This window comes from Azospirillum sp. UENF 211521 (assembly GCF_058780535.1).
This window is the reverse complement of the sequence record NZ_JBSNCF010000003.1, coordinates 1-230,686: the sequence shown is the minus strand read 5'-3', so window position 1 is coordinate 230,686 and position 230,686 is coordinate 1. Positions and strand designations below refer to the sequence as shown.

The window sequence follows — 230,686 nt, the reverse complement described above, 5'->3', positions numbered from 1 at the left end:
GGTGACGCGCTGGGCGACCTTCAACGAGTTCTCGGTCTTCACCCTGTTCGGCTACGCGCTCGGCTGGGGCGCGCCCAGCGTGTCCGACCGCGGTGAGCATCTGAAGGTCATCCACCACACCAACCTCGCCCACGGGGCCGGGGTGGACGTGCTGCGCGCCCTGGTCCCCGGCGCGTCCATAGGGGCGGTGCACAGTTTCCAGCCCTGCCGCCCCGCCGACCCGGCGCCCGAACACGTCGAGGCGGCGGCCCTGTTCGACGAGCTGTGGAACCTGTGCTTCCCCGACGCGCAGATTCTGGGGCGCTACCCGCCGCGCATCGCCCGCGCCATCGAGCCCTACGTCCGGGCCGGCGACATGGCGCGGATCTGCCGGCCGGTGGATTGGTTCGGCATGAACCATTACGCCCCCCTCTTCGCCCAGGCTGAACCCGGCGCCGTGTGGGGCTGCGGCTTCGGCGCCCCGCCGGAGGGCATGCCGCGCACCGACATCGGCTGGCCGCTCCAGCCCGGCGCCTTTCACGAAGCGTTGCTGCAGGCCACCGCCCGCTACCGCCTGCCGGTCTATGTGACGGAGAACGGCTACGGCACCAAGGCGCCGGAGGCCCCGGACGCGCAGGGGATCGTGATGGACCGGGAGCGGCTGGACTATCTGCAGGCCTGCATCGGCGAGATGGCCCGGGCGCTGAAGGACGGGGCCGACGTGCGCGGCTACTTCGTGTGGTCGCTGCTCGACAACTTCGAATGGGGCGGCGGCTACGGCACGCGGTTCGGCATCGTCCATGTGGACTTCGCGACGCAGAAACGCACGTTGAAGGAGTCCGGCAAGTGGTATTCGGCGCTGATCGGTGGCGCGTTGGGCGGTCAAACCGCCGCCACGCCGGAGACGGGCAGGTTCGCCGGCCGCTCCTGAATCTCCTCGCCCGTATAGACCGGACAATTCCGGCACACGCCGGGCAAAGCCGCCTCGTCGCCGGCCATCATGGCAAGCCTCACCGCCCGGTAGCGCTCACCGTTCCAGATGTCCGCCAGGGAGCCCTGCCTCAGGTTGCCCATGACCTCGATGCCGGAGATGTCGTAACAGCAGAGCGTCACATCGCCGTTGGGACGGATCACCGATTCCGTGAAAGGCGCACCGCAGAATCCGCGGCGCCGTCCCGGATTGACGTCGACCGTCAGCGCCTCTTCCTCTTCCGTCTGTGTCCAGCCCGGCCATTTGTAGGCGTAGTTCGTGGCGATCGGCAGGCCGGGAAAATCCTCGATCAGAAAGGCCGGAGTCGCAGCGGTCGGCGGGTCCCCCGGGCGGCGCAGAATGTTGTTGGAGATGATCAACTGCACGCCGGCGGGTTCCAGGTAACGGCGCATCAGGGTCAGGTTCCGGCGCACCGTCGGATAGTGGGAGCCCCGGCGGATGGCGTCATTCTCCTCCGGCGAGCGACCGTCAATCGACACATAGATCTTTTCCACCCCGCAATCCGCCAGGGCGCGGCATCGCTCTTCGGTCGCCAGCATGGCGTTGGTGACGAAATGGATCTGATTGATCGACGTCTCGTCCCTCAGGCGCCGGATCATCGCTTCCAGGTGGGGATTCATCAGCGGCTCCCCTCCCAGATACATGACGCAACTGACCAGCGCCTCTGTTCCCTTGAGATCCCGCAGTATGTGCTCGAACAGGTCCGCCTTCAGCAAACGGCGTTCGGTGCTGTGGTAGGCCACGCCGGTGGTGCAGTGACGGCAACGCAGGTTGCATGCGCTGGAGGACTCAATGCGGACCCTCATCGGCAGCATGGCCGTTCCGGCGCTTCCCTGCCCGCTCCAGCCATTGAGGGCGACGGCGGCGGCTCGCCGGTAGTCATCGACATCGATGCAGCGGAGCACCAGCCGGTGCAGAGCCATTTTGGCTCCCAGCCTCACGGTCGCGTCCGCGGAGTTGACCAGGGTGTGCAGGAGGGTGGTGGCCTCCTCGATGCGGCCGAGCTCGGACAAGGCGAGGCCATGTTCGTAGACGAGGAACTCCTGGCGGGGGTCCAGCCGGAGGGCGCGGCCATGGGTCCGTTCGGCAGCGACGGTGTCCCCCTGCCCCGCCTCGGCACGGCCGAGCGCCGTCAGCATGGCAGGGCGATGGGGTTCGAGAGCGACCGCGGCCCGCGCCTGGAGCGCGGCCCCCGAGGCATCTCCGATGCGGTTGAGCACCCCCGCCAGATTGAGACGGCTGTTTGCCCCAAGCGGCTGCTGAACGACCGCCATCCGATAGGCCACCGCGGCCTCCAGCGACCGCTCCGCCTGGACCAGGGCGTTGCCGTGGTTGAAGTGGCACTCGGGAAAGACCGGCCGCAGCACCGTCGCGCGGCGATAGGAGTCGAGCGCCTTCTCAAGATCGCCCGCTTGCCGCAACGCACCGCCGAGAACGTGCAGCGCCTCCGCCGAGCCGGGATTGGCTGCGACCGCGCAACACAGGCGCGCGCAAGCCGCCTTGGCGGCCCCCGACTGCAAAGCGACCAGCCCCCACAGCCGCAGCGTGTCCGCATGGTCCGGCACCGCGTGCAGCACGGCGCGGTAAGCCGTATCCGCTTCCGGCAGGCGTCCCTGCTGATGCAGCGCCACCGCCTGCCGGAAACTCACGGAAAAATCCTGCATGACTCCAGCCCCTTGCACCTGCGCCCCGTCGAGTCGTCGCGGCTCAAGGAAGCACCCCCATGACGAGAAATGCAATCCTATGGATCACGCTTTGGGTAGATGGTTGAGGACGATGGATTCCCTGGGATAGAAACATCCACCACCCCGACGAACCAGGGACGTTCTCCATGAGTGCGCCAGTTCCTTCCGAAACGCTCCTGGCGAACGCGATGGCTCTGCACCGGACCGGCAACCTTGCCGGCGCCGAACCGCTGTACCGCACCCTCCTGGAACGGCAGCCCGACCATCCCGACGCGCTGCATCTCCTCGGGGTGCTGCGGAGCCAGGCCGGCGATCCGGCGGAGGGAGCTTCCCTGATCGCCGAGGCCATCGCCCGTCGCGGCACTGTCGCCGCCTACCACGCCAACCTCGCGCTTGCATTGAAGGCGCTCGGGTGCTTCGACAAGGCGGAGGCGGCGCTGCGGAGCGCCATCGCCCTAGCCCCGGGAGTGGGCCCGCTCGTCGCGCTGGGGGGCGTGCGGCGGGCCGGCGGCCGCTATGCCGAAGCACTGGCCGTCTACCGCGCCGCCCAGACCATCGATCCGGGTGACGGTGCCGCGCAGGAGGGAATCGCCCATGCCGTCTCTGAACTCGCCAGGATGGATTCCGGCAAGCCGGCCTCGGCCCTGACGGCCTACCGCCGGGCCTTCCGGCTCCGCCCCGCCGCGCCCTATGCGGCTTACAATTTCGCCCTGACGCTTCAGAAGGCCGGGGAAACCGGGGCCGCCATTCCAATTTTCCAGGCGGCGGCGGCCCTCGACCCGGCCGAACCGGCGGTGCTCTCCGGACTCGGGCTGGCCCTGCTCCCGGTGACGCACGGCGACCGGGCCGCCGCGATGCGCGCGCAGGCAATCCTCGCGCGGGTGGCCCGGCTGCGCCCGCGCGACGCGCAAGACCGCTTCCATCTGGCCGAGGCCGCCCAGGCGGCGGGGGATGCCGACAGCGCCGCAACGGCCTACAAGGACACGGCGGCCCTGCGCCCCACGGACTACACGGCGTGGGAGAACGCCGCCCTCCTCGACGCGCGTGGCGACCGTCTTGCCGCCCTCGCCGCCCATGCCGGCGGGCTGATGGCCGCGGCGCGGGCGAAGCATATGTTCTGGAAGGCGCCCGTCTACATCGCCATGCATGTGGCGAACGACCGGATCGCGGCGGGACGACCGGACGCCGCGAAGCTGGCGCTCGACCATTTCCGTCAGGCCGCGGCGGACGAGAACCGGGACCTGCTGCCCTGGATCGATTTCCTGCGCGGCTCGCTGCTCCTGCGCATGCCGGGGGACGAGGCGGCAGGGAACAAGGCGGCAGGCCGGGCCGTGCTGAAGACGCTGGTTCCCGCCCTGCCCTTTCTGCGCCACGTCACGTTCGGCGACGATTTCGACGCCCTCTGCCGGTCGGTTTCGCCAAAGGAACGCGCGGACCACCGGGCGGGCTTCCAGTCGGAACCAGCCGCCGCAGGTGCGGGACCGTTGCTGTTCGCAGCCTGTGACGACCGCTACCTGCGGCTGTTCGCAGCCTCTCTTCTGCTGACGGTGGACGCCTTCTGCGGCGAGGGGCAGCGGGTCCACCTCCACATCGCCGACCCCGGCCCGGACATCGCGGAGGTCGTCTCCAGCCTGCGGGCGCCACTGCGGCGCTGCCGCCTCACCATCAGCACCGAGCGGACGCCGCCGGATCTCGATCCGGCAAGCCGGTGCACCCTCTACACCTGCCTGCGCCTGATGAGGGCGCCGGACGTGCTGGACCTCCACGGGCATCCGCCGCTGGTCATGATCGACATCGACGCTCTGCTGCCGATCGACCCGCGACGCCTCGTCGACGCCATGGCGCCGGAAGAAGAGGCGATGCTCATCCATCGCCCGGACAGCCTGGACTATCTCTACAACACCATCAGCAACGGCCTGATCGTGCTGCGCCCGAGCGATGCCATGCTGGAGGTTCTGGAGCGCACGGCCACCGTCCTCCTGCATTGGCAGCGGCAGCGCAGCATGGCCTATTTCCTCGACCAGATGGCGCTGATCCAGGGGTTCGCGGATGTGGAGCGCCGGCGCGGCGCGGTCGGCATCCTGCCGATCGAGGAACTGGGCCGCCGCCTTGGCGTGTCCAACGTCTTCCTGCCGTTTTTCGACGAGAAGCACCGCGCCGGCTTCACCGACCGGATGTCCGCGCTGACGGACCGCATCCATGAGGAAATGCGGACCGAGGGCCGCTCCGAGGAGGAACGTCGCGCCGCCTTGACCGACTTGGTGCGCCGGCTTCAGGCCGCGACGCACACGCCGCGGTAGAAGGCTCGCTACTCCGCGACCGCTGCGATCCTCCGATCCCCACAAGGCACCTCGCGCACCCGAACGGTGTCGTCCGTCCGGTCGAGCAGCAGCTTGCGGCGGTGGTGCGCCTCCAGTCCGGGGTGGCTGCCGATGGTGATCAGGGTGGCGTCGGGGAACTCGGCGTCGATCAGGCGCAGCATCGCCTCCTCGGTCCGCGGGTCCAGGCTGTCGGTGGAGTCCTCCAGGAAGATCCAGTCGGGACGGTGGACCAGAAGACGGGCGAAGCCCAGCAACTGCTGCTCCGGCACCGCCAGGACCTCGTCCCAGCTGTCGGGCTCGTCCAGCCGCGGCCGCAGATGGCCGAGCCCGACCCGCTCCAGCGCCGCCGTCGCCGCGGCATCGCCCACCGTCTCCACACCCAGGGGATAGCTGAGGGCGGCGCGCAGCGTGTCGTGCGGCAGATAGGGGCGCTCGGCCATGAAGAACACGCGGGAGAGGGCGGGCAGCACGACGCTTCCCCCGCCCCAGGGCCAGACCCGCGCCACCGCCCGGAACAGCCGCACCGCCGCCGCCGGATCGCCGACGATCAGCACACGTTCGCCGGGGCGGATCTCCAGGTCGAAGGGCTCCACCACCCGGCGCCCGTCCGGCTCGGCGATGGACAGACCGCGGAAGCTCAGGCTGTGCCCGCCCTCGCTGCGCTCCACGGTGATGCGTTCCGTCCCCTCCCCGCCGATCTCGCGGTCCAGGCGCTGGAGCGCCTCGTGGAGGCCCAGCACGCGCTCCACCGAGGCCTTCCATTCCGCGGCGCGGGCGAGGTTGTCGATCGGCCAGGACAGCGCGCCGACCGTCTGCTGGAAGGCCTGCGCCGTCTGCATCAGCACGCCGAGCGAGATGGCTCCGGCGATGTAGCTGGGCGACGCGACGAGGATCGGGAAGACGGCCGACAGCACCGAGTAGGCGGCGCTGAAGACCATCATGTTGGACAGGGCGTGTGTCTGGCCGTTCCAGCCCCGCTGCACCCCGCCGAACAGCAGACGCAGCCGGTCGCGCTCCCCCAACTCGCCGTGCAGGAGCGCCACGTCCTGCGCGTTCTCCCGCACGCGGGCGAGGCCGAAGCGGAAGGACGCCTCGTGCCCCTGCCGCCGGTTCACCGCCTTGACCAGCGGCTTTCCCATCAGCAGGGCGATGCTCGTCCCGACCGCCGCGTAGACCAGGGCGATGTAGAGCAGATAGCCCGGCACGTGGAACGTGCTCCCAGCCAGCGTCACCTCCGGCGCCCCGGACAGCCGCCACAGGATGTTGGTGAAGCTGATCAGCAGCAGCGCACAATAGGACAGCGACAGGACGAGGTCGATGGCCGCCTCGGTCGCGATGCGGATGTCCTCGGCGATGCGCCCGTCCGGGTTGTCGTGGTCGCCGGGCAGATAGGTCACCTGATGCTGCCGGCCGCGCGTCAGCCAGTCGCCCAGAAGCTTGTGGGTCAGCCAGGTGCGCCAGCCCAGTTGCAGGCGGCGCTTCACCCGCAGATGCAGGATGGTGTTGGCGATGTTGAACAGGATGATCCCGCCCGCCGCCGCGATCATCAGCAGGAAGCGGTCCATCGAGCGCTGCTCCAGCGCGTCGAACAGGTGTTGGCTCCACAGGTTCAGCAGGATGGGAACGACCACCTGCCCGACCGTCAGCAGCCCCAGCGCACCGGCGAGAAGCCACACGGTCCAGTTCCGGCCGTCCGACTGAGGGCCGGCCGACTGAGGGCCGGCCGACTGGGAACCTCCGGACCAGAAGCCGCCGGCAAGATGGAGGAAACGGCGGGTGAAACCGGATCGGTCCGGCGTCCTGGACGCGATCGACATGGCCCTTCACCCCCTGGGCTTGAAGCAAGACCTCCTTTACCCTAACGAACAGTTTATTACCAACAGCTTGCCCCGCACCGCACCAAAGCTCTGGTGCACCGCCACAAAGTCATAGTTGGTCACGGCGTGGCGGCGACCCCGTCCGCCGCCGCCGGCAGGAGGGGCGGGATGGTCCAGGCGGTGCGGGAATCGATCTCCAGCTCGAAATCGGAAAAGAGGGTGCGCCCGTACAGGCCATGGCCACCGTCCGGGATGTCGGTGAAAAGATGAAGCGCCATCGGCCCCGACCAGGGCGCCGCCAGAACCGCTGCGAGGTCGAGCGGTCGGCGCGGCGCCTCCAGCACCATCCAGCCGCTGGAAGCGAGGATGCCCTCCTCCCGCTCCGCCTCGTCCACCGTCAGCGACGGCGGCGCCACCACCAGCTTGCAGGCGATGGGAGTGCGGCAGCGCGGATCGTCGACCACCGCACGCGCCCGAACCGCCACGGCGCCCGGCACCTCGTCCAGCGGAATGTGGGCCGCGGTGACGACGCCGTGCAGCGGGTGGAGCAGGATGCGCCCGCCACGCAGCAGGCCGAACCAGGGAAAGGTCGCCTCGAACTCGCGCCCCTTGCGCACCTGCGCCAAAACCGGCTGGGTCAGCGGCCAGACCAGATGGTCCGGCGCGGAATGCGGCGCCAGATGCGCCGCAGCACCGTACTCCAACCCCGGCAGCCCGCCCCACAGCCGCAGCGCCAGCATGGCCGGCTGCCCGACGGCGCGGGCCGGCGGCGCGACGGCGTATTCGTCCAGCAGACCGGCCTGGGCCAGCGACAGGCGCGGCGCCTCCGTCACCACCCCGATGGCGCCGATCCGCAGGTCGAGAAGACGATCCATCCGGGTGCAGGCGGCGGGCAGGCGCAACGGCAGCCACCCGGCCCGCAGATCGCCGAAGGACAGCACCCATTCCGCGATGGTCTCGCCGGTCTCGACGCCGGTCAGGGCGACGGCGAGCACCCCGCTTCCCTTCGGCGCCTGATCGATGTGCAGGTCGAGTCCCGCCAGCCCCCGCGCGCCCGCCGGCAGGCGCTGCACGATCTCGGCCGCGCCCGCGGGATTCCGGCCATGGCGCAGCGGCACCGGCAGCGCTCCGACCGGGCGCGGCGTGGCGAAGACCAGCCGCGGCGGGCTGAGGCGCAGGGCGTCGAGAAGTTCCACCGCCTCGGGCGGCAGGCGTACGGAGCGGCCCCATTCCTCGCGCAGGGTGGACAGGGTGCGCTGAAGCCCGGCGTTGCGGCGGTGCAGCCCGTCGATCTCCCCGAAGGCCTGGGCCAACAGACGGTGCAGCAGCGTGGACGCGTCGCCCGTCACCAGCGGCGGCGCGCTGTCCGGCCCGCCGGCCTCCTCCCACCAGCCGAGCAGCCGCTCGGCGTCCCGCCGCGCCGCCTCGTCGCCGCACCACACCGCCCGGACGGCGGACGGCGGGATGGCCAGCGTGCGCAACGCCGCGCCCTCTTCCACCCCGGCGTCCCCGGACAGCAGCAGATGGCCGCCGTCGTGACGGACCAGCCGCAGCACACGAAGAGGAATGCCATCAAGCTCCATCCCACAGCCGACGGCGATGAGCGCCGGCGTGCCGTCGTAGAGGGGGGCGAACTGGGCCGCGGGGGTGGAGAGCTTCATGATGACACCCTTTTCAGGCGGCCGCGGTTGGTTCGGGAAGGCAGGAGGACAGGGGCGCGCAGGCGGCCCATTCGGGATCGGCATCCGGCTCCGCCGCATCCTCCCAGCGCCGCAGCTTGTCGGGCGGGAAACCTAAAGCCTGGCACAGGCGGAAGGTCCGGGCATCGAGGGTCACAATGGTCTGGTAGGCATGCTCGAACGCGGCGCAGCCGTTGACCGCGTCGGCCAGGGACGGCGCGTCCGGGACGGCGGACGCGCCCAGCAGCGCCCAGCCTGTGACGCCGAGCGCGCGCAGACGACCCATCAGCGGGTGCGCCGCGCCATGCCGTACGGTCACCACCAGATCAAAGACCGCCAGCGTGCCGACCGCCCTGTCCTCCTCCACCGCGTCCAAGGGGCGCAGCGGGGTGCCCAGATAGGCGTCGCGATGGGTCAGCGGGCGTTCGGGCATTACCAGGGGCAGCGGGTGGGGGATCACCGACGCGAAGGCCGCCGCCGCGGTCAGGGACAGGGTCCCGCCGCCCAGCGCCACCAGATGCGCGTCATAGCCCCTGCCGGCCAGCCAGCGGGCCAGGCGCGCGGCGGTCTCCAGCGCCCCTGCGTCGGCGGGATCGGCCACCAGCGCGGCCAAACGCCGGTTCCCCGCGGGGGGAAGCAGCGGCAGCACCGAGGGCAGCCGATGCACGGTCTCGTAGACATCCTCCGGCGTGGCGACTCCGGCACGGTAGCGGTCGATCGGCGCCGCCGCCCAGCCGCCGTTGGCCGGCCGCGACCACGCCGCGGCCATCGCCTCGCGCAGTGCGGACAGGGCGGAGTCCGCGCCGGGCGGTGGCTGCACCGCGCCGGGCAACGCCAGGGTGAGGCTCAGCCGGGCCTCGGCGCAGGGCCTCCGGGGGTCTCGCTCCAGCAGGGGAACGCCCGCCGGCTGGCGCCGCACGAGGTCGAGCAGGGCCGCGGTCGGCAGCATCGCCATCGCCGCCCCGCCATCCGGCAAGGGGAACGGCGCGTCCGCCTGCAGCCCCACCGGGGTGCCGGACCAGGACAGCGCGCCGCCGCTTTCCACCGCCCGCGCCGTCACCGCGGCACGCACCAGGGTCGCCTGGGCCGCCGCGCGCTCCAGCAGCCACAGCGTGCCGCGCAGCAGCCGGTGGCGCTTCAGCAATTCGTAAAGGCCCGAGTCCATCACCGCCAGCAGGCCGGGGCACTCCCCATAGCCGGGCCGTTCCGGCGCGCGCAGGGCACGGCGCACAAAGTCGGCAAGCGGCAGGTCTTCCTCCCCCACCTCAGGGTCGGTGACGCAGCGGACGATGGCGCGGTCGGGCAGATGAACGGCGTACCGCCGGCCGACGGCGGCCTCCGCCCGCAGCACGGCCCGGACCGCGAACAGCGCGGGGTGGCGCTTCTGGATGTGGGTCAGGATGGGGCGGTAGTCGCGCTCCGATTCGGTCAGCATGCTCTCGCCGCGGCGGCGGTAGCTGAAACCGGTGCCCGGCACATGGACCCCGTGGAAGCCGCGCTCCAGCCCTTGCAGCCAGAACTCCCAATCCTCGCTGCCCTGGCGCATCGCCTCGTCGAAGCGGGCGCCGCTGTCGAGCAGGCGGCGCGACGCCATGCTGCCCGCCTCGCTGACATTGCGGAACAGATGCTCCAGCGGCGAATAGGCGCCGGACATGTCGCAGAACTCGAAGAAGCCGAACTTGTCGACGTCCGGATAGGCCCAGCCGACCTCCGGTCCGGCCGCCCGCAGCGCGTCCAGCATCCGTTGCAGCAGATGGGGCCGGATGCGATTGTCGGAATCGAGGAAGTAGACGGCCTCCAGCGCCGGAAAGGCGTCCAGGGCGAAGGCGATCCCGCTGTTGCGCGCCGCGCTCAGCCCGGCGTTGCGCTTGCGCAGATGGAAGAGTCGCCCCGGATGCGCCGCGGCGAACTCCCGGCACACCCGTTCCGTTTCCGGAAAGGGGCAGCCGTCGTTGACCACCACCACGGCGTAAGCGAAGTCCGTGTCCTGGGCGAGCGCGGTGGACAACGCCTCGACCAGCAGGCCCGAATGCTTGTGGGTCGGCACGACGATGGCCGCGCGGACGTCGTCGGCGTCACCGGACCCTGAAGCTGAAGCGGTGTGAGTTCCAACGGAATGCATGGGCGAACGCAGCAGTGACACGACACCGTCGATAGCACCGCTTCCGCTTAAGTCCGATGTGACAATTCGGGGACAGGAATGTTTGGGTCCACACACATCCTATGCTTGAACTCGGATGATATGAAAAAGCCAACGCTGAGTACATCGCAGGCTACTTGTTCACGTTCCCCAAAGTCATCTGGGACGTCCCTTCCTCGGACAGATACTTTTGCGCAAAATCCTTGGATTGGCTCGAAAGCACCTTGTCAAAAGTCGCGGAGTTGAATCCCAGATCCTTTAATTTCTGCCCAGCCGCCTGCTCTTTCGACGTTGCAAAGAAACGCTCATCGCCCCCTTTGAGGGTGTAGGCTTTCATGGGCATGCCGATACCAGCCAGTTGATCCCACGAATTCTGCATGTCCTTCAGGTCTTCGCTCAACTTGCTCAGCGCGGCCAAGCGGTCTTGAGGACTCACCCCTGGTGCATGCATGGCGGCGCGCCGGCTCTCCAACTCCGATTCCATACGATCCGAGATGGCCTTCATGCTTTTCTGCCGCGCCTCGCCTTCAGGGGTGCGCCCAGCCTCGGCGTCCTCCCTGGCGGACTGCCAGAACGCCTTCTTGCGCTCCGACTTCAGGGCGGACGACAGCGCGTCGTTGAGTTCGTCCGCCGACAGCGCCCCGCTGGAAACGAGCTTGCCCAGGGAGGTCCGATCCTCCGCAGAGAGATTCGTGAACAGGTCGAGCGCGTCGCCCTTGAGCGCCGACGCCAGATCGCTCAGATCGACCTTGTCGGTCTTGGAGGAGGCGGCCGGTCCGCTCCCGTCCGTGGCGCCGGCCTTCGCAGCGGCGGGTTTCGCCTGCACGGAGGCCGCGGCGGTGGCCTGGAACAAGGATGCCGAAACGTCGGAAATTCCCATGGCTTCCTCCGGTGATCCTGAACGCAAGGCGTGCGATACCGGATCATCTGCAGCCAACATTGTGAATAATAAATTAATATAAAATTCTTAATTTTCTAATGATTAGCTCTCGAACCATCAATGATCCGAAATCTCCGCTCCCCGAAAGAAGAACAGGCCGACGGAGCATCGCTCCGCACAGCCTGCTTTCCTATTCTTCACGCGAGATCAAGCCGCCCGCTCTTTGCCACCTCGCTCAGGAAATGGTAACTGTCCTTGGGCGTGCGGACCAGCGTGTCATAGTCGACGCGGACGATGCCGAACCGCTTCGACAGGCCGAAGGCCCATTCGAAATTGTCCAGCAGGCTCCAGCACAGATAGCCCTTCACGTTGCAGCCATCAGCCAGGGCGCGGCCGACCGACGCCACATGGTCGCGCAGGAAGGCCACACGCTCCGCGTCATGCACCCGCCCGTCCGGTGTCACCACGTCGTCATAGGCCGCACCATTCTCCGCGACGAAGACGGCGGGGTTGCCGTAGTCGCGCTTGAACTCCATCAGCAGGTCGTAGAGCCCATCGGGCTGGACCGGCCAAGCCATGGCGGTCCAACGGTCGCAATGGGCGTCGCCCCACCAAACGTCGAACGGATGCCCCGTCTCGTGCTTCATGGTCATGCGCGAGTAGTAGTTGATGCCCAGCAGGTCGATGGGAAAGCGGATCGCCTCCGCGTCGCCCGGCAGAACGAAGTCCTTCATCCGCTCGGCCATCAGTTCCGGGATCTTGCCGCGCATCACGCCGTCCAGGGCCACGCGGTTCCACACCGCGTCCCAGCGGGCCGCCGCCGCGACGTCCTCTGGCCGGTCGCTCTCGGCCCGGCAGGGCTGGATGTTGATGACGGTGCCGAGCGTCAGGCCCGCATGCTCGGCAGCGATGGCGCGGAGCGCCGCGCCCTGCGCCAGATTCTGGTGATGCAGGGCGCGCAGGATGCCGGCCTCGCCCAGCTTGTGGCCGGGCGCGTGCTCCCCGGTGCCGTAGCCGTGGGTGGCGACCACGTTCGGCTCGTTCAGCATCATCCAGTCCTTCACCCGGTCGGCCAGTCGGGCGGCGACGATGCGGGCGTAGTCGGCGAAGGGGCCGACGATCTCCCGGCCCTGCCAGCCCCCGTGGTCTTCCAGAGTTTGCGGCAGGTCCCAATGGTAGAGGCAGGCCATCGGCCGGATGCCGGCGGCCAGCAGCCCGTCCACCAGCCGGTCGTAGAAGTCGAGTCCCGCCGCGTTCACCGCCCCCGTCCCGCTCGGCAGGATGCGCGGCCAGGCGACGGAGAAGCGGTAGGCGTTGAACCCCGCGTCCTTCATCAGCGCGATGTCTTCCGCCCAACGATGGTAGTGGTCGCAGGCGATGGCGGCGCTGCTGCCGTCCTGGATGCGCCCGGCGTCGGTGAAGCTATCCCACACGCAGGGACCGCGCCCGTCCTCATGAATCGCCCCCTCGATCTGATAGGCCGCGGTTGACGCCCCCCACAGGAAGTCCTTGGGAAAGGTGAAGAGTGCCATGACGGGGACTCCCTTGAAGTGATTATGCTGCTGGTGCACTGTCGCGAGCGCGAAAATCATGTTGCACAAGCGAAGAGATCACCACACTTATTCTGACCATCCGGTATAGTCTCTCTGTCTTAACAAGTGTATGCTTCACCAAAGGCGGCTGCCCTGACAAATCAGCACAGCAGCATTCCCGCCGGCGGGAGGCATCCCATGGCCGTTACCACTCGCAAAACCACCAAGATCGTCTTCCTGGGCGCCGGCAGCGCGGCCTTCGGGCTCAGCATGTACCGCGACCTCTTCACCACGACGGAGCTTGCGGGCAGCACCCTGACTCTGGTGGACACGAATCCGGCGGCGCTCGACCGCATGACGGCGCTCGCCCGGTTGCTGAACGCCAAGGGCGCCGCCGGCCTGATCATCGAACAGACCACCGACCGCCGCGCCGCCCTGGACGGTGCCGAGTTCGTCGTCAACTCCGTCGCCATCGACCGCAACCGCCTGTGGAAGCTCGATTTCGAGGTGCCGAAGAAGCACGGCATCCGCCACACGCTGGGCGAGAACGGCGGCCCCGGCGGCCTGTTCTTCACGTTGCGCACCCTGCCCCTGATCTTCGACTTCGCCCGCGACATCGAGGAACTGTGCCCGGGCGCCCAGTTCATCAACCTGTCGAATCCGGAAAGCCGTGTCGTCCTCGGCCTCGGCAAGTACACGAAGGTCAAGACGCTGGGGCTGTGCCACGGCATCTTCCTGGCGCGCTGGTTCATCTGCCAGATCCTCGGCATGGCCGAGAAGGAGGTGGAGGTCTGGGGGGCCGGGCTGAACCACTTCCAATGGCTGATGCACATCCGCGACAGGGCGAGCGGACGCGACCTCTACCCGCTGCTGCGCGAGCGGGAGAAGACCCACGACCCGTCCTTCACACCGCTGACCCGCCGCCTGTTCACCAGCTTCGGCCTGTGGCCGACCTGCAGCGACGATCATATGGGCGAATACCTCCCCTACGGCTGGGAAGGCGGGGAGCATGGATTCGACTTCGCGGAGGACGAGCGCGGGCGCGGCATCCTCAACGCGCTGATGGACGGGACGATCGCCGGGACGACGCCGGTGCCCGATGACTGGACGCAGCCATCCTGGGGCGAGCGGGCGGTGCAGGTCATCGCCGGGGTGCTGCACAACCAAAAACGCTTCATTGAATCGGGGATCGTCTACAACCAGGGTGCCATCCCCAACCTGCCGCCCGATCTGGCGGTGGAGGTGCCGCTGCTGGCCGACGCGGCGGGCGTCCACCCGGTCTCGCTCGGCCCCCTGCCCGACCCGATCGCCAAATTGCTGCACGTCCAGGCGAGCGTGCAGCAACTGTCCGTCGAGGCGGCGGTCCACGCCTCGAAAGACTTGGCGCTCCAGGCTCTGCTGATCGACCCGGTGGTGAATTCCACCGACGCCGCCGTGAAGATCCTGGATGAACTGTGGGAGGCGAACCGGCCCTACATCCGCGCCTGTGTGTAGGAACGCGCAGGGCCGGTGCGGGTCAATGGGCCGGTTCGGTGTCCGACGCGGCCGGCTTGCGGCGACCGCGCGGGGCGACCGGCTTCACCGTTTCCGCCTTCACGGGTTCCGCCTTCACGGCCTTGGCACGGGGCGCCTTCGCCGCCTTCGGGGCCTCCGGAACCGGCACCGCGACCGGGGTTTCGGCGGAGGATTCGTTTGCCGCGACCGGTTCGGCCTTGGCCTTGCGGGCGCGCGGCGTCTTCGGCGCGACGGCCTCCTCGACGACATCGACCACGGCGTTCAAGCCGACGCCCAGCAGTTCGGTCGCCGCCGTCTTGGTCCGGCGGACCGCCTTCTTCACGGCGCCCTTGGCGGCGTCCTTGACGGCCGCGACCATGGCGACCGGCTCCGCCGTGGTCACCGTGCGATCCTCGGCTTCGATCTCGGCGCAGGCTTGCGCCCAATGCTGTTCCCCCCGTCCCTCCGGTCGCCCGTCGCGCTCCCAGATTTCATAGGCGCGGTGGCGGATGCGGTCCTCACGATCGCCTTGCATTCTTCCGTCTCCAAATGGGCTTGGTCCAAGTGGGCATGGCCGCAGAAACATCGACGCTCAAGGAAAACGGCGTCCTGCGCCCGTGGGTTCCCGTTTTAGTGCCCGGTTTATGTGACGATAAACGTACACAAAGAAAGCGTGCCTTAGTTCATAGGAAATTCATAGGCCCATTGCTTGTCCCGCCTCGACAGACAGCGGACGGTGATAGACCATGCGTCGGTGGCGCGCACCCGCACCGGCGCTGGGTTGGCTTGCGGTCCGCATAGAACCCTTCGCCGGGTTGTAGCGGAGCGGCCGGCCCCAGTAACTTCGGGTGAAACGTCTTGGCAGGGGGCCGTTTGCGGCCCAGAGCCGTCACGGAAGGCAAAGAGTTCAGCGCATGTCCCTTGATCCCTTGCTTCAAGCCAACCGTATCCTGACCGAAGCCATCAGCAATTACCTCCAATCCTCCAACGAGCTTGCCGCGGCGGCGGAGCGGGCAACGGCGGCCAGCGCCGGGCGCGACGCGACCACCCGGCGGCTGGCCTTCCAGGAGTTGTCGGAGCGCGGAAACCAGGCGCGCTTCGCCAAGAAGCACCTGACCGACACGGTGCGCCGCCTGCGGGCCACCCTGCCGCCGGCCCAGATCGAGGCGGTGGCGGCGAAGCTGGACGGGCGCGAGAGCGCGGAGAGCGCGCTGACGCTGGTGCGCACGATCCTCACCGAGAGGGCCTGGTCGGCGGCCTGACCGCTCCTCCGTTCTCCCGGAGACGGTCCGCCTTGAGCGATCCCGCGTTGCGACCGGTTGAGCGGCGCTCCCGCTGGCGGAGCGCCGCTCAACCGGTGTTTGCCGTTGGCCGCTATGCCCGCGTAATCCGGACGACTCATTTGACATCGTTGGATGCAGGCCCCAGTGTCTGACTGCTAAAGATTATCACAAGCGTGGGGCCGGCGCCGCCGTCCCGCAGAATGGATCGCAAGGGTGCAGGACGTCTCCAAGGCGATGATCGCCCGCTTGGTCGGTTTCGACACGGTTTCGCGCCGCTCCAACATGGCGCTGATCGACTGGGTTCGGGATTATCTCGCCGGGCATGGCGTGGAGAGCCGGCTCGTGCCCAGCCCGGACGGCGCCAAGGCGAACCTGTTCGCCACCATCGGCCCGATGACCGAGGGCGGCGTGGTGCTGTCGGCCCACACCGACGTCGTCCCGGTGGACGGGCAGCCCTGGGACACCGATCCCTTCACCCTGGTCGAGCGCGACGGCCGCCTCTACGGGCGCGGCACCGCCGACATGAAGAGTTTCCCCGCCGTGGCGCTCGCCCTGCTGCCGGAGTTCCTGGCGGCCGGGCTGAAGCGGCCGCTGCATCTGGCGCTGTCCTACGACGAGGAGGTCGGCTGCATCGGCGCGCCGGCCATGATCGCCCGCATCGCCGATGAGTTGCCGCGCCCCAGCGCCGTCATCGTCGGCGAACCGACCTCGATGGGGGTCGTGCTGGCCCACAAGGGCTGCTACGTGCTGCGCACCACGGTCACCGGGCACGAGGTCCATTCGTCCCAGATCGACCGCGGGGTCAGCGCCGTGATGACCGCGGCGCGGCTCGTCAATCTCGTGGGTGACATGGCGGCGGAGAACGCCGCCGCCGCGGACCGCGCCTGCGGCTTCGACCCGCCCTTCACCACGTTGCAGGTCGGCACCATCGAGGGCGGCACGGCGGCCAACATAACCGCACGCCACTGTTCCTTCGTCTGGGACATCCGTCCGCTGCCCGGCGACGACTGGACGCGCTACCGCGACCGCTTCGAAGCGGAATGCGAGCGGCTGCGCGCCGCCATGCGGCGGATCAGCCCGGATTGCGACATCCGCACCGAGCAGCTCGCCGGGGTCCCCGGGCTGGCGCCGGAGCCGGACGGGCCGGCCGCCCAACTCTGTCACGCCCTGACCGGGCGCAACGACACCGGCATGGTCTCCTTCGCGGCGGAGGCCGGGCAGTTCCAGGAGGCCGGCCTGTCCACCGTGCTCTGCGGACCGGGCTCCATCGATCAGGCGCATCAGCCCAACGAATACATCGACACCGCCCAGGTGACGGCCTGCGAAGGCTTCCTCCGGGATCTCGTCCGCCGGCTGGCCGCCTGACCCGCAACGGGGTGCGGCGGAGCGTCACGCCGGATCACAATACAGACGGCCTTTTTATTCAGACCGCGATCAATGGAAGGAACCAATTGTTGGATCGACGGCGCCTTGTTGCTGAATCGCCTAGAGCACTCCCAATTTGGCCTATGCCGTCGACGGGGGAGACTTTGACGGCGTTCCTGTCGCACTGTGCCCGGGGGCGCCGGTGCCGCGGCGCGTCCATGGAAACGGGAGCGCCGGTGCATGGTTGATCTGAGCGACCTTGAGCGCGACGCGCTGACCGAGCTGGTGAACATGGGCGTCGGCCGTGCCGCGACCAACCTCAGCCGCATGGTCGCCGATCAGGTCCTGCTGTCCGTTCCCTCCATCGAGATCGTCAGCCGCAACGACGCCGCCGGCCTTCTGGCCGCGCGCGAGAAGATGAGCCTCGTCGCGGTCGAGCAGCGTTTCGACGGGTCCTTTTCCGGCCGCGCCCTGTTGATCTTCCCCGAGACCAACAGTCTGGAACTGGCCCGCGCCGTCCTCGGCAGCGAGCTGAGCCTGGAGGAGATCGTCGATCTCGAGCAGGACGCGCTGGCGGAGATCGGCAACATCATCCTCAACGGCTGCCTGGTCGTGATGGCCAACACGTTGAAGGACAATCTGGACATCTCGCTGCCCAGCGTGTTGCGCGGTGACAGCGACCGCATCTTCCAAAGCAACGGGCCGAACCCCGACGAGCTGGTGATGTTCCTCTACATCGACTTCCTGATCCGCAGCCGGAGCATCCGCGGCTACATCGCGTTGCTCATGGGCCTGTCGTCTCTGGAGTCGCTGAAGGGACTGATCCATGGATTCATCGACCGCATCGCCTCCGGAACGCCCGATGGAACCGACCGAGTTTAAGCGCATGCCCTGGCTGGATGGCCTTCTCGACGCGATGGACGCCGGCATCGTGGTGCTGGATCGCCATGGCCGCGTCCAGTACTGGAACCGCTGGATGGAAAGGGCGTCCGGCACCGCCGAGCCCGACATCCACGGGCGGGAGCTGGTGGAGGCCCTGCCGTCGCTGCGCGACACCCGGCTGCACAACGCAGTGCGCGACGTGCTGGAAACCGGAGCGCCCAGCGTCCTGTCCCACACACTGAATCCAGTGCTGTTCCCGCTGCGCTGTCCCGACGGGCGGCGGATGGTTCACAACGTGCTGATCCGCCCCTTCACCGTCGCCAACGCCTCCTACTGCCTGATCCAGGTGACCGACGTCACCGCCGTGGTCAACCGCGAGCGGGTGCTGCGCGAACAGCGCGACGCGCGCTACCGCGCCATCGTGGACACCGCCCCCGACGCCATCGTCACCACCGACACGCGCGGCGTCGTGCAATGGGCCAACGGGGCCGCGGCCCTGCAGTTCGGCTTTCCCCCCAACGAACTGATCGGCCAGCATGTCAGCCTGTTCCTCGCCGAAGGCTCCCCCGACTGGTCCGGCCTGCTGGAGCGCGACCCGGCCGGGCGCCCGGCCCCGGTGGAATTGATCGGGCGCAAGCGCGACGGCACCCGCATCGACCTGGAGGTCTCGCTGGCCCGCTGGGAATCGGAGGGGCGGAGCTTCATCACCGGCGTCCTGCGCGACATCACCGAACGCCGCCGCACCCGCGAGGAGCTGAAGGCCAACGCGCTCGCCATGCGCCAGCTCGCCGAGCAGACCAAGGCCACGCTCGACGCGCTGCCGGCGCACATCGCCGTCCTCGACCACGGCGGACACATCATCTCGGTCAACAAGGCCTGGTCGGAAAGCGGGCCGCAGGCCGGCTTCCTCGGCGACGGATCGGCCATCGGCGACGATTATCTGGAGGCCTGCGCCGCCACCCGCAGCGGGGCGGAGCACGCCGACGCGCTGATCGAGGGGCTGCGCGGCCTGCTGCGCGGCGGGTCACCGGTGTCCATCGAATATCCCGGCCTGTCCGACGCCGGGCCGCGCTGGTACCGCTGCCTCGCCGCACCGATGGCCGCCGGGCCCTTCGGCGGCGCCGTGCTGATGCACATCGACGTCACCGAGATCAAGTCCATGGAGGCGGCGCTGCGCAAGCTGGTGGGGCAGAAGTCCACGCTGCTGCGCGAAGTGAACCACCGGGTGAAGAACAGCCTGCAGCTCGTCTCCAGCCTGCTGACGCTGCAGACTATGAGTCTGCCGGGCGCCGCCGAGCGGGTTCATTTCCAGGACGCCCGCAGCCGCATCGACGCCATCGCGCGGGTGCACAGCCGGCTCTACCAGACCGAACAGTTCCAGACCATCGAGTTCGGCAGCTACCTGAACGAGCTGTGCGCCGACCTGTCCCGCGCGTCGGGCGGCGACACTCTGGGCTCCATCGAGGTGCGGGCCGAGCGCGTCGACCTGCCCATCGATCAGGCGGCACCGCTGGGGCTGATCGCCAACGAACTGATCACCAACGCCATCAAACATCGCGGGTCCTCGCCCGCCAACGTGCTGGTGTCGCTCGACCGAACCGATGACTTGCTGGCGCTGACCGTGACCGACCAGGGACCCGGCCTGCCCGCCGGGTTCGACATGCGGCGGTCGCGGAGCCTCGGCATGCGGCTGGTCACCAGCCTGACCGGTCAGGTCGGGGCGACGGTCACGCTGATGCCGGTGGAACGGGGCGCCTCCTTCCGCATCGCGCTGACCATGCCGGAAACGCGCGGCCCCATCCTGGAAGACAGCGCTGCGGAGTGGAACGGATGAAGATCCTTCTCGTCGAGGACGAGGTCCTCATCGCCATGGAGCAGAGCTTCTATCTGGAATCCGCCGGGCACGAGGTGCACGGGCCGGCCTCCACCAGCGAAAAGGCGCTGGTCCTGGCGCAGGAGGTCAAGCCGGACTTGGCCTTGGTGGACATCCATCTCGCCCAGGGCTCCAGCGGAATCGACGCGGCCCGCCGGATGACCGCGCTGGGCATCCCCTGCCTGTTCGTCACCTCCTACCGCGAGGAGGTGGAGCCGACGCGCGAATACGGGGTGGGCTGCCTGCCCAAGCCCTTTTCGCAAACCTCGCTGGTCTCGGCGGTCGAGGTGGTCAGCGCCATCCTGGCCGGGCGGACGCCCACCAAGGTTCCCGACACGATGGAGCTGTTCTCCTAAAGCGAACTTCCGTTCGCTTTAGACTCAGATCGCCTCATTCGCCGGCGGGCTCCGGTCGCATGTGCGACCGGGACCGCCGCCGCGGTCCAAAGCGGATTGCAATCCGCTTTAAGCGCCGTCCGCCACCGGCGCGGGAGGCGAAAGCGGTTCACGCGCTACCGCTTGCCCAGCACCGGCATCACCCAGCCCTTCAGGAAGGCGTCCTCCGGCGGCACCGCGACCGGCTTCCCGTCCGCCAGCAGCACCTGCAGCAAGGCGGTGTGCAGAGCGGTGCAGCCGCCGAGGTCCAGCCGGGGGGCCTCCACGGCACACAGCCATTCGGCCAGCGGGATCGCCTCCTCCACCGTGCAGGCGCCTTCGAAACGGGCGGTACGGTCCTCGAAACGGATGGGCATCACAGCAGCTCCCGCAGGTTGAGGGCGAGCAGAAGCCGCCCGTCGCCGAGCACCGCCGTGCCGGCGTAGCCGCGCAGCCGGGCGAGCAACCCGGTCATCGGCTTCAGAACCACCTCGGCGCGTTCGCGGAAGGCGTCCACGACCAGCGCCACCGGCTGCCCGCCGAGGTCCACCAGAAGCACCGCCTCACCGCGGCGCTCCCGCTCGTCCTCCGGCAGGTTGAGCAGGCGGCGCAGCCGCAGCAACGGAACCACCGCGTCCTGCACGACGACGCTCTCCGCGTGCTTCATCCGGCGGATCGCGCCGTGGGGAACGCGCTGCATGCCGGTGACCAGCGTGACCGGAAAGCCGTAGAGCGCGCCAGCCGTCTCCACCGTCACCAGCCGGGTGACCATCATCGTCAGCGGCAGGACGAGGCGGAAACGCGTCCCGACGCCGGGGGTCGAGGCGACCTCCACCCGTCCGCCCGCCTGCTCCACCGCGCCGCGCACGGCGTCCATCCCCACCCCGCGGCCCGACAGGTCCGACACCGTGGCCGAGGTGCTGAGCCCCGGCAGGAAGATCAGGCGCAAAGCCTCGGATTCGGTCAGGGCCGCCGCCTGCTCCGCCGTCAGGGCGCCCGCCGCCACCGCCTTGCGGCGCACCGCCTCCGCGTCGATGCCCGCCCCATCGTCGGAGACCTCCACCACCACACCGCCGCTGTCCTGGAAGGCCTGGACGCGAATCGCCGCCACCTCCGGCTTGCCGGCGGCGCGGCGGCGCTCCGGCGGTTCGACGCCATGGTCCAGGGCGTTGCGGACGAGGTGCAGCAGCGGTTCGCCCAGGATGTCGAGGATGTCCTTGTCCGCCTCCGTCTCGCCGCCGGAAAGATGCAGCTCGACCGGCTTGCCGAGCCGCCGCGCGGTGTCGCGGACCAGCCGGGGCAGCGGATCGAAGACGCGCGACAGCGGCAGCAGGCGCAAGCGCAGCACCGCGTCCTGCAGGTCGCCGACGATGGAGTCGATGCGGCCGTGAGCCTCCTTGATGCCCTGGGCCAGCGCGTCGGCGCTGCGTCCCTCCTGCGCCTCGCGGGCGAGATAGGGCAGGCTTCCCTTGGCGACGACCAGTTCGGCGACCAGCGCCATCAGCCGGTCCATGCGCTCCGCGTCCACCCGCAACCCCCGCCGCGCCGGGCCTGCCGGAATCGCGGGCGTCGCCGCCGCCGGGCCATCCGCCAGGGATTCAAGGCAGCGGATGAGCGCGGGCGTCGGGCCTTCTGCAGCGCGGTCCAGCGCCGCTCCCTCGGTGTTCCGCCCCTCGGCGGCCAGGATGTTGCGCGCAGCCCGCAGCACCGCCGCCCGGCGGGACGCGGTCTCCTCGTCGCTGCCGGGCAGGCCGAGGATGCGCGCCTGTTCCCGCAGCAGGGCCGTCGCGAGGCTGGCTGGCGCGAGGCTGGCTGGCGCGGCGGGGGGCGCGGTCTCGGCAGTCGGGGAAGGAATGGCGACGGTGGCGAGCGCCACCTGATCGGGAACGCCACGGAACAGACGCGTCAGCTCGTCCTTCGGCGCGCCGCTGAGCGCGCGGAAACGCAGGGCGCAGCGGTAGGGATCGAGGTCGGTCAGCGGCGGCCAAGCCCCGGCGGACTCGATGCGCAGCAGCAGCAGATCGGGGATGCGGCGGCACAGGTCGAGCGGATCGTCCCCGGCGAAGAAGCAGTCCTCCGCCGGGTCGTAGGCGATGGCGGTGACGGTGCGCCCGGCGGCCTTGGCCCGGTCGGCCTCCGGCAGCTCGTCCACCCAGGCGAAGCCGGCGGGCGTGCCGCCGTCCGCGGCCTCCGCCGGCCCGCCGAGGGCGGCGCGCAGCCCAACCTCCTGCGCCCGCGCGCGCGCGTCGGCATCGTCGGGAAGCGATTGGCTGAGTTCCAGGCCGTCGACCCACGCGGCGCTGGTGTCGAGCAACTCAAGAAGCCGGTCGGCCAGATCGCCGGTCATGGCGGCGCGCCCGTCGCGCACGGCCATCAGCGCGTCCTCGCCGGCATGGACCATGCGGGTGAAGGGCGCCATGTCGAACAGGCCGGTCGCGCCCTTCAGCGTGTGCAGCGCGCGGAACAGGTCGTTGACCGCGGCCTTGTCGGCCGGGTCGCGCTCCAGCCGCAGCAGCGCGGCGCCCGCCGCCTCCAGCAACTCGCGCGATTCGAGGACGAACTGCTCGAACAGCGCGCTCATGACCGTGCCTCCCGGCCGGTCAGCAGGCGGGCGGCGGCGGTGAGGTCGGCGGGGCGCACCGGCTTCACGAAGTACCAGTTGGCCCCGGCGAGCAGCGCCTTCTCGCGGTCGCTGTCCTTGGATTCGGTGCTGATCATGATCGCCGGCACGTCGCGCAGGGTGTGCTCCTGCCGCAGGCGGCGCAGCATGGTGTAGCCGTCCATCTTCTGCATGTTGATGTCCACGATCAGCAGGTCCGGCGTGGAGGCCAGCGCGTGCTCCAGCCCGTCGATCCCGTTCACCGCCTCGTCGACCCGAAAGCCGTCGGACTCCAGAACCTGCCGGGTGTAGGCCCGCACGGTCACGGCGTCGTCGACCACGAGGACGCGGGGTTGTGGGGCGCGGGGCTGGGGATTGGGTCGGTCGGTCACCGCACGGCCTCCTTAACTCTGGGGCTTCTGATAGAGGATGGCGTCGGGGAACCGGCGCGGCACGAACAGGGAGGACATCCGGCTCATGCTTTCCGAATGGCCGAGGCAGATGAACCCGTTGGGCGACAGCGCGTCGTAGAACATCGACGCCGCCTCGCGCCGCCCCAGATCGTCGAAATAGATCAGCAGATTGCGGCAGAAGATGACGTCCATGCCACGGAAATTCGCCATTTGCCGCGGATCGGCGATGTTCACCAGCGAGAAGTCGATGGAGTCCCGCAACTCCTCCATGATCTGCCAGCTCTGGTCGTCGAGACGGGTGAAGTATTTGGCGACGAGGTCGCGCGGCAACGCCTGGAGCGATCGCTCCTCGTAGATTCCCTCCTGCGCGCGGGCCAGCACCTGGCTGTCGATGTCGGAGGCGTAAAGCTCGATCTCGAAATCATCCACCCGGCTCCACCGCTCCAGCAGCGTGATGGCGATGGAATAGGGTTCCTCGCCGGTGGCACAGCCGGCCGACCAGATGCGCACCCGGCTGCCCGGCGGGCGCCCGAGCACCACCTCGTCCAGCGCGGCGTTCACCAGGCAATCGAGCTGGTACAGTTCGCGGAAGAAATAGGTCTCGTTCACCGTCATCCGGTTGACGAGAAGCTGCAGTTCCTCGCCCGACGCCTGGAAGCGCAGCAGGTTCAGATACTGGCGGAAATGCTCGGCGCCGACCGCCGCCATCCGCTCCGACACGCGGCGGTCGACGAAGTAGCGCTTGGCCTCGGTGAAGGACAGGCCGGTGCGTTCCCGCAAGAACCGGCAGAAGACGTCGTAATCCGCGGCGCTCAAGCCGGCGGTGTCCCCCTTGTCCGAAGGCCCCTTGTCCGAACGCCCATTGTCCGAAGGCAGGCTCATTCAGGCTCCGGAAAACAGGCGGCGGGCCGCGTCGACGGAAAAGGCGACGAAGGGATCGTCCGGAAAGCGCCCGGCCAGCCGCTCGACGACCGGCAGGGCCGCGGGATCGCCGCTCTCCATCAACGCCTCCACCGCGGACAGGCAGACATTCACATGCGGATCACGGTCGATCACCCCGGCCAGCCGGTCCAGCCGGTCCGGATGGGGCAGCTTGCCCACGAGCTGGGCCGCGAAGATGCGCAGGTCCGAATCCGCGGCGGTCAGCAGCGGGGCGACCTCCGGCATCACCACGGCGGCGGGCATCTGCTGGAGGCTCTCGATCACGCCGTTGCGCAGCCCGACGTCCTCGCTCGCCAGATGGGGAACCAGCGCCGCCGCGGCCGCCACGGAGCCAATGCGGACCAGCGCGGTGAGGAGGGTTTCACGGACGCTCGCATCGGCCTCGCGCGCCAGCCGCGCGGACAGGGCGGGCACGGCGTCGGGACGCTCGCCGAGGACATGGGCGGCCTGACGCCGCCGGGCCGGATCGGCATCCTCCAGCCACGCCAGCGGATCGCCACCTTCGGTGGCGCCCGCCGGCTTCGCTCCGTCGAACTTCCGGGCCTTCACCAGAGCCATGCCACCGCCTCCACACCTGTCGCGTTCATCCCATCACCCGCCAGCCATCACCCGCCAGCCATCACCCAGCGCGTCACCTGCTGGGCCACCCGGTCGGACGGCAGCACCATGTCGGCGCCGCCGCGGCGGATCAGCTCCTGCGGCATCCCGAACACGACGGCGCTGGCTTCCGCCTCCGCGATGGTCCGGCCGCCCTGGCGGCGCAGCTCCGCCATCGAAACCGCGCCATCGGACCCCATGCCCGTCAGGAGAACACCGATCAGCCGCGACGGTGCCACGGCGCGCAGGGCGCTTTCGACCAGACGATCGACGTTGGGATGCCAGCTCCGCCGCTCGTCCATCGGAACGGGTTGGGCGCAGAGCCGTCCGCCGCGCCGGACGATCTGGAGGTCGGCGCCGCCGCGCGCGATGCAGGCCATCCCCGGCTGGAGCGGCGTGGTCGTCGCCGCCTCCACCACCGTCACCGCGGAAATGGTGTCGAGACGACGGGCCAGCGGTCCGGTGAAGCTGGCGGGCATGTGCTGGACCACCACCACCGGCCAAGGGAAATCCGCCGGCAGAAGCGGCAGGATGTCCTCCAGCGTGCGCGGCCCGCCGGTGGACACGCCGACCAGCACCAACCCCTCGCCCGGCTTTTCGTCGCCGCCGTCGCTGTCCTCGTCGCCGTCGGCCGCGGTCCGCGGCTTGGACAGGGGAGCGTCCGCCAGGAAATCCTCGCCGACGATGCGCTCGCGCGCCCGGCGCAGCCGTTCCCGCAGCCCCAGCACCCGACGCGGGCGCGACCCGGCGGCGGCGCGCACGGTGGCGACCAGCTCCTCGGCGATGCCGGCGATGGCCCCGACTTCCGTCGGCTTGCGCACCGCCTCGACCGCCCCCAGGCGCAGCGCCTCCAGGGTCACCTCCGCCCCATCCGCGGTCAGCGCCGACACCATCACCACCGGCTTGGGATGCTCGATCATGATGCGCTTCAGGCAAGCAAGGCCGTCCATGCCGGGCATCGTGACGTCCAGGGTCACCACATCCGGATCGAAGGCGGGCAGCCGTTCCAGCGCCTCCGCCCCGTCGGCGGCGGTCTCCACCGCGAAGCCGGCGGACGAGAGGATGTCGCCGATGCGCCGCCGCATCAGCGCCGAATCATCGACGACCAGGACCTTCACCATGACAGAACCACCTTCCGATCAGACGGTGGCCAGGAGGTCGGCGAGCTGGTCCATGTCCAGCAATTCCGCCGGGTCCATCAGCAGGATCATCCGCCGTTCCCCGGCGCTCTCCAGCGCGCCGATGCGGCGGATCAGCCGGTGCTGCGCCTGCGACACGACCGGGGCCGGACCGATGGCGCTGTCCGGAAGCCGGACGATCCCGGCCATGCCGTCCACGAGCAGTCCGGCGCGGGCCGTCCCGGCGGCGATCACGACCACGCGGCCCCGCTGCTCGGCGCTCCCATGCCCGTCGGGCAGGCGCAACAGGCGGCGCAGCGCGACCAGCGGCAGAACGGCGCCGCGCAGGGTCGTCACGCCGCTGACGAAGTCCGGCGCGTTGGGCAGTGGGGTCACCGCGTCGGGCTGGCGCAGCACCTCCTGCACCGCCGCGACCGGAAGGCCGTAGTCCGCCCCGGCCAGCCGGAACACCACGAAGGCCTCCGCCCGCTCCGCCTCCGCGTCCATCGCCACAGCCACCTCCCCTTCGCGCCGCTGGGCAAGACCGCCCAAGCCGGCGCCATCGCCCGCTCCATGGCGGAACAGCCGTTCCGCCGACAGGACCGGGACCAGCCGCGCGCCGCCGTCCAGCCGCGCGATGCCATCCATGTCCTCGAACTCCGCCTCCCGCGCCATCAGCGGCGGCACCGCATCGATGCGTCCGCGGGGAACCCGCAGGATCTCCCGCACATCCTCCACCGCCACGCCGACCAGCCCTTCCGCCGTGCGCAGAACGGCCACCTTGCCGCGGCCCGCCCCCTTCTGGGCGTCGAGCCCGAACAGCTCCCGCAGCCCGACCAGGGGAAGCAGCGCGTCGCGCAGTGTCATCATGCCCAAAAGATGGGGACGGGCACGGGGGACGCGGGTCACCGTCTCCGGAACCGGAACGACCTCCCGCACCGCCGCCACTGGCAGCGCGAACTCCTGCTCCGCAACGGTGAGGACGACGAGTTGTTCCTCGTCCTGGCGCACCGTCCCGGCGCTCTTCGGCTGGGGCGCCGCGCTGAAATCGGCGATTCCCGCCGGCCCCCGGCCGAGGTCGGCGAACTGGCGCTCGATCAGCGGGCCGGGGTCGAGGATCAGCGCGCCGCTCCCCGCGGCCCCGTTTCCGGCCCGGATCGCGCCGGCCAGAAGATCGGCGTCGATGGAGGGATCGGGTGCCGCCCCGGAATCGGCGATGCGGTCCTCGTCCACGGCGGACAGGCCCGACACGCGATCCACCAGCAGGCCGACCGGCTGGCCGTTGTGACGGACGATCAGCAGCCGCGCCGCCTTCGTCTGCCCATCATCGGTTCCACCCTCCCCGGCCCCGGCCCCGGTTTGGCCCAGGACACGGCGCAGCCCGATGACCGGCAGGACGGCGCCGCGCCGTCGGGCGAGCCCCTCCAGGGCGGGTGGGCCCAGGGGAATCGACACCAGCGCCGGCGGGCGCAGGATCTCCAGCACGCCGTCGAGCGGCAGGGCCATCTCCACGCCGCCGACCGTGAAAAGCACGAAGGAACGCACGCCGTCGCGGCGGATGATCGCGGCCATCGGTCGTCTCCCCGCCGGCCGGTCAGCCGGCCCCTTGCAGTTCTTCGGCCATGGCGGCGATCTCCTCGATGGCGGCGGCCAGTTCCTCGGCACCCTTGGCCTGCTCGCGCGCGGCCTTGGCCGCCTCGTTGGCCGAGCGGTTGGCCTGGTTGGCCGCCGTGGCGACCTGCTCGACGCCCTTCTGCGCCTCCGCCACGGCGCGCTGGACCTCGCCGGCGTTCTCGACGATCTCGCGGCTGCCGGAGGTCACGGTGCGCAGGTCGGCGATGGCGGCGGCGAGGCTGCCGGCGAACTCCTGGTGACGCAGGGACTGGCGCGCCGTTTCGCTCCCGATGTCCTCGATGTCGCGGCGGACGCGCCCGATCTGGTCCTGGATGGCGTGGACGATGTCTTTCACCCGCTCGACATTCTCCGAGCTGTCGCGGGCGAGGTTGCGGATGTCGTTGCTGACGACGGTGAAGCCGCGCCCGAACTCCCCGGCCCGCGCCGCCTCGATCGAGCCGCTGACCGCCAGCATGCCGGTCTGGATGGCGATGATGGAGATGGCGTCGACCACCTTGTCGATGCGCCGCCCGATCTGTTCCATGGAGCCGATCCGCTCCACCGTGCGCAGGCTGGCGGCCACCGCCTCGCCCACCCCGGCGGTCAGCGCGCCCACCATGTCCTGCGTCTCGGACAGCAGCGCCTCCAGGCCGACGCAGCGCTGAAGAGCCTCCTCGGCGCGGCTGTGGCCGAGCCGGGCGCTGGCCTCGATCTCGGCGATGGCGCTGCTCGACTGGTGGGTCGCCGCCCCCTGGGCCTGGGCGCCGCGCGAAATCTGGGTGATCGCCGCCATGATCTGGGCGGCGGCGCGGTTGATCTCCTCGATGGCGGCGGAGAGCTGCTCGGCGGCCGAGGCGAGGTCGCCGGCGGCGCGGTGGACGTCGGTGTTGCCGGTCAGTTCGTCGGCCAGATCGGACAGCTGGCCGGCGGCCTGCTCGCTCTGGGCCAGGGCCTTGGCCTGCTCGCCGACCGTCTTCAGCGCCTCCTCGCTGGCCGCAGCCTGCTCCTCCGCGGCGGAGGCGACGCTCTCGGCGCCCCGCTGCGCCTCCCGCCCGGCGGAATCGGCCTCCAGCGCGGCCTTGATGGTCTCCTGGGCGCCGCGGGCAATGTCGCCCATGCCGTCGCGCACCCGGTCGAGCTGGCCGGCGATCCGGCGCCCCCGGTCCACCTCGGCCTTGGACGCGTCGGCGCCGGCGACGATGCTCTCGGCGATGGCGCCGACCGCCTTCTGGATCTCCGCGACCATGCGGTTGATCTCGTTGGCGGACCGTTCGGAGCGCTCGGCCAGGGCCTGCACCTCGTCGGCCACCACGGCGAAGCCGCGCCCGGCGTCTCCCGCGCGGGCGGCCTCGATGGCGGCGTTCAGGGCCAGGAGGTTGGTCTGGTCGGCCATGACCGCCACCCCCTCGACGATGGTGCCGATCTCCGCCGCCTGCCGCTCCAGATCGCGGACCAGGGCGACGGCGGCCTCCTGGCGAGCGGCGGCGCGGACCAGCCCATCGACGGAGGTCAGGATCTGGCCGCTGACGTCCTTCATCAGCGCCTGCAGCGCCTCGATGCGCGACAGCGAGGATTCGGCGTTGCTGCGCGCCCGCCCGATCAGGCTGGCGCTGCGGTCGATCATCCGCTGCGACTGCTGGGTGGCGCTGGCCGCCTCCTCCGCACCGGCGGCGACCTGTTCCATCGCCTTGCGCAGCTCCTCAGCGGCGGCGGCGGCCTGGGTCACGCCGCTGGCCAGCTCATTCGCGGCGGCGGCAATGCCCTCCGCCGCCTTGCGCCGCCGGTTGCCGGCGCGGGCGCGCCGCCGCACCTCCGCCGCGCGGCGGGTCGACAGGGCGTTGTCGGGCTGGTTGGGCAGAGCGGCGTCGTTGGGAAGCACCGTCGCGTCCTCGCCGCCATCCGCGTTGCGGGAGGCGCTCGCCGTGTCGATCCGCTTCTTCTTGACCAAGGCCATGATCCAAACCCCTTGCCCCGTGAGCCCGTGTTTCTCTGTCGGGGTCTCTTGTTGATTGGCGTGTGTCGATTGCCGCCGGGTGACGGCCCTCAGGCCAGCACCCGGCCGATGTAGCGCCCGATCGCCGCCTTCAGCTCCACCGCCGATCCGGCGTCGAGCGCCAGGACGACCGTCCCCTCGACATCGTGGGGCGGCGTGCGGAAGGTGACGTGGAACAGGATGGCCTGCGCCTCCGCCGTCAGGGCGACGCCGCAGCGCTCCAGGAGGCCGTCCCCCACCCCGCGCAGAACCTGAGGCAGGGTGGTGCCGACCGCGACGCCCAGCAGATTGCCCATGGAGGACAGGCAGCTGTTCAGAACGATGTTGCCGACCTCGGACAGCGCCTCCTCCACCAGCTCCGCCGCGTCCTCCTTGGGGACGCCGGGCGGCAGGGCGGCGGCGGCGAGCGGCAGGCCGCTGCGCTCGGGCATCAGCAGGATCGCCGAGCCGAGGAAAGTCCCGGACAGACACTCCGTCACCGCGATCAGCGCCCCCGGCAGCGCCGACCGAAGCAGGCCGGAGACCCGGTCGCCGGGAACGAGGCTGACCATCGGCACGGAGAGTTCCACCGGCCCACCGATCATCCGGCTGAGCGCCGTGGAGGCCCGGCCGACGCCGATGTTTCCCAGCTCCGTCAGCGCGTCGCGTTCCAGATCGTCCAGCTCAAGCACCATGGGAATCGGGTCCATCGGCGCGCGCCGGCCGGACCGTGCCGGTCAACCGGCGCCCCCGCCGGACCCATCGTTGGAGGACGGGCGGCGCGGCAGGCTGGCGGCGGTCAGGAAGCGGGCCATCTGCTCCTCCTCCAGCGGCTTGGGCATGAAGGCGGCGCCCAGCGCGCGGATGCCGGACACCACCGAATCCTGGGCGTTGGCCGTGATGATGGCGACGCGGATGTCCGGCTTCGCCTGCAGCAGGCGGGCGGCGGCCTCCAGGCCGTTGTCGCCCGGCATGTTGAAGTCGATTATGGCGATATGGATATCACCTTCGTCCAGTTTTCCATAAAGCTCAGCGCTGTTCGCCGCTTCGATGACCGTCCAATCCGGCTTGTTCCGAAGTATTATGCCGCGGACATGCATGCGGGACAGCTTGCTGTCGTCCACGACGATTACGGTCTTGCTCAACGCCTGTGCTCCGGGAGGAGAGAAAATTTGAATTGTGAAGCGATTATAACCACGGCCACGCCATGCGCCAGCATGGATTGCGGTCCGCAATCAGCGTTTTTCGACGAGCCTCCCCTTGGCCCGCCGCGGTGGCTTTGCTAACAGAGGATCGGCCGACAAGGCGATGCGCACAGGGCCATGCACTCCGGGGGGCCGTCCGTGGACGATTTCATCAGCGCGCTCGTGGTGTTTCTCGTCGTGGTCGATCCGATCGGGCTGGTTCCGATCTATCTCGGCCTCACCCGCGGCTTCGACAGCCGGCGCAAGCGCACCATCGCGCTGCGCGGGCCGCTGATCAGCTTCGCCATCATCGTCTTCTTCGCCTATCTGGGCGAACTGGTGCTGAGCGCCCTGTCCATCGGCATGCCGGCCTTCCGCATCGCCGGCGGCGCGCTGCTGTTCTGGATCGCCTTCGAGATGCTGTTCCAGCGCCGGGCCGAGCGCAAGGAACGCACCGCCGACGACGCCCGGACGGAGGAGGAGGCCCACGACCTCGCCGTCTTCCCACTGGCGATCCCGTTGATCGCCGGGCCGGGCGCCATCACCTCGACCCTGCTGCTGATGGACCGCTACGGCGCGACGCTGGCCGGCCAGGGCATGGTGCTGGGCGCCGCCGCGGTCGCCGTTGGCAGCGTCATGGCGCTGCTGGTCGTCGCCGATCTGGTGAACAAACTGCTCGGCCGCACGGTGATCCACACGGTCAGCCGCGTGCTGGGCATCGTCCTGGCGGCGCTGGCCGCCCAGACGATCATCGAAGGCATCACCGCCGTCTATCCGCCGCACTGATATCCACAGAGGGACAACCGACCATGGACCGGCACACGCTCAGCAACGGGCGCCTCGGCGCCGCGATCAAGGCCGACGGGGCGGAACTGTGCTCGCTGTCCCTCGACGGGCGGGAACTGCTCTGGCAAGCCGGTCCGGAATGGCCGCGCCACGCCCCCGTGCTGTTCCCCATCGTCGGGCGGCTGAAGGACGACACGCTGCGCCACCAGGGGCAGACCTACCGCATGACGCAGCACGGCTTCGCCCGCGACCGCCGCTTCGCCTGGGAGGAACACACCGCGACCCTCTGCCGCCTGTCGCTGTCCGACGACGCGCAGACCCGCGCGCTCTATCCCTTCGCCTTCCATTTGGAGCTGATGTTCGAGCTGGACGCGGACGGGCTGACCATCCGCCACCGCATCACCAATCCGGGCGATGAGGCGCTGCCCGCCTCGCTCGGCGTGCATCCGGCCTTCCTCTGGCCGTTGCGGGACGGCGTGCCGAAGGAGGCGCACGATCTTCTGTTCGAAGCCGACGAGCCCGAACCGATCCGCCGCGTCGAGGGCGGCCTGCTGGCGCCGCGGCCCGAGCCGACGCCCGTCGAGGGCCGCCGCCTGCCGCTGACCGAGGCGTTGTTCACGCGCGACGCGGTGATCCTCGACCGGCCAGCCAGCCGCTCCGTCCGCTACGGCGCTCCCGGCACCCCGGCCATCACCGTCTCCTGGGACGGCTTCCGCGAGTTGGGCATCTGGTCGAAGCCGGCCGGCGCGCCCTTTCTGTGCATCGAGCCCTGGCACGGCCACGCCTCCCCGGCGGAGTTCGACGGGGAGTTCGTGGACAAGCCGGGGCTGCTGCACATCGCCCCCGGAGCGACGCGGGAGCTGAGCTACCGCATCGCCGTGGGGTGAAGGGCCGGCGTTCCGTCAGCCGCGTTTGTTCAGCGGAACGAAGGCGCGGCCCGGATTGCCGGTGTAGAGCTGGCGGGGGCGACCGATCTTCTGCTGCGGGTCCTCGATCATCTCCTGCCACTGGGAAATCCAGCCGACGGTGCGGGCCAGCGCGAACAGCACGGTGAACATGCTGGTCGGGAAGCCCATCGCCTTCAGGATGATGCCCGAGTAGAAATCGACGTTCGGATACAGCTTCTTCTCGACGAAGTAGGGGTCCTCCAGCGCGATCTTCTCCAGCTCCATGGCGATGGCGAGGTGCGGCTCGTCCTTGATGCCCAGCACGTCCAGAACCTCATAGCAGGTCTGGCGCATGATCTTGGCGCGCGGGTCGTAGTTCTTGTAGACCCGGTGGCCGAAGCCCATCAGTCGGAAGGGATCGTTCTTGTCCTTGGCCCGCTTGATGAATTCGGGGATGCGCTCGACCGAGCCGATCTCCTCCAGCATCAGCAGCACGGCCTCGTTGGCGCCGCCGTGGGCCGGCCCCCACAGCGCCGCGATGCCCGAGGCGATGCAGGCGAAGGGGTTGGCGTGCGACGAGCCGGCCAACCGCACCGTGGAGGTCGAGGCGTTCTGCTCGTGGTCGGCGTGCAGGATGAAGATCTTGTCCATGGCGCGGGCCAGGACCGGATCGACCTTCCAGGTCTCGCACGGCGTCCCGAAGGTCATGTAGAGGAAGTTTTCCGCGTAGCTGAGGTCGTTGCGCGGGTACATGAAGGGCTGGCCGACCGAGTATTTGTAGGCCATGGCGGCCATGGTCGGCATCTTGGCGATCAGCCGGTGCGCGGCGATCATCCGCTGACGCGGGTCGAGGATGTCCGTCGAGTCGTGGTAGAAGGCCGACAGCGCGCCGGTCACGCCGCACATCACCGCCATGGGGTGGGCGTCGCGGCGGAACCCGCTGTAGAAGCGGCTCAACTGCTCGTGCACCATGGTGTGGTAGGTGATGGTGCGCTCGAACTCCTCCTTCTGCTGCGGATCCGGCAGTTCGCCGCGCAGCAGCAGGTGGCAGACCTCCAGATAATCGCAGTTCTCGGCCAGATCCTGGATGGCGTAGCCGCGGTGCAGGAGGATGCCCTCGTCGCCGTCGATGTAGGTGATCGCCGACTCGCAGCTCGCCGTCGAGGTGAAGCCGGGATCGAAGGTGAAGTAGCCGGTTTCGGCGTAGAGCTTGCGCACGTCGATGGCGCGCGGGCCGGTTTCGCCTTCCAGCAGCGGCAGCCTGACGGTTTTCCCGGTCGTGTCGTCGGTGACCGTGATGGTCCCGACCTGCTTGACCTCGCCGCGCCAGACCGGCCGGCCCTTGCTGCTCTCCATCGGCCCCTCCTTATGCACGCGTCATCGGGCGTGACGCTGTTTCGTTGCACGTAGGAGACTGTATGAATGGGGGGTGTCGTCAATAGCACTCCCGATAGATGCCACCCCTCCGGGCATAGGCCATCAGAAGATTCCCGCCTCCAGCCCGGCCGCCATCAGCAGCCCAAGCTCTTCGCAGGAGGCGGCGAAATCGTCGCGGTACGGGCCGCGGCAGACCAGCGGGTCCTGCACCGGGCGCCAGCGCAGCCCCGTCGCGATGGAGGCGACGGCGCGGCAAGTCCCCGTCCCGTCATGGCCCGCCCGGACGAACAGCGCGTAGGGCATCCCCTGGGTGCGCTCCAGGCAGGGATAGTAGCTGCGGTCGAAGAAATCCTTGAGCGCCCCGCTCATATAGCCCAGATTCTCGGTCGTCCCGAGGATCACGCCCTGCGACTCCAGCACATCCTCCGGCCCGGCCTCCAGCGGCGGCTTCGCCACCACCTCCACCCCCTGCACCTCGGGCGACCGCGCCCCGCGCAGCACGGCGTCCAGCAGCGCCCGCGTGTTGGGCGACGGGCAATGGGCGACGACGAGGAGGCGTTTGGGCGGCATGATTCGTCCTTTCCACGGCGACTGTACCAACAACACAGGAGGACGTCCCATGAGCGAAGACGCGCGCTGCTTCGTCGTCGTCACGGGTGGCCCCGGCTCCGGGAAAAGCACGCTGATCGACGCGCTGGCCCGCGAAGGCCACGCCCACAGCGTGGAGGCGGGCCGCGCCATCATCCAGGACCAGACGGCCATCGGCGGTCCGGCGCTGCCTTGGATCGACCCGTCGGCCTTCGCGGAGCTGATGCTGTGCTGGGAACTGCGCTCCCTCCGTCTCGCGCGGGAGCAGGCGGGAACGGTCTTCTTCGATCGCGGCATCCCGGACGTCATCGGCTACCTGCGCCTGATGAAGCGTCCGGTTCCCGCGCATCTGGAAACGGCGGCCCGCCGCTTCCGCTATCACCGGACCGTCTTCGTGGCACCGCCTTGGCCGGAGATTTTCGGGACGGACGCCGAGCGCCGGCAGACCCTCGCCGAAGCCGTGGCGACCCACGACGCCATGGTCGAGACTTACGGCGGGCTGGGTTACGAGCTGGTCACACTGCCCAAGGCGCCGGTGGCGGAGCGGCTGCGCTTCGTCCTGGAGCAGCTTGTCGGACCGGGGCCGATCACGCCCGCCCCGCTCACGCCATGAGCTGACCGCCGTTCACCTCGATCACCTGCCCGGTGATGTAGCCGCTGAGCGCCTCCGACGCCAGGAACAGATAGGCGCCGACGCAGTCCTCCGCCGTGCCCAGCCGGCCCAACGGGATGCGCGCCGCCGTCGCCGCCAGCTTCTCCGGCGAGGAGTAGCGCTGGTGGAAATCGGTGTCGATGGTGCCGGGCGAGACGGCGTTGACGCGGATGCGGTCCGGCGCCAGTTCCGCCGCCAGGGAGCGGGTGAAGGTCGAGACGAAGGCCTTCGACGCGCTGTAGATCGAGGAGCCGGGGCTGCCTCCCGTGCGGGCGGAGATGGAGACGGTGTTGACGATGGCCCCGCACCCCGCGGCCCGCAACGCCGGCAGGGCACGCCGGCAGGCCACGACGACGGAGCGCAGGTTGAGGTCGATCACCTCGTCCAGGAAATCGTCGCCGATCCGCTCCAGCGGCACCCGCCCGACCATGGTGCCGGCGTTGTTGACGAGGATGTCCAGCCCGCCCAGCGCCTGCACCGCCGCGTCCACAGCCGCCTCCACGGCGCGCGGGTCGCGGAAGTCGCCGCTGACCGCGTAGACCTCCGTCCCGCCCGCCGTGAGGGCGAGCGCCAGCCGGGCCGCGGCGTCGTTGCCACCGGAGCCGTGGAGCGCCACCCGCGCGCCCAGGCTGGCGAAGGCGGTGCCCACCGCCGCCCCGATGCCCCGGCTGCTGCCGGTCACCAGCACGCGCTTGCCGCGCAGATCCTCGCCCAACAAAGTCATGGCTCCTGCCCCTCAGCGTTCCCGGCGCACGCGGCGCACGGCGTCCAGCCAGCCGTCGTACAGGCGGGCGCGCTTGGCCGCGTCCATCCGCGGCTCGAACCGGCGGTCGCAACGCCAGGCGCCGGCCAGCGCCGCCTGATCGCGGTAGACTCCGGCCTTCAACCCGGCCAGCCCGGCGGCGCCCAGCGCGGTCGTCTCGATCACCGCCGGGCGTTCCACCGGCAGGTCCAGCACGTCGGCCAGGAACTGGCACAGCCAGTCGTTCGCCGCCATGCCGCCGTCCACCCGCAGCGCGTCGGAGGTCGCCGTGTGCGCGGCCGACCAATCGGAAACCATGGCGTCCCGTAGATCGCGGGTCTGGAAGGCCACCGCCTCCAATGCGGCGCGGGCGATGTGGGCCGGGCCGGCGTCCAGCGTCAGGCCGAAGATGGCGGCGCGGGCCTCCGGGTCCCAATGGGGGGCGCCCAGCCCCACGAAGGCCGGCACCAGATAGACGCCGTGGCTGTCCGGAACGCGGGTCGCCATGTCGTCGGTCTGGGAGGCGTGGGTGATGATCCCCAGCCCGTCGCGCAGCCATTTGATGGCCGCCCCGGCGATGAAGATGGAGCCTTCCAACGCGTAGGTCGTCCGCCCGTCGAGCCGGTAGGCGACGGTGGTCAGCATGTTGGCGCGCGATTCCACCGGCTCGTCGCCGGTGTTCAGCAGGGCGAAGCAGCCGGTGCCGTAGGTGGACTTGACCATGCCCGGCTCGAAACAGGCCTGCCCGAAGGTCGCCGCCTGCTGGTCGCCGGCGATGCCGGTGATCGGGATGGCGCGGCCCAGCAGGTCCGGCTCCGTCGCGCCGAACTCGGCGCTGCTGTCCAGCACCTCCGGCATCATGGCGCGGGGAATGCGGAACAGGGCGAGCAGTTCGTCGTCCCAGTCCTGGCGGTGGATGTCGAAGACCATGCTGCGCGAGGCGTTGGTCGCGTCGGTGGCGTGCACCCGCCCGCCGGTCAGCCGGTGCAGCAGGAAGCTGTCGATGGTGCCGAAGCACAGCTCACCCCGCTCCGCCCGCTCCCGCGCGCCGGGGACATGGTCGAGAATCCAGGCGATCTTGGTGGCGGAGAAGTAGGAGTCGATCAGCAGCCCGGTCTTGCGCCGCACCAGCGGCCCGCAGCCCTCCTCGACCAGCTTGCGGCAGAGGTCGGATGTGCGGCGGTCCTGCCAGACGATGGCGCGGTGCACCGGCTCGCCGGTACGGCGGTCCCAGACGACGGTGGTTTCGCGCTGGTTGGTGATGCCGATGGCGGCGATGTCCGCGGCGCTCAGCCCGGCCTCGTCCACGGCGCCCCGCATAACCGCCACGGTGTCGCGCCAGATGTCCTCCGGATCGTGCTCCACCCAGCCGTCGGCGGGATAATGCTGCGCGAACTCGCGCCGGGCGATCCCGGCGGGAACGCCCCGCCGGTCGAAGACGATGGCGCGGGTGGAGGTGGTCCCCTGGTCGATGGCGAGGACGTGGCCGGCTTCAGGCATGGTCTTTCCTATGGTCTCGTTCGTTCCCTCTCCCCTCTGGGGAGAGGGTTTAGGGTGAGGGGGTTGCGCTTGGCGGTGCGTCCGGCAAAAGCGCATCCCCCTCACCCTGCCCTCTCCCCAGAGGGGAGAGGATTATCTCAAGGTGTTTACGACATCACTGCGCCATGGCGGCCTTCTTCGGCGGCGAGGCCGGCCAGGACTTGATGAGCTGGTCGTAGTCCACCGTCTCGCCCTTGGGCTTCTCGTTGGACAGCTTGCGCTGCGGCGCGGTGGTGCCGTCCTTCTCGGCCTTGGCGAACCAGAACTCCGCCGACTCCTTCTTGTTCAGCTTCGGCCCGCATTCGCCCTGCACGCCCGACCGCTCCAGACGCTCCATTACCGAGTCCTGGGCCGCGGCCAGCGCGTCCATCGCCGCCTGCGGCGTCTTGGCGCCGGAAGAGGCGTCGCCGATGTTCTGCCACCAGAGCTGCGCCAGCTTCGGGTAATCCGGCACGTTCACGCCGGTCGGCGTCCACTGCACGCGCGCCGGGGAGCGGTAGAACTCGACCAGCCCGCCCAGCTTCGGCGCGCGCTCGGTGAAGCTCTTGTCCCAGATGTCGCTTTCCCGGATGAAGGTCAGACCGACATGGCTCTTCTTCAGGCTGACCGACTTGGACATGGTGAACTGGGCGTAGAGCCACGCCGCCTTGCGGCGGTCCACCGGGGTGGATTTCAGCAGGGTCCACGACCCGGCGTCCTGGTAGCCCAGCTTCATGCCGTCCTTCCAATAGGCGCCCTTGGGCGATGGGGCCATGCGCCATTTCGGCGTGCCGTCGGCGTTCACCACCGGCAGGCCGTCCTTCACCATGTCGGCGGTGAAGGCGGTGTACCAGAACATCTGCTGCGCGACGTTGCCCTGGGCCGGCACAGGGCCGGATTCGGAGAAGGTCATGCCGGCGGCCTGCGGCGGCGCGTATTTCTTCAGCCACTCCACGTATTTGGTGACGGAGTAGACGGCAGCCGGGCCGTTGGTGTCGCCGCCCCGCTCGACGGAGGAGCCGACCGGGCTACAGCCCTCCATGCGGATGCCCCACTCGTCCACCGGCTTGCCGTTGGGCAGGCCCTTGTCGCCGTTGCCGGCCATCGACAGCCACGCGTCGGTGAAGCGCCAGCCCAGAGACGGGTCCTTCTTGCCGTAGTCCATGTGGCCGTAGACCTTGACGCCGTCGATCTCCTTCACGTCGTTGGTGAAGAACTCGGCGATATCCTCGTAGGCCGACCAGTTGACCGGAACGCCGAGATCATAACCGTACTTGGCCTTGAACTTGGCCTTGATGTCCGGGTTGGTGAACCAGTCGTAGCGGAACCAGTAGAGGTTGGCGAACTGCTGGTCGGGAAGCTGGTAGAGCTTGCCGTCCGGCGCCGTGGTGAAGGACGTGCCGATGAAGTCTTTCACGTCCAGCGTCGGCAGGGTCACGTCCTTGCCCTCCCCGTCCATCCAGTCGGTGAGGGGAACCACCTGCTTGTAGCGGAAATGGGTGCCGATCAGGTCGCTGTCGTTGATCCAGGCGTCGTAGATGTTCTTGCCGGACTGCATCTGCGTCTGGATCTTCTCGACCACGTCGCCTTCCTGGATCAGGTCGTGGCGCAGCTTGATGCCGGTGATCTCGCTGAAGGCCTTGGCGAGCGTCCGGGCCTCGTACTCATGGGTGGTGATGGTTTCGGAGACGACGTTGATCTCCATCCCGGCAAAGGGCTTGGCGGCGTCGATGAACCACTGCATTTCCTTCAGCTGCTCCTCCTTCGACAGGGTCGAAGGCTGGAACTCGCTGTCGATCCAGCGCTTGGCCGCCTCGATGTCGGCGAAGGCCGGGGCCGATGACAGAAGAAGCGCCGCCGCGGATGCGGAGGCGAGATACAGGGTACGCATCGTTTATTCCTCCCGTTTCCATTGTTATAGGCCCGTTCCGGCCGGCAACGGCCGGCCGTCACACCCAGCGGAAGACCGCCGCGGCGTAAAGAAGCGAAAGCGCGGTCGCGTAGTGCACCTCCCCGCCCACCAGCCCCAGCCAGGCGAGGTGGATGAAGGCGCTGCCGAGCAGCGTGATGAACAGCCGGTCGCCGCGCGTCGTGGTGATGCCCAACACGCCGGGGCGCGCCACCTCCGGCCGGTTGAGCGCCAGGACGGTCAGCAGGGTCAGCAGCCCGGCGATGACGGCGAAGAAGGCGCCGGTCTGCCAGGTCCAGGCCATCCAGGCGAGGTGTTCGGTGACGGTGTCCATGGCGGCGTCCTCCCTCCCGTCAGACGCGGCCCAGGGCGAAGCCCTTGGCGATGTAGTTGCGCACGAACCAGATCACCAGCGCGCCGGGCAGGATGGTCAGCACCCCCGCCGCCGCCAGCAGCCCCCAATCCATGCCGGAGGCCGAGACGGTGCGCGTCATCGTCGCCGCGATGGGCTTGGCGTCCACCGAGGTCAGCGTGCGCGCCAGCAGCAGTTCGACCCAGCTGAACATGAAGCAGAAGAAGGCGGTGACGCCGATCCCGCTGGCCACCAGCGGCATGAAGATCTTCACGAAGAAACGCGGAAAGCTGTAGCCGTCGAGATAGGCGGTCTCGTCGATCTCCCGCGGTACCCCCGACATGAAGCCCTCCAGAATCCACACCGCCAGCGGCACGTTGAACAGGCAGTGGGCCAGCGCCACGGCCAGCGGCGTGTCGAACAGACCGATGGCGGAATAGAGGTTGAAGAAGGGCAGCGCGAAGACCGCCGCCGGGGCCATGCGGTTGGACAGCAGCCAGAAGAACAGATGCTTGTCGCCGACGAAGCGGTAGCGCGAGAAGGCGTAGGCCGCCGGCAGGGCCAGCGCGATCGACAGCACCGTGTTCAGCGCCACATATTGCAGCGAGTTCAGATAGCCCGAATACCAGGACGAATCGGTGAAGATCCGCCGGTAATTCTCGAAGGTCAGGGTGTGCGGCCACAGCGTCAGTCCGCTGACGATCTCGGTGTTCGTTTTCAGGCTCATGTTCACGAGCCAGTAGATCGGCAGCATCAGGAACAGGATGTAGAGCGTGAGGACGATCCGTGCGCGCAGCATGGCCCGTTTCCTTTGCTAGTTCCGTTGCGCGTCCATGCGCGTCATGACCGTGTAGAAGACCCAGCAGACCGCCAGAATGATCAGGTTGTAGACGATGGACAGCGCCGCCGCCTTGCCCAGGTCGAACTGCCCCAGCGCCAGCTTCACGAGGTCGATCGATACGAAGGTCGTCGAGTTGCCGGGACCGCCGCCGGTCACCACGAAGGGCTCCGTGTAGATCATGAAGCTGTCCATGAAGCGCAGCAGAACGGCGATCAGCAGCACCCGATGCATCTTCGGCAATTGGATGTTGCGGAACACCGCCCAGCGCGAGGCGCCGTCGATCCTTGCGGCCTGATAGAAGGCGTCGGGGATGGAGCGCAGGCCGGCGTAGCAGAGCAGCGCCACCAGCGAGGTCCAGTGCCAGACATCCATCGTCACGATGGTCACCCAGGCCGACAGCGGGTCCGCCGTGTAGTTGTAGGGAATGCCCAGCCGGTTCACCGCCCAGCCCAGCAGGCCGATGTCCTCGCGGGCGAAGATCTGCCAGATGGTGCCGACGACGTTCCACGGGATCAGCAGCGGCAACGCCAGCACCACCAGAGTCGCCGCCACCCGCCAGCCGTGGCGCGGCATGCTCAGCGCCACGGCGATGCCCAGCGGCACCTCGATCAGAAGGATCAGCAGCGAGAACAGCAGGTTGCGCCACAGCGCGTCGAAGAACCGCCCGCCGAGGTCGGTGGAGGGGTCGAGAAGCTCCTGGTACCAGCCGATGCCGTTCCAGAAGAACTGGTTGTTCCCGAAGGTGTCCTGCACCGAGTAGTTGACCACCGTCATCAGCGGCAAAATGGCCGAGAAGGCGACGATCAGCAGAACCGGCAGCACCAGCAGCCAGGCCCCCTGGTTGACGGGCTTGTCCATCACGCCGCCTCCCCTTCCACGAGCGTTCCGTCCGCGTAGACATGCACCATGGCGGGGTCGAGCAGCAGCGACGCCTCGTCCCCCGCCAGCGTCAGATCCTCCGGCACCGTCGCCGCCATCGGCAGGCCCGACAGCTCCACCCGCGCGATGCGCGTGCGCCCCAGATCGTCCAGCCGGCGCACCCGCACCGGCACGCCGCCGGCCCCGGCGGGCGCCAGCGTGGCGAACTCCGGCCGCACGCCGATCTCGATCTTCGCCCCACCATTCAGGGCGGGATAGCCGCGGCGCAGCGCGATGACGTGCCCGCCGACCCGCGCGGCGCGGCCCGAAACCTCGGCCGGCAGGACGTTCATGCCCGGCGATCCGATGAAATGGCCGACGAAGACGTGGGCGGGCCGCTCGAACAGCTCCTGCGGGCGGCCCACCTGGACGACGCGCCCGTCGTGCATCACCACCACCTTGTCGGCGAAGGTCAGCGCCTCCGTCTGGTCATGGGTCACGTAGATCATCGTCAGGTCGAGCGCGCGGTGCAGCGCCTTCAGCTTCGACCGCAGCTCCCATTTCAGATGGGGGTCGATGACGGTCAGCGGCTCGTCGAACAGGATGGCCGCCACGTCCGGGCGGACCAGCCCACGCCCCAGCGAAATCTTCTGCTTGGCGTCGGCGGTCAGGTTCCGCCCGCGCCGGTTCAGGTCCGCCGTCAGGTCGAGCAGCCCGGCGATCTCGCGCACCCGCGCGTCGAGCGGCGCCCCGCGCAGGCCGCGGTTGCGCAGCGGGAAGGCGAGGTTCTCGTAGACCGTCATGGTGTCGTAGACGACGGGGAACTGGAAGACCTGGGCGATGTTGCGCGCCTCGGTCGGCAGCGCCGTCACGTCCTTGCCATCGAACAGGACCCGCCCCTCGCTGGGGGTCAGCAGGCCGGAGATGATGTTCAGCAGCGTGGTCTTGCCGCAGCCCGACGGCCCGAGCAGGGCATAGGCGCCACCCTGCTCCCACACATGGGTCATCGGCTTCAGCGCGTAGTCGTCGTCGCTCTTCGGGTTGGGGGTGTAGCTGTGGCCGAGGGATTGAAGGTCGATGCGCGCCATGCCGTCCGCCCTCCCGTCACGCCGCCATGACCAGCGGCGGCGCCGCGGCCAGCCGCCCGTCATGACCGAACACGAACAGCCGCCGCGGGTCGATGAAGCACTCGATCCGCTCGCCCGGCTCGACCTCCAGCACGCCGCGGGTGACGGCGACCCAACGGTCGGTTCCGCCATCGGTGCGCGGCAGGTCGATGTGGACGAAGCTCTCCGACCCGGTGATCTCGCTGACCGCCACCGCACCGCTCAGGGACATCGCATCAGCGTGGGGCCGCGTCAGGTGCAGGTGGTCGGCGCGGAAGCCGATGGTGTAATCGTCGTCCGGCAGTTCCGCCAGGACGCCGCGCGCCGGCCCATGCTCGCCCGTCGCCAGCACGATCTGCAGGCCGCGCTTGTGCACCCGCATGGTGTTGAGCGGCGGGTCGGAGAAGACGCGCGCGCTGGTCAGGTTGGCCGGGCGACGGTAGACGTCCGGGGTGCGCCCGAACTGCGCCAGCCGCCCTTCCCACAGCGTCGCCGTGTTGCCGCGGAGCAGCAACGCCTCCGCCGGCTCCGTCGTCGCGTAGACGAAGACCGCGCCGGTCGCGGCGAAGATTTTCGGCAACTCCTCCCGCAACTCCTCGCGCAGCTTGTAGTCCAGGTTGGCCAGCGGCTCGTCGAGCAGGACGAGCTGCGCCTCCTTGACCAGGGCACGGGCGATGGCGGTGCGCTGCTGCTGGCCGCCGGACAGTTGCTGCGGCGTGCGCTGCAAATAGGGCTCCAGCTTCAGCAGGCGCGCGGCCTCCCGCACCTTGCGGTCGATCTCGTCCTTGGGCCGGCGGGCGACCCGCAGGGGGGAAGCGATGTTCTCGTAGACGGTCAGGGAGGGGTAGTTGATGAACTGCTGGTAGACCATGGCGACGGAGCGTTCGCGGACGTGCCGCCCGGTCACGTCCACCCCGTCCACCAGCACGCGCCCGGCGCTGGGCACGTCCAGCCCGGCCATCAGCCGCATCAGCGACGTCTTGCCCGACAGGGTCGGCCCCAGCAGAACGTTCAGCGACCCACGCTCCAGGCTCAGCGACACGTTCTCGAGGTGAACGTGGCCGCCGACATGCCTGCTGACCTTGTCCAGAACCAAGCCCACCGGCCTTCCTCCCCAATATTCATTTTTTCTTTATTGAGATGGTTCTTGTCGCCGTTTTTCCACGCCCGCTATTCGGCAGCGTCGGATGCCCTCTCCCTCCGGCTGCGCTCCTCCGTCATGAAGGCGTTGAGCGCCTGGGCCTGGGCGGCGTCCAGCCGCAGCCCCAGCTTGGTCCGGCGCCACAGCACGTCCTCGGCGGTCTCCGCCCATTCCTCCGTCATCAGGTAGCGGACCTCGGCCTCGGTCAGGGTTCCGCCGAAGTCACGGCCCAGATCCTCCGGCCGTGCGGCGCTGTCGAGAATCCGGCGGGCGCGTGTGCCGTAGGTGCGCACCAGCCGCTCCAGATGCGGCTGCGTCAGGAAGGGCGCCCGCCCGCGCAGTTCGGCGACCAGCGCGGCGACGCCGTCCACCGGGAAATCGCCGCCCGGCAGAGTCCCGGCGCTGCTCCAGTCCGACGCTCCCGGAGCCAGCTTCGGCAGGAAGGGAGCCAGCTTGGCGATGGCCGCGTCGGCCAGACGGCGGTAAGTGGTGATCTTGCCGCCGAAGATGTTGAGCAGCGCCGCCTTCCCATCGCCCGGCGCGTCGAGCGCCAGCACATAGTCGCGGGTCGCCGCCTGCGCCGTCGAGGCGCCGTCGTCGTAGAGCGGGCGGACGCCGGAGTATGTCCACACCACGTCGGCGGGCGTCACCGGCTTGGCGAAATAGTCCCCAGCGGCGGCGCAGAGATAGGCGATCTCCGCCTCCGACGCGCGGACGTCCGCCGGATCGCCCTGATAGTCGTTGTCGGTGGTGCCGATCAGGGTGAAGTCGCGCTCGTAGGGGATGGCGAAGACGATGCGCTTGTCGGCGTTCTGGAAGATGTAGCAGCGGTCGTGGTCGAACAGCTTCGGCACCACGATGTGCGAGCCCTGGACCAAACGGATGCGCGCGTCCACCGTGGAGCGCGCGCCCTGCCGCATCACCTCCGACACCCAGGGGCCGGCGGCGTTGACCAGCGCGCGGGCGCGGATGCTGCTGCGCTGGCCGCTGCGCGCGTCCTCCACCGTCACGGTCCACAGCCCGTCCTCGCGGACGGCGCCCAGGAAGCGGGTGCGGGTGCGGATCGTCGCCCCCATCCGCGCGGCGTCCTGCGCGTTCAGCACCACCAGACGCGCGTCGTCGACCCAGCAATCCGAATATTCGAAAGCGCGACCGAAACCGGGCTTCAGCGGTTTCCCTGCCGGATCGCTGCGCAGATCGAGCCCGCGCGTGCCCGGCAGCTTCTCCCGCCCGCCGAGATGGTCGTAGAGGAACAAGCCGAGCCGCAGGAACCAGGAGGGCCGCAGGCCGGGCAGATGGGGCAGGACGAAACGCAGCGGCCAGATGATGTGCGGCGCCATGCGCCACAGCACCTCGCGCTCGCGCAAGGCCTCGCGGACCAGCCGGAACTCGTAATATTCCAGGTAGCGCAGGCCGCCGTGGATCAGCTTGGTCGAGGCCGAGGACGTGCCCGACGCCAGATCCTTCTGTTCGCACAGATAGACGGAGCAGCCCCGCCCCGCGGCATCGCGCGCGATGCCGGAGCCGTTGATGCCGCCGCCGACGATGGCAAGGTCGTAGACCCCGGCCATCCATCCCTCCTCTCCGTTGTGCGCCCGCCCCTTGCGGTCTGCGCCTTTGTTTTCGTTTCAAACGGTAGCCGAGGGTTCAGCGGGCCGCAATACGAAAAAAGTGAAAGCGATACGAAAGGACATGGCTCCATCCCCCCTCCCTCGTTGGGGGAGCCGGTGAACTCCGGGAGCGCCGGCGGGTTATCCAGGCAACCGGAACCGGAGGACCGCGTGTTCGAGTGGATCGCAGACATGGTCGAAAGCGGCGGCTACGCCGGCATCGCGCTTCTGATGCTGCTGGAGAACGTCTTTCCGCCCATCCCATCGGAACTCATCATGCCCCTGGCCGGCTTCGTCGCCGCCCGCGGCGACCTCAGCCTGCCGCTGGTGGTGCTGGCGGGCACGGTGGGGTCGGTGGCCGGAGCGCTGTTCTGGTACTACGCCGGGCGGTGGCTGGGCAGCGAGCGGCTGAAGCGGCTGGCTGCCCGCCATGGCCGCTGGCTGACCGTGGCTCCCGCGCAGGTCGACGAGGCGACGGGCTGGTTCCGCCGCCACAGCGCGGCATCGGTGCTGATCGGGCGGCTGATCCCGGCGGTGCGCACGCTGATTTCCGTCCCCGCCGGGATCGCCGGGATGGGGCTGGTGCGCTTCCTGGTCTATTCGACCCTCGGAACGGCCCTGTGGTCGCTGGTCCTGGCCGGCGCCGGCTATCTGCTGGAGGGCCAATACGACAAGGTGTCGGGCTGGATGGACCCGGTGGCCAAGCTGGTCATCGCCGCCTTCGCCGGCTGGTACGCGTACCGCGTCGCCACCTTCCGTCCGCAGGAGCAGAACTGACGGGGAGTGCCCCCGTCAGTGTCCGCTAAGCCGGCCTCCCTCACTCCTTGGCATCGTCCTTCGAACCGCGGGTGGGCAGGTCCTTGCGTTTGGCGGACGCCATCTCCCGCAGTTCCTTTTCGCTCATCGATTTCGCCATGTCCTTCGACGCGCCGCGCAGACTGGACTCCGGCTGCTCGCCGCGCTTAGCCGCCAGCGCCGCGCCGGCGGCCATCTGCTGCTTCTTGGATTCCGCCTTGCTCATCCGATCCCTCCACCTGTGATGTGAAAGCGCTTTCCATCAACAGGATGGGGAGGGGTTTCGTCGTGCCGGCGAGCGCTGCAACCTTTGATGAGCCGTCGCGCTCCGTTTGCTCCGCCACGATCGGAGCAACCCTCGCCAAAGCAGGATAACCACACGTTGGTGTGTCGATAGCATTCCGCATTCGTAATGTGGCTTTCTCTTCTGTCAAAATTTCTTTGAGTTGCATCATGCGTTGACAATCCCCTTTTAGGACGTATTCTCGGCGACCTAATCCCTTTTTGGGACGCATATGACGTTTCTGTAAAAACTCGTCGCAAATTGTCCCGTCGGATCATTGCAACGCCGAAGGAATTGTGGGGACTTCGATGCCCGACACCACGCCGCACCTCCCCACCGAACACCTTCATCTGTCCAACAGCTTCGGGCCGGTCAGACTTTGGCCCGATCTTCGTCTGCATGAGGGATTCGAACGGCTTGCGGACCGGCACCCCACCGCCCCGGCGGTTGTGACGGAGAACGGAACCCTGGATTACGCCGGGTTGGACGCGGCGGCCAACGCGCTGGCCCACGCGCTGCTGGCCTTCGGGTTGCTTCGGGAAGAGCCGGTCGGCGTGCTGACGGAGCGGTCGGGCGCGCTGCCGCAGGCGTTCCTCGGCATCCTCAAGGCGGACGGCGTCTATGTGCCGATGGTCGCCGACCTGCCGGCGGAGCGGCTGGCGAACATGGCGCGGCAAGCGGGGATGCGGCTGCTGATCGCGCTGGACGGGGTGGTCCCGCCAGACGCGCTGACCGATGCCCTGGCCGCCAACTGCCGGCCGGAGCGGCCGCAGGCCGTCCTGCGCCCCGAAGCCCTGGACGGCGACAGCCTCGCCAAGGCGACGGAACGCCCGGATCGGTCCGGCCCGGTGAACGGGCTGGCAAGCGGACTGGCGGTCATCCTCTTCACCTCCGGGTCCACCGGCCAGCCAAAGGGCGTGCTGATCCAGCACGACGCCTGCGTGAATCTGGCGCTCGGCCACACGGAGGCGCAGGGCGTCGGGCCGGGCGACCGGGTGCTGCTGTCCACCTCCCCCGGCTTCATCCTGGGATTCCGCGAGCTGTGCCTGCCGCTGCTCTCGGGGGCCGCCTACGTCCCGGCCTCACGCGCGCTGATCGACGATCCGGCCCGGCTGCTTGACCATATGGCCCGGTTGGGCGTGACCATCGCGCTGTTCACGCCGTCCTACCTGCGGCTGCTGCGTGGCGCCGTGCCGGCGGGGCTGCGCATGATCCTGACCGCCGGGGAACGGCCCAACCCCGACGACGCGCGGCATTACGCCCGCCATCTCGACTATTGGAACATGCACGGCGCCACCGAGGTCTGCGGCACCATCTGCATGCACAAGGTGAATCCGGACGGCGACGGCCCGCTGCCCAGCGGGCGGCCTTTCACCAACAACGCCGTCCATCTGCTCGACCGCCATGGCAATGAGGTGCCCGGCGGCGCGGTCGGTGAGATCCATGTCGTCGGACGGGGCGTCTCGCGCGGCTACCTGAACCAGCCCGAGCTGACGGCGGAGAATTTCGTCGAGACACGCTTCGGGCGCGCTTACCGCACGCATGACCTGGGACGCTGGAACCGAGACGGCGACCTGGAGACGCTGGGCCGCGCCGACGACATGGTGAAGGTGTCAGGGCAGTCGGTGTCGCTGGGCGAGATCGAGCGGACGCTGTTGCGCCACCCGCTGGTCAGCCGCGCCGCCGCCCTTCAGCACCAGGGCCGCCTGACCGCCATCGTCGAGAGCGCCGATCCGGAGGCGGCCCAGTCGGAAGACTGGCGCTCGTTCCTCGGCCGCAGCCTGCCCGCCTACATGGTGCCCGCTCGGGTGAAGGCCGTGGCTCGCATGCCGATCAGCTCCGCCGGCAAGACCGACCGCCGCGCCCTGCTGACGCTCGCCGAAGAGGCGTTGACCGCGGCGCGCGGCACGGGCGGAACACCGCCGCAAGGCGATCTGGAACGGGCCATCGCCACGGTGTGGGAGGAGGTGCTGGACACCCGCCCGGTGATGCGGGACGACCCGTTCTTCGCCATCGGCGGCACCAGCCTGCTCGCCATCGCGGTCGGGCAGCGCCTCCACGCGCTCGGCCATCCGGTGACGGTGCCGGTGATCCTGGCCTCCCGAACGGTGGAGACGCTGGCCCGCCGCATCGCGGAACAGAAGGGCGAGGACACCGAGCCGCCGGACCTGGGCGAAGGTCCCGCCACCGCCGGACAGGAGGATTTCTGGGTCGCCGCCAAGCTCGGCCTCGCCGCCGCCGGGTCGCACGTCGTGCGCGCCCTGTCGGTGCGCGGCCCCGTTCCGGAGGTGGAGCGCTGGCGCGCCGCCTGGGCCGCTCTGCTGGAGCGTCACCCGGCCCTGCGCACCGCCTTCCACGCCGACGCCGACGGACGGGTGCGCTGGCGCACGGTTCCCACCGCCGCCCTGCCGCCCGCAGCCGGCTTCTCCATCGACCGCTGTCACCTCCCGGAGGAGGCGCGGGAACTGATCGCCGGCTATGCCGAGACGCCCTTCGCCCTGAGCGAGGCACCGCTGGCCCGCGCCGGCCTGATGCTCATCGAGTCCGGCAACGAGACGCTGTTCTGGTTCGTGCTGCACCACGCCGTGGTGGACGGCCAGTCCGCCCGCACCGTGCAGGAGGACGTTCCGTCCCTGCTGCTGGGCCGCCCCCTGCCCCCGGCGGCACACGGAATCGCGCTGGCGGCGCGGGACGAGGCGCGCCATCTCCGTTCCGACCGGGCGGCGCAGGACCGCGCCTTGTGGCAAGCCAAACTGGACGCCCTGCCGCCGGAGGCGTTCGAAGAGCTTCCGCTCGACCAGCCGCGCCCCACCACGCCCGGCGGTCGTTCCGCCCCGCCCCTGGCCGAGCGGCTGGACGCCGCGACCACCGCGGCCCTTGCAGCCATCGCGAAGGCGCAGGGCGTCGGCCTGCACGGCCTGCTGCTGGCGATCCTGGCGGCGGAGGCGCGGCGGCGCGGCGGGCGGTCCGACCTGATCCTGGGCACCGGCGTCTCCCTGCGCCCGGCGGGAGCGGAGGACACCGTCGGGCATTTCGTCAATCTGGTGCCGGTCCTTCTTCCGGGCACCACGGCGGCATTGGCCGCACAGGTCCGCACCGCCCAGGACGCGCTGACCGAGTCGGTCGGACACGCCGGCCTGCCCGCCAACCTGATCCAGCGTGAATTCCGCCAGCGCCACCCCGACGCTCTGCCGCCCGCCCGGCCCAACCTCTTCGCGGTGGCGCTGACCGCCAACCCGCCACGGACCAGCGCCGATCCGTTCAGCGGCCTGTCGCTGACCCCACGACGCCTGCCCGGCGCGCTCGCCCACCCCGCCGCCGGCCTCGACCTCGCCTTCAGCCACGAGCCGGTGACAGCGGAGGATGGCGACGGGCTGGAACTGGCGCTGCTGTGGAACCCGGACGTTTACACGGAGACCACCGCGCGCTCCTGGCTGGCCGGCTTCGCCGCCTGGGCGCGCTGGCTGGCCGCCGACCCGACGCGCCTGGACTCCCCGCTGCCCGCGCTGCTCCCGGAGGAGTCGGTCCTGCTCAAGCGTTGGGAATTTGGCGAGGAGCGTCCCCGCCCGGCCCGCCGCGCCCATGAGCTGTTCGCGGAAATCGCCGCCCACCAGCCGGATCGCCCCGCCGTGGTCACCCGCAGCGGCGTGCGGACCTATGGCGACCTGAACCGGGACGCCGACCGCATCGCCGCCGCCCTGCTGGGCTGCGGTGTGGCGCGGCAGGACGCCGTGGCGGTGCTGACCGGCTGCGCGCCGGGCCTGCCCGCGGCGGTGCTCGGCGTCTGGAAGGCCGGGGCGGCCTATCTGCCGTTGGCCCACGACCTGCCGCCGGAGCGCATGGCCTACATGGTCCGCGATGCCGGCGTCCGGCTGCTGATCGCGCTGGACGGCCAGCCCGTCCCGCCCGCCCTGACCGAGGCCGTGCCGACGCTGATCCGCCCCGAGACTCTCGAAAGGTCCGCCGCACCGACCGCCGTGGCCGGGGCGCCGGACGACCTTGCCTACATCATCTACACCTCCGGCACGACCGGGCATCCGAAGGGCGTGGCGGTCCGTCACGACGGTTTCGTCAACGCCGCGCTGGCGACCGGGGAGACGGTCAGCCTGCGGGCCGACGACCGCATGGCGCTGGCGGCAACGCCGGGATTCGACGCCTCGCTGTGGGAACTCGGGTTGGCGCTGCTGCACGGGATGGCGCTGGTGCCGGTGCCGCCGGAGTTGCGCGACGATCCCTGGGCGCTGAAGGACGCTTATGCGGCGTTGGGCGTGACCGTGGCCTTCCACGCCCCGTCCTACCTGCGGGTCAGCCAGGAGAAGCCGTTCCGCGGCCTGCGAGTCCTGCTGACCGGCGGTGAGGCGCCGAACGCCGACGACGCCCGCCACCACGCCGCCGATCTGGCCTTCTGGAACGCCTACGGCCCCACCGAGGCGAGCATCCTCGTGTCGATGGGCCCCATCTTGCCGGACAGCGGACGCGGCGGGCCGGTGCCCGCCGGGCGCCCGCTGCCCAACACCCGCGTCACGCTGCGCCGTCCGGATGGCACGCCGGTTCCCCCGGGCCTGCCGGGAGAACTGTGGCTGGGCGGGGTTGGACTGGCCCGCGGCTACCTCAACAACCCCGACCTGACCGCCCGCGCCTTCGTCGAGACGGCGGAGGGCCGCTTCTACCGCACCGGCGATCTCGGGCGCTGGACGGCGGACGGCCAACTGGTCCTGTGCGGACGCATCGACCATCAGGTGAAGCTGCACGGCCAGCGCGTCGAGCTTGCCGAGATCGAGCAGGACCTGCTGGCCCATCCCGCCGCCGCGCAGGCCGTCGTGCTGGTGGACGCCGCGGCGGAGGGCACCAAGGCGTTGCGCGCCTTCGTCCGCGCCAAGGACGGCGCTGCCCTGCCGGACGAGGAGGCGTGGCGCGCCTTCCTTGCCGACCGTCTGCCCGCCTTCATGGTGCCGGCCAGCGTGACGGCGGTGGACAGCATTCCCCTGACGCCCGCGGGCAAGATCGACCGAGACGCCCTGCTCCGCCTCGCATACGCCCATGGCGATGCCACCACGGCGAAGCGGCAAGCGCCGCGGGACGGGCTCGAACACCGCGTTGCCGCCCTGTGGGGCGGCCTGTTGGGCGAGGAGGTCGCGCGCACCGACAATTTCTTCGCGCTCGGCGGCAACAGCCTGCTGGCGGTGACCATCGCGCACCGGCTGTCCCAGGAGCTGGGTGTGGCCGTCCCGGCGCGCGCCCTGTTCGCCGCCCCGACCCTGGCCGGCTTCGCCCGCAAAGTGGCGGAGCTGAGCGAGGCAGATGCGCCGCAGGCCGACGCGGACGAGTCCGACCTCGCCACCGAAGGGGAGCGCGAATTCTGGGTGGCCGAGGCGGCGGGGCTGGACACGCGGCCCTTCATCATCCCGGTGATCCGCGCCGTGGAGGGGGATATGCCGGACGCGGCCCGCTGGTCGAACGCCTGGACGGCGCTCGCCGAGCGGCACGAGGCGTTGCGCACGAGCTTCGCGGAGGACGCCGAAGGGCGGTTGCGCCGCCACATCACCCCCACCATCGACGTCACCCCGGAGCTGTCCAAGCAACCCGACCGCGCCGCGGCGCTGGCCCACATCCGCGCCCGCCAGGGCCAGTCCTTCATCATGGCGACCGCGCCGCTGTGGCGCGCCGGGCTGGTGACGCTGACGGACGGCGGCGCGCCGCTGTTCTGGATGGCGATCCATCATTCCATCGGCGACGGACGCTCGGTCGGCATCCTGCTGGAGGAACTGACCGCGTTGCTGGCGGGTGAGACCCTGCCTCTTCGGCCCACCCGCTACACCGCCACGGCCGCCCGTGAGCGGCGCTATCTGGACGGCCGGGACCGCGCGACGGACGAGGCCCATTGGCGGGACCTGCTGTCCGCTCTGCCCGCCGAGGTGTTCGACGACTGGCCGCTCGACACGCCACGCGCCGCCACGGCAGCACCGGGCAGCCACCGCTTCGAGTTGCGGTTGGACCCGGCCACCGCCTCGGGGCTGAAGACGGTCGCCCGCCGGCACGAGGCCAGCCTGCACGCCGTTCTGCTGACCCTGCTGGCGCGCGAGGTGCGGCGACGCACCGGGCGCGGCGCCGTCACCATCGGCACGACCGGCGACATCCGGGAAACCGCCGAGGACGCGCGGGTCGTCGGTTACGGCGTGAACATGCTGCCCTTGGCCTTGCATCCCGCTGCCGGTACTCCCTTCGGGACGGAGCTGCGCGCCACCCAGGCGGCTCTGGCCAGGGCGCTGCAACACGCCCGCCTGCCCTTCGCGCGGATCTGCCACGGCTTCTGGACGGATCGCCCGCAGCAACGCGACCCGGCCCGCTACCCGCTGTTCGACATCGCGGTGACGGAAAATCCGCAGAGCGCGCCCGCCGCCGGCCCGCTGCGCCTCGTCCGCCCCGATGGCGACGGGCCGGCCTACGAGCGCACCGGCCATTCGCCCGGACAGGACATGGTGCTGATCCATGAAGGGCTGGCCGACGGCGGGCTGCTGCTGCAATGGCACGTCAATGCGGCACTCTACGCCAAGGACACGGCGGAGCGCTGGTTCGACGCGCTGGCCGGCTGGGCGCGCTGGCTGGGCGGCGACGCCGCCCGCGCCGACGTGTCGCCACCCGCCCTGCTGCCGGAGGAGGAGGCGACGCTCGCGGCGTGGGAACACGGCCCGGCGGTGGAGCGCCCGGCGCTGCCCTTCCACGCACTGTTCGAGCGGCTGATCGACCGTCCCGGCACCGGCCAGGGCGGACGCCCGGCGGTCATCGCCCCCGACCGCGTCCTGACCTACCGCGCCGTCGAGGCGGAAGCCAACGCCATTGCCCACGCCCTGCGGGGACGCGGGGCGGAGCGCGGCAGCGTGGTCGGCGTGCTGACCGGCCGCTCGCCGAACCTTCCCGCTGCGCTTCTCGGCGTGTGGAAGGCGGGCGCGGTGTATCTGCCGCTCGCCGCCGATCTGCCGGCGGAACGGCTGGCCTTCATCGCCGGAGACGCCGGGGCGGCCCTGCTGCTGGCGCTGGACGGCGCTGCGGTGCCCGACGCGCTGTCCCCCCTGCCCCTTCTGCGTCCGGAGGACCTCTCCGCCGATTTCCGCACGGCGCAGGCCCACCGCCCGCAAGCCCCGCGTCCACAGGCTACGACCGGACCGGAGGACACCGCCTACATCCTCTACACCTCCGGCTCCACCGGCCGCCCCAAGGGCACGCCGGTCAGTCACGGCGCCTACGTAAACATGGTGCTGGGAGCCGTCGAAACCTTCGGCCTGACCGCCGAGGATCGGACGCTGATGTTCGCCTCGCCCTCCTTCGACGTGTCGCTGTCGGACATCGGCGTGCCACTGGCCGCCGGGGCGGCGCTCTGCGCCGTTCCATACGAGGTGCTGAGCGCCCCGGCGCGCCTGATCGCTTTCCTGACGGAGCAGCGGGTAACCGTCGCCGACCTCACCCCGACCTATCTGCGCCTGTTCGACGGGGCAGACCTGCCGTCGCTGCGCATCCTGGTGACCGGTGGCGAGGCGCCCCTTGCGTCCGACGTCCGGACCTACGCCGGGCGGCTGCGCTACTACAACGCCTACGGCCCGACCGAGAACACCGTCACCAGCGCCATGGGGCTGTTGGGCACGGAGGACCGGGGCTTCCTGCCCGTTGGGCGCCCGCTTCCCAACACGTCGGTGCACATCCGCGACGCGGCGGGCCACCCGGTGCCTCCGGGCGCGGTGGGAGAGATCTGGCTGGGCGGCGCCAACCTCGCCCGCGGCTATCTGAACCGTCCTGAGCAGGAGGTGGCGGTCTTCGTCGGGACGGGTGCCGGACGGCTGTACCGCTCCGGCGACCTCGGGCGCTGGCGCGCCGACGGCGAGCTGGAGGTGCTGGGCCGCATCGACGATCAGGTGAAGCTGAACGGCATCCGCATCGAACTCGGCGAGATCGAACAGGCGCTGGGCGCCCACCCGGACGTCGCGCAGGCTGTGGCCCTCGTGCAAGGCAAGGCCGGCTCCGCGCAGAGCCTGTGGGCCTTCGTCCGCCCCATTCCCGGCAAGCCGGTGCCAGCCGAGGACTCCTGGCGCGGCTGGCTGGCCGACCGGTTGCCCGCGGTGATGATCCCGGCCGGGGTGATCGCGGTGGAAACGGTGCCGGTGACGGCGTCGGGCAAGGTGGACCGCGCAGCGCTGCAAGGGCTGATCGCCGGCCACGCCCCGCAAGGAGCGCGGATGGCGCCGCAGGGCCGGCTTGAGGAGACCGTCGCCCGCATCTGGGCGGAGCGGTTGGGCCGCGGCCCGGTCTGGCGCGACGACAATTTCTTCGCGCTCGGCGGCCACAGTCTGCTCGCCATCGCCGTCGCCCACGCGCTGGAAGCGGAGCTGGGACACCCCGTCTCCGCCCGCGACCTGTTCACCGAGCCGACCCTGCGCGGTTTCGCCGCCCGCCTCGCCGCCACAGCTCCCGTGGATGCCCCAACCGACGCCGAATCCGACCGCGCGACCGAAGGCCAGCGGGAGTTCTGGGTGGCCGAGCAGGCCGGGCTGGACACCCGCGGCTTCACCATCCCCCTGACGCTGTCGGTGGAGGGCGACGTCCCGACCGACGAACGCTGGCAAGCCGCCTGGACCGCCCTGGCGGAGCGGCACGAGGCGTTGCGCACCGGTTTCCAAGAGGACGAAGGCGGCACGCTCCGCCGTGTCGTCCAAACCACGACCACCGACCTGGAAACTGTCACGGCCTCCGACCGCGCCGCCGCGCTCGACCTCATCCGGAAACGCCAGGCGGCGCCCTTCGCCATGGCCGCTCCGCCGCTGTGGCGGGCCGGGCTGGTGCGGGTGGCGGACGGCAGCGGCACCCTGTTCTGGCTGGCTCTGCACCATTCCATCGGCGATGGGCTGTCGCTCGGCCTGCTGGCGGACGATCTCGCGGCGATTCTGCGCGGGGTGTCCCTGCCCGGCCGCGCCCCCGGCTTCGGCCGTTCCGCCGCGCGGGAGGAAGCCTATCTGGCCGGTGAGGCCGCCCGGGCGGACGCGGAGCATTGGCAACGCCTGCTCGCCGGGATCGACCCCGCCGCCTTCGAGGAATGGACGCTCGACAACACCCGTCCGCCGGTGCGCAGCACCGAAACGGCCAAGGGAAGCCATTGCCACCGCGTCCGCCTCACCCCGGACGTGGCGGAGGCGTTGCGCGCCCTCGCCCGGCGCAACGGCGCCAGCTTGCACGCCCTGATGATGACGCTGATGGCGCATGAGGTGCGGCGCCGCACCGGCCGGGCAGCGTTCCTGATGGGCACCGCCGCCTCCACCCGCGAAACGGCGGAGGAGGCGGGCGTCGTCGGCTACTATGTCAACATGCTGCCGGTGCCTTTCCGGGTGGACCGGAGCGAGCCGCTGGAATCGGCGGTCAAGGCCACGCAAGGCCGTCTGGCGGAAGCGTTGCGCCATGGCCGCCAGCCCTTCGCCCGCATCCACCCGGAGTTCCGCCGCAGCCAGCCGCAGGCGCATCATCCGGCCCGCTACCCGCTGTTCGATCTGGCGGTGACGGAAAATCCGGCGATGCCCGCCCCGCCCTGCGACGGGCTCCGCTTCGCGGCCATCGACACGTTCGACGGCGACGGCATCCAGTACGAGTTGCGCCAGAGCGCCCCCGCCCAGGACCTCGTCCTGGTGCATGAGGGGCAGGCGGATGGCGGGCTGATCCTCCAGCTCTACGCCAACGCTGCCCTTTACGAACGGGAGACCGCGCAGGCCTGGACCGCGGCGCTGGCCGGCTGGGCGCGGCGGCTGGCCGATCCGCAGCGGACGCCGGGCGACCCGCTGCCCGCGCTGCTGCCGGACGAGGAAACGCTGCTCGCCGCGTGGGAGCGCGGCCCGGCGATGCCGCACCCGGTTCGCTGCTTCCACCACCAATTCGCCGCGCTGGCGCGCTCGCAGCCGGACCGCCCAGCCCTCATCACCGACGACGGCGCGGTCAGCTACGCTGCGATGAACGCCCGCGCCAACGCGCTGGCCCACGCACTGCTGACGCTTGGCTTGCGGACCGGCGACGCGGTCGGCGTCCTGACGGAGCGCTCGCCCGCCCTGCCCGAAGCGGTGCTGGCGATCTGGAAGGCCGGGGCCGCCTATCTGCCGCTGACCCGCGACCTGCCGGCGGACCGGCTGGCCTTCATCGCCCGCGACGCCGCCATCCGCGTCGTCGTGGCGCTGGACGGCCATCCTCTGCCCGACACGCTGGGGCAGGCCGGTTACGCCGTCCTCCGCCCGGAAGCCCTGACCGAAGAATTCCGCGCCGCAAACGCCCAGGAGCCGGAGGCCGGCACGCGCAGCACGCCGGGCGATCCCGCCTACATCATCCACACCTCAGGATCGACCGGGGTGCCGAAGGGGGTCGTGCTGCATCATGGCGGACTGCTGAACCTCGGCCTGTCGATGGCGCGGATGATGGGCGTCCAGCCGGACGAACGGACGCTCCTCAGTTCCTCCCCCTCCTTCGACGCCTGGATCTCCGATTCCGTGATGACCTGGGCGACCGGTGGCGCGCTGGTTCCCATCCGCCGCGCCGAAATGGACGACACCGCCGGGCTGCGCGCCAAGATGGAACGGCTGGGCGTCACCTCCGCCACCCTGCCGCCCTCCTACCTGCGGCTGTTCGAGCAGGCCGACCTGCCGACTCTGCGCATCCTGATGACGGTGGGCGAGCCGCCCAACGCCGCCGACGCCCTGCACTACGCGGCGCGGCTGCGCTACATCAACGGCTACGGCCCGACCGAGAACACCGCCGCGGCCAGCATCGGCATCCTGTCCCCGGACTCGCCGTGGATGAGCGCCGGGCGCCCGCTGCCCAACACCGCCATCCACATCCTGGACGAGGACGGCGAACCGGTTCCCCCCGGCGCCATCGGCCATGTCTGGCTGAGCGGCCTGGGGCTGGCCATCGGCTACCTGAACCGGCCCGACCTGACCGCCGCCGCCTTCGTCGAGACGGCGAAGGGCCGCCGCTACCGCACCGGCGACCTCGGCCGCTGGCTGCCCAACGGGGAGCTGCTGGTCCTCGGCCGGTCGGACAGCCAGGTGAAGCTGCGCGGCCAGCGCGTGGAACTGGGCGAGATCGAGCACCGGCTGGAGGCCCACCCCGGCGTCCAGCAGGCGGTGGCCCTGGTGGACACGCCGCCGGGCGGCGCCCAGACGCTGTGGGCCTTCGTCAGCCTTGCGCCCGACGCGGCGGAGCCGACGCAGGCCGCCTGGGCCGCCCATGCGGCGGCGGCCCTGCCCGCCTACATGGTGCCGGCGGCGGTGATCCGGGTGCCGGCGATCCCGGTGACGGTGGCCGGCAAGGTCGACCGCAAGGCGCTGCTGCAGGCGCTGGCCAACCACGCGCCCTCCGACGGCACGGCCTCCGGCGCCTACACCCCGCCGCGCAACGCGGTGGAGCAGCGGGTGGCGGAGCTGTGGGCGGAGCAGCTTCAGCGGCCCGTTCCGGGGCGAGAGGCCGGCTTCTTCGAGCTGGGCGGCGACAGCCTGCGGGCGATCGCCGTGGTCAACCGCCTGCGCCGCGAGTTCGCCTGCAGGATCAACGACCTCTACGAAGCCCCGGTGCTGGCGGAATTCGCGCTGCGCCTGCGGCCCCAGCCGGACCATCTGCACCGGGTGATCGCCGCCGTCCGATCCCACTGGCAGGACTATCAGGCGACCCTGCCCGCCTTCGACGCCGCCCGCGACCGGGCGCTGGCCGAGCAGCAGCGGGCCTACGAGGCGCGCAACACCGCCTATGCCGCCTTCGACGGGACGGAGCGGCGCGGCTACGGCGCGGTGCTGCTGACCGGCGCCACCGGCTATCTCGGCGCCTATCTGCTGCGGGAGCTTCTGACCGATCCGACGCGGCAGGTGACCGCCCTGGTCCGCGGGGCCGATGACCGGACCGCCCACGCCCGGCTCGGCCGCGTGCTGGCCGGCTATTTCGGGGCGGCGGGCGGGGCGGCGCTGATCGGCGATCCGCGCCTGACCGTGCGGGCCGGTGACCTGCGCCGCGACGGGCTGGGCCTCACACCCACGGTGCGCGGCGCGCTGGCGGAGGGGGTGCGGGCGGTCTTCCACTGCGCGGCCAACGTCAATCATTTCGGCCATTACGCGGAGTTCCATGCCGACAATGTGGAGGCGACGCGCCGGCTCCTCGACCTCGCCGCCGCGCGGCGCGGCGACCCGGCGGACTTCCACCTGATCTCCACCCTGTCGGTCACCGGCAAGGCGCCGGAGGACGGCTTCAAACTGGTCACCGAATACGACGCGGTGCCGGACGTCCTCGACGAGAACTATTACGTCCGCAGCAAGCAGGAGGCGGAACGGCTGGTCACGGCGGCGCGCGGCGATCTGCGCAACGCCAGCATCCACCGCGTCGGCAACGTCGTCTTCGCGGCGGAGGGCGGGCCGCTGCAGTTGAACCTGCGGGACAACGCCTTCTTCCGGCAACTGGCCGCCTTCGTGCGGCTGGGGGTGGTGCCCGACGATTCCCACGTCTGGCTCTGCCACGTCGATCGCGTGGCCCGTGCGGTGGCTCTGCTGGCCGGCGCCGCCGGCCTCGCCAACGAGACGCATCATGTGGAGAACCACCGCCGGGACACGCTGGCCGATTTCGTCACCTCGGCGGCGGGGATGGCGGGGGCGGTGCGGGCGGTCGGCTTCGACGCCCTGCTCGACCGGCTGGAGCGCGCCATCGGCGAACCCGACATGGACGGCGCCTTGGCCCAGACGCTGGAGGGCTTCGGCCTTTACAGCGGGCGCTCCCCCCAGGCGCGCGGGCGGCGGCAGGAGCTGACCTCCGAACGCACGCAAGCGCTGCTCGGCCGCATGGGCTTCGGCTGGCCGCCGGTTCCCCGCGCCGGGCAGGCCGACATGCTGTGCGCCGCCGCGGATCTTTTCTCCCGATGACCGCCTCCGGAGCCACCATGCTGACCCATGTCCAGGATCTCGGCTTCCGCACCGGGGAGTTCAGCGTGGAGCCGCTGCCCGACACCGAGGCAGCGCGTGCGCTGGCCGTCCTGTCCGCCCGCCACGGGACGGAAACCGACGCCGCCGCCCTCGTCCCGGACGGGCGGGAAACCGAGCTGCGCGGCGAACTGGCGGAGGCCGCGCCCGGCCTGTCCGCCCTGGCCACGGCGATCCGCGACCGGCTGGAGACCAGCCACAGCGGCGTGCTGATCCGCCGCGCCCATCTCGGCGGTCACGATCTCGACACCCGGCGCCGCCTGCTCTACGCGCTGGCCGTCGGCATCGGCGCGCCGACCGCGACCGACCGGATCGACCGCAAGGTGGTGTGGGACATCAAGCTCCGCCCCGAGCTGGTGCGCAGCGGCGCCGCCTCCACCTTCTCGGAGCACGCGGACGAGGCCGATTTCCACACCGACACCCAGTATTTCCCGGACCCCGAACGCTACATGCTGCTCTATTTCGCTCGGGCGGCGGCCTGCGGCGGCGGGCGGTCCAGCCTGCGCGACGCCCGCTGCGTCCGCGCGGCTCTGGCCGGCAGCGAGGAGGGGCGCTGGGCGCTTGACCTTCTGTCGCGGACGGCGCTGCCCTTCCGCATTCCCGCCACCTTCACCCGCACCGGGTCGCGCGACGCGGTGGAGGTGACCTTCGCCACCGTCTTCGGCGACCGCCCGCTCATCCGTTTCCGCACCGACACGCTGCGCCGCGGCCTCGCCGCCCGACCGGAGCACGACACCCCGGAGGTCCGCCGCGCGCTCGCCATCCTCCAGGCGGAACTGGACAACCCGGCGCAGCGGCTGGAGACCTTCATGGAGTCCGACAGCCTGCTGGCGATGAACAACCACGAGGCGCTCCACGGGCGCGGCGCCTTCGCCGACCCGGACCGCCACGCGCTGCGCATCCGCATCGACGACGGCACCCCGCAGGATCACGCGCGATGAACCTCCTCCGCTTGCTGGGACGGCTGGGACCGGCGCCGCTGCGCCGGCTGGTTCTCTACGCGCTGGGGTCGGCCCTCTTCTCCACGCTGGTGCTGGCTCTGGTCAACCGGGGAGCGGAGGAGATCGCCGCGGAGAAGGCCGACTTCGTCAACGTGCCGCTGGCCGCCGCCTTCGTCGCCAGCGTCCTCCTCTACATGCTCCTGGAAGGCCGCATGGTCGCCCACCTGTCGGCGGACGCGGAGGAGGTGGTGGACAGCCTGCGCATGCGGCTGCTCGACCAGATCCGCCGCGCCGACCTGTGGAAGCTGGAACGCTTCGGCCAGACCCCGCTGTTCGAAAGCGTGACGCAGAGCAGCCAGCTCATTTCGCAGAATTCGCAGTTCCTGGCGCTGACCGTGCGCTCGGTCCTGCTGACCGGGACGATCCTGCTCTACATTGCCACCATCTCGCCGGTCGCCTTCCTGCTGATCGGCGGGCTGCTCGGCGCCGGGACATGGTTCTACATCCGGCTGGGCCGCGCGCTGGAGGAGCGGCAGCGCGCCATGATGGCGGAGGAGGCCATCCTGTTCGAAGGCGTGTCGGACCTGTTCGACGGCTTCAAGGAACAGCGGCTGAACAGCGCCCGCAGCCGCGACCTGAACGACGCCTTCGCCACGGTCTCCGGCCGCACCATCACCGCCCGAGGCGCGGTGCACCTGCACACCTGGCAGCAGTTCGTGTTCGGCGAATGCGCCTTCAACCTGATGCTGGGCGTGGTCGTCTTCGTCGTGCCGTCCTATTCCAGCGCCATCTCGGCGGAGCTGGTGAAGATCACCGCCGCCATCTTCTTCATGTCGGCCCCGGTCTTCGGGCTGATGCAGTCGCTGGCGGTGATGAGCGCCGCGGAGGCCGCCGCCGGGCGCATGATGGCCCTGGAAGGCCAGCTTTCGGAGTTGGCGGAGGCCGGGAGCGACGGCCCCGCCCTGCCGGTGCCCGTCAACTTCGCCAAGGTGACGATGGAGGGGGTGGAGTTCGCCTTCCCCGCCCCGCCGGGCGAAGCGCCCTTCGCGGTCGGTCCCTTCGACCTGACCATCCGGCGCGGCGAGGTGATCTTCATCACCGGCGGCAACGGGTCGGGCAAATCGACCTTCATCAAGCTGCTGACCGGCCTCTACCACCCGCTGCGCGGGCGGATCACGGTGGACGGGGTGCCGGTCGGGCCGCAGCGCATCGCCGCCTACCGCGAGCTGATGGCGACCGTCTTCGCCGATTTCCACCTGTTCGCCCGGCTCTACGGCCAGGACGCCATCAACCCTGTGGAGGCCGCCGACCTGATGCGCTGGATGGAGATGGAGCGGGTCACCGCCCTGGAGGGCGACCGCTTCGGACGGCGCGACCTGTCCGCCGGCCAGCGCAAGCGGCTGGGCCTCGTCGCGGCGATCCTGGAGAAGGCCCCGATCCTGATCCTCGACGAATGGGCCGCCGACCAGGACCCGCATTTCCGCTTCAAGTTCTACCGGGAAGTCGTGCCGGAGTTGAAGCGGCGCGGCCTGACCATCGTGGCGGTGACCCACGACGACCATTACTTCGACGTCGCCGACCGCCGCCTGCACATGGAGGAAGGCCGCCTGACCGAACTCGCCCATAAGACGGAGGGCGTATCATGAGGCTGGCCGCCATCGTCCTGCGCGAGCTTCCGGACAATCTGCGCACGCTCGCCCTGATGAACGTCCTGTCGGCGATCGCGACCGCGGCGCTGCTCTGGCTGGTCGACGCCGCCGCCAAGGACGCCGCCAAGGGCATCGTCAGCCCGCGGCTTCTGGTGATGTACGCGGTCACGGTGACGCTGTTCGGGGTGACCCACAATTACGCGCTGGTCACCGCGTCCCAGGACGCCGAGCGGCTGATCCACAAGATCCGCCTGCGCCTGTTCGATCTGGTGCGCCGCGCCGACCTCGTGACCGTGGACCGCATCGGACGGGCGTCCCTGCACGGCGTGCTGACCCAGGACACCCAGACGCTGGCCCAGACCCTGCCCCTTCTGGCGATCGGCGGGCAGCAGGCGGTGATGCTGGTCTTCCTGGCGGTCTATCTGGCCTGGCTGTCGCCGCTGGCCTGCGTGATGGCCTTCGCCTTCGCCGGCATCGCCGTGGCGGTGAAGGTCGCGCGGGTGCAGCGCCTGCGCCGCAACATGATGGAGGCGGCGGCGGCGGAGTCGCGCGTCTTCGACGGGCTGACCGACCTGCTGCGCGGCTTCAAGGAGGTGCGGATGAACCGCCACCGCGGCGACGGGCTGATCCGCGACCTCGCCGACGCCTCGTCCCGGGCGCGGGCGGTGAACGTCGACATGAAGGAGCGGTGGGGCCGCAACTTCGCGCTGGTCGAGGGGATGTTCTACACGCTGATCGGCATGATGGTCTTCGTCGTGCCGCTGTTCACCACCGGCTATCACACGGTGGTGGTGGCGGCGACCACGGCGGCGCTGTTCATCGTCGGGCCGGTCAGCACCGTGTCCTTCGTCACCCCGCTGGTCGCCCAGACCGAAATGGCCCTGTCCAACATCGAGGCTATGGAGGAACGGCTGCGCGCCGCCGCCGGCAGCGCCCCGGACGAGGGGACGGAGCGGCTGCCCGGCCCGCCCACGCGCATCGCGCTGACCGACGCCACCTTCGCCTATCACGATGACTCGGGCGCGCCCGTCTTTGCCGTGGGGCCGCTGTCGGCGGAGTTCCGGGCGGGCGAGATCACCTTCGTCACCGGCGGCAACGGCTCCGGCAAATCCACGATGCTGCGCCTGCTGACCGGGCTGATGCCGCTGGACGGCGGCCAACTCCTCGCCGATGGGGAACCGGTGCCGGCGGAACGGATGCAGAGTTACCGCGACATGATCTCGGCCATCTTCTCCGACTACCACCTGTCGCGCCGCCTCTACGGCGTCGCCGACCCTGACCCGGCGCGCGTCCGCGCCCTGCTGGAGCGGCTGGAGATGCAGGACAAGGTGACGGTCGCGGACGGCGGCTTCAGCACCGTCGCCCTGTCCACCGGCCAGCGCAAACGCCTCGCCCTGGTGGTCGCGCAGTTGGAGGACAAGCCGGTCATCGTGCTGGACGAATGGGCCGCCGACCAGGACCCGCATTTCCGCCGCGTCTTCTACGAAGAGCTGCTGCCCGAGTTGAAGGCCGTGGGCAAGATCGTCATCTGCGTGACCCACGACGAGCGCTGGTTCGGCCTCGCCGACCGCGTCTATCACATGAACGAGGGCCGCATCGAGGAAGGCCACGGCCACCCTCACCTGTTCGCGCTGGAGCCGGCGTGATGGCCCCGCCCCTGTCCTCGCCACTGTCCTCCACCCTGCCCTCCTGGCTGCAAGGCTTCCGGACGGCTTCGGCGCCGCGCCGCACCCTGGCCTGCTTCCCCTACGCCGGGGCCGGGGCCGCCGTCTTCCGGGACTGGGCGTCGCACGTCGGGCCGGACACCGAGTTGCTGGCCGTGCGCCTTCCGGGACGGGAGAGCCGCATCGGCGAGCCGCCGCTGCACCGGGTGGAGGAGGCCGTACCCGCCCTCCTGGCGGCGCTGGAGCCGCTGGGCGAACGGCCGCTGATCCTGTTCGGCCACTCGCTGGGCGCGGCGCTGGCCTACGCCACGGCCCGTGCGCTGGCGGCGCATGGTCGCCCGCCCGCCCTGCTGGCGGTGTCGGGGCGCCGGGCGCCCCACCTTCCGTCGCGGCGGCCACCCGTCGATGGCCTGGACGATGCGGACTTCCGCGCCCGCCTCGCCGCGCTGGGCGGCACCCCGCCCGAGGTGCTGGCCTGCGACGACCTGATGGAGCTGATGCTGCCCATGCTGCGCGCCGACTTCGCCATGTCCGATGGGTTCCTCGAACCTGATCCGCCGCCGCTTCCGGTGCCGATCCTGGCCTTCGCCGGGGCGGAGGACACCGAGGCCACAGTGGCGGAGGTCGCCGGGTGGGAACGGCTGGCCGGGGCGGGATTCAGCCTGTGCACGCTTCCCGGCGGCCATTTCTTCCTGCACGAGCAGCGCGCGGTGATTGCCGAACATCTGACAGAAGAAAATTTTCGAAACACCAATTGAGCGTTGATATTCTTTTTGATGGCAAATCCTTTGACGAAGACAACCGTATTCGTTAGCCCATATGACGGTGCCGCCGGCCACCACCGGCGGCGTTTTCGGAGCGGGCCGTCCCTTCGGGGCCGACAGTCGCCGCGGGCCATCCGGTGCGCGGCGTTCATTGCTGATTTTCTCTCGACAACGTCCCTTTTTGGAGCACCACAGCATGGTCAGTGAGAAGGATACACCGGGCGGCAAGGCGAAGCCGGACACGGCGGTCGCCCCGGTCTCCACCCCGGCTCCGGAGGCCGTGACGGCCGCCCCCGAAACCGCCCCCCACAGCGTCAACACGTCCGAAACCGCCCCGGCCGCTCCGGCCGCTCCGGCCTCCACCGAGGCGCAGGCGGCGGAGATCATCCGCAAGCATGTGCTGCTGTCCGCCGCCGCGGGCGTCATCCCGCTGAACTTCGTCGACACGGCGGCGCTCGCCGTCGTCCAGCTCCGCCTGCTCAAGGAGCTGTCGGAACTGCACGGCGTCGATTTCCGCGGCGACATCGGCCGCTCCGCGGTCGGCGCGCTGTTCGCCACGGTCGCTCCGACCGCCCTGGCCGGCGGCCTGCTCGGCTCGATGGCGTTCAACATGGCTCTGCGCTCGGTGCCGGTGATCGGCACGGTGACGCGGCTGGCCACCCAGCCGGCCTTCAACAGCGCCTTCACCTACGCGCTGGGCAAGGTCTTCCAGCAGCACTTCGCCTCGGGCGGCACCTTCCTGACCTTCCAGCCGGAAAAGGTGAAGACCTATTTCCGCGAGAAGTTCGAGGAGGCCCGCCGCCGCAAGGGCGCGGCGCCGGAGGCGGCCCAGGCCGTGGCCTGACCGCGGCACCCGGGCCCCACCGAAGACCGGGAGGACGGGCGGGGACGTCTCCGCGCTGCCCCGCCCCCCCTCCGGGCGCCTTCACCCTTCCGCCCTGCTCCTCCTTCCAAGGCCGGACGCGCATGCCTCTTGTCCTCGTCATGCTCTATCTCGTCGCCTGTCTGGTGTGCGCCGTCATGGGCCGCAACACGACGATCGGCTTCATCGGCCATTTCCTGCTGGCCTTCTTCCTGACCCCGCCGGTGAACTTCGTGATCCAGGCGGTGGGGCGTCCCAGCACGCGGGAACGTGAGAAGATGCTGACGACGAGACCGCGATGACCACTCTGGATCCGTCCGCCGGGGACGGCCTCGCCCGCGCGCCGTTGCCGCAGCGCGCCGGCCTCTGGCTGAAACGGCACAGCGTGTCGATCTACGCGCTGACGCTGACCCTGATCCTCGGTTTCCTCGCCATCGCCCCCGCCGTCTTCGTCGAGGTTCCCTCCGGCCATGTCGGCGTGCTGTGGCTGCGCTTCTTCGGCGGCACGGTCACCGACCGGGTCTACAGCGAGGGCACCCACCTGATCTTCCCGTGGGACCGGGTGACGATGTACGACGTGCGCCTGCGCACCGACACCCGCACCTACGAGGCGGTGGCGGCCAACGGCATGTCGATGACGGTGACCGTGGCCCTGCGCTACCGCGTCAACCCGCCCGCCGCCGGTCTGCTCCACAAGCTGGCCGGTGACGATTACGCGGAAAAGCTGGTGCATCCGGAGATCGCCAGCCTCGTCTACGAATTCGTGTCGAAGCACAATCCGGAGAATTTCTATTCGATCAACCGGGCGGACATCCAAGGCTTCCTGTTGACCGAGGCACGCCGCCAATTCCCGGCGCCGCCGACCGATCTGCAAGCGCTGAAGCTGCCTCCGGGCGCGATCGCCGACGATTACAGCTCCGTAATGATCCGGGTGGAGGACGTGCTGGTGGCCGGAGTCAGTTTCCCGCCGCTGGTCCGCCAAGCCATCGACCGCAAGATCGAGCAGCAACAGATCATGGAGGAATACGACTTCCGCATCGCCCGCGAGGCCAAGGAGCGCGACCGCAAGCGGATCGAGGCGGAAGGCGTGCGCGACTTCCAGGACATCGTCGCCCGCAACATCACGCCGGAGTATCTGCGCCTGCGCGGCATCGAGGCGACTCGGGCCTTCGCCACCTCCTCGAACGCCAAGACCATCATCATCGGCGGGCGCGACGGCCTGCCGGTCATCTTGAACACCGGCGACGACGCCAAGTCGGGAGCGGGAGCGTCGGGAACGGGAGCGTCGGGAACGGCGGCCGGGACCGCAGCCCCTCACGAAACCGCCGCGAAGGAGCCGGATGGCCTCGCCGGCCGCCTGTCCACCCTGGACGAGCCGCCGCCGGAGAACAGCGCGCCGGAGACCCCGCCGAACGCCGCCGGGCGCTGAGGCCCGGCGGGACCGTCCGTCCAAAGGAACCGGCTACTCGGCGGCTTCGGCGAGGGTCCGGGCGAAATCGCGCTCCAGCTCGTCGAGCAGGCGGACCACCTCCGCCGACGCCCGCTTCATCTCGCCGGCGTGGCGCTCGGCCTCCAGGCGGTTGCCGGCCTGGAGGGCGAGCAGCGTCTCACGGCCCGATTCATGGACGGTGCGGTGCGGCGTCGCCATGCCCTTGTAGGTCGACAGGCGCATCGTCCGGGGATCGTTCACGCTGTCGTACCAGCGACCAAGGCGGCAGGAGTGGTGGGTCGACAGATCGGCCGGCAGAAGCGTGCGCTGGCCGCCCACCGCCTCCATGATTTTGTCCACGAAGGCGAGATGGTCCTGCTTGGCGGAGACGAACCAGTTCGCCCACCCCATCGCGGCTCATGCGGTCCACCTCCTCGCGGCCGATCTTGCGCTCGTCGAAGCGGATGTGCAGCCGGTTGGCGTGCCGCGCCACCACCGAGCCGCGCAGCGACAGCTTGTAGCCGGGAAGCGCCACGGTGACCTGCCCGCCGCTGGGCGCCGCGCCCTTCGTCTCGGCGTAGCAACCGCATTCCGAGATGTCGCGGACCAGGGCCGGCGTCTGGTCCACGCTGCCGTCGAGCAGCACCGGACGGCGGCGCGTGTGGCGCCGGTTCGCCAGATCGGAGGAGGTGCGGATGGCCCGCGCCAGCAGGGACGGCAGGGTGTCCAGCGCCTCCTGCATGCGGTTGGCGCTTTCGCCGACCGTGTAGGCCACGGTGGTGGCGCGCTCGGTCTCGCCGCCGACCTCGGTCATCCGGCTGGCGATGCCGCGGAAGATGCCGGCGACCTCGCCGATGTTGCGGGCGATCTCGCGCGAGGCGGAGGACTGCTCCTCCACCGCCGCAGCGATCGAGGAATTGATCTCCTGCATGGTGGTGATGGTGGTGGCCACCCCGTCCATGCCGGTGATCGCCTGCTCGGCCACCGCCTGGATGGCGCCGACCTTGGCGGCGATCTCGTCCGCCGCCTTGGCCGACTGCCCGGCGAGGTTTTTCACCTCGGTCGCCACCACGGCGAAGCCCTTGCCGGCTTCCCCGGCCCGCGCCGCCTCGATGGTCGCGTTCAGCGCCAGCAGGTTGGTCTGTCCGGCGATGGCGCGGATGATGTTCAGGATGCCGCCGATCTCCTGCGCCGCGGTGCTGAGCTGCGCCATGATCTGGCGGGCCTCGCCGCTCTTCTCCACCGCCTCGCCGGCGATCCGGGACGCGCCGCTGACCTGCACCGAGATTTCGCCGACCGCGGCCTGGAGTTGCTCCGCCCCCGCGGCGACCGTCTGGGCGGCGTCCAGGGCCTCCGCCGTGTCGGCCGACGTGCCGGTGATGCTGTCCTTCACGGACGCGCAGACGCTGTCCAGGTCACCGACCGTGCGGCGCAGGTCGGCGGTGTAGCTGGCGACGCTGTCCACCACGTCGTTGGCCTCGTGGTCGATGGAATCGACCATCGCGTCCACCGCCTGGAGCCGCTCGTCGATCAGCCGGTCCCAGTAGACGGACAGGGCGGCGTCCAGGTCCATCAGCACCGCCGAGACCACGGCGCGCTGCATGGTCACGATGGAGCCGAGACGGCCGCCGGTCAGCAGCGTTCCGCCCATGCTCTGCGCCAGGGCGGCCATGATCTCGCCCAGGATGAAGGCGTAACCGCCGACGTACCAGCTCGGGCTCAGCCCGATGCGGTGGTGGGCGATGCCGACGGCGCGCACCGATTCCTTGTAGCTGTCGTCGAAGCGGCCCTCGAACAGGCGGGTCCAGTGCGCGATCTGGGCGCGTTTGGCCCCCTCGACCTGCGCCGGGTTGGCGAACAGGCGGGCCAGTTCGGGCTGCGACAACGTGCGGGCGTAGAAGCGGTCCAGAATCCCCGGCAGAGCACGGGCGATGATCGGCGACGCCTGCTGCAGACTGCTGACCGCCTCCTGTCCCAGATCGAAATAGGCGGTCTTGGCGACATCCAGGGCGTGAAGGGAATCCGGCATGGTGAATGTTTGTATTCTGTAATGAAGGAACACCCATCGATAACATTTCCGCCACACCGAAGGTATCGTTAAAAGGATTACGCATGCGGCATGCTGTCCCACTTCATGATTAACAGATGGTTTATTTAGTACACTGCCGAAATGGATCGCAGTGAATAAGCCTGACGTTACAACAGCTTTCCTCCAAATGGGCACTCGGCGCCGCAACAACACCTTCACATTGCATCGCCGTGGCACGTCCAGCGGTTGACAAAACCATTTGTTACAAATGCGCGACAAAGGTTACCAATGCCGCCGCCCCGCTGCCGCCGGGGCGATCCGACGGTATTTCAAGGAGTTTTCGGCCGATGAACCCCCTCCGGACGCTCAGCCTCGCCACCAAGCTGACCATTCTGTGCACGCTCGGCCTGATCGCCCTGTCGGGCGCGCTGACCTACGCGACGATCGTCAAGGTCACCGCCAGCATCGGGAAGGACGCGGCGGAGCGGAGGGAGCAGGCAATCACCAACTTCCGGATGCTGCTCGACCAGAAAGGGTCGGAGTACCGGCTCAAGGACGGGGCGCTCTACATCGACGACGTCAAGCTGGACGGCGCGAACGACATCGTCGACACCGTCCGCAGCGTGACCGGCGGCGTGGCCACCATCTTCCGCGGCGACACCCGCGTGGCGACCAACATCCACAACCCGGACGGCAGCCGGGCCGTCGGGACGAAGCTGGCCCGCGGTCCGGTCTACAGCGCCGTCATCGACGGCAAGGAACCGTTCCGCGGCGAGGCCGACATCCTGGGCGAGGCCTATTTCACCGCCTACGACCCGATCATCGACCAGAGCGGCGAGGTCATCGGTGTCCTGTTCGTCGGCCTGAAGAAGAGCGTCGCCCTGGGCGTTCTGGAAGAGGTGGTGCCCAACATCATCCAGGTGGCGGCGGTCATCACCATCGGCATGGCCCTGGTGATGCTGCTGGTGGTCCGGCGCCAGTTCCGCACGCTGGACCAGATCCGCGGCACCATGTTCCAGCTGGCGGACGAACATTACGAGGTGGCGGTGCCCGGCCTGGACCGCCAGGACGAGATCGGCGCCATGGCCAAGACCGTCGAAATCTTCCGTCTGAAGGGGATCGACAACCAGCGCCTGCGCGAGGCGCAGGAGCGCGAACGCCGCGAGGCCGAAGCCGCCAAGATCGCCGCACTGGAATCCATGGCCCGCACCGTGGAGCAGGAGACCCGCACCGCCGTGGACCGCGTCGCCGAACGCTCCGTCTCGATGGACAGCAACGCGCAGGCGATGGCCAGCTCGGCCGAGACCGTCTCCGCCAATTCGCAGAGCGTGGCGGCGGCGGCGGAGCAGGCGCTGGGCAACGCCCAGGCCGTGGCGGCGGCGACCGATCAGCTCACCGCCTCCATCGCCGAGATCACCGGTCAGGTCACCTTCGCCAGCCAGATTTCCCGCCGCGCCGTGGAAAGCGGCCGCAAGACCGAGGACGTGGTGCTCTCCCTGTCCGAGGCCATCGGCCACATCGGGGAGGTCGCCACCTTCATCCAGGACATCGCCAGCCAGACCAACCTGCTGGCGCTCAACGCAACCATCGAGGCGGCGCGGGCCGGGGAAGCCGGCAAGGGCTTCGCCGTGGTCGCCCAGGAGGTGAAGAACCTCGCCACCCAGACCTCCAAGTCGGCGGAGGAGATTTCCCGCCAGATCACCGACTTGCAGAGCATGACCGCCGGGGCCGTCGACGCGGTGCAGGACATCGGGCGGACCATCACCGAGATCGACGGGGTCGCCAGCAGCATCGCCAGCGCCATGGACGAGCAGGGCGCGGCGACCAGCGAAATCTCCCGCAACGTTGGCCAGACCGCCGCCGCGGCGCAGGAGGTGTCGTCCCGCATCGCCCATGTGTCGGAAGAGGCGGCGGTGACCGGCAGCCGCGCCGACGAGGTCCGCCGCGTGGCGTCCGACGTGGCGGGGAGCATCGACCATCTCCGCGAGATGCTGGTCCGCGCCGTGCGCACCGCGACGCCGGAGGTGGACCGCCGCCGCGCCCCGCGTTTCGAGGTCGACCTGCCCTGCACCATCGCCGGGGCGGGAGGATCGCTGACGGGCCGGCTCGCCAACCTGTCCGAGGGCGGCGCCACCATTCGCGGCTTGGACCGGTCGCAGGTCGGCGGCCGCGGCGTGCTGACCATCCCCGGCTGCGCCGTTTCCCTTCCCTTTGTGGTGCTGGGCGGCAAGGAGCAGGATTTGCATATCCGGTTCGAACTGACGCCGGACATCGCCGACCGCTTCGCCGCGGACGTCCAACGCCTCACCACCGGCCTGCACCCGCTTCCGGCGGTCGCCTGAGTCGGATCATCGGGCCAAGCCTGCCGCCGTTCCGGCAGGCTTGGCCAAGGAGGCCCGGGCGCTAGGGCAGTTGCGCGAGCGGGCTGCCGAGCGCGCGCAGTTCGCGCGCGTGCATCTGCAGGCCGGGCAGCCATTTGGCGGCGAAGGCCCGGACGTCCGGATCGGTCCCGCCCTGGGATTGGGCGTTGAACAGGGCGATCGACACGTCGTGCTCGGCGATCTGCTGTTGCAGATACTGCCGGTCGAACGCGGCGCCCTGAAGCGAGGCCAGCGCGTCGGCGACCGCCTGACGACCGGGATCCGGGGCGGTGGGAGGCGTGACGCCCTTGGCTTGGGCCAGCCGGGCGAGTTCCTGGTTGGCCTGGGTGTGGTCGGCGGCGATGCGCCGGCCGAGGTCGCGCACGGTGGCGCTGGACGCCTGCCGCTGGGCCAGCGTGCCCATCGCCACCTCGCCGAAGCCGCCATAGGCCGCCTGGGTCAGGAAGGACTGATCCGCCACCGTCAGCGTCGATGAGGCGCCCGACCCGGCGCTTCCCACCTGGGACGATGAGGCCCCGGAACTTCCTAACGGCGGCACGAGGCCCGGCTCGCTCGAACAGGCGGCGAGCGTGAGGATGGACAGGGCAGCAAGGGCCGCGGTTCGCAACATCGGCATTCCGACCTCCCGATCTACAATCTTGCGTTGGGACACACCGGTCCCCCAACAGCCTCCTGTTCTCCTTGTGCCTGGCGATGAGCGTTTTTACGGGTCCCCTGCCCACAAGCGCAGGTTGACCAATGCCATCCTCATAGGATGGACCGCAAGGAGGCGGACGGCCCTGTCCGGACGGGCGTGCCCTTGCGGCTGGGCGCCGGGACCGGGAGGGGGCGTTGCCCCTCCCGGTCACGCGGCACGTATCCTCGCGGACGCGTCAGCTGTTCTTCTTCAGGAAGGCAATCAGGTCCTTGCGGGCCTGCTCGTTCTTCACGCCGGCAAAGGCCATCTTGTTGCCGGGCACGGCGGCCTTCGGATCGGTCAGGTACTTGTCGAGATTGGCCTCGTCCCAGGTCAGGCCGGCGCCCTTCATCGCATCGGAATACTTGAAGCTCTCGATGGAGCCCGACGGGCGGCCGACGACACCGTGCAGGTTCGGGCCGACGCGGTTCGGGCCGCCGGCCTCGATGGTGTGGCAGGCCTTGCACTGGTTGAACACCTTCTCGCCCGCATCGGCATCCTGCGCCGAGGCGATGCCAGGAAGGGCGGCGAGCAGGCCAAAGGCCAGCACGGCAACACTACGCTTCATTGCACTATCCTTGATTGTCTGTGCCCAAAAGACAGGCACGGCCACCCAAGCTCCACAGGACACCCTGCGCTGATCGCTTCGCCACAATCAATATTCATCGGTTCGGTGCGCGGCGGCCGCCGGTCCGTTACTTGGCCTCGATCATGACAAGCGGCTTGGAAAACCGACCGCCCCTCGGCCGGCGTTTTAATCCCGCGATGCTGGCACGCACAATGCCGGGTATGGGCCGAGAGGAGGCCCTGCGACAAAATGCCCGACTCTTTGCGAAAATTTTTCGGGATTAAAATTTGCGGTCACTTCAACCGGCAATGCACCAGCGTCGTTCCGGTGGTGTTGGCCTTCTCGATGTCGGTGTCGCGCAGATCGGCACCCGACAGGTTGCAGTTGGTCAGGTCCGCCCCGGCCAACCGCGCGCCCCGCAGATCCGCGCCGCGGATGTCGCTGTCGGCCAGCTGGGCGTTGCGCAGATTGGTCGGCCACATCCGTCCGGTGGGCTGGCCGTTGGCCGCCAGCAGCTCGATGGCGCGCATCACCGCGTTGCGCATCATGGCGCGGGTCAGATCGCAGCCCTCGAAGCTGGCTCCGGACAGTTCCGAATTCTCGAAGCAGGCTTCGCGCATGCGGCAGCCGGGGAACTGGGCGATCTGCAACTTGCAGTCGCGGAAGCTCGCCCGCGTGAAGTCGCAATTGCGGAAGATCGCCCCGCTCAGGTCGCAGCCGTCGAAATCGGTCCCGACGAAGGCCCCGTCCGACACGTCGAACCGCTTGCCCTGCTTGCCGTTGCTGTTGATCCAGCGGACATGGCCCTCCAGCCCCTCCCGGATCTCCGGCGGAAAGTCGGACTGGTCGCGGTGATAGATGGCCCCCGTCATTCGCGCCTCCGCCCAATCGGCGGTGGCCATGGCGACGTTGCGCAATTCGGCGTCGCGCAGATCGCACCCCTGGAAGGTCGCACCGGCGACGGCGGCGTTGTTCAGGATGGCGCCCTTCAGCTTCGCCATGCTGAAATCGGCGCCGCGCAGGTCGGCGCCGCTGAGGTTGGCGCCGAACAGGGCGGCGTTGCTGAAGTCCGCCCCCTCCAGGTTGGCGCGGGTCAGGTTGGCGTTGGTCAGATCGGCGTCGGTGAAGTTCGCGTTGACCAGCACGGCTTCGCGAAGCTCCGCCTCCTGCCGGGCCTTGCGCCGGTCCTTCCACAGAACGAGCTGGCCGGGGCGGAGGTCCGCCCGCTCGAACAGGGTGTTGCGCAAGCACGCCTTGGTGAAGTTCGCCCCGCGCATGTCCGCCCCGACCAGCGAGGCCTCCCGCAGGTCGGCGGACACGAAGCTGGCGCCGAACAGATCCGCCCCATCGAAATTGCAGCGCTGAAGAACGCTGCGCCGGAAATTCGCTCCGGTCAGGATGGCGTCCGACAGGACCAGACCCGACAGGTCGAAGCCGGTCAGGTCCGCCGCTTTCAATTGGAGACGCAGACCGTTCGGGCGCGCGCTCAGATAGAGCCTGTGGGCTCTGATGGCCTGCGCGAGATCCTCCAGGCTCAGGTCCGCCCCATCGCCCGGCCCGCTTGTCGGGGCAATGCTCATCCCGGTCCTCAGCACCCCTTGGTCGAGTCCACGCGCGCCCCGTGGACAGTGGCAAGATTACGCATAAAATTACTTGCAAAATTGTTAAGAAGCCTGCACACCGCCACATGGCAGCCGCGCGTTCGTACGGATTTTCCAGTCAACGCCAAGCAATGACGACCTGAACGCGGCCAATCGGCGCTATTCCATAACGTGGCTAAGGAATAGGACTGCCCTCTTTTGGGGTGCGCTCACTCTATTGGGCATAACCTGTAGGGGGTATTTGACCTTTTCTCCCTTAATTGCCTCACCCCTCCGTGCTACTCGTCCCGGTCAGCTTCGCCGGCATCCGACGCCTCTGCTCGGGTTCCGGCGGCGGGCAGGACGGCACGCCTCGTCGACGCCGTTCCCGCTCCGCAGCCGGCAGAACGACAAGAGGGAAAAGGGATGACCAACCCGATCAACAGGTCACCACGGGCCGTGGCGGACGGGACCGCCGCCGCCGAAGCCACCCCCGTCCGGGTCCTGGTCGTCGAGGATGAGACGATCGTCGCCATGTATCTGACCGATATGTTGGAGGAGTTGTCCTACGAGGTCTGCGGCGTCGCCGCCAACGCCGCCGACGCGCTGAAGATCGCGGAGCGGGAGCGCCCCGCCCTGGCCCTGGTGGACATCGGCCTCGCCGGCCCGCAGGACGGCATCGAGACCGCGCAGGCTCTGCGCGAGCGCTTCGCCGTGGGCAGCATCTTCATGTCCGGGGCCAGCGACCCCGTCCTGCTGGAGCGCGCCCGTGCCGCCGGCTCACACGGCTTCATCCAGAAGCCTTATGACGAGCGCCAGCTGAAGACCCTGCTGAACAACGCCGCCCCCCGGCATTAGCCCCCCACTGCCTTCCGCTTGCCGTCCCATGGCTGCGCCGCTCCGGCGCGCGGCCATTCCGGCGTTCCGCCGGGCGCGCGCCAACCCTGCGCGAGAGGACATCCGAGACACAGGCCTGGACTTCTTAGGGACCATCGCGTCATGACGATGACGGACGCTCACGACCGGCTTTCTCCCCAGCTTCTCCTGCGCGCGCTGCGCCAGTTCCGCAAGGGCGACTTCTCCGTGCGCCTGCCGCTGGACCTGGATGGGCTGGACGGCGAGATCGCCGCCGCCTTCAACGACGTGGTGGAGATGAACGAAGCCCTGGTGGAGGACGTCGGCCGGGTCAGCGTCGCCATCGGGAAGGAGGGGCGCATCGGCCAGCGCGTCCGCCTGCCCACCGCCTCGGGCGGCTGGGGCGCCTGCGTGGACAGCGTCAACGCCATGGTCGCCGACCTGACGCAGCCGACCCAGGAGATGGCCCGCGTCATCGGCGCGGTCGCCAAGGGCGACCTGTCGCAGTCGATGCCGCTGGAGGTCGACGGGCGCCCGCTGCAGGGCGAGTTCCGGCAGACCGCCCGCACGGTCAACCGGATGGTCGAGCAGCTCGTCACCGTGACGGCGGAGCTGACGCGGGTCGCCCGCGAGGTCGGCATCGAGGGCAAGCTGGGCGAGCAGGCCCAGGTGAAGGACGTCGCCGGCACCTGGAAGGACCTCACCGACAACGTCAACCTGATGGCCGCCAACCTGACGGCCCAGGTCCGCAACATCGCCGACGTCACCACGGCGGTGGCGAAGGGCGACCTGTCGCGCAAGATCACCGTCGACGTGAAGGGTGAGATCCGCGAGCTGAAGGACACCATCAACACGATGGTCGACCAGCTCAACAGCTTCGCCTCCGAAGTCACCCGCGTGGCGCGCGAGGTCGGCAGCGAGGGCAAGCTGGGCGGGCAGGCCCAGGTGAAGGGCGTCGCCGGCACCTGGAAGGACCTCACCGACAACGTCAACCTGCTGACCGGCAACCTGACCAATCAGGTCCGCAACATCGCCGACGTCACCACGGCGGTGGCCAACGGCGACCTGTCGCGCAAGATCACCGTCGACGTGAAGGGCGAGATCCGCGAGCTGAAGGACACCATCAACACGATGGTCGACCAGCTCAACAGCTTCGCCTCCGAAGTCACCCGCGTCGCCCGCGAGGTCGGCACCGAGGGCAAGCTGGGCGGTCAGGCCCAGGTGAAGGGTGTCGCCGGCACCTGGAAGGACCTCACCGACAACGTCAACGCGATGGCGACCAACCTGACCAGTCAGGTCCGCAACATCGCGGAGGTGACCACGGCGGTGGCGAAGGGCGACCTGTCGCGCAAGATCACCGTGGACGTGAGGGGCGAGATCCTGGAGCTGAAGGACACCATCAACACGATGGTCGACCAGCTCAACAGCTTCGCCTCCGAAGTCACCCGCGTGGCGCGCGAGGTCGGCAGCGAGGGCAAGCTGGGCGGGCAGGCCCAGGTGAAGGGCGTCGCCGGCACCTGGAAGGACCTCACCGACAACGTCAACCTGCTGACCGGCAACCTGACCAATCAGGTCCGCAACATCGCCGACGTCACCACGGCGGTGGCCAACGGCGACCTGTCGCGCAAAATCACCGTCGACGTGAAAGGCGAAATTCTGGAGCTGAAGGACACCATCAACACGATGGTCGACCAGCTCAACAGCTTCGCTTCGGAAGTCACCCGCGTGGCGCGCGAGGTCGGCACCGAGGGCAAGCTGGGCGGGCAGGCCCAGGTGAAGGGTGTCGCCGGCACTTGGAAGGACCTTACCGACAACGTCAACATGATGGCCGCCAACCTGACCGGTCAGGTGCGCGGCATCGCCGAGGTCGTGACGGCGGTCGCCGAGGGCAACCTGAAGCGCAAGCTGACCGTGGCTGCGCGCGGCGAGATCGCGGCGCTGGCCGACACCATCAACGGCGTGATCGAGACGTTGGCCATCTTCGCCGATCAGGTGACCAACGTGGCGCGCGAGGTCGGCATCGAAGGCAAGCTCGGCGGACAGGCGAAGGTGCCCGGTGCCACCGGCGTCTGGGGCGACCTGACCGACAACGTGAACCAGCTGGCCGCCAACCTGACCACCCAGGTCCGCGCCATCGCCGAGGTGGCGACCGCGGTGACCAAGGGCGACCTCACCCGCTCCATCGCCGTCGAGGCGTCGGGTGAGGTGGCGGCGCTGAAGGACAACATCAACGAGATGATCCGCAACCTGCGCGACACGACGCAGAAGAACGCGGAACAGGACTGGCTGAAGACCAACATCGCCAAATTCACCCGCATGCTGCAGGGCGAGCGCGATCTGGTCACCGTCACCAACATGATCCTGTCGGAGATCGCGCCGCTGGTGAACGCCCAGCACGGCGTCTTCTACGTCACCAGCCGCGAGGGCGACGAGCCGGTCCTCGATCTGGTCGCCAGCTACGCTCTGAAGGAGCGCGACGGGCTGGGCACCCGCTTCACGCTGAAGCAGGGTCTGGTCGGCCAGTGCGCGCACGAGAAGAAGCCGATCCTGCTGACCAATGTGCCGAAGGACTATGTTCGCATCAGCTCCGGTCTGGGCGAGGCGGCGCCGCTGAACATCATCGTCCTGCCCGTGCTGTTCGAGAACGACGTGAACGCCGTGCTGGAACTGGCCTCCTTCGGCCATTTCAGCGAGACGCACCGCACCTTCCTGGAGCAGCTGACGGAAAGCATCGGGATCGTCCTCAACACCATCGCCACCAACATGCGGACCGAGGGGCTGCTGAAGCAGTCGCAGCGCCTGACCGCCGAGTTGCAGAGCCAGCAGGAGGAGCTGAAGACCACCAACGAGCGGCTGGAGCACCAGGCCGCCTCGCTCCGCCAGTCGGAGGAGCTGCTGATGGCCCAGCAGGAGAAGCTGCGCCAGACCAACGAGGCGCTGGAGGAGAAGGCCGAGCAGCTCTCCCTCACCTCCAAGTACAAGTCGCAGTTCCTGGCGAACATGAGCCACGAGCTGCGCACCCCGCTGAACAGCCTGCTGATCCTGTCCAAGCTGCTGTCCGACAACGGCGACCACAACCTGACCCCCCGGCAGGTGGAGTTCGCCCGCACCATCCACGCCGCCGGCTCCGATCTGCTGAATCTCATCAACGACATCCTCGACCTGTCGAAGATCGAGTCCGGCACGGTCACGCTGGAGATCGGTGCCGTCGTGCTGGACGACCTGCGCGGCCATGTCGAGCGCACCTTCGCCCAGCTCGCCGAGGAGAAGGGGCTGCGCTTCGACATCGACATGACCCAGCCGCGGCCCGTGGCCATCCAGACCGACCAGAAGCGGCTGGAGCAGGTGCTGAACAACCTGCTGTCCAACGCTTTCAAGTTCACCGAGACCGGCGGCGTCACCTTCCGCGTCGGGCTGGCCAGCGAGGGCTGGAGCGCGGCCCACCCCGTGCTGAACGCGGCGGAGGGTGTGCTGGCCTTCACCGTCGTCGACACCGGCATCGGCATCCCCGAGAACAAGCAGCGCATCATCTTCGAGGCGTTCCAGCAGGCCGACGGCACGACCAGCCGCAAATACGGCGGCACCGGCCTCGGCCTGTCGATCAGCCGCGAGATCGCCCGCCTGCTCGGCGGCGAAATCCGCGTGCAGAGCGAATCTGGGGCGGGCAGCGCCTTCACGCTCTACGTGCCGATGGAATTCGACGTCGCCCGCTACGGCGACCCGGCACCGAAGCTGGCCCCCTTCCCCACCCCGACGCGGCCCATCGTCGTGCCGGGGCCGGAGGAGCGGCTGGCGCTGCCGCTGCACCCCCCCGTCGCCGACGACCGCGAGCGCATCCGCCCCGGCGACCCGGTGGTGCTCATCGTCGAGGACGACGTGAAGTTCGCCTCGATCCTGGTCGATCTGGCGCGGGAGAAGGGCTTCAAGGCGATCCTCTCCCACGCCGGAAGCCCGGCCATGCCGATGGCCCGCAAGTACCGCCCGGACGCGGTGATGCTGGACATCGGCCTGCCGGACATCGACGGCTGGGCGCTGCTCGACCTGCTGAAGCGCGACCCGCACACCCGCCACATCCCGGTGCACGTCATCTCCGCCAAGGAGGAGCGGCGCCGGGGTCTCGCCATGGGCGCCTTCGACTACACCGAGAAGCCGGCCGACCGCGAGGCGATCTTCGCGGCGCTCGCCAAGGTCAAGGGCTTCGTGGAGCGCCACCAGCGCCGGCTGCTGATCGTCGAGAAGGTCCCCAACCCGGAGACCGGCGGCATCGCCGGCCTGATCGACCACGATAAGGGCGGTGACGACATCGACATCAGCACCGTCGCCTCCGCCGAAGCCGCCCGCGCCCTGCTGGCGCAGGAGCGGTTCGACTGCATGGTGCTCGACCTGACGATCCCCCAGCCCAGCGACTTCGAGCTGATCGACAGCCTGCGCACCCGCGATTCCACCGCCTGGATGCCGGTCGTCGCCTATGTCAGCGACGCGATCGCGCCGGAGGACGAGGCACGGCTGCGCCGGCTGGCCGAAACGGTGGTGCTGCGCAGCGTGCATTCCGCGGACTCGCTGCTCGACGAGACGGCGCTGTTCCTGCACCGGGCGGTGGACCGGTTGCCCGACGACAAGCGCAACGCGCTCGACCAGATCCGTCAGCGCGACCCGGTGCTGGCGGGGCGCAAGGCGCTGATCGTGGACGACGATTTCCGCAACATCTTCTCGCTCGCCAGCGTCCTGGAGGCCCACGACATGACGGTGCTGCACGCCGAGAGCGGGCCGGAGGGGCTGGACCTGCTGAAGGCGCACCCCGACCTCGACGTGGCGCTGGTGGACATCATGATGCCGCTGATGGACGGCTATCAGACCATCCGGGAAATCCGCGCGACGGCGGCCGGGCGCGGCTTGCCGGTGATCGCCGTCACCGCCAAGGCGATGAAGGGCGACCGCGAGAAATGCATCGAGGCGGGGGCGACCGACTATCTCGCCAAGCCGGTGGACATCGACCACCTGCTGTCGCTGTTGCGGGTCTGGGCCGGACGCCGGCAGGACGCCGGCTCCACCGATGGCCCCGCCGACGGCCCCTCCATGGGCCACGACGCCGGACAGGAGTGAGGAGACGTCCATGCCCCACACCCTGATGCCCCACAGCCAAACTCCCGCGGGCTTCGCCGAGATCGACGACGCCGGCCTGCCGCCGCCGGAGGTCCGCGTGCTCGTCGTCGACGACGACCCGCGGAACCTGCTGGCGATGCGGGAGACGCTGGCCGACCTCGACGCCACGGTGATCCTCGCCCGCTCCGGCGAGGAAGCGCTGAAGCGTATTCTCGACCAGGACTTCGCGGCGATCCTGATGGACGTCCACATGCCGAGCATGGACGGCTACGAGACGGCGGAGCTGATCCGCAACCGCCGCAAATCGCGGCACATCCCCATCCTGTTCCTGACCGCCATCAACAAGGACGAGATGCACATCTTCCGCGGCTATTCCGCGGGAGCGGTCGACTACATGTTCAAGCCGGTGGACCCGGTGATCCTGCGCAGCAAGGTCACCGTCTTCGTCGAGCTGTACCGCAAGACCGAGGAGGTCAAGCGCCAGGCCGCCCTGCGCGAGCGGCTGATGGCCGAGAACTACCGCGTGCGGGCGGAGAAGCTGGAGGCCGAGCAGGCGCTGCGCCGGTCGGAGGAGCGGCAGGCGATGATCGCCCGCTCCCTGCCGATCGTGCTCTACACCGCCGGGCCGGAGCGCGGCACGCCCTTCCGCTACGTCACCGAGAATGTCGAGGCGCTGTTCGGCTTCCCCGCCGAGCGCTTCCTGACGGACGGCGGCTTCTGGGAATCGCGCCTGCACCCGGACGACCGCGAGCGCGCCGCCGTCCAGTTCGACGCGATGCGGCAGGGCGGCGTGTCCACGGTCGAGTACCGCTGGCGCGCCGCCGACGGGCAATACCGGACGCTCCTTGAAAAGGCCATGCTGCTGCCGGGCGAGGACGGTCGGCCGCCGGAGCTCTGCGGCACGGTGCTGGACGTCACCGACACGCGGGAGCTTCAGCTCCAGCTCGCCCATGTCCAGAAGATGGAGACCATTGGCCAGTTGACCGGGGGCATCGCCCACGACTTCAACAACATGCTGACCGTGGTCATCGGCAGCCTGGAGCGGCTGGGCCGCATGGCCTTCGACGACCCCAAGGCGGCGCGGCGGGTGGAGATGGCCTTGCAGGCGTCGCTGCGCTGCTCCGACCTGACGCGGCGGCTGCTCGCCTTCGCTCGGCGCCAGCAGCTCCATCCCGAGAGCGTGGACATGGAGGCGCTGGTCCGCAACATGGGCGAGCTGATGGAGCGCACGCTCGGCTCGGCGATCACCGTCGAGATCGACAGCGCGCCATCCCTCTGCCCGGCGCTGGTGGACCGCACCCAGGCGGAATCGGCCCTGCTGAACCTCGTCATCAACGCCCGCGACGCCATGCCGGCGGGCGGCACACTGACCATCGCCACCGCGATGGTGGAGGCCAGGGAGGGGGACGCGGAGTTGCGCCCCGGACGCTACGTGCGGATGACCGTGAGCGACACCGGTTGCGGCATGCCGCCCGAGGTCCTGGCCCGCGCCTTCGAGCCCTTCTTCACCACCAAGGAGATCGGCAAGGGCACCGGGTTGGGGCTGAGCATGATCCACGGCTTCGTGAAGCAGTCGGGCGGGCTGATCCGGGTGGAGAGCGAGCCGGGCCGCGGCACCTCCTTCCACCTCCATCTGCCCTGCGCGCCGGCCGCCGTCCGCTTGGCGAAGACGCCGGAGGACCGCGAGGACACCGGACCACTGCCCGGCCAGGGCGAGGTGATCCTGGTGGTCGACGACGACCGCGACGTGCGTCAGGTCGCCGTGCTGACCCTCCAGGATCTCGGCTACACCGTGGTCGAGGCGGAGAACGGGCCGGAGGCGCTGGCGGTGCTGGCCGGGGAGCCGCGGGTGGACCTGCTCTTCACCGACGTGGTGATGCCGGGCGGCATGAACGGGCTGGAACTGGCCCAGGAGGCGCAGCGCCGCCATCCGGGCCTGAAGGCGCTCTACGCCTCCGGTTACGCCCACGGCGTGGACGGCGGCCTGGGCGGTGACGGGCCGGGCGCGGAGTTCCTGATCAAGCCCTACCGCGACCGCGACCTCGCCCGCGCCGTGCGAAAGGCGCTGTGCGGCGGCGTGGCGGAGGCGCGCCCGGAGTTGAAGAGCGCCTGACGATTGCCATTTTCATCGAAGGTCATCGTTTTCATCAAAGGTCATTGTCGCCCTTTTGCCCCAACCGTGAGCGGGGCCGCGGTGATCAGATGACCGTCGCCTTGCAATAAAGGAGTAGTCGACGTGCCTGCTGTCCGCCTGTCCGGGATCCGCTTCGCCTCCGTCCTGTGCCTTGGCCTGTCGGTCGCCCTGCCCCTGACCGCCGCGCCCGCCGCGGCGCAGGTGTTCACCCAGGGCGGTTACGGCGCGCCGACCCAGACCAACCCGCAGGGCGGCCCGCTCGGCAACGGCGGCAACAACACCACCTTCGGCATCGACAACGACCTGCTGGGCAAGCTCGGCGGCGCCGCCGTCGGCGCGCTCGCCGGCTCGCAGATCGGCAAGGGCAGCGGCAACCTGCTGGCCATCGGCGCCGGCGGCCTGCTCGGCTACTTCGCCGGCGGCTACCTGATGGAGCAGCTGAGCCCGGGCAGCCGCAACGCGGCGCAGACCGCCGAGACCCGCGCGCTCGACGCGCCGGTCGGCCAGACCATCCGCTGGAACAGCCCGGACAGCACCAACACCAGCGGCACCATCACCCCGATCCGCGCCGGGCGCGATTCCGCCGGGCGCGAGTGCAAGGAGTTCCAGCACAAGGTGACCATCGACGGCCGCCAGGAGTCCGCCACCGGCACCGCCTGCCGCGGCGACGACGGCCAGTGGCGCCTCGCCGCGACTCCCTGATCGTCCCCCGGTCCCCGGCAGTTCCGGCGACCGCGTCGCCTCAAGGCAGGGAGTTGCCGGTCAGGGTCTCCGAGACGCTCCACAGCCGTTCGGCCAGCGCGTCGTCCGCCGCCCAGGGATGGACGCCGCGCCGCCCCGTCGCCGCGCTGTGGACCGGGGCGACATCGCAATCCTCGCAATAGAGTCCGCCGAGGCCGTCGAGCCGCGGGCTGGTCGCGCACCACACGCTGGTGGCCGCCCCCTGGGCGACGGTCTTCATCCCGCGGGACGGGTCGATGCGTGGGCGCCCCTCCGCGTCCAGCGCGTCGAAGCCAGCGATCTCCGCGGCGGTCAGATGGCGGGCCAGCTCGGTGAGGATCTGCCCCGGATGCAGCGAGAAGGCGCGCACCCCATGCTCCCGGCCGCGGCGGTCCAGGGCGATGGCGAACAGCGCGTTGGCCGTCTTGGACTGGCCGTAGGCGATCCACTTGTCATAGGGGCGCCGCGCGAAGTCGAGGTCGTCGAAGTCGACTCCGGCGATCTGGTGACCGCGCGACGAGACCGACACGACGCGCGCGCCGCCCGCCGCCCCCGCTGAGAGAAGCGCCGGCCACAGGGCCAGGGTGAGCCGGAAATGACCGAGATGATTCGTCGCGAACTGCCCCTCGCGCCCGTCGGCGTCGCGGTGAAGCGGCGTCGCCATGACGCCGGCGCTGTTGACGAGGATCGACAGCGGCCGACCGGACGCCCGGAAGCGCCCGGCGAAGGCGGCGACCGAGGCGGCGTCCGCAAGGTCCAGCGATTCCAGCTCGACGCGGTCGAGACCGGTCAGCGCGGCCGCCGCGCGAACGCTGTCCCGCGCCGGCACGATCACCGTCGCGCCGGCCTCGGCCAGCGCGCGCGTCGTCTCAAGCCCGATGCCGGAATAGCCGCCGGTGACGATCGCCACCCTCCTGCCGAGATCGATGCCGCGGATAGCCTCGGCGGCGGTGGTGGCGGGGCCGAAGCCGGACCCGATGGGCGTCTGGTCGGGGTGTATCATTGGGAGCCTCCTCGCTGGGCGTGGCGTCGGACCCCGTTGTCACCTATATGCCCAGGATGATCCATCCATCCCCGTCCGGAATCCTGTCGTGATCGTCCAGAACGCCCCCGCCGACGTGCTGTCGGACGTGCTTCGCCTGATGCAGGCCCGGACCCTGTGCTCGGCACGCTTCGCCGCCCGGGGGAATTGGTCGATCCGCTTCCGGCCGCCGCACACCATCAAGTTCAATGTGGTCACGGCCGGCGCCTGCTGGATTCGCGCGGACGGGCCGGACGGAATGGACGCGCCGCAGCGCCTCGGCGCCGGCGACTGCTTCGTGGTGGTGCGCGGCGGCTTCGTCCTGGCAAGCGCGCCGGACCTGCCCCCGGTTCCGGCCGACGAGGTGTTCCGGGGATCGGATGGCGTGGCCCAGGTGGATTCGGGGTCCGGCGCGCCCGGCGGCGACGAGGTGCGCTTCCTCGGCGGCAGCGTGTGGTTCGACCGGCTGGACGGCGGCCTGCTGTTCGACCTGCTGCCGCAGCTGCTGATGATCCGCGGCGGCGCTCCGGGGGCCGCGCCGGTGGGCTGGCTGCTGGAGCAGCTCGACCAGGAATGGCGCGGCGGCACGGCGGGGTCACAGCTCGCGTGCAACGACCTGCTGCGCCTGATGTTCATCCACACCCTGCGGACGCATCTGAGCGAACAGCCGCCGCGGGGGGCCAATTGGCTGGCGGCCAGCCTCGACCCCTCGATCGGCCGGGTTCTCGGCGCCATCCACGCCGAGCCGTGCCGCAACTGGACGCTGGCCGAACTGGCGGGCATCGCCGGGCGGTCGCGCTCCAGCTTCGCCGCCGCCTTTCGCGAGCGCGTCGGCATGCCCCCGATCGATTACCTGCTGCGCTGGCGCATGCGCCTCGCCGCCACGCGGCTGCGGCAGGGGCAGGAGCCCGTCTCGGCCATCGCCGCCTCGTTGGGCTACCTGTCGGACAGTGCCTTCAGCGCCACCTTCCGCCGCATCATGGGCGTCTCACCGGTGCGCTACCGGACGGATACGGAGAAGGAGGCCGTTTTGGACCATGGCTCCGCGATCACGCGTTGAGCGGACTGCCCGGGCGTCGCGCGGAAGCGCGACGGGACCGGTGGCGGCGGGAGACCGGAACGCGTATGGTGCGGAGACTTGTTCGCCTCTTGTTTTTTCAGGACCCTTCCGCCTTGGACCAGACCACCGCTTCCACGCCCCAATCCGCCACCATCGCCGAGCGGGTCGCCAAGACCGGCATCGACGAGGCGATGATCGAAGCCCTCGTCCGCACCTTCTACGGCAAGATCCGCGACGACGCCCTGCTCGGCCCGGTCTTCGGCGCGGCGATCACCGACTGGGAGCCGCATCTGCTGAAGATGATCGACTTCTGGTCCTCGGTCGCCCTGCTGACCCACCGCTACGACGGGCGCCCCCTGCCCGCCCACGTCCGCTTCGACATCGGGCCGGCGCATTTCGAGCGCTGGCTGGAACTGTTCCGCGAGACGACGGCCGAGGTCTGCACGCCCGAGGCCGCCGCCTTTTTCGAGGACCGCGCGGTCAACATCGGGCGCAGCATCCAGATGGGGGTGGATTTCTTCCGCAAGCAGGCCGCGGCCGACGCTGGCGTTGCCCGCTGATCAGGCGCCGCGCACCGGCTTGCCCTTCACCCCCCAGCTCTCCGTGAAGTCGCGCACGCCGGGGATGGTCATCATGTGGGCGTCCTTGACGTAGACGAACTGCTTGGGGCCAAGCTCGTACTCCATCATGGTGATGCCCTTGGCCCGGCAGCGCTTCTGTTCCTCCGCCCGGATGGGGCGGTCGGACACCACCATGTCGGGATGCTCCAGCCCGACCCCGGCGCAGAAGCTGCGGAAGCCGCTGTTGGTGCCCTCGGCGACCAAGCGCGGCTGGGTATCGGGCGTGCTGTCGAAGCGGCTGGCCGCGGTGCCGACCGCCCCGCGCATGGACGGGCTGCCGACGATCCAGATGCCGCGCTCCTGCGGCGGCGGCTTCGGCACGGTCGGGGGCGGCAGGGTGGCGGTCTGCTGCGGCGACGGGAATCCGGGGAACTGGCAGCCGGCCAGCGCCGCCGCGACGGCGACCATGGCAAGGCCTTTCGACAGGGATGGCACGCTGGTGTCTCCTCCAGAACTCTTTCACGGCACGGCGCCATCGGCGCCGCTGGTGGTAGCAACGCTCAAGCCGGCCCGATGGCTCCAAGATGGCGGGCCAGCGCCTCTTCGAGAAGGCGCGGCGTCACCGGCTTGTGCATCAGGCCGAGACCATGGCGCGCGGCGTCGCGCTGCGGTTCCGGCCCGATCTCCCCGGTGACGATCAGGCCCGGAACGTCCTCGCCGAACAGGTCGCGGATGCGCAGGATGGCCTCGGTGCCGACGCGGCCCTGGCGCAGCCGGTAGTCGGCCAGCACGATGTCCGGACGCCTCCCGCCGCTGCGCAGCTGCTCCAGCGCCTCGCCGGTGCTCCCGGCGGACAGCACCTCGAACCCCCATTCGCCGAGCATCGCCGCCAGCCCCAGCAGAACGATGGCGTCGTCCTCCACGACCACGGCCAGCCGGCCGTCCCCGGTCGCCGTCGCGGCCTCGTCCCGCGCCATTCGGGCGGGCGGCGGGGGATGCGGCGCGTTGTGGCGGACCAGCGGCACGCTGACCGAGAAGATCGATCCGTGCTGCGGACGCGACACCAGATCGACCGGGTGATCGAGCAAACGCGACAGCCGCCGCACGATGGCGAGCCCGAGGCCGAGGCCCTGGTCGCGGTCGCGCTCCGGGTTGCCGATCTGGTGGAACTCCTCGAAAATGCGCTCCCGCTGGTCGGGTGGGATGCCCAGGCCGGTGTCGTGCACCTCGACGCACAGGCGGGTTCCCTGGGGCCGGCAATCGACCATGATGCGGCCGCGGTCGGTGTAGCGGATGGCGTTGTCGACCAGATTGCGCAGCATCCGCCCCAGCAGGACGCGGTCGCTGCGCACCGTGCCGGTGAAAGGCACGACCCGCCAGTCCAGCCCCTTGGCCTCGGCCAGCGGGGCGTAGGCGGCGGACAGCGGGCCGAGCAGGTCGGCGACCGGGAACTCCTCGATCTGCGGCGCCACCACCCCGGCGTCGAGGCGCGACACGTCGAGCAGGCTGTCCAGAAGATCCTTCAGCGTGTCCAATCCCTGCTGGAGCCGGTCGAGCGCCCGCTGCCCGGCCTCGCCGGCGACGTGCGGGTCGAGCGCCCCGGCGAACAGCAGGATCGACTGCATGGGCTGGCGCAAATCGTGGCTGGCCGCGGCCAGGAATCGGCCCTTGGAGCGGTCGGCCTCCTCCGCCGCCTGCTGGGCGCGCCGGATGTCATGGATGTCCACCGCCGTGCCGATCCAGGAAACGATGCTCCCCTTTTCCCGCACCGGCACCACGCGGCACTGGTGCCAGCGCCACGCCCCGTCGGCGCGCCGCATCCGGATGTTGCTCTGATAGGGCGTGCCGGCGGCAATCGACCGCGTCCGCAGTTCCAGATACGCGGCGCGGTCGTCCGGATGGAAGCCCTGCCACGCCGACATGGTCTCCGGGTCCTGCCCGGTGTAGGCACGCAATTCCTCGTTGTAGTATTCGGGCGTGCCGTCGGAGCGGTTGATCCACATGAGCAGCGGCGTGTTGTCCACCAGCGTGCGGAACCGCGCCTCGCTCGACCGCAGCGCCTCCTCCGCGCGCTTGCGGGCGGTGATGTCGCGGGCCACCCCGACGACGCCGGTGGTGCTTCCGCCGTCGTCGCGCAAGGGCATCACGCTGATCATCAGGACGCGCCGCCCGTCCTCCGTCGGGAAGGGCAACTCCTCCTCGACCGTCTCCTCCCGCCCGGTGGCGATCACCCGCCCGCACAGGTCGTCGAGGCGCTTCGCCTCCTCCGGCGGAAACAGGTCGCCGCCGGTCAGCCCCGCCACCGCGTCCCGCGTCCGGCCGAACAGGCGCGCGGTCGCGGCGTTGACCAGGGTGAAGCGGCGCTCGCGGTCCTTGGTGAAGATCGGGTCGGTGACGCTCTCCAGAAGGCTTTCCAGCAGGGTGTTCTTGTCCCGCAGCAGCCGTTCGGCCGCCTGGGCGGCACGGCGGGCGGCCTGGGATTCCATCTCGTGCATGGCGAGGCGGGCAAACTCCTCCAGATCCCGCTCGTCCTCCGCGCTGAACTCGGGGTGGGGCTCATGGTCGAGGAGGGAGAAGGTGCCGATCCGCAAGCCATCCGGCGTGATCAGCGGCGCCCCGGCGTAGAAGCGCAGATGCGGCGGCCCGGCGACCGCCTCATGATCGGCGAAGCGGTCGTCCTCCAGCGCGTCGCGGACGACCAGCACCGCGTCGCCGAGGAGGGCGAAGGGGCAGAAGGGCAGCCGCAGCTCGGCGGGCACCGTCTCCATCCCATAGCCGGCCTTGGACCATTGCCGGGTCCCGTCCAACAGGTTGACCGTCACGACGGGCATGCGGAAGTGACGGGCACCCAGCCGGGCCAAGCGGTTGAAGACCGCTTCCGGTGGCGTGTCCAGCGCGCCGTCGCTCTCCAGCCGGTCCAGCCGGGCGCGCTCAGTCGAAGGCCATGGCGGCTCTGTGCTGGTCAACGTGGCCCCTTCAGGCAGGACTCGACGCAAGACGCGGACAAGACACCGGGGAACGGGTCCGGCCCCGCCTTTCCCATGATGTGGGCAAGCTCAAGGCGCAAGGAAAGACACGGAGCCGGTTTCCCTTCCGCCTGCCAATGGTCTGCGGCACAATTGCTTTGAATGCAAACCCTTTGAGTCCGGGCAATGGACCGCCCGCGACCCCACATGGCGAAAAGCCGTTCCCCGTCCCCACCCGGAGCACAGAATGCCGGAGCACAGCATGAAGGACAGCAGGCCGAACCACGAATCCGCCGCCTACCGCATCGCCTTCGAGGACCGCGATTTCCTGTTGAGCGAGCCGATGCGCGGGGTGCGCTTCATGCTCGAATACGCCAAGCCGGAGTCGGAGCTGAAGGCCTGGGGCATCCGGTCCACCATCGTGGTCTACGGCAGCGCGCGGGTCCCCTCGCCGGAACGGGCGGAGCAGCTTCTCCGCGACGCCCGCACGCCCGAGGAACGGCAGCAGGCCGAGCGGCGGGCCAAGCAGGCGGCCTGGTACGAGGAGGCGCGAACCTTCGGCCGCATCGTGTCGGAACGCGGCGGCGCCCTGGCGCCGACCGAGGATGGGCAGCGCGACAACGTGATCGCCACCGGCGGCGGTCCCGGCCTGATGGAGGCCGCCAACCGCGGCGCGCAGGAGGCCGGGGCGCCGAGCATCGGCTTCAACATCAGCCTGCCGCAGGAACCGCACCCCAACCCCTACAGCACGCCGGAGCTGACCTTCCGCTTCCACTATTTCGCCATCCGGAAAATGCATCTGGCGATGCGCGCCAACGGGCTGGCGATCTTCCCCGGCGGCTTCGGCACCTTCGACGAGGCGTTCGAGATCCTGAACCTGCGCAACACCAACAAGGCGTCGCGCCTGCCCATCGTCTTCGTCGGCCGCGACTACTGGAACGAGGTGGTGAATTTCCGCGCCCTGGCCGACCACGGCATGATCAGCGCCGGCGACCTGGAGCTGTTCGACATCGCCGACACGGCGGAGGAGGCGTGGGACTGCATGACCCGGCTCGGCCTCAAGCGCGGCAACCCGCCGCTCGGCCCCGCCGGCACAGGCATGTCGGCGTCCGAGGAGAACTGAGGCTCAACCGGGCGGAGGACTGTCGGCGGCCGGAGCCGTCGGCGCGGGAGCGCTCAGCGCCACCCGCCCGACGCCCGGGATCTTGAACGCGAGATCGAAGGGATCGACCCCGAAGGTCATGCCCAGCAGGTTCACCTCGAACCCCTCCTCCCTGGCCAGGAGGAGGCCGGCAAGGCCGAACAGGCTGACCTGCCAGCCGGTGCCGCTGGGCGCCCGCGCGATCAGGCCGGTGCCCAGATAGTCCTTGCCCAGCGCCGTCGAGGGAAGGTCGAGCCGCAGCTCCGGCACCGCCCGCCCCACCCAGGCGGCGAAGGTGTTGCTGTTGGGGCCAGGCCAGATGCGGTATTCCCCGGCGTAGGGGTAGCTTTGAGCCGCTTCGGCGATCTTGGGGATGGCGGCCTCGGCGGCGGGACCGCGCAGTTCAGCCAGCACGGCGGGGGCGGAGCCGAACCAGCGCCCGTCCGGATCGCGGTTGCTGACCGCCACCGCCGGCAGGCCGCGGTAGACCCGCCAGCCGATCACCTCGTAGACGGTGTAGGCCGACGCCCCCGCCGGCTTCACCGCGAACCACGGGTGCGTGCCGAAGGCGCCGCGCCAGGACAGGGCGCGGGCGGCGTAGACCTGCACCACCGCTTCCGGCGTCGTGGCCGCATCGGGGGCGAGGCCGACCGACCTGCGGTCCGCCCGGCTCCAGTCCACGCCGAGCGTCGCCGTTCCCGACGCGATCACGAAGGCCGGACCGGCCAGCAGCAGGACCAGCGTCATCAAAATCACCAGGATGGTGGCCGTCATTCTTTTCCGCACCGCTCCCTCTCGCCTGATGGGCCGTTTCCCAGATAGGCTGTCATCGCCCGGCCCGCCACCGATGTTGTGCGTCGGGGACCATTCGGATGGTTCATCACCGGACGAATTGCAGAAGGAGCGCACCGATGCCCGCCGCCGACCCGACCGACCTTGTGGACCGCATCACCCGGCAGGCGCCGACCCGCGCCGCGACAATGGAGGTCGCCCGCGCGCTCGGCTGGACCACCGGACCGAGCCGCAAGGGATGGAAGGTGGTGCAGCCCACCGGCTATGTCGGCGGCATGGTCGTCCCGCCCAGCGCCGACACCGCCGCCGCCGAGGCGTGGTTCGACCCCGAGGGGACGGAACGCGGCCTCGCCGGTCCCAACGCGGAATTCCCACCCTACCTGACCAGCCTGGACACCGCCCTGGCCGCCATCCCTGCGGCGGAGCGGGCGACCACCCTGCGGGCCGCGCTCGACCGTCACCGGGCGTGGCAGGAGGAGACCGGCCGGGACGACGCGGCGCTCAGCCGCTTGCCCGCCTTCGTCATCGCGGCATGGCTGTGGGTTAAGCCGGCGGCGTGACGGGCGTCACTCCGCGGCTCCGCTCTCCTTGCCGGTGCCATTCATGGCCTGGGCGGCGGCGAAGCCGATGATCCGGTTTGCGGCGTCCGGATCGTCCACCCGCACCACCACGCCGCGCCCGACCAGATGGATGCCGTGGTCCTGGAAGGCGCGGATCAGGCGATGGTACGCCTCGCGCCGGATGACGAACTGCTCGTTGGGCTTGGTGATGAACTTGACGCCGATGATCGCCGCGTCGTCCTCCACCCGCCGCACGCCCTGGGACTTCAACGGTTCGATGAAGCTCGGCCCCATCTCCGGATCGGCGGACAGCTCCTTGCCGACGTCCTTCACCAGCTTTTTGACCAGCCCCATGTCGGTCTCCGGTGGGACACGGAACTCCAGGCGCATCAGCGCCCAGTCGCGGCTGTAGTTGGTCAGCGCCTTGATCTGGCCGAAGGGCAGCGTGTGCACCGCACCGCGGTGGTGGCGCAGCTTCAGCGAGCGCAGGGAAATGCCTTCCACCGTGCCGCGCAGGTTGCCGACCTCCACATAGTCGCCCATGTGGAACGCGTCCTCCAGCAGGAAGAAGACGCCGGCCAGGATATCGGCAATGGTCGATTGCGCGCCCAGTCCGATGGCGATGCCGACCACCCCCGCCCCGGCGAGCAGCGGCCCGATCTCGATGCCCAGCGAGGAGAGGACGATCATGACGACGATGGCGACCAGCACGACCTGAAGGAACTTGCGCAGCAGCGGCAGCAGCGTCGCCAGCCGCTGCCCGCGCGACGACACCCCGTCGTGCCGGGCCTCCTCCAGCGTCCGGTCGATCGCCCGCACCACCATCGTCCAGGCGACGTAGCCCAGCAGAAGCACGACCGTCACGTTGAACAGCAGCCGCAGGGCGATGCCGGTCGCTCCGGTCGCCTGCTCCACCCGGAATCCCCAGATGGCCGCGGTGGCGAAGACGCCGACGACGAACAGGGCCAACCACAGCGCCCGCATCACCCGCGCCACCGCGGCCTTCCCCGCCTCCGTCTCCTCCCCCCGGTAGAAGCGCGCGAGGGGGCGTTGGGCCATCAGCGCGATGGCCGGCACGGCCAACGCCACAAGCAGGCTGGCGAGCATCCGCGGCCCTGTCGCCGGCTCCAGCCGCACCGCCGCCGCCGCGACGACCAGCCACAAGGCGACGAGATAGACCGACGCCACAACTGCCCACAATCCCAGCGTGGGGTGGTCCTTCACCTCGACGCCCAATGGGCGGGCGATGGCCCGCGCCACCGGAGCACGCCCGCGCCACACACGGTACAGCAGATACAGGAAGGGCACGGTGCTCAGCGGCAGGCCGATCGCGACGATGGCGTTGCCACCGACCCCCAACGCCAGCAGAAGATCGATCAGCCCGAGCACCGTCGCGGCCAACGTCACGGTGACCACGCCCGTGCGGTGCAGGGCGCGCGCGTCGGCGTCCTCCAGCGGGATCAGGCGCAGCTTGGGGCGCCTCGGCGCGCAGAGGAAGCGGATCAGCCGGTCGGTCAGCAGAACGGTCAGCGCCGCCTGGAGCACCGCCAGAAGGACGGCCGGGGCCGCGGGATGCGGCGGGCGGACGATCGCGTAGACGACCAGCACGCCGAGCGCGAAGGCGCCCACCGGCACCAACCCCAGCACGAAGCGCAACGCGCCGGTCAGCAGCGGTGCCCCGCCGTCCGCCTCCAGCTTGCGGAGCGGCCCCGCCAGGACCCGGCTCGTCAGCAGCAGCGCGGCCGTCCCCGCCGCGAAGAGGATCAGCAGGCCGCGCAGCAGGCGCAGCGGGTTCACCGCCGCCTCCCGCCCGTTGGGGCGGGCGAAGGCGTCCGACAGGATCGTGGGAAGCTGTGGATAGGTGGCGGCGACCGCCTCCAGCCGCTCGGCATACACCTCCAGCGCCGTCGCCGGCCCGCCGGCCGCAGGCGCGTGGGCATCGGGCGTCTGCGCCGCGGCCCATCCGGACGGCGAGGCGGCAAACAGCAGGGCGGCAAGCAAGGCAAGGGCCGGCCACCGGGCCAACCTGCGGCGCGTCCCCGCATCTTCGTTCATAGGGGCCATCCTGCCGGAGAGCGACGGAGCGGTGCCCATCGGGCGGAAAAGTCCGCGCCGATGACGTGGACCGACAATGGGAAACGCTCGTCTGTCCCTCGATGAGGAAGCCAGTACGTTACCGTTGCCTATCGGACGGTCCTGCGGCGGAACGCGCACCGTGATCCTGGACTTTGGAAGATCGCGGTGCATGGCCGGAGCATGAAAACGGCCAGAGGCCGCCGCCCGCCGATGGGTGGAGCGTATGTTACCGTAACAGCCCGGTTCGTGACCTGCCTTCACATGCGGTCATCCTAAATCGTTCCTAGAATGCCCGGATTCGAAAACGGTCATAAGGAACCGCCGCATGCGCCTTTTACCCATCCTCTCCTTCGCCTTCGGGCTTCCCGCCGTCGCTCTGGCGCTGACGCTGGCCGCAGCCGCCCCGGCGCAGGCGCAGTTCGGCCTGTTTCTCGGCGGGCGCGGCGGGGTGGATCTGACGGACGAGGATTGGGACCTGTTCCGCAAGGCGCTGGGCGATGCCCTGACCCCCATGGAGGCGGGACGGCGCACCGAGTGGAACAACCCGAAGACCGGGGTGCGCGGCGACGTCACCGTGCAGAGGGTCCACGAGCGCGACGGCGCACCCTGCGGGGACGTTCAGGCCAACTTCATCCGGCGCACCGTCCAGCCCTACACGCTGACCTTCTGCAAGATGCCCAATGGGCGGTGGGCGATCGCGCCCTGACCGTCGCTCGGCCCTTCAGAACCCGGTTTCGCGGATCAGCACGGCCAGCGCGGTGCGCCAGAAGCGGTCGGCCAGGCTGCGCGCCTCGCCGTCCACGCGGGCCACGCCGCGCATCTGGTGGGCGGGTGCCGCCTGCGTCCGGTCCAGCGGCGCCAGGGTCACCCGGTAGACCGCCTCCAGCGGCTTCAGGTTGGAGCGCGCGGCTTCGGTGTTCGTCCGCCCCATCGAGGGGCCGGTCTGGCTGTCCACGGCGATCGGACCGCCGTGGAGCGAGGCCAGGGCGGGAACGTCCAGCCCCTTCACGCTCACCCGGTCCACCGCCGTCACCCGCGCCGGCATGCGGGGGCGCAGCGGATCGTCGGCATGGAAGACCGCCTCCGCCCCGACCGCGACGCGGGTGAGGTCGTTCTCGGCGACATAGCCGACCAGCTCGCCGCCGCCGTCGGCGACGATCTGGCCAAGCGCCAGCGACGGCCCCACCCAGCGCCCGGGGCGCAGCGCGTCGGCGACGTCCACCACCTTCCCGGCGATGGGCGCGCGGATCTCCAGCCGGGCGAGACCGTCCAGCAGTCCCTGCCGGTCGGCCAGCCCGGCGGCCAGATCCTCCTCCATCACGCGCACACGGTCCAGCCCGTCGCGGGCGGCCAGCATGCGGTCGATGCGGTCCTGGGCCAGCGCGATGCGCAGTTCCGACTGCTGCAGCTTGCTGGTCAGCTCCGGGGCTTCCAGACGGAAGAGCAGATCGCCCGCGGCCACGCGCTGGCCGGGCTGGACCAGCACTTCGGCAACGCGGGACGGCACCGGGGCGAACAGGGTCGAGAACCCCTCGGCCCGCCACACCGACGGCACGGCGATGGTTCCGGTGACCGGCATGAAGGCCAGCCAGAGCAGTGCGGTCAGGCCGCCCAGGGTCATCAGGAGGTTGCGGTTGAGCCTGAAGCTGCCCCGCCGCTCCCACCAGGCCGCCGCCTCGTTGAAGAACGGGCGCAGGATGAACCAGCCGACTTCCACCGCGAACAGCACGATGCCCAACACCTTGATGAAGACGTGATAGACCAGCACCGCGATGCCGATGAACAGCACCAGCCGGTAGACCCAGGTGGCGAAGGCGTAGACCAGCATCACCCGGTGCATCCACGGATCGAACCGCTCCGGCACCTCGTCGCCCAGGCCGAACAGCCATTCCCGCAGCCGCCAGCGGGCCAGCGCGAAGGCGCGGTCCTGCAGGTTCGGAACGTCCAGCGCATCGGCCAGCAGATAATAGCCGTCGAACCGCATGAAGGGGCTGAGGTTGATGGTCAGGGTCGTCACCCAGCTCACCGTCGCCACGAAGAAGGCGGCGCTGCGCAGCGGCCCGTCGGGCAGGAAGCTCCAGGCCAGCGTGGCGAAGGCGGCCAGCGCCAGTTCGGTCAGCATCCCGGCCGCTGCGATGTGCAGCCGGGCGCGGCGGGAGACAAGCCGCCACGCATCGCTGGTGTCGGTGTAGAGCACCGGCCACAACACCAGGAAGGCCGCCCCCATGGTCGGCACCCGGCAGCCGAACCGCTTCGCGGTGTAGGCGTGCCCCAGCTCGTGCAGTGTCTTGGTCACCAGCAGGGTCAGGCCGTAGAAGGCCATGCCCTCCGGCGTGAAGAAATGCAGGAAGGTGTGGGCGAAGCTGTCCCACTGGCGCATTGCCAGGATGATGCCGAGAATTCCCGCGCCGATCACCGTCCACAGCCAGCCGCGGCTGTAGAAGGGCGCCACGTAGCGCACCGTCGCGTTGAGGAAGGCGTCGGGACGGACCAGCGGGATGCGGAAGAACAGGTAATTGTGCAGCAGCCACATCCACCAGGACGTGCGCCGCGCCGCCGTCTGCTTCGCCAGGAAATCGACGTCGGCGCCCTGGGTCAGGTTGCTGGAGACCAGGAACTTGTAGAGGCCGACGACATCCTCCGCCTCCGGCTCCAGGACCGTTTCGGCGGCCACCGCGGCGGCGATGGCGCGAGGCGATCCGTGATGCCAGCGGGCGATGACCTCGAAGGCGCCGTGGCCGATGCGGAAGTAGCGGTTGCGCACCGGATCGTGGATCGTCCAGCAGGGCGACCCGTCCGCCGCCGGCGGCGCCGGCAACAGTTGCAGGTCCTCGCGCAGCGGCGCCAGCCGCACGCTGTCCAGCGGGTCCGCCGGCGTGACCACCGCCGGCCCCGTCGTCATGCCGATGGCGGCGGCGCCCATGGCTCAGAGCCCCACGGTCTGGCGCAACGCCGCCAGCGGGCGGCGGAACAGGTAGAAGGCCAGCGGCACCCGCTCGCCCTGGATCTTGGCGGTGCCGCGCAACCCGATGCGCGGGGTCGGCTGGTCCGGCGCCAGATCGGCACGGACGCGGTAGGCCAGGACACCGCCCTGGGTCAGCCCCGGTTCGTAGCTGGCGTGCGAGACGGTTGCGCGGAGCGGGCGCAGGGGATCGACGTTCAGATAGAGGCTGACCACCGCCCCCTCCTGGAGCACGATCGCGTCGTTCACCGGCACATGCACATCCACCTCCGCGGCCTGCGGATCGGCGAGGGTCAGGATGCGCTCGCCAACCGCCACCGGCTTGCCCAGCCAGTCGTTGGCGTCGGTGAAGACGGCGATGCCCGTGCGCTCGGCCTTCACGGTGACGCGGTCCATCAGATCGCGGGCGAAGTCCATCTCCGCCCGCCGCAGCTCCACCTGGGTCTTCAACTGGGCGATGCGCGCCTTGCTCAGCGGATCGGTGAAGGCCCCCTGCGAAGCCGTCAGCAGTTCCGCCTCCGCCGAGGCCAGCGCCTTGCGCGCCACCTCCAGGCGGCTCTTCAGTACCGTCGCTTCGAAGGTGAACAGCGGCTGGCCGGTGGTCACCGGTTCGTTCGGCTGGACGTGGAAGCGCTCGATCACGCCCTCCAGCGGCGCGCTGACGATCAGCGGATCGCGCGGCGCCACCTCCGCCGGGGCCAAGGTCGATTGCGGCACCGGGATGGCCAGGACCGCCGCCAGGACCGCCACCACCGCCAGCGCCCACACCCCCTTGCGCGCCCGCATGGTGGAGCGGCGCCCGGCCCGGGTCAACGCCCACCAGGCGTGCCCATAGCCACCGGAAAGCTGCGCGAGCAGCACCTTCTCCCCGTCCGTCCACGCGTCGTCACGCGCCAGCCACAAAACCGCCGCGACCGTGCCGTCCGGCGCCGGCAGCGGCACCCACAACGCCTGAGCCGGCCCCCACTGCCCCCACTCGCGGGCCAGTGCGGGGGGCACCTCCGTGGGCGCGATGCCGTGCAGGCTGTGCGCCTCCGCTCCGGCGGCGATGGCCGTCGCGGCCGCCTCCAGCCAGCGGGTGAAGGGAGCGTCGCGTTCCGGAACCGCGATGTTGGACACCGCCTCCAGCCGCGCCTTGCCGGACGGCGCGAGGGTCAGGAAGACCGCCTGCTGGTAGGCGATCATCCGCCGCGTCTGGTTCACCAGCAGGAAGCGCAGCGCTTCCGGGTTCTGGGCCTGCCGGGCCTCCTGCTGCAGGTTCAGGAGGAGCAGGAGGCTGTTCAGCGGGTTGGCTACTTCCATCCGGACGGATGTGACGTCATCGGGCACCTTTGGCCTCCTCCGGCGCATTGAAGCGGGCGGTTCCGCTCATGCCGGCGACCAGGTTCGCGGCGTTGCCCTGCTTGTCGGCCTGCAGCTTGCCCGTCACCTTCAGCGACTGGCTGACCGGATCGACGCGGGCGCCGATCAGGGTCACCTCGCCGTCCAGAGCCTCGCCCGTCTCGTCGATGCGCAGTTCGAACCGCTGGCCGGCCTTCAGCCAGACCAGCCAGGAGGACGGAACGATCAGTTCCACCCGCAGATCGCGATCGGACAGCACTTCGAGCAGGGCCGTGCCGGCGGGGACCGACTCATGCTCGCGGATCCGCTGCTCCACCACCTTGCCGTCGAAGGGGGCCTTCACGTCGCAGCGGCGGACCTCGATCTCCGCCTTGCGCAGATCGGCGCGGGCGGCTTCGGCCTTGACCTCGGCCATCTCCACCTCGGCTCCGCCGATGGACTTCAGCTGCTCCAGCCGGCGGCTCTGCCGCACCGTGACGTCGGCGGCGCGCAGGTTGGCGCGGGCCGCATCGACCGCCGCCTGGTAATGGCTGCAGTCGAAGGCGACCAGCGTCTGGCCCGCCTTGAAGGATTGCCCCGCCTCCACGGTCATCCGCCCGATGCGCCCGGCGATCTCGCTGGACAGCACGGCGTGCTGACGCGCCTCGATCAGCGCGCGCACGCCGCCTTCGGGAGCCGGCGCCGGATCAGCGGCGGCAAGCGGCAGAGGAACCAGCGCGATAGACAGCGCGGCGAGGATACGTGAGGGGCGAAATCGGCACATCATGGCAGAGATTTTCTGCACCCTTTGCTTCGGAAGCGCAACGATCCAGGGATGGCAAGCGGTTCTGTACGCTTATTTGTTTCAGCACCGGCGCACCGGCACAGCCGAAAGGGGACGGCGCCGGTGCGCCGCCCCATCGGCGTCAGCGCGCGGAGGGGCGCCCCAGCGGAGCCAGAGCGCTCGTCGGCACCGAATAGACCTTCACCGGCTCCGAGCGGGTGGACGGGCTGTAGGACACCGTCATCGGCGTGGTCATCGAGGCGGCCGGCGGCTGCGGCAGGTCCGCCACCGTCACGCGCTCCGGCGCCGCCGCTTTGCGCTCCGCCGGTTCGTCGCCGCGGGCGGCGACCGGGGCGGTCTTCGGCTCGGCCACCGTCGCGACCGGAGCCTTCTCCGACGGGGCCTTTTCGGAGGTCGTCGCGGGAACCAGGAGGTCCTGGAGGCGCGCCGTGCCTCCGGCCTTCTGCTGCCAGGCGCCCAGCCCGTCGGACACGGCCTGACGCAGGGTCGCGAGATCCTGGGACGGCACGGCCTCCGGCATCGGATCGACGCCCGCCGACACCATGACGCGGGCGTAGGCGTTCTGCAGGTCGGCGTAGACGAGATCGCGCCGCAGGTCGGAAACCAGCTCCGACACCTCGGCCTGGATCACGCTCATGTCGCCCTGCTGGCCGACCGTGCTGCTGTTGACGTACTGCTGCCGGATGCGGCGGTCGATCGAGGCCTGTTCGGCGTTGAGCGAGAACTCCTGCGCCAATTCGCGGAACTGCACCATCGCCACGCGCACCTGGCTCAGCACCGCCACGCTCAGCGCCTGACGGCGGAAGGCGACCAGCTCCTCCTGCGCCTTGGAGAAGGCGTGGGTGTCCGGCGCGGCGGCCAGGGACAGAATGTTCCACGACACCCGCGCTCCGTAATCGGCCCAGCGCTGGTTCAGAAGGAAGCTGTTGCTGTCGTAGTGCAGGCCGGCGTTCAGGTCGATGCCCGGCAGCAGCTTCAGCAGGGCGCGGCGCGTCTCGTCGGCGGTGATGCGGGCGTTGTAGGACTCCTCCAGCAGCTCCGGACGGTTGAGGAGCGCGTAGCTTTCCAGGGACTCGACCGAGGCGGTGATCGCCGGGACATCCTTGCCGCCAACGTCCGGCGGCATCTGGATGGTGAAGTTCTCACCCGGCGGCAGGCCCATCAGAGCGCCGAGCTGGGACTTGGCGGCAACCAGCTCGCGCCGCAGCGTCTGCAGCTGGCGCAGCGTGTCGACCAGCGCCCGCTGATAGGACAGGGTCTGCAGCGGTGCCTGGACGCGCTGGGCTTCCAGGGCGTTCGCGTTCTTGCGCGCCGCCTCGATCCGCTTCTCCAGCGGCTCGATCCGCTTCAGCAGCCGCTCCGCCGCGACCGTGCGCCAGTAGGAGGTGCGGACGTCCTGCAGGATGCCCTGGACGACGCGGCGCCGCCGCTCGTCGGCGATCAGGACGAGGTTGGAGTTCTGGCGGGCGCGCAGATAGCTGACGCCGAAATCGAGAATGTTCCAGGTGAAGCCCAGGTCGGCGGTCCGGCGGTGCCGGTCGGTGGCCGTGGTGCTCTCGCCGGTGCGGCGGCCGGTGGCGAGGTTGAGGCTTTCCGACCCGGATTCGTTGTCGCGTCCGGTGTAGCCCGCCCCCGCCACGAGGCGCGGCAGCATGTCGAACCGCGACAGGTCGAGCTGCTGGTTGGCGACCGCCATCTCCATCAGCTTCACACGTTCGTCGAGGTTGTACTTGATGGCCCGCGCCATCGCCTCGTGCATCGACACCGGGCCGGCGATCGGCTCCTGCGGCGACATGATGACCGACATGTCCTCGCGGAGGCGGGACACGTTCTCGTCATCGGTCAGCGGCTTCGGGCTGATGGAGCATCCGCTGGCGACCAGCGCGACGGCCGCCAGGGCGAAGGACGCGCGGGCCTTGTGGCCCCGCGGCCGGGGGAAGGAAGCGAACCGGGTCATTCTCGTCGGCAATCCATTTGGAAAGAAAAGCTCAAGCGGGGAAGGCGGCGATGGAAGGCGCGGACGGCGCTAGGCCGCCCGGCTTCCCGGAGGAACATGCGTGGTGAGCGCGGCGAGCAACGCCGCGCTCTGGGCGTCGGCGGCGCCATGGATCTGGGCGACCTGACGGGAGAAGGCCGGGCGAGCCAACGAGGTCCCGTCGAGGTCGGCGCGCGGACCGGGAGCCGGCGCCTGCCCGTCCGGCGCCGGCGGAGCGGAGCCGGGGTCACCGCCCGACGGCGCGTCGCCGGCCGGCGGCTGCCCCTGCGGCTGGCCTTGCCCCTGCGACCGACCTTGCGGGGCAGCCGAATTGGCGGGCCGGTTGCCCGGCGCGTTCTCGATGGTGGAGCTGGGGCCCGTCTGGCCGCCGGGCCGGTTGCCCGGGGCGCTGCCCAGCCCACCGGCCGCGGTGCCGGGACCGCCCGGGGCCGCGGGGCCGCCAGGAGCACCGCCGGAGGCCGCTCCGGCCGCGCTGCCCGGGCCGACGCCGCCGTTCAGACCGCCGTTGCCCGTTCCGGCGCCCGTCGCCGCGCCGCCGGCCGCCGGTCCACCCGTCGCCGGCCCGCCGGTGCCAAGGCCAGCGCCCGAAACGCCACCCGCCGGACCGCCGAACGCGCCGCCGGAGCCGGCACCCGGACCGGCGCCGAGCCCGCCCGCAGCGGCGCCGCCCAGGCCCGAATTGCCCAAACCCGAGCCGCCCAGGCTTGACCCACCCAGAGTCGAACCGCCACCAACGCCGCCGCCCAGAGCGCCCCCGAGGCCGCCGCCGCCGCTGACGACACCGCTCAACCCCGAATTGCTCGCTCCGCCGGTGCCGCCGCCCAGAACCCCGCTGGACGAACTCGCCGTGCCGCCGCCGGAGGGCGCCCCGCCCATCGCCGAGATGGTGATCGAACGCCCGGCATCGCTGCTGGTCGAGTTGCCGATGGCGCCGATGGTGATCGAACGCCCGGCGTCCGTGCTGCTGTTCCCGTTGCCGGCGGCGCCCCCGCTGCTGATCGACGAGCTGGTGATGACGCGGCCCGCGTCGCTGCTCGTCTGCAGGCCGGGCAGGGTCGGCGCGGTGCCCAGAGTCGGACCGGTCGTCTGCGTTAGCCCCGTCCCGGTCGCCGCTCCCACCGCGGAGTTGGACGAGGACGCCGCCGTCGTCGTGTTCCCGGTGGAGGCGGCGACCACCACGACCGGCGGTGGCGGAGGCGGCGCGACCGAATAGGTGGTCGTGCCGGCGTTGCCGGTGTTGCCCACGGCGTCACTCGCCTTGGCCGAGATCACATAGCTGCCGACGCTCAGGTCAGCGGCCAGCGCCAGCTGCCACGAACCAGTCGCGCCGGCGCGCGCGGTGCCGACCGCCTGCCCGTTGATCGTCACGCTGATCAGGCTGTTCGCCTCGGCGGTGCCCTGCACGACCGGCGTGCTGCCGGCGGTGGTGTTCAGGGTGACCGTCGGGGCGGCCGGCGGCGTGGTGTCGATGGTCAGGGTGGTGGCCGCCGACAGGCTGCTGACGTTGCCCGCCCGATCGGTGGCCTGCACCTGGAGGCTGTGCGTGCCGTCGGCCAACGCCGCCGTGAACTGGAAGGTCCAGGCGCCGTTGGCGTCGGCGACCGCCGTTCCGGCAACCTTGCCGTCGACCAGCAGGCTGACCGTGCTGCCGGCCTCCGTCGTTCCGGCGAGGGTCGGCGTCGCCATCCCGGAGATGCGCTCGCCCGCCGTGGCACCGGCGACGGTGGCGCTGGTCACCGACGGCGCGGGCGTCACCGGCACCGCGGTGTCGATCACCACGACCAGCGCGTCGGACGGATCGCTGACGATGCCGAACCGGTTGGTCGCCGTGGTCGTAACGCTGTGGGTTCCATCGGTCAGCGCCGTCTGGAGGCGATGGACCCAGAAGCCGTTCTCGTCGGCCACCGTGGTTCCAACCGCCTTGCCGTCCACCAGCACGGTGACCGTGGCGTTCGGCTCGGCGGTGCCGGACAGAGTCGGCCTCGTCACGTTGGTCAGCCGGTCCGTCGCCGACGCGCCGGAGTCGGACAGGCCGCTCAGCGCCGTCCCGACGGGCTTCGCCGGGATCGGGGTGTCGATGCGCACTTGGCTGGTGTCGCCCACCCCCTTCAGGGTCGTCACCAGCGGCCCCTGGGCCGCGTCCGTCACGATGGAGCCGTTCAGCGCCAGCCCCAGCACCGCGATGCCCTGCGGCGCGCGGTCGCCGACCGGAACGACGTAGTCGAACCGCAGCAGCGTAGCGGTGCTGCCCGCCGCGTTGTAGGCGGCATTGCGGATATCGCTGCCCACCGCCAGCTCGAGAACCGGAGCGCCGCCGTTGATGATCGACGCTTCGCTGAGCTGCACGAAGAAGCTCACCGTATCGCCCGGCAGATAGGTCCGCGCCGGCGGAGGCGTGACGCTGACCACCGACGGCGGCGTGCGGTCCACCGACACGTTGCGCGTCGCCTGGATCGGGTTGCCCGCCGAGTCGCTGAGGCTTGCGGTGATGGTGTAGCTGGCGCCGTCGGTCAGCGCCAGCAGGTCGGCGGACGGGACGGTCAGGCTCCAGCGGTTGCTGGTCACCGTCGTGCTGTAGGTCTTGCCGTTCAGCGTTACCGTGACCGTCTGACCGTCCTCGACACCGTTGGTGACGCCCGACACCGTCTGCCCCACGGCGCTGTCCGCCGCGTTCAGCACATTGTCGCCCGCCACGGTGGCGATGGCGAGAAGCGGCGTGGTGCGGTCGACCAGGATGCTGCGCGTCGCCTGGACTGCGGCGTTGCCCGCCACGTCCGTCAGATCGGCGGTGATGGCGTATGTGCCGCCGTCCGTCAGGCCCTGCAGGTCGGCGGAGGGGATGGCGAGGCTCCAGGCGTTGTTGGTCACCGTCGCGCTGTAGGTCTTGCCGTTCAGCGTCACCGTGACCGTCTGGCCGTCCTCGACCCCGGTCGTGGTGCCGGCCACCGTCTGGGGCACCGCGCTTTCCGCGGCGTTCAGCACATTGTCGCCCGTCACTGCGGTGATCGCGACGGTCGGCGCCGTGCGGTCGAAAGTGACGGTCCGCGTGGCGGAATCGGTGCTCTCCATCCCGGCGATCGCTTGGCGCACGGTGAAGTCAACCGCACCGTTGAACCCGGACACGTCGACGCCGGTGAAGCTGTAGACGCCCGACGCGTCGGCGGTGGCGGTCGCCAGCAGCGAACCGTTGGCGTAGAGCCGCACGGTCGTGTTGGCGTTGGCGCCACTGCCGTCGAAGGTAACGCTGCTCGCCTTGGTGATGTTGTCGGAATTGCTGATGCCCGTGTCCGAGCCGGGGGCGAGGCTCAAGGTGTTCGCCAGGGCCGCCGGGGTGATCGCGAGGCTGGCGGTGTCCGTGGCCGTGGAGAAGGCCGAGGTCCCGCCGCCGCCCGCCGTCGCCACCTTGGTCCCGGCGGTGCCGCTGCTCCGGTCCCAGGCGCGGAAGGTGATCGCCGCGCTGAGGATGCCCGCGTTGGCACCCGTCGGCTGATAGTAGAGCCGGTCGGTCGTGCGCAACAGAAGCGCGTTCCCGCTGTCGTTCACCGTGCCGACGGCGGTCCAGCTGGAGCCGCCGTCGGTGCTGTAGAACCAAGTGCCGCCTTCCGACACGTCCACGCCAACCAGCGCGATGCCGGTGACGGCGCCGCTGTCCACATCGGTCACGTTGGCGCCGAGCGCCACCAGGGACGACACGGCCACGCCGACGGCGCCGTTGGGCGCACCCGCGGCCTGGGCAACGCTGGGCAGGGTCAGGACGGTGTCGGTCAGCACGGGAGCGTCGTTTACCGCGCTCACGGCGAGCCCCGCCGTGGCGCTGTTGGTGCTGAACTGACGGCCCGCCCCCTGCCCGCCGTTCGCGGTGGTGTCGTTGCCGACCGTGGTCCCAGCCGTACCGCTGGTCTGATCCCACGCCTTGAAGGTGATGCCGTTGGCGACCGATCCGTTGTAATCGGTGTTCGGCACGAAGCGCACACGGTCGGTGCTGGCGAGCAGCAGGGCCGACGTGCCCGAGACGCCGGTGATGGCGGTCCAGCTCCCGGCCCCGGTCTTGTACTGCCACGTGCCGTTGGCGGTGTCGGTCGCGGTGATCGCGATGCCCAGGGCATTGCCGTCGACATCCGTGGCGGTGCCGGCGGAGGCCAGGATGGAGGCCACGGTGTCGCCGTTGTTGCCGGTGGCATCCTCGTCGATGGTGGTCAGGCTGCGCGCGTCGGTGCTCAGCACCGGCGCGCTGTTCAGGATCGCCGTGTACGTCGACGGGGCCGTCTGGACGCCGCCCTTGCCATCGTTGGCCGTCACCACCACGCGCAGATACTTGTGCGCGTCCGACGTCGTCAGGGTGTAGTTCGAGCTGGTCGCCCCGCTGATCGAGGCGGCGTTGGTGCCGTTGGTGTCGTCGGCACGGTACCATTGGTAGGTGAAGCTGCGACCATCACCGTCCGCGTCGCTCCAGGTGCCGTTGGTGGTCGACAGCGCGTTGCCCACCGTCGCGGTGCCGCTCACGCTGGGCACCGCGCTGTTCACCGGCGCGCTGTTGGTGATCTCGGTGTAGGCCGAGGTCGCCGTCTGGGTGCCGCCCTTGCCATCGTTGGCCGTCACCACGACGCGCAGGTACTTGTGAGCGTCCGACGTGGTCAGCGTGTAGTTCGAGCTGGTCGCCCCGCTGATCGAGGCCGCGTTGGTGCCGTTGGTGTCGTCAGCCCGATACCATTGGTAGGTGAAGCTCCGCCCGTCACCGTCCGCGTCGCTCCAGGTGCCGTTGGTGGTCGACAGCGCGTTGCCCACCGTCGCGGTGCCGCTCACGCTGGGCACCGCGCTGTTCACCGGCGCGCTGTTGGTGATCTCGGTGTAGGCCGAGGTCGCCGTCTGGGTGCCGCCCTTGCCATCGTTGGCCGTCACCACGACGCGCAGGTACTTGTGAGCGTCCGACGTGGTCAGCGTGTAGTTCGAGCTGGTCGCCCCGCTGATCGAGGCCGCGTTGGTGCCGTTGGTGTCGTCAGCCCGATACCATTGGTAGGTGAAGCTCCGGCCGTCACCGTCCGCGTCGCTCCAGGTGCCGTTCGTCGTGCTGAGAGCGTTGCCGACCGTCGCCGTGCCGCTCACGCTGGGCACCGCGCTGTTCACCGGCGCGCTGTTGGTGATCTCGGTGTAGGCCGAGGTCGCCGTCTGGGTGCCGCCCTTGCCGTCGTTCGCCGTCACCACGACGCGCAGGTACTTGTGAGCGTCCGACGTGGTCAGCGTGTAGTTCGAGCTGGTCGCCCCGCTGATCGAGGCCGCGTTGGTGCCGTTGGTGTCGTCAGCCCGATACCATTGGTAGGTGAAGCTCGGGCCGTCACCGTCCGCGTCGCTCCAGGTGCCGTTGGTGGTCGACAGCGCGTTGCCCACCGTCGCGGTGCCGCTCACGCTGGGCACCGCGCTGTTCACCGGCGCGCTGTTGGTGATCTCGGTGTAGGCCGAGGTCGCCGTCTGGGTGCCGCCCTTGCCATCGTTGGCCGTCACCACGACGCGCAGGTACTTGTGAGCGTCCGACGTGGTCAGCGTGTAGTTCGAGCTGGTCGCCCCGCTGATCGAGGCCGCGTTGGTGCCGTTGGTGTCGTCAGCCCGATACCATTGGTAGGTGAAGCTCCGGCCGTCACCGTCCGCGTCGCTCCAGGTGCCGTTCGTCGTGCTGAGAGCGTTGCCGACCGTCGCCGTGCCGCTCACGCTGGGCACCGCGCTGTTCACCGGCGCGCTGTTGGTGATCTCGGTGTAGGCCGAGGTCGCCGTCTGGGTGCCGCCCTTGCCGTCGTTCGCCGTCACCACGACGCGCAGATATTTGTGCGCGTCCGACGTGGTCAGCGTGTAGTTCGAGCTGGTCGCCCCGCTGATCGAGGCCGCGTTGGTGCCGTTGGTGTCGTCAGCCCGATACCATTGGTAGGTGAAGCTCCGGCCGTCACCGTCCGCGTCGCTCCAGGTGCCGTTCGTCGTGCTGAGAGCGTTGCCGACCGTCGCCGTGCCGCTCACGCTGGGCACCGCGCTGTTCACCGGCGCGCTGTTGGTGATCTCGGTGTAGGCCGAGGTCGCCGTCTGGGTGCCGCCCTTGCCGTCGTTCGCCGTCACCACGACGCGCAGATATTTGTGCGCGTCCGACGTGGTCAGCGTGTAGTTCGAGCTGGTCGCCCCGCTGATCGAGGCCGCGTTGGTGCCGTTGGTGTCGTCAGCCCGATACCATTGGTAGGTGAAGCTGCGACCATCGCCGTCCGCGTCGCTCCAGGTGCCGTTCGTCGTGCTGAGAGCGTTGCCGACCGTCGCCGTGCCGCTCACGCTGGGCACCGCGCTGTTCACCGGCGCGCTGTTGGTGATCTCGGTGTAGGCCGAGGTCGCCGTCTGGGTGCCGCCCTTGCCGTCGTTCGCCGTCACCACGACGCGCAGATATTTGTGCGCGTCCGACGTGGTCAGCGTGTAGTTCGAGCTGGTCGCCCCGCTGATCGAGGCCGCGTTGGTGCCGTTGGTGTCGTCAGCCCGATACCATTGGTAGGTGAAGCTCCGGCCGTCACCGTCCGCGTCGCTCCAGGTGCCGTTCGTCGTGCTGAGAGCGTTGCCGACCGTCGCCGTGCCGCTCACGCTGGGCACCGCGCTGTTCACCGGCGCGCTGTTGGTGATCTCGGTGTAGGCCGAGGTCGCCGTCTGGGTGCCGCCCTTGCCGTCGTTGGCCGTCACCACCACGCGCAGGTATTTGTGCGCATCGGACGTGGTCAGGGTGTAGTTCGAGCTGGTCGCCCCGCTGATCGAGGCCGCGTTGGTGCCGTTGGTGTCGTCGGCACGGTACCATTGGTAGGTGAAGCTGCGACCATCACCGTCCGCGTCGCTCCAGGTGCCGTTGGTGGTCGACAGCGCGTTGCCCACCGTCGCGGTGCCGCTCACGCTGGGCACCGCGCTGTTCACCGGCGCGCTGTTGGTGATCTCGGTGTAGGCCGAGGTCGCCGTCTGGGTGCCGCCCTTGCCATCGTTGGCCGTCACCACGACGCGCAGGTACTTGTGAGCGTCCGACGTGGTCAGCGTGTAGTTCGAGCTGGTCGCCCCGCTGATCGAGGCCGCGTTGGTGCCGTTGGTGTCGTCAGCCCGATACCATTGGTAGGTGAAGCTCCGGCCGTCACCGTCCGCGTCGCTCCAGGTGCCGTTCGTCGTGCTGAGAGCGTTGCCGACCGTCGCCGTGCCGCTCACGCTGGGCACCGCGCTGTTCACCGGCGCGCTGTTGGTGATCTCGGTGTAGGCCGAGGTCGCCGTCTGGGTGCCGCCCTTGCCGTCGTTCGCCGTCACCACGACGCGCAGGTACTTGTGAGCGTCCGACGTGGTCAGCGTGTAGTTCGAGCTGGTCGCCCCGCTGATCGAGGCCGCGTTGGTGCCGTTGGTGTCGTCAGCCCGATACCATTGGTAGGTGAAGCTCCGCCCGTCACCGTCCGCGTCGCTCCAGGTGCCGTTCGTCGTGCTGAGAGCGTTGCCGACCGTCGCCGTGCCGCTCACGCTGGGAACCACGCTGTTCACTGGCGCGCTGTTGGTGATCGCGGTGTAGGCGGAATAGGCGGTCGTCGTGTTGGAGTTGCCGTCGTTGGCGATCACCGCCACGCGCAGGTACTTGTGCGCGTCGGACGTCGTCAGCGTGTAGCTGGCGCCCGTCGCTCCGCTGATCGAGGCGGCATTGGTGCCGTTGGTGTCGTCCGCCCGGTACCACTGGTAGGTGTAGGTCAGCGAGTTGCCGTCGGGGTCGGTCCAGGTGCCGTTCCCCCGGGTCAACGCGTTGCCCACCGTCGCCGTCCCAGACACGGTCGGAACAACCGTGTTCACCGGCGCGCCGTTGCCCGCCGCCGTCACCTGCGACGAGTACACCGACGTCGCCGTCTGGGTGCCGCCCTTGCCGTCGTTGGCCGTCACCACCACACGCAGGTACTTGTTCAGGTCACCCGCCGCCAGCGTGTAGCTTGAGCTGGTCGCCCCGCTGATCGAGGCCGCGTTGGTGCCGTTGGTATCATCCGCCCGGTACCACTGGTAGGTATAGGTCTGGTTGTCGCCGTCCGCGTCGCTCCAGGTGCCGTTCGTGGTCGACAGCGCGTTGCCGACCGTCGCGGTGCCGCTCACGCTGGGCACCGCGCTGTTCACCGGCGCGCTGTTGGTGATCTCGGTGTAGGCCGAGGTCGCCGTCTGCGTGCCGCCCTTGCCGTCGTTGGCCGTCACCACCACGCGCAGGTACTTGTGCGCGTCCGACGTGGTCAGCGTGTAGTTCGAGCTGGTCGCCCCGCTGATCGAGGCCGCGTTGGTCCCGTTGGTGTCGTCAGCCCGGTACCACTGGTAGCTGAAGCTCCGCCCGTCGCCGTCGGCGTCGCTCCAGGTGCCGTTGGTCGTCGACAGAGCGTTGCCGACCGTCGCCGTGCCGCTCACGCTGGGCACCGCGCTGTTCACCGGCGCACTGTTGGTGATCTCGGTGTAGGCCGAGGTCGCCGTCTGCGTGCCGCCCTTGCCGTCGTTGGCCGTCACCACGACGCGCAGGTACTTGTGAGCGTCCGACGTGGTCAGCGTGTAGTTCGAGCTGGTCGCCCCGCTGATCGAGGCCGCGTTGGTGCCGTTGGTGTCGTCGGCACGGTACCATTGGTAGGTGAAGCTGCGACCATCACCGTCCGCGTCGCTCCAGGTGCCGTTGGTGGTCGACAGCGCGTTGCCGACCGTCGCCGTGCCGCTCACGCTGGGCACCGCGCTGTTCACCGGCGCGCTGTTCAGGATCGCCGTATAGGTGGAATAGGCGGTCGTCGTGTTGGAGTTGCCGTCGTTGGCAACCACCGCCACGCGCAGGTACTTGTGCGCGTCCGACGTCGTCAGCGTGTAGCTGGCGCCCGTCGCTCCGCTGATCGAGGCTGCGTTGGTCCCGTTGGTGTCGTCCGCCCGGTACCACTGGTAGGTGTAGGTCAGCGAATCACCGTCGGGGTCGGTCCAGGTGCCGTTCCCCCGGGTCAACGCGTTGCCCACCGTCGCCGTCCCAGACACGGTCGGAGCAACCGTGTTCACCGGCGCGCCGTTGCCCGCCGCCGTCACCTGCGACGAGTACACCGACGTCGCCGTCTGGGTGCCGCCCTTGCCGTCGTTCGCCGTCACCACCACACGCAGGTACTTGTTCAGGTCACCCGCCGCCAGCGTGTAGCTTGAGCTGGTCGCCCCGCTGATCGAGGCCGCGTTGGTGCCGTTGGTGTCGTCCGCCCGGTACCACTGGTAGGTGTAGGTCTGGTTGTCGCCGTCCGCGTCGCTCCAGGTGCCGTTGGTGGTCAACAGCGCGTTGCCGACCGTCGCCGTGCCGCTCACGCTCGGCACCGCGCTGTTCACCGGCGTGCTGTTGGTGATCTCGGTGTAGGCGGAATAGGCGGTCGTCGTGTTGGAGTTGCCGTCGTTGGCGACCACCGCCACGCGCAGATACTTGTGCGCGTCGGACGTTGTCAGCGTGTAGCTGGCGCCCGTCGCTCCGCTGATCGAGGCTGCGTTGGTCCCGTTGGTGTCGTCGGCCCGGTACCACTGGTAGGTGTAACTCAGCGAATCACCGTCGGGGTCGGTCCAGGTGCCGGTCCCACCGCTCAGGGCGTTGCCCACCGTCGCCGTGCCGCTCACATTCGGCACCACGCTGTTCACCGGTGCACCGTTGGAGGGTGAGCCCCCCCAAGGGTGATGGAACTGGTCCGCGCGGTGCTGGTCGTTTCGCCGTCGTTGACGGTGACCGTCGCGGTACGGGTGCCCGCCGTGGCGCTGCCGGCGGTGTTCTTGTACTGGATGAGTTGGATCACCGCCTGATAGCCCGCCACGCTGGACGCACCCCGCAGGGTGATCGTCGACGTATCGTTGCCGGTGACGCTGATGCCGTAGGTCTTGGCCGTCGCCACGGAGGCCGCCAGCATGCTCAGCACTTCCGCGCCGCCGTCCGACGTGCCGGACAGGGCGATGGTGGCGCCGAGCAGGCGGGTGTCGCTGTCCGTCTGGGCCAGAACGGCGTTTGGAGCGATCAGCACGCCGGAAGCGGGGGTGGAGGTGCTGACGGACTCCCCTGTGCCGGCGCCCGCCCCGTTCAGGTCGACGGTCGGATCGCCCGCGTTCCAATGCACCTCGTAAGCGCCGAGGTCGAGGGCACCATCACGGATGCGGTCGATTCCGCGGATGTCGTAGCTGCCGCCGTAGCGGTTCGCGTTGCTGCTATCGCCGGCGTTGATGAAGGTCGTCGCGGTCGAGGCCGGACGATAATCGCGCAGGCTCTTTGTGGCGTTGGTGGAGTCGACAAAGATCGCGTTGCCGGTGATGGCGCCCTGATAATTGTTGCCTGCGTTCAGAGTGATCTTGTCACTGTTGTAAATGATGGCGTTCGGATCGGCAAAACTCGTCCCGCCAAGGCTACCGGAATTCCCCGCAATGATCGTGTTATAAACGTTCACGGTTGCCGATGCACCGGAATAGGTGCCGATGCCTGACGTCTTGACACTGGTAGCGCCGGAATCATTGTTAACATAGCTGTTGTTGACAATGGTGACGTTGCGTATGTTTACCGTATAGGCAGCGGTGTTGTGGGTTTGCGCAATAATGGAGCCCGGATAGAGAGCCGAATTCGAGCCCATGTTCATGACGTAGCTGTTGTCTGCAAACAGACTGTTCTCGATCGTCAGCGTGTCGTTCACCTGCGTGCGGACGACCGCGAAGCCCGCCGTACCGACCACCACACCTGTGTTGTCGCGAAAAACCGAGTTTTTGATCGTCACGGATGTGGACGCGGTGGTCGTGACGATGACGTTGTTCAGGTTGTCCTTGAAGGTCGCGCCATCCACTTCGAGCGACCCGTTCTGCACCGTCAGCGGGCCCTGCAGGGCGGAGCCCGAATAAAAGCGCTCCATAATCACGTTCTTGACCGTCAACGTCTTGCCGGCCGCATTGAAGAGGATGCCCCGGTAGTCCGTCGTTGCGGGCACGGTGCCGGTGTTGGCGCCGGAGATCGTGATGTCGGCGATACCGTCGCCGTCCACGTCGCCGTTGATCGTGAAGTTCTGAGCCGCCGCTGTCAGGAGACTTGTCGTGACGCCCAGGGAAATCTTGCTGGACACCAGCGTCGAGCTGAACTCGATCACGTCCCCGGCGGCCGCGTTCGTGATCGCATGGTTCAACGATCCCGCCGTCGTTCCGGTTGCCGAGGTGACGACAACGGTTCCCAGCCGGCCGCTGAAGGTCTCCATGGATGCGCGGGCGAAGGGAGTCGCCGCCTCGATGGCCCCGCTTTGCACCTCCAGCGACCAGTTCTGGCCGGCGGCGTTGCCGGTCTCGTCGCTGGACACCGCCACGTCGGCCCCGGTGAGCCGATGGATCGTCTGGACGAACTCCTGCCCCGCCTGACCGGCGCCCACATTGCAGGCGTAGAAAAGAAGATCGCCGCCGGGCTTCAGCGCGGCGCCGATCGCCTGGAGATCCTGGGCGCGATTCGCCAAGCCGTCCGCCCAATAGGCGCGGCCGGCGATGTAGAGATGGCCCTCGTTGCCGTGGCTGACGACCTGGACGGAATCAAGGCCGGACATCCCCGACAGCGCCTTCGCCATCTGGCCGAGCGCCTCCTGCTGGGGGTCGAGCAGGACGACCTTGGCATCGGGCGCGATGTCCTTGAGCAGCGTCTGGTAGTCGGACACGCTGGTGTCGACGAACACCACCGACCGGGCCGGTCCCTGGAGCCCGGCGAGCCGCGCCGTCACCGCCGCGGGCTCGGTGAGCGACGGGGCGGAGGCCGCCGGAGGCGACGCCGCGGCGGGAACGGTCGAACTCCTTGACGGCCCAATCGGCCAGCTTGTCGGCATCGGTGGCTTTGCCGGCGCCCTTGTCGCCCGGCGCGGGCTGGTCGGGTTGATGATGGACCTCCGCGGCGGTGGCGGCACCCGCAGCGTCGAACATGAAGCGCGGCTCGAGAGCCATCGCGAACATCGATGAGGACGGCTTATGCGTCTTGCCGGGCCGCCCAGTCTCACCGTTGCCGTTCGAACCACGCTTGCGCGCCATCATCCGTCTCCCGCCATACGCGACACCGCCCGACCGTAAGCCGAAGGCAGTCACCAAAAAGTGAATAGCTTGCAGAAGAGTACCACCTTTTCGCAGTGGTTGACAGCGCGTGTGTCTATAAAGACAGCAAAAGAGGCGACCGATTTGCATCGATTCGCGTCATTGGGGAGAGGAGAGCGTCATAAATCGACGCATTTGTTTCTGTACAGCGAACTCTATTTCATTGCTGAAACGAAAGCATATGTTGGTATGCTTTTCACGCCGCGCTTTCTCCCCTGGCGAGCGCACGGCTTGGCGGCGTCAACCATTTGCGTGCAAAACACCGCACACCGATGTCACAGGTCCGGAACGCCGTGACCATGCCGGTGCTCGCCACTGAGGACGCGGACTGTCTGACCGCGTCACCAAGGAACCAGCGTCAGGACGCTCCGCCCTGCTGCATCTGGGCCGGCAGAATCTGCGGCGGCAGATGCCGGATTCCCGGATGACCGGGCGGAAGCCAGATCAGTTCCAGGGACGGCGACGTCTTCGCCAGAAGATCGAAGCCGAGCCGATGGTAAAACCAGTGGACGCGGGTCTCCACCTCGGCCACCGACAAGGTGATCGGCATGCGCATTTGTGCCGCGGTCCCTTGGAAGCTGCGCAGCAGATCGGTGCCGATGCCCTTGCCGCGGGCCAGACGGTGGATCTCCACCTCCGACACGCGCCAGTCGTAGCGGCCGAGATCCATGACGATCCGCCCCACCGGCTGGCCCGTCTTCTCGACGACGAAATCCAGATGCTCCGGATAGCGGGATTCCTGCCCCATGCGCCGGGCGCTGTACTGCTGTTCGTAAAGCGTCCGGATGAAGTCACGGTCATGGTGCGCCTTGGCCAGCCAGGGGCGCGCGTCCATGAACAGGCCCATCAGGAAATCCTCGTCCGATGGGCGGGGAACCGCACCGTCAATCCGCCAAGCAGCGGCAGCGACCCATTCAGAGCAGCCATCGGCCACACCCCTTCCGGTAGCACAAGCGTGCGCCCTGAATAGCTGAAGATGCGGTCCCGACGCAGAGAATCGCCACCATGGACCATCGGCGCGACGATGGCTGAACGAGTTCGTCCGCCCCCGCCGCGCGCGCCTGCCCGGCGCGCGCGGCCCAGCGACCATGTTCCGCAACGGCTCGACACCGTCGGCGCTCCACCGCCAATTCGATGGCTGGCAAATGCATACGGCAATATGCAACCGAAGGGTTTTATTACAATGATTGTAACCGGAAAAATGTCATTTTGTATCGCCTATTGCTCGCGCCTTAGCCTATTAGGAGAATATGTCGGTATGTTTTCCATCACATTCGGCGGCGTGGCGCGTCGTTGGTGAGACGCTGGCCGAAGGCCGCCGCAACCGGTTTCATAAAACAGGAGGTGTCGTCATGGAAGTCTACCTCGGCCTGGTTTTCCCGTTCACCGGCGCCTATGCCCCCCAGTACACGGCCCAGTGCCTGGGCCAGCAGATGCAGGTCGGCCAGAACCAAGCCCTGTTCGCGGTCACCGGCGCGATGTACGGCGGCAACGGCACGACCAACTTCAACCTGCCGGACCTGCGCGGCCGCGTGATGGTCGGTTCGGGCACCAGCCCCTACCTCAACAACCAGACGCTCAACCCGGGGAACTTCGGCGGCGTCGCGAACAACACGCTCACCCAGCAGAATCTGCCGGCGCACATCCACGCCGCGACCTTCTCGCCGGTCGGCAGCAGCACCAGCGCGACCGTCACCGCCGCCGCGGCCATCCCGGTGAGCACCGTCGTCGGCGCCAGCAGCACCCCGGCGGGCGGCAACAACTATCTCGGCGCCCTCCGGCTCAACGACACCGCCGGCGCCGGCATCGAGCTGGAGGGTCCCTACAGCTCCGGCACCGCGCCGAACGGTTCGGCCCTGGTCGGTTCGGCCACCGGCACCGTCACGATGGGCGGACTGACGGGCACGGTCAGCATTTCAGCGGGTGGCGGCGTCACCAACCCGTCTCCGGTGAACAACATGCAACCCTATCTGGCCCTGACCATGCTGATCGTCACCAGCGGCATCTTCCCGATGCGCGACTGATCGGGGGGCACTCCCCGATCGTCGACCACCGGATGGACGGATGCGGCGCTTCGGCTTTGTATGCCCGGATCGACCGCCGCACTTCAAGACCCTGAGCCCGGACTTTTGAGATGACCATCGACATCGCCTCCATCTCCCACGAGATGTTCGCCCCGCATCTCGGCCAGACGTTCCGTTTCGTGGCCCCGGAGGACGGGTCCGTGATCACGGAGGTCGAACTGACGAAGCTGACGCCGCGGCCGGAATGCACGCCGCGCTGGGCGAAACGCACGTCCTTTTCGGCTCTGTTCGAAACCTACGGCACCAGCCAGCTGTGGAACGGCTATTTCCAGATCGACCATCCGACGATGGGATTGCTGGGCCCCTTCTACATCGTGCGGATCATTCCGCGCGACCCCGGGCGGGGCTGCTTCGAGCTGGTCCTGAACTGAGTCCGGCCGCCGGTTCCTTCGCACACCATCGCGCACCGTCCGTCCCAGCGCATCGATTCCACCGGAGATTTCGCCATGGATTTCTACATAGGATCCGTCTTTCCATTCGCCGGCAGCTTCGCCCCCGTGAACACGCAGCAATGCCTGGGGCAACCGGTCAACTCGGCGCAGTTCCAAGCCCTGTGGGCGATCACGGCGGGGGCCTTCGGCAGCGGGCCGAACAACTCGACGTTCAACCTGCCGGACCTGCGCGGCCGCGTGATGGTGGGGCCGGGGACCAGCCCCTACACCAGCAGCACGATCAACACCGGCAACGCGGGCGGCTCGCAGTTCACGACGATCATCGGCAACAATCTGCCGGTGCACACCCACGGGGCCGCCTTCCAGGGCGGCAGCGCGGGCGGCACCGTTCCGTTCAGCGCGACGCTCACCGTACCGTTGAACCCCGCCGTCGGCACCGGCAACATCCCGTCCGCCATTCCCGCGGTGCTGGGCGGCCAGTTCGTCGACCCGAGCACCGACGTGAGCGTCGACGGCCCCTACATCCCGGCCTCCAGCCTGCCGACGCCGCCGACCGGAAGCTCGCTGACCGGCGCGCTCTCCTCGCAGGGCACGGTCAGCGGCGGCCCCACGGGCGCCACCGTGGCGGTGAGCCCGGGCGGCGGCGTCGTCTCAACCCCGGTCGCCCTTAACAACCTGCAGCCCTACCAGTCGCTGTTCTTCTTCATCTTCATGCTGGGCTATTTCCCGTCGCGTGATTGACGCGGAGCGCCCCGGTCCCTTCCGGTGGGCCGGGGCCCCTTCCCCGCAGGGCATCGGCCGCCCCCGTGCCGATGCGGTCCAGCAACTCGTCCAGAAGATCGGCGAAGCGCTCCCGCGCGGCACGCTCCATCAGGCTGTGATCGGCCCCGGCGAGGCGCTCCATCCACAGCCCGCCCATCCGGCGCAGCCGCCCGCCGTCCGTCCCGGCCTGCGCCTCCAGCTCGCCCAGCGTCACATCGCCCGCGCTGTGCACCATCAGCGTGCGGACTCCGCGGTCGGCCAACGCCTGGAAGGCGTGGAGCACATCGTCGCGGGCGTAGCCGCGCCCCGTCAGCCCGGCGCGCAACCGCCCCGCCCCGATGCGCAGGCGGCGGGCCGCGCGCTCCGACAGGCCGCGCGCCACGCGCGACGCCTTGCGATCCTGGCGCAGGATGGCCCGCCACACCGCCGGCTCGGTCAGCCGGGGCAGATAGGCGGCGGCCGGCTTCACCGCGCTCCCGATGGCCTCCTCCTGCGTCACTCCGTCCCCCAGCGCGAAGCGGCCCGGATTGACCAGCGCCAGCCCGACGACCCGCGGGTCGGCCAGCGCGACGCGCAGCGCCACCGCCGCCCCGGCGCAGAGCCCCACGGCCACGGCGGCGCCATGCCCCGCCGCCGCCAGCGCGCCCAACCCGGCCTGCGCATCCTCCACCATGTCGCGGCAATAGATCAGCCCGTCGCGGCGCCCCGGTTTCGACGCGCTGTCCCCCAGCCCGCCCAGGTCCATCCGCAGCGACGCGATCCCCCGCGCCGCCAGCCGGCGGGCCAGCCGCACCGACATGCGCCCGGTACCGCTGTGCGGCGTGGCGCCGCTGTTCAGCAGAAGCACGGCGGGACGGCCGGCGGGGGTCGCGGTGTCGGGTTCGCAGAGGATGCCGAACAGACCCGCGCCGGCACCGAAGCGGAGCGGGCGCTCCACCGCGCCGGCAAGGCGCAACCGGGGTTCGGGCGGGTGCGCGGTCAAAGCCGTTCCGGCGGGCGGCAAATCCGACGACAGCCAAGCCGCCGCCCGCGCGAAGGCCGAACAGTCTGAAGCGGCGTGCTGGGCGCTGGTCATCAGCCGCGCGTGCTCCGGGAAGGGCGCCTCCTCCACGGCGGACCCAAGCGCGCGGAACCGCTCCGCCACGGCGGCGGCGCGGCCCTCCGGTCGGTCAAGGATCAGCACGCGCGGCGCCGGGGCCTCGGTCAGCCGCGCAAGGTCGAGCCCACGCAACGCCTCCGCCGTCTCCAGGGTCAGGCGGAAGCCGGCGCTGTCAATCCCCTCCGGCCCCACCGCCGGCGGGGCGCCCGCCGGCCGGTCGGCAAGCAGAGCCACCGCCCGCAATTCCTGCAGGAAGGCGCGGCCCGAAGGAAAGGGGGAGAGCAGGACCAGGGCGTCCGCCGCCGCCCGGCGCGCCGCCGCCGCGGCGAGCAGCCCGCCAAGCCGCAACCCCACCAGGGCCACCTCCTCCACCCCCGCGACGGCGCGCAGGTGGTCGGCGGCGGCGCGGATGCCGTCGAGCCACGCCTCCAGCCGGGCCGGATCGTCCTCGTCGCCGGCGCTGTTTCCGGTGCCGGGATAATCGAAACGCAGAACCGGCAGCCCCGCCGCGGCCAGAGCCTGCGCAAAGCCGCGCCACGGCCGATGGGTGGCCAGCGCCTCACTGCCATAGGGCGCGCACAGCACGACGCCGCGCCGCCCGGCGGCCGGGTGCAGCCAGCCGAAACAGCCCTCGAACAGAACGGGTGCGGCAGGGTCGGATGTGAGCCGATCGGGTGTCATGCGGTCCACCGGTAGCGCGTCGGGTCCAGACCGTTCAACGCATGGACCTCGCCATCGGGCACCGCGGCGCCGGGATGGCGCTGGATCAACCGCAACCGACGTTCCTTCCCCGGCGGCAGATGGAACCACTCCTCCTCCCCCCGGAACCCGTCATCCTCGATGTGGACGGAACGGGCGAGGCGCCGGCTCGACAGGATCAGCGCCCAGCCCTCGTCCGTTCGCTCCACGCGGGCGCCGAGGCCCAGCTCCGCGCGCTCCATCCGCCCGCCTTGGAGAAAGTGGAAGGCGTCCGCCACCAGCGCTCCGGACCGCGGGTCGGACAGCGCCGCCACCACCGAGTCGTGGGTGGGCGGACCGAACCGGTAAGCACCGGTCAGATCGATGAAGCGGTCGGCGAGTGACGACGCCGGCATGGCGTGGGCGCTGCGCGGCGGCAGGGTGAGTGAGCGCTCGGCCCGCAGCACCGGGACCTCGCCCCGCCGCAGGGCGGTCAGGGTCAGCACCGCCTCCACAGGTTCCGCCGTCTCGTTCAGCAAGTGGATCGCCAGCCCGTTCACCCCCTCGTCGGTCAGCAGCACCTGCACCGGCCGGAAGGCGCGGTGCAGCGCGTGCCACGCCGCCTTCGGCACGCCCGCGGAATCGACCACGCCCCAGCCGGCCCCCGGCCAGACGTCCTGGAACATCCAGACCAGCCCGCCCGCGCAGGAGGAACCGGCACGCCGCCATTCCGCGAAGACGGCCTCCATGACCTCACCGGTCACGGCGCGCGACAGCCGCGCGTAGCGGTCGGGGTCCTCGTAGCGCAGGATCATGGGATCGCCGCCGTGCAGCGTCCGCAAGTAATGGTCCCGCACATCCTCGAAATCCCACGGGGCGCCGGGGTCGCGCGGCACGCGCGCCTTCCAGCGCGGGTCGTGGACCGCCGGCACGCCGGGCAACGCCCCGGCCGCTGGCATGTTGGCGAAGGCGAGGCACTCGGAGGCGAAGCGCACCCCCGCCCGGCGGGCGTCCTCCAGCGGGCGCAAATAGGCGCCGACGCCGTAATAATGGGTCACCCCCGCGTCGGCGGCAAAGGGCAGCGGCCCGCCGGTCGGGGAGTTGGCGATGTAGGGCACGTCGGGCCGCCCCCGCTCCGCCTCGGCCCGCAGGACGCTGTCGAACAGGGGCTGGCTCCAGCGCTCGCGCGGCAGGCCGAGCATGGCCGCCTGCTGCTCCGCCTCGCTGCCGCCGCACAGCACGGCCAGCGACGGCGACGCCTGGACCCGGTCGAGGAATTGCGCCGCCTCTTGCCGCACGCCGTCGAGGAACGGCTCGTCGGCCGGATAGTCGAAATTGGCGAACATGAAGTCCTGCCAGAGGAGTATGCCCATCTCGTCGCACAGGTCGAAGAAGGCATCCGCCTCGTAGGCGGCGATGCCCGGCACCCGCAGCATGGTCACGCCGGCCTGCCGTGCCAGCTCCAGCCAGGGAGCGTAGGCGTCCCGCGTTCCCGGCAGGGCCACAATGTCCGGGCTGCTCCAGCAGGCGCCGCGGCAGAAAACCCGCTCCCCGTTGATGCGCAGGGCGAAGCCGTCGCCGGGCTCGCGCTCGATGCGGCGGAAGCCGGTGCGACCGAGGCCGACGCGCGCGTCGCCGACCGACGCGCGCACGGCGTGGAGCGTCGGCTTGCCGTGGCTGTGCGGCCACCAGGGCTCGATCTCCGGCAGACGGAGTTCACCGCTCAGCTCCCCCTGCCCGGTCCAGCGGAGCGGAGCGCGCGCCTCTCCCACCTCCAGCCAGCCCGGCGGCCGAGCGGAGCCGCCCCAATCCGCCGCCAGCGTCAGGGACAGGCGCCCGTCCCGCCCCTCCAGCGTGGCCCGCAGGTCCGCCGAGCGGACGCGCAACGGTCCATCCTCCGTGATCAGCTCCACCGGGCGCCAGGGGCCGACCACCGGCACGGGCGGGCACCAGCCGGGCATGTGCCCCAGCAGCGTCGTCCGCACGGCGCGCAGACCCGCCGGCTCGGCCAGCCGGACCGGCCAGCGCCCGCGCCCATTTCGTCCCTTCAGCACCGGGTTCAGGGCGCGGAAGACGAGGCGCAGCGCGTGCGTCCCGCGCAGCGTCACCGGAACGTCGTGGCTCTGGAACATGCTGTCGCTGGACAGGATGCGCTTTCCGTCCAGCCAGACCTCCGTGACGGTGGCGAGGCCGTGGAAGCGCAGCGTGCAGGCCCCCTCACCGGTCAGCCGCAACCGGTACCAGACGTCGCGGTCGTGCAGGGGCAGCGGATCACCCAGCCGGTAGAGCCCGGCCGCGCGCAGCGCCTGGGCGACGGTGCCCGGCACCGGGGCGGGCAGCCAGTCGCCGCCGGGCACCGCTCCCGGCTCGGTCACGCACAGCTCCCAGCCCTCGGACAGGGGCGTCACGCAGCGGCCCGTCACGGCGTGGAGGCGCGCCATCCTCCGTCACCCGCAGCTACGGGCCAGCGCGCCGAGCGCGCGGTCGTAGGCGCGCTCCATCGCCTCCAGCGGCTCCGCGTGATCGCCGAAGCGCCGCCGGTGCACGCCGCGCGCGAGCTGGAACTGGAGCGCCTTGGCGGTCGCGGAAAGGGTGGCGCAGGCCTCCGCCGCGTCCGCCGGCCCGCCGATCCAGCGCGCATACATCCCCAGAAGCTCGAAGTTCGCCCCGACCTGCCGCAGCGTGTTGAAGGCGTAGAGGTGGAAATAGTCCATCGGCCGGGCGGCCAGAACCTCCAGCTGCTCCGGCAGCGCGGCGCGGAAGGCGGCGATGGGGTTGCCCGCCGGACGGCGGCGCAGATGGTCGGACAACAGGGCGCGTGACGCCTCGATCAAAGTGTCCCCTGCCAGGGCCGGGCCGCCGCGCTTCACGAACTCCACGTAGGGGAACAGCGGTGCCGGGGCGAACAGGCCGTCGTAGTCCTCCCCCTCCAGCGTGAAGCGCCCGGCGTTGTGGATGTAATCGAGCCGTCGCGCGCCCGCGTCCAGGCCGAGGATCGCGATGGTCGTCTTGACGTGCTGCGCGCGGTAGGAGGTCCCCCGCGTGTCCGGCAGATGAAAGCCGTCGACCTCGACCAGCACCGGACGACCGCGCGCCACCTGCACCGCCGCGTGGGTCTCCACCCGGTCGTAGAGGGCGAGTTCCTGCACCTCCAGCCCGTAGAGGCGGCGCAGGTCTTCCAACGGCACCTTGAAGAAGGTGAACTGGTCGCCCTCGAAATCCTGGGCGACGGTGAAGGCCAGGGCGGCCATCGGCTCCATCCCAAGCGCCCGCAGCAGCCCGAGCCACAGATCGGTGTAGCAGTTGGTCTCCGCCCAGTCGCGGTCCGGCCTGTCGAGCGGATGCGCCATGCCCGGCCTCCCCTGCCCGCTCAGCCCCACAGGACGGCGCGCACCGCGGCGGGCCACGCCTTCACGTCCAGGCCGTGATGGCGGAACAGCGCCAGCGCCACCCGCTCCATCCCGAAGCCGACGCAGGCCGTGTGGGCGACCGCCCCATCGGGCGTCCGCAGGTCCCAGAGCAGCCCGAAATGGTCCTGGTGGTAATTGAAGCTGAGGCAGGCGGTCGGCTGGTCCGCCGACGCGATGGGGATCAGCAACTCGAACTTCAGCCCCTGGTCGCGCTGGCTGGCCGCCAGCATCCGCCCGGCCCGCCCGAAAAAGGGGTCGTTCGCCAGATCGACGGCCACCGGCAGGGCCAGCGATTCCATCAGCGCCCGTCCCCGCTCCACCCAGCTTTGCCGGAACTCCATCACCTGCTCCGGCGTGCCGGCGCGCACATACTCGCGCATCCGGAACAGCTGCATCCGCGCCGGGTCCAGCGACGGCTCGTGGCGGAAGCAATAGGAATAGACATCGACCAGCGCGCCTTCGGCGGCCAGCGGCCCGCGCTCGGCGATGGTCGGATAGACGGGGTAGCAGGCGGCAGGGGTCAGGACGACGTTGGTCGCCATCTGGGAGTCGGTCCACTCCTCCCCTTCCTCCAGCCGGCGCAACAGGGACTGGTGGGCGCGCTCGTCGCCCTTGAAGGCGTGAACCGTGCCGGCGAGGTGCGGAAAGCTTTTCAGATAGCCGCTCTGCTCGAACTGGTGGCGAGCCACCCCCGGGGGAAGCGCATGACGTCCGCCCCGTCGCCGCCGCCCCAGGTGGTGATCAGGTCGTTGAAGCGCTCCACCACGTCTTCGAAGACGCCGCTGCGGCCGTACAGCCCGTCGACGCCCGTGGGGATCAGCAGCCCGGCCGCGACCAGCGCGTCGCGGAACGCCGCCTGCCCATTCTCCACCGGTGTGCCTTCTGCCCGCATGTCCATCCGCCGCATTCCGTTCCGAAAAAGTCTCAGCCGAAGAGAGAGCCGTTGTCCCTGTGCGCCAGCAGCAGGTTCGCCGTGTTGCCCAGAATCCGGTCGTTGTTGATCATCAGCGGCGCCGAGTGCGCGTCGCGCAGGTGACGGCCCAGGCTGTGGGGACTTTCGTTGCGGTAGGCGGACAGCCCACCCGCCAACATCGCCTGCCCGACGATCCGGACCACCATCTCCGCCGCTTCGGTCTTCAGCGTGTTCATGGCGACGGCGAAGCCCAGGGCGGTGAGGCGGTCGGGATCGTCGGCCGCCTCCTCGAACCGGGCAAGCGCGCCGCGCACCATCCCGCGCATCGCCTGAAGCCCGGCGGTCGCCTCGGCCAGCCGGCGCGCGCCCGGCGGCGGGGTGCCGGGACGCTTGCGCGCCTCCGCCCGGATGAAGGCGGCGGCCCGCGCCACCGCGTCGGTCGCGATGCCCAGCCAGACGCTGCTCCACAGGATGTGGGTCACCGGCAGCATGGTCCGGGCGGAGATGTCGGCGTAGGGCAGCGGCAGGATCTGCGCCCGCTCGGCTTCCGCCACCAGACGGTAGCCGACGCTGCGGGTGCCGCGCATGCCCAGCGTGTCCCAGCCGCCGATCTCCTCCAACTGCGTTTGACCGCGCAGGACCGGCACGATGACCTGATCGGAGGGCGGCGAATCCGCCCCGCGCCGCGCCGTCACCAGGATCGCGTCGGCCTCCGCCCCGTAGGAGATGACCGTCGCCTGCTTCTCCAGCCGGAAGGCGCCACCGGGCTCTTCCCCGACGGCGCAGGCGCTGGAGCGAACGTCGCCGCCGATTCCGGCCTCGGTGGTGGCGGAGGCGAGCAGAAGCTGCTCCCCGGCCAGCCGCTCCAGAAAGCCGCGGTGCCAGGCGCTGTCCTGGCCGTGGCGGACGAGGCAGGCCACCTGGATCTGGTGCATGGCGTAGATCAGCCCGCTGGACGGGCATTTCTGCGCCAGGGCGTGGGCCACCGCCGCCACGTCGGCCAGACCACCCCCGCCGCCGCCGAAATCCCGCGGCACCATCAGGCCAAGGAGCCGCGCCTCCTTCAGGGCTGCGAAGGCTTCCGCGGGGAAGCGCGCCTCACGGTCGACGCTGTCGGCATGGCGTCCGGCGATGGCGGCGGCTTCCGCAGCGACCTCCGGGGCCATCGCCGCCGGACCGTCGGGCGCAGCCGCTCTCATCCAGCCCCCAAGCCGCCCGGCGCCCCGTCCAGCAGGCCGGCGACCGCCGCGCGGATCGCCGCGATGCTCTCGAACGTGCGACGGCGCAACAGATGCTCCGGGAACTCGACGCCGTAGCGCTCCTCCAGAGCCAGCATCAGGTTCACCGACCCGTGGGAGGTCAGACCGGCGGCGTAGAGGTCGTCCTCATCGGACAGGGTGGAGGCGTCGATGGCCAGCCAGCCGCTGTCGGCGAGAAGCGCCCGGATGTCGGCCGTGCTGACCGCCGAAGCATCGCCGCCCCGCGGCGCCGACCCAGCGGCGATCTGCCAATCCGGTTGGCGCATGCTCATTCCCCTTACCCCCTATTCAACCTCTGGCTTTTCCAACCCCGGCACAACGCCACAAAACCTTAATTGTTCTGCGCTTCACGCTGCTTTTCCGTATGCCCCGGATGCTTTTCGGATGCCAACCGCTCCTCTTGCTTAACACCTGTGGCGATTGCCGTTTCCCCGGACGGCTCTACCTTCTCCGGCGGTTCATCCAACACTCAAGGAATCGGGAGGTCACCATGGCTGTGCGGCAATCGGATGCGGAATGGCGGGGCAATCTGGCCCAGGGGTCGGGCACGATGCGGCTGGGCAGCGGTGCCTTCGAGGGCGCCTATTCCTTCCCGTCGCGCTTCGAGAACGGCACCGGCACCAATCCGGAGGAACTGATCGCCGCAGCCCACGCCGGCTGTTTCTCCATGGCGCTGTCCGCCGGGCTGTCGAAGGCCGGACACACGCCGACCCGCGTCCACACCACCGCCCGCGTCCATCTGGACAAGGCCGGCGAGGGCTTCGCCATCACCAGGATCGAACTGGATTGCGAGGCCGAGATCCCCGGCATCGACGCCGAGACCTTCCGGCAGCAGGCCGAGGGTGCGAAGAAAAACTGCCCGGTGTCCAAGGCGTTGACCGGAACCGAAATCACCCTGAACGCCCGGCTTCTCTGATCGCATCCGGCCCGGCGGGCTGCGAAGGCGCAGCGACCGCCGGGCCGGCACCGCTCCACCCATTAACCTCCGGTGCGGGAATTTGCCACATCGACACGGCCGAAGCGGGGCTGCGGTCCGATGTGAATACGGTTTTTGACAATTTTCTGCATTTTCAAATCAGCCCATTCTTGAAATCGTTAATTGAGAGCATGCCAACATACTGCATAACTTGGCTAAACCTGCGCACTCCCCAACGGACAAGACCCCACTCCAACTTTCATTGCGCAAGTATCCATAAATCCATCGCCTCTTTTCCTGCATAATTTAAATGATTTGGCAAAAAATAAATTTCGAATTCTCATACGTTTGTATATTTTATCTTGGCGGCAAAGCGACGCACCCGTTATGATCGAACGGTGTAAACCATTGGTCGTAACGCTTACGCCCCGCTCGCAAGGTGAATCGCCCATGCCGCCGTCGCCGTCTCCCCTCGAGTCGATCCGCCAAAGCCTGATGTCGGGCGGGCGCCTGCCGGCGGTGGTCGCCGCCCCCGTCGCGCTCGGCGTGTCGCTGGCCGCAAGTGCAGCGCCGATGGACACGCTGACGACGGTCCAGAACCAGACCTTCTATCCGACCGCCGGCAACATCCTCATCACCAGCACCGGCGGCGTCGTCGACAGCGGCACCGGCAACCAGTACACCGACCTGACCACCGGCGTGTGGGTCAAGTCGTCCGGCGGATGGACCCTGACCAACCAGGGCACGATCAAGATTTCGGTCGACACCAACTTTTATCAGGCCGACGGCATTTACGCTCAAACCTACGGCACCATCATCAATTCCGGATTGATCTCGGTGCCGAAGACCTACCACGGCATCCTCCTGGCGAACTCGGCGGGTTCGCTGACGTCGGTCATCGAAAACACCGGAACGATCATCGGCAATTGGTCCGCCATTGAAAGCTCCCACGCCCTCACCCTCACCAACGGGTCCCCGTCCAACAGCGCCGCTCTGATCAAAAACGTGCGGCCGGCGACGGACCCCATGCAGACGGATTATGCGGCGGTCTCAGCCGCCTCCATTTCCAAGCAGTCCACCGTCACCAACCACGGCACGATCATCGGCACCGGCGACGTGCTGTCTGTCACCGGCCCGTCGACCATCGTCAACCACGGCACCATCGCCGCCGGAAGCGGTTTCAGCGCGATCAAGACCTTCGGCTTCGGGACGGGCAGCTTCATCAACCTGAAGGACGGCAGCGTGCTGGTCGGCGGCATCCAGGCCGGAGGGCAGAACCAAGTCCTTCTTCTGGAGGGCGGCGGCACCCTGTCCGGACCGGTGTCCGGCCTGACCACCCTCAACGTCAACGGAACGGAGTGGACGCTGGGGGGTGCGAGTTCGGCCACGACCACGAATCTCCAGGCCGGCACGCTGCGCGTCAACGGCTCCCTCACCACCGGTCTGCAACTCAGCAGCGGAACGACGCTGACGGGCACCGGAACGGTCGTCGGCAACGTGACCAGCCTGTCCGGGACGACCGTGACCCCCGGCGGCTCCGGCGCGCCCGGCACCCTGACGGTTACCGGCAACTACACGCAGCAGAGCGACAGCACGCTGGCGATCCGGACGACCTCCTCCGCGGCCAGCAAGCTGGCCGTCACCGGCACCGCCACGATCGGCGGCGACCTGTCCGTCACCTCCACCGGCAGCGGCTACGGCGACAGCACGACCTACACCATTGTGACCGCAACGGGTGGTGTGTCCGGCGCCTTCACCGCGATCACCGGCAGCGACGCGACGCTGACCCCGACGGCCACCTTCGACACGGCGAACAACCGGATTCAGCTCACCCTGACCAAGGTGACGCCACAGCCTGAACCGGAGCCCGAGCCCGAGCCCGAGCCCGAGCCGGAGCCCAATCCGAACCCGAATCCCAACCCCGATCCCGGACCGACGCCGAACCCCGATCCCACGCCCACTCCGACGCCCACTCCGCCTCCAACGCCTCCGGCAACCGGCGTGATCGACACCAGCCGCCCCAGCTTCTCCAACAGCGACGGCGCGGTCCAGGGCAGCTCGGTCACCTTCGACGGCGGCACGCTGCGCCCGGCGTCGCCGCTGACCGTCGGCCAGTCGGTCACCGTGACCAGCCAGGGCGGCACCATCGCTCCCAACGGCAGCACCGTCACCCTGGCGGGCGCCGTCGGCGGCAGCGGCGCGCTGGCCGCCTCCGGTCCCGGCACGGTGGTCGTCTCCGGCCAGCTCGCCAACGCCGGCGGCCTGTCGGTGGGCGACGGCACGGCGCTGACCATCGCCAGCAGCGGCGTGGTCGCGGGCGGCACGCTGGCCCTGAACAACGGCGGCAGCGCCACGGTCGGCGGCGTCGTGGCCGTCCCGGTGACGGTGGCCCGCGGCGGCGCCATGACCGTCGTCGAGGGCGGCGGCGTCGGCGGCACCCTAGCGGTGGAGGGCGGCACCCTGACCGTCGCCGCCTATGGCGCGGTCAACGGTGCGGTCACCGTGACCTCCGGCGGCAGCGCCACCCTGGCCGGCGCCGTCATGGCCCCGGTCACGGTGGGCGACGGCACCGTCACTGTGGCCGCCACCGGCATCACCGGCGCGGTCAATGTGGGGAATGGCGGTTCGGCGACCGTGAATGGCGTGGTCTCCGGCTCGCTGACCACCAGCGCCGGCTCGACCTTCAGCGGCGGCGGCACCGTCCGCGGCCCGGCCACGCTGGCCGGCACCGTGTCGCCGGGCAATTCCCCCGGCGTGCTGACCTTCCAGTCCGCGGTGACCCTGACCGGCACCAGCGTCCTGAACGCCGAGATCGATGGCCCGACCGCCGGCTTCGGCGCCGGCAACCACGACCAGATCCGGGTGCAGGGGGCGTCCTTCACCGCCGCCGGCACGCTGGCTCCGGTGCTGCGCAGCATCAGCGGCGACGCGACCAACGCCTACACCGCCACGCTGGGCCAGAGCTTCACCATCGTCCAGGCGGATGGCGGCGTGACCGGCGGCTTCGCCGCGGTGACGCAGCCGGCGGCGGGGCTGGAGGCCGGCACCCGCTTCGACACGCTGTACGACGCCACCGCCGTCCGGTTGGTGGTCACGCCGACCAACTACGCGGTCCGCGGCGGCACGCGCAACCAGCAGGCCGCCGGCGCGGCGGTGGACGCGCTGCGTCCCGCCGCCGGGGAGCGGCTGGAGGGCGTCGCCGCCCCGCTGTTCAACGGCCTCTACGGCCTGCCGGGCAACGGCATCGCCGGGGCGCTCGACCAGCTCTCGGGCAAGCTGCACGCCGACACGCTGGCCGCCGACCGCACCAACCGCCGCCTGTTCGGCAGCGCGGTGGAAGGCCGCCTGTCGGCGCTGCGCGGAGGCGCGGCGTCCTCCTCCGGCGTCCGGCTGGCCGGCAGCGGCAACGGCACGAGCGCCGTCGGCGAGACGGGCGAGACCCGTGGCTCGGGCGGCGTGTGGGGCCAGCCGCTGGCGGCCTACAGCCGGACCGGCTCGGACGGCAACGCCGCCGGCACCACCGAGCGGATCGGCGGCTTCCTGCTGGGCGCCGACCACAGCTACGAGAACGGCGTGAGCGGCGGCGTGGCGCTCGGCTACCTGCGCAACCGTGTCACCTCGCGCGACGGGCTGGGCAAAGCCGACGTGGACAGCTATCAGGCGACGCTCTACGGCTCCTGGAGCCTGCGCGGCACGGCGGACAGCCCCTATGTCGAGGGCGCCATCGGCTACGGCTACGCCAACTACGACGCCTCGCGCGGCATCGCCTTCGGCACTCTGGGCCAGGGCGCCAGCGGCAGCGCGGACGGTCATGATTTCTCCGCCGAGATCGCCGCCGGGCACCGCATGGCCTTCGCCGGATCGGACAGCGCCTGGATCGAGCCGCGGGCCGGCCTGCGCTTCGACCGCATCACCCGCGAGGCCTTCCGCGAGTCCGGCGGCGGCGTGGCGCTGGACGTCGAGGCGGCGGGCTGGACCAGCCTGCGCAGCGCGGTCGGCGTGCGCGCCGGCACCAGCGTGACGGTGGGCGGCTGGCGCCTGCTGCCCAACGCCGCCCTGGCGTGGGAGCATGACTTCGCCGACGCCACCGCCTCCACCACCAACCGTCTGGGCGGGGTGGCCTTCACCGCCGACGCCAGCAAGCCGGGCCGCGACGCCCTGGTGATCGGCGCCGGGCTGGGCGTGGCTCTGGACGACCGTCTGACCGCCACCATCGGCGTTCAGGACGCGATCCGCGCCCGCGAGAACACGGTGTCGGCGACCGCCGGCCTGAAGTGGAAGCTGTGAAGAGCATGACGGCGATGCGCAAGGCCATCATCACGGGAGCTCTGGCGGCGCTCCCCCTCCTCTTCGCGGGCGGAGCGCCCGCCGGGGCGGTGGAGCCGGGCAAGACCTTCGGCGACTGGCAGACCGAATGCGAGACGCCGCCCGACGGCAAGCCCCGCTGCTTCATCTCGCAGACCCGCGTGATGGAGAACAAGGAGGCGAAGCAGGCGACCCGCATCCTCAAGGCGTCGGTGGGCTATTTCGCCCCGGACGGCAAGGGGGTGATGGTCGTCATCCTGCCGCTGGGCGTCGACCTGCGCGCCGGGGCGGCGCTGACCATCGACGACGGCAAGCCGCTGCCGCTGACCTACCAGCAGTGCATCCAGGACGGCTGCCTCGCCAACGCCCCGATGGACGAGGCGGCGCTGACCGCGCTGCGCCGCTCCAAGGGCGCGCAGATCACCGTCCGCCCCTACGGCGGGACGCAGGCCGTGGCCTTCCCGCTCTCCACCAAAGGGATCACCGACGGCTTGGCCGCCCTGAAGCCCTGATGTTGCGTCCGGTCACCGCGGCGACGGCGCCGCGGATGGCCTCATCCCACCGTCCCGGCGCCGGCTGCCGGTGCAGCGTGACGGTGGGATACCAGGGCGTGCCGCCGCGACCGAGCAGCCAGCGCCAATCCGGCGCGTAGGGCAGCAGAACCGCGGTCGGGCGCCCCATCGCCCCGGCCAGATGGGCGACCGCCGTGTCCACGCAGACCACATGGTCGAGCAGCGCCAGCACCGCCATGGTGTCGGCGAAACTCTCCAGCTCCGGCCCCAGATCGACCAGCGGTGCCGTCCCGTAATAGCGGGCGGCCTCGGCCTGCGCCGGCCCCTTCTGAAGCGACACCAAAACCGTTTTTTCCAAAGCGAAGAGCGGCGCGAGCCGCGCGAGCGTCAGCGAGCGGTTGCGGTCGTTGCCATGGCTCGGGCGCCCCGCCCAGACCAGCCCGACGCGGCGGTAGCCGCGGGGGAGCAGCCCGTCCAGACGCTCCGCCCAGCGCTCTACCCGCTCCGGCTCGGCCCGCAGGCTGGGGAGCGGCGCCGGTATCGTGTCCGGCCTCGTGCCGAACAGCCCCGGCAGGCTGGACAGCTCGGCGTGGGCAGCGAAGGGCGGCGCCTCCTCCCAGTCGGTGACCGTCCGGTATCCACCGGGAAGGGACCGGATCACCGGTCGCATGTCCGGGCTACAAGCGACCACGAGATTGGGGCAGAGCGCCGCCGCCATCGGCAGGTAACGGGCAAACTGGATGGTGTCGCCGAAGCCCTGGTCGGCGACCAGCAGCAAGGTGCCGCTGGGCAGGGGGCGGCCGTCCCAGGGTTTCGGGATGGCGTCCCCAAACCGCTTCAGAATGGCCGGCGGGACCGGCGGCGGCACGCCGGGAAGGCGCCAGCGCCAGTCATACTCGCGCCACCCCTCCTCCCACTGTCCGGAGAGCAGCAGCCCCTCGGCCAGTTCGAAATGCGGCCCCGGCGCGTCCGGGGCGAGCCGGACGGCCCGCCGCTCGCAGGCGATCGACGCCGCGACGTCCAACCGGTCGTAGAGCGCCACACCCAGATTGTACCAGCCCGCCGCGTCGCCGGGGTCGAGCGTGACGGCGCGGCGGCCATGGGCGGCGGCCTCGTCCAGCCGGCCTTCGCGGCGGCGGATTTCGCAGAGGTCGCTGTCGGACGGGGGCATGGGTGGCATGCTACAGGCTGTAGCCCAGCCCGAGAATGACCGGCTCCAGGATCGGGATCGCTGGCTTCAGATGAGTCCTGTAGGCGCGGTGACGGTCGATGGAGCGGCTGTAGAGCTTTTCCGCGACCTGGGCGTGGCTGGGCGTGCGGGCGTGGCGCCGGTTCTCCTCGAAGCGCAGGCAACGGCGGTCGAAACCCAGCCCCAGGAAGCCCAGCAAGCGCCGCACCGCCGGTTCCGGCTCCCGCACCAGATCCTCGTAGCGCAGCGGCAGGTAGCGCAACGGCATCTCCCGCCGGTAATGCTCCACCAGATCGAACACCAGCAGGACGTGGCGCGCCGCCGTTTCGACATCGTTGGCGCTATGGAAGCCGTGGGTGAGGTTGGTGCCCATCATCGACAGCACCACGTCCAGCGGATGGCGCAGCACATGCACCACCGGCGCCGAGGGGAACATCAGCGCGATCAGACCGAGATGCGTCTCGTTGAAGGGCATCTTGTCGGTGAACAGCGTGTGGCCGGGCTTGGCCGGAACCAGCTTGCGGGCGTGGCGGAGGTAGGCGTCGCGCAGCCGCTCCAGCCCGTCTCGCTGGTCGCCCATCCACAGCTCCGACAGCGCTTCGGGATAGCCGAGCGGGCTGCCCAGCGTCTGCGGCAGCGCCCGGACCACCGCGCCGAGCGACGGCAGTTCGTCCCCCGCAGCGATGACCGGATGGCTGGAGAGGATCTGCTCGACCAGCGTGGTGCCGGAACGCGGGGCGCCCACGATGAAGACTGGCTGCGGGCCGGCGGCGGGCGTGGCGGGCCGCGGCATCAGGCGCAGGCGCGGCGCCACGAAAAAGGTGGCGAGGCGCGCGATGAGGTCCACCGCCTCCTCCTCGCCGTAGCGGCGCCCGGCCTGCCGCAGCAGCGCCTTGCCGGCGGCGAAGGCGGCGAAGGCCTCGTCGTGACGGCCCAACCGGTCGAGGATGCGCCCGGTCTCCAGCAGCGCGTCGGGGTCGGTGCCGCCATGGCGGGCGGCCGAGGCGTGCAGGACGGCCAGCGCCGGCTGTCCGGCCCCCTGCCGGGCCAGCAGGGCCGCCGCGAAGGTGTCGGCGCCACGGTGGCCGGGGTCGAGCCGCCGGGCGCGATCCACCAGCCGTTGCGCGGCGGAAAGATCGCGGGCGGCGTCCTCGGTCTGTGCCCAGCCGTGCCAGGTCAGGGCGATGGACGGATGCAGCGCCGCGGCCCGGCGGTAGGTCCGCCGCGCCTCCTCCAGCCGGCCCTGCCGGGTCAGGCTCCAGGCGAGGTTGGCGACCGTCGCAGCGTCCGGCGGCGCCAGGGCCAGCGCCCGGCGGTAATGGAACTCGGCGGCCTGGGGCCGGTGGGTGTCGGCCAGCACCAGCGCCATCAGCGTGTGGCAGCGCGCGTCCTCCGGCGCCAGCCGGACCGCGTTGCGGGCGTGAGGCTCGGCGTCAGCCGCGCGACCGGCCTGGAACAGCCGCCCGGCCAGCTCCTGCGTCGCCGCGAGATCGTCGGGAGCGGCCCGCAACCGCCGCTCCAGCGCCGCGGCGTCGGGGGCGCCGCTCGGAGGGGCGTCGGGCGTGGTCGGCATGACAGGCGGGTCCCATGGCGGCTGAACGCCCTCATGGGCGCGTGGTACGACGCCAGGATAGGGAAGCGCATGGGTGGCGGCAAGGGGCGTTCCCTCTCCCCTCTGGGGAGAGGGTTAGGGTGAGGGGGTTGCGCTTTTGCCGGACGTACCGAAATGCACATCCCCCTCACCGGCCCTCCGGGCCACCCTCTCCCCAGAGGGGAGAGGGTTATGAACGCGAAATGCAATGGCTTTGGCGCCCTACCGCCCCACCCAGACCGGACGGCGCTTCTCCAGGAAGGCCGCGATGCCCTCCTGATAGTCGGCGGAGAGGTAGCAGAGGCGCAGCAGGTCGGCGTCGCCGCCTGCCGGCAGCCCATGGTCGCGCCAGCGGCGCAGCGCCTCGCGCGTCGTCCACAGGGTCAGCGGGGCGAGGCTCGCCAACTCCTCGGCCAGCTCCTGGGTGCGCTCGGCGAGGTCGTCGTCCGGCACGACGCCGCGCAGGGCACCGGCGCCGGCCAAGTCGTCGGCGCTCAGCAGGCGGGCGCTGAAGATCATCCCCTTGGTCCGCGCGGTGCCGAGGATCGCGGCCAGCCGGGCGAGGTTCTTGATGCTCAGGCAGTTGCCGACCGTGCGGGCGATGGGGAAGCCGAAGCGCACCGACGGCGTGGCGATGCGCACGTCGCAGCAGGCGGCGAGCAGAGCCCCCTCCCCCACGCAGGCACCGGCCAGGGCGGCGATGGTGGGAACGCGCACCGCCTCCAGCGCCATCGCCGCGGTCTCCGCGCGGTCCTCCAGAATCGTGTAGTCCTCCGGTGTCTTGACGCTCTGCAGGCAGGACAGGTCGGCGCCGGCCATGAAGGCGGGCTTGTCGCCGGCGGCACCGGTCAGCACCAGGGCCTTCACCGCCGGGTCCGCGTCGACCTCCCGGCAGATGTCGATCAGCCGGTCCTCCATCCAGGGGGTAATGGCGTTGCGCGCCTTGGGACGGTTGAAGATCACCCACTGGACGGCGCCGCGCCGCTCGGTCAGGATTTCGGGCAAGGCGTCGGCCTCGCCGGTCGTGGCGATGGTCATCGTTCGGACTTTCTTGGTTTTAAGCCGCGATCAGGCCGCCGGCCCGAGGATCTGGCAGGAGCCGATGGGGAGAAGCGCCGTCACCACGCTGCCCGGAGCGAAGCTCTGAGCGGGCGGAATGAAGGCGCGCAGTGTCCGCCCGCCCCCCAGATCCACCAGCACGTCGCGGTACTCGCCCAGATAGGCGGAGCGCCGGACCGTGCCGGACAGCACGTTGCAGCCCTCGGCGTCCGGCGCTTGGTCCGCGCCAAACAGCCGGACCTGGGAAGGCCGCACGCACAGCGACACCGTCCCGCCATGCGCCGCGCCGCTGCGGTCTGGGGCGGTCAGCACATGGCCGCCGACGCGGATGGCGCCGTTGCCCTCGCTGGTCCCGGCCAGTTCGTTGTTGGCGCCGATGAAGGTGGCGACGAAGGCGTTGGACGGCCGCTCGAAGATGTCCTCGGGCGAGCCGAGCTGCTGGAGATGGCCCGACTTCATGACGGCGATGCGGTCGGCGGTGACCAGCGCCTCCGACTGGTCGTGGGTGACGTAGACGGTGGTCAGCCCCAGCAGGTCGTGAACCTGCCGGATCTCGAACCGCATCTCCTCGCGCAGATGCGCGTCGAGGTTGGACAGCGGCTCGTCGAGCAGGAGGATGCGCGGCTCCACCGCCAGAGCGCGGGCCAGCGCAACGCGCTGCTGCTGGCCACCCGACAGTTCCGACGGGTAGCGGTCGCGCAGGGCTTCCAGCCGGACGGTGCGCAGCGTGCGGTCCAGCCGCTCGGCGATCTCCGCCTTGGGCAGGCGGCGGATGGCGAGCCCGAAGGCCACATTCTCCGCCACCGTCTTGTGCGGCCACACCGCGTAGTTCTGGAAGACCAGGGAGATGCCGCGCTTCTCCGGTGGCAGCACCCCGCGCGCCGAGGACAGCAGCACGTCGTCGGCCCAGATCTCGCCCTCCGTCGGCGCCTCGAACCCGGCGAGGAGCTGGAGCGTCGTGGACTTGCCGCAGCCCGACGGGCCGAGCAGGGCCAGCAGCGTGCCGTTGGGGACCTGCAGGTCGATGCCGTGCAGCGCGGTGTAGGTGCCGAAGGACTTGCGGAGGTTCTTGATGCGGATCCCGCTCATGTGGGGAGAACTCCTTCCGCCGGGGCGGTTTTACGGCCGGATTTGCGAGAGGTGCGGCGCACGGTGGTCAGGCGCGTCAGGGGACCGGCGGCGGCCACCAGCGCCAGCGTGATGAGGAGGAGAAGAACGCTCATGGCGCAGACGGCCTCGTAATTGCCGCCGTCCTTGGCGTTGTAGATCAGCGTGGTCATCACGTTGGTCTTGGGCGTGATGAGGAAGACGGCCACCGACAGCTCGCGGATGATCGGGATGAAGACCAGGAACCAGCCCGACAGCAGCCCGCCGCCCATCAGCGGGATGGTGATGGACAGGAAGGTCCGCCCCTCCCCCGCACCCAGGCTGCGGGCGGCGCGCTCCAGCTCCGGCCCGATGCCCTTGAGGATCGACCCGCCATGGGCGTAGGCGATGGGCAGGAAGGTCGCCGCGAAGGCCGCCACCAGCAGAAGCGGCGTGCCGTAGAGGTTCAGCGGCGCCCGCGTGTAGGCGGCGAAGAAGCCGACCGACATGACGATGCCGGGGATGATGATGGGGACGGTCGCCACCGCGCCGAACAGGCTGGCGCCGAAGACCATCCGCCGCTCCACGATGTAGGCGACCACGGTGCCGAGCATCACGCACAGCGTCGCGGCCAGCGTCGAGAACAGCAGCGAGTTGACGATGGCGGTGTGCGTCTCCGAATTGCCGAACAGCGCCCACCAGTACCAGTGCAGCGACAGGTTCTCCCACGACAGGCCCTGGCCCCAGGCGCGGGTCAGCGACACCAGCAGCAGCGCCGCGTAGGGCAGGAACACCGAGACCAGCGGCAGCAGCAGCGCCGCCCCGAAGGCCGGCCAGCGGGCGGCGCCCAGCGCGATCCGCCGCCCCGCCCGGCTCTTGCCGGAGATGGTGACGAACTGCTTGCGGCCCAGGATGCGGCGGCGCATCCAGAACAGCATGGCGGTGACCAGCAGCAGCGGCATGCAGTAGGCGGCCGCCATGTAGATTTCCGGCGGGAAGAGCTGGTAGAACTCGGCCAGCTTGGTCGTCACCACCGGGATGCCGGTCGGCGTCAGCAGGAAGGCCGGGACGCCGAACAGCGTCAGCCCCTGGATGAAGGACAGAATGAAGCTGGCGACCACCGCCGGGGTGACCAGCGGGATGGTGATGCTGAGCATGGTGCGCAGCGTGCCGGAGCCCAGCGTGGCGGCGGCGTCCTCAAGCTCCACGGCCATCTCGTCGAGCGCGCTCGACACCATGGTGAAGCTGTAGGGGACGGTGTAGATGCCGCAGATGAAGATCGCCCCGGTCATCGAGTAGATGTTCAGCAGCGGCCCGGCCTCCGCCCCGGCGAGCGAGCGCCACAGCGTGTTCAGCCAGCCCGAGTTGGGGGCCGCCAGCAGAATCCAGCCGGTCGCCCCGATGAAGGACGGGGTGACGAAGGCGGTCATCGTCAGCACGCGGATGGTGCGGCGGAACGGCAGGTCGGTCCGCGACACCAGCCAGGCCAGCGGCACGCCGATGCCGACGGCGATCACCGCGGTCGCCACGGCCAGGAGCAGCGAGTTGAACAGCGGCTCCAGCAGGTCCACCGACTGGAAGATGCGCGTGTAGTTGCCGAGCGTCCAGGCGCCGGTGATGTCGTCGTGGAAGCTGTTGTTGAGAACCCAGCCGAAGGGCAGGACCACCAGCAGGAAGAGAAGAAGGGCGACGGCGCCGAAGACCACGGTCCTGGCGAGCGGCACGCGGGCCATCGCCGGGCGCGCGGTTGCCGCGGCTGCGCTGTCTGGGCTGTCCGTTGAAATGACCCCCATAGGGTCCGCCTCCATTGTCCATACCATCCCTCGCCCCTCCGGGGAGAGGGTGGCGCCAAAGGCGCCGGGTGAGGGGGTTGCGCTTTTGCCGAACGTATCGACACGTGCAACCCCCTCACCCTAACCCTCTCCCCAAGGGGAGAGGGAATCCGGCATCAGCGCACCAGTTCCTTCCACTTGGCGATGCCTTCCGCGACCTCCGGGCCGAGGTCGTCGCCGGTGTTGCGGGTCCACTTCAGCTGGTCCAGCGACCGCCCCTCCGCCCAGGGCACATCCTTGCGCAGCGTCGGCCAGTAGTTCTTCTGGAGGATCATCGACACCTCCGTGGAGTAGAGGAAGTTGGTGAACAGCCGGGCGGCGTTCGGGTGCGGGGCCTTCGCCAGGATGCCGGTGACGCCCAGGTTCAGGATGGCGTCGTCGGACGGAGCCACCACGTCGATGGGGTTGCCGGCGGCCTTCTGGGTCAGCGTGTAGCTGAAGGGCGCGCCGGAACCGACGACGCGCTCACCGGCCAGGATGTCGGTCACGGTGTCGACGTTGGACTGGCCGACCTTCGGCTTCTGCTTGCCGAAGGCGCGCAGGAAGTCGTCGCCGTACTTGCGGCGGATGGCGACGACCCAGTTCGCCACGTCGCCGGAGAAGGCCGGGCTGCCCGTGGTGATCTTGCCCTGCCACTGGTCCTCCAGCAGCGCCTGCCAGCTTGCCGGCGGGGACGGCACCTTGCCCGGCGCGTAGTTGATGCTGGTCAGGCTGATCGCGCCGACATGGAACATCTTGTCCGGGTCGAGGTTGCGGAAGGCGTCCGGGATGTGCACGCCGTCCACCGGCTCGAAGGGCGCCAGCGCGCCGATCTTCTTCAGCTCGGTGTAGTGCAGCATGTTGGTGGTGCCCAGCGAGTCGCACTCGTGGACGCCGCTCTGCAGTTCCATGCGCAGGCGGGTGTAGACGGTCTGCGAGGCCTGGCGGAGCAGGTTGACCTCGATGCCCGGATACTTGGCCTTGAAGGCGTCGCGGATCGCCTCCATCGTCTGCTGCTCGTAGGAACCCCAGTAAAGGGTCAGGGCGCCTTCCTTCTTGGCGGCGGCGTAGAGCGGATCGTCCGCCGCCGACGCGATGCGCGAGAAGGCGGTGCCGGCCAGCCCGCCGGTCACCAGGGCGGTGCCGACGAGTCCACCGGTCTGGAGTAGGCGGCGGCGCGAGAATTCCATCATGTTGCCAATCCCTGTCTTGTTGTTGCGGTTCCGCCGTTTCGGCGTCGTTCTTCGTTCTTAAGAGGAAATCAGTAGTCGCCGGTGGTCGCCCCACCGTCGGCGACGATGGTCTGGCCGGTGACGTAGGCCGCGTCGTCGGACGCCAGGAAGGCGACGACGGCGGCGATCTCCGCCGGCTTGCCCAGACGCCCGATGGGCGTCTTCTCCAGCCATTGCGCGCGCACCGCGTCGGGCACGCCCTCGACGATGGCGGTCTCCACGACTCCCGGAGCGACGGCGTTGACCAGGATGCCGCGGCGCGCCCCTTCCAGGGCGGCGGTGCGGGTCAGCCCGACCACCCCGGCCTTGGAGGCGGAGTAGTTGGCCTGCCCGAAGGTCCCCAGGATCGCCGTGGAGGCGATGTTGACGATGCGCCCCCAGCCGCGGTCGCCGACCAGCCGGAAGGCCGTCTGGCAGCCCAGCCAGGTGCCGCGCAGGTTCACGTCGATGACGGCGCTCCATTCCGCGTCGGTCATCTTGGGCAACGAGCGGTCGCGGACGATGCCGGCGACGTTGACCATGATGTCCACGCCCCGGAAGGCCTCGGGCAGGCCGGTCACGGCGGCGCCCCAGCTTTCCCGGTCGGCGACGTTCAGCGCGGTGGCGTGGGCCTGAGCCCCTTCGGCGCGCAGCGCGGCGGCGACACTCTCGGCAATCTCGACCCCGATGTCGGCGACGACGACCGCCGCCCCTTCCGCGGCCAGCCGCTCGCAGACGGCGCGGCCGATACCGCCGCCGCCGCCGGTGACGAAGGCGACACGGCCGGCGAGGCGGTTTGACTGTGCAACAGCGGAACTCATGCCTGCGCCTCCTTGCGGGCGATGGAGAGCACGTCCTCGCCCTCCTGCACGGTCTCGCCGCGCTGGTTCTTCACGGTGATGGCGACGCGGACGATGCCGCGATCGGGCTTGGAGGCGCTGGGACGGACCTCCGCCACCTCCGCCTCGTAATGCACGGTGTCGCCGGCGAAGACCGGCCCGACGAAGCGGCGGCGCGTCTCCAGGAAGGCGAGGATCGCCCAGTCGTCGATGGCGGAGCGCAGCCCGGTGCTGAGCGAATGGGTCAGCATGCCGTGGGCGATGGTCCGCCCGAAGCCGTTGGCCTTGGCCGCCTCGGCGTCCATGTGCAGCGGGTTGAAGTCGCCGGTCAGCCCGGCGAACCAGACGATGTGCGCCTCGGTGACGGTGACGCGCGAGGAGCGCGTCCGGTCGCCCGGCTTGATGTCGTCGAGATGGATGGCGGTCATGTCAAGGCACCCTCAGTCGGAAGTCCGCGGGCGGAACACGGGGAGGCTGGTCGCCTCGTCGAGCTGGTGGAAGGCCACGGCGAGCGGCAGCCCGGCCCGCAGATCGGCCTCCGCCACCCCCTCGACGCGGGAGAAGACGGTGACGCCCTCCTCCAGCCGGATCAGGGCGCAGACGTAGGGATCGCCGCGCTGGTTGCCGCGGTGGACGACCGAATAGGTCAGCAGTTCGCCGCGCCCGCTCGCCTCGACCCACTCCGGACGGGCGTGCGGGGCGTGGATGGAGTGCGCGCGCGGGTACCACTGGAAGCGCCCGGTCTCCGGGCAGCGCTGGATCAGGAAGCGCCCCTCGCGCGCCGCCTCCCAGAAGGGGGCGGAGGTCTCGTCCTGGACGGGCGGGGTGGTCATGCTGGTCATCAGGCACCTTACCGGGCAAGGATGGCGGTGGCGGCGGAGCAGAAGGTGCCACCCAGCCCATGGGCCAGGGCGATGCGGGCGTCGGGCACCTGGACGCCCGGCCCCTCGCCGCGGAGCTGGCGGACGCTCTCGATCAGGGTGAAGATGCCGCGCTTGCCGGGATGGTTGGACGACAGCCCGCCGCCGTCGGTGTTGGTCGGCAGGCGGCCGCCCAGCGTCAGGTTGCCGTCCGCGACGAAGGCGCCGCTCTCCCCGCGCCCGCAGAAGCCGAGATCCTCCAGCGCCAGCATCGGCGTGATGGTGAAGGCGTCGTAGATCTGCGCCACGTCGATCTCGCCGGGGGTCAGCCCCGCCATGGCGAAGGCGCGCGGGCCGGACAGCGCCGCCGGGGTGGTCAGGTCGTCGGGAATCTGGCTGTTCTGGGTGCGCGCCACGGCGGCCCCGTAGCCGACCAGATGGACCGGCGGCTTCTTCAGGTCGCGCGCCCGCTCCCGGCTGGTCATCACGACGGCGCCGCCGCCGTCGGTCACCACGCAGCAGTCCAGCCGGTGCAGCGGCGACGCGATCATCGGCGAGGCCAGCACGTCGTCCACCGTGATCGGCTTGCGCAGCCGTGCGTCCGGGTTCGTCGCGGCGTGCTCGCGGAAGGTCACGGCCACCTGGGCAAGCTGTTCCGGCGTGGTGCCATACAGGTCCATATGGCGACGGGCGAACAGGCCGTAGGTCGAAATCAGCGTCGGCGCGTAGGGAATCTCATACTGGCCGGGGCCGGCGGGGAAGACGAACGGGTCGAAGGACGGGCTGCTCAGTGGCCACCAGCGCGGGCAGGCGGCGTAGCTGATGACCACCACCTCGGCCAGCCCGGTGGCGATGGCCGCCGCCGCCTGCCCGGCCTGGAGGATGTAGGAGCAGCCGCCGACGTCGGTGCTGTTCACATAGGTCGGCGCGATCCCGATGTATTCGGCCAGTTCGACCACATCCATGGTGCTGCCGCCCTCGGCCCAGTCGCCGGAGGCCGCGCACAGCCCGTCCACGTCCTTCAGCGTCAGCCCGGCGTCGTCCAGCGCGCCGAGGATGCACTCCATCTGAAGGGCGAAGGGGTGGACGCGCGGCGCATCCCGGCGGGGCGATTCAAAAACGCCGGCGATGGCCGCCTTTCCCGAAAGATCGATCACGCGCGGGTTGTCCTTTCCTGGTTGTGGAAGGCCGCGCATCGCTGCCGCGACGCGCGCCGAGCGGCTTCATTGGACAGGCGATGGGAGTAAAGAGATCACCCGTCTCGGAAATCATGAAGACTATCCGATGGCCGGCAGAGTTTTCGATCAGGCCGATCCGCTCCCGGCAAGATCAAGACTACCGGACACAGTTCGTGTCACAAGCAGAAAAAACGATGCGGTCCGGTGCACGGAACGCACCAATGTCACACCGGGCTGATCGGCGGAACGGTGCCTTCCATGCACCGGATTGGGCCAAACTAAGCGATTGTTTTCCGGCCGCCGTGGCGCAAGCCTTTGGGTATCGCATTCCCGCCGCCGCCCTGGACCGGACCGGTTTCCAGCCGGGCGCGCGGCCCCGCCCGGACCGCCTGCGCGGCGTCCGGCCATCCGAAGGATCATGCATGCTCAACACCGATACGCAACGCCGCGAAGGCCCCCTGGCCGGCGTGCGCGTGGTCGATCTCACGCACATGTTGGCCGGCCCCTACAGCACGTGGCTGCTCGGCGCGCTGGGGGCGGAGGTCATCAAGATCGAGCGTCCCGGCAAGGGCGATTTCACCCGCATCATTGCCCCCTTCAGCGAGGAGGAGAGCATTTACTTCCTCAGCGTCAACCGCAACAAGCGGAGTCTGACGCTCAACTTGAAGGAGGAAAAAGGGAAGGAGATTTTCAAGAGAATTGTCGCCACCTGCGACGTGCTGGTGGAGAACAACCGGGCCGGGGCGATGGACCGGCTGGGGCTGGGCTACACCGACCTGAAGGCCGTCAATCCGCGGCTGGTCTACGCCTCGATCTCCGGCTTCGGGCAGGACGGCCCCTACCGCCACCGCCCCTGCTTCGACGTGGTGGCGCAGGCGATGTCCGGGATGATGAGCATCACCGGCGAGCCGGGCGGCGATCCCTGCCGGGTCGGCGCGTCGATCGGCGACATCGGGTCGAGCCTGTTCGCCGCCGTCGGCATCCTCGCCGCCCTGCAGAAGCGGGCAAGCAGCGGCGAGGGCAGCTTCATCGACGTGGCGATGCTGGATTGCCAGCTCGCCCTGATGGAGAACGCCATCGCCCGTTTCCTGAACGCCGGGGAGACGCCGCGGGCGCTGGGCAGCCGCCACCCGCTGATCGCCCCCTTCCAGGCCTTCCCCACCGCCGACAAGCCGATCGCCATCTGCGTTGACACCAACGAGCAATGGGACCGGATGTGCCGCGCCATGGGGCTGGAGCATCTGCTGTCCGACCCGCGCTTCCCCACAGGCTCGGCCCGCAACGCCAACCATGCGGAGCTGGAGCCGCTGCTGCGCGAGGTCTTCCTCACCCGCGGGCGCGACGCGTGGCTGGACGCGATGGAGGACGCCGACGTGCCGGCCAGCCCGATCAACAGCGTGCCGGACGCGCTGAACGATCCCCAGGTGGTCCACCGCAAGATGGTCGTCGAAGTGCCGGAGGGCTCGGGCAAGCGCTTCGCCGCCGTCCCGATCACCATGCCGGAAGCGCCCCTGCCCGCCGAAAGCCCGGCGCCGCGGCTGGGCGAGCACACCGACGCGATCCTCGCGGATCTCGGCTTCAGCCCCGACGAGATCGGCGCCTTCCGTCGCGACGCGGTGGTGTGATGGCCGGCGGCGCGGAGGGAGAGCGGCGGGTGGCGGGCGGCGAAGGGGCGCGTGCGGTGCTGGCGGAAATGTTTCATACTGCCGCCGGAATCACTCCCAGCCTCGCCCCGGCTTCCGTCCACAGCCCAAAGGTCCGCATGGCGCGCCGCCTTCCGCCCCTTCTCGCCCTCCGCGCCTTCGACATCTTCGCCCGCCAGGGCACGGTGCGGGCCGCCGCCGACGAGCTGGCGGTATCCCACACGGTGGTGTCACGCCACATCCAGAATCTGGAGCAGGCGGTGGGGGTGAAGCTGGTGGCGAAGTCGGGGCGCGGCCTGTCCCTGACCCGCGAGGGCATCCGCTACGCCGCCCAGCTCCGCCGCGCTTTCGACCTGATCGGCGAGGCCAGCAACGAGCTGCGCAACGGCGGGATGGAGGCGGTGCACATCTGCTGCCTCGCCGGGCTGGCCTCGCGCTGCCTGCTCGCCCGCCTGCCGGAGCTGGAGGAGGCGCTGACCGGGCGGGAGGTGATCCTTCAGCCGACCTCGACCCGCCCCGACTTCAGCCGGGAGGAGGCCGACGCCGAGATCATGTATCTGGAGGACGGCGGCTCCGTCGCCGACGGGCTGCGCTCGGAGATGTTCGCGCGGCCGCGCATCCTCGCCATCGCCAGCCCGGAGTTCAAGGCGCGCTACCCCGACGTGCGCACGCCCGCCGACCTTGTCGGCCTGCCGCTGATCCACGAGCAGTCCACCGGCATGTGGGAAGCCTGGCTGGAGGAGGCCGGCATCGCCGACATCCCCCGGTTGCGCGGCCCCCGGCTGTGGCAGGCGCATCTGACCATCGAGGCCGCCCGGCTGGGGCGCGGCGTGGCCCTGGTCAGCGACCTGCTGGTGACCGAGCCGCTGGCCAACGGCGAGCTGGTGGAGATGGTCGACAGCAACGTGACCATCGGCGGCTATTACTTCATCGCCCCGGTCCACCGCTGGAACACGCCGGTCATCTCCGCCGTCCGGCAATGGCTGCGCGGCGTCTTCCCGCCGGACCAGACCTCCCCCCTCCAAGGCACCCCATGACCCAGGACCACGCCCTGCCGCCGGACATCCTGCTGTCCGACATCCTGCTGTCCGGCGTGCACACCGTCGACGAGAGCTGGATCGACCTCTACGGCCACATGAACATGGTGCGCTACGTCGCCCTGTTCGACGAGGTCGGCTACGCCCTGATGGAGCAATGGGGGCTGGGCGAGACCTACACGCGGGACGAAGGGTTCGGCCTGTTCGTCGTCGATGTGGCGGTGCATTACCGGCGGGAACTGCGCGCCGGAACGCCGCTGCAGGTGGCGCTGCGGCTGCTCGACGCCGACGACAAGCGGTTGCTGAGCCTGCTGGAGATCCGGCGGACCGACGACGGGACGGTCGCGGCGACCATGGAGCAGCTGTCGATCCACGTCGATCTGGGCTCCCGCAAGGTGACGCCCTTCCCGCCCGCCCTGGCGGAGCGCTTGCGCGCCCTGGCGGCGGCCCAGTCCGCCTTTCCCCTCCCGCCCCGCCACCGGCGGCGGCTGCATCTGGCGCCCAATCCCTCTCCCGCCCCGGGAGAGGGTGGCGCCGAAGGCGCCGGGTGAGGGTCGTGCGAGGATCAGGGCGCTGATTCTCGGCTTCACCCTCACCCTTCCCACGCTTTGCATGGGCCCCTTCCCTCTCCCGGGACGGGAGAGGGAAGTCTGTAAGCAACAGAACTGGTTGCCGGCCGGCGGGACCTTCACGATATGTCCGCCATGACTCATCTGCGCATCGCGTTGCGGCTGGCTTGGCGGGACCTGCGGGGCGGCGTCGCCGGACTTTGGATCGTCGTCCTCGGGGTGGCGCTGGGCACCGCCATGATGGCCGCCGTCGGCTCGCTCAGCGGCGGCGTGCTGGAGGGGATGCGGGCCACCGCGCGCGAAGCGGTCGGCGGTGACCTCTCCCTGCGCCTGTTCCACGCCCCGGCGACGCCGGAGCAGCGGGCCGTCCTCGACACGATGGGCAGGGTCGGCGAGACCGCGGAACTGCGACCCGTTGCCTCGACGGTGACCGGCAGCGCCCGCATCCTGGTCGAGTTGAAGGCGGTCGAAGGAAGTTACCCGCTGGTCGGCACGGCGACGGTGTCCGGCGCCCCGTCCCTGGCCGACGCTCTGGCCCGGCGCGACGGGCGATGGGGGGCGGCTGTGTCCGCCGACCTCCTCGACGCGCTGGCGCTGGGCGTCGGCGACCGGCTGCGGCTTGGGGCCGCCGAGATCGCGATCCGCGCCGTGCTGGAGCATGAGCCGGATCGGGCTTTCCGCGCCTTCTCCCTCGGCCCGCGCGTCGTCATCGACCGCCGGGCGCTGGACGCGACGGGCCTCGCCGAGCCGGGGATACCCGTCTACTGGTATTATCGCCTCGTCTTGCCGGAGACGGTGCGTTCCGACGCCGCCCTGCGCGATCTGGAGCGCCGTTTCCCCGACGCCGGATGGCGGATCGTCGATGCCGCCCAAGGCATTCCGGGTGTGGACCGCACCGTGCACCTCGCCCGTGCGCTGTTCCTTCTGGGATCGCTGTCCATCCTGCTGATCGGCGGTGTGGGCATCGGCCGGGCGCTGTCGGCGCACCTTGCCCGGCGGTTGCCGGTCCTGGCGACGCTGAAGGCGTTGGGCGGTTCGCCACGCCTGCTCTTCACCGCCTTCCTGCTGCAAATGCTGGCCGTGGTCGGCGTGGCGCTGCTGATCGGCGTGACGACCGGCGCCCTGCTGGCCGCCATGGCGGTGAACGCGCTGCCGCTCGACTGGATGCCAGAGACGGGCGGCGCCGTCGATCCGGCGGCCCTGCTGCTGGCGGGGGCGGTCGGGCTTCTGGCCGCGCTGCTCTGCGCCGTGCCGCCGCTGGCCCGCGCCGCCGGGACCAGCCCCGCCGCAATCTGGCGGGGGGCGGTGGATGGCTTGTCCCAGCCGTTGGGGTGGCGGACCCGTGGCGCTGTCGCGCTGCTCGGGCTGGGGCTCGCCGGTCTGCTCGCCGCCTGGACGGGGATGCCGCTCGCCGTCGCCGGCTTCCTGCTCGTCGCGGTGCTGGTTGCGACCGGCTTCGCGTTGCTGGGGCGGGGGCTCGCCTGGGTGGCCCGCCGGCTGGCGCGCAGGCGGCGGGCGGCGGTCCGGCTGGCCGTCGCCAACCTCGGTCGGCCCGGCGCACCGACGGTCCCGGTGGCCGTGGCGCTGGGCATCGGCCTGACCCTGCTGGTGGCGGTCGGCGTGGTCGGACAGTCGGCCACCAGCCATGTCGCGGCGACGCTGCCGGCGCAGACGCCTTCCGTTGTCGCGCTGAACATCCCGCCGCCGGACGGCATCGGCTTGAAAGAGCGCCTGTCCGCCCTGCCCGGCGTCGGGCGGGTCGAGACGGCGCCCTTCCTGCACGCCCGGATCAGCCGCCTCAACGGCTCCGCCATCACCGAGGCGGACGCCCCGCGCTCCGTCGGGTGGGCGGTGCGCGGCGACCGCGGCCTGTCCTGGCGCGACCGCCCCGCCGCTACCGACCGGATCGTCGCGGGGAGTTGGTGGCCCGAGAGCTATACCGGCCCGCCGCTCGCCTCGCTGGACGCGCAGGTGGCCCGCCGGTTGGGGCTGGCGGTGGGAGACAGCCTCACGCTGGCCCTGGCGGGCCGCCCGGTGACCGCGACGATCGCCAACCTCCGGCGGATCGACTGGACGCGGCTCGACCTGGATTTTCCGGTTCTCCTCTCCCCCTTCCCCGAACCGCCGCCGCACAGCCTCGTCGCCGCCGTCTGGTCCTTGCCCGAGTCGGTTCCGGCGGTTGAGGCGGCGGTGGCGCGAGCGGTTCCGCAAGCCCCCACGATCCGCGTGGCGGAGGTGCTGGACACGCTCGGTTCGACCGTCCGGACCGTGCGCGGGCTTCTCGATGGCGTGTCCACCGTCGCCCTCGGCGCGGCGGCCGTGGTCCTTCTCGGCGCCATTGCCAGCAGCGCCCGGCGGCGGCTTCAGGACATGGCGCTCCTGCACGCCCTCGGAGTCGGCCGGCGTTCGATGGTCCAGGCGGTGGTGCTGGAATTCGTCCTTCTGGGCGCCGCCGTCGCCGCGGTCGCGGTGCCGCTCGGCTGGGCCGGCGGCGCGGCGGTGGTCGCCAGCCTTGCCGACGGTGCGCCCCTGCCCGGAGTCGCTGTCCCCCTGGCCGCCTTCCTCGGCACCGTCGCTGCGATGGCGGCGGTCGGGGCGGTGCTGGTGGCGTGCCTGCCGCGACGGGACGTGATGCGGCGGTTGCGCAGCGACGCGCTGTCCGCCTGACCCGCCCACCCGTCAGGCCATCTCCGCCGCCGGGATGATGCCGTCGGTCAGCAGGGCGTTGAGCAGGCCGACATGCCCATCCGACCGCGCCGGCCGGCCGGGGTCGGAGGTGACGACGACGGTCAGCCCCAGGCTGGGCACCAGATAGAGCATCTGCCCGCCATAGCCGCGCGCGTAGGCGATGCGGTGCCCCTTCGCCGTGGCGAGAAACCAGCCATACCCGTAATCGTCGCCGGAGAAGGGGGAGCGCGTGCGCGGCACCCACGACGCCTCCACCCAGGCGGCGCTGATGACTTGGCGTCCGTTCCACAGCCCGCCCTGCCGCCACAGCTCGCCGAAGCGGAAGAGGTCGAGCGGCGACAGCGCCATGTTGTTGCCGCCGAGATAGAAGCCCTGTGGGTCGCGCGTCCAGGACGGCACCTCAATCCCCAGCGGCTCGCCCAGCCAGTCCCGCGCCAAGTCTAGCAGGCTGCGCCCCGACGCGCTGGACAGCGCCGCGCCCAGCAGATGGTAGCTGCCGGTCGAATAGAGCATCCGCGCGCCCGGCTCGGTGACGAAGGGGCGACGCAGCGCGTCGACAACCCAGTTGCGGCTGTTGATCCAGCGGCCGTAGCCCGGCCCGGAGGTCGGTTCCAGACCGGCCCGCATGGTCAGAAGGTCGGCGATGGTGATCCTCCGTACCCGCGGATCGACGCCCGCCGGAACCAGCCCCGGCGCCGCCTCGGCCAGGGAGACGTCGACGCCGCGCAGGACGCCGCGGTCGATGGCAATGCCGGCGAGCGAGGCGGCGATGGTTTTGGACACCGACTTCACATTGACGGCACGGTTCACCGCCGGTCCGCGGAAGGCCTCCGCCGATACCACCGCGCCGTTCCGACCGATGACCAGCGCGTGAATCTGGTCGAGTGCCGCCGCGCGCTTGATCGCCCGGTCCAGCAAGGCCGGGTCGAACCCGGCCCCGGGCGCGGGTTGGGCGGCAAGCAGCGGGCGCGTCAGGGCGCCGCCGAGGGACGCGACGGTGGCGGCGAGGAGGGTGCGGCGGCCGAGCCGGAACGGCGATGTCGAGGTCATCCCGGTTATGTGGTCCCGCTTCGCCGCCATCCAAGATTGCCCCGGAATCCCTGATCGGACTTTGTCCCACCCGGCGCCGCACACGCCGCTTGCCTCCCCGCCCTATGGGAACATATTAAGAACGAACACGCAGCGTGGGATGGGACGATGGACGACGCCTTGATCGAGAAGCTCGGCATTCTGGCCGATGCGGCGAAATACGACGCCTCCTGCGCCTCGTCCGGCGCCAAGCCGCGCAGCGGCGGCAAGGAAGGGCTGGGCTCGACCACCGGCGCCGGCATCTGCCACGCCTACACGCCGGACGGGCGCTGCGTCTCGCTCCTCAAGATCCTGCTGACCAACCACTGCCTGTTCGACTGTGTGTACTGCATCAACCGGCGCTCCTCCAACGTCCGCCGCGCCCGCTTCACGGTGGCGGAGGTGGTGGAACTGACCCTGGGTTTCTACAAGCGCAACTGCATCGAGGGGCTATTCCTGTCCTCCGGCATCATCCGCTCGCCGGACCACACGATGGAGCAGATGATGCTGGTGGCGCGGACGCTGCGGCGCGACCACGGCTTCGCCGGCTACATCCATCTGAAGACCATTCCCGAGGCCAGCCCCTGGCTGATCGAGCAGGCCGGGCTGTGGGCGGACCGCCTGTCGATCAACCTTGAACTGCCCACCGACCACAGCCTGAAGGCCTTCGCGCCGGAGAAGAACGGCGGCACCATCAAGGCGGTGATGGGTCAGGTCAACGAACGCATCGTCGAGGCCAAGGAGGAGCGCCGCCGCTTCTCCCCCGCCGGCCAGAGCACCCAATTGATTGTCGGCGCCGACGACGCCACCGACCGCTCGGTCCTGGAGACCAGCGGCACGCTCTACCAGCGCTACGGGCTGCGCCGCGTCTATTATTCCGCCTTCAGCCCGATCCCGGAGGCCAGCTCGGTCCTGCCGGTCAAGCCGCCGCCGCTGCAACGGGAGAACCGGCTGTATCAGGCCGACTGGCTGCTGCGCTATTACGGCTTCACGGTGGAGGAGATCGCGTCCGGCGGCGAAGGCGGGATGCTCGACCTCGGCATCGACCCCAAGCTGGCCTGGGCGCTGAAGAACCGCGAGCGCTTCCCGGTCGACGTCAACCGCGCCGACCGCGAGATGCTGCTGCGGGTGCCGGGGCTGGGCGCCCGCGCCGTCGACAAGATCCTGTCGGCGCGCCGCCACACCCGCCTGCGCATGGAGGATCTGGGGCGGCTGTCGAACGGTCTGCGGCGCGCCCGCCCCTTCCTGATCGCCGCCGACTACCACCCCGCGGTCGGGCTGACCGACCGGCTGGACCTGCGCCAGCGCTTGGTCACGCCGTCCAGCCAGTTGAGCCTGTTCTGACGATGCGCACGATCACCTTGCGGGAGGGGGCGGACCTCGACGGCTTCCGCCGGGCGGTGCGCCGCCTCGCCGCCGCCCGGACGGCGCCCGAGGCGGTGCTGTGGAGCGTCGGCGCGCCGTCGCTGTTCGGCGACGAAGCACCCGCATTTGAAAACGGTGCCCCGGTCCTCCTGCCCCAGGCGGTCGGCCGGTTGATCGAAACCGTCGTCTGCCACAGCGATCCGGAGCGCTACGCCCTGCTGCACCGGCTGGTCTGGCGGGTGCTGAACGGGGAGCGGGCGCTGCTCGACCAGCACGCCGACCCGCTGGTGCACCGGCTGGAGCGGCTCGACAAGGCGGTGCGCCGGGACATCCACAAGATGCACGCCTTCCTGCGCTTCCGCGCCCTGCCGGACCCGGCCGGCGGGGAGCGTTACGTCGCGTGGTTCGAGCCCGACCACCACATCGTCGAGGCCGTCGCCCCCTTCTTCGTCGAGCGCTTCGAAAGCATGGCGTGGACGATCCTGACGCCGAAGGGATCGCTGCACTGGGACCGCCACCGCCTGATGACCGGGCCGCCCGCCGAGCGTCCGGACTCCTTGGCCGACGACCGCTTCGCCGAGGGCTGGCTGCGCTATTACGAAAGCACCTTCAACCCGGCGCGGGTCAACCCGACGGCCATGCGGGCGGAGATGCCGCGGAAATTCTGGGCCAACATGCCGGAGACGGCGGCCATCCCGGCCATGGTCCGCGCCGCCCCCGCCCGCGTCCAGGCGATGCTGGAGGCAGAGGCCGCCATCCCGCGCCGCCGCATGCCGGAGAAGGCGGTGGCGGCGATGGCCCGGCAGGCCCCGGACAGCCTCGCCGACCTGAACCGCCTGATCCAACGCTCCGAGCCGCTGGTGCCGGGGGCGACGCAGGCGGTGCCGGGCGAGGGGCCGGAGGGTGCGGCCATCGCCATCGTCGGCGAGCAGCCGGGCGACCGGGAGGACCGCGAGGGCCGTCCCTTCGTCGGTCCCGCCGGCCAGTTGCTGACCGCTGCTCTGGAGGAGGCCGGCATCGAGCGCGGCGGCCTCTATCTGACCAACGCCGTCAAGCATTTCAAATTCGTCCAGCGCGGCAAGCGGCGCATCCACCAGTCCCCCACCGCCGGCGAGGTCAAGCATTACCGCTGGTGGCTGATGACGGAGCTGGGCTTCGTCCGCCCCCGCCTCGTCGTCGCGCTGGGCGCCACGGCGGCCCTGGCTCTGAGCGGCCGGCCCGTTTCGGTGCTGCGCGAGCGCGGTCCGATGGCTTTCGACGGTTGGGACGGCTTCGTCACCGTCCACCCCTCCTACCTGCTGCGGCTTCCAGGGGAGGAGGAGCGACGGCGGGCGCAGGCAGAGTTCGTGGCCGACCTGCGCCGGGCCGCGGCGCTGGCGTGAGGCGGCGTCAGGCCGTCTCCCGTGTCGCGGCCCTCACGCGCCCTGCTGCTTGAACCGCTTGCCCACGGTGCACTGGATGCGCTGAAGCTCGTACTTCGGGTGGTCGTTGATCCACTTGGCGCTCTCGATCTGGCCGGCGATCGGGCAGCTCGACATGGTCAGGGGTTCGGTGTCGGGAACCATCGGATTGATGGTGCGGCACTGGGTCGGGTCGGACGCCAAGCAGAAGATCATCGACAGGGTAACAAACATCGGGCGCTCCAAAACGCAACGGCACGGCTGTGCCAACATCGTGGGGATCAGCGAGAGCAAGCCGCATGCCATGCCCAGGACGAGGACAGGATTGCGCGATTCCGGCTGCTCGGAAATGAGCCAAACCACAGGGCGCCGAATCATTAGGCATCGAAGGTTAACCAATGCCTAAACGTTGGGAGTTTGCAAAGCCGTTGGTGCAACGGATGAAACGGAACGGGCCGCAAGGTCAGAGAAGCCTTCGCACAAGTCTGGAGTCGGCGCGCCGTAGATCAACGGAACGTTGAGTGACGTGTTTTCTATCCTTGAAGCAACCAGCACTGGCGTCAGGCACCGGGCTGTTCGCACCGCCATTGACGGACGTTCCAGTTGGGATGCTCCATGAGCCAGTGCACGACGTGGACATAGCTGTTGCGGGTGCACTCCACCGCGGTCGGGTACCGTTCGATGGAGAGGGGGCGTTCGATGGAGCATTGGTCCGGCCGCAGGGCCAGACAGATCACCATGACCAGTTCAAACATGAGTCACCATTCCCGTACCGAAGAGCGGTCCTGAAAGATCGGGCCTGAAAAGTCGATGAGCCGACGCCTTCGGCCGTTTCACCAAAGTGGACGAAGGCCGGAACACGCTTATCAACAGGCGCTGACACCGATCGGGCCGTGTTGCTTTGCAGCAAAAATTGCTGCTTCGCACAAAAATCGCCGCGAAAACTGCAAATAAATAAATCGCAAAATCATCTTTTGAAGGATTATCAACTTACCACCAATTTGCGGCCATCTCCGGACAAAACAGTTAGCAGCCGATTGTTTTGCGTTTTCTATTCGGCAGAGCCTTGACGAGAACATGGTCCCAATATAGCATTAAGTCCCAATTTGGCGTCAGCTTTTCTGAATATTGAGTTTAGAACAAAGCACACCGCGCGACAACATACGCGCGACAACGCCCTTTTGCACTCATCGCCGCGCCGATAAACAAAAAGCCCATTGGTTTTTGGGTAAACAATAAGCGCCACCACGGGAGGGATCGTCATGAAGGTATTGTCTCGCTGGCTTCTGGCGTCAGTCGCCATCGTCGCAGCCGGCTCGGTTTCCGCGAACGACAGTATTCTGAAGAATGAAGCGAACCCCAACAACTGGGCGTCCCAGCTCGGCAACTACGCCGGACAGCGGTACAGCCCGCTCAACCAGATCACCACCGACAACGTCAAGAACCTGCAGGTCGCGTGGTCGTTCTCGACCGGGGTTCTGCGCGGCCATGAGGGCGGGCCGATCGTCGTCGGCGACGTGATGTACATCCACACGCCGTTCCCCAACAAGGTTTTCGCGCTCGACCTCAACAACCCGGGGCGGGTCATCTGGAAATATGAATCGGTCCAGGACCCGACCGTCATCCCGGTGATGTGCTGCGACACCGTCAACCGCGGCGTCGCGGTCGCCGACGGCAAGGTCTTCCTGGCCCAGGCGGACAACACGCTGGTGGCGCTCGACGCCAAGACCGGCAAGGAGATGTGGAAGGCCAAGAACGGCGACCACACCAAGGGCGAGACCCTGACGGCGGCCCCGCTGGTGGTCAAGGACAAGGTCTTCGTCGGCATCAGCGGCGGCGAGTTCGGCGTGCGCGGCCATCTGACGGCCTACGACACCAACAGCGGCAAGATGGTGTGGCGGGCCTTCTCGACCGGTCCCGACACCGACGTGAAGATCGACCCGTCGAAGACGATGATGATGGGCAAGCCGATCGGGCAGAAGGACCTCGGCGTCTCGACCTGGCCGGGCGAGGAATGGAAACGCGGCGGAGGAACGACCTGGGGCTGGTACACCTACGATCCGGCGCTCAACCTGATCTATTACGGCACCGGCAACCCCGGCACCTGGAACCCGACGCAGCGGGCCGTCGACAAGGACCGGGCCAAGAGCGACAACAAATGGTCGATGACCATCTTCGCCCGCGATCCCGACACCGGTGAGGCGAAGTGGGTCTACCAGAAGACGCCCTTCGACGAATGGGACTTCGACGGCGTCAACGAGAACATCCTCGCCGACATCAACATGAACGGCCAGCAGCGCAAGGTGCTGGTCAACTTCGACCGCAACGGCTTCGCCTACACCCTGGACCGGGCGACCGGCGAGCTGCTCGTCGCGCAGAAATTCGACCCGACGGTCAACTGGGCGACCGACGTCGACATGAAGACCGGACGGCCGAACGTCGTCGACAAATACAGCACCTTCGCCAACGGCGAGGACAAGAACACCGCGGCCGTCTGCCCGGCGGCGCTCGGCAGCAAGGACCAGCAGCCGGCCTCCTTCTCGCCGGACACCGGCCTGTTCTACGTCCCGACCAACCACATCTGCATGGACTATGAGCCGTTCTCCGTCTCCTACACGGCGGGGCAGGCCTATGTCGGCTCGACCGTGTCCATGTACCCGACGCCGAATTCGCACGGCGGCATGGGCAACTTCATCGCTTGGGACGCGGCGGCCGGCAAGATCGTCTGGTCGCGGCCGGAGCGCTTCGCGGTGTGGAGCGGCGCTTTGTCCACCAAGGGCGGCGTCGCCTATTACGGGACGCTGGAAGGCTACCTCGTCGCCGTCGACATGAAGGACGGCAAGGAGCTGTGGCGGTTCAAGACCCCGTCCGGCATCATCGGCAACATCAACACCTACACCCACAACGGCAAGCAGTATGTGGCCGTCCTGTCGGGCGTCGGCGGCTGGGCCGGCATCGGCCTCGCCGCGGGCCTGACCCAGGAGGCCGGGGCGCAGGCGTGGCACAACGCCGTCCATCCCGGACACACCGAGGGCGGAGGGGTGGCGACCGCCGGCCTCGGCGCGGTGGGCGCCCACCAGTCGCTGGGCGAATACACCCAGCTCGGCGGCGTCCTGACGGTGTTCCACGTTCCGGACCAGAAGTGATCGGCAGACCTGCCCCCGGTGCCGCAAGGCACCGGGGGTTTTGCTTTAGAGCCTTCGGCATTCACTGGGCCCCGGCTTCCGGGCAAGGATCTCGACATCCATGAAACGCAGATTTGTGCAACGCAGACTTGGCTTGCTGACCGGTGCGCTGACGGTGGGCACCGTCGCCTGTTTCGCCGCCCTGGCGCAGGACGCGCCGACGACCCCCGACGGGACACCGACCTACATCGTCAAGGACGGTCAGGTGGACAAGGGAACCTACAACGGCTACCGCCGCTTCCACGCGACCTGCCACACCTGCCACGGCTTCGACGCGTCGGGGTCGTCCTTCGCCCCCAGCCTCGCGGACTCGCTCAAACGCCTCAGCTACGACGAGTTCAAGGAGGTCGTCGTCAACGGCCGCCAGAACCAGGGCGCCACCGGCGACAAGGTGATGCCCTCCTTCGGCCTCGACCCGAACATCATGGATCACCTGGACGACATCTACCGCTACCTGAAGGCGCGGGCCGACGGCGCGCTGCCCGGCGGACGCCCGCAACGCATCGGCGGCTGATCCGGCAGGGGGGTCCTTCATGGCACGTTCTTCCACGCCCATCGCCCTTGCCGTCGCCAGCGCCGCGACTCTGCTCTCCGTCACCCTGCCGGCCCACGCCGTCGAGGTGACGGAGCGCGAGAGCGTGCGCGTCTGCGCCGACGGCAACCTGCTGCCCTACTCCAACGAGAAAATGGAGGGTTTCGAGAACGAGATCGCCCGGCTCATCGGCGAGGATCTGAAGAAGCCGGTGACCTATTACTGGTGGCCGCAGACCATCGGCTTCGTCCGCAACACGCTGCGCGCGCGACAGTGCGACCTCGTCATGGGCACGGCGTCCGGTGAAGAGCTGATGCAGAACACCAACCCCTACTACCGCACCGTCTATTCCCTCGTCTACCGCACCAAATCAGGCATCAAGGCGGAAAGCGTGGGCGATCCGTCGCTGAAAGACGCCCGCATCGGCGTCGTCGAGAAGACGCCCGCGGTCAACCTGCTGCGCCTCTACGGCATCACCCGGACGGAGCCCTACCAGCTCAACACCGACACACGCGCCAACAACCCGGCCCGCGACGCCATCGAGGACGTGGCGGCCGGCAAGACCGACGCCGCGGTGATCTGGGGACCGATCGCCGGTTACTTCGCCGCCCAGCAGACGGAGCCGCTGACCGTCGTGCCGCTGGTCAAGGAGTCAGCGGGCGCCCGGCTGCAATTCAACATCTCCATGGGCATCCGCTCCGACGAACCGGAGTGGAAACACTGGCTCAACGACTTCATCAAGCGCCGCCAGGACGACATCGACCGCATCCTGCTGCGCTACCACGTCCCGATCATCGGCCCGGACGGCGCGCTGAAGACCGCCGCCGCCATCGAGCCGCCGGGCTACCGGATGGACCAGTACCGCGCCCCGACCCCCGCCGGCCTGTCCGGCGCCTCCACCGTGACCCTGGCGGAGCTGCGGCGGCTGATCGAGCGTTTCCCCGACACGCGGCTGGTCGACGTGATGCCGGCGCCGCCGCGCCCGGCGGACCGTCCGGAGCCGGCCGTGTGGGTGCCCCCGCCCCGCCGCAGTCTGCCTGGGGCGGTCTGGCTTCCCAACACCGGCTACGGCAGCCTGTCGGGCGAGCAGGAGCGCTATTTCCGCGCCGGGCTGGAGACGGTGAGCCACGGCGATCGGGCCGCCCGGCTGGTCTTCTTCTGCGAACCGGACTGCTGGATGTCCTGGAACGCCGCCAAACGCGCCGTGGAATGGGGCTACGGCAATGTCTACTGGTATTCCGACGGCGCCATGCGCTGGCAGGAGGCGGGATACGGGCTGGAGACCGTCGAACCCTTCGCCGGCGGCGCGTCGAACTGAGCGAACCCGCTCGCCTTAGTCCAGGCGGGCGGCGATGTCCCGGGCGATGCGGCCGGCTTTCTGTTCGAGCTGGACCGGCTGCTCGCACAGCGCCGTCTGGTTGCGCCGCCGTTCGTCGAGGATGCGGCGGCGCCACGCGATCTCCTCCCGCAGAGCCGCCGCCTCGGGAGCGTCGGCGGGAAGCGTCTGAAAGCGGGTCAGCGCCGCATCGATGCTGTCGAGCAGAACGCGCTGCTGGTGGGCATAGCGCTTGATGGCCGAAATAGCCTGCCCACGCTCCTGGTTGAGCGCATCGAAGGCGCCGGCGAACAGGGCGGTGAGGGCGGCGTTGCGGTCCGCTGCTGCCCGGTCTGCTTCCAGCTGGTCGGCGAAGCGGTCGATCGCCGCCTGCTCCTGCTCCGGATCGAGCCGGCGGTCGAGGAGTTGCTTCAGGACCGGTTCGGTGCCGGGAATGTCGCGCCAGTCGCCTTCCTTCCCCTCGATGGGGTCTCCGGGCCAGATCTGGCCGGACGACAGGGTCGGCACGAGGATCTGGACGCAAGGCCAATCCGGGTCGCTCCCGGCGGCGGACGCCGGGACAGACGCCGCCGGGAGCGACGCCAGGGTGAGCAACGCGACGGCGAGGACAGCGGAGCGGTGACACATGACGGGATTCTGCCGGACATCGGGCGCCCTTGCCCATTCACGCATTCGGATGAGACCGATGGAATCCGCCGCGATGGCGGCCCTGTCCCTGCTTCTGTCGACCTTCGTGGCCCCGGCTGCGGCGCAGACGCCCGCCAAAATCCTGCTCTTTGACCTCGAACTGGTGGACACCAGCCGGGAGCCCGCCGATCCGGACCATGCCGGACGGCTGGAGCGGGTGACGGCGCTGCTGCGCGACGGGCTGAAGGACGGCGGCTATGCGGTGACCGGCGTCCGCGACAGCGCCGTCGCGATGGAGGCGCCGGCCTCGCTCTACCGCTGCAACGGCTGCGAACGCGACCTTGGGCGCCGGGCCGGCGCCGACATCGTGGTGACGGGTTTCATCCATAAGATCAGCACGCTGATCCTCAACATGCAGATTATAATGCGCCGCACCGGAGATGGCAGCGGAGATGGCGAGGTCATCGCCGTCGCGAACGCGGACATCCGCGGCGACAACGAGCGGTCATGGCGGCGCGGCGTCGAATGGCTGCTGCGTCACCGCCTGCTGGCCGTTCCGCCGTCCGACCGGTGACGAGCCCTGACGACATCCGAGGCGGGGGAGCCAACCTTCGTCCGACACGGGGAGGAGGATCGCTTGGCCGACGACGCTTTGCTCTCCTATGTCCCGTACCGCCCGGCGGCGAGCCGCGTCCGGTACTACGACATCACGCTGCGCGACTATGTGGACCAGTTCCGGATCGGCGTCTGGGACGAGGAAAAGGAGCGCACGCAGCGCGTCCGGATCAACGTCTCGTTGACGCTGCCCTGGCCCGACCGGCCGATGACCGACAGCCTGGACGAGGTGCTGTCCTACGATTTCCTGATCGACGGCATCCGCGCCCTGCGCGACGGCGCCCATGTGAACCTCGTCGAGACGCTGGGCGACCGGATTCTCGCGCTGTGCTTCTCCAACCCGGATGTGACCCGCGCGCGGGTGCAGGTGGAGAAGCTGGACGTCGTCCCGGAATCCGGCGGAGTCGGCATCGTCATCGAGCGGTCCCGCCCCGAGGGAGCGCGAACGCCATCATGAGCAGCGCGCCGTTGTGGGTCGTGAAGTTGGGCGGCAGCCTGTGGCGCGCCCCGGAATTGCGGCGCTGGCTGGAAATCCTGGCCGCGGCGCGGCGTCTGCGGGTCGTGGTCGTCCCCGGCGGCGGCCCCTTCGCCGACGCCGTCCGCGACGCCCAGCCGGCGCTCGGCTTCGGCGACCGCGCCGCGCACCGCATGGCCTTGCTCGCCATGGAGCAGTATGGAACCGCCCTGGCCGACCTGGAGCCGCGGCTGTCCCCGGCGCGCAGCCTTGCCGATCTGCGCGGCCGGCCGAGCCCGACCGTCTGGATGCCCCTTCCCCTGGCGGATGACGCCGACGTGGCGGAAAGCTGGGACGTCACCTCCGACAGTCTGGCGGTCTGGCTGGCCGGGGCGCTCGGCGCCACCTGCGCAATTCTCGTCAAGTCCGCCCCGTTGCCGGACGCGGCCGTCCCGGTGACCCGCCTCGTGGCCGACGGCGTCGTCGATCCGGCCTTGCCGGGCCGCATGGCGCGGTTCGGCGGGGCGGTGTGGTGCGTGTCGCGGGAGGATCATCGGCGTTTCGCCCGGGCGCTGGACCGCGGCAACCCCGGCGGAACCCGGCTGGTGCCGGCCGCCGAGGGGCAGGAGGCCGATCACCGGGATGGCGATCACCGGGACGCTGACCGCCGGGATGCCGATGGCCGCAACGTCTATGGCTGACGCCTCCGAACACATCCTGTTCCTGACCGGCGCGCTGGCCGAGACCCGCCTGCGTCATGTCCTGGCTTCCTTGGAACCTCTGGAATTCCGGGCCACCGTGGTCAATCTCGGCATCAAGGTCGCGGCGCTGGCGACGACGGAGATCGTGCTGCGCCGCCTCGCCTCGACCGAGGGGGCTGACCGCGTCCTGCTGCCGGGGCGGTTCCGCGGCGACCTCGCCCGGCTGTCCGCCCATTTCGGCGTGCCCTTCGAGCGCGGCCCCGACGAACTGGAGGATCTGCCCCAGCATTTCCGCCGTCAGGCCGCTCCGCTCGACCTCAGCCGCCACCATACGAAAATCTTCGCCGAGATCGTCGAGGCGCCGCTGCTCGGCGTGCCGGCGATCCTGGAGCGCGCCGCCCGCTTCGCGGCGGACGGGGCCGACGTGATCGACCTCGGCGGACTGCCCGACCATCCCTTCCCCCATCTGGAGGAGGCGGTGACGGCGCTGCGCGAGGCCGGTCACACGGTCAGCGTCGATTCCCTCGATCCCAGGGAGCTGTTGCGCGGCGCCGGAGCGGGGGCCGCCTACCTGCTCAGCCTGACCGAGGAGACCGCCTGGGTCGCCCGCGAGACCGACGCGGTGCCCATCGTCATCCCCACCACGCCGGGCGATCTCCCCTCGCTCGACCGGGCGCTGGACGCCATCCGCGGCGCCGGGCGGCGCTGCATCGCCGACCCGGTCCTGGAGCCGATCCACCATGGCTTCACCGACTCCCTGCTGCGCTACCGCGAAGTCCGGGCGCGCCATCCCAACCTGGAAATCCTGATGGGTGTCGGCAACGTCACCGAGCTGACCGACGCCGACACGCCGGGGATGACCGCGCTGCTGATGGGGATCGTCTCCGAGCTGCGCATCGACCACATCCTGACGGTGCAGGTCAGCCCCCATTGCCGCCGCACGATCCGCGAGTTCGACGCGGCGCGGCGCCAGTTCTTCGCCGCCGCGGAGGCCGGCGCCCTGCCCCGCAATTTCGGCAACGCCCTGCTCTGCCTGCGCGACCGCAAGCCCTTCACCAGCACGCCGGAACAGGTGGCCGACCTCGCCGCCCGCATCCGTGACCCGAACTACCGGATCGAGGTGACGGAACAAGGCGTCCATCTCTACAACCGCGATGGGCACCATGTGGCCGGCGATCCCTTCGCCCTGCTCCCCCACATCGATCCCCGAACCGATATGGGGCACGCCTTCTATCTCGGGGCGGAACTGGCGCGCGCGCAGATCGCGTGGCAGCTCGGCAAGCGCTACAGCCAGGACAACGAACTGCGCTGGGGCGTGGCGGTGGACGCTCCGGACGGCACGGGAGGGTGCGGGACATGACCTTCATCCGCGAAACCGTCATCACGAGCTGCGACGCGGCGGGCAACGTCCACGTGGCCCCCATGGGCGCTACGGTGACCGAGACCGGCTATGTCCTGGCCCCCTTCCGTCCCTCGCGCACGCTCGACAACCTGCTCGCCACGCGCTGCGCGGTGGTGAACTTCACCGACGACGTTCGGGTCTTCGCCGGCTGCGTCACCGGGCGGCGGCGCGACTGGCCGACCGTACCGGCGGAACGCGTCCGCGGCGCGGTGCTTGCCGGGGCGCTGGCGCACGAGGAGGTGGAGGTGGCCGCAATCGAGGATGACGGCGTGCGCCCGCGCCTGGACTGCCGCCCGGTGCATCTCGCCACCCACCGGCCCTTCCGTGGCTTCAACCGGGCGCAGGCCGCGGTGGTGGAGGGGGCGATTCTGGTCAGCCGCCTGCACCTCCTGCCGACCGAAAAGGTCGACCGCGAAATCGACTATCTGTCCATCGCCATCGGCAAGACCGCCGGTCCCGACGAGTTGGAGGCGTGGGGCTGGCTGCTCGACCGCATCGCCGAACACCGGGCGGGCGGGGACGACGCGCCATGACCCGGCTGCTCGCCAGCGTCGCGTCCCTGATGGAATTGACGCTCGCCGCGCGGGGCGGGGCGGACATCCTGGATTTGAAGGACCCCAAGGCGGGTGCGCTGGGCGCTTGGCCGTTGGACGGCATCGTGCGTGCCGTCGACACGGCCCGGCAGTGGCTCATCCGCGCGCCACTGAGCGCCACGGTGGGCGACCTGCCGATGGCGCCTGTGACCGTGGCGAGGCGCGTGGCCGAGACGTGGGCCTGCGACGTCGATTACGTGAAGATCGGTCTGTTTCCGTCCGGCGATCCGGCGGGCTGCGTGGCCGCGCTGGAGTCGGAGGCCCGGCGCGGCACCCGCATCGTCGCCGTGCTGTTCGCCGATCTTTGGACCGACCCCGGCACTCTGCTTCCCGACATCGCGAAAGCCGGCTTCGCCGGAGCCATGCTCGACACCGCCGGAAAGGGTGGCGGCGGGTTGCTGCGGCACAAGACGGTCGACGAGGTGAAACGCTTCCTGGATCAGGCGCACGGCCTCGGCCTGCTCACCGGCCTCGCCGGATCGCTGCGGCGGGACGACATTCCGGCCCTGCTGCCGCTCGCCCCCGATTATCTCGGCTTCCGCACCGCGCTGTGCGCCGGCGCCGACCGGGGCGGCGCGCTGGACCCGGCCGCGCTTGCGGCGATCCGCGACGCCGTCCCGAGGCACCCGATCGGCGGGTGACGGCGGCGGGTGGCGGCGGGCGGCTACTGCCCTGTGCCCGTCTTCGGTGGTTCGGACGCGTTGGTGCCGCCCTGCGTCACCGAACCGCCGCCGATGGTGCCCTGCCGCTGTCCGGCCAGGGAGTTGTCAGGCAGAGCGCCCGTGCCGCTCGTTGCGCCGCCCGAGGAACCTGACGGCGCAGTCTGAGGCGCCGTCGAGCCGGACGTTCCACTCTGGCCGCCGCCCTGCGTGACCCCGCCTCCGACGGTGCCCTGCCGCTGCCCGGCCAGGGAGTTGTCCGGCAGTGCCCCGGTCGACGGGCTGGTCTGGCTTCCGGAGCCTTGAGGCATCGCGCCGCCCGTGGATTGGGCGGACGCCGGGACCGCCGCCAGGGCGGCGGCAAAGGCCAGCGCGGATGCGCCGGCCAGGATGTTCACCTGTTTCATGGGACATGTCCTCCGGCAAATCATTCGGTGTTTTTTACGCCTCTAACCCGCTTCCTTCGTGCTGCGGTTCTGGCGGGACGCTTCGCCCATGCGGCCGATGTCCTCCTTCGCCCGCTCGTCCCGACCGGCGTCCTGCGGTTGGTCCTTCTTGAATTCCTGCTCACTGCCGAGAACGCTCTTCTCGCCGCGCGGCTGGTCCTGCGGTTTGTCGGAATTTCCCGTCATGACGTTTCCTCCACCCGAGCCCGCCCGGCGGGATGACCGGACGGTCGTCTGTTCCATCAACCGCAGGTCGCCGGGCACGGTTCCGCCCGTCGTGTCACCCCTGTTCCGCCTTATCCTTGTTCCGCCGGGCCGCCGCGGCGGGCCCAGAAGCCTCGTCCGGGATCGTAGGCGAGGATCGCCGCTCCCAGGAACAGCGCGAGGCAGGCGGTGACGGCCAGGAAGGCCGTGCCGTTGACTTGCAGGTACAGCGCGAAGCGGATCAGCTCGACGGCCTGCGTGAAGGGATTGATCCCGGCGATCCAGGCGAGCGTCGGGCTGCCCTCGCGGATGCGCCACAGCGGGTAGAGCGCCGAGGAGGCGAAGAACATCGGAAAGATGACGAAGTTCATCACGCCCGCGAAGTTCTCCAGTTGCCGGATGAAGGAGGACAGCAGCAGGCCGAGCGCGCCCAGCATCAGCCCGCTCAGCACCAGCGCCGGCAGCACCGCGAGATAGCCGAGTTCGGGCGGCTGGACGCCCCAGAACCAGGCGATGGCGAGGAAGACATAGACCTGGGCGATCGACACCAGAACGCCGGCCAGCAGTTTGCAGACCAGCAGGTACCAGCGCGGCAGCGGGCTGACCAGCAGGGTCTTCATGCTGCCCATCTCCCGGTCGTAGACCATGGACAGCGAACTCTGCATCCCGTTGAACAGCTGGATCATCGCCACCAGCCCCGGCGTCACGTAATCCTCGTAGAGGATGTAGGTCTCGTAGGGCGGAATGATCGACAGGCCGAGCACGGCGCGGAAGCCCACCGCGAAGATGGCCAGCCAGACCAGCGGGCGCACCAGGGCGGCGAAGAAGCGCTCGCGCTGGTGCACGAAGCGCAGCCCCTCGCGGACAATGACCGCGCGCAGGCAACGCCAGTGGAGCGTCGCGTTCATTCCCGGGTCCCCTTCGCCGTCAGCCGGGCGAAGGCGTCGCCCAGGGTCGCGGCGCCGGTGGCGGCGCACACCTCCTCCACCCGCCCGGCGGCCAGCACGCGCCCGCGGTGCAGCACCACGACGCCGTCGCCGTCGCGCGCCTCGTCGATCAGGTGGGTTGCCCACAGCACGGCCAGCCCGCGCTCCCGGCAGAGGTCGTGCACATGGTCGAGGACCTGCCGACGCAGCTCGATGTCGAGCCCGACGGTCGGCTCGTCCAGCAGCAGCAGGCTCGGGCGATGCAGCAGCGCGCGGGCGATCTCCACCCGTCGCCGCTGCCCACCGGACAGGGTGCGCACCCGCTCGTCCGCGCGCTCGGACAAACCGATGCGGGCCAGTTCCTCGCCCGCCCGGGCTTCGATGTCGGCGGACGCCAAGCCATGCAGCCCGCCGTGGTAGCGCAGGTTCTGGATGACGGTCAGATCCGGATCGAGTGTGGGCTGCTGGAACACCACGCCGATGCGCGCCAGCGCCCGGGCCGGGTGCCGGCGCATGTCGGCACCGAAGACGCGGATGCTCCCCTGGCGGGTGTTGTAAAGTCGCGTGATCAGCGAGAAGAGCGTCGTCTTGCCGGCACCGTTGAGCCCCAGCAGCACGGTGAACCGCCCCGCGGGAACGCCGAACGACACGCCGTCCAGCGCCGCCCGCGCCCCGAAGCTGTGGCTCAGCCCCTCGACCGCCAGGACCGGGGCCGCCGCGGCGTCACCGGAACGGGCTTGCGGGTCGGGTGGCGCGGTGTCGAAGCAATCCATGTCGTCTCCATCGCCGGGAGCCGTTGCGTTCGCCTGCTTAGCCCTCTCCTCTCCGGGGAGAGGGTGGCCCGCAGGGCCGATGAGGGGGATGTCCATGGCGGTATGTCCAGCAAAAGCGCAACCCCCTCACCCTAACCCTCTCCCCAGAGGGGAGAGGGGATATCGAAAGCCTCCATTACGGCTTGACGATCACGCCCCAGGGCGCGCCGCCGACCGAGATCGACTTCACGACCCGACCGCGCTCCAGATCCATCACCGACATGTCGTTGCTGACGCCGTTCGTCGTGTAGAGGCGCTTCTCGTCCGGCGACAGCGCCAGATTCCACACGCGCTGGCCGACGAGGTGGTAGCGCTTCACCTCGTAGGTCTTGGCGTCGATCTCGGCGACCCGGTTGGCCGGGCCGAGGGCGACGAAGGCCCGTTGCCCGTCGCTGGTCAGCTGGATGCCGACCGGCTGGATGGATTCGCGCGGCACGCCCTGGACCGCGAAGCTGATCTTATGAACGAGCTTGCGCGAGGCCGCGTCGATGACGCTGACCGTCCCACCGACCTCCGACGACACCCAGACGAACCGCCCGTCCCCGGTGAACTGGGCGACGCGCGGGCGCGCATCGACCAGCACGTTGTCGATGATCTTGTGCGATTCCGTGTCGATGAAATGGGCCATGTTCGTCGTTTCGGAGGTGTTCACCAGGATCTTGCCGTCCGGGCTGACGCCCATACCCTCCGGCTCCACCCCCACCTGGATCTCGCCGATGATCTTCTTGGTCGCGATGTCGACCACCGAGACCATGTTGTCGTCCTCGTTGGCGACGTAGAGCCGGTGCCCCTGCGGGTCCAGGACAAACAGCTCCGGATCGGGGCCGGAGGGCAGCCGGTCGACGACCTTCTGCGTCGCCACGTCGATGACGTCGATCCGGTTGTCGTCGCCGACGCAAACGAAGATCTGAGTCATGTCCTCGTTGAAGGTGATGCCGCGCGGCCGGCGGCCGACCTTGATCGTGGCGACCACCTGCAGCTTGCCGCCGTCCACCACCGAGACGGTGTTGCTCTTCTCGTTCGAGACGAAGATGGTGTCCGCCTGTGCGGGCTGGGCGACGGCGAAGCCCAGCAACGCTAAAGCGCCGATCCGGGCGGCTCCTCCGGTTAACGACATCACGTTCCCTCCCATGGTTGCCCCCTGCCGGGGCTTTTCTCAGCGGTTGCGGCACCGGCTTTCCGGTCGATCGTCGCCGAGCGTGTCGAGTTCCGAGAACTGGTGCAGGTAGCCCGGCTGCGGTGACACCGAGACGAGCACCCGCGGCCCGGCCAGCAGCACCGGCTGCCGAAGCTGCCCGTCCCAGTCGCGGAAGGTCAGACCCTGCCCCTTGAAGGCCGGCAGGGTGAAGTCCGGGCCGCGCACGAAGGCGGCGAGCGCCGCGGGGTCGGCGGACTTGGTGCGCGTCGCCGCCTCGCCCACCGCGCGGACGGCCATCCAGGCGGTGTAGTCGCGCGGGCGCATCCAGCGCCCAGCCTGCCGTTCGAAGCGGCTGTGGATCTGCGTCGCTCCCCACTGCTCGTGCACGCGCGACCACGCGGTCGGGACGAGCCCATGGGTGCCGACGACCGGGCGGGGCAGCCACGTCTGGTAGAGCAGATACTCGCCGAACCCGTCCGCCTCGTCGGCGACGACCAGGACGTCGTGCTCGGTGCCCTGGGTGAAGGTGAGGATTTCCGACTGGACGGTGACATGCCCGGTGTCAACGCGGCGGTTCGCGTCCTCGAAGGTCCAGCGCTTCTCCTCGACGATTTTGGCGCGGTAGCGCTTGGCGGCGGCGCGGATCGCGTCGGCGTAGGCGGCGTCCTGCGGCGTCCGCCCGACCACCAGCAGCCAGTTCATCCATTTCCGCGAGGCGAGGTACTGGGCCAGCGCGTCGGCCTGCATCCGCCGGCTGGGCGTGACGTGCAACAGGTTGGCGCGGCAGCGCTCGTTGCGCAGGTCGTCGTCCGGGGCGCGGGTGTTGAAGATCAGCATGTCGGCCGCCTCGGGCGCCGCCGCGGCGGCGAGCAGGGCGTCCTCCTTCAGGTCGGCGACGAGCAGGCGCACACCCTGCCCGGCGAGGTCGCGCACGGCGTCCTCGACGCGCCCGTCCTCCGGCACCGTCACCTCGACCAGATCGAAGCGCTGGTTGAGGAACCGCCCGGTCGTGTTGTTGTCGGCGATGGCGAGGCGGGCGCCCTGGACGCCCTCGTCCTCCGACACCGGTTCAAGAAAGGTCTGGGGGATCCGCGGCTCCTCCGCGCGGGTCAGGTAGCCGATGCGTACCACCAGCGGATCGGCGCCCCGGGCCGGAGACCCGAACAGAACGGCCAGGGCGAGGGTCAGAAGGGCTACGGCCCGCAGCGCGGGAGGGCGTCCGCTAGGCCTCCGACACGATAAGCACTTCTCCGATCCCCCCGGCCGTCCGGTCGCCGATAAGGCGCCGGGCACGGGTGCCGGCGGTTGGGAATCCACTGGGCCAAGCCCCGCCATCGATCAGCTCCTTCCGCATCAGGTCCAGAAACATCCAGTCGTTCATGCCGCCATCGACGAAGCCGGGCGTCACAGCCTCCGGCGCTTGGGGCAGCAGGATGGAGCCGCGGCGCATGGCCTGCCCCGCACCAGGACCGCAACCGGCGCCGACGACGATGGTCCCGGCGATCATCCGGGCACCGCACAGGCCTCCCACCCGTCCGTGGACGGCGATCAGGCCACGGCGCATCCGCTCGCCGACACGGTCTCCGGCGTTGCGCATGACGACGACGGAGCCGCCGCTCATGCCGCGCGTGCCGCCGGCCAGCGGTGCTCCCAAGAAGTCCCCGGCATCGCCCAAGACGCGCAGGCTCCCGCCGGCCATCCCGGCCGCTGCGAAGGCGCCGCAGTTGCCCTCGACGGTCAGCACGCCGCCGCGCATGGCGCTGCCGGCATAGGCGCCGCACTCCCCCTCGACCCGGAGTTCCCCGGCGGTCATGCCGCTTCCCACCCCGTCGAGCACCGCATCGCCGGGCTGCAGGACCAGACCACCGGAGGGGCCGCCGTCCTGAAGCGCGAACAGCGCGTCCAGTCGATGACGCTCCCGCCCACGGACCAGCATCAGCCCGGCCAACGCCTCCCGACCGCCCTCAATCAGCCGGTCGGGCAGGACGCCGGTCATATCAATGGGCGGGCCGGCGGAGTCGCGGGTGGTGAGAATGAGTCCGCTCATGCCATCACCTCGTGCAGGCGGAACTGGTAGCGGCCGAGCTTGCCGCCGTAGTTGCCGGCGGTCACCGACACCACCCCGCCCGTGGCGCCCAGGTCGGCCACGGCGGCGATGCCCGCGCGCATGGCGGCGGCGACCGCCGCTTCGCTCACCCCGTCGATGACCAGTTCGAGAATGGACTCCACCCCCTCCGGCACCAAAGACGCCGGCACCGCCGCCCGCAGCGTCGGGCAGAAGGCAGTGTTGGTGGAGGCGATCAGCCCCTTGTACTTGCCGCCGATCTTGGAGCCGGAGCGGACCACCCCACCGGGAAAGGGCAGAATGGCGCCCGGCACCTCGCGGATCGCCAGGACCGCGGCCTGCGCCGCCGCCAGACCGGAGCGGCGGTCTGCCGCCAGGATGATGAAGTTGCCGCCGCCGACGCCCTCCACCGCCGCGGTGGTCGCCTCGCACAGGAACTCGCCGTCCATGACGGGAATGCGCCAATAGCGCCGGCCGCCGACCCGCTTGGCGATCTGCCAGCCATCGCCGAAATAACGCAGCGCGTTGCCGAGCGGAATCGCAGCGCCCTCCCGCAGCCCGGCGTAGCAGGCCGTTCCGGGGCAGGTCATCACGCATTGCCCGACGCGGCGGGCCACCTGCTTCGCCAATTCCGCCTTCGACATGGCGAACAGCAGAACCGCCGCGCCGGGCCGGGAGTCCGGGGTCTCATCGGATGGCAACACACGTTCCATCGCCGCCTCGCAGCCGCAGGCGATCACCGAGGTGGCGAAGCCCGTCAGGCTGACCACCGCCGCCTGCACCCAGGCCGGCGTGTCGGCGGTGATCACCACCCGCGTGCCGAGCATAGGGAAGGCCTCGGCGAAGGTGTCCTCGATGTGGACGCCGTTGAGCCGCATCAGAAAGCTCCCGGCTGACACGCGTGGCGAACCAGGCCGTTGCCCCCGCGGATCTCCTCCTCCGCAATGCGGAAATGCGTCAGCCGCTGGCCCATGCGCTCGTCGAAGCGGCGCGCCATCCAGGATTCGATCTTTGGATCGTAAGCAGGCTCCACCACATGCGTGCGCCCCTGGAGGAACGCCACCACCACGCCGTCGCGGACGATCAGCCGGCCGTCCTTGAAGACGAGGTCCGGTGTCTCGAACATGGCGCGGCGGTCCGGCCGGTCGGTGTAAACGGTGATGTCGGCGACCGCCCCCGGACCGAGATGGCCGCGGTCGGTCAGGCCCAGGATGCGCGCCGGCGCGGCGCGGGTCATGGTGGCGATCTCGCCCAGCGAATACTCGCGCGTCAGCGACCCGAGGATGGTGTGCTCCGGCAACGCCGGGTGCAGCTCCGCCATCCGGGCGAGGCGGTGGTCGCGGTCCATCAGCAGGCGGATCAGCTCGGGGTAGCTGGTGAAGGGCGCGCCGTTGGGGTGGTCGGTGGTGAGGAAGATCCGCCAGGGGTCCTCGATCAGCAGGAACAGCTCCAGCCCGATCGCCCATTGCAGCGCGTTGACGAAGGCCTTGTCGCGGTAGCGGAAGGGCACGACGCCGCAGCCGGCGTCGCATTCGATGTCCATCATCACCCACTTCTTCGGGTGGGCGAGCCCGGCGTTGCCCATCTGCGCCATGGTGTCGGCCGAGGCGGTCACCGTCTGGCCGAACATGATCTGCCCGACATCCACCGAGATGTTGGGCCGGCGGTTGACCGCCTCGGCCACGCGCGCGGCGGCGGAGGAGAATTTCCGGTCGCCCTCCGCGCCATAGGCGTGGAACTGGACGTGGGTGAGGTGGAGCCGCAGGCCATCGACCGCCACGATGCTGTCGAGCGTCGCCTCGACGTTGCCCGGCACGCCGAGGTTGAAGCCGTGCAGGTGCAGCGGGTGCGGGATGCCCAAACGTTGCACCGCCCCCGCCAGGGCAGTGAGGATGCGGCGCGGCGTGATGGCGTGGAAGGGGCCGTTCTCGTCCACGTCGAGGCGGCGCTGGTTGTACTTGAAGGCGTTGATACCGCCGGGATTCACCGCCTTGACGGCAAGGCTGCGCGTGGCGTTCAGCATGAAGCCGACGTAATCGGCCACCGCCTCCTCCCCGGCGCCGGAGGCGAGAAGCTCCAGCAGCAGGTCGTCATTGCCCAGCACCAGATAGCCGCCGGTGTCGATCAGCGGGATGTCCGCCATTTCCAGATGGGCGTGGCGGGCGTTGCTCGGCAGCATCGCCGGCTCGAAGGCCGCCGTGTAACCCATCTGGGCGTAGCGGCAGCCGGTGGCGTGGGTGGACGGGGTGGCGAGGCCGACGCATCCGCAAGGCTCCTGCGCCGCCATGCGATGCTCCTCGGCCATCAGCAGCCGCGCGATGTTGACCTTGCCGCCAGCGATGTGGCTGTGGATGTCGATGGCGCCGGCCATCACGACCCGCCCGGTCAGGTCGTGGACCTCGTCCGGCGCGGCGCCGGGTCCGGGATCGGCGACGATCCGGCCGTCCTGGAGGAACAGGTCGCCCACCGCGCCGTCGTGCCCGTTGGCCGGGTCGTAGATACGCCCCCCGGCAAGTTTCGTCAGCATGCGGGGGCCTCCTGCGGCAGGGCGGCGGCGATGGCCTTCAGCACGGCCGCGACGCCCGGCAAGCCACGGTCGATCAGGCCCCGCCCGCGCAGGGCGACCACCGTGTCGCTGCGGAAGACGTGGGCCGGGTGGTCAATGCCCGGCGTGCCGACGGGGATGAACACCGCCGGCTCGTTGGCAAAGGCCGTTCCCGGCGGGGCCAGGGCGACGACGGTCGTGTCCGCCGGGAAGGCGGGGACCTCCGGCCGGAAGGAGGACACCCACACCACCACGTCCGCCACCGCCGCGTAGCGCGCCCAGTCGAAGCGGTGGGGGTCGTGCCGCGGTGTTCCTCCGGCCAGCGACGTGCGCAGCGGCACGCCGAAGCGCCATGTGCAGACTTGGTTGACCCCGACGATGTTGTCGTGCCCGGCCAGCGGCAGGCCGGCGCAGCGGGTGTGGCGGTTCGCGTCGCGCACGAGGCCGACCAGCCGCTCGACCGTCAGGTCGGCGTGCGGCCCGGCAAATGCGGCGGCGCCCCAGGCCACGACGGCGTAGCGCGCCGTGCGCAGCCGCTCCGCCAGGGCGGCGATGTCGCCCGCTCCGATCCCGGCGGCTCCCGCCGCGCGAGACGGATCGGCCAAGGCCGCGGCCAGAGCCGCCGCCGCGTCCCCGGTCCGCGCCGGGTCTCCGGGCAGGACGGTGACGGGAAGACCCGAGAGCACGGCCCGCGTGGTGTCCAGCGGTTCGCCGCACAGGAACACCACCTCGCGCGATGGCGGTGTCTGGAAGGCCGGCGCCGGCGCCACCCAGCGCTCGAAGAGGCGCGGGTGCAGCGCCGCCGGGTCCGGTCCGGCCACCAGCAGCAGGTCGCAGCGGTTGCGCAGCTCGGCCAGGGTGGTGGCGATCCAGCCCGTGCGCTGGAGCACCGCCAGATTGCGGTACAGCCCGTCGGACAGCGCGTGATCGACCACCGCGCCCAGCCGTTCGGCGAGCGACAGGGCGGCCCGCGCCCCATCGACGTCGGTGCCGAGCCCGGCCACCAGAGGCGCCTGCGCCGCCCCCAGCAGCGCGGCGGCGGCCTCCACCGCCTCGGCGAGCGGCACCGGGACACCCGCCACGCGCGGGGGTTCAGCCACCGGCGTGTGGGAAAAGCGCTCGCGCGCGACCGGGCAATCGGTGGAGCGCACCGCCAGCGTCGACGGCGGCTCCTCCTCGACGGTCAGGTCGTCGCAGCCGAGGCCGCAGAACGGGCACACGACGTCGTGATGGACGACGGGGCGGCCGATGGGATGGGTTGGCCGGTCGCTCGCCATGCCGTCAGTCGTATTTGATGTAGGCGAAGCGCGGATCGTCCTTGGGCGTCCCCTCCAGCGCGCCGCCGTCGCGGGCGGGCTGCCACTGGATGACCTCCTCGATCTTGCGGGCGAGGTCGAAGTCCTTGTCGGTGATGCCCTTGGCCGAATGGGTTTTCAGCCGCACCTCGACCCAGGCGTAGGAGGCGGTGAGGTCCGGGTGGTGCCACGCGGCCTCGGCCAGATGGCCGACCGTGTTGATCACCATCAGGGTGCCCTTCCAACTGTTCGTCTTGTACTTCCGCCGGATCCAGCCGTCCTCGAACCGCCACCGCGGCAATAATTGCTGCAGTCGCTCAACAACCTCAGTATCGGAATAGGTGGCTTCCTGAACCGCGGTCATGTCTTCCTCCCCGAAGCGACCGAACAGTCCTCACCCCGAAGAGGTATATACTATTGGATCGGGGTCTTTCTTTAATGAAAGATTATCATGATCAAAAGAACGACGCAACTTTCCTTAAGCGAGTGAGGGCCACATGCCACTCGGCGTCGATGAAGTCAGGGAGTTGCGGGTCACGGCCCCCGCGCGGTTGCATCTGGGGTTTCTCGATATGAATGGCGGTCTCGGCCGCCGCTTCGGCAGTCTGGGCCTGACGCTCGACGGGATGGCGACGACCCTCCGCGCGCGACCGTCCGACCGCCTCTGCGCGAGCGGCCCGTCGGCGGAGCGTGCGCTGAAGGCCGCGCGGGCGGTCTGCGACCGTTTCCGCTGGCCGGCGCGCGCCGAACTGACGGTTGAGGAGGCCATTCCCGAACATGTCGGGCTTGGCTCCGGCACCCAGCTCGGTCTGGCGGTCGGCACCGCGCTCGCGCATCTGCACGGGCGTCCCTCGACGGTGCGCCGCCTCGCCGCGGAGCTGGAGCGCGGCGCCCGTTCCGGCATCGGGATCGGCGCCTTCGAGAATGGCGGCGTCATCCTGGACGGCGGCAGGGGGGCGGACGACGCGCCGCCGCCCATCGTCGCGCGCCTGCCCTTTCCGGAGTCCTGGCGGGTTCTGCTGATCCTGCACCGCGACGGTCAGGGGCTGCATGGCACCGCCGAATTGCAGGCCTTCAAGGCGCTGCCGCCCTTTCCGGGGGAGCGGGCCGGGCATCTCTGCCGCCTGATAGTCATGGCGGCGCTTCCAGCGCTGATCGAGGGCGATGCCGACCGTTTCGGGCGGGCGGTGGGCGAGTTGCAACGCACCGTGGGCGACCATTTCGCCCCGGTCCAAGGCGGGCGCTTCACCAGCCCCCTGGTCGCCGAGGCGCTGGCGTGGCTGGAGGCCGAGGGCATTCCCGGCGTGGGACAGACGTCCTGGGGGCCGACCGGCTTCGCCATCGTCGGCGACGCCCGGCGGGCCGAGGCCCTGCTGGCGGAGGCGCGGCGCCGCTGGGCGGGGTCCGCGCTGGACTTCCATCTGGCCCGTGGCCGCAACGACGGCGCGACGCTGGAATCCACCACCGACCGGGTGGTGCTGCGGGCCTCCTGACCCCTCACACCCGAGCCAAGCGGGAGGCGCGCGATGGCCGCACCCTATGTTCTGCACATGCTGACGCCGCTGAAGCACGTCAGCGCCTTCGACGTCAACATGGCGGCGGACGCCGGCATGGGGCCGCTGTTCCCCTACACCGGCGTCGCGCTGGAGGAGGTCACCGGCATCACCCAGGACGCGATGTTCTCCCGCGATCCGGCGAACGCGGCGCGCACCGGGCTGTTCATCGGCGGGCGCGACGCGGTCCTGGCTCTCGACATGATGGACGCCGCCCGCAAGGCCATGTTCGCACCCTTCACCATATCGGTCATGGTCGATCCATCGGGGGCCTTCACGACGGCCGGCGCCATGGTCGCCGTCGTCGAGCGCGCCCTGCGCCGCAGCCACCCGGATGGGATCAAGGGACTGACCCTCAAGGTCTTCGGCGCGACTGGCGTGGTTGGCGGCATCGCCGCGGTGATCGCGGCGCTGGCCGGCGCGCGCGTCACCCTGGTCAGCCACCGCGGCCTGTCCGGCGTGGAGCCCAAGGCCGCCGAGTTCCGCCGCCGCTTCGGGGTGGAGCTGGCCTGCGCCGAAGCGCCCGACGACGCAGCGCGGGAGGCGCTGCTCGCCGATGCCGAGGTGGTGTTCGGCTGCGGGCGGGCGGGCGTGCAGATCCTGTCGGCACGCAACCTTGCCGCGGCGGGCCGCCTGCTGGTTGCGGCGGACATCAACGCGGTGCCGCCGTCCGGCATCGAAGGGGTCGGCCCCAAGGACAACGGGACGCCGCTTCCCGGCGGGCACGGCGTCGGCGTCGGCGCGCTGGCGGTTGGCGCGGTCAAGTTCCGGGTGCAGCACGCCCTGCTGACTCGTCTCGCCGCGACGAAGACGGCGGTGTATCTGGATTTCTGCGATGCCTACGACGCCGCCCGCCAGATCGCCGGCTGAGGCGGTGGCAAAACCGGTCGCGGAGGGGCCGGACATCGTCGTCGCAGCCCTGTCGGCGCGGGCGCTCGCCGCCGCCGCCCGCCGCGCCGGACGGCGTCCGGCGGCCGTCGATCTGTTCGCCGATCGGGACACCGCACAGATTGCAGACCCCTGCCTCCGCCTGGACTCAGACACTCTGCGCCTGGACCCCGCCGCCCTTCGCGACGCCCTGGCGAGGCCCGACCTGCGAGACCTGCCGCTGGTCTACGGCGCCGGCGTCGAGGACGATCCAACGCTGCTGGCGCGCCTCGCGGAGGACCGGCCCCTGATGGGCAACCGGGCCGAGGTGGTGGCGCGCGTCAAGGACCCGTTCCGCTTCGCCGCCACTCTGGACCGCCTCGGCGTTCCCCACCCCCCAGTCGCGTCGGTTTGGGACGGATCATCCGGCGACCATCTGCGGAAGCGGATCGGCGGCAGCGGTGGCGCGCACATCACCCCAGCGACGGCGGGGGACGCCGGGCCGGGCTGGTACGTCCAACGCCGCGTCGCCGGCCATGCGGTGTCGGTCCTCTTCCTCGCGGACGGCGCCCGCGCGCTGATCGTCGGTTTGAGCCGGCAATGGACCGCGCCCACCCCGGAAAGCCCTTATCGCTACGGCGGAGCGGCCGGACCCTGGCGCTGTCCGGAGCGCTGGACCCGGATTTTGCCCGCCCTGATCGACGGTCTCGCGGCGGCGTTCGAGCTGGTCGGGCTGAACAGCGCCGATTTCCTGGTGATCGGCCCGGACTTCCATCTGTTGGAGATCAACCCGCGACCCGGCGCGACGCTGGACGTCTTCGACCGCCCGCCGATGCCGCCCTTGTTCGGCCTCCACCTGGACGCCTGCTCCGGGCGCCTGCCCGAGCGACTTCCGAAGCTGTTGGAGTGTCGGGCGGCGTTGGTGCTCTACGCCGACGCCGCTACCCGGATCGAGGCGGGCCGGCGTTGGCCGGCCTGGACCGCGGACCGACCGGCGGCGCCGACCGTCATCGGGCGCGACGAGCCGGTCTGCACCGTGTTCGGGGAGGGTCCGAGCGCCACCGCGGCACGGCGTCATGGCGAACGGCGGCAACGCGACCTGACGGCCTACGCCGCAATGGAGATGCAGTGATGACCACGGAAGACTCCGCTGACCTGTGCCGGAGGTACGCGCACGCGTTATCCCCTCTCCCCTCCGGGGAGAGGGTCAGGGTGAGGGGGGTGCGCTTGTGCCGAACGTGGCGCCATGCACGCCCCCTTCACCGGCTCTCAGCGGACGCCAGAGGCACCCGCCTGCCGCCGTCAGCTCAAACTCCGTTTGCGCGTGAGCAGAAGGGAGAGGGCTAAAATGGCCAAGCCCAACACCCCTGATCCGCGCCCAAGCCTCGCCGCGCTGTCGGCGCCGTTGGTCGAACGGTTGGTCGCCGATGCCCCGGTGCTTCGCCTCGGCATCGAGAGGGTCGGCGGGGCCTGCGTCATCGATGCCGGGATCGGCCATCCCGGCGGGCTGGAAGCCGGACGGCGCATCGCCGAACTGTGCATGGGCGGCCTTGGCCGCGCAACGCTTGGCCCGATCCCCGGCCCGCCGTCCTGGCCGTTCGGCGTCACCGTCCACAGCGCGCAGCCGGTCCTCGCCTGCCTCGGCAGCCAATACGCCGGCTGGAGCCTCAGCCACGGCAGCGGCAAGGGCGCCTTCTCCGCGCTGGGCTCCGGTCCCGGCCGCGCGCTGGCCCGGCAGGAGGCGCTGTTCGACGAGCTGGACTACCGCGACACCGCCGACGCGGCGGCCTTCGTCATGGAGGCGACGGCGCTGCCTCCCACCGAGCTGGTCGCCCACATCGCCGCCACCTGCGGCATCGCCGCGGATCGGTTGACCCTGGTCCTCACCCCGACGCAGAGCCTCGCCGGGACCACCCAGGTGGTCGCCCGCGTGCTGGAGGTCGCCCTGCACAAGCTGCACGCGCTCGGCTTCCCGCTCGACCGCGTCGTCGATGGCATCGGCATGGCGCCGCTCCCACCGCCGGGCGGCGGTTTCCTCACCGCGATGGGCCGCACCAACGACGCGATCCTCTACGGCGGCACCGTCCATCTGCACGTCGCCGGCCCGGACGACGCGGCGGAGGATCTGGCGCACCGCCTGCCCTCCTCCGCCTCCCGCGACCATGGACGCCCCTTCGCGAAGGTCTTCGCGGCGGCGAAGGGAGACTTCTACGCCATCGATTCCATGCTGTTCAGCCCGGCGCGCGTGACCGTCACCGCGCTGGACAGCGGGCGCAGCTTCCAGAGCGGAACCCTGGCGCCGGACCTCGTGGAGCGCTCGTTCCGCGATGTCCGGTGAGCGCGCCGCCCTGATCCTCACCGAGCGGCCCGACTGGCACACGCCGCGGCTGGTCCGGGCCATCGAGGCACGCGGCCTGCCCTGCCGCTGCGTCTCGCCGCGACGCTGCGGGATGGCCGTCGGCCACACGGCGACCGGCCTGCTGATCCCCGGCTTTGAGGACGCGCTGCCGACTGGCGTCTTCGTCCGCGCGGTCGGCCAGGGCAGCTTCGAGCAGGTGACTCTGCGCCTCGGCGTGCTCCATGCGCTGAGCGACCTCGGGGTGCCGGTCCACAACGACGCGCGGGCCATCGAGCGCTGCGTGGACAAGAGCATGACGAGCTTCCTTCTCGCCCGCGCCGGCCTGCCGACCCCGCCGGCCCTCGCCACGCAGGAGGCCGAACCGGCCCGATGCATCCTCGACGATGCGCCCGACCAAGTGCTGAAACCGCTGTTCGGCGCGCAGGGACGCGGCCTGCAACGGCTGGACGGACCCGATGCGCTGCCTGATGCCGAAGCGGTCGGCGGCGTCTACTACCTCCAGCCCTTCATTCCGCCGCGGACCGAGGGCGCGTGGCAGGACCGCCGCGTCCTCGTGACAGGCGGGCGGGCGGTCGCCGCGATGACCCGGCATGGGCCGAGCTGGATCACCAACGTCCATCAGGGGGCAACGTGCGAGGCCGCTCCCGCCGACGACGAACCCGCCGCGCTCGCCGTCCGCGCCGCGGCCGCGGTTGGCGCGCGCTACGCCGGCGTCGACCTGATCCAGGACCGGGCTGGGCGCTGGCTGGTGCTGGAGGTCAACAGCATGCCGGCGTGGCAGGGCCTTCAGCGGGTCAGCGCGGTGGACATCGCCGACGCCCTGGCCGCCGACTTCGTGGAGCGGGTGGGCGCAGGATCGGCGGGCGCATGATCGACTGGGCACCGATCCCCCCCGATCCGGCGTCCGGCGTGGCCGGCGCCTACCGCGCCGCCTGCCATCTGGAGCTGCGCGCGCTGAAGCCCGGCAACGTGCACGTCCACGCCGAGGGGCACGGCATGACCGTCGCCCAGTTCCTCGCCAGCGCCGAGGCGACCGCGCCCATCCTCGCGCGGCCGGGGCTGGGCGTCGGGGAGCGGCTGCACGCCGCCGTCCGCGCCACGCGGGACGCCGCCGGCTGCAACACCAACCTCGGTATCCTGCTGTTGGCCGCACCGCTGGCCCAGGCCGCGCTGCTGCCCGGAAACACCCCCTTGCGCGACCGGCTGGGCCATGTCCTCGCCGGCCTGACGGTGGCAGACGCCGATCTGGCATTCCAGGCCATCGCGCTGGCCGCTCCCGCCGGGTTGGGCCGCGTGGACGGAGCGGACGTGCACGCACCGGCGCGGGTCACTCTGCTCGACGCCATGCGGGAGGCGCAGGACCGCGACAGCATCGCCCGGCAATACGCGACGGGTTTCACGGACGTTTTCGACACCGGCGTGCCGAGCCTGCGGCGATGGCTGGCCGCCGGGGCGGATTTCGAGCAGGCCACGGAAATGATTTATGTCGAATTTCTCGCCACTTTGCCCGACAGCCATGTCATCCGAAAATACGGGCGGGAGCGTTCTGAATGGTTACGCGCGCGGGCTTCGGAATTGAGGGAAAACACGGCCCCGGATCGTGCATTCACGCTAACGCGATCGCGCTTGGCGGAACTGGACCGGGACCTCAAATACAATGGCGTCAACCCGGGAACGACCGCGGATATTGTCGTGGGTTGCCTTCTTGCGTTCTGGCTCATGCAATCCCGCAGCCGCCCGTCATAACGGACGTTCTTCGAAAAGACGCGCTCCACGAAGAACGCCGGCAACACTAGGGAGAGAGGACATGCCGATGTGGGGAGGACAGTCCACGAAGATCAACCGCGTGCTCGTCGGTGAGTTGTTGGTCGGTGATGGGAACGAGGTCGCCCACATCGACCTGATCATGGGACCGCGCGGCAGCGCCGTGGAAACGGCCTTCTGCAACGCGCTGACCAACAACAAGGATGGCTTCACCGCCCTTCTCGCGGTCGTCGCACCCAACCTGATGTGCAAGCCGGCGACCATCCTGTTCAACAAGGTCACCATCAAGGGCGCGGAACAGGCCGTGCAGATGTTCGGCCCCGCCCAGCACGCGGTCGCCAAGGCGGTCGCCGACTGCGTGTCGGAAGGCACCATCCCGCAGGACGAGATCGACAACATCTTCATCTGCGTCGGCGTCTTCATCCATTGGGAGGCCAAGGACAACGCCAAGATCCAGGACTACAACTACCGCGCCACCAAGGAGGCCATCGAACGCGCGGTCGCCAGCTTCCCCAGCGCCCAGGACCTGATGAACCAGAAGGACAAGGTGAAGCATCCCTTCGCCGCGTGACCGGTTCACCGGGACAGGGCCGCCAGTTCCGCGCCGCCGATGCGGCCGTCGTGCAGCGCCGTCGCCACCAGGGCGCCGGCGCCGCCGCGGGCTGCAAGGTCACGGAGATCGCCGCCGTCGCGCACCCCGCCGGCGGCGAACAGGCTGGCCTGCGGCCCGATCCGGCCGATCTCGGCGAGGCGGCTCCAGTCCGGCCCTTCCCCGGAACCGACGCGGGCCAGGGTCATGACGATGATCCGCTGCGGCCACAGGTCGGGACGCTCCAACAGGCCGGGTGGTCCGACGAAGCGGTCGCGGAAGTCGAGCGAGAGAATCACCCGGCTCCAAGCCGGATCGGCCTTCAGCGCGGCGAGCGGCGCGAGACCGTCCAGGCTCTCGCTGCCGAGCACCGGGTCGCCAAGCCCCGACCCGACGAAGCCGCGCACCGCGTCGGCGGTGCGGAACCCGGCATCGACCCAGAACGCAACCTCCGGAAAGGCCGCCTTCAGCCGCGCCAGCGTCAAGCGGTTGTCCCCGGTGCCCTGGATGGCGTCGAGATCGGCGGCGTAGACGATGCGGAAGGGATGCAGACGCAGCAGGCCACCGACCACCGCCACCGGGTCGTTGCCGTCACAGAGCGACGAGCGCAGCGGCGGGTAGCGGCCCCGGTCGCCACGACGGGCATGCACCACGCCGCCCTCCCTCAGGTCGATCACCGGAACGACATGGACCATATTGCCCTCCCTCGGCTGCATGGTGACAGACGGCATGCCCATCCTGGCGGCATGCGCATCCTGGTTGTCGAGTTCGTGACCGGCGGCGGCATGCCTTCGGAGAGCGCCATCCCGGCCAGCCTCGCCCGCGAGGGCGACCTGATGCTCCACGCCCTGCTGGCCGACCTGCTGGACGTGCCGGGGGTGGCGGTGACGGTCACCCGCGACGCCCGCCTTCCGCCGCTCGCACTCCCGGTGCGCAGCATAACCATCACCGACCCGCGCGAGTCCTGGTCGCTTTGGGAGGATCTCGCCCGGCAAGCCGACGGCGTCTGGCCGATCGCCCCGGAGACGGACGGCGCGCTGGAGCGCTTCAGCCGCATGGTCGAGGCCAGCGGGCGCCGCCTGCTCAACAGCCGCACCGACGCGGTGGCCGTGGCGTCCAGCAAGGCGGCGACCGCGGCCGTGTTGTCGGCGGCCGGCCTGCCGGTCGTCCCGGTCCGGCCGGTCAGTGCGGACGATCCGCCGGGCGGCGGCCCCTGGGTGGTCAAGCCCGACGACGGGGCCGGCTGCGTCGACACCCGGCTGATCCGCGGCCACGCCGAGTGGCGGGGCTGGCTGGCAGAGGCCGACCGCAGCGGTTTCGTGGTGCAGCCCTTCCAGCCCGGCATCCCAGCCAGCCTGTCGATGCTCTGCCGCGACGGGCGGGCTTGGCCGCTGACCGCGAACCGCCAGGATGTGTCCCTGACCGGCGGCGTCTTTTCCTATGGCGGTGGGCTCGTCGGCGGGATGACGCTGTCCCCGGCTCTCTCCGACCTTGCGCGGGGCGTCGCGGCGGCGCTGCCCGGCCTGTTCGGCTGCGTGGGCGTCGATGTCATCGTCGGTCCGGACGGGCCGACCATCATCGAAGTCAACCCGCGCCTGACCACCTCCTCGGTGGGGTTGCGGCGCGCGACGGGGCTGAACGTCGCCGCGGCGGTGCTGGATCTGGCGCGCGACCCGCCGGTCCCGCCGCAGCCGGTGGAGCGCATCGAACCGGTCCTTCTGACGTTGGAGGCGTGAGTCATGCATGGCGGCGCATTGATCGGACTGGACATCGGCGGAGCGCACCTGAAGGCCGCCCTGTTCAATGAGGCGGCAGCGCTCCGCGACCTCGACCAATGGCCCTGCCCGCTCTGGCTGGGCCTCGACCGGCTGGAGCAGGCCATGGCGGCGGTGCTCGCCCGTTGGGGCCGGCCGCAACGGGTCGCCGCGACGATGACGGGCGAGTTGGCCGACCTGTTCGACGACCGCACCGACGGCGTACGCCGGATCGCCGCCACCCTGCGCTCCGCCCTGCCCGCCGCGGCGGTCAGCGTCTTCGCCGGTCCGCGCGGGCTGGTGCCGGTCGACGCGGTTTCCGACTGCGCGGAGGCGGTGGCTTCCGCCAACTGGTACGCCACGGCCCTGGTCGCCGCGGCGGGCGGCGACGGCATCCTGCTGGATGTCGGCAGCACGACGACCGACATCGTCCCGCTCATTGGCGGCGGACCGCGCCACGCCGGCTATTCCGACGCGGAGCGGCTGGACAGCGGCGAGTTGGTCTACACCGGCGTCGTGCGCACCCCGGTCATGGCGGTTGCCCGCGCCGTTCCCTACGACGGACGCTCGCGCGCGCTGATGGCGGAGCTGTTCGCGACCATGGCCGACGTTCACCGCCTGACCGGCACGCTGCCGGAGGGCGTCGACCAGCACGCCACGGCGGACGGGCGCGACCACGGCGTCACGGCCAGCGCCCGGCGCCTGCTGCGGATGGTCGGCGACGACCTGGACCCGGACGGCCTCACGAAAGCCCGCCGCCTCGCCCACCACCTCGCGGAGCGCCAGCTCCGCCAGATCGAGGACGCGCTCGACCTCGTGCTGTCGCGGGGCCAAGCGGCGGATGGCGTGCCGCTCGTCGGGGCCGGAGTCGGCCGCTTCCTGGTGCGGCGTCTGGCCGAGCGCCGGGGTTCGCCCTATCGGGATTTCGAGGCGCATCGGACGGTGGCGCCGGCCTTGCGGGAGCGCGCGGGATGGTTCGCCCCCGCCGTCAGCGTCGGCTGGCTGGCCATCGAGGGTGCGCCGCACAAACACCTTTGCCCGGTTGCCGGGCCCGCCGACGCGGTTTCATACTTGCCCGATTGAACACAGGAGCAGGACCGGACGATGGCTGCTGCGGCCACGTTCCTCCGGCCGTCCGCGCGCGCGGCGCTGGCCGGCGTCTGGCTGTTTTGGTCGGCCCCGGCGACGGCTGATCCCCTGCCCGTGTTCGAGGTCGCCCCCGGCGTGTTCGTGCACGCCGGCCGCCACGAGGAAACCGACGCGGCCAACGGCGGCGACATCGCCAACTGCGGTTTCATCGTCGGGAACGACGCCGTCGCGGTGATCGACAGCGGCGGCTCCCCGACCATCGGGCATCGGCTGCGCGACGCGATCCGGGTCCACACCGACCGGCCCATCCGCTACGTCGTCAACACCCACATGCACCCGGACCATGCGCTGGGGAACGTGGCCTTCCTTCCCGACCGGCCGGACTTCGTCGCGCATGTCCGCTTCCAGGCGGCCCTGGCGGCGCGCATGGACCATTACCGGCAGGCGTTCGACGACGCGGTCGGCACGGCGGCCGCCACGGAGGTCCGGCTCATCCCGCCGACCGTCGTGGTCACCGACCGCCTGGAGCTGGATCTGGGCGGACGCGTGCTCGACCTCGTGGCGTGGCCGGTGGCCCACACCGACAACGACCTGACGGTGCTCGACCGGCAGACCAGGACGCTGTGGGCCGGGGACCTGCTGTTCATGGAGCGGGCGCCGGCCATCGACGGCTCCGTCCTCGGCTGGCTGCGCACCCTCGACGCCCTGGCCGCCGAACCGGCAACGCGCGTGGTTTCCGGTCACGGCCCGCCCTCCGCCCCCTGGCCCGACGCCGCTGTGGACCTGCGCCGCTATCTGGGCCGGGTGGTCGAGGGCGTCCGCAAGGTCCAGGCCGCCCACGGCACCATCCAACAGGCGGTCGACACGGTCGCCGCCGACGAGGCGCCGCGCTGGCGCCTGTTCGACTCCTACAACCCGCGCAACGTGACGGCGGCCTTCGCCGAACTGGAATGGGAATGACAGCATGACCACACCGCACCGGACCATCCGCACATTGTCGGGCGCCGCGCTGGCGGGAGCGGCGTGGCTGTGCCTGGGCAGTGCCGGCGCCCTGGCGGCCTCGCCCCAGGAGGAGCGCTGGGACCTGCTGCGCGACATGTATTTCTCAGGCCGCACCGTCGAGGACGCCGGCCCCCTCCTCAGCCTGGAGGCGCCCAAGCGCGCCAACGACGCGGCGGTCGTGCCCATCCGGATCGTGACGGCGCCGGGCAACGGCGTCGCGGTGACCGCGGTCCATCTCATCGTCGACGAGAATCCGGTGCCGATGGCCGCGACCTTCCGCTTCCCCCACGGCGACAACCCGCAGGCGATCGACACACGCCTGCGGGTCAACGCCTACACAAACATCACCGCCATCGCCGAGACCAGCGACGGGCGGCTGCTCCGCACCACGCAATTCGTCAAGGCGTCCGGAGGATGCTCCGCCCCGGCGTTGAAGAACGCCCAGCTCGCCGTCGCTCGCATGGGCAAGATGAAGCTGAACCTTCCCGACAGCATCGTCGCCGGGAAGCCGCTGACCGCGCAATTGCTGATCAGCCACCCCAACTACACCGGCATGCAGTACGACCAGATCAACTATTATTTCATCCCGGCCCATTACGTGAAGACCGTCGCCATCCGCTACAACGGGCAACCGGTGCTCGACGTGCAGTCGGACATATCGTTGAGCGAGGACCCCAGCATCCATTTCTCCCTGGTGCCGGAGGAGCAGGGCACGCTGGAGGTCACCGCCGAGGATTCGAATGGGCGGGTCTTCCAGGAAAGCTGGCCGATCCATGCCAACTCCGGTTCGTGAAGGTCGCCTGCGCCGCCGCCGAACCGGTCAGAAGCATTTCAGGTCGGCGGCGACCTGGGCCTGCCGGAACTCGTTCAGCAGGTCCTTGATCCACCCGACGTCGCGCATCAGTGCGGCGCGCTCGCCGGGGGCCTCCTGCATGCCCCGCGCGGTCTCCACCGCCACATAGCTGTCGTAAGGGAAATGCGCGGCGATCTCGTCGATGCTGCAGGAGCATTTGCGCACGACGTCCGGCCCCTGGCCGTTGGACAGCATGCAGCCGAGGACGTAATCGACGCGGGCGTAGGTGGGGTAGCCGTCCTCGGCCCGCGCCGCCCCGCAACCGATCAGAATCGCGATCAACGCAACCGGAACACCATTCCTCATCATCGGGTCGGGTCCTTGCTGGCCTGTCCGAAGAAGCGCACCCTCATGGTGTGATGATCAAGCGCGCCGTCTCAAGCACGCATTCGGGTGTTTCTCCGGGATTGACCGATCATTCGACATAGAGACCAAATAAATGCGGCCGACCTTCATCATAAAAACTTCCTACGCATTTCCCGTTTGGCTACCCGTTCGGAGAATGGCCGAGCCGGCATTGGGCCGGTAGGCTTCCTCGAGAGGACCAACCGTGAATGGTCCTGTTCAACCATTTTGGTTCAACCATTGTGGAACAGAGGGAGGGCATCATGAAAACGTGGCGCAAACCACAAATCCGTGTGATCGCCGTCGGCACCGAAATCAACGCCTACGCCTGCGCCCAGCTTTGAGGGCGTGGCGGCGGCATGACCGCGTGCCTCTCACACCACCACCGGCTTTCCGGCGGGCAGCGGCGCACCTCGCCTCCGCTGCCCGCTCAGCCGTTTCGACACCACCACCGGCCGAAAGCCGGCCGGTTGCCGCGCACGGTGATCACGGACAGTGATCACGCACGGCGATCACGCGGGGCGCAACGGGTCGAACCGGGCGAACCACTGGCCCGCGCCATCCGGCTCCGCGGCATCATAATGCAGCGAAGACAGGCGCAGACGGCCGGCGCCCTCCAGCCGTGGCCCCGTCGCCATGGTGTGAAAGCCCTCTCCCCCCACCACTCGGTGGGCGATGGTGAGGTAGAGCCGCGACAGCGCCCCATCCCGCAGCATGGTGGACAGCATGCGGGGGCCGGTCAGCAGATACACGCTGCGAAAGCCGAGCCTGCCGAGTTCGCGGACCAGCGGAGCGCCCTCCACCGACTCCCCCCCTCCGGCGACGAACACCGGGACGCCGCGGGCCCGCAGCGCGTCGACCCGGTCGGGCGGGGCCTGCCGCCCCGTCGCGACCAGAACGCGCTGCTTCCCGTGGATGATGGACTCCGGAATCGGGAAGTCGAGGCTGGCGCTGGCGATCACGACGGCGGGCTGGGCGGACAGGCCGTTCTCCCGCCGCCAGTCCGCCAGGTCACGATCCGTGGCCCGCGTCCCGATCTGCAACACATCGTCCAGCCGGCCCGCCGCGAGGTCGCGCAGGTAGCCGCCATGGGTGACCAGACAATCGGCCTGGGCCTGCAGTTCAAGGAACAGGCGGAAGTCGTTCCCGCTGGTGATCTCGACGGGCAGGTGACTGTCGCCGCTGATGGCGTCCGACACGGCGATGCGCCCGTCGAGGCTGCCGACGAAGCTCGCATAGACGAAGGGCGCACCGGCGCCGCCCAGGGTGTGCAGCGCGTCGGCCAGACAGAGCCCGGCCAACGCCACCTCCTCGGGCGGCCCCGGAAAAAGCCTCAGCACGCGCGCAGCCATTCCCTACGATAGCACCGCCGCTCGCCTGGCCAACAGCGCGGAAGGAGGGGCGCGCCGCCCCCTCCCGGTCAGGAGAACCAGCGGGCGACGTCACCGGTCTGCCCGACGATGGTGATGCTCACCCCCGGACGCAGGTCGAGCACGGTGCTGCCGTTCACCACCCGCGCCGACGCGATCACGGCCCGAAGGTCGAGCGAGGGGTCGAACAACGCCAGCCGGTCGGTGCCCGGCGTGAAGTCCATCACCATGGACCCGCCGGAGGCACTGCCGAAGGCGAAGACGTCCGCTCCGGCACCGCCCCACACCGTGTCGGCCCCCTGGTCGAGGAACAGGAGATCGTCGCCCGCCCCGCCGGACATCACGTCGTCGCCGGCCCCGCCGAACAGCGTGTCGTTGCCGTCCTCGCCGAACAGCGTGTCGTTGCCCGCCCCGCCATCGGCCAGATCGTTGCCCGTCCCGAGCGACAGGATGTCGTCGCCGGCCCCACCGAACAACGTGTCGTTGCCTTCCTCGCCGAACAGCGTGTCGTTGCCCGCCCCGCCGTCGGCCAGATCGTTGCCCGTCCCGAGCGACAGGATGTCGTCGCCGTCCTCGCCAAACAGCGTGTCGTCGCCGTCGCCGCCGAAGAGGGTGTCGTTGCCGGTGCCGCCGAACAGGGCGTCGTTGCCGCCTTCGCCGATCAGGATGTCGTTGCCGGCACCGCCGCCCATCGTGTCGTTGCCGGCCCCGCCGCCCATCGTGTCGTTGTCGGCGCCGCCGTCCATCAGGTCGTCGCCGTCGCCGCCGTGCATCAGGTCGTCGCCGTCGTCGCCATACAGCGTGTCGTTGCCGAGCGTGCTGGCCACCGTGTCGTTGCCGCCGCCGCCCGACAGGAGATCGTCGCCGGGGCCGAGGATGATCGACTGGCTGCTGGCGTCGCCATACACCACTTGGTTGCCCTCGCCGCCGACCAGCGTCGCCGAACCGATCACCGCGACGAAGGACACCCTGTCGAGCTGGACGGTCAGCGGTCCCGCGGCCCCGGTCGTGTCGATGACCAGGGCAGTCGGCATGGAGGAGCCCACCGCGGCACCGGTGACCCTGACCGCCGCCCCCGGCGTGGCCGGCGCGGTGAAGGCGAGCGTGCGCAGCAGCAGGGAAGCCTGCTGCGACAGCGTGCCCAGGTACCGGAGGCCGCCGCTGGAAAGGTCCGACCGCGAGGTCGATCCCGCCGTCGTGCGCGCCTCGATCGCGCGGATCAGGTCGGCCTGCGCCAGGGTTGCCCCCTCGCGGTCCGCCGGGCCGCTCGCCGTCACGCCGACTCCGGTCGGCAGACCGACCTGCAGCGTGGTCATCAGCGTTGCCTGTCCGCTGGTGGGATCGGTCACCGTCTCCCGGACCAGCGGCACGTCGGCCAGCGCGGCGTTCGGGCTGCCAGGGTCCTCCACGCGGCCGACGGCGGGCGCCTGGATCACCACCGTGCTGAAGGACCTTCCGTTGACCTGCGACGCGAGCGTCTGGACCTTGGTGCCGTCCACCACCGCTCCGGCCGCCTTCGCCGCGGTCGCCGTCCCGGCCGCCGAGACGTTGCCCGCCGCGTCGGTCAGCGTGACCGCCAGGGACAGCGTCCCGTCGAACAGGCCGGACACGTCGATGCCGCCGACCGTGCCGCCCGGCCCGGTGAGCGTTCCGGTCCCCGTCAGCGGATCGCCGCCCCCCGATGAGGTCAGTGTCCAGCGGTAGGCCGTCCCGCTCTCCCCGCCGGACAGGACGAACCCGACGTTGGTTTGCCGGGCCTGGTCGATGGACGCGTCGTTGAAGACCACCGAGGGCGTCGTCGGAGCGACGGTGTCGATGGACACCGACCGGGCGCCGGACAGCGGACCGGTGTTGCCGGCCGCGTCGGTCGCCCGCGCGGTGAAGCTATGGCCGCCGTCCGAGAGCGGCGTCGCGCTGAGGTCGACGACCCAGGCGCCTTGCGCGTCGGCGGTGACGGTCGCCACCTCCGTCCCGCCGTCGGACAGGGCGACGCGGCTGTTGGCTTCCGCCGTGCCCCGCACGAACAGCCGGTTGCGGTTGGTGACGGTCACCGGCTGCGCGCCGGCGGAGTCGATGCTCACGGCGGTGATGGTCGGGCTGGCCGGCGGCGTGACGTCCACCATCGGCAGGGTCAGCGTGCCGGTGGCCGGCGTGGTGACCCCGTCGCTGACGGTCACCGCGACCGTCGCGGTGGCGGCGGTGCCGCCGGTGATCCGCAGGGCGGCCAGCGTCGCGTTCACGTCGGCGACCGATCCGCTGATGGTCATCGTGCCGTTGCCCGCCGTCGCGACGCTCGCCTGCCCCGCCGCCGTGGCTCCCAGGATCGCCTGGGACGGGGTCAGGGTCACCGTGATCGACGGGCTGTCCGGATCGGTGACCTGGATGCCCGCCAGCGCCGTGTCGAGGCCCTGGTCCAGCGTGATCGGTTGCGGCAGGGTGAGCGTCGGGGCGACCAGGACCACCGGATCAGTGATGGTCACCGCGATGGTCGCCTCGGCGTCGGTCGTCAGCGTGCCGAGGTCGCTGGTCGTCACCCGGATCGTCCCGGCGGTCTGGCCCGCGGTGCCGGTGAAGGTCAGGGTGGCCAACGTCGCCGTGATGTCGGCCTGGGTGCCGAGCAGGCGCCAGACGCCCGCCGACGGCTGGGTCAGGGTCACCCCGCCCTGCGCCGTCAGAGCCAGCGCGCCGTTGGTGGGCGTCAGCGTGACCTGGAGGGTCGGGCTGTCATAGTCGCTGACCGACAGGCCGCTCACCGCCGTCGCCACGCCGGACACCACCGACAGGCTGGCGGGCGCGCTGTGCTCCGGCGAGGACAGCACGCCGATGACCAGCAGGCTGTCCGCATCGGGGGTCAGCGGCTGGTCGTCGGAGGATTCGAAGCGGATCGACGCGCTGGTGACGTTGCGCGACGCGGTGAACTCAAGCTGCTGCAGCGTGCGGTTCACGTCCTCCAGCGAGCCGGTGAGCCGGACCTTGCCGTTGCCGAGGTCGCTCGTCGTGGCCGAGCCGAAGAGCGGCAGGGTGAGCGTGCCGTTGGTCGGAGTCAGCACGACGGTCATCGTGCCGCCGTCGATGTCGGTGATCTCCAGCCCCAGCACCTCGGTCGAGCGGCCGGCGACGATGGTCGGGCTGCTCGGCAGCACGTTGGCCGGCGCCGACTGGACGGCGATGGCGAGCGTGCCCGAAGCGTCCGGCGTCGACGGATCGCCGTCGGCCACCATCACCGCGATGCTGGCCGCCGTGTGCCCGCCGGCCCCGGTGAAGACCAGCGAGGCCAGCGTCGTGTTGACGTCGGCCACGCTGCCGCTGATCGTCACGGTGCCGTCGCCGGCCGTGCTGATGGCGGCAGGCCCGGCGAGGCCGAGGCTGCCGTTGCCGGGCGTCAGGATCACCGTCACCGTGGCGCTGTCGCCGTCCATCACCGACAGGCCGGCGATGGCCGCCGCCGTTCCCGCCACCACCGTCGGGGCGGTGGGCAGGGTCAGCGTCGGATCGATCGGGTCCTCGTTGCGGATGGTCCCGGACGCCGACGCCGTTTCGATCGCGGTCGCCGTGACGGACGGGTTGGACAGGGTGACGGTGAAGGTCTCGTCCGGCTCGATGTCGGTGTCGCCCGACACCAGGATGGTGATGGTCTTCGTCGTTTCGCCGTCGGTGAAGGAGACCGTGCCCGACGGCAGGGTTCCGCCGAAATCGGCGGCGTCGAGCGTGGCGCCGCCCGGCCCGTCGCTGGCCGCGACCGCCCAGGCCACCGTCAGGGCGCCGCTGGCGCTGCCGGCGCGGGTGACGGTGAAGGTGAAGGCGGTGGTTCCGCTGTCTCCTTCCCGCTTGTCGGCATCGGTCGCCGCGATGGCGAGGCGCGACGGAATGACCACGGCCACCTGGGCCGCGCTGATCTGCTGTTGCAGGTTGGTGCCGGTGAAGGCGGCGACCGCACCCGACACGTCGCCGGCGGCGGTGCCGTTGCGCAGCTCGTCCGCCGCCGTGCCCTGGGCCACCACCTGGGCCTGGGCCATCTGGGTCAGCCCGTCGACGCCGCCGCTGTTGGTCGTTCCGGCGGTGATGACGGCGCCGTTCGACGCGGCGATGACGTTGGCGGCGCCGCCCGTCACCGCGGCCAGCCTCACGCTGTCCACGGCCCCGATGCGCGCGCCGGCGGCGGCCAGGATGGCGGCCAGGACCGCAGGATCGGCGAGGTCGATGGTGCCGCCCGCCGGCACGGCCTTGATCGCGTCGGCGATGGCGCCCACCAGCGCCCGCCCGATCACGCCGCTGGCCCGCGGCGCGCCGATCACCACCCCGGCGAGCACGGCGCTGCCCTGGACGATCACGTTGGCGACGCTGGCCGCCGCGGCCTGGGTCTTCAGCGCGGTCGCGATGGCCGCGGCGTCCGCCCCGGCCGTGGTGACCGCGACGATGGGGTCGTAGGCGAGCAGGTCGAGGCCGGCGTCGAGCCCGAGCTTGCTCTTCAGCTCGGTCGCCGCCGCGGCGATCTCGCTGTCCGTCCCGGCGAGCCCCGCCATGCCCATGATGATGGTGGTCAGCGGCGTGATGACCGACGCCGAGCCCGGCGCCTCGTAGACGCCGGTGAAGACCAGGTTGGTCGAGATGTCGATGCCGCCGATCATGACGATGGGGCCGGACCCGCCGGGGATCGACCAGCTCCCCACCGCGTTGGTGGTCCCGAAGGCCTCGCCGTCGTCGAGCTGGCCGTTGGCGTTGGCGTCGGCGAAGACCGTGGCGCCGGCGATGTAACCGTCGATGGCGTGGCCGCCGCGGACATTGACCATGACATGGCTGGTGACCGGCGCCGCGCTGCCGAAGGACAGGCCGGTGACGGTGTTGCCGGCGCTGTCGCGGATCTGCGCGCCGTTCAGGTCGATGGCCCCGGCGACGGCAATGCCGTCGCTGTCCAGATCGTCCGCTCCAACCGCGTAGCGGAACACCAGATTGCCGGAGTCCACGCGCAGGAAGGTGGCGTAGCGGGTCTGGGTTCCGATGGTCAGCGCCAGCCGCGGCGCGCCGCTGCCGGAGACGCTGACCGCGTCGCTGAAGGATACGGTGAAGTCCAGGATGTCGCCGCGCGCCGCCAGATAGCGGCCGGCCGCCGGGCCGCTCACCGCGGTGATGGTCGCGGCGTGGTCGTCGTTGAGGATGGTGCCGATCGCGGTGGCGTTCTCCACCGTGATCTTGGCCTCGGCCACCGTGGTCGAGGGGGAGAAGAGCAGGACCCGGAACCGCTCGTTGGCTTCCACCAGCCGGTCCCCGCTGATCGGAATGGTGATGGTCCTGCTGGTTTCGCCGGCGGCGAAGGTGACGGTGCCGCTGGGCAGCGTGCCGCCGAAGTCGGCGGCGTCCGCGAGGCTGCCGCTCAGGCCGGTCGTGTCGACCTGCCACTTGACCGTGGTGGCGCCCGAGGTGTCGCCCCGCCGGGTGATGGTGTAGGTCAGGCCGGTGGAGCCGCTGTTGCCCTCGGCGATCGACAGGCTGGACGGGGTGAGGCTCAGCCATTGCACCGGCGTCAGGCTGATCGTCACCGCGCGGCCGACCAGGTTGGTCCCGTCGGACACGGCGTAGCTGAAGGACCCCGCCGCCCCGGTCGCGCCGAAGGGCGGCGTGTAGATCACCGCGGCGAGTTGGTCCGGCGTCAACGTGTCGCCGACGCTGAGCGCCGTGCCGTCGTAGCGCTGGAGCGTTCCGACCGTGGGCAGGCCGGTGACCGTGATGGTCAGCGGGTCGCCTTCCGGATCGACCGGCTTGTCGATCGACAGGCCGACGCGGCTGGAATTCTGGTCGATGGCGACGTGCTTGGCCTCCTGCACCGCCGGGGCGGTGTTGACGCCCCGCACGGTGATGGTCAGCGTCGCGGTCGAGGTCGCGCCGGCCTGGTCGGTGACGGTGTAGCTGACCGTCTCCTGCCGGGTCTGGCCGAACAGCAGCGTGCCGTATCCGCCCGCCGGATCGAAGCTGTAGCCACCGTCGGCGTTCAGCGTCAGCCGGCCGCCGCCGGCCAGGGTGATCGCCTGGCCGACGTTGGCGGCGTCGCCGTTCACCGCGCTCACGGTCAGCCGGTCGCCGGCGTCCGGGTCCGTGTCGTTGGCAAGCACGCCGCTCGACGCGATCACCGTGACCGGGGTGAGCCGGTCGGTGTCGCCCGTGTCGTTCACCGCGACCGGCGCGTCGTTGACGTTGGCGACCTGGATGGTCAGCAGGTCCGTGACCGTCGCGCCGGAGGAATCGGTCGCGGTGACGCGCACCGTCCGGGTGCCGACATCGGCATTGCCCGGCGTGCCGGACAGCCGCCCGGTGGCCGCGTCGAAGCTGAGCCAGGCGGGCAGCGCCGAACCGTCACCGCTGGTCGCGCTGAAGGTGAGGCTGTCGCCGGTGTCGGCGTCGGTGAAGGTCCCTGCCGGGATCGTGTAGGAGAAGGCCTGCCCCTGGTCCACGTTGCGGGTGCCGAGCGCCTGGGCCAGAACCGGCGCGTCGTTGACCGACAGGACGCTGATGCTGGTCGTGCTGCTCGTCACCGACGCGCCGTCCGCGTCGGTGACCGTCACGGTGAAGGCGGTAGTCTGCTGAGTGCCCGGGGCGGCCCGGTTGGCCGTCGGCTGGAAATCAAGCAGCCGCAGGGCTGCCTGGGCCGCCGCCGCCGAGCCGGCGGCCAGAGCGTAGGTTCCGGCGGACGACTTCACAAACCCACTGGCGGTGAGGCTGGCGGCGGTGAAGGCGCCGGTGGCGTCTCCGACCGTGCCGCCCGAATCGCGGACTGTGACCACGACCGTCTGGGCTTGCGCGGTCTGGTTGTCGGAAACGGTCAGGCTGGTGAAGGGCTGGAGGCTGGCGGTGTCGTTGGCCGCTTGGCCAGCCATGGCACCGCCGATGACGGGCGCCGTGTTGCCGGACGGAGTCCGGGTGTCGATGGCATAGCCGATCGAGGTCGCCGACGCCGCCGGAGTGTTTCCAGCGGTGTCGCTCCAGCCAGTGGCAACGGTGATACGGCTGTCGGCAGCGAGCGTCTCCGCGCTGGGAGTCAGTGTGGCCGTGTAAACCAACCCATCGCTGCCGGGCAGGACGGACAGGTCCGACAGCGTCCCGTTCTGCGCGGAGACGGCTGACAGGGAAAAGCCGACCGGCGCCTCGCTGAAGGTGAAGGTGACGGTTGCCGTCTCCCCCAAACCGAGCGTCGTCTTGTCCAGCGCGACGGTAACGGACGGCGCTCCGCTGTCGACGGTGACGGTGAGAGCGGAGGAAGCCGTGGAGGTATTGCCGGCCGCATCGGTCACCGTGGCGGTAAGCGTGTGTGCGCCATCGCCCAGCGAGCCTGCCGTGATGCTCCAGGCCCCCGCCGCCGAAGCCGTCACCGTGCCAAGAGCCGCCGCGCCTTCGTACAGCACCACAACGCCAGCCTCGGCCACCGTCCCGGTGACCACCGGAGCCGTCACGTTGGTCAGCGTGTCCGACGTCAAGCCGCTGTTCGAAGCTGTGGACAGAGCAAGACTGGTTGGCGACGACGCGCTGGTGTCGATGGTGACGGTGAGAGCGGAGGAAGCCGTGGAGGTGTTGCCGGCCGCATCGGTCACCGTGGCGGTCAGCGTGTGAGCCCCGTCGCCCAGCGAGCCTGCCGTGATGCTCCAGGCCCCCGCCGCCGAAGCCGTCACCGTGCCAAGAGCCGTCGCGCCTTCGTACAGCACCACAACGCCGGCCTCGGCCACCGTCCCGGTGATCACCGGAGCCGTCACGTTGGTCAGCGTGTCCGACGTCAAGCCGCTGTTCGAGGCGGACTCCAACGCCAAAGCGGAAGGAGCATTGGCGCTGGTATCAATGGTCACGGTGAGAGCGGAGGAGACGGACGACGTGTTGCCGGCCGCATCGGTCACCGTGGCGGTCAGCGTGTGCGCGCCATCGCCCAGCGAGGCCGCCGTGATGCTCCAGGCCCCCGCCGCCGAAGCGGTCACCGTGCCAACAGCCGTCGCGCCTTCGTACAGCACGACCACGCCAGCCTCGGCCACCGTCCCGGTGACCACCGGAGCCGTCACGTTGGTCAGCGTGTCCGACGTCAAGCCGCTGTTCGAAGCTGTGGACAGAGCAAGACTGGTTGGCGACGACGCGCTGGTATCAATGGTCACGGTGAGAGCGGAGGAAGCCGTGGAGGTGTTGCCGGCCGCATCGGTCACCGTGGCGGTCAGCGTGTGAGCCCCGTCGCCCAGCGAGCCTGCCGTGATGCTCCAGGCCCCCGCCGCCGAAGCCGTCACCGTGCCAAGAGCCGTCGCGCCTTCGTACAGAACCACAACGCCGGCCTCGGCCACCGTCCCGGTGATCACCGGAGCCGTCACGTTGGTCAGCGTGTCCGACGTCAAGCCGCTGTTCGAAGCTGTGGACAGAGCAAGACTGGTTGGCGACGACGCGCTGGTGTCGATGGTGAGGGTCAGCGCGGTCGAGCTGGACGACGTGTTGCCGGCGGCGTCGCTCACCGTGGCGGTCAGCGTGTGGGCACCGTCGCCCAGCGAGCCTGCCGTGATGCTCCAGGCCCCCGCCGCCGAAGCCGTCACCGTGCCAAGAGCCGTCGCGCCTTCGTACAGCACCACAACGCCGGCCTCGGCCACCGTCCCGGTGATCACCGGAGCCGTCACGTTGGTCAGCGTGTCCGACGTCAAGCCGCTGTTCGAAGCTGTGGACAGAGCAAGACTGGTTGGCGACGACGCGCTGGTGTCGATGGTGACGGTGAGAGCGGAGGAAGCCGTGGAGGTGTTGCCGGCCGCATCGGTCACCGTGGCGGTCAGCGTGTGAGCCCCGTCGCCCAGCGAGCCTGCCGTGATGCTCCAGGCCCCCGCCGCCGAAGCCGTCACCGTGCCAAGAGCCGCCGCGCCTTCGTACAGCACCACAACGCCAGCCTCGGCCACCGTCCCGGTGACCACCGGAGCCGTCACGTTGGTCAGCGTGTCCGACGTCAAGCCGCTGTTCGAAGCTGTGGACAGAGCAAGACTGGTTGGCGACGACGCGCTGGTGTCGATGGTGACGGTGAGAGCGGAGGAAGCCGTGGAGGTGTTGCCGGCCGCATCGGTCACCGTGGCGGTCAGCGTGTGAGCCCCGTCGCCCAGCGAGCCTGCCGTGATGCTCCAGGCCCCCGCCGCCGAAGCCGTCACCGTGCCAACAGCCGTCGCGCCTTCGTACAGCACCACAACGCCGGCCTCGGCCACGCTGCCGGTGATCACCGGAGCCGTCACGTTGGTCAGCGTGTCCGACGTCAAGCCGCTGTTCGAGGCGGACTCCAACGCCAAAGCGGAAGGAGCATTGGCGCTGGTATCAATGGTCACGGTGAGAGCGGAGGAGACGGACGACGTGTTGCCGGCCGCATCGGTCACCGTGGCGGTCAGCGTGTGCGCGCCATCGCCCAGCGAGGCCGCCGTGATGCTCCAGGCCCCCGCCGCCGAAGCGGTCACCGTGCCAAGAGCCGTCGCGCCTTCGTACAGAACCACAACGCCAGCCTCGGCCACCGTCCCGGTGACCACCGGAGCCGTCACGTTGGTCAGCGTGTCCGACGTCAAGCCGCTGTTCGAAGCTGTGGACAGAGCAAGACTGGTTGGCGACGACGCGCTGGTGTCGATGGTGACGGTGAGAGCGGAGGAAGCCGTGGAGGTGTTGCCGGCCGCATCGGTCACCGTGGCGGTCAGCGTGTGAGCCCCGTCGCCCAGCGAGCCTGCCGTGATGCTCCAGGCCCCCGCCGCCGAAGCCGTCACCGTGCCAAGAGCCGTCGCGCCTTCGTACAGAACCACAACGCCGGCCTCGGCCACCGTCCCGGTGATCACCGGAGCCGTCACGTTGGTCAGCGTGTCCGACGTCAAGCCGCTGTTCGAAGCTGTGGACAGAGCAAGACTGGTTGGCGACGACGCGCTGGTGTCGATGGTGAGGGTCAGCGCGGTCGAGCTGGACGACGTGTTGCCGGCGGCGTCGCTCACCGTGGCGGTCAGCGTGTGGGCACCGTCGCCCAGCGAGCCTGCCGTGATGCTCCAGGCCCCCGCCGCCGAAGCCGTCACCGTGCCAAGAGCCGCCGCGCCTTCGTACAGCACCACAACGCCAGCCTCGGCCACCGTCCCGGTGACCACCGGAGCCGTCACGTTGGTCAGCGTGTCCGACGTCAAGCCGCTGTTCGAAGCTGTGGACAGAGCAAGACTGGTTGGCGACGACGCGCTGGTATCAATGGTCACGGTGAGAGCGGAGGAAGCCGTGGAGGTGTTGCCGGCCGCATCGGTCACCGTGGCGGTCAGCGTGTGAGCCCCGTCGCCCAGCGAGCCTGCCGTGATGCTCCAGGCCCCCGCCGCCGATGCCGTCACCGTGCCAAGAGCCGTCGCGCCTTCGTACAGAACCACAACGCCAGCCTCGGTCACGCTACCGGTGATCACCGGGGTCGTCACGTTGGTCAGCGTGTCCGACGTCAAGCCGCTGTTCGAAGCGGACGCCAACGCCAGGGCGGAAGGAGCATTGGCGCTGGTGTCGATGGTGACGGTGAGAGCGGAGGAGACGGACGACGTGTTGCCGGCCGCATCGGTCACCGTGGCGGTCAGCGTATGAGCCCCGTCGCCCAGCGAGCCTGCCGTGATGCTCCAGGCCCCCGCCGCCGAAGCCGTCACCGTGCCAAGAGCCGCCGCGCCTTCGTACAGCACCACAACGCCAGCCTCGGCCACCGTCCCGGTGACCACCGGAGCCGTCACGTTGGTCAGCGTGTCCGACGTCAAGCCGCTGTTCGAAGCTGTGGACAGAGCAAGACTGGTTGGCGACGACGCGCTGGTGTCGATGGTGACGGTGAGAGCGGAGGAAGCCGTGGAGGTGTTGCCGGCCGCATCGGTCACCGTGGCGGTCAGCGTGTGAGCCCCGTCGCCCAGCGAGCCTGCCGTGATGCTCCAGGCCCCCGCCGCCGAAGCCGTCACCGTGCCAACAGCCGTCGCGCCTTCGTACAGCACCACAACGCCGGCCTCGGCCACGCTGCCGGTGATCACCGGAGCCGTCACGTTGGTCAGCGTGTCCGACGTCAAGCCGCTGTTCGAGGCGGACTCCAACGCCAAAGCGGAAGGAGCATTGGCGCTGGTATCAATGGTCACGGTGAGAGCGGAGGAGACGGACGACGTGTTGCCGGCCGCATCGGTCACCGTGGCGGTCAGCGTGTGCGCGCCATCGCCCAGCGAGGCCGCCGTGATGCTCCAGGCCCCCGCCGCCGAAGCGGTCACCGTGCCAACAGCCGTCGCGCCTTCGTACAGCACGACCACGCCAGCCTCGGCCACCGTCCCGGTGACCACCGGAGCCGTCACGTTGGTCAGCGTGTCCGACGTCAAGCCGCTGTTCGAAGCTGTGGACAGAGCAAGACTGGTTGGCGACGACGCGCTGGTATCAATGGTCACGGTGAGAGCGGAGGAAGCCGTGGAGGTGTTGCCGGCCGCATCGGTCACCGTGGCGGTCAGCGTGTGAGCCCCGTCGCCCAGCGAGCCTGCCGTGATGCTCCAGGCCCCCGCCGCCGAAGCCGTCACCGTGCCAAGAGCCGTCGCGCCTTCGTACAGCACCACAACGCCGGCCTCGGCCACCGTCCCGGTGATCACCGGAGCCGTCACGTTGGTCAGCGTGTCCGACGTCAAGCCGCTGTTCGAAGCTGTGGACAGAGCAAGACTGGTTGGCGACGACGCGCTGGTGTCGATGGTGACGGTGAGAGCGGAGGAAGCCGTGGAGGTGTTGCCGGCCGCATCGGTCACCGTGGCGGTCAGCGTGTGAGCCCCGTCGCCCAGCGAGCCTGCCGTGATGCTCCAGGCCCCCGCCGCCGAAGCCGTCACCGTGCCAAGAGCCGTCGCGCCTTCGTACAGCACCACAACGCCGGCCTCGGCCACCGTCCCGGTGATCACCGGAGCCGTCACGTTGGTCAGCGTGTCCGACGTCAAGCCGCTGTTCGAAGCTGTGGACAGAGCAAGACTGGTTGGCGACGACGCGCTGGTGTCGATGGTGACGGTGAGAGCGGAGGAAGCCGTGGAGGTATTGCCGGCCGCATCGGTCACCGTGGCGGTCAGCGTGTGAGCCCCGTCGCCCAGCGAGCCTGCCGTGATGCTCCAGGCCCCCGCCGCCGAAGCCGTCACCGTGCCAAGAGCCGCCGCGCCTTCGTACAGCACCACAACGCCAGCCTCGGCCACCGTCCCGGTGACCACCGGAGCCGTCACGTTGGTCAGCGTGTCCGACGTCAAGCCGCTGTTCGAAGCTGTGGACAGAGCAAGACTGGTTGGCGACGACGCGCTGGTATCAATGGTCACGGTGAGAGCGGAGGAAGCCGTGGAGGTGTTGCCGGCCGCATCGGTCACCGTGGCGGTCAGCGTATGAGCCCCGTCGCCCAGCGAGCCTGCCGTGATGCTCCAGGCCCCCGCCGCCGAAGCCGTCACCGTGCCAAGAGCCGTCGCGCCTTCGTACAGCACCACAACGCCGGCCTCGGCCACCGTCCCGGTGATCACCGGAGCCGTCACGTTGGTCAGCGTGTCCGACGTCAAGCCGCTGTTCGAAGCTGTGGACAGAGCAAGACTGGTTGGCGACGACGCGCTGGTGTCGATGGTGACGGTGAGAGCGGAGGAAGCCGTGGAGGTGTTGCCGGCCGCATCGGTCACCGTGGCGGTCAGCGTGTGCGCGCCATCGCCCAGCGAGGCCGCCGTGATGCTCCAGGCCCCCGCCGCCGAAGCGGTCACCGTGCCAAGAGCCGTCGCGCCTTCGTACAGAACCACAACGCCAGCCTCGGCCACCGTCCCGGTGACCACCGGAGCCGTCACGTTGGTCAGCGTGTCCGACGTCAAGCCGCTGTTCGAAGCTGTGGACAGAGCAAGACTGGTTGGCGACGACGCGCTGGTGTCGATGGTGACGGTGAGAGCGGAGGAAGCCGTGGAGGTGTTGCCGGCCGCATCGGTCACCGTGGCGGTCAGCGTGTGAGCCCCGTCGCCCAGCGAGCCTGCCGTGATGCTCCAGGCCCCCGCCGCCGAAGCCGTCACCGTGCCAACAGCCGTCGCGCCTTCGTACAGAACCACAACGCCAGCCTCGGTCACGCTACCGGTGATCACCGGGGTCGTCACGTTGGTCAGCGTGTCCGACGTCAAGCCGCTGTTCGAAGCGGACGCCAACGCCAGGGCGGAAGGAGCATTGGCGCTGGTGTCGATGGTGACGGTGAGAGCGGAGGAGACGGACGACGTGTTGCCGGCCGCATCGGTCACCGTGGCGGTCAGCGTATGAGCCCCGTCGCCCAGCGAGCCTGCCGTGATGCTCCAGGCCCCCGCCGCCGATGCCGTCACCGTGCCAAGAGCCGTCGCGCCTTCGTACAGAACCACAACGCCAGCCTCGGTCACGCTACCGGTGATCACCGGGGTCGTCACGTTGGTCAGCGTGTCCGACGTCAAGCCGCTGTTCGAAGCGGACGCCAACGCCAGGGCGGAAGGAGCATTGGCGCTGGTGTCGATGGTGACGGTGAGAGCGGAGGAGACGGACGACGTGTTGCCGGCCGCATCGGTCACCGTGGCGGTCAGCGTATGAGCCCCGTCGCCCAGCGAGCCTGCCGTGATGCTCCAGGCCCCCGCCGCCGAAGCCGTCACCGTGCCAAGAGCCGCCGCGCCTTCGTACAGCACCACAACGCCAGCCTCGGCCACCGTCCCGGTGACCACCGGAGCCGTCACGTTGGTCAGCGTGTCCGACGTCGAACCGCTGTTCGAAGCTGCAGCGAGCGCCAGGGCGGAAGGAGCGTGGGCGCTGGTGTCGATGGTCACGAGGAGCGAACCTGACAATTCGCTCTCGACGCCGGATGAGACCACCGTGGCCGTCAAGGTCCAGGTCCCGTCGGCCAGCGTCGTGCTCGGAACCACCGACCAGTCGCCGGAACCGTTGACGGTTCCCGTCCCGATCTCGACACCGTTCCCGTACAGGCGCACAAGGACGCCGGGGTCGGCGGTTCCCGTCAGCGTAGGCTGGGACGCGTTTGTCACCGCGTCACCGGCCGTTCCGCTGTCCGACGCCGGGCTGAGGACCGGGATGGACGGGCCGACCGGCAGGACGATCAGCGTGTCGGTGCCGTTGAGCGTCAGGGTCTGGAACGGCGTGAAGACGGTCTCGACACCGGAAACGAAGAGCGTCCCATGGTTGCCGGCAGGGGTGAAGGTCACCACGTCGTTGCCGACGCCGCCGATCAGGGTTTGCAGCTCGGTCACGGTGAGCGTGTTGCCCGCACTGTCACCCAGCGTCACCACGTCGAGGCCGGAACCGCCCGTCAGCGTCTCGACGCCGCTCACCAGCAGCGTGTTGCCGGCGCCGCCCAGCGTCACGACGTCGGTGCCGACGCCGCCCGTCAGCGTCTCGAGGCCGCTCACCAGCAGCGTGTTGCCGGCGCTGCCCAGTTCCACCAGGTCGGTGCCGATGCCGCCGACCACCGTCTCGACACCGTCCACCAGCAGCGTGTTGCCGGCGCTGCCCAGTTCCACCAGGTCGGTGCCGGACGTGCCGATCAGCGTCTCGATCCGCCACACCGTGAGCGTGTTGCCGGCACTGTCGCCGAGCGTCACGATGTCGAGGCCGCTGCCGCCCTTGATCGTTTCGACACCGCTTGCCGTCATCACGTTGCCGCCGGTGCCGAACGTCACGACGTCGGTGCCGGAACCGCCGGTCAGCGTCTCCAGCAACCGGACAAACAGCGTGTTGCCGCCGCTGCCCAGCGTCACCACATCTGTGCCGGAGCCGCCAAACAGCGTCTCGACCTCCGACACCTCGATGGTGTTGCCGCCGCTGCCCAGCGTCACAACGTCGGTCGCGGTGCCGCCGGTCAGAGTCTCGATGTGGCTCACCAGGATGGTGCTTCCCCACGTCGTACCGAAGGACACCACGTCGGTGCCGGACCCGCCGGTCAGGGTTTCCAGCCGGGACACCGACATCGTGTTGCCACCGTCACCGAGCGTCACGAACTCCTGGCCGGTGTTGCCGTTCAAAGTCTCGATGCCGCTGACCAGCGCGGTCAACCCGGAGCCGCTGACCGTCAGCACGTCGGTGCCGGTGCCGCCGATCACCGTTTCCAGAGCGCTCACCAGCATGGTGCTGCCGGCTCCGCCCAGCGTCACAACGTCGACGCCGGAGGCGCCGATCAACGATTCCAGAAGGGACACCGTCAGCGTGTTCCCACCCGTGAGCAGCGTCGCCACGTCGGTGCCGACACCGCCGGTCAAGGTCTCGACGCCGCCCACCCGCATCGTGGAGCCGCCGGTGCCCACGGTCACGACGTCGGTGCCGGCCCCGCCGATCACCGTCTCCAACAGCCGGATCGTCAGCGTGTTGCCGCTGCCGCTGAGGGTTACGGCGTCGGCGCCATTGCCGCCGATCAGCGTTTCGACGAGACTCACCGACACGGTGTTGCCGCCGCTGCCCAGCGTCACGAAATCGGCGCCGGCCCCGCCGATCAGCGTCTCGGTCAACCGCACCAACAGCGTGTTGCCGTTGCTGTCGAGGCTCACGATGTCGGCGCCGGTGCCACCGAACAGCGTTTCGACGAGACTCACCGACACGGTGTTGCCGCCGCTGCTCAGAGTCACCACGTCGGTGCCGGTTCCACCCGTCAGCGTTTCGACGCCCCGTATCAGCAACGAAGTGCCGCCGGTGCCCAACGTCACGTTGTCCGTGCCGGAGCCGCCGAGCACCTGCTCGATCAGCCGGACCAGCACCGTGCTGCCGAGACTGCTCGACATCACCACGTCGGTGCCGGTGCCGCCCGTCAGCGTCTCGACGCCGCCCACCAGCACCGTGTTGCCGCCGCTGCCCAGGGTCACGACGTCGTTGCCGACGCCGCCCGTCAGAGTCTCCAGCTTCGACACGGTCAGCGTGTTGCCCGCGCTGTCGCCCAGCGTCACCACGTCGGTGCCGATGCCGCCGGTCAGCGTCTCGACGCCCTCCGCCAGCATCGTGTTACCGCTGCTGCCCAGAATCACCACATCGGTGCCGATGCCGCCGGTCAGCGTCTCGACGCCGCCCACCAGCATCGTGTTGCCGAGCGAGCCCAGCGTCACCACGTCGGTGCCCACACCGCCGAGCAGCGTCTCGACGCCGCTCACCAGAATGGTGTTGCCGCCGCCGGCCAGGATCACCAGGTCGGTGGCGGAGCTGCCGGTCAGCGTCTCGACCCCGGAGACGGTGTAGGTCGCCCCGATCTCGACCAGCGACACCACGTCGATGCCGGTGCCGCCGGTCAGCGTGTTGATCTGCGACAGCGCGATCGTGTTTCCGGCATTGCCCAGCGTCACGACCACCGGGGCGACGTTGCGGAAATACTCCACATCGCCGCCGTCGACGCCGACCACCAGATCAATGTCGCCGTCGCCGTCGAGATCGCCCAGCGCCGGCCGCGGGTACGCTCCGGGGCCGATGGCCCCGTAGGGATTCGTGGCGAGCAACGAAAAGGTCGGCGCCGCCGCCGTGCCGACGTTGACGTAGACGTTGCTCTTGGTGATGAGGTCGACGAGACCGTCCCCGTTGATGTCCGCCAGCGCGGGCGACGCGTAGCCATCGATGTTGCGGGTCAGGCCGAAGGGATTGGTTCCTGCCAGCGTGAAGGTCGGCAACAGGGTCGTGCCGGTGTTACGGTAAAGAAGAATGTCCCCGCTCGAATTGCCGATCAGCAGATCGAGAGCGCCGTCGCCGTCCAGATCGGCGAAGCTCGGCGCCCCATAGCTGCCGGCGTTCTGGATGCCGAACGGATTGGTGCCTTCCAGCGAGAAGGTCGGCGTCTGCGCTGAGGTCCCGTTGTTGCGGAAGAACAGGGTGGTGCCGGCGTGGTTGCCGATGAACAGGTCGAGATCGCCGTCGCCGTCGATGTCGACGAAGGAGGGAAGCGCGCCGCCCTGGCTGACGTTGGTGATCCCGAACGGGTTGGTGCTGTCCAGCGTGAAGGTCGGCGACAGGGTCGTGCCGGTGTTCCGGAAGAAGAGCGTGTTGCCGTCCGCGTTGCCGACCAGGACGTCGAGATCGCCGTCACCATCAAGGTCGACCAGCACCGGAGCGGCCTCGCTTCCGGTGTCGGAGAGGCCGAAGCTGTTGGTGCCGATCATAGTGAAGGTTGGATTCGCCACGGTGCTTCAGCCCTCACGTCAACGCAGCCGGCCCGGACACCGGTCTTAGTTCGATCAATGAACTATCAAGAGCTAATTAATGGTATATAAAATGCCTCCAAAACGCGTTACCGGATAGTAACAGTGGCGTTTGCGCGCCTGAATCCTTACTTTTCTAATAGTTTCTTGCTCTGCAAGAAAACACGCATATGTCGATCGGAAGCAAACATATTGCACGGGCAGGTATCGTCCGGAGATTGAAACCAAAACCGAAGGTTAGCACAGGAGCGGGAAAGCCGCGCTCAATCGGAACGAAAAAGGAATGATTGCCGTGGCATGACGGCCGAACGGCCAGCGCCGCCGCAAGGATCGGTCGGGCAGCGGGGTAGCTTTCAACAGCCCCCTCCGTTCGCCGATGTGCGCTTGCATGCCGCCGGAAGCCGCCGGATGCCCCCACGGCGGCGACTCGGCCTCCACCGCGAACGGCGAGGCCCCCCGGGAGAGCGAAGGCGCCGGCCAGCTCCCCCGGTGTGCTCACTGCGCGGCGTCGGGCACCAGGCTGTCGACGATGCGCACCAGATCCACCACCGACCGCACCCCCATCTTGCGCATGGCTTGGCCGCGGTGCAGCTTCACCGTCGCTTCGCTGAGGTCGAGGTCACCGGCGATCTGCTTGTTGCGCAGGCCGGACACCACCATCATCGCGACCTCGCGTTCACGCACGGTCAGCGTGTCGAAGCGGGCGCGCTGGGCGACGAGGCTGCGCTCCTGCTCGCGCTGCTCGCCATGCCGGGCGATGGCGGCGTGGATCGCGTCCAGCAGGTTCTGGTGGTGGACCGGCTTGGTCAGGAACTCGAAGGCTCCCGCCTTCATCGCGCGGACCGACATCGGAACATCGCCATGCCCGGTGATGAAGATCACCGGAAGGCTGTTGCCGCAGCGCGCCAGCTCCGCCTGGAAATCCAACCCGCTGCGGCCCGGCAACCGCACGTCCAGCACCATGCAGCCGACGTCGATGGCCGGTTGCCGGTCGACATACTGCTGCACCGATCCGAAGCTCCGAACCGGCAGGCCGACGGAGTCGAGCAGCCCCTCCAGCGCTTCGCGGACGGCTTCGTCGTCGTCGATGATCACCACGGTCACCGTTGGTTCGGCATCGCGCGCGCCCATCAGGCTTCTCCCAGCGCGACCGGAAGCACGGCTTCGAACACGCTGCCGCACGGTGTTCCCGGGGTCGCTGTCAGCCGCCCGCCATGCAACTCCACAATGGACCGGCTGATCGACAGCCCCATGCCCAGCCCGTCGGGCTTTGTGCTGTACAGGGCACGGAACAGGACCTCCGGATCGGTGTCCGCGAGGCCCGGCCCGCTGTCCTCGACGCGGATGGCGATCCCGTCGCCGCCGCCGGCCGTCGCGACGCGCAGACGCCGCAGCGGCAGGCCGGGGTCGGCCATCGCTTCGATGGCGTTCATCACCAGATTGAGGATGAGCTGCTGCAACTGCACCCGGTCGCCATGGACCCGCGGCGGGTCCGCCCGGACATCGGTTTCCAGGGCGATGCGGGCGCGGCGCAGCTCCGCCCGCACCAGCGCCAGCGTCTCGACGACGAGGGCGTTGACGTCGACCCATCCCGGATCAGCCGGGGCCCGCCGCGCCAGCGCGTGAATGCTGCGGACCACGTCGCCGGCCCGCTGGGCGTCGCGCACGATCCGCTCCGCCACGGCGCGGGTCTTGCCGAGGTCGGGGGCCGGCTGCGACAGGTGCTGGAGGCAGGTGCCGGCGTTGGTGATGATCGCCATCAGAGGCTGGTTCACCTCGTGCGCGACGGCGGCGGCCAGCTCCCCCATCATGGTCAGCCGGCCGACATGGGCGAGGTCGGCCTGGGCCTTGCGCAGAGCCTCGGCAACGCGGCGGCGCTGGGTCAGGTCGCTGAACACCAAGATGGAGCCCACCACCTCCCCGCGGTCGTCGATGATGGCGGAGCAGCGTTCCTCCACCACGATACCGGCCACCCCGGTTTCAGCCGTCTGGGGCTGGCCCGCCTGGGATTCAGCCGCCTGGGGCGGAGCCAGCGCCGTTTCACCGCGGGGCAGCAGGCGGGACAGCCGTTCCGGCGGGGCGTGGGCCCCCCGGTGCCGGACAAGGGCGGAGAAATCCTCCTGCGGCTCCTGCGTCTCCTCGTCCAGGGCGATGAAGACAGCGGTGAGCGGCTTTCCGGCCGCTTCCGCCGCCGTCCAGCCGGTCATCGTCTCCGCCACCCGGTTCATGAAGTCGACGCGGCCGTCGCGGTCGCACAGGATCACGCCGTCGCGAATGCTGGCGAGCGTGGCGGCGTAGCGCCGTTCGCTCATCCGCAACTTTGCGTCGCTGGCCTGCTTGTAGAGCGCCATCTGGATGACCGTGCGCATCTGCGGTTCTTCGAGGGGCTTCAGCAGATAACCGAAGGGTTCCGTCCGGCTGGCGCGCTCCACGACGTCGTCGTTGGCGTAGGCGGTGAGGAAGACGACGGGGATGCGCTGGGCCTCGCGAATCCGGCGGGCTGCCTCGATCCCGTCCATCTCCCCGTCCAGGCGGATATCCATCAGCACCAGGTCGGGCTGGTGGTGGACGGCCAGCCGCACCGCCTCCTCGCCGCTGGTCGACAGGCCGACCACGACATGGCCCATTCGGGAAACCTGGTGCTGGATATCACGCGCGACGATGCGGTCGTCTTCAACGATCAGGATACGGGCCGCAATCATTCATGTCCCCGATGACGCCCCTTCAAGGGAAAGGCGACGACGAATTCTGTTCCTGTGCCGGGGTTGTATTCCAACGAACCGCGCAACTGTTCGGTCAAGTCGGCGATCAGTTGGAAGCCGAGCGTGTCCATCCTATCGGGATCATACCCACCGGGCAAGCCCACGCCGTCGTCACGTACGGTCAGCCGGCACTCCCGTCCATCCACCGCGAGGACCACGCCCAACACCCCACCCCGCCCACCGGGAAAGGCGTGCTTCAGGGCGTTGGAAACCAGTTCGTTGACGATCAGGCCGCAGGGCACCGCGCGGTCGAGGTCAAGCTGCAGGTCGGCCATCTCGGTCACCAGCCGCACCGCGCCGGCCTGCCGGGCATAGGCGCGCAGCAGATGGGCGCACACCGATTCCAGATGCTCGCGCATCGGCACGCGCGCGAAGTTGCCGAGGCGGTAGAGGTTCTCGTGCACCAGCGCCATCGACCGCACGCGATCGCGGCTGTCCGCGAACAGGGCTGCGACCGCCTCGTCCTCGATCCGGCGGGCCTGGAGGTTGAGAAGGCTGGTGACCAGCTGCAGGTTGTTCTTCACCCGGTGATGGATCTCCTTCAGCAGCGCCTCCTTCTCGTCCAGCGTCGCGGTCTCCAGCGCCGCCGCGGCCTGGGCTCCGAGCAGCGTCAGGATGCTGACCCGCTGCGGCGTGAAGGCGTGGGTGGCCAGCGCGTTCTCCAGATGCAGCAGCCCGACGACGCGGCGGCGGCGGACCAGCGGCATGCACAGGATGGAGCGCGCCTCGGTCTGACGGACATAGGGATCGCCGGAGAAGGGACCCGACGCCCGCGTGTCGTCGACGATCACTGCCTCCTGGTCGCGGATCGCGCCGTGGACGACGGCGTGGGGCAGCGGGATGCGCGCGGCATCCTCCCGGACCAGCCGGACCGACACGCCATAGAGTCCGGTCGTCGCCTCCGCCTCCACCCGCAGCCCGTCGCCGCGGGCGAGGATCAGCAGGCCACGGCTGGCCCCGGCATGCTCCAGCACCAGGGTCAGCAGGGTGGTGGTGAGCTGCTCCACACTCGCCTGGTCGGCGACCGCGCGCAGCGTCCCAAGGAGCGCCGCCGGATCGAGCCCGTCGAAGCCCCGCGGCGCCTCCGGCAAGGCCGGCTCGACCGTATCCAAGGCAAGGGCGGGATGGCGCCCGGCCAGCTGCGCCACCTTGGCGGTGGCTCCCCACCGCGCATAGGCCTCGGCCGCGTCGCGGATGCAGGCGCGCTCCAGCGTCGCCACCCCCAGCCGACGGTAGTGGCCGGCGGCGCGTTCGTGGGCCAGCGCCTCCACATGCGGCAGGGCGCTGCGCCGGGCCGCCTCGACCGCGCGGTCGTAGCCGCGCATCGCCTCCTCCGTCCGCCCCTCGGTCCGCGCCGCCTCCGCCTCGACGAGAGCGAAGCGGGCGGCGAAGCTGTCGGGGCCGTGGCCCGCCCAATCGCGCAGTTGAGCGCGATGCCGGTCCAGCGCCGCGGCGTGGCGGGCGCGCCGGTCCGGTGGGGCGTCGTCCATCGCCCCGGCCCGGGCCAGGGCGGCGTGGAAGTGGAATTCGGCCATCTCCCAATGGCCCGACGTGGTCCACAGCAGCCCTTCCGCCCGTTCCGCCGCCTCGACCGCCGCCGTCATCGCGCCGGCGACGCAGCGGAGCTGGAGGGTGCGGATCCAGTGCCAGCAGGTGGCGATGTCCAGGCTCGGGTTGGCCAGCAGCCGCGCCTCGAAGGCGGCGTTGTCGAAACCCTGCCCGTCGAAGGCGTCGAGCGCGTCGGTCTGGCCGCGCAAGGCCCGCATCAGTTGGAGCTGGGTGGTCAGGATGTCGGCGCAGAGCCCGAACCTCACCTGCCGGACATGGGCGAGGCGCGCCTCGGCCGTGCGCTGGACCATCGCCAGCGGATCGCCCGACGCCAGCATGCTGGTGACCAGTGTGACGCTGGTGAAACCGCCATAGGTGACATCGCCGGCCTCCCGCGCCTCGTCGAAGGCGCGCAGCAGCAGGGCGCGCTCGCTGCGGATGTCGCGGGTCCAGGGCACGACATGATAGGCGAAGGTCATCAGCACCCGCGCCCGGTAGCGCGTCGGCCCCTGCCGCTCCGCCAGATCGTAGCCGAGGCGGCCGAAGTCGTAGCCGGCGGCGTAGTCGCCGAAACACGGGCCGGCCATCATGCCGAGATAGGCGAAACCCAGGGCGGAGGCGTCGCTGCGCCCGTTCCGCAGGGTCAGGTTGGCCATCCGCCCGAGGATCAGGCAGACGAGGTTGCGGTCGCTGAAGAAGGCCGGCGGCAGGGCGGCGGCCAGCACGTCCAGCGTCGCCCGGCTGTCGGGATCGGGGTCGGCGTCCAGCGCGGCCAGCGACGCGATGGGCCGGCCGGCGATGGCCGCCCGCAGCCGCTCATACTCCTCCTGGGCCAGGGCGGCCGGGGGATGGGCGGGCCAGTCGATCCCCACCCCGCGCAGATAGGCCAGACAGGACTCGACGGCGCGGTCGCTGCGGTCGATGGCGGTGAAGACGGTGACGAGCAGCGCGGTGATCGCGGCGCGGTCCGCCGGCGCCCCGGCCCGTCCGGCAAGGGCGAGCAGACGCCGCTCCGCCTGCTGCAGGTCGCCGCAGAGGAACTCGCATTCCGCCCGGAGATGCTCCAGCGCGAAGGCCAGCCGCCCGGCCTCCGGCCCGTCCAACGGTTCTTCCACCGGCTCTTCCACCGGCCCGGCCCCGCCGCCCTCCAGCAGGCGCAGGCCGCCCAGCGCGTGGGCCAGCGCCGCGCCGTGGGCGCTGGCCGCCTTGGCCTGATGGCCGGCGGCGAGGTGGAGCGCGGCCACCTCCGCCCGCTCCCGCCCGTCCCGGACCAGGGAGAGGCAACGGTCGTACTGGCCGACCACCGCGAACAGCCGCTCCCCCGTCAGGTCGGCCGCGAAGCCGCGGCGCAGCGCGCGGGCGATGCCGAGGTGGAGCGGGCCGCGCAAGTCCTCCGGCACCAGGGCGTAGGCCCCCTCCTGCACCCGGTCGTGGAGGAAGCGGACCCCGTCCTCGCCGCGCAGGATCAGCCCCTCGGCCAGCACCGGCTCCAGGTGGCGCGCCGTCTCCTCCTCGGTCAGACCGGCGGCGAGGGCCAGGGTGGACAGCCGGACGGCGGCGCCGAGCGCGGCGTGGCGGAACAGCAGGTCGCGCGCCGGCACCGGAAAGCGGGCCAGCCGCTCGCCCATCAACGTGGCGATGCCGGACCCCGCCGGCGCCCGCTCCACCGCCGCGAGGTCCCAGTCCCAGCGGCGGGCATCGCGGTTGAACCACAGCCGGCCGGAGCGCTCCAGTTCGGTCAGCAGCTGGACCGCGAAGAAGGCGTTGCCGCCGGTCCGCTCCTGCAGCCGGTCGGCGAGCGCCGCCACCTCGTCGGGCCGGCGGTCCAGACCGTCGGCGATCAGGCGGCGCAGGTCGTCGGAGGACAGCGGCCCCAGCGCGATCCGCTCGCCGTCGATCGCGGCACCGGCCGCCGCGACCCGGCCCATCAGCGCCTGCAGCGGGTGGCCGTCTCCGACCTCGTCGCTTCGGTAGGCGCCGACCAGCAGCAGATGGTCCATGCCGCCATCGGCGACGAGACGGTCCAGCAGATCCAGCGTCGCGCCGTCCAGCCATTGCAGGTCATCGAGGAACAGGACCAGGGGATGGTCCGGACGGGCGAAGCACTGCAGCACGCGCCGGAACAGCAGGTCGAAGCGGTTCTGGGCCTCGCGCGGCGGCAAGGGTGGGACGGCGGGCTGCGCGCCGATCAGCACGGCGAGATTCGGGATCAGCGCGGTCATCAGGGCGCCGCCCTCGCCCACCGCCTCCGCCAGGGCGCGGCGCCAGTGCTCGCGATGCGGGGCCGGCAGCGCCAGGATGCGGGCGACCAGCCCGCGAAAGGCCTCCGCGAGGCTGGCATAGGGACGGTCCCGCTCGCCCTGGTCGAACTTGCCGCCGGCGAACAGGCCCTGCGGCGGCACCACACGCCCCTCCAGGGAGCGGGCGACCGCCGACTTGCCGACTCCTGACCGGCCGGCGATCAGGACGATGCCCATCCGGCCGCGGGCGGCGACCCGCTCGAAAGCGGCCTCCAGGACGGCGGTCGGCTCGTCCCGCCCGTAGAGGCCCGGCGGCGGCACCAGCCCCTCCGGCAGATCGCGGCGGCCGACCGGAAAGGCGGAAATTCGACCCTCCGTGTCCCAGAGCCGCAGCGCGTGGCCGAGGTCGCGGACGAGGCCGTCGGCGGTCTGGTAGCGGTCCTCCGCCATCTTGGCGAGCAGCCGCAGCAGGATGTCGGCGATGGCGACCGGCAGGTCGGGCGCGTGGCGGGCCGGCGGGATGGGGGCCCGCGCGAGATGGCAGTGCACCCATTCCATCGCATCGCCGGCCGCAAAGGGAAGCGCGCCGGTGAACAGTTCGTAGAGCGTGACGCCGAGCGCGTAGAGGTCGCTGCAGCGGTCGACCGGCCGGCCGGTCCGCCCCGACTGTTCGGGCGCCATGTAGGGCAGCAGCGCGTCCGGCCGCTCGTCGGCCCGGGACGGCGATGGCGGCACGGGCACGGGACAGGCCCGGCCAAAGCCGGTCAGGCGCACCGCGCCGTCGTCGTCGACCAGCAGGTTGAACGGCCGCAGATCGCCGTGCATCAGGCCGCGGCGGTGCAGCTCCGCCACCGCCTCCGCGATGCGCAGCGCCAGGGCGAGCCGCTGGCGGAAGGGCATCACCGGCACGGACAGCGCCGAGAGCGGTTGGCCGCCCGGATCGGCGAGGGTCAGGACCGGGGCCATGCCATGCGGCAGAAGGTCGAGCGGCTTGACCGCCCAGGCGGGATCGAGCTGGCGGGCCAAGGCGTGCTCCCGCCGCAGCCGGTCGAGCGCGGCGTCGGACCGTCTCACCGGAGCGCCCGGATCTGCCGGACCGCTTGGCGGAGTCACGGCCATGCGGGCGAGGATGGGAAAGGGCCGGTCCGGCCGCGTCACGCGCAGCAGCCGGCTTTCCCCATCGCTGCCCAGGACGCGGCTGCCCGAACCGGCTTCCATCAGATGATCGACGCTGAGTTCCATGGATCGGTCCCTTTTCCCCGGCCCCATGGTAGCGGCATTCCGCCGCCAAGGGGGACTCCGCCGAGGACGGCTCCGCCGGCCGTTTGCCCGGTCTTGACCGGCCACCGCCCACACTTAGCTTTGCTTGCGGCCCGATCGGCGCCGGCATCCCGCCGTCGACGGTCCCCGACACCCAGGTCCGGCTGCAGGAGAGCGCCATGGTCGACGCCATCATCATCGGAGCCGGCCAGGCCGGGCCACCGCTCGCCGAGCGCCTCACCGCCGCCGGCATGACCGTCGTGGTCATCGAACGCAAGCACTTCGGCGGCACCTGCGTGAACACCGGCTGCACCCCGACCAAGACGCTGGTCGCCAGCGCCCGCGTCGCCCGGATGGCCCAGCGGGCCGCCGAATACGGCGTGATGCTGGACGGCCCGGTGCGCGTCGACATGGCCAGGGTCAAGGCGCGCAAGGACGCCGTCTCCGGCCGGTCGCGCCAGAACGTCGAGCGCTGGCTGCGCGGCATGCCCGGCTGCCGGGTGCTGCAGGGCCATGCCCGCTTCGAATCCCCCAACAGCGTGCGCGTCGGCGACGAGGTGCTGACGGCGGAGCGCATCTTCATCAACGTCGGGGCACGCGCCGCGGTGCCGGACATGCCGGGGGTGCGCGACGTCGGCCTCCTGACCAGCGGCACGATCCTCGACCTCGACCATGTTCCGCGCCATCTGGTGGTGGTCGGCGGCAGCTACATCGGCCTGGAATTCGCGCAGATGTACCGCCGTTTCGGCGCCGAGGTGACCGTCGTGGAGAAGGGCGACCGGCTGATCGCGCGCGAGGACCCCGACGTTTCCGCGGCGATCCGCGACCTGCTGGAGGCGGAGGGGGTGACGGTCCGCCTGTCGGCCGACTGCATCCGCTTCGCCCCGCACGACGACGGCGTGGAGGTGGGCGTGACCTGCGCCTCCGGAGCGCCTTCGGTGGTGGGAAGCCACGCGCTGCTGGCGGTGGGGCGCCAGCCCAACACCGACGACCTCGGGCTCGACCGCGCCGGGGTGGCGACCGACGCCCGGGGCACCATCACGGTGGACGACACGCTGCGGACCAACGTGCCGGGCATCTGGGCGATGGGCGACTGCAACGGGCGGGGCGCCTTCACCCACACCGCCTACAACGACTTCGAGATCGTCGCGGCGAACCTGCTCGATGGGGATCGGCGCAGCGTGGACGACCGCATCCAGGCCTACGCGCTCTACACCGACCCGCCGCTTGCCCGCGTCGGCATGACCGACGAGGCGGTCCGCCGCTCCGGCCGGCGCGCGCTGGTCGGCATGCGGCCGATGACCCGCGTCGGGCGCGCGGTCGAGAAGGGCGAGACACAGGGCTTCATGCGGATCGTCGTCGACGCCGACAGCCGGGAGATCCTGGGCGCCGCCATCCTCGGTCCCGGCGGCGACGAGGCCATCCACGGCGTGCTGGACCTGATGTACGCCAAGGCGCCCTACCCCACCTTGCAGCGCGCCGTCCACATCCACCCCACGGTGGCTGAACTGCTGCCGACCCTGCTGGGCGAGCTGAAGCCGTTGGACTAGCGGCCCGACGGCGGTGGTGTCGACAATGGCGGCGGCGCAGGGCAGTCCTGCGCTGGCGCAACGGCAAAATCCTTGACCGCCGCGCCCCCCGGTTTATTTTGGATCACATGATCTAAAACACCGGGAGGCGGTATCCATGGCTCGGCCGCGGACGTTCGATGAGACGGCGGTGCTGGACGCGGCGGTGGACCGCTTCTGGACCCAGGGGTACGAGGCGACCTCCACCCGCGAGCTGGCGGACAGCATGCGCATGACGCTCGCCAGCATGCACAACGCCTTCGGCGACAAGCGGGCGCTGTTCCGCCGCGCCCTGGAGCATTACCTGGACGGCTCGTTGCGCGCCCGCATCGCCCGGCACGAGGCGGCGCCGTCGCCGGCCATGGCGATCGCCGGTTTCCTGCGCGAAAGCATCGAGCGCTCGCTCGGCGACGGGTGCCGGCGCGGCTGCCTGCTGGTGAATTCCGCGCTGGAGGTCACGCCGGACAACCCCGACCTGCGCGACTTCCTGAACGAGGAACTGACGACCATCGAGGATTTCTTCCGCCGCTGCCTCGACAGGGGGCGGCGGAGCGGCGAGATCCCGGCCGGCATCCCCGAGGGCGACGCGGCCCGCCTGCTCTTCTCCACCCTGCTGGGCATCCGCGTCCTGGCCCGCATCCGCCCCGAGCGCGACCTGCTGGAGGGGGCGGCGCGCGGCGCCCTGGCCAGCCTGGGGCTGCCGCCGATGCCGGACTCCTGAGCCGGAGCACGGCCCCGCCGCGCCGGATCGCCCCCACCCCATTTCCTCCCGGTCAACGGGCGGCCCGCTGCGGCGGAGCCGCAACAGGGACGCACGCCCATGAACAGGACCTCCGCAACCGCGGCCATGGACCGCCTCGACGGCGCCGCCTGGATGGCGACCCTCGCCGGCATGGCGGGAAGCCTCGTCGCCATCGGCTTGGCGCGCTTCGCCTACACGCCGCTGGTCCCCTCGCTGATCGGGGCGCATTGGTTCTCCGCCGCCGACGCGGTGACGCTGGGAGCGGCGAACTTCGCCGGCTATCTGGCGGGCGCCCTGCTCGGCCGGCCGCTGGCCAGCCGGCTGCCCAACCGGGCGCTGCTGCGGGCTTTGATGCTGACGGCCTCCCTCGCCTTCATCGCCTGCGCCTACCCGCTCTCGCTCGGCTGGTTCTTCGGCTGGCGCTTCGTCTCGGGCTTGGCCGGGGGCGCCATCATGGTCCTGGTCGCGAGCAGCATCCTGCCCCACATCCCGGCGGGGCGGCGCGGCTTCGTCAGCGGCATGATCTTCCTCGGCATCGGGCTGGGGATCGCGGCCTCCGGCACCGCCGTGCCGGCGCTGATGCGGCTGGGGTTGCGCGAGACGTGGCTGGGGCTGGGCGGGCTGTCGCTGCTGCTGACCGCCCTGTCCTGGTTCGGCTGGCCGCCGTCGGCGCCGCCGCAGGCGACCGCCGCCCCGCCGGTGGAGCACGCCCCGCGGCACGAAGGGCGGGTCCTCCGCTCGCTCTACGCCGAATACGCGCTGAACGCGCTGGGGCTGGTGCCGGTCATGCTGCTGCTGGTCGATTACGTCGCCCGCGGCCTGAACCATGGCGCGGACATCGGCGCCCTCTGCTGGGTCCTGTACGGCGTGGCGTCGGTGGCGGGACCGGTCATCGCCGGAACGCTGGCCGACCGCATCGGTTACGCCGCGGCCTACCGCATCGCCCTGCTGCTCCAGGCGGTCGCCGTGGCCGCCCTGGCGGTGAGCGGCCAGCCGCTGGTGGTCGGGATCGCGACGGTCGTCCTCGGCGCCCTGACGCCGGGCGTGGTTCCCCTGGTGCTCGGCCGCATCCATGAACTGCTGCCGCGCAGCCCGTCGGAACAGCGCGCCGCCTGGAGCCGGGCGACCACCGCCTTCGCCCTGTTCCAGGCGTTGGGCGGCTACGGCTACTCCTCCCTGTTCGCCCACAGCGGGGGAAACTACGCCGCGGTCTTCCTGTGCGGCGCCGTCGCCCTGGTGGTGGCGCTGGGGACCGACATCGCCGTCAACGCCCGGCGCCTCCGCCGGCGGACGGAGGGTTGACCCCCGGATGGCGGCTCCGGCGAAGGGACCGCCCGTCCGGGCCTCGCCCTCTCTGTGCGGTGGTCAGATCAGGACCGGGGCGGCCCAGGGATCGTAGGGAACCAGGGCCCCGCGCGTCGGGTCGGGCCGATGGAAGCCGCCGGCGCCGCGGTTGAGCATGGTCGCGACGAAGGAGAAGGAGCTGTTGGAGATGGCCACCCGGTCGGCGTGGCAGAGGACGTGGAAATCGGTGAAGAATTCCGCCCCCCCGACCGGCTCGGCGAGGTCGCGGCCGGTGACGGGGCGGTAGGCGGCGAACGCCGGCACCTCGGCCGGGTCGTCGGTCGCGATGAACAGGAGCGGCCGGTCGAGCGTCGGCCAGACAGTCTCCAGCCAGCGCAGATACCAGGACGTCGGGGCGATCCAGAACCGCCCCCAGCCGAAGTCCCCGCGCCGCAGGTGCAGCGCCACGATGGTCCGTCCAGCACCGCGCAGACGGCCGAGCAGCGCGTCCGCATGGGATTGGAGATGACGGCCCGGCGTGAACAGCGTGCGGAACTCCTCCTTGAACGGCGCCAGGGGCGTGGTGTCGCCGCAGAAATAGCCAGACACGTCGCGGTCCGCCAACGCCGCGGCGGGCGCACCGGAGAGCCCGGCGATCACGGCACGCTCCCCGTCCGCCTCCGCCACGCGCGGCAGCGCGGGGCCGGGCAGCGGATCGTCGTGGTCGTACAGGTGGCGGCCGAGCCAGGGGGGAACCTCCAGGGTGAGGCCGTGCCGGGCCGCGTAGAGGCGCAGGGCGCCGTATTGGAGGAGCTGGTTGCCGAAGCGTCCGTTGCGCCCGAGGGCGGTCGAGGCGAGGCGGCGCCCCGGCCCGCCCGCCGCCACCGGTGACGGCGGCGGTCCCCAGCGACGCGCCAAGAGGGACAGCGCGCGGCGGGTGAAGGCCGCGCCGAACCCGGGGTTGCAGCGGATCGCCCGCTCCCAGGCCACCAGAGCGGCGTCGGGATGGCCGAGCAATTCCAGGGCCTCGGCCAGCGCCGCGTGGCCGTTGTACAGCTCCGGGCCGAGCCGCACAGCCTGCCGGGCGTGCTCCACCGCCGCCGCCGCATCGCCGAGGGCCAGGGCGGCGTCCGCGCAGTCGGCGTTGAGATCGGGCCGCATCGGGTCCAGCCGGAGCGCGCGCTCCAGTTCCCGCGCGCCCTGCCGGTCCTGCCCGAGCCGGCGGCTCGCACGCCCCAGCAGGGTCTGGGCGTTGGTGAGGCCCGGCTGGAGCGTCAGGGCACGGCGCAGCCGGGGCACAGCCTGGGCATGGGCGTCGGCGCCGACCAGCATGGAGCCGAGATTGCACCACGCGGCGGCCGCGCCGGGGTGAAGGCGCGCGACCGCCCCGAAGGCCCCCAGCGCAAGCCGGTCGCGCCGCAGCCGGTGCGCGAGCAACCCCAACTCGAACCAGGCTTCGGTGCGGCCGGGGTCCTCGGCGGCGGCGCGGGTCAGCGCGGCGACCGCGCGATCGGGCTGCCCGGACTGGATGGCCTCCTTCGCCACCGCCACGAGGTTGATGGCGCCCGGGGCAATGGGGAGGGGGGCAGTGGGGACAGGGTCGATGGCACGCGGGGCGTCCCGGCTTTCCGAAAGGTCCGCCGCCGGGGTCGGAGACGGACCCCCGGCTTTCCCCTTGGCCGTGAGAAACGGCGGTCCGGTCCAGCCGCCGTCGCGCAGAAGCGCGTCTCTCCTGGCGTTCAGCGCGTGGAGGTGGCGCTGGGTCAGGATCTCGATCGCGACGAAGCGGGAGTCGGACGTGACCTGCTCGGTCGGCTTGGCGCCGCTGGTCATCGTCTGGCGCTGCCGCGCCAGGGCGTTGTCCGCCCGCATCGTGTAGTGGACCGTCTTCTCCGCGATCCGGACGCCGCCGAACATGCTGTGAAGCGCCCGGCCGTAGGCCACGTCGTCGGCCACGGCCGGGTGGAACGGCGCCTCCTCCGGGAAGCCGCCGATCATGTCGTGGCAGACACGCCGAACGCAGAGGTTGCAAGGGTAGCTCAGCTCCGACGCCTCGCGCCACGCGGGGGTGATCTCATGGTCGATGCTGTCGAACCGCATCCCGGTGCGGACGAACCCGGCGTCGGGGGTATGGTCCAGCACCGTCGCCGTCAGCAGGAAATGCCGCTCGAAGAAGTAATCGTCGGCGTCGAGGAACCAGATGTACCGGCCGAGCCCCGCGGCGGCGCCGATGTTGCGCGACCGCCCCGCCCCCTGGTTGCGGTTGTTCGCGATCAGCGCGACGCTCTGCTCCGGATGCTCCCGCGCCCAGCGCAGGACCCGCGACGCCGTCCCGTCGGGGGAGGCGTCGTCGACGACGCAGACATGGATCCGCGCCCGCGGGTCCCGCACCGCCTCGCGGTAGACGCGGGCCGCCGCCGCGACGCTGTCCAACGCCCGTTCGATGGTGTCCTCCATCCGGTGCGCGGGGATCACCACGGTGCCGAGAACGTCGGTGTCGGCCTTGTGGCGCGCGATCCCCCTCAGGGCGACCCCCAGACCGCAGTCCCCGGAGCCCGCGGCCGCGTGAAGCCGCTCGGCCTCCGCGTCGCGCCCCTGGACCAGCCGCAAGATGCCCAGCGCGCGGGCGAGGCTGCCCTGTGGCGGGACGAGGCGAACGAAGGGCTCCAGCAGCGTTGCCGCCGCGTCGGCCGCCCCCTCCTGCACGCGCGCCAGGGCCTGGCTGGCGGCAACGCTCAGGGGCTCCCCGATCTGACGGCCGAGCGCCTCGACGTCGCCGTGCAGGCGGGCCGCCCGGACGAACAGCGCGATCGCCCGCAGGCCGTCGCCCGCCGCGCGGGCGGCATGCGCCGCGTGCTGCCACGCGACCGCGTCGGCCGGGTCGTTCGCCAGCGCCCGCCGGTGGATAGGAACCCCTTCCGTGGCCTCGGCATCCCGCGCCATCCCTAGGCCACCGCCGCCACGAAGGTTTCGGCGAAGGCGCGCCACGTCCGCTCGCCGCGCAGGAAGGCCCGCGCCGCATCGGCGCGGGCGCGGGCGGCGGCGCGGTCCGTATAGAGGGTTTCGAGATGGGCGACGGCCTCCTCGACGGAGGATTCCCCCCACCCGCGGCGCCGGCCGCCTTGACCTGATGCGGGGTCGGACACCGGGTCCTGCCGGGACAGCGGCAGGCAGTTGCCGTCGCGGATCAGGTCGAGATGGCCGGTGTTGGCCGACAGGATGACCGGCACGCCGCAGGCCATCGCCTCCATGGCGACGAGGTTGGTCGCCCCTTCGCAGCGGTTGGGGAAGAGGGCGGCGTGGCAGTCCGCCAAGATGGCGGCGATCTGGCCGCGCTTGAGAAAGCCCATGTCGACGAAGCCCTCCGGTGGCACGCCGCAATCCATCGCCCACTCCACGATGCGCAGCTTGCGGTTGTCGCCAACGGCAGGAGCGGAGGGCACCAGCGGAGACTCGGCGATGTCGGTCGAGGTGTGCGGCCAGGGGTTGTGCCACGCGGTGACCAGAAGCGCGTCGGGATGGCGTTCATGGAACCGGCGGAAAGCGGCGAGCACGATGTCCTGCCCCTTGCGGAACTCGATCTTCCCGCCCGAGAAGACGACGAAGCGGTCGCCAAAGCGCCCGGCCGGAGGGACCGGCGCCAGTTCGTCCGGGTCCACGCCCTGGAAGGCGCAGCCGACGTCGGTGATGCCCTGTTCGGCCAGCAGCGCCCGGTTGTACTCGGAATGGACCACGAGCTTGTCGTAGCTCCGCGCGCGGCGCAGCGTGTCCTCGTCGAACAGGGTGTCCTCGAAGGCGATGACCCCGACGTTGCGGCTGCCGCGGAACCGGGCGGAGAACGGCCCGGCGACGAAGCCGTTGCCGAGCGCGTGCAGGACGGTGCAGTCGTTGAGGCCGAGCATGCGGTTGCCCGACCGCTCGGCGATGGCGGTGATCTGCCGATGACCGTCCATCAGGCTTTCCAGCTTTTCCCGGTTCTCCGGCCGCAGGGAGGACAGAAGCGGTTTTTCCAGCAGGAGCGGCGGGCGTCCCTGGTCGATCAGATGCAACGCCGTATGGACGCCGACCAGACCCCAGCCGTGGACCTCCGAAAGCTGCCACGTCAATGCCAGATTCTGCGCCAGATTTTGCTCCACGCGCGGGGTCCCGCCATCCACCGCTGCCAACTCCGTCACGCGCCACACATCCTTTTTGCCCATGGCCTTGGATGGTAGGATAGCAGAACGCGGGCGCTGATCCACAGCGCGAGCCGCTGTTCCGCGCCAGCCATCACGTGCGAGCCAGTCAGCCCGAGCCAGCATGACCGTCAAGATCGCCTTTCTCGACCCGGCGGGTGGGGACTACACGCCGGACACGCCAAGGCTGCACCCGCTCGGCGGCTCGCAGTCGGCCCTGTGCTACCTCGCCGAGGCGCTGGCCGCCGCCGGGCTTGAGGTCACGCTGGTCAACGGCACACGGACGCCCGGCCTGGTGCGCGGGGTGCGCTGCCTGCCCGCCGGCGCGGTGTCCTGGGAGGACCTGCGCGCCTTCGACGTCGTGGCGCTGCTCAACGGCTGTCCGACGGAGGCGCTGGCCCGGCTGCGCGCGACCCTCGACGGCGGGCGGAAGCTGCTTCTGTGGATGCAGCACGCGGTCGACCAACCCGCCGCCCAATGCCTCGCCGAGCCGGAGGCCCGCGCCTGCTGGGACGGCTACGCCTTCGTCAGCCGCTGGCAGATGGACGGCTACGTCACGGCGTTCGGCCTCGACCGCCGGCTCTGCCGCATCCTGCGCAACGGCATCGCGCCCGCCTTCTCCGGCCTGTTCCCGCCGGGGGCCGACATCAGGGCGGCGAAGCCCTGGCCGCCGGTCCTGGCCTACACCAGCACGCCCTTCCGCGGCCTCGACGTGCTGCTCGACAGCGTTCCCCGCCTGCGGGCGGCGATCCCCGGAACCACCGTCCGGGTGTTCTCCAGCCTGGACGGCTATCAGGTTCCCGCCGACCGCGATCCCTACGGCGCCCTCTACCAGCGCTGCCGGGAGACCGAGGGGGTGGAGTATGTGGGGGCGGTCTCCCAAAGCGCCCTGGCCGAAGCCTTGCGCGACGCGACCGGCCTCGCCTACCCCAACCGCTTCGCCGAGACCTCCTGCATCGCCGTCATGGAGGCGCTGGCCGCCGGCTGCCTCATCGTGTCCAGCGCGCTGGGGGCGCTGCCGGAAACCACGGCCGGCTTCGCCCGGCTGATTCCGGTTCCGGAGGACCCGGCGGAACACGCCGTCCGCTTCGCCGAAGCCGCCCGGACGGCCCTGCTCCAGTGGCGCGACGAGGGCGCGGCCACCGGCCGCCGGCTTCGCGAACAGGTGGATCACGTCAGCACCGGGATGAGCTGGGCCGGACGGGCCGGGGACTGGCTGGCGTGGTTCGACGAGCTGAGAGGCGATCGCAAGGATGCTCCGGCGGCGGGCACGGCGGGGGCGGCCGTCACCGCCAGTCTGGCCGATGCGCAGCAGCGCCTGCTGAACGCCCTGAGCACTCACCTGAACGCCCGCCCTCCAGCCGAGGAGGAACTGGCCTGGCGGGCGGAGGCGCGGGCGCTGATCGCGCTCCTCGAGCAGTCCCTGCGGCTTGACCACAACACGGAGGAGAACCGGTCGGCCGTCTGGACGACGCTGCGCGGGTTCGACGCCTGGTTCGCCTACGTCACGACGCTGACGGACACGCCGCCGCCCGCGGCCCCGCCACCCGGCGGGCGCCGGATCTACGATTGCTTCCAGTTCTACAATGAACTGGACCTCCTGGAGGTGCGGCTGGCCGAGCTGGACGCGGTGGTGGACCGCTTCGTCCTGGTCGAGGCGACGTTCACCCACGCCGGCGATCCCAAGCCCCTCCATTACGCGGAAAACCGCGCGCGGTTCGCGGCCTACGCCGACAAGATCATCCACGTCGTCGTCGACGACGATCCCGGCGGCTTCGCGTGGCAGCGCGAGGCCCACCAGCGCGACGCGATCACCCGCGGTCTCGGCGGCTGCGACCCGACGGACATGATCATCGTCTCGGACGCCGATGAGATCCTCCGCCCCTGGGTGATCGAGCGGCTGCGCCGGGAACCGGATGACGGCCGCTCGCTGTTCGCTCCGCACCTCAACATCTTCCTGTATTTCCTCGACCTCAAGTCGCCCGATCCCTGGGTGTCGGTGGCCGCCGCGCCCTGGGAGCTGATCCGCCGGATCGGCGCCAACCGCGCCCGCTACCTGACCAAGCTGGGGCATGGGCGCGTCGTCCCGGACGCCGGCTGGCATTTCACCTGGATGGGCGGGATCGAGCGCTTCCGCGCCAAGCTGCAGGCCTTCGCGCACCGCGAGATGATCGCGGCCTTCGATCAGGACCCGGCGGCGAACCGCGAACGGCTGGACCGCTTCTACGCCACCGGGCGCTTTGACGGCGGTGCGGTTCCCGGCATGTGGACGGCCGTGGTTCCCGTCCCCATCGACGCCGGCTTCCCGCGGCTGATCCGCGAGCGGATCGACCATTTCCGCGCGCTCGGCTGGATCTCGCCGGAAGCCGGCCCGCCGGTCCCACCGGAGCCGGTCGCGGACTCCGGGTCGGAGCATCGTCGTGCCCTGGTCCTCGACCCCGCCTCCATCGACGCCTTCCATGCCCTGGCGATGGAGCGGCTCGGCCGCAACGCGCCGGAGGAGGCGGTCAGGCCGCTGCGCCGCTGCGCCTCCCTCGATCCCTTCGGCACCTTCCACCGCTCCCACCTCGCCCACGCGCTGCTGATGCGCCAGCGCTACGGCGAGGCGGAGGGCGTGCTGCGGGAGTTGGTCCGCCTCGCCCCCGACGACCATCGCGCCCGTGCCAACCTGGGCATCGCGCTGAAGAATCTGGGCCGCCACGACGAGGCGGTCGGCGTCGGCCGGCAGGCGCTGGCGCTGGCCCCCGCCGAACCCGGCGTGCTCAGCAACCTGGGGCTCGCTCTTTCCCTGCGGACCGGCGGGGACGAAGAGGCGGCCCGCGTCCTGCGTCGGGCGGTGGCGATCGACGCGGATTTCACCACGGCCCGGCTGAATCTCGGGCTGGTGCTCAGCAAGCTGCGGCGCATCGGGGACGCGGAGGCCGAGTGCCACCGCCTCCTCGACCGCGACCCCGACCATGCCGAGGCGCACACCCTGCTCGGCACCTGCCTGCTGCTGCGCGGCGAGCTGGAGGCGGGATTCCGGGAATACGAATGGCGCACCCGTCTGGCCGACCGTCAGGTCGCGCCGCGCGGCCTGCCGACCCCGGTGTGGGAGGGCGGAAACCTGGAGGGGCTGACCATCCTGCTGCACGACGAGCAGGGGCTCGGCGACGGCATCCAGTTCGCCCGCTACGCCCCCCTGCTGCGCCGCCAGGGCGCCCGCGTGCTCGTCGAGTGCAGCGAGTTGCTCGTCCGCCTGTTCGCCACGCTCCCCGGTGTGGACGGGGTCGTCGGCCGCTCCGACGCGCCACCGCCGCACGACGTCCACGCCGCTCTGCTCAGCCTGCCCCACCGGCTCGGCACCACGCTGGCGACCGTCCCCGCCGAGGTCCCCTACCTGCACGCCGAACCGGACAGGGTCGGGTTCTGGCGGCAGAGGCTGGGTCGGAAGACAGGAGAACGGTTGCGGGTCGGGCTGGTGTGGGCCGGCAACCCCGAGTTCAAGGACGACCGCCGACGCTCGCCGGGGCTGGACGCCCTGCGGCCGCTGCTGGACGTTCCGGGCGTCGCCTTCTACGGCCTGCAAAAGGGGGCTGGACGGCGGGACCTGGAGACCTGCGGCCCGCTGCCGCCCTCCTTCACCGACCTCGGCGCGGAGATCGCCGACTTCGCCGACACCGCGGCGATCATGGAAAACCTCGACCTCGTCATCAGTTCCTGCACGGCGCCGGCCCATCTGGCCGGGGCGCTCGGCCGACCGGTCTGGACCCTGCTGCCGGACATCGCCGACTGGCGCTGGCTGGAGCGCGGCGACACCACCCCCTGGTACCCGACCATGCGCCTGTTCCGTCAAGCGGCGCCGGGCGACTGGGCATCCGTCGTCGTCGACGTGCGGGCGGCGCTGGAGCAGGCCGCGGCCAAAGCCTTGGCTACAGGGACGGCACCGTGAAGGACTCCGGCGGCAGGCCGGCGGCGTGCCGGTTCCACATCGTCCGGTAGGCCATCTCCAGGTGACGGGTGAAGCGGGGGCTGTCGAACAGCGGCGCCGTTGCCCGCCCGGCGTCGAGGCGGCGGCGGTAGCCGGCGAGCCTCGCCGGATCGCCGGCCAGCCGAACCGCCAGCGCCTCGTAGGCATCGACGCTGGTGGTGACCGTCTCGGGCAGGCCGGCGGCGTTCAGCAGACCGGCGGCCACACGCGACGCGAAGGTATCCCCCATCCGCGTCACCACCGGCAGCCCCATCCACAGGGCGTCCGAAACGGTGGTGTGGCCGGTGTAGGGAAAGCTGTCGAGGAACAGGTCGGCCAGGCGGTATCGGGCGAGGTGCGCGGCCTGCGGTCGGTGGGGGGCGAAGACCAGACGGTCGGGGTCGACCCCGCGCCGCGCCGCCTCCCGCCGCAGGTTGTCCACACCCTCACGGCCGGGATGCTGCAGCCACAGCACACTCCCCGGCACCCGCCCCAGAACCCGCATCCACAACCCGAATTGCGACGGCGTGACCTTGAACGGCGCGTTGAACGCGCAGAAGACGAAACCGTCCGGCGGCAGGCCGCAGGCGGCGCGCTCCGGCAGCGGCGCGTCCAACGGCCGGCGCCGGTCGTTGACCTGATAGGAGTCCGGCATGATGACCAGCCGCTCCCGGTAATGGGGCTGATGCTCCGGCGGCGTGACGAAGCGGTCGCCGATGAGATAGTCGACGGCGTCGCCGCCCATCGGCCCCGGATAGCCGAGATAGGCGACCTGCACCGGCGCGAGCCGGCGCGCCAGGAGATCGAAGCGGACGTGCCGCGTGTAGCCCTTCAGATCCACCGAGATGTGGACGCCCTCGGCCGCGAGCAGCGCCTGCACCGCATCGGCATCGGTCCCGCGGATGTCGTGGAAGGTGTCAAAGGCGGCCTCCAGCCGACGGCGCATCGGGCCGCCGTCGTCGGGACCGTAGGAACAGGCGATGACGCGAAAGCGGTTGCGGTCGTGCAGCTCGAACAGCTCGGCCGCCAGATAGGCGGTGGCGTGCTCATGAAAGTCGGCGGAGAGGTAGGCGACGGTGAGCCGGCCATCGGGACCGGGAGCCGGCGCCACCGGAGCCGCCGCGACGGCTTGCGGGGTTCCCATCGGTCGCACCACCGCACGGTGGAAATGGCGGGCGGCGCGGTCCTGCTGCGCCGGGCTGGTGTCGATCAGCAGGGTGAGCAGCGGCAGGGCGATCCCCCGGTCGCTGTCGATGACCGCCAGCACCTCTTGGCACAGGGCGTCGTACGCGCTCCAGTCGCAGTGGGAGAGGGCGGCATGGAGCCGGTCGCCGAGGGATTCGGTGCGGCCGGGATCGAGCCGGCAGGCCCGCCCGTAGGCGGTCGCCGCCGCGCCGAACGCGCCGCCATCGCGCCACGCGTGGCCGGACTCGCGCCACGCCTCGGCGTTGTCCGGCGACAGCGCCACCGCCCGGCGCAGGGCGGTCCGCGCCGCCACGGTCCGGCCCAGTTCGCGAAGCATCGCGCCGAGAGCGGTGACCTGCCCGGCATCGGCCGGTCGGGGGGACAGCCGGATCGCCCGCGCCTGGAGCGCCACTGCCTCGGCAAGACGGCCCCGGCGGCGCAGCACAAGCGCCAGATTGAGGCAGGCGTCGGTCAGATCCGGCTCCAGGGCGAGGGTGACGGCGAAGCGGCGCTGCGATTCCTCCATCCGCCCCAGCGCGAAGGCGACGACACCCAGAAGGAAGGAGGCGCCGGGATGGTCGGGCTTGACGGCCAGGATCGCACGGCACACCGCGCCACACTCGGCGTGCCGTCCGTCCTGGTGCAGCGTCACGGCGTAGCCCAGCGCTTCGGCGGGGGATGCAAAGTGCCGGGCCGTGGTCATGCTTCCCCTCGGTGCCGCCGCCCCTCTCCTGCGCACCGGTGCGGGAGTGGCCGGGGAGCGTGAATTCCTCACGAAAAGAGTTACCATCCGGCGCGGCATTTCCAAACCCATTTGCCGGGTCGACCAATCGGATGGAGAGGGCGGGTGATCGAAGAGGCGTCGGGCGGGTCCGGCGAGGCGTTCGGCCGATGCTTCGGCTCCGGCCTCGGTCACGTCGAGGCCGAATCGCTGGACCAGGCGGCGCGCTCCTTTCAGGCGGCGGCGGCGATCCGGCCCGAGCATCCGGTGGTCTGGTTCGTCTTGGGGACGGTCCTGCGCGGCCTGGGGCGCCTGGACAGGGCCGCGCCGGCGCTGCGGGCCGCCCATCGCCTGCGGCCGGACGATGCCGACACGCTGTTCCAGTACGCATCGCTGCTGATCGAGCGCCGCCTCCCCGGAGAGGCGGTGGCGCCGCTTCTCCGGCTCGTGGCGCTGCGCCCCGATTACCCGGAGGCGGCGTTCACCCTGGGCAACGCGCTGATGGCCGTGGATGAGCCCGAACGGGCCGAAGCCGCCTATCGGTTGGCTGTCCTGCTGGAACCGGGCGCGGCGGCGGCCAACAACAACCGGGGGGCGGCGATTCTCTCCCAAGGGCGGCCGGAGGAGGCCGCGGTCAGCTACCGTCGGGCCGTCCATATCGAGCCGGCGTCGCCTGAACATCACAAGAATCTCGGCGTCAGCCTGCTCACCGCCGGAAACTTCGAGGACGGCGCGCCCGAGTACGAATGGCGCAGCCGGCAAGCCGTCTGGCAATGGAACCGCGAGCGTCCCGCCACGCCGCTGTGGGACGGCGGCCCGCTGGAGGGCAAGACCATCCTGGTCCATTTCGAGCAGGGGCTCGGCGACACCGTGCAGTTCATCCGCTACATGGCGGTGCTCAAGGCCATGGGCGCCCGCACCGTCTTCGAATGCCAGCCCCCGCTCAAGCGCCTCCTCGCCGGTGTTCCCGGCATCGATGCGCTGGTCGCGCACGGCGAGCCGCTTCCCGAGGCCGATTGCCTCCTGCCCCTGATGAGCCTGCCCCACCGCTGCCGGACGACGGCGGCGACGATTCCCTGCGGCGTTCCGTATCTGCGGGCCGATCCGGACCGCGTGGCCTTCTGGCGGCGGCGGATCGCCGAGGCGGGTCGGCCAGGAGACTTGCGTGTGGGCATCCAGTGGCGCGCCGCGGGGACCGACCGCTCGATTCCACTGGAACGCTTCGCACGCTTGGCGCACCTTTCCGGGGTGCGGCTGTTCAGCCTGCAGAAGGCGGACGGCCCCGGCCGGTGGGAGCGGCCCGACGACCCTCCGGGAATCGTTTCGCTGCCGGACAGGGACGGGAAAGGCGAGGATGAAGGGTTTGTCGACACCGCCGCGATCATCGAGTCCATGGACCTGATCGTCGCCTGCGATTCCGTGGTCGGCCACATCGCCGGGGCCATGGGGCGCCCGGTGTTCCTGGCCTTGCCCTGGCTGGGCGACTGGCGCTGGATGCGCCTTCCCGACCGCACGCCCTGGTATCCGGCGACCCGCCTGTTCCGCATGACGCGCCGGAACGACTGGGATGGGGTGATGGCCCGGATTGCCGCCGAGATCACCGCCAAAGCCGCCCGGCGCACCGTGGGGACGCCATGACGGGCAGCACCACGGCGGCCACTGGGGGGGCGGGCAGCGCGGCGGCCGGCATCGAGGCGGCGTCCCGGCTTTATCAGGCCGGGCGGATGGCCGAGGCCATCGACACCTGCCGGGCCGTGCTCGCGGTGGAGCCGCGACAGCCCGAGGCGCTCAACCTGCTGGGCGTCGCGCTGTTCTCGGCCGGCCAGGACGGCGCGGCCAGGGAGGCGCTGTGCGAGGCTGCCCGCATCGATCCGCTCAGCCCCACGGCGCTGACCAACCTCGGCATCGTCCTGCAGCACCGCCGGGAATGGTCGGCCGCCGCGTGCACCCTACGCGCGCTGGCGGCGCTGCAGCCGGAGGCCGCAACCGCCGTCAGCCGGTTGGGCGTGGTGTCGCAGGAAACGGGGGACCTGGACGGTTCCGCCCGGTTGCTGAGGCGCGCCGCGCGCCTCGACCCCGACGCGGGCGTGCAGTGGTACAATCTTGGCTTGGTCTCGATGCTCACCGGCGACATGGCGGCGGCGGCCCGGGCTCTGCGCCGGGCGATCGCCATCGCGCCCGATGGCGCTTCCGCTCAGAGCCAGCTTGGCGAAACGCTGCTGCGCCTCGGGCGGCTGGACAAGGCTTCCCGGGCCTTCCACCGCGCGCTCCGGCTCGACCCGTCCGCCGTTGATCCGACCATCGGGCTGGCCCGCTGCGGGCGTTACCGGACCGCCGCATCGGCGGTGCGGGCCCCGGAGTCGAAGACAGGGTCGAAAGCAGTGCCGGAACCAGGACTGGCGGTCCGCGGCGCGCTCGAAAGCGCCACGGGCTACGGCTATTTCTGCCAACGCTTCATCCGGACGCTGCGCCAACGGGCCGTGCCCCTCCAGGCGATCGGGATCTTCGGTCATGAATCCTGGAAAGAGGAAAATCTCGACCCGCCGGTTCCCGCCAAGGCCCTGGTGAACTTCCTCATCCCGCTGGCGGTCGAGCGCGTGCCCGGCCTGGCCACGGTGACCTACACGATGTTCGAGGGAACCCGGATACCGCCGGCGTGGCGGCGCCAGAGCGAGCACAGCGATCTCATCATCGTGCCGACGAAGTCGTCCCGCATGGCCTGGGCGGCGCAGGGCTTTCCGGAGGATCGTCTGCGAGTTTGTCCCCTGGGGGTCGATCCGGAGGACTCCGATGGCGGCAGCGGCGTGCCAACTCTGGTCGATCCGCGCGGACGGCTGGTCTCCAGCTACCGGCACCGCTTCATCAACGTCTCGGATTTCATTCCCCGCAAGAACATCGACGGGCTGCTGCGGGTCTGGCTGCGCGCCACCGCGCGCGGCGACGACGCGGTGCTCATCCTCAAGCTGGGCAAGGGGAACAACCCGGCCTTCGCCGCGGAACTTGGTGAACTGGTCCTCCGGACGGAGGCCGCCGTCGGGAAGCGGATGGCCGACGCGGCGCCGGTGGTGCTGATCAACCAGCTCCTGTCGGACGCCGACATGGCGGGGCTGTTGCGGGCGGCGACCCATTACTGGAGCATGTCGCACGGCGAGGGCTGGGACCTGCCACTCTCCAAGGCCGGGGCGCTGGGGTTGAGTCTGATCGCGCCGCGCCACTCATCCTACATGGATTACCTCGACGATCGGGTGGCCCGGCTGATCCCGGCGTCCGTCCGCCCCGCCCGCCTGCCCTACAGCACGGAGCACTACGCGCCGTTCCACGGACTCGACTGGTGGGACCCGGACGAGGACGCCGCCGCCGGAATCCTCGGCGCCATCATCCACGGCGACGACTCCGGCCGCCCGTCGGCCCGCGACCATCTGGTGCAGGGCTTCACCTGGGCCCGCGCGGCGGAGCGCCTGCTCGCCATCCTCGACGACGCCGGCCTGCGCTGAACGGAAAACCGGCCGAAGCGACTTTGGTGAGGGCATTGGCGCTCCGACCGGCGTGAGGGCGGCGGCCCCCGAACGAGGAGGCCGCCGCCGATGGGTTGCGGGCGTCGCGCCTGTTGTCAGGCGAACCAGGCGGCGACGTTTCCGGTCTGTCCGACGATGGTGATGCGGTTGCCCCCGCCGACGTCGAGGGTGGTGTTGCCGCCCTCGACCCGGGCCGAGCGGATCACCGCGCCGAGGTCCATGCCGGCCTCGTAGAGGGCCAGCCGGTCGACCCCGACCTGGAAGTCCATCACCACCGAGCCGCCCGACGACCGCCCGAAGGCGAACAGGTCGGCGCCCGCCCCGCCCCACAGCGTGTCCGCCCCGCCGTCGGCGAACAGCACGTCGTTGCCCGCCCCGCCGTGCAGCAGGTCGTTGCCCGCCCCGCCGAACAGCGTGTCGTCGCCCTCCTCGCCGAACAGCGTGTCGTTGCCGTCGCCGCCCACCCCGAGGTCGTTGCCGGCGCCGAGCCCGATCAGGTCGTTGCCCGCCCCGCCCAGCGCCGTGTCGTTGCCCGCCCCGCCGCTCAGCGTGTCGTCGCCGTCGTCGCCGGCCAGCAGGTCGTCGCCGTCCTCGCCGAACAGCAGGTCGTTGCCCGAACCGCCGACCAGCGTGTCGTTGCCCTCCTCGCCGGTCAGCGTGTCGTCGCCCTCCTCGCCGAACAGGAGGTCGTCGCCCGTCCCGCCGAACAGCCGGTCGTTGCCCGTGCCGCCGCCGATCAGGTCGTTGCCCGCCCCGCCGAGCAGCCAGTCGTCGTCCTCGCCGCCGTGCACCACATCGTCGCCGTCGTCGCCGTACAGCGTGTCGTTGCCGCCGGCGCTGGTGATCGTGTCGTTGCCGCCGCCGCCGTGCAGGATGTCGTCGCCGGCGCCCAGATGCATGTACTGCTCGTGGTCGTCGCCGTAGACGATCTGCTCGCCGTCGCCGCCGACCAGCGTGGCGTTGCCGACCACCGCGGCGAACTCGACGTTGTCGAGCTGGATGCTCACCGGCCCGGCCAGGCCCGTGGTGTTGAGCACCACCGCGGTCGGCGCCGTGCTGGCGGTGCCGGTGCCGCCCAGCGTGTTGCCGGTCACCTTGGTCTGCACCGCCTGGCCGGCGGCGACGCCGGGGGCGGTGAAGTCGATGGCGCGGACCAGCAGCTGGGCCTGGGTGGAGAGCACCGAGAGGAAGCCCGAGCCGCCGCCGGTCAGGTTGCCGCGCGAGGTGGTGCCCTCGTCGGTGCGCGCCTCGATGGCGGCGATCAGGCCGCTCAGCCCGGTCAGGGCCTGGGAGGCGGTCTGGCGCTCGGCGCTGCCGGTGGCGGTGACGGCGACGCCGGTGGAGACGCTGACCGTCAGCGTGGTCTGGGTGGAGACCTCGCCGGTCTGGCGGTCGACCACCTGCTCGCGCACCACCGGGACGTCGGCGAGGTCGGGGTTGGCGGTGTTGCTGTCCTCGACGCGGGTGGCGGTGCTGGCCGCGATGGTCACGGTGGTGGTGCGGGTGCCGTCGCCGTTGGTGGTGACGGCGCCGCTGACGGTGGCGCCGTCGACCGTGGCGACCGGCGGCGGGGCGACCGGGGCGGGCTTGTCGACCGTGGCGGTGAGCTTCTGCGTCGTCGCGGTGAAGGGCACCGAGGCGTTGCCGGCCGGGTCGGTCAGGCCCAGCGTCAGGGTCAGCGTGCCGTCGCCCAGGCCGGAGAGGTCGAGGCCCTCGACGCGCGCGGTGGGTTCGCTCATCACGCCGCTGCCGGAGACCTGGCCGCCGCCGGCGGAGGTGATGGTCCAGGTGAAGGCGGCCCCGGCCTCGCCGCCGCTGATGGTGAAGGCGGCGCTGGACTGCTCGATGGCGTCGATGCTGTCGTCCTCGAACAGGACGGTGGCGGTCGGCGCGGTGGTGTCGACGGTCAGCGACCGGGTGCCGGGGGTCGAGCTGTTGCCCGCCGCGTCGGTGGCGGTGGCCGCGACCGGGTTGGCGGCGTTGGCGGTGAGGCTGAGCGTGCCGGCGGTCGGGACGGCCGTGGCGAGGTTCAGGCTCCAGGCGCCGGTCCCCGACGCGGTGGTGGTGTAGGTGGCGCCGCCCACCGTGACGGTGACGGTGCTGTTCGCCTCGGCCGTTCCGGCCAGGGTCGGGGTGGTGCTGTTGGTCAGCGCCGTGGTGACGGTGGGGGCGTCGGGCGCGGTGGTGTCGACGGTCAGGGTCTGGGTGCCCGGCGCCGAGACGTTGCCCGAGGCGTCGGTGGCGGTGGCCGAGACGGCGTTGGCGCCGTTCGGGTTCAGGCTGAGCGAGCCGGTGGTCGGCGTCGCCGTGGCGAGGTCGATGGACCAGGTTCCGTTGGACGCGGTGGTGGTGTAGGTGGCGCCGCCGACGGTGACGGTGACCGTGCTGCCCGTCTCGGCGGTGCCGGTGAGGATCGGCGTCGTGCTGTTGCTCAGCGCCGCGCTGGTGACGGTCGGGGCGTCGGGCAGCGTGGTGTCGATGGTCAGCGACTGGGTGCCGGCCGTCGAGGTGTTGCCCGCGGCATCGGTGGCGGTGGCCGAGACCGGGTTGGCGCCGTTGGCGTTGAGGCTCAGCGAGCCGGTGGTCGGCGTCGCCGTGGCGAGGTCGATGCTCCAGGTTCCGTTGGACGCGGTGGTGGTGTAGGTCGCTCCACCCACCGTGACGGTGACGGTGCTGCCGGCTTCCGCCGTGCCGGCAAGGATGGGGGTGGTGCTGTTGGTCAGCACGGCGCTAGTCACCGAGGGCGCGGTGGGCGCGGTGGTGTCGATGGTCAGCGACTGCGTGCCGGCCGCCGACGTGTTGCCCGCGGCATCGGTGGCGGTGGCCGAGACGGCGTTGGCTCCGTTGGCGTTGAGGCTCAGCGAGCCGGAGGTCGGCGTCGCCGTGGCGAGGTTGACGCTCCAGGTCCCGTTGGTTGCCGTGGTGGTGTAAGTGGCGCCGCCGATGGTGACGGTCACCGTGCTGTCCGCTTCCGCCGTGCCGGTCAGGGTGGGGGTGGTGCTGTTGGTCAGCGTGGCGCTGGTCACCGCCGGGGCGTTGGGCAGCGTGGTGTCGACAACCAGCGACTGCGTGCCGGCCGAAGACGTGTTGCCCGCGGCATCGGTGGCGGTGGCCGAGACCGGGTTGGCACCGTTGGCGTTCAGGCTGAGCGAGCCGGAAGTCGGCGTCGCCGTGGCGAGGTTGACGCTCCAGGAACCATTCGTCGCGGTGGTCGTGTAGGTCGCCCCGCCCACCGTGACGGTGACGGTGCTGCCGGCTTCCGCTGTGCCGGTCAGGGTCGGCGTCGTGCTGTTGCTCAGCGCCGCCGAGGTCACCGCTGGGGCGGTGGGCGCGGTGGTGTCGATGGTCAGCGATTGCGTGCCGGCCGTGGAGACGTTGCCCGCAGCGTCGGTGGCGGTGGCCGAGACGGCGTTGCCCCCGTTGAGGTTCAGGTTCAGCGACCCGGTGGTCGGCGTCGCCGTGGCAAGGTTGATCGACCAGTTGCCGTTGGTTGCCGTGGTCGTGTAGGTCGCCCCGCCGATGGTCACGGTCACCGTGCTGTCGGCCTCGGCGGTACCCGTGAGGGTCGGCGTGGCGTTCTTGGTCAGCACGGCGCTGGTCACCGCCGGGGCGGTGGGGGCGGTGGTGTCGATGGTCAGCGACTGGGTGCCGGCCGCCGACGTGTTGCCTGCGGCGTCGGTCGCCGTCGCCGAGACGGCGTTGGCGCCGTTGGCGTTCAGGCTTAGCGAGCCGGAGGTCGGCGTCGCCGTGGCGAGATTGATCGACCAAGTACCGTTGGTTGCCGTGGTGGTGTAGGTGGCGCCACCGATGGTGACGGTGACGGTGCTGTCCGCCTCCGCCGTGCCGGTCAGGGTGGGGGTGGTGCTGTTGGTCAGCGTGGCGCTGGTCACCGCCGGGGCGTTGGGCAGCGTGGTGTCGACAACCAGCGACTGCGTGCCGGCCGTGGAGACGTTGCCCGCGGCATCGGTGGCGGTGGCCGAGACCGGGTTGGCACCGTTGGCGTTCAGGCTGAGCGAGCCGGAAGTCGGCGTCGCCGTGGCAAGGTTGATCGACCAGTTGCCGCCCGTTGCCGTGGTGGTGTAAGTGGCGCCGCCCACCGTGACGGTCACCGTGCTGTTCGCTTCCGCCGTGCCGGCGAGGATCGGGGTGGTGCTGTTGGTCAACGCCGTGGTGACGGTCGGGGCGGAGGGCGCGGTGGTGTCGATGGTCAGCGACTGCGTGCCGGCCGTGGAGACGTTGCCCGCGGCGTCGGTGGCCGTCGCCGAGACGGGGTTGGCGCCGTTGGCGTTGAGGCTCAGCGAGCCGGAGGTCGGCGTCGCCGTGGCGAGGTTGATCGACCAGGTGCCGTTGGTTGCCGTGGTCGTGTAGGTGGCCCCGCCGATGGTCACGGTTACCGTGCTGTCGGCCTCGGCGGTGCCGGTCAGGGTCGGAGTGGCGTTCTTGGTCAGCACGGCGCTGGTCACCGCCGGGGCGGTGGGCGCCGTCGTGTCGATGGTCAGCGATTGCGTGCCGGCCGTCGACGTGTTGCCCGCGGCGTCGGTGGCGGTGGCCGAGACGGCGTTGGCGCCGTTGGCGTTCAGGCTTAGCGAGCCGGAGGTCGGCGTCGCCGTGGCGAGGTTGACACTCCAGGTGCCGTTGGTCGCCGTGGTCGTGTAGGTCGCCCCACCCACCGTGACGGTCACCGTGCTGCCCGCCTCCGCCGTGCCGGCCAGGACCGGCGTGGCGTTCTTGGTCAGCACGGCGCTGGTCACCACCGGCGCGGTGGGCGCCGTCGTGTCGATGGTCAGCGTCTGGGTGCCGGCCGTCGACGTGTTGTTGGACGCGTCCCTGGCTGTCACCGAAACCGCGTTGGTGCCGTTGGCGTTCAGGCTCAGCGAGCCGGTGGTCGGCGTCGCCGTGGCGAGGTCAAGAGTCCAGGTCCCGTTGGTCGCCGTGGTCGTGTAGGTCGCCCCGCCCACCGTGACGGTCACCGTGCTGCCCGCCTCCGCCGTGCCGGCCAGGACCGGCGTGGCGTTCTTGGTCAGCGCCGCGCTGGTGACGACCGGAGCCGCCGGCGGCGTCACGTCGGCCACGCTCACCACCGCGCTGACGCCGGAGATGGTCGCGCTGCCGGTGGCGCCGCCGCTGTCGGTCAGGCCGGCGATGGCCACGGTGCGGTCGCCCAGCGTCGCCGTCGCGCTGGTGTTCTTGTAGGTGACGCCGCCGAGCAGAGCGCTCATCTGCGCGTCGCTGCGCTCCAGCCCGGTGACGGTCACCGTGGCGACGCCGCCGACCACCGACACGGTGACGCCGGCGTTGCCGCCCGCCACGCCGAGACCGGTCAGGGTGGCGGTGGCGCCGTTGGTCAGGGCGACGTCGGTGCCGCCGATGGTCAGGACCTCGGTGGCGTCCACCACCCCGCTGACGGTGAACACCGCGCCGCGGAAGCTCTGTCCGGCCTCCACCGTGGAGGCGGCGACGCCGCTGAACAGGCTGGTCGAGGCGTCCACCCCGACGCCGAAGGTCTTGGCGCCGCCGGTCGCGGCCAGGGTCGGCACGGCGTCGACGCGGATCGTCGCGGTGGCGCCGCCGGTGCTGAAGGCGTCGCCGCTGGTGTCGGCGGTGGCGCCGGCCGTGCCGCTGGTGCGGTCCCACGCCTTGAAGGTGATGGCGCCGGTGTCGGTGTTGGCGAAGCCCGAGCCGCTCGGCACGAAGCGCAGGCGGTCGGAGCCGGCGAGCAGCAGCGCCGAGCCGTTGGACAGGCCGGTGGGGATGTCGGTCCAGGCGCCGGTGCCGACCTTGTACTGCCAGGTGCCGTTGCTGTTGGTCACCCCGGTGACGGCGATGCCCAGCGGGACGACGGTGACCAGCGGGAAGGGGCTGTCGTACTCGGCGTCGGTGGCGGTGCCGGCGGAGGCGAGCAGATCGGTGACGGTGGTGCCGGTGTTGGCGGCGTCGGCGATGCCCTGGTCGATGGCGGCCAGGCTGCGGACGTCGTTGGACAGGATCGGGCTGTCGTTGGCGCCGGTGAAGTTGAGGGTGAGCTGCCGCTCGACGGTGCGGTTGCCGTCGGAGACGGTGAAGGTGCTGGTGCCCTGCATCGGCCCGGCGGGGACGCCGTTGAGGAAGGCGGCGTCGAAGACGTAGGCGTAGTGGCCGGTCTGGCTGTTGACGTAGGCGGTGCCGCCCGGGCCGGTGGACCAGGTGTCGTAGGTGACGCCGTTGCTGAGCGTGACGCTGCCGTGCTGGACCGGGGAGGCCTGCGAGCCGGCGACGGAGAAGGTCAGCGTGTCGCCTTCCAGGTCGGTGGCGGAGAGCTGGCCGTCGATCAGCGGGAAGGTGTCGTTGGCCGAGGTGTCGACCAGCGTCGGCGGAGTGGTCGGGACGGCGAGGACCGGCGGGGCGTTGGTGTCGATGCGGTCGTTGGTCTGGCTGATCGGGGTGGTGTAGGGGGTGTTGGCGTTGCTGGCGCTGTCGACCAGGACGATGTTGACCGGGATGTCCTGGTTGGCGGCGCGGTCGCCGGTGCGCTGGCCGTCGGCGGTGACGGTGAAGGTGGCGGTGTAGGTGGTCGCGCTGACCTTGGTCAGGTTGGCGAGCGCGAAGCCGTTGACCGTGCTGCCGGTGCCCAGCGTGTAGGTGTCGCTGTCCGACGCCACGGTGATCGTCACCGTCACCGTATCGCCGACCTGGGCCGGTTGGTTGGGGATCGTGACGTTGGTGATCGACGGCGGCGTCGTGTCCGCCGTGTTGTTCGTCACC

The 230,686-nt window shown here is 70.3% G+C and carries 158 protein-coding genes and 1 pseudogene (1 of these 159 cut by a window edge); 70 read left to right on the top strand and 89 right to left on the bottom strand.

The genetic code is table 11. The features are described 5' to 3' along the window. Window positions 1-910, top strand: the 3' portion of a protein-coding gene (locus ACWPN5_RS25855) for a GH1 family beta-glucosidase (RefSeq protein ID WP_492298222.1). The gene continues 476 nt to the left of window position 1, outside the view; the window shows 910 of its 1,386 coding nt (coding positions 477-1,386); the start codon falls outside the window, past its left edge; it ends in the stop codon at window positions 908-910. Here the strand turns inward: ACWPN5_RS25855 and ACWPN5_RS25850 are convergent. After that, entirely contained in the window at window positions 862-2,634 is a 1,773-nt protein-coding gene (locus ACWPN5_RS25850) for a radical SAM protein (protein WP_492298220.1), read from the bottom strand. The two genes, ACWPN5_RS25855 and ACWPN5_RS25850, sit on opposite strands and share 49 nt — an antisense overlap. 167 nt (window positions 2,635-2,801) lie before the next feature. On the opposite strand from ACWPN5_RS25850, the gene ACWPN5_RS25845 reads away from it, so the two are divergent. Beyond that, the gene (locus tag ACWPN5_RS25845; RefSeq protein WP_492298218.1) at window positions 2,802-4,955 is read left to right on the top strand and encodes a tetratricopeptide repeat protein; all 2,154 of its coding nucleotides are present in this window, start codon (window positions 2,802-2,804) and stop codon (window positions 4,953-4,955) included. A gap of 8 nt (window positions 4,956-4,963) precedes the next feature. Here ACWPN5_RS25845 and ACWPN5_RS25840 read toward each other — a convergent pair whose 3' ends face one another. The 5 genes from ACWPN5_RS25840 to ACWPN5_RS25820 form a co-directional block, all read right to left on the bottom strand. Next, window positions 4,964-6,652: an ABC transporter ATP-binding protein/permease gene (locus ACWPN5_RS25840; RefSeq protein WP_492298216.1), complete on the bottom strand. Its 1,689-nt coding sequence runs from the start codon at window positions 6,650-6,652 to the stop codon at window positions 4,964-4,966. A 260-nt stretch (window positions 6,653-6,912) separates the two neighbouring features. Continuing rightward, the gene (locus ACWPN5_RS25835) at window positions 6,913-8,454 is read right to left on the bottom strand and encodes a DUF6212 domain-containing protein (protein ID WP_492298214.1); all 1,542 of its coding nucleotides are present in this window, start codon (window positions 8,452-8,454) and stop codon (window positions 6,913-6,915) included. 13 nt (window positions 8,455-8,467) lie between these two features. Beyond that, a complete protein-coding gene (locus tag ACWPN5_RS25830) occupies window positions 8,468-10,615 on the bottom strand; it encodes a glycosyltransferase family 2 protein (protein ID WP_492298213.1) in 2,148 nt (715 codons plus the stop codon). 130 nt (window positions 10,616-10,745) lie between these two features. Next, the gene (locus ACWPN5_RS25825) at window positions 10,746-11,492 is read right to left on the bottom strand and encodes a hypothetical protein (RefSeq protein ID WP_492298211.1); all 747 of its coding nucleotides are present in this window, start codon (window positions 11,490-11,492) and stop codon (window positions 10,746-10,748) included. A 197-nt stretch (window positions 11,493-11,689) separates the two neighbouring features. Then, a complete protein-coding gene (locus ACWPN5_RS25820) occupies window positions 11,690-13,024 on the bottom strand; it encodes a GH1 family beta-glucosidase (protein ID WP_492298209.1) in 1,335 nt (444 codons plus the stop codon). A gap of 198 nt (window positions 13,025-13,222) precedes the next feature. Between ACWPN5_RS25820 and ACWPN5_RS25815 the strand changes: the two genes are divergently transcribed. Then, window positions 13,223-14,518 (top strand): family 4 glycosyl hydrolase, encoded by a 1,296-nt coding sequence (locus tag ACWPN5_RS25815; protein WP_492298207.1) that lies wholly within the window; start codon window positions 13,223-13,225, stop codon window positions 14,516-14,518. A gap of 22 nt (window positions 14,519-14,540) precedes the next feature. Here the strand turns inward: ACWPN5_RS25815 and ACWPN5_RS25810 are convergent, their stop codons facing one another. Continuing rightward, window positions 14,541-15,053, bottom strand: coding sequence for a DUF2934 domain-containing protein (locus ACWPN5_RS25810; protein ID WP_145687720.1), 513 nt, complete (start codon window positions 15,051-15,053; stop codon window positions 14,541-14,543). 379 nt (window positions 15,054-15,432) lie between these two features. Here ACWPN5_RS25810 and ACWPN5_RS25805 point away from each other — a divergent pair, with 379 nt between their 5' ends. From ACWPN5_RS25805 to ACWPN5_RS25785, 5 genes are all read left to right on the top strand, one after another. Continuing rightward, on the top strand, window positions 15,433-15,780 hold the full coding sequence (locus ACWPN5_RS25805) for a hypothetical protein (RefSeq protein WP_145673325.1): 348 nt from the start codon (window positions 15,433-15,435) through the stop codon (window positions 15,778-15,780). Between the two features lie 234 nt (window positions 15,781-16,014). Further along, window positions 16,015-17,166: an acetylornithine deacetylase gene (gene argE / locus ACWPN5_RS25800; RefSeq protein ID WP_200477897.1), complete on the top strand. Its 1,152-nt coding sequence runs from the start codon at window positions 16,015-16,017 to the stop codon at window positions 17,164-17,166. A gap of 240 nt (window positions 17,167-17,406) precedes the next feature. Then, a complete protein-coding gene (locus tag ACWPN5_RS25795; protein WP_014242550.1) occupies window positions 17,407-18,048 on the top strand; it encodes a chemotaxis protein CheC in 642 nt (213 codons plus the stop codon). Window positions 18,049-18,052: 4 nt separating this feature from the next. Next, window positions 18,053-19,882 (top strand): sensor histidine kinase, encoded by a 1,830-nt coding sequence (locus ACWPN5_RS25790; RefSeq protein WP_492298205.1) that lies wholly within the window; start codon window positions 18,053-18,055, stop codon window positions 19,880-19,882. Then, window positions 19,879-20,277 carry a response regulator gene (locus tag ACWPN5_RS25785; RefSeq protein WP_014242548.1) on the top strand — a complete coding sequence of 133 codons (399 nt, stop codon included), beginning with the start codon at window positions 19,879-19,881 and terminating at the stop codon, window positions 20,275-20,277. The genes ACWPN5_RS25790 and ACWPN5_RS25785 overlap by 4 nt, the downstream gene beginning before the upstream one ends. Window positions 20,278-20,432: 155 nt before the next feature. Here ACWPN5_RS25785 and ACWPN5_RS25780 read toward each other — a convergent pair whose 3' ends face one another. The 10 genes from ACWPN5_RS25780 to ACWPN5_RS25735 form a co-directional block, all read right to left on the bottom strand. After that, window positions 20,433-20,672, bottom strand: a complete 240-nt coding sequence (locus tag ACWPN5_RS25780) for a hypothetical protein (protein WP_145687724.1) — start codon at window positions 20,670-20,672, stop codon at window positions 20,433-20,435. Then, the gene (locus tag ACWPN5_RS25775; protein WP_145687727.1) at window positions 20,672-22,876 is read right to left on the bottom strand and encodes a chemotaxis protein CheA; all 2,205 of its coding nucleotides are present in this window, start codon (window positions 22,874-22,876) and stop codon (window positions 20,672-20,674) included. The genes ACWPN5_RS25780 and ACWPN5_RS25775 overlap by 1 nt, the downstream gene beginning before the upstream one ends. Next, window positions 22,873-23,286: a response regulator gene (locus ACWPN5_RS25770; RefSeq protein ID WP_492298203.1), complete on the bottom strand. Its 414-nt coding sequence runs from the start codon at window positions 23,284-23,286 to the stop codon at window positions 22,873-22,875. The genes ACWPN5_RS25775 and ACWPN5_RS25770 overlap by 4 nt, the downstream gene beginning before the upstream one ends. Window positions 23,287-23,298: 12 nt before the next feature. After that, window positions 23,299-24,189 carry a CheR family methyltransferase gene (locus tag ACWPN5_RS25765; RefSeq protein ID WP_492298202.1) on the bottom strand — a complete coding sequence of 297 codons (891 nt, stop codon included), beginning with the start codon at window positions 24,187-24,189 and terminating at the stop codon, window positions 23,299-23,301. Further along, a complete protein-coding gene (locus tag ACWPN5_RS25760; protein WP_492298201.1) occupies window positions 24,190-24,807 on the bottom strand; it encodes a HEAT repeat domain-containing protein in 618 nt (205 codons plus the stop codon). A 47-nt stretch (window positions 24,808-24,854) separates the two neighbouring features. Further along, complete coding sequence (cheB, locus tag ACWPN5_RS25755; protein WP_492298199.1) at window positions 24,855-25,967, bottom strand: chemotaxis-specific protein-glutamate methyltransferase CheB; 1,113 nt, start codon at window positions 25,965-25,967, stop codon at window positions 24,855-24,857. Window positions 25,968-25,985: 18 nt separating this feature from the next. After that, window positions 25,986-27,536, bottom strand: coding sequence for a chemotaxis protein CheW (locus ACWPN5_RS25750; RefSeq protein WP_492298197.1), 1,551 nt, complete (start codon window positions 27,534-27,536; stop codon window positions 25,986-25,988). 22 nt (window positions 27,537-27,558) lie between these two features. Further along, a complete protein-coding gene (locus ACWPN5_RS25745; protein WP_200478307.1) occupies window positions 27,559-29,532 on the bottom strand; it encodes a methyl-accepting chemotaxis protein in 1,974 nt (657 codons plus the stop codon). A gap of 89 nt (window positions 29,533-29,621) precedes the next feature. After that, complete coding sequence (locus ACWPN5_RS25740; protein WP_200478308.1) at window positions 29,622-30,260, bottom strand: chemotaxis protein CheC; 639 nt, start codon at window positions 30,258-30,260, stop codon at window positions 29,622-29,624. Between the two features lie 27 nt (window positions 30,261-30,287). Continuing rightward, window positions 30,288-30,695, bottom strand: a complete 408-nt coding sequence (locus tag ACWPN5_RS25735; protein WP_145687745.1) for a response regulator transcription factor — start codon at window positions 30,693-30,695, stop codon at window positions 30,288-30,290. Between the two features lie 198 nt (window positions 30,696-30,893). On the opposite strand from ACWPN5_RS25735, the gene ACWPN5_RS25730 reads away from it, so the two are divergent. Both ACWPN5_RS25730 and ACWPN5_RS25725 read left to right on the top strand, forming a co-directional pair. Then, window positions 30,894-31,520, top strand: a complete 627-nt coding sequence (locus tag ACWPN5_RS25730) for a MarC family protein (protein WP_247888398.1) — start codon at window positions 30,894-30,896, stop codon at window positions 31,518-31,520. A 23-nt stretch (window positions 31,521-31,543) separates the two neighbouring features. Beyond that, on the top strand, window positions 31,544-32,407 hold the full coding sequence (locus tag ACWPN5_RS25725; RefSeq protein WP_492298195.1) for an aldose 1-epimerase family protein: 864 nt from the start codon (window positions 31,544-31,546) through the stop codon (window positions 32,405-32,407). Between the two features lie 15 nt (window positions 32,408-32,422). Here ACWPN5_RS25725 and gltA read toward each other — a convergent pair whose 3' ends face one another. Both gltA and ACWPN5_RS25715 read right to left on the bottom strand, forming a co-directional pair. Continuing rightward, the gene (gltA, locus tag ACWPN5_RS25720; protein WP_145687751.1) at window positions 32,423-33,763 is read right to left on the bottom strand and encodes a citrate synthase; all 1,341 of its coding nucleotides are present in this window, start codon (window positions 33,761-33,763) and stop codon (window positions 32,423-32,425) included. A gap of 123 nt (window positions 33,764-33,886) precedes the next feature. Next, complete coding sequence (locus tag ACWPN5_RS25715) at window positions 33,887-34,354, bottom strand: flavodoxin family protein (RefSeq protein ID WP_492298193.1); 468 nt, start codon at window positions 34,352-34,354, stop codon at window positions 33,887-33,889. Between the two features lie 49 nt (window positions 34,355-34,403). Between ACWPN5_RS25715 and ACWPN5_RS25710 the strand changes: the two genes are divergently transcribed. Beyond that, a complete protein-coding gene (locus tag ACWPN5_RS25710; protein ID WP_492298191.1) occupies window positions 34,404-34,985 on the top strand; it encodes an AAA family ATPase in 582 nt (193 codons plus the stop codon). On the opposite strand, the gene ACWPN5_RS25705 is transcribed toward ACWPN5_RS25710, so the two are convergent. The 9 genes from ACWPN5_RS25705 to glpD all read right to left on the bottom strand — a co-directional run bounded on the left by ACWPN5_RS25705 (window position 34,975) and on the right by glpD (window position 45,062). Next, entirely contained in the window at window positions 34,975-35,748 is a 774-nt protein-coding gene (locus ACWPN5_RS25705) for an SDR family NAD(P)-dependent oxidoreductase (RefSeq protein WP_492298189.1), read from the bottom strand. The genes ACWPN5_RS25710 and ACWPN5_RS25705 overlap by 11 nt on opposite strands. 12 nt (window positions 35,749-35,760) lie before the next feature. Further along, the gene (glpK, locus tag ACWPN5_RS25700) at window positions 35,761-37,266 is read right to left on the bottom strand and encodes a glycerol kinase GlpK (protein ID WP_492298187.1); all 1,506 of its coding nucleotides are present in this window, start codon (window positions 37,264-37,266) and stop codon (window positions 35,761-35,763) included. A 154-nt stretch (window positions 37,267-37,420) separates the two neighbouring features. Then, window positions 37,421-39,175 carry an ABC transporter substrate-binding protein gene (locus ACWPN5_RS25695; protein WP_492298185.1) on the bottom strand — a complete coding sequence of 585 codons (1,755 nt, stop codon included), beginning with the start codon at window positions 39,173-39,175 and terminating at the stop codon, window positions 37,421-37,423. 58 nt (window positions 39,176-39,233) lie between these two features. Beyond that, a complete protein-coding gene (locus tag ACWPN5_RS25690; RefSeq protein ID WP_014242528.1) occupies window positions 39,234-39,527 on the bottom strand; it encodes a DUF2160 domain-containing protein in 294 nt (97 codons plus the stop codon). Window positions 39,528-39,546: 19 nt separating this feature from the next. Next, a complete protein-coding gene (locus ACWPN5_RS25685) occupies window positions 39,547-40,344 on the bottom strand; it encodes a carbohydrate ABC transporter permease (protein WP_014242527.1) in 798 nt (265 codons plus the stop codon). Between the two features lie 15 nt (window positions 40,345-40,359). After that, a complete protein-coding gene (locus ACWPN5_RS25680; RefSeq protein ID WP_059399526.1) occupies window positions 40,360-41,244 on the bottom strand; it encodes a carbohydrate ABC transporter permease in 885 nt (294 codons plus the stop codon). After that, window positions 41,244-42,332, bottom strand: a complete 1,089-nt coding sequence (locus tag ACWPN5_RS25675) for an ABC transporter ATP-binding protein (protein ID WP_137117695.1) — start codon at window positions 42,330-42,332, stop codon at window positions 41,244-41,246. Before ACWPN5_RS25675 ends, ACWPN5_RS25680 begins: the two co-directional genes overlap by 1 nt. 16 nt (window positions 42,333-42,348) lie before the next feature. Beyond that, entirely contained in the window at window positions 42,349-43,452 is a 1,104-nt protein-coding gene (locus ACWPN5_RS25670) for an ABC transporter ATP-binding protein (protein WP_040136345.1), read from the bottom strand. 68 nt (window positions 43,453-43,520) lie between these two features. Next, window positions 43,521-45,062 carry a glycerol-3-phosphate dehydrogenase gene (glpD, locus tag ACWPN5_RS25665; RefSeq protein WP_492298182.1) on the bottom strand — a complete coding sequence of 514 codons (1,542 nt, stop codon included), beginning with the start codon at window positions 45,060-45,062 and terminating at the stop codon, window positions 43,521-43,523. Window positions 45,063-45,272: 210 nt separating this feature from the next. Here glpD and ACWPN5_RS25660 point away from each other — a divergent pair, with 210 nt between their 5' ends. Further along, window positions 45,273-45,878 carry a DedA family protein gene (locus ACWPN5_RS25660; RefSeq protein ID WP_492298180.1) on the top strand — a complete coding sequence of 202 codons (606 nt, stop codon included), beginning with the start codon at window positions 45,273-45,275 and terminating at the stop codon, window positions 45,876-45,878. Between the two features lie 40 nt (window positions 45,879-45,918). On the opposite strand, the gene ACWPN5_RS25655 is transcribed toward ACWPN5_RS25660, so the two are convergent. Beyond that, window positions 45,919-46,122, bottom strand: coding sequence for a DUF3008 family protein (locus ACWPN5_RS25655; RefSeq protein WP_145687823.1), 204 nt, complete (start codon window positions 46,120-46,122; stop codon window positions 45,919-45,921). Window positions 46,123-46,487: 365 nt separating this feature from the next. Here ACWPN5_RS25655 and ACWPN5_RS25650 point away from each other — a divergent pair, with 365 nt between their 5' ends. The 8 genes from ACWPN5_RS25650 to ACWPN5_RS25615 all read left to right on the top strand — a co-directional run bounded on the left by ACWPN5_RS25650 (window position 46,488) and on the right by ACWPN5_RS25615 (window position 66,468). After that, the gene (locus tag ACWPN5_RS25650; RefSeq protein ID WP_492298179.1) at window positions 46,488-59,102 is read left to right on the top strand and encodes an amino acid adenylation domain-containing protein; all 12,615 of its coding nucleotides are present in this window, start codon (window positions 46,488-46,490) and stop codon (window positions 59,100-59,102) included. Beyond that, a complete protein-coding gene (locus ACWPN5_RS25645; protein ID WP_145687846.1) occupies window positions 59,099-60,100 on the top strand; it encodes a TauD/TfdA family dioxygenase in 1,002 nt (333 codons plus the stop codon). The genes ACWPN5_RS25650 and ACWPN5_RS25645 overlap by 4 nt, the downstream gene beginning before the upstream one ends. Next, on the top strand, window positions 60,097-61,746 hold the full coding sequence (locus tag ACWPN5_RS25640; RefSeq protein WP_492298176.1) for an ATP-binding cassette domain-containing protein: 1,650 nt from the start codon (window positions 60,097-60,099) through the stop codon (window positions 61,744-61,746). The genes ACWPN5_RS25645 and ACWPN5_RS25640 overlap by 4 nt, the downstream gene beginning before the upstream one ends. Next, entirely contained in the window at window positions 61,743-63,395 is a 1,653-nt protein-coding gene (locus tag ACWPN5_RS25635) for a cyclic peptide export ABC transporter (RefSeq protein WP_492298174.1), read from the top strand. Before ACWPN5_RS25640 ends, ACWPN5_RS25635 begins: the two co-directional genes overlap by 4 nt. After that, window positions 63,395-64,171, top strand: coding sequence for a thioesterase II family protein (locus ACWPN5_RS25630; protein WP_492298172.1), 777 nt, complete (start codon window positions 63,395-63,397; stop codon window positions 64,169-64,171). The genes ACWPN5_RS25635 and ACWPN5_RS25630 overlap by 1 nt, the downstream gene beginning before the upstream one ends. 202 nt (window positions 64,172-64,373) lie before the next feature. Then, window positions 64,374-65,021, top strand: a complete 648-nt coding sequence (locus ACWPN5_RS25625; protein WP_492298170.1) for a YcjF family protein — start codon at window positions 64,374-64,376, stop codon at window positions 65,019-65,021. 122 nt (window positions 65,022-65,143) lie between these two features. Further along, window positions 65,144-65,341, top strand: a complete 198-nt coding sequence (locus tag ACWPN5_RS25620; protein WP_449228509.1) for a hypothetical protein — start codon at window positions 65,144-65,146, stop codon at window positions 65,339-65,341. Further along, the gene (locus ACWPN5_RS25615; RefSeq protein WP_492298168.1) at window positions 65,338-66,468 is read left to right on the top strand and encodes a prohibitin family protein; all 1,131 of its coding nucleotides are present in this window, start codon (window positions 65,338-65,340) and stop codon (window positions 66,466-66,468) included. Before ACWPN5_RS25620 ends, ACWPN5_RS25615 begins: the two co-directional genes overlap by 4 nt. Before the next feature lie 33 nt (window positions 66,469-66,501). Here the strand turns inward: ACWPN5_RS25615 and ACWPN5_RS25610 are convergent, their stop codons facing one another. After that, window positions 66,502-66,816: a CZB domain-containing protein gene (locus ACWPN5_RS25610; RefSeq protein ID WP_492298167.1), complete on the bottom strand. Its 315-nt coding sequence runs from the start codon at window positions 66,814-66,816 to the stop codon at window positions 66,502-66,504. A 490-nt stretch (window positions 66,817-67,306) separates the two neighbouring features. Then, window positions 67,307-68,497: pseudogene (locus ACWPN5_RS25605) on the bottom strand (protoglobin domain-containing protein); the annotation flags it as partial. Window positions 68,498-68,844: 347 nt separating this feature from the next. Between ACWPN5_RS25605 and ACWPN5_RS25600 the strand changes: the two are divergent. After that, a complete protein-coding gene (locus tag ACWPN5_RS25600; RefSeq protein WP_145687888.1) occupies window positions 68,845-70,839 on the top strand; it encodes a methyl-accepting chemotaxis protein in 1,995 nt (664 codons plus the stop codon). Window positions 70,840-70,900: 61 nt separating this feature from the next. On the opposite strand, the gene ACWPN5_RS25595 is transcribed toward ACWPN5_RS25600, so the two are convergent. From ACWPN5_RS25595 to ACWPN5_RS25585, 3 genes are all read right to left on the bottom strand, one after another. Next, window positions 70,901-71,494, bottom strand: coding sequence for a DUF4142 domain-containing protein (locus ACWPN5_RS25595; protein WP_492298166.1), 594 nt, complete (start codon window positions 71,492-71,494; stop codon window positions 70,901-70,903). A 256-nt stretch (window positions 71,495-71,750) separates the two neighbouring features. Continuing rightward, window positions 71,751-72,122 (bottom strand): c-type cytochrome, encoded by a 372-nt coding sequence (locus tag ACWPN5_RS25590; RefSeq protein WP_492298164.1) that lies wholly within the window; start codon window positions 72,120-72,122, stop codon window positions 71,751-71,753. Window positions 72,123-72,415: 293 nt separating this feature from the next. Further along, window positions 72,416-73,702, bottom strand: a complete 1,287-nt coding sequence (locus ACWPN5_RS25585) for a pentapeptide repeat-containing protein (RefSeq protein ID WP_145687896.1) — start codon at window positions 73,700-73,702, stop codon at window positions 72,416-72,418. Window positions 73,703-74,128: 426 nt separating this feature from the next. Between ACWPN5_RS25585 and ACWPN5_RS25580 the strand changes: the two genes are divergently transcribed. The 4 genes from ACWPN5_RS25580 to ACWPN5_RS25565 all read left to right on the top strand — a co-directional run bounded on the left by ACWPN5_RS25580 (window position 74,129) and on the right by ACWPN5_RS25565 (window position 82,496). Next, window positions 74,129-74,560 (top strand): response regulator, encoded by a 432-nt coding sequence (locus ACWPN5_RS25580; RefSeq protein WP_145687897.1) that lies wholly within the window; start codon window positions 74,129-74,131, stop codon window positions 74,558-74,560. Between the two features lie 141 nt (window positions 74,561-74,701). Beyond that, on the top strand, window positions 74,702-79,660 hold the full coding sequence (locus ACWPN5_RS25575) for a HAMP domain-containing protein (protein ID WP_247888639.1): 4,959 nt from the start codon (window positions 74,702-74,704) through the stop codon (window positions 79,658-79,660). 10 nt (window positions 79,661-79,670) lie between these two features. Continuing rightward, window positions 79,671-81,773: a response regulator gene (locus ACWPN5_RS25570; RefSeq protein ID WP_492298161.1), complete on the top strand. Its 2,103-nt coding sequence runs from the start codon at window positions 79,671-79,673 to the stop codon at window positions 81,771-81,773. A gap of 123 nt (window positions 81,774-81,896) precedes the next feature. Next, complete coding sequence (locus ACWPN5_RS25565) at window positions 81,897-82,496, top strand: RT0821/Lpp0805 family surface protein (RefSeq protein WP_200476890.1); 600 nt, start codon at window positions 81,897-81,899, stop codon at window positions 82,494-82,496. 40 nt (window positions 82,497-82,536) lie between these two features. Here the strand turns inward: ACWPN5_RS25565 and ACWPN5_RS25560 are convergent, their stop codons facing one another. After that, window positions 82,537-83,517 carry an oxidoreductase gene (locus ACWPN5_RS25560; RefSeq protein ID WP_492298160.1) on the bottom strand — a complete coding sequence of 327 codons (981 nt, stop codon included), beginning with the start codon at window positions 83,515-83,517 and terminating at the stop codon, window positions 82,537-82,539. An 88-nt stretch (window positions 83,518-83,605) separates the two neighbouring features. Between ACWPN5_RS25560 and ACWPN5_RS25555 the strand changes: the two genes are divergently transcribed. Beyond that, complete coding sequence (locus ACWPN5_RS25555; protein WP_492298158.1) at window positions 83,606-84,595, top strand: AraC family transcriptional regulator; 990 nt, start codon at window positions 83,606-83,608, stop codon at window positions 84,593-84,595. A gap of 113 nt (window positions 84,596-84,708) precedes the next feature. Beyond that, window positions 84,709-85,155 carry a group III truncated hemoglobin gene (locus ACWPN5_RS25550; protein WP_200476887.1) on the top strand — a complete coding sequence of 149 codons (447 nt, stop codon included), beginning with the start codon at window positions 84,709-84,711 and terminating at the stop codon, window positions 85,153-85,155. On the opposite strand, the gene ACWPN5_RS25545 is transcribed toward ACWPN5_RS25550, so the two are convergent. Continuing rightward, window positions 85,156-85,650, bottom strand: a complete 495-nt coding sequence (locus tag ACWPN5_RS25545; RefSeq protein WP_247888400.1) for a substrate-binding domain-containing protein — start codon at window positions 85,648-85,650, stop codon at window positions 85,156-85,158. Between the two features lie 65 nt (window positions 85,651-85,715). Beyond that, on the bottom strand, window positions 85,716-88,121 hold the full coding sequence (locus tag ACWPN5_RS25540; protein ID WP_492298156.1) for a hybrid sensor histidine kinase/response regulator: 2,406 nt from the start codon (window positions 88,119-88,121) through the stop codon (window positions 85,716-85,718). 262 nt (window positions 88,122-88,383) lie between these two features. On the opposite strand from ACWPN5_RS25540, the gene ACWPN5_RS25535 reads away from it, so the two are divergent. Continuing rightward, the gene (locus ACWPN5_RS25535) at window positions 88,384-89,244 is read left to right on the top strand and encodes an LOG family protein (protein ID WP_145687909.1); all 861 of its coding nucleotides are present in this window, start codon (window positions 88,384-88,386) and stop codon (window positions 89,242-89,244) included. 3 nt (window positions 89,245-89,247) lie between these two features. Here the strand turns inward: ACWPN5_RS25535 and ACWPN5_RS25530 are convergent, their stop codons facing one another. Next, window positions 89,248-90,036, bottom strand: a complete 789-nt coding sequence (locus tag ACWPN5_RS25530) for a DUF3750 domain-containing protein (RefSeq protein ID WP_145687912.1) — start codon at window positions 90,034-90,036, stop codon at window positions 89,248-89,250. Window positions 90,037-90,173: 137 nt separating this feature from the next. Here ACWPN5_RS25530 and ACWPN5_RS25525 point away from each other — a divergent pair, with 137 nt between their 5' ends. After that, window positions 90,174-90,614 (top strand): hypothetical protein, encoded by a 441-nt coding sequence (locus ACWPN5_RS25525; RefSeq protein WP_145687916.1) that lies wholly within the window; start codon window positions 90,174-90,176, stop codon window positions 90,612-90,614. Between the two features lie 6 nt (window positions 90,615-90,620). Here the strand turns inward: ACWPN5_RS25525 and ACWPN5_RS25520 are convergent, their stop codons facing one another. Next, window positions 90,621-92,669 (bottom strand): mechanosensitive ion channel domain-containing protein, encoded by a 2,049-nt coding sequence (locus ACWPN5_RS25520; RefSeq protein WP_492298154.1) that lies wholly within the window; start codon window positions 92,667-92,669, stop codon window positions 90,621-90,623. A 346-nt stretch (window positions 92,670-93,015) separates the two neighbouring features. Here ACWPN5_RS25520 and ACWPN5_RS25515 point away from each other — a divergent pair, with 346 nt between their 5' ends. After that, window positions 93,016-93,396 (top strand): RT0821/Lpp0805 family surface protein, encoded by a 381-nt coding sequence (locus tag ACWPN5_RS25515; RefSeq protein ID WP_145687943.1) that lies wholly within the window; start codon window positions 93,016-93,018, stop codon window positions 93,394-93,396. A 15-nt stretch (window positions 93,397-93,411) separates the two neighbouring features. Here ACWPN5_RS25515 and ACWPN5_RS25510 read toward each other — a convergent pair whose 3' ends face one another. The 6 genes from ACWPN5_RS25510 to ACWPN5_RS25485 form a co-directional block, all read right to left on the bottom strand. Beyond that, window positions 93,412-95,613: a site-2 protease family protein gene (locus tag ACWPN5_RS25510; RefSeq protein ID WP_492298152.1), complete on the bottom strand. Its 2,202-nt coding sequence runs from the start codon at window positions 95,611-95,613 to the stop codon at window positions 93,412-93,414. 3 nt (window positions 95,614-95,616) lie between these two features. Further along, the gene (locus tag ACWPN5_RS25505) at window positions 95,617-96,981 is read right to left on the bottom strand and encodes an efflux RND transporter periplasmic adaptor subunit (RefSeq protein WP_492298151.1); all 1,365 of its coding nucleotides are present in this window, start codon (window positions 96,979-96,981) and stop codon (window positions 95,617-95,619) included. Beyond that, window positions 96,971-97,759 (bottom strand): efflux RND transporter periplasmic adaptor subunit, encoded by a 789-nt coding sequence (locus tag ACWPN5_RS25500; protein ID WP_247888403.1) that lies wholly within the window; start codon window positions 97,757-97,759, stop codon window positions 96,971-96,973. Before ACWPN5_RS25500 ends, ACWPN5_RS25505 begins: the two co-directional genes overlap by 11 nt. A gap of 139 nt (window positions 97,760-97,898) precedes the next feature. Next, entirely contained in the window at window positions 97,899-99,734 is a 1,836-nt protein-coding gene (locus tag ACWPN5_RS25495; RefSeq protein WP_492298149.1) for a TolC family protein, read from the bottom strand. 69 nt (window positions 99,735-99,803) lie between these two features. Then, a complete protein-coding gene (locus ACWPN5_RS25490; protein WP_492298147.1) occupies window positions 99,804-109,421 on the bottom strand; it encodes a beta strand repeat-containing protein in 9,618 nt (3,205 codons plus the stop codon). Continuing rightward, window positions 109,418-111,466, bottom strand: a complete 2,049-nt coding sequence (locus ACWPN5_RS25485; RefSeq protein ID WP_492298145.1) for a DUF4347 domain-containing protein — start codon at window positions 111,464-111,466, stop codon at window positions 109,418-109,420. The genes ACWPN5_RS25490 and ACWPN5_RS25485 overlap by 4 nt, the downstream gene beginning before the upstream one ends. Here ACWPN5_RS25485 and ACWPN5_RS25480 point away from each other — a divergent pair. Further along, entirely contained in the window at window positions 111,450-111,740 is a 291-nt protein-coding gene (locus ACWPN5_RS25480) for a hypothetical protein (protein WP_492298144.1), read from the top strand. The genes ACWPN5_RS25485 and ACWPN5_RS25480 overlap by 17 nt on opposite strands. Window positions 111,741-112,227: 487 nt before the next feature. Here the strand turns inward: ACWPN5_RS25480 and ACWPN5_RS25475 are convergent, their stop codons facing one another. Then, a complete protein-coding gene (locus tag ACWPN5_RS25475; RefSeq protein ID WP_492298142.1) occupies window positions 112,228-112,716 on the bottom strand; it encodes a GNAT family N-acetyltransferase in 489 nt (162 codons plus the stop codon). Window positions 112,717-113,221: 505 nt separating this feature from the next. Here ACWPN5_RS25475 and ACWPN5_RS25470 point away from each other — a divergent pair. The 3 genes from ACWPN5_RS25470 to ACWPN5_RS25460 all read left to right on the top strand — a co-directional run bounded on the left by ACWPN5_RS25470 (window position 113,222) and on the right by ACWPN5_RS25460 (window position 115,086). After that, window positions 113,222-113,893 (top strand): phage tail protein, encoded by a 672-nt coding sequence (locus ACWPN5_RS25470; RefSeq protein ID WP_492298140.1) that lies wholly within the window; start codon window positions 113,222-113,224, stop codon window positions 113,891-113,893. Between the two features lie 110 nt (window positions 113,894-114,003). Continuing rightward, window positions 114,004-114,324: a DUF6916 family protein gene (locus ACWPN5_RS25465; RefSeq protein ID WP_145688012.1), complete on the top strand. Its 321-nt coding sequence runs from the start codon at window positions 114,004-114,006 to the stop codon at window positions 114,322-114,324. Window positions 114,325-114,399: 75 nt separating this feature from the next. Beyond that, window positions 114,400-115,086 (top strand): phage tail protein, encoded by a 687-nt coding sequence (locus tag ACWPN5_RS25460; RefSeq protein WP_492298138.1) that lies wholly within the window; start codon window positions 114,400-114,402, stop codon window positions 115,084-115,086. On the opposite strand, the gene ACWPN5_RS25455 is transcribed toward ACWPN5_RS25460, so the two are convergent. The 7 genes from ACWPN5_RS25455 to ACWPN5_RS25425 are packed head-to-tail and all read right to left on the bottom strand — an operon-like array spanning window position 115,055 to window position 122,738. Next, the gene (locus ACWPN5_RS25455) at window positions 115,055-116,887 is read right to left on the bottom strand and encodes an alpha/beta fold hydrolase (RefSeq protein ID WP_492298136.1); all 1,833 of its coding nucleotides are present in this window, start codon (window positions 116,885-116,887) and stop codon (window positions 115,055-115,057) included. The genes ACWPN5_RS25460 and ACWPN5_RS25455 overlap by 32 nt on opposite strands. Next, window positions 116,884-119,325, bottom strand: coding sequence for a glycoside hydrolase family 2 protein (locus ACWPN5_RS25450; RefSeq protein ID WP_492298135.1), 2,442 nt, complete (start codon window positions 119,323-119,325; stop codon window positions 116,884-116,886). The genes ACWPN5_RS25455 and ACWPN5_RS25450 overlap by 4 nt, the downstream gene beginning before the upstream one ends. A 6-nt stretch (window positions 119,326-119,331) precedes the next feature. Next, a complete protein-coding gene (locus ACWPN5_RS25445) occupies window positions 119,332-120,234 on the bottom strand; it encodes a DUF1839 family protein (protein WP_492298134.1) in 903 nt (300 codons plus the stop codon). 20 nt (window positions 120,235-120,254) lie between these two features. Further along, entirely contained in the window at window positions 120,255-120,983 is a 729-nt protein-coding gene (locus tag ACWPN5_RS25440; protein WP_492298132.1) for an amino acid--[acyl-carrier-protein] ligase, read from the bottom strand. Next, window positions 120,947-121,192 carry a hypothetical protein gene (locus ACWPN5_RS25435; RefSeq protein ID WP_492298131.1) on the bottom strand — a complete coding sequence of 82 codons (246 nt, stop codon included), beginning with the start codon at window positions 121,190-121,192 and terminating at the stop codon, window positions 120,947-120,949. The genes ACWPN5_RS25440 and ACWPN5_RS25435 overlap by 37 nt, the downstream gene beginning before the upstream one ends. 26 nt (window positions 121,193-121,218) lie before the next feature. Beyond that, a complete protein-coding gene (locus ACWPN5_RS25430; protein WP_492298129.1) occupies window positions 121,219-122,406 on the bottom strand; it encodes an acyl-CoA dehydrogenase family protein in 1,188 nt (395 codons plus the stop codon). Next, a complete protein-coding gene (locus ACWPN5_RS25425; RefSeq protein ID WP_282186908.1) occupies window positions 122,403-122,738 on the bottom strand; it encodes an acyl carrier protein in 336 nt (111 codons plus the stop codon). The genes ACWPN5_RS25430 and ACWPN5_RS25425 overlap by 4 nt, the downstream gene beginning before the upstream one ends. A gap of 218 nt (window positions 122,739-122,956) precedes the next feature. Between ACWPN5_RS25425 and ACWPN5_RS25420 the strand changes: the two genes are divergently transcribed. The 3 genes from ACWPN5_RS25420 to ACWPN5_RS25410 all read left to right on the top strand — a co-directional run bounded on the left by ACWPN5_RS25420 (window position 122,957) and on the right by ACWPN5_RS25410 (window position 128,199). After that, window positions 122,957-123,382 carry an OsmC family protein gene (locus tag ACWPN5_RS25420; protein WP_200477530.1) on the top strand — a complete coding sequence of 142 codons (426 nt, stop codon included), beginning with the start codon at window positions 122,957-122,959 and terminating at the stop codon, window positions 123,380-123,382. A 450-nt stretch (window positions 123,383-123,832) separates the two neighbouring features. Beyond that, window positions 123,833-127,669: an autotransporter domain-containing protein gene (locus tag ACWPN5_RS25415; RefSeq protein WP_492298126.1), complete on the top strand. Its 3,837-nt coding sequence runs from the start codon at window positions 123,833-123,835 to the stop codon at window positions 127,667-127,669. A 5-nt stretch (window positions 127,670-127,674) separates the two neighbouring features. Continuing rightward, window positions 127,675-128,199 carry an invasion associated locus B family protein gene (locus ACWPN5_RS25410; protein ID WP_492298124.1) on the top strand — a complete coding sequence of 175 codons (525 nt, stop codon included), beginning with the start codon at window positions 127,675-127,677 and terminating at the stop codon, window positions 128,197-128,199. Here the strand turns inward: ACWPN5_RS25410 and ACWPN5_RS25405 are convergent. The 10 genes from ACWPN5_RS25405 to ACWPN5_RS25360 form a co-directional block, all read right to left on the bottom strand. Next, window positions 128,168-129,370: a glycosyltransferase family 9 protein gene (locus ACWPN5_RS25405; RefSeq protein ID WP_492298122.1), complete on the bottom strand. Its 1,203-nt coding sequence runs from the start codon at window positions 129,368-129,370 to the stop codon at window positions 128,168-128,170. The two genes, ACWPN5_RS25410 and ACWPN5_RS25405, sit on opposite strands and share 32 nt — an antisense overlap. A gap of 10 nt (window positions 129,371-129,380) precedes the next feature. Further along, a complete protein-coding gene (locus ACWPN5_RS25400) occupies window positions 129,381-130,961 on the bottom strand; it encodes a tetratricopeptide repeat-containing sulfotransferase family protein (protein ID WP_492298120.1) in 1,581 nt (526 codons plus the stop codon). A gap of 240 nt (window positions 130,962-131,201) precedes the next feature. After that, entirely contained in the window at window positions 131,202-132,017 is an 816-nt protein-coding gene (locus ACWPN5_RS25395; RefSeq protein ID WP_492298118.1) for an enoyl-CoA hydratase, read from the bottom strand. A gap of 30 nt (window positions 132,018-132,047) precedes the next feature. Further along, window positions 132,048-133,127: an ABC transporter ATP-binding protein gene (locus ACWPN5_RS25390; protein ID WP_492298116.1), complete on the bottom strand. Its 1,080-nt coding sequence runs from the start codon at window positions 133,125-133,127 to the stop codon at window positions 132,048-132,050. Beyond that, window positions 133,124-134,848, bottom strand: coding sequence for an ABC transporter permease (locus tag ACWPN5_RS25385; protein WP_492298115.1), 1,725 nt, complete (start codon window positions 134,846-134,848; stop codon window positions 133,124-133,126). Before ACWPN5_RS25385 ends, ACWPN5_RS25390 begins: the two co-directional genes overlap by 4 nt. Window positions 134,849-135,072: 224 nt before the next feature. Next, window positions 135,073-136,128 (bottom strand): ABC transporter substrate-binding protein, encoded by a 1,056-nt coding sequence (locus ACWPN5_RS25380; protein WP_145706739.1) that lies wholly within the window; start codon window positions 136,126-136,128, stop codon window positions 135,073-135,075. Window positions 136,129-136,196: 68 nt separating this feature from the next. Continuing rightward, window positions 136,197-136,967: an SDR family oxidoreductase gene (locus tag ACWPN5_RS25375; RefSeq protein ID WP_492298113.1), complete on the bottom strand. Its 771-nt coding sequence runs from the start codon at window positions 136,965-136,967 to the stop codon at window positions 136,197-136,199. Continuing rightward, window positions 136,964-137,413 carry a MaoC family dehydratase gene (locus ACWPN5_RS25370; protein WP_014242262.1) on the bottom strand — a complete coding sequence of 150 codons (450 nt, stop codon included), beginning with the start codon at window positions 137,411-137,413 and terminating at the stop codon, window positions 136,964-136,966. The genes ACWPN5_RS25375 and ACWPN5_RS25370 overlap by 4 nt, the downstream gene beginning before the upstream one ends. Before the next feature lie 12 nt (window positions 137,414-137,425). Then, on the bottom strand, window positions 137,426-137,827 hold the full coding sequence (locus tag ACWPN5_RS25365; RefSeq protein WP_200477521.1) for a Zn-ribbon domain-containing OB-fold protein: 402 nt from the start codon (window positions 137,825-137,827) through the stop codon (window positions 137,426-137,428). An 8-nt stretch (window positions 137,828-137,835) separates the two neighbouring features. Continuing rightward, complete coding sequence (locus ACWPN5_RS25360) at window positions 137,836-139,002, bottom strand: acetyl-CoA acetyltransferase (RefSeq protein WP_492298111.1); 1,167 nt, start codon at window positions 139,000-139,002, stop codon at window positions 137,836-137,838. Between the two features lie 443 nt (window positions 139,003-139,445). On the opposite strand from ACWPN5_RS25360, the gene ACWPN5_RS25355 reads away from it, so the two are divergent. From ACWPN5_RS25355 to ACWPN5_RS25340, 4 genes are all read left to right on the top strand, one after another. Further along, a complete protein-coding gene (locus ACWPN5_RS25355; RefSeq protein WP_492298110.1) occupies window positions 139,446-140,648 on the top strand; it encodes a CaiB/BaiF CoA transferase family protein in 1,203 nt (400 codons plus the stop codon). A 137-nt stretch (window positions 140,649-140,785) separates the two neighbouring features. Then, window positions 140,786-141,703: a LysR substrate-binding domain-containing protein gene (locus ACWPN5_RS25350; RefSeq protein WP_492298108.1), complete on the top strand. Its 918-nt coding sequence runs from the start codon at window positions 140,786-140,788 to the stop codon at window positions 141,701-141,703. Further along, window positions 141,700-142,254: a thioesterase family protein gene (locus ACWPN5_RS25345; RefSeq protein WP_492298106.1), complete on the top strand. Its 555-nt coding sequence runs from the start codon at window positions 141,700-141,702 to the stop codon at window positions 142,252-142,254. Before ACWPN5_RS25350 ends, ACWPN5_RS25345 begins: the two co-directional genes overlap by 4 nt. Window positions 142,255-142,398: 144 nt before the next feature. Further along, window positions 142,399-144,939, top strand: a complete 2,541-nt coding sequence (locus ACWPN5_RS25340; protein WP_492298105.1) for an ABC transporter permease — start codon at window positions 142,399-142,401, stop codon at window positions 144,937-144,939. Window positions 144,940-144,951: 12 nt separating this feature from the next. On the opposite strand, the gene ACWPN5_RS25335 is transcribed toward ACWPN5_RS25340, so the two are convergent. Beyond that, complete coding sequence (locus ACWPN5_RS25335) at window positions 144,952-146,010, bottom strand: serine hydrolase domain-containing protein (RefSeq protein WP_492298103.1); 1,059 nt, start codon at window positions 146,008-146,010, stop codon at window positions 144,952-144,954. A 147-nt stretch (window positions 146,011-146,157) separates the two neighbouring features. On the opposite strand from ACWPN5_RS25335, the gene ACWPN5_RS25330 reads away from it, so the two are divergent. Then, on the top strand, window positions 146,158-147,372 hold the full coding sequence (locus ACWPN5_RS25330; protein WP_492298101.1) for a putative DNA modification/repair radical SAM protein: 1,215 nt from the start codon (window positions 146,158-146,160) through the stop codon (window positions 147,370-147,372). A gap of 2 nt (window positions 147,373-147,374) precedes the next feature. Then, window positions 147,375-148,775, top strand: coding sequence for a UdgX family uracil-DNA binding protein (locus ACWPN5_RS25325; protein ID WP_492298099.1), 1,401 nt, complete (start codon window positions 147,375-147,377; stop codon window positions 148,773-148,775). A 33-nt stretch (window positions 148,776-148,808) separates the two neighbouring features. On the opposite strand, the gene ACWPN5_RS25320 is transcribed toward ACWPN5_RS25325, so the two are convergent. Both ACWPN5_RS25320 and ACWPN5_RS25315 read right to left on the bottom strand, forming a co-directional pair. Further along, complete coding sequence (locus ACWPN5_RS25320; RefSeq protein ID WP_035680398.1) at window positions 148,809-149,027, bottom strand: hypothetical protein; 219 nt, start codon at window positions 149,025-149,027, stop codon at window positions 148,809-148,811. Between the two features lie 326 nt (window positions 149,028-149,353). Next, the gene (locus ACWPN5_RS25315; RefSeq protein WP_145688166.1) at window positions 149,354-149,548 is read right to left on the bottom strand and encodes a hypothetical protein; all 195 of its coding nucleotides are present in this window, start codon (window positions 149,546-149,548) and stop codon (window positions 149,354-149,356) included. 507 nt (window positions 149,549-150,055) lie between these two features. Between ACWPN5_RS25315 and ACWPN5_RS25310 the strand changes: the two genes are divergently transcribed. The 3 genes from ACWPN5_RS25310 (at window position 150,056) to ACWPN5_RS25300 (ending at window position 153,828) form a co-directional block, all read left to right on the top strand. Next, window positions 150,056-151,939, top strand: a complete 1,884-nt coding sequence (locus ACWPN5_RS25310; protein WP_145688168.1) for a methanol/ethanol family PQQ-dependent dehydrogenase — start codon at window positions 150,056-150,058, stop codon at window positions 151,937-151,939. A 100-nt stretch (window positions 151,940-152,039) separates the two neighbouring features. Beyond that, entirely contained in the window at window positions 152,040-152,492 is a 453-nt protein-coding gene (locus ACWPN5_RS25305; protein ID WP_082188271.1) for a c-type cytochrome, read from the top strand. A 19-nt stretch (window positions 152,493-152,511) separates the two neighbouring features. Next, entirely contained in the window at window positions 152,512-153,828 is a 1,317-nt protein-coding gene (locus ACWPN5_RS25300) for a quinoprotein dehydrogenase-associated putative ABC transporter substrate-binding protein (protein ID WP_492298097.1), read from the top strand. A gap of 15 nt (window positions 153,829-153,843) precedes the next feature. On the opposite strand, the gene ACWPN5_RS25295 is transcribed toward ACWPN5_RS25300, so the two are convergent. Beyond that, window positions 153,844-154,473, bottom strand: coding sequence for a hypothetical protein (locus ACWPN5_RS25295; protein ID WP_492298096.1), 630 nt, complete (start codon window positions 154,471-154,473; stop codon window positions 153,844-153,846). Between the two features lie 58 nt (window positions 154,474-154,531). On the opposite strand from ACWPN5_RS25295, the gene ACWPN5_RS25290 reads away from it, so the two are divergent. The 6 genes from ACWPN5_RS25290 to ACWPN5_RS25265 all read left to right on the top strand — a co-directional run bounded on the left by ACWPN5_RS25290 (window position 154,532) and on the right by ACWPN5_RS25265 (window position 158,879). Next, entirely contained in the window at window positions 154,532-155,047 is a 516-nt protein-coding gene (locus ACWPN5_RS25290; protein ID WP_247888837.1) for a DUF3280 domain-containing protein, read from the top strand. Window positions 155,048-155,110: 63 nt separating this feature from the next. Continuing rightward, entirely contained in the window at window positions 155,111-155,545 is a 435-nt protein-coding gene (locus ACWPN5_RS25285) for a dihydroneopterin aldolase (RefSeq protein WP_145688174.1), read from the top strand. Continuing rightward, window positions 155,542-156,243, top strand: coding sequence for an amino acid kinase family protein (locus ACWPN5_RS25280; protein ID WP_492298094.1), 702 nt, complete (start codon window positions 155,542-155,544; stop codon window positions 156,241-156,243). Before ACWPN5_RS25285 ends, ACWPN5_RS25280 begins: the two co-directional genes overlap by 4 nt. Beyond that, window positions 156,185-157,603, top strand: a complete 1,419-nt coding sequence (locus ACWPN5_RS25275) for a DUF6513 domain-containing protein (protein ID WP_492298092.1) — start codon at window positions 156,185-156,187, stop codon at window positions 157,601-157,603. Before ACWPN5_RS25280 ends, ACWPN5_RS25275 begins: the two co-directional genes overlap by 59 nt. Then, on the top strand, window positions 157,600-158,178 hold the full coding sequence (locus ACWPN5_RS25270; protein ID WP_145688178.1) for a DUF447 domain-containing protein: 579 nt from the start codon (window positions 157,600-157,602) through the stop codon (window positions 158,176-158,178). The genes ACWPN5_RS25275 and ACWPN5_RS25270 overlap by 4 nt, the downstream gene beginning before the upstream one ends. Then, window positions 158,175-158,879 (top strand): (5-formylfuran-3-yl)methyl phosphate synthase, encoded by a 705-nt coding sequence (locus ACWPN5_RS25265; protein WP_492298091.1) that lies wholly within the window; start codon window positions 158,175-158,177, stop codon window positions 158,877-158,879. The genes ACWPN5_RS25270 and ACWPN5_RS25265 overlap by 4 nt, the downstream gene beginning before the upstream one ends. Before the next feature lie 23 nt (window positions 158,880-158,902). Here ACWPN5_RS25265 and ACWPN5_RS25260 read toward each other — a convergent pair whose 3' ends face one another. The 11 genes from ACWPN5_RS25260 to ACWPN5_RS25210 form a co-directional block, all read right to left on the bottom strand. Continuing rightward, entirely contained in the window at window positions 158,903-159,304 is a 402-nt protein-coding gene (locus tag ACWPN5_RS25260; protein WP_492298090.1) for a hypothetical protein, read from the bottom strand. A 42-nt stretch (window positions 159,305-159,346) separates the two neighbouring features. Beyond that, window positions 159,347-159,529, bottom strand: coding sequence for a hypothetical protein (locus ACWPN5_RS25255; RefSeq protein ID WP_492298088.1), 183 nt, complete (start codon window positions 159,527-159,529; stop codon window positions 159,347-159,349). A gap of 110 nt (window positions 159,530-159,639) precedes the next feature. After that, window positions 159,640-160,455, bottom strand: a complete 816-nt coding sequence (locus tag ACWPN5_RS25250; RefSeq protein WP_145688201.1) for an ABC transporter permease — start codon at window positions 160,453-160,455, stop codon at window positions 159,640-159,642. Continuing rightward, complete coding sequence (locus ACWPN5_RS25245; protein WP_492298086.1) at window positions 160,452-161,246, bottom strand: ABC transporter ATP-binding protein; 795 nt, start codon at window positions 161,244-161,246, stop codon at window positions 160,452-160,454. Before ACWPN5_RS25245 ends, ACWPN5_RS25250 begins: the two co-directional genes overlap by 4 nt. 175 nt (window positions 161,247-161,421) lie before the next feature. Next, the gene (locus ACWPN5_RS25240) at window positions 161,422-162,402 is read right to left on the bottom strand and encodes a PQQ-dependent catabolism-associated beta-propeller protein (RefSeq protein ID WP_145688206.1); all 981 of its coding nucleotides are present in this window, start codon (window positions 162,400-162,402) and stop codon (window positions 161,422-161,424) included. 39 nt (window positions 162,403-162,441) lie between these two features. Continuing rightward, on the bottom strand, window positions 162,442-163,554 hold the full coding sequence (locus ACWPN5_RS25235) for an ABC transporter substrate-binding protein (protein ID WP_247888409.1): 1,113 nt from the start codon (window positions 163,552-163,554) through the stop codon (window positions 162,442-162,444). 91 nt (window positions 163,555-163,645) lie between these two features. Beyond that, complete coding sequence (locus ACWPN5_RS25230; protein WP_492298083.1) at window positions 163,646-164,470, bottom strand: formylmethanofuran dehydrogenase subunit C; 825 nt, start codon at window positions 164,468-164,470, stop codon at window positions 163,646-163,648. After that, window positions 164,467-165,366 (bottom strand): formylmethanofuran--tetrahydromethanopterin N-formyltransferase, encoded by a 900-nt coding sequence (fhcD, locus tag ACWPN5_RS25225; protein WP_200478162.1) that lies wholly within the window; start codon window positions 165,364-165,366, stop codon window positions 164,467-164,469. Before fhcD ends, ACWPN5_RS25230 begins: the two co-directional genes overlap by 4 nt. Further along, window positions 165,366-167,015, bottom strand: coding sequence for a formylmethanofuran dehydrogenase subunit A (locus tag ACWPN5_RS25220; RefSeq protein WP_492298081.1), 1,650 nt, complete (start codon window positions 167,013-167,015; stop codon window positions 165,366-165,368). Before ACWPN5_RS25220 ends, fhcD begins: the two co-directional genes overlap by 1 nt. Then, window positions 167,009-168,310: a formylmethanofuran dehydrogenase gene (locus tag ACWPN5_RS25215; RefSeq protein ID WP_492298079.1), complete on the bottom strand. Its 1,302-nt coding sequence runs from the start codon at window positions 168,308-168,310 to the stop codon at window positions 167,009-167,011. The genes ACWPN5_RS25220 and ACWPN5_RS25215 overlap by 7 nt, the downstream gene beginning before the upstream one ends. Window positions 168,311-168,314: 4 nt before the next feature. Then, window positions 168,315-168,692 carry a 4a-hydroxytetrahydrobiopterin dehydratase gene (locus tag ACWPN5_RS25210; protein ID WP_145688252.1) on the bottom strand — a complete coding sequence of 126 codons (378 nt, stop codon included), beginning with the start codon at window positions 168,690-168,692 and terminating at the stop codon, window positions 168,315-168,317. 133 nt (window positions 168,693-168,825) lie between these two features. Here ACWPN5_RS25210 and ACWPN5_RS25205 point away from each other — a divergent pair, with 133 nt between their 5' ends. The 7 genes from ACWPN5_RS25205 (at window position 168,826) to fae (ending at window position 175,442) form a co-directional block, all read left to right on the top strand. Beyond that, window positions 168,826-169,821, top strand: coding sequence for a beta-ribofuranosylaminobenzene 5'-phosphate synthase family protein (locus ACWPN5_RS25205; protein WP_492298077.1), 996 nt, complete (start codon window positions 168,826-168,828; stop codon window positions 169,819-169,821). A gap of 33 nt (window positions 169,822-169,854) precedes the next feature. Next, on the top strand, window positions 169,855-170,751 hold the full coding sequence (locus ACWPN5_RS25200) for an NAD(P)-dependent methylenetetrahydromethanopterin dehydrogenase (RefSeq protein ID WP_492298075.1): 897 nt from the start codon (window positions 169,855-169,857) through the stop codon (window positions 170,749-170,751). A 4-nt stretch (window positions 170,752-170,755) separates the two neighbouring features. After that, window positions 170,756-171,880 (top strand): ATP-grasp domain-containing protein, encoded by a 1,125-nt coding sequence (locus ACWPN5_RS25195; protein ID WP_492298073.1) that lies wholly within the window; start codon window positions 170,756-170,758, stop codon window positions 171,878-171,880. Window positions 171,881-172,096: 216 nt separating this feature from the next. Next, window positions 172,097-173,086: a methenyltetrahydromethanopterin cyclohydrolase gene (mch, locus tag ACWPN5_RS25190; protein WP_492298071.1), complete on the top strand. Its 990-nt coding sequence runs from the start codon at window positions 172,097-172,099 to the stop codon at window positions 173,084-173,086. Then, window positions 173,076-173,978: a RimK family alpha-L-glutamate ligase gene (locus ACWPN5_RS25185; protein ID WP_492298069.1), complete on the top strand. Its 903-nt coding sequence runs from the start codon at window positions 173,076-173,078 to the stop codon at window positions 173,976-173,978. The genes mch and ACWPN5_RS25185 overlap by 11 nt, the downstream gene beginning before the upstream one ends. Continuing rightward, window positions 173,975-174,853 (top strand): triphosphoribosyl-dephospho-CoA synthase, encoded by an 879-nt coding sequence (locus tag ACWPN5_RS25180; RefSeq protein WP_492298067.1) that lies wholly within the window; start codon window positions 173,975-173,977, stop codon window positions 174,851-174,853. The genes ACWPN5_RS25185 and ACWPN5_RS25180 overlap by 4 nt, the downstream gene beginning before the upstream one ends. 61 nt (window positions 174,854-174,914) lie before the next feature. After that, window positions 174,915-175,442 (top strand): formaldehyde-activating enzyme, encoded by a 528-nt coding sequence (gene fae / locus ACWPN5_RS25175; RefSeq protein ID WP_492298065.1) that lies wholly within the window; start codon window positions 174,915-174,917, stop codon window positions 175,440-175,442. A 5-nt stretch (window positions 175,443-175,447) separates the two neighbouring features. Here the strand turns inward: fae and ACWPN5_RS25170 are convergent, their stop codons facing one another. After that, window positions 175,448-176,191: a HisA/HisF-related TIM barrel protein gene (locus ACWPN5_RS25170; RefSeq protein ID WP_492298063.1), complete on the bottom strand. Its 744-nt coding sequence runs from the start codon at window positions 176,189-176,191 to the stop codon at window positions 175,448-175,450. Between the two features lie 15 nt (window positions 176,192-176,206). On the opposite strand from ACWPN5_RS25170, the gene ACWPN5_RS25165 reads away from it, so the two are divergent. The 4 genes from ACWPN5_RS25165 to ACWPN5_RS25150 are packed head-to-tail and all read left to right on the top strand — an operon-like array spanning window position 176,207 to window position 180,098. Continuing rightward, window positions 176,207-177,196 carry an ATP-grasp domain-containing protein gene (locus tag ACWPN5_RS25165; RefSeq protein ID WP_492298062.1) on the top strand — a complete coding sequence of 330 codons (990 nt, stop codon included), beginning with the start codon at window positions 176,207-176,209 and terminating at the stop codon, window positions 177,194-177,196. 3 nt (window positions 177,197-177,199) lie between these two features. Continuing rightward, complete coding sequence (locus ACWPN5_RS25160; protein ID WP_492298060.1) at window positions 177,200-178,297, top strand: hydantoinase/oxoprolinase family protein; 1,098 nt, start codon at window positions 177,200-177,202, stop codon at window positions 178,295-178,297. Window positions 178,298-178,318: 21 nt separating this feature from the next. Continuing rightward, window positions 178,319-179,263, top strand: a complete 945-nt coding sequence (locus tag ACWPN5_RS25155) for a quinoprotein relay system zinc metallohydrolase 2 (RefSeq protein ID WP_200476819.1) — start codon at window positions 178,319-178,321, stop codon at window positions 179,261-179,263. A 4-nt stretch (window positions 179,264-179,267) separates the two neighbouring features. Further along, window positions 179,268-180,098, top strand: a complete 831-nt coding sequence (locus ACWPN5_RS25150; RefSeq protein ID WP_492298058.1) for a quinoprotein dehydrogenase-associated SoxYZ-like carrier — start codon at window positions 179,268-179,270, stop codon at window positions 180,096-180,098. A 27-nt stretch (window positions 180,099-180,125) separates the two neighbouring features. On the opposite strand, the gene ACWPN5_RS25145 is transcribed toward ACWPN5_RS25150, so the two are convergent. Further along, the gene (locus tag ACWPN5_RS25145) at window positions 180,126-180,467 is read right to left on the bottom strand and encodes a hypothetical protein (RefSeq protein WP_492298057.1); all 342 of its coding nucleotides are present in this window, start codon (window positions 180,465-180,467) and stop codon (window positions 180,126-180,128) included. A gap of 299 nt (window positions 180,468-180,766) precedes the next feature. Between ACWPN5_RS25145 and pqqA the strand changes: the two genes are divergently transcribed. Then, on the top strand, window positions 180,767-180,847 hold the full coding sequence (gene pqqA, locus ACWPN5_RS25140) for a pyrroloquinoline quinone precursor peptide PqqA (RefSeq protein WP_145674244.1): 81 nt from the start codon (window positions 180,767-180,769) through the stop codon (window positions 180,845-180,847). Window positions 180,848-181,015: 168 nt separating this feature from the next. Here the strand turns inward: pqqA and ACWPN5_RS25135 are convergent, their stop codons facing one another. The 5 genes from ACWPN5_RS25135 to ACWPN5_RS25115 form a co-directional block, all read right to left on the bottom strand. After that, entirely contained in the window at window positions 181,016-181,843 is an 828-nt protein-coding gene (locus ACWPN5_RS25135; RefSeq protein WP_492298055.1) for a RibD family protein, read from the bottom strand. Between the two features lie 80 nt (window positions 181,844-181,923). Further along, entirely contained in the window at window positions 181,924-198,957 is a 17,034-nt protein-coding gene (locus tag ACWPN5_RS25130) for an Ig-like domain-containing protein (protein ID WP_492298714.1), read from the bottom strand. 534 nt (window positions 198,958-199,491) lie between these two features. Further along, complete coding sequence (locus ACWPN5_RS25125) at window positions 199,492-200,127, bottom strand: response regulator transcription factor (protein WP_200477699.1); 636 nt, start codon at window positions 200,125-200,127, stop codon at window positions 199,492-199,494. After that, window positions 200,127-201,698, bottom strand: coding sequence for a response regulator (locus ACWPN5_RS25120; RefSeq protein WP_492298053.1), 1,572 nt, complete (start codon window positions 201,696-201,698; stop codon window positions 200,127-200,129). Before ACWPN5_RS25120 ends, ACWPN5_RS25125 begins: the two co-directional genes overlap by 1 nt. After that, entirely contained in the window at window positions 201,695-206,788 is a 5,094-nt protein-coding gene (locus ACWPN5_RS25115) for an AAA family ATPase (RefSeq protein ID WP_492298051.1), read from the bottom strand. Before ACWPN5_RS25115 ends, ACWPN5_RS25120 begins: the two co-directional genes overlap by 4 nt. Before the next feature lie 197 nt (window positions 206,789-206,985). On the opposite strand from ACWPN5_RS25115, the gene ACWPN5_RS25110 reads away from it, so the two are divergent. From ACWPN5_RS25110 to ACWPN5_RS25100, 3 genes are all read left to right on the top strand, one after another. Next, window positions 206,986-208,356 (top strand): FAD-containing oxidoreductase, encoded by a 1,371-nt coding sequence (locus tag ACWPN5_RS25110; RefSeq protein WP_492298050.1) that lies wholly within the window; start codon window positions 206,986-206,988, stop codon window positions 208,354-208,356. Window positions 208,357-208,492: 136 nt separating this feature from the next. Then, window positions 208,493-209,095, top strand: a complete 603-nt coding sequence (locus ACWPN5_RS25105; protein ID WP_492298048.1) for a TetR/AcrR family transcriptional regulator — start codon at window positions 208,493-208,495, stop codon at window positions 209,093-209,095. Window positions 209,096-209,194: 99 nt separating this feature from the next. Next, the gene (locus tag ACWPN5_RS25100; protein WP_492298047.1) at window positions 209,195-210,418 is read left to right on the top strand and encodes a YbfB/YjiJ family MFS transporter; all 1,224 of its coding nucleotides are present in this window, start codon (window positions 209,195-209,197) and stop codon (window positions 210,416-210,418) included. Between the two features lie 63 nt (window positions 210,419-210,481). Here ACWPN5_RS25100 and ACWPN5_RS25095 read toward each other — a convergent pair whose 3' ends face one another. Further along, window positions 210,482-213,343: a glycosyltransferase gene (locus ACWPN5_RS25095; protein ID WP_492298045.1), complete on the bottom strand. Its 2,862-nt coding sequence runs from the start codon at window positions 213,341-213,343 to the stop codon at window positions 210,482-210,484. A gap of 2 nt (window positions 213,344-213,345) precedes the next feature. After that, entirely contained in the window at window positions 213,346-214,575 is a 1,230-nt protein-coding gene (locus ACWPN5_RS25090) for a glycosyltransferase family 4 protein (RefSeq protein WP_247888417.1), read from the bottom strand. A 124-nt stretch (window positions 214,576-214,699) separates the two neighbouring features. On the opposite strand from ACWPN5_RS25090, the gene ACWPN5_RS25085 reads away from it, so the two are divergent. Next, window positions 214,700-218,506 (top strand): tetratricopeptide repeat protein, encoded by a 3,807-nt coding sequence (locus ACWPN5_RS25085; RefSeq protein ID WP_492298043.1) that lies wholly within the window; start codon window positions 214,700-214,702, stop codon window positions 218,504-218,506. Here ACWPN5_RS25085 and ACWPN5_RS25080 read toward each other — a convergent pair. Beyond that, window positions 218,487-220,412 carry an O-linked N-acetylglucosamine transferase, SPINDLY family protein gene (locus ACWPN5_RS25080; RefSeq protein ID WP_492298041.1) on the bottom strand — a complete coding sequence of 642 codons (1,926 nt, stop codon included), beginning with the start codon at window positions 220,410-220,412 and terminating at the stop codon, window positions 218,487-218,489. The genes ACWPN5_RS25085 and ACWPN5_RS25080 overlap by 20 nt on opposite strands. A 144-nt stretch (window positions 220,413-220,556) precedes the next feature. Between ACWPN5_RS25080 and ACWPN5_RS25075 the strand changes: the two genes are divergently transcribed. After that, a complete protein-coding gene (locus ACWPN5_RS25075; protein ID WP_492298039.1) occupies window positions 220,557-222,068 on the top strand; it encodes a tetratricopeptide repeat protein in 1,512 nt (503 codons plus the stop codon). Continuing rightward, complete coding sequence (locus tag ACWPN5_RS25070; RefSeq protein WP_492298038.1) at window positions 222,065-223,924, top strand: tetratricopeptide repeat protein; 1,860 nt, start codon at window positions 222,065-222,067, stop codon at window positions 223,922-223,924. The genes ACWPN5_RS25075 and ACWPN5_RS25070 overlap by 4 nt, the downstream gene beginning before the upstream one ends. Window positions 223,925-224,040: 116 nt before the next feature. Here ACWPN5_RS25070 and ACWPN5_RS25065 read toward each other — a convergent pair whose 3' ends face one another. Continuing rightward, entirely contained in the window at window positions 224,041-230,595 is a 6,555-nt protein-coding gene (locus ACWPN5_RS25065; RefSeq protein ID WP_492298036.1) for an Ig-like domain-containing protein, read from the bottom strand. Between the last annotated feature and the right edge of the window lie 91 nt (window positions 230,596-230,686).

Bases quoted from the DNA above. Each gene is read 5' to 3' on its own strand.
- ACWPN5_RS25850 (WP_492298220.1), bottom strand. From the start codon at position 2,634: ATGCAGGATTTTTCCGTGAGTTTCCGGCAGGCGGTGGCGCTGCATCAG.
- ACWPN5_RS25845 (WP_492298218.1), top strand. From the start codon at position 2,802: ATGAGTGCGCCAGTTCCTTCCGAAACGCTCCTGGCGAACGCGATGGCT.
- ACWPN5_RS25835 (WP_492298214.1), bottom strand. From the start codon at position 8,454: ATGAAGCTCTCCACCCCCGCGGCCCAGTTCGCCCCCCTCTACGACGGC.
- ACWPN5_RS25825 (WP_492298211.1), bottom strand. From the start codon at position 11,492: ATGGGAATTTCCGACGTTTCGGCATCCTTGTTCCAGGCCACCGCCGCG.
- ACWPN5_RS25820 (WP_492298209.1), bottom strand. From the start codon at position 13,024: ATGGCACTCTTCACCTTTCCCAAGGACTTCCTGTGGGGGGCGTCAACC.
- ACWPN5_RS25815 (WP_492298207.1), top strand. From the start codon at position 13,223: ATGGCCGTTACCACTCGCAAAACCACCAAGATCGTCTTCCTGGGCGCC.
- ACWPN5_RS25810 (WP_145687720.1), bottom strand. From the start codon at position 15,053: ATGCAAGGCGATCGTGAGGACCGCATCCGCCACCGCGCCTATGAAATC.
- ACWPN5_RS25805 (WP_145673325.1), top strand. From the start codon at position 15,433: ATGTCCCTTGATCCCTTGCTTCAAGCCAACCGTATCCTGACCGAAGCC.
- ACWPN5_RS25795 (WP_014242550.1), top strand. From the start codon at position 17,407: ATGGTTGATCTGAGCGACCTTGAGCGCGACGCGCTGACCGAGCTGGTG.
- ACWPN5_RS25790 (WP_492298205.1), top strand. From the start codon at position 18,053: ATGCCCTGGCTGGATGGCCTTCTCGACGCGATGGACGCCGGCATCGTG.
- ACWPN5_RS25785 (WP_014242548.1), top strand. From the start codon at position 19,879: ATGAAGATCCTTCTCGTCGAGGACGAGGTCCTCATCGCCATGGAGCAG.
- ACWPN5_RS25780 (WP_145687724.1), bottom strand. From the start codon at position 20,672: ATGCCCATCCGTTTCGAGGACCGTACCGCCCGTTTCGAAGGCGCCTGC.
- ACWPN5_RS25775 (WP_145687727.1), bottom strand. From the start codon at position 22,876: ATGAGCGCGCTGTTCGAGCAGTTCGTCCTCGAATCGCGCGAGTTGCTG.
- ACWPN5_RS25765 (WP_492298202.1), bottom strand. From the start codon at position 24,189: ATGAGCCTGCCTTCGGACAATGGGCGTTCGGACAAGGGGCCTTCGGAC.
- ACWPN5_RS25760 (WP_492298201.1), bottom strand. From the start codon at position 24,807: ATGGCTCTGGTGAAGGCCCGGAAGTTCGACGGAGCGAAGCCGGCGGGC.
- cheB (WP_492298199.1), bottom strand. From the start codon at position 25,967: ATGGTGAAGGTCCTGGTCGTCGATGATTCGGCGCTGATGCGGCGGCGC.
- ACWPN5_RS25750 (WP_492298197.1), bottom strand. From the start codon at position 27,536: ATGGCCGCGATCATCCGCCGCGACGGCGTGCGTTCCTTCGTGCTTTTC.
- ACWPN5_RS25745 (WP_200478307.1), bottom strand. From the start codon at position 29,532: ATGGCCTTGGTCAAGAAGAAGCGGATCGACACGGCGAGCGCCTCCCGC.
- ACWPN5_RS25740 (WP_200478308.1), bottom strand. From the start codon at position 30,260: ATGGACCCGATTCCCATGGTGCTTGAGCTGGACGATCTGGAACGCGAC.
- ACWPN5_RS25725 (WP_492298195.1), top strand. From the start codon at position 31,544: ATGGACCGGCACACGCTCAGCAACGGGCGCCTCGGCGCCGCGATCAAG.
- gltA (WP_145687751.1), bottom strand. From the start codon at position 33,763: ATGGAGAGCAGCAAGGGCCGGCCGGTCTGGCGCGGCGAGGTCAAGCAG.
- ACWPN5_RS25715 (WP_492298193.1), bottom strand. From the start codon at position 34,354: ATGCCGCCCAAACGCCTCCTCGTCGTCGCCCATTGCCCGTCGCCCAAC.
- ACWPN5_RS25710 (WP_492298191.1), top strand. From the start codon at position 34,404: ATGAGCGAAGACGCGCGCTGCTTCGTCGTCGTCACGGGTGGCCCCGGC.
- ACWPN5_RS25705 (WP_492298189.1), bottom strand. From the start codon at position 35,748: ATGACTTTGTTGGGCGAGGATCTGCGCGGCAAGCGCGTGCTGGTGACC.
- glpK (WP_492298187.1), bottom strand. From the start codon at position 37,266: ATGCCTGAAGCCGGCCACGTCCTCGCCATCGACCAGGGGACCACCTCC.
- ACWPN5_RS25695 (WP_492298185.1), bottom strand. From the start codon at position 39,175: ATGCGTACCCTGTATCTCGCCTCCGCATCCGCGGCGGCGCTTCTTCTG.
- ACWPN5_RS25690 (WP_014242528.1), bottom strand. From the start codon at position 39,527: ATGGACACCGTCACCGAACACCTCGCCTGGATGGCCTGGACCTGGCAG.
- ACWPN5_RS25685 (WP_014242527.1), bottom strand. From the start codon at position 40,344: ATGCTGCGCGCACGGATCGTCCTCACGCTCTACATCCTGTTCCTGATG.
- ACWPN5_RS25680 (WP_059399526.1), bottom strand. From the start codon at position 41,244: ATGGACAAGCCCGTCAACCAGGGGGCCTGGCTGCTGGTGCTGCCGGTT.
- ACWPN5_RS25675 (WP_137117695.1), bottom strand. From the start codon at position 42,332: ATGGCGCGCATCGACCTTCAATCCCTCGGCCACAGCTACACCCCCAAC.
- glpD (WP_492298182.1), bottom strand. From the start codon at position 45,062: ATGGCCGGGGTCTACGACCTTGCCATCGTCGGCGGCGGCATCAACGGC.
- ACWPN5_RS25655 (WP_145687823.1), bottom strand. From the start codon at position 46,122: ATGAGCAAGGCGGAATCCAAGAAGCAGCAGATGGCCGCCGGCGCGGCG.
- ACWPN5_RS25650 (WP_492298179.1), top strand. From the start codon at position 46,488: ATGCCCGACACCACGCCGCACCTCCCCACCGAACACCTTCATCTGTCC.
- ACWPN5_RS25645 (WP_145687846.1), top strand. From the start codon at position 59,099: ATGACCGCCTCCGGAGCCACCATGCTGACCCATGTCCAGGATCTCGGC.
- ACWPN5_RS25640 (WP_492298176.1), top strand. From the start codon at position 60,097: ATGAACCTCCTCCGCTTGCTGGGACGGCTGGGACCGGCGCCGCTGCGC.
- ACWPN5_RS25635 (WP_492298174.1), top strand. From the start codon at position 61,743: ATGAGGCTGGCCGCCATCGTCCTGCGCGAGCTTCCGGACAATCTGCGC.
- ACWPN5_RS25630 (WP_492298172.1), top strand. From the start codon at position 63,395: ATGGCCCCGCCCCTGTCCTCGCCACTGTCCTCCACCCTGCCCTCCTGG.
- ACWPN5_RS25625 (WP_492298170.1), top strand. From the start codon at position 64,374: ATGGTCAGTGAGAAGGATACACCGGGCGGCAAGGCGAAGCCGGACACG.
- ACWPN5_RS25620 (WP_449228509.1), top strand. From the start codon at position 65,144: ATGCCTCTTGTCCTCGTCATGCTCTATCTCGTCGCCTGTCTGGTGTGC.
- ACWPN5_RS25615 (WP_492298168.1), top strand. From the start codon at position 65,338: ATGACCACTCTGGATCCGTCCGCCGGGGACGGCCTCGCCCGCGCGCCG.
- ACWPN5_RS25610 (WP_492298167.1), bottom strand. From the start codon at position 66,816: ATGGAGGCGGTGGGCGGCCAGCGCACGCTTCTGCCGGCCGATCTGTCG.
- ACWPN5_RS25600 (WP_145687888.1), top strand. From the start codon at position 68,845: ATGAACCCCCTCCGGACGCTCAGCCTCGCCACCAAGCTGACCATTCTG.
- ACWPN5_RS25595 (WP_492298166.1), bottom strand. From the start codon at position 71,494: ATGCCGATGTTGCGAACCGCGGCCCTTGCTGCCCTGTCCATCCTCACG.
- ACWPN5_RS25590 (WP_492298164.1), bottom strand. From the start codon at position 72,122: ATGAAGCGTAGTGTTGCCGTGCTGGCCTTTGGCCTGCTCGCCGCCCTT.
- ACWPN5_RS25585 (WP_145687896.1), bottom strand. From the start codon at position 73,702: ATGAGCATTGCCCCGACAAGCGGGCCGGGCGATGGGGCGGACCTGAGC.
- ACWPN5_RS25580 (WP_145687897.1), top strand. From the start codon at position 74,129: ATGACCAACCCGATCAACAGGTCACCACGGGCCGTGGCGGACGGGACC.
- ACWPN5_RS25575 (WP_247888639.1), top strand. From the start codon at position 74,702: ATGACGATGACGGACGCTCACGACCGGCTTTCTCCCCAGCTTCTCCTG.
- ACWPN5_RS25570 (WP_492298161.1), top strand. From the start codon at position 79,671: ATGCCCCACACCCTGATGCCCCACAGCCAAACTCCCGCGGGCTTCGCC.
- ACWPN5_RS25560 (WP_492298160.1), bottom strand. From the start codon at position 83,517: ATGATACACCCCGACCAGACGCCCATCGGGTCCGGCTTCGGCCCCGCC.
- ACWPN5_RS25535 (WP_145687909.1), top strand. From the start codon at position 88,384: ATGAAGGACAGCAGGCCGAACCACGAATCCGCCGCCTACCGCATCGCC.
- ACWPN5_RS25530 (WP_145687912.1), bottom strand. From the start codon at position 90,036: ATGACGGCCACCATCCTGGTGATTTTGATGACGCTGGTCCTGCTGCTG.
- ACWPN5_RS25525 (WP_145687916.1), top strand. From the start codon at position 90,174: ATGCCCGCCGCCGACCCGACCGACCTTGTGGACCGCATCACCCGGCAG.
- ACWPN5_RS25520 (WP_492298154.1), bottom strand. From the start codon at position 92,669: ATGAACGAAGATGCGGGGACGCGCCGCAGGTTGGCCCGGTGGCCGGCC.
- ACWPN5_RS25515 (WP_145687943.1), top strand. From the start codon at position 93,016: ATGCGCCTTTTACCCATCCTCTCCTTCGCCTTCGGGCTTCCCGCCGTC.
- ACWPN5_RS25510 (WP_492298152.1), bottom strand. From the start codon at position 95,613: ATGGGCGCCGCCGCCATCGGCATGACGACGGGGCCGGCGGTGGTCACG.
- ACWPN5_RS25500 (WP_247888403.1), bottom strand. From the start codon at position 97,759: ATGATGTGCCGATTTCGCCCCTCACGTATCCTCGCCGCGCTGTCTATC.
- ACWPN5_RS25495 (WP_492298149.1), bottom strand. From the start codon at position 99,734: ATGACCCGGTTCGCTTCCTTCCCCCGGCCGCGGGGCCACAAGGCCCGC.
- ACWPN5_RS25475 (WP_492298142.1), bottom strand. From the start codon at position 112,716: ATGGGCCTGTTCATGGACGCGCGCCCCTGGCTGGCCAAGGCGCACCAT.
- ACWPN5_RS25470 (WP_492298140.1), top strand. From the start codon at position 113,222: ATGGAAGTCTACCTCGGCCTGGTTTTCCCGTTCACCGGCGCCTATGCC.
- ACWPN5_RS25465 (WP_145688012.1), top strand. From the start codon at position 114,004: ATGACCATCGACATCGCCTCCATCTCCCACGAGATGTTCGCCCCGCAT.
- ACWPN5_RS25460 (WP_492298138.1), top strand. From the start codon at position 114,400: ATGGATTTCTACATAGGATCCGTCTTTCCATTCGCCGGCAGCTTCGCC.
- ACWPN5_RS25455 (WP_492298136.1), bottom strand. From the start codon at position 116,887: ATGACACCCGATCGGCTCACATCCGACCCTGCCGCACCCGTTCTGTTC.
- ACWPN5_RS25450 (WP_492298135.1), bottom strand. From the start codon at position 119,325: ATGGCGCGCCTCCACGCCGTGACGGGCCGCTGCGTGACGCCCCTGTCC.
- ACWPN5_RS25445 (WP_492298134.1), bottom strand. From the start codon at position 120,234: ATGGCGCATCCGCTCGACAGGCCGGACCGCGACTGGGCGGAGACCAAC.
- ACWPN5_RS25435 (WP_492298131.1), bottom strand. From the start codon at position 121,192: ATGGACATGCGGGCAGAAGGCACACCGGTGGAGAATGGGCAGGCGGCG.
- ACWPN5_RS25430 (WP_492298129.1), bottom strand. From the start codon at position 122,406: ATGAGAGCGGCTGCGCCCGACGGTCCGGCGGCGATGGCCCCGGAGGTC.
- ACWPN5_RS25425 (WP_282186908.1), bottom strand. From the start codon at position 122,738: ATGAGCATGCGCCAACCGGATTGGCAGATCGCCGCTGGGTCGGCGCCG.
- ACWPN5_RS25420 (WP_200477530.1), top strand. From the start codon at position 122,957: ATGGCTGTGCGGCAATCGGATGCGGAATGGCGGGGCAATCTGGCCCAG.
- ACWPN5_RS25415 (WP_492298126.1), top strand. From the start codon at position 123,833: ATGCCGCCGTCGCCGTCTCCCCTCGAGTCGATCCGCCAAAGCCTGATG.
- ACWPN5_RS25410 (WP_492298124.1), top strand. From the start codon at position 127,675: ATGACGGCGATGCGCAAGGCCATCATCACGGGAGCTCTGGCGGCGCTC.
- ACWPN5_RS25405 (WP_492298122.1), bottom strand. From the start codon at position 129,370: ATGCCCCCGTCCGACAGCGACCTCTGCGAAATCCGCCGCCGCGAAGGC.
- ACWPN5_RS25400 (WP_492298120.1), bottom strand. From the start codon at position 130,961: ATGCCGACCACGCCCGACGCCCCTCCGAGCGGCGCCCCCGACGCCGCG.
- ACWPN5_RS25395 (WP_492298118.1), bottom strand. From the start codon at position 132,017: ATGACCATCGCCACGACCGGCGAGGCCGACGCCTTGCCCGAAATCCTG.
- ACWPN5_RS25390 (WP_492298116.1), bottom strand. From the start codon at position 133,127: ATGAGCGGGATCCGCATCAAGAACCTCCGCAAGTCCTTCGGCACCTAC.
- ACWPN5_RS25380 (WP_145706739.1), bottom strand. From the start codon at position 136,128: ATGATGGAATTCTCGCGCCGCCGCCTACTCCAGACCGGTGGACTCGTC.
- ACWPN5_RS25375 (WP_492298113.1), bottom strand. From the start codon at position 136,967: ATGAGTTCCGCTGTTGCACAGTCAAACCGCCTCGCCGGCCGTGTCGCC.
- ACWPN5_RS25370 (WP_014242262.1), bottom strand. From the start codon at position 137,413: ATGACCGCCATCCATCTCGACGACATCAAGCCGGGCGACCGGACGCGC.
- ACWPN5_RS25365 (WP_200477521.1), bottom strand. From the start codon at position 137,827: ATGACCAGCATGACCACCCCGCCCGTCCAGGACGAGACCTCCGCCCCC.
- ACWPN5_RS25355 (WP_492298110.1), top strand. From the start codon at position 139,446: ATGCTCAACACCGATACGCAACGCCGCGAAGGCCCCCTGGCCGGCGTG.
- ACWPN5_RS25350 (WP_492298108.1), top strand. From the start codon at position 140,786: ATGGCGCGCCGCCTTCCGCCCCTTCTCGCCCTCCGCGCCTTCGACATC.
- ACWPN5_RS25345 (WP_492298106.1), top strand. From the start codon at position 141,700: ATGACCCAGGACCACGCCCTGCCGCCGGACATCCTGCTGTCCGACATC.
- ACWPN5_RS25340 (WP_492298105.1), top strand. From the start codon at position 142,399: ATGTCCGCCATGACTCATCTGCGCATCGCGTTGCGGCTGGCTTGGCGG.
- ACWPN5_RS25335 (WP_492298103.1), bottom strand. From the start codon at position 146,010: ATGACCTCGACATCGCCGTTCCGGCTCGGCCGCCGCACCCTCCTCGCC.
- ACWPN5_RS25330 (WP_492298101.1), top strand. From the start codon at position 146,158: ATGGACGACGCCTTGATCGAGAAGCTCGGCATTCTGGCCGATGCGGCG.
- ACWPN5_RS25325 (WP_492298099.1), top strand. From the start codon at position 147,375: ATGCGCACGATCACCTTGCGGGAGGGGGCGGACCTCGACGGCTTCCGC.
- ACWPN5_RS25320 (WP_035680398.1), bottom strand. From the start codon at position 149,027: ATGTTTGTTACCCTGTCGATGATCTTCTGCTTGGCGTCCGACCCGACC.
- ACWPN5_RS25315 (WP_145688166.1), bottom strand. From the start codon at position 149,548: ATGTTTGAACTGGTCATGGTGATCTGTCTGGCCCTGCGGCCGGACCAA.
- ACWPN5_RS25310 (WP_145688168.1), top strand. From the start codon at position 150,056: ATGAAGGTATTGTCTCGCTGGCTTCTGGCGTCAGTCGCCATCGTCGCA.
- ACWPN5_RS25305 (WP_082188271.1), top strand. From the start codon at position 152,040: ATGAAACGCAGATTTGTGCAACGCAGACTTGGCTTGCTGACCGGTGCG.
- ACWPN5_RS25300 (WP_492298097.1), top strand. From the start codon at position 152,512: ATGGCACGTTCTTCCACGCCCATCGCCCTTGCCGTCGCCAGCGCCGCG.
- ACWPN5_RS25295 (WP_492298096.1), bottom strand. From the start codon at position 154,473: ATGTGTCACCGCTCCGCTGTCCTCGCCGTCGCGTTGCTCACCCTGGCG.
- ACWPN5_RS25290 (WP_247888837.1), top strand. From the start codon at position 154,532: ATGGAATCCGCCGCGATGGCGGCCCTGTCCCTGCTTCTGTCGACCTTC.
- ACWPN5_RS25280 (WP_492298094.1), top strand. From the start codon at position 155,542: ATGAGCAGCGCGCCGTTGTGGGTCGTGAAGTTGGGCGGCAGCCTGTGG.
- ACWPN5_RS25275 (WP_492298092.1), top strand. From the start codon at position 156,185: ATGGCGATCACCGGGACGCTGACCGCCGGGATGCCGATGGCCGCAACG.
- ACWPN5_RS25270 (WP_145688178.1), top strand. From the start codon at position 157,600: ATGACCTTCATCCGCGAAACCGTCATCACGAGCTGCGACGCGGCGGGC.
- ACWPN5_RS25265 (WP_492298091.1), top strand. From the start codon at position 158,175: ATGACCCGGCTGCTCGCCAGCGTCGCGTCCCTGATGGAATTGACGCTC.
- ACWPN5_RS25260 (WP_492298090.1), bottom strand. From the start codon at position 159,304: ATGAAACAGGTGAACATCCTGGCCGGCGCATCCGCGCTGGCCTTTGCC.
- ACWPN5_RS25255 (WP_492298088.1), bottom strand. From the start codon at position 159,529: ATGACGGGAAATTCCGACAAACCGCAGGACCAGCCGCGCGGCGAGAAG.
- ACWPN5_RS25250 (WP_145688201.1), bottom strand. From the start codon at position 160,455: ATGAACGCGACGCTCCACTGGCGTTGCCTGCGCGCGGTCATTGTCCGC.
- ACWPN5_RS25245 (WP_492298086.1), bottom strand. From the start codon at position 161,246: ATGGATTGCTTCGACACCGCGCCACCCGACCCGCAAGCCCGTTCCGGT.
- ACWPN5_RS25240 (WP_145688206.1), bottom strand. From the start codon at position 162,402: ATGTCGTTAACCGGAGGAGCCGCCCGGATCGGCGCTTTAGCGTTGCTG.
- ACWPN5_RS25230 (WP_492298083.1), bottom strand. From the start codon at position 164,470: ATGAGCGGACTCATTCTCACCACCCGCGACTCCGCCGGCCCGCCCATT.
- fhcD (WP_200478162.1), bottom strand. From the start codon at position 165,366: ATGCGGCTCAACGGCGTCCACATCGAGGACACCTTCGCCGAGGCCTTC.
- ACWPN5_RS25220 (WP_492298081.1), bottom strand. From the start codon at position 167,015: ATGCTGACGAAACTTGCCGGGGGGCGTATCTACGACCCGGCCAACGGG.
- ACWPN5_RS25215 (WP_492298079.1), bottom strand. From the start codon at position 168,310: ATGGCGAGCGACCGGCCAACCCATCCCATCGGCCGCCCCGTCGTCCAT.
- ACWPN5_RS25210 (WP_145688252.1), bottom strand. From the start codon at position 168,692: ATGACCGCGGTTCAGGAAGCCACCTATTCCGATACTGAGGTTGTTGAG.
- ACWPN5_RS25205 (WP_492298077.1), top strand. From the start codon at position 168,826: ATGCCACTCGGCGTCGATGAAGTCAGGGAGTTGCGGGTCACGGCCCCC.
- ACWPN5_RS25200 (WP_492298075.1), top strand. From the start codon at position 169,855: ATGGCCGCACCCTATGTTCTGCACATGCTGACGCCGCTGAAGCACGTC.
- mch (WP_492298071.1), top strand. From the start codon at position 172,097: ATGGCCAAGCCCAACACCCCTGATCCGCGCCCAAGCCTCGCCGCGCTG.
- ACWPN5_RS25185 (WP_492298069.1), top strand. From the start codon at position 173,076: ATGTCCGGTGAGCGCGCCGCCCTGATCCTCACCGAGCGGCCCGACTGG.
- ACWPN5_RS25180 (WP_492298067.1), top strand. From the start codon at position 173,975: ATGATCGACTGGGCACCGATCCCCCCCGATCCGGCGTCCGGCGTGGCC.
- fae (WP_492298065.1), top strand. From the start codon at position 174,915: ATGCCGATGTGGGGAGGACAGTCCACGAAGATCAACCGCGTGCTCGTC.
- ACWPN5_RS25170 (WP_492298063.1), bottom strand. From the start codon at position 176,191: ATGCCGTCTGTCACCATGCAGCCGAGGGAGGGCAATATGGTCCATGTC.
- ACWPN5_RS25165 (WP_492298062.1), top strand. From the start codon at position 176,207: ATGCGCATCCTGGTTGTCGAGTTCGTGACCGGCGGCGGCATGCCTTCG.
- ACWPN5_RS25160 (WP_492298060.1), top strand. From the start codon at position 177,200: ATGCATGGCGGCGCATTGATCGGACTGGACATCGGCGGAGCGCACCTG.
- ACWPN5_RS25155 (WP_200476819.1), top strand. From the start codon at position 178,319: ATGGCTGCTGCGGCCACGTTCCTCCGGCCGTCCGCGCGCGCGGCGCTG.
- ACWPN5_RS25150 (WP_492298058.1), top strand. From the start codon at position 179,268: ATGACCACACCGCACCGGACCATCCGCACATTGTCGGGCGCCGCGCTG.
- ACWPN5_RS25145 (WP_492298057.1), bottom strand. From the start codon at position 180,467: ATGATGAGGAATGGTGTTCCGGTTGCGTTGATCGCGATTCTGATCGGT.
- pqqA (WP_145674244.1), top strand. From the start codon at position 180,767: ATGAAAACGTGGCGCAAACCACAAATCCGTGTGATCGCCGTCGGCACC.
- ACWPN5_RS25130 (WP_492298714.1), bottom strand. From the start codon at position 198,957: ATGATCGGCACCAACAGCTTCGGCCTCTCCGACACCGGAAGCGAGGCC.
- ACWPN5_RS25125 (WP_200477699.1), bottom strand. From the start codon at position 200,127: ATGGGCGCGCGCGATGCCGAACCAACGGTGACCGTGGTGATCATCGAC.
- ACWPN5_RS25120 (WP_492298053.1), bottom strand. From the start codon at position 201,698: ATGATTGCGGCCCGTATCCTGATCGTTGAAGACGACCGCATCGTCGCG.
- ACWPN5_RS25115 (WP_492298051.1), bottom strand. From the start codon at position 206,788: ATGGAACTCAGCGTCGATCATCTGATGGAAGCCGGTTCGGGCAGCCGC.
- ACWPN5_RS25110 (WP_492298050.1), top strand. From the start codon at position 206,986: ATGGTCGACGCCATCATCATCGGAGCCGGCCAGGCCGGGCCACCGCTC.
- ACWPN5_RS25105 (WP_492298048.1), top strand. From the start codon at position 208,493: ATGGCTCGGCCGCGGACGTTCGATGAGACGGCGGTGCTGGACGCGGCG.
- ACWPN5_RS25100 (WP_492298047.1), top strand. From the start codon at position 209,195: ATGAACAGGACCTCCGCAACCGCGGCCATGGACCGCCTCGACGGCGCC.
- ACWPN5_RS25095 (WP_492298045.1), bottom strand. From the start codon at position 213,343: ATGGCGCGGGATGCCGAGGCCACGGAAGGGGTTCCTATCCACCGGCGG.
- ACWPN5_RS25085 (WP_492298043.1), top strand. From the start codon at position 214,700: ATGACCGTCAAGATCGCCTTTCTCGACCCGGCGGGTGGGGACTACACG.
- ACWPN5_RS25080 (WP_492298041.1), bottom strand. From the start codon at position 220,412: ATGACCACGGCCCGGCACTTTGCATCCCCCGCCGAAGCGCTGGGCTAC.
- ACWPN5_RS25070 (WP_492298038.1), top strand. From the start codon at position 222,065: ATGACGGGCAGCACCACGGCGGCCACTGGGGGGGCGGGCAGCGCGGCG.